This window comes from Paenibacillus sp. LPE1-1-1.1 (genome assembly GCF_040676435.1).
In the GTDB taxonomy this organism is placed as follows: domain Bacteria; phylum Bacillota; class Bacilli; order Paenibacillales; family Paenibacillaceae; genus Pristimantibacillus.
On sequence record NZ_JBEGHY010000001.1, the window covers coordinates 1,324,515 to 1,555,200 of the forward strand.

The following is a 230,686-nucleotide window of genomic DNA, read 5'->3' on the forward strand; positions in this document are numbered from 1 at the left end:
ATTGCATTTGCTCCATGCCGATCCGAAATACATACGTATCCAGAATATCCGCGCTGGAATAGACTTGAGGACTATATAAATTGAATACTTGGTCGAAGCCCGCATTCAAAATATTTCCAAGACTTAGGACGCTGAGCAGCACAATTATAGGTCGCATGCCTGGAAGCGTGATATGCCACATTTGCTTCATATGCCCCGCACCGTCTAGCGCGGCAGCTTCATACAACGATTTATCGATGCTAAGTATAGCGGCCAAATATACGATCGTATCGAAGCCGAGCTCCTTCCAGATATGCGAAGCGACGATGACAAAGCGGAACCAAGGGCCGCTTCCGAGGAAGTAAATCGGTTCGAATCCTAGAAGTTGCAATAGATTGTTGATGATTCCTCCCGATGGTGACAAAATATCGATCAGAATGCCGGATAAAATAATCCATGAAATAAAATAAGGCATGTAGACGACTGTTTGAACGGTTCTTTTAAACATTGCGCTTTTCACTTCGTTAAGCAATATGGCCAGACCTAGAGGGAACACGATTCCGACGACCATTTTCATTAATGAGATTAATAGCGTATTGCCAATCACCTGCAGCGTATCCGGCATGCCGAATACGTACTTAAAGTTGTCAAAGCCGATCCACTCCGAGCCGAACCAGCCGCTTGAAGGAATAAAATCTTGAAAAGCGATGACGACGCCAACGATCGGCCCATAGCTGTAAATAAGCACCAGGATGACCGCCGGCAGCAGCATCATATGATAAGCTCCAGTAGAAAACCGACGTTTGCGGGTCCCTTTGATCTCCATCGACATGCACGCTCCATCCGTATAGAAGGAGAGACGACTGAGGTCTCTCCTTCTCTTCTTTTTTCAATTCATTAGTGATTACTTAGCAGCGTCCCAATCATTGACTTCCTTCGTAACATCTTCAAGTCCTAGCTTGTTCAGCTGGTTGACGAATTTATCGAAGTTGTCGATAGAGTCAGAGCCCATAATTACTTTCGTGTAATATTCGATAACGGCTTGCTCGATCGTCTTCAAGCGATTTTTCATAGCGTCCGTAGAAGCGCCGTAAAACTCGTCCATTTTGAACAGGTTATCGTTCACATACTCGTTCATGTACCTGAACGAACCTGTTTCACCGAATACCTTTTCGAATTGCGCATTGGTATTGTCGCCGTCTTTGTATTTTTGGATGTTATCAAAATATCCTTTTTCTTCGGCATTCAGCTTAGACGTATCGCCTGTCTTGAATGCCTCCGTCACTTTTAGATGGGCTTGCAAGTTTTTCTGTGCCTTCCAAGCCTTTGCTACCGCATAATGATGGCCAGGAGCAGGCGCCGGTCCCAAAAACTTATCGTATTCCTCTTGCGTTGTATCTCCGTAGTTCAGCTCCGTCCAGAAATTGATCAGCTTCATAATCGCTTCAGGATGCTCATAGCCTTTGCGCATGACAAAGTAGCTTTCCACGTTCAGCTTGATTTGAGGATTAGCGGGTTTATCATCCTTGGATACAATCGGATAAGCCATCCAGTTCGAGTCCGGGAAATTGTCCTTCGTTTGCTGCATCGGGTACATGCCGTTCCACATCGCGCCGAAGTTAAAGCCAACAAGTCCAGATGCAGCCAACTCCGCTGCTTTGCCCGAATCCTTGGCGCCGAAGTCCTTCTCAATCAAGCCTTCTTTGTATAATTTGTTTAAATACGCAAGGGCGTCCTTTACTTCCGGCTGCGCACTGCCGTAGACGAGCTTACCATCCGCGCCGCGAACCCAGGCTTTCGGGTAAGCATCGAATGCATTGAATAGGCCGAGCGCTTCGGCGACGCCGAGAGATAGGAAGTCCTTGTTCAGCATGAGGCCGACCGTATCCTTCTTGCCGTTGCCGTCAGGATCCTGCTCTACAATAGCTTTCATTGCAGTGTACAGCTCGTCCGTCGTCTTCGGAACCGGAAGACTCAGCTTATCGAGCCAATCCTGCCTAGCCCATAGGAAGGACGCGCCGTCGATCGCAGAGTTCGTTCCCGGAATCGCGATTAGCTTGCCTCCGAAGGTTGCCGATTCGAGCGCTGTATTGCCTTCTTCCGTAATAATTTGCTTCGTCAACGGTGTCGAGAATTTCTCATATACGTCCGTTAAGTCCGTATATAGATTCGTTTTGGACAAGGATGCGAGCTGTTCTTGACTGACGCCGATCAGATCGGGAATATCCCCCGAAGCAATGGCTACGCTCATCTTCTGCTTCGCAGCGTCTCCGCCTTTCGTATACCATAGAGGCTTGATGATAATGCCAAGCTCTTCCTTATAGGCTTTTACCCATTCGCTGTTTTCCCATTTCTCTTCGGTAAATTCATCGGCGATGGGATCTCCGATTCCAACGCCAACTGTCAATTCAATAGGCGGATCGAACTTGGCCGTCGGATCAACCGTAGCTTCGGTCGCTGCATTCGCGCCATTATTGCCACCGTCGGTTGACTGCCCGTTGCTAGGTGCATTGTTGCCGCCGTTAGAAATGCACCCCGCCAGAAGCGAGATGCTCAGAAGCGTTGCTGCCGCAAGTGTCATTACTTTCTTTTTGTTATTTGTCATGCTTGCTCCCCCTGTCATTCTTAATTACTTACATAATAAGCTTATCGTCCGAGGGATAAGAAAGCGATTTCACAATTCCGAGAATCCTTGCACTCTGCCGACTTCATGAAAAAAAAGACCATGCAGCTCTCCATATCATTCATTTGGAGAACATTGCACGGTCTGTTTCTTTCCATACATTAACTTCCTTCGTTATTTCATCAAGTCCGATTTGACCAAGATTGGCGACGAAAGCATCGAATTGGTCAATAGACTCTGTCCCCATAATCACTTTCGTGTAATATTCGGAAATCATTTGATCAATCGTCAGCAATCGAGACCTCATCGCTTCCGTAGAAGCGCCATAAAACTCGTCCATTTTGAATAAATCACGTTGTACATAATCGTTCATAACGGCGTAGGATCCCGTTCTGCCAAATACCTTTTCGTATTGGGCAAAGGAATCGTCGCCGGCGCTGTATTTGAGAATATTGTCATAGTAGCCCTTTTCCTCGGCATTCAGCTTGGATAACACTCCCTTCTCGAGAGCGTCTTTAATATCCAAATAAGCTTGCAGGTTTTTATTCGATTTCCATACTTTGGCTACTGTATAATGATGGCCGGGGGCCGGGGGCAGACCTAGAAATCGATTGTACCTATCTTGCCCCGCATCGCCGTAGTTCAGCTCCGTCCAAAAGTTTATCAGCTTGATCAAAGCTTCCGGATGCTCGTAGCCTCTTCGAACGACGTAATATTGTTCCACATTCAGCTTGATTTGCGGCTGAGCGGGCTGTTCATCCTTGGACACGATAGGGTAAGCTCTCCAGTCGGAATCCTTGAATCTATCCTTCGTTCCTTGCAGCGGGTACATGCCGTTCCACATCGCGCCGAATACGACGCCCCCCTCTCCATTCGCTGCAAGTTCTGCTGCCGTAGGTATGTCCATCGCCGCAAAATCGGTCTCAATGATTCCTTCCTTATACAAGCGGCTCAAAAAGGCAAGCGCATCTTTCACTTCAGGCTGAACGCTTCCATAGGCTAGATTTCCGCTTTCGTCTTTGACCCAAATTTTCGGATAAGCGTCAAAAGCATTAAACAAACCGACAGCTTCCGCCAAGCCTTGATTCAAAAAATCTTTGCTCAGTACGAGACCGATCGTATCTGCCTTGCCGTTACCATCCGGGTCTCGGTCCTCAAAAGCTCTCATGACCTCTTCCAGCGCGCTCGCCGTTTCCGGTACTTTCAACCCAAGCTTGTCCAGCCAATCTTGGCGAATCCACATGAATGATGCTCCGTCAATAGCGGAGTTAAGCCCTGGAATCGCTATAAGCTTTCCGTCAAACGTAGCGGACGCCAGCGAACGCTTGTCGTCCTCATTCAAAATCGATTTGGTCAGCGGTGTCGCATAGGTTTCATATACGCTTGTCAGGTCGGTATACAAGTTCGTTTTCGAGATCGAGGATAATTGTTCACTGTTAACGGCCAACAAATCGGGAATCTTACCGGAAGCGATCGCAACGCTCACCTTTTGCGTGATCGCTTCCTTTCCCTTCGCATACCAAGCAGCCTTCATATCAATACCCAATTCGTCCAGATAAGCGCGTAACCAAACGCTATTCTCCCACTTCTCTTCGGTAAAGTCCGACATGACGTCTCCGATCCCTACTCCGGTCGTCATCACCACACTTCCACGACCATCAGGCGGAACGCTTGCCTCGTCTCGCGTCACGCCAGAATCGCTTGTCTGGCCAGCGCAGGAGGCCAGTATACTTGCCGCAAGAAGTGTGGTGGCAAACTTCATGCTCCGTTTTGCCATTTTCAGCCCCCTCAAAGCCATTTCCCTCCTTATGCTGTCCGAAATTCCTGCGGTGTCTGCCCCGTTTCCTTCTTGAAGAAGCGACTGAAATAACCGGCAGACGTGAAGCCAAGTGCTTTGGCGATATCCTGCACAAGTCTTTGCGGCTCAGAAAGCATTTCTTTGGCTCTTTGAACCTTCAAGGCGGCGATATATTCGGATATCGTAATGCCCTTCGATTGCTTGAACATTCTAGATAAATAATCCGGATTCAGGTATACCTGCTCCGCTAGGTTCGTTACGGAAAGGTCACCATCCAAATGGGTTTCGATATATAAGATGATTTTCCCCAGCGCATCTCCCCGCATTTTGGAAGACTGAGCCGCATGATAATGATCGAAAAGATTAACGATGTGCTCAAGCGTCGCTATGCTTTCCTTACGCGAATGAAAGGTGGCAGGCTGGAGGAGCTTAGCAATATGAGGAGCAGCGGCTGAGTCACGGTCCAATCCGAACTTGTTAACTGCCGTCAGAAGCCGCAGTGCGACCGCACAATACATTTCCATATACCTCATCTCGTTGATTGCCTCCCACTTTGCGTAGGATTTGAGTTCCGATAGGATCGACTGCACTTCTTCCTTTCGCCCGGATTCGATGTATGTCTCCAGAGCATTCGCTCGTTTGTGGAACACCTCGATGAATCCTCGTACATCTTCCTCATCCTGCTTGGCCATAAACGGCAGATTTTTGTCCGTTATAATAATTTGTTTCGCATCATAATAACGGGACAAGAAGGCTTTGAGGATCGTGAACTGTTTTGATGTGTCGCCCCATTCTATGAACTTATCCGTAAGCGCAAACGAGAATGTGTGTCCCGTAGATTTCTCTGCCGTTTGCTGGATCGTTTCAATCGAGCCTTGCAGAAAGGTTATAAGCCGATCCTGCGTTTGAAAGGCGTTCTCGCGAGCCTGGATGAACAGCACATAATACTCCCGATTATAAATAACATCCGCATATACTACATAGGAGGACAGAAAACGTACACATATAGAGTAAAGAGCCGTGAACAATAGCTCCTTTTCGGGCAGCCTTATAGCAGCCGCGGCCAAATCCATCCTCGAAACCGCCATAATGAGCGGCCGATCGATAGCAAGTTTGATCCCGAGTTCCTCCAACGTTTGCGATGTGAGCTCGTCCTTGGGCTGCAATCCCTCCAGCAGGTCGGATAAGAACAGTGCGCGATGATAACCCGCTTGCTGCCGCTGGATCTCGCGTGCTTGCTTGATCAGCATCTCCATCTTCTGCTGCTCCTCGAGCTCCGCTATCGTCTTGCGAACCGCCTCAACTATCGCTTCGTCTCCCTCGGACTTCAGTATATAGTTTTCGGCGCCGTTCTTGATCGCATGATGTACATAATCAAATTCGTCGAAGCCCGTTAGAAAGATAAGCCTGCACTCCGGCCAGTTTTGCTTGACCCGGTCACCAAGCTCCAAGCCCGACATCTTGGGCATCTTTATATCAGACAGCAAGATGTCGATGCGCTTCTCTGACATAGCCCTGAGCGCTTCAAGCCCGCTGGATGCCTTGTACAACTCAAGCCGGTGGCCTTCATTTTCCTGAAATAGTTCGTGCAATCCGTCAAGCAGAAGCTTTTCGTCATCCACGATTAACATCCGATACATCTGCCATCGCACCTTTCCGCTCGATTATCAATTCTATTTTTATGCCTCCAAGCTCGCTTCTGCTGGCCCGCAATCCGCTTCCAGCACCGTAGCTGTATTGCAGTCTCTTATGCACGTTCAAAATCCCTGTAATCTCCTGAGCTTCCTGGTCTCCTAATAGAAGAGCATACAGCTTCGCCAAACCATTCTCACTGTCTTCACCATTATCCTCCACTACGACGACGGCTCTCTCTATTTCATCCAGAAAACTTACTCTGAGCATGCCTCCTTCGGTCACGTTTTCTAAACCGTGCACGAATGCATTTTCCACTAATGGTTGAATAATAAGACGGGGGACCGATAATGGCTTGAGACTGTCCGGCACTTCACCAAACTCGACGGACACTCTGTCCGAGAATCTTGCAAGCTGGAGCATTACGTAATTGCGAGCATGCGAGGCTTCATTCTCAAGCGGCACCGTATCTCTCTTACTGCGTGTGATGAATTGAAAATACTTGGCGAGTTGATTCGTGAACTGTATCGCTTCCTCGTCTTTCTGCATCTTAATAAGACGGATAATACTGAATAAACAATTATAGAGGAAATGCGGGTTGATCTGAGACTGGAGTTGCTTTAGCTCCGCATTTTGCCGATGAATCTGCTGATTGTACACCTCATCGATGGATACCTTCATATTGATAAGCATTTCATTGAATTGCTCATATAAATATCCGAATTCGTCATCCTTGTCATGGCGAATATTAAGCTCGAAATTGCCTTCCTCGACTCGCTTAAAGGCACGAACAAGCTTCACCATCGGTTTATTAATTACTCTGTTGACATAGTACAGATAAAGCGCAACCATCATAACAGTCGCCCCGAAGAATATCCAAAACCATTGAATATACTCTGATATCGTCCGAAACATCGTAGGCTTGTACAAATAATGATCGACATATAAATGGCTCTCCGTCAAAGCCGAGTGAACGAAGATATAGTCTTTACCCAAATCTGCGGGGGGCAGCTCGTTTGATGATTCTGACTCAACCTGTACGAGCTTTCTATAATGCTCCTTAATTGGTTGCTCTAGTTTATCATCCGCAACTGCAATTATATTATCGGCATTGCTGCCTAGTCCAAGAACGAGTGCACCTGTAAATTCTTTTTCTAATGCCGCTTCAACCCCCCGCTTCAGTTCGCTAGTTCGCAGTTCGATTTCAACGATAATTTCAGGAGTATCTTTATATTCACTCTCAAGGGGGTATGCGACGATAAGCAGACTATCGTTATATGAAATAATGTTATAGGGATCATTAAGCATCGCAGGAGTAATCACATTCTCCTTCATCAAGCCATATCCATCGACAGCCGAAATTTCTATTCCGATGTTTGACAGATATAGTCGTGTGTCTACGATTAAGTCGCTGCTATTCCGGATGGACACAAGCTTTGCCCGTAAAAAATGAATCAATTCGATTTTGCGATAGGGTTCAAGAATGTCGTACGCATTGACCAATTGGATCAGATACGTATCGTTCAGCATGTCATATTGGAGTGAATTAAAGCGGCCCAGTGTCCCGTTAAGCTCGCTTATATAGTTCTCGGACTGGGTTTCGGCAGAGTCCACGATATCTTTCCTGAGCAGGCCTGACGCCCAACTATATAATATCCCGGCAAGAATATAGATCGGAATCGTTGCTGCAATGAAGGCAATAAACAAACGTTTATAAATAGATGATTGCCATAAGCTATGTGTAAGCTTCATTTCCATCCCCTTTCATAGACACGTTGTTAATATTTTATTATACCCGTCTGCTGAATGGCATAACAATGGGACTAATCCGACTCTTCTTTCACTTTACCGATGCATTGGAAGGTACAATAAAGCAAGTATATCAAGAGTGCTTGCGCAAATAAGGATTCTATGAAACAAATTAGATTTCAAAGAAACAATATTCACAAACGCTGGATTCAACAAAACTAAAGGTCAGGTTCGTTCGAGATCGTCAGTTCCACCGTTTCAGCCGGCTGCTCACTTGGCTCAATTGTACTTTCCGCCGGTGCGGCCGTGCCCGCGTTTGTATTCGTATTTTGCGCAGCGCCACAGCCTGCAAAACTAACATCATTGCTAGAACCATAGATAAAACCATATAACCTTTAATCATCCTTAACATAAAACTCCCTCCATGGATATAATCAGTTATAACTAAATATATCTAAATTTAATTATATAGTTAAACACTTTTGTAAATGCCATTAACAAAAAGGACGATATTCCGGATCGTCAAATGACGTCGGATATCGTCCTTTTTATAGGAAACTATCGCTTACAGGTTGTCGGTAACGTTCAGCTGTTTAATGAACTTCCTCCACAAACCGATTCGTGAGCGAACCAAGCTTCTCGATTTCGATCGTAACCGTATCGCCTGGCTTCAGCCACACCCGCTTCTCCTCCGGGTAACCGAGTACGACTCCCTCGGGTGTTCCGGTAAGAATGATGTCGCCGGGGTATAAGGTCATATGCTGTGACACGTAGCTAACGATTTCATCACAGCGGAATACCATATCCGATGTATTCGACTGCTGGCGTACTTCACCATTGAGCGTGGTGCTGATTGACAGATTGTTAGGATCATCAATCTCGTCCCCAGTGACCAGATAAGGGCCGAGCGGACTGAACTTGTCCAGGGATTTGCCGAGCAGCCACTGCGGCGTGCGCATCTGCAGGTCCCGCGCAGACAAGTCGTTGACGCAGCAATAACCGAACACATGCTCAAGCGCCCGCTCTCTCTCTACGTACTTTGTTTCCTTGCCTATGACGATAACCAACTCGGCCTCGTAATCGACTTGGCCCGTTACCTTTGCCGGGAGAGGTATAGCTTCACCATGGGCAGCTAGGGTGTTATCAAATTTGTTGAACAGAATGGGATACTCCGGAATCGGTGCATTCGTTTCTAGCGCATGCTTGCGGTAGTTCAGCCCGACACAAATGATTTTTCGCGGAGCAGCAACGCACGGACCGAATGAAATATCTTCTTCACGATACAGGGCAGCGGAGAACTTTTCTGGCGAAGCGGCAGCTTCCTCAACGTACCGTCTCAACGCGAGCAGTGCATTCGCTCCTCCCTCGATGACTTCCATGACCTGCGTCGGTACACGGGGCTCATCCTTAATTTTCAGAGCCTCTAGGACATCCAGCACGCCTGTATCCAATTTGATTCCTAAACGATCGCCATCTTCTCTTTGAATCACCAAAAGCTTCATATATAACTTCCTTTCGTATATGGATTATCCAAACGGCCGGCGGGCTAGGCGTTCTTGCCGAAAACGACGCCTCCGTCGACATAAAGCGGTGAGCCCATCATGAAGCTCGACTCTTCCGATGCAAGGAACAGCGCCGCCTTTGCCACATCTTCGGGTCGGCCCAATTCATTGCTGAGCTGCCGTGTTTTTAAAGACGCGATTGCAGCCTCAGGATCTTCATACGAGGTGCGGAGATAGTTTTCTACGAACGGCGTCAGAATGGTTCCAGGTAGAAGTGCGTTTACGCGGATATTGTACGGCGCATAATCGACCTGCATCGATTTGGTAAGCGCCAATACCGCTCCCTTTGTAGCCGAGTAGGAAGCACGTTTCGCAAGTCCAATTTCCGCAATGCAGGAAGACATGTTAATAATCGATCCGCTCGTGCGTTCCATCATGTGGGGAAGCACATATTTGCTAGGCAGATATACCCCGCGAATATTGACCCGAATGACACGGTCCCAGTCTTCCGGCTCCACCTCGTGGAGCGCCCCCACGCCGCTGATGCCGGCATTATTGAATAGTACGTCGATACGGCTGTATGCCGCCAAAGTCTCGTTCACCATGGAGCGCACGGAATCCGGATCTGTAACGTCCGCATGTACAAACCAGGCCCGCCCCCCTTTCGACTTGATTTCTTCGACCGTTTCCCGGCCTTTGTCCGCATCCAGATCGTTGACGACGACAAACGCGCCTTCCCGCGCGAACAGAAGTGCCGAGCTCCTGCCGATGCCCGATCCGGAACCGGTTATGAGCGCCACTTTATTCGCTAATCTCATGTTTAAACGTCCTTTCTCCGATTGGATTCTATACTCCCAGCTGCCGTGAAGACGAATCGGCCATTCCTAAAGGCTGGGGCCGATACGATTAATACTGAATTCTTGATGACCCAACGTTTCCGATTTCGTCCATTTCCCATCCGCTACTTCCACAATCTCGCGCCATATCCGTTCGCCCGCAGTCTCCAAGCTTATCGTGCCGTCCAGCATCGCGCTGACGTCGACGTCCATGTTGTCCTCCATACGTTCGAACATCCGCTTGTTGCCCGTTATTTTGATGACCGGCACGACAGCCGCTCCCGTAGGCGTTCCCCTGCCTGTCGTGAAGCAAACGATGTGGACGCCTCCCGCCGCCATGCCCGAAACGCATTCGATATCGTTGCCCGGCGAGTCCATGAAGTAAAGTCCTCCCTCCGGTATTTGTTCCGCGTATTCGATAACTCCTTTGATTGGGGCTTTTCCGCATTTGCTGATGCAGCCGAGCGATTTCTCTTCGATGGTGGATAGTCCGCCTTGGATATTGCCGGGACTCGGATTGCCGCCTCGCATGTCAGTGCCCATCCTCTCCACCTCTCGTTCGAAACGGCTGACAATGTGGTAAAGCATCTCTGCTGTATCCGGTGTTGCACAGCGCTGTGCAAGCACATGCTCGGCACCGATGATCTCCGTCGTCTCGCCGATGACGACCGTTCCACCCGTTGCGATTAGCGAGTCAGCAGCTGCGCCAAGCGCCGGATTCGACGCCAAGCCGGAAGTCGCGTCAGAGCCGCCGCATTTCACGGCTACTTTCAGTTTGGAGAGCGGGATTGGCACTTTTGGTTGGCATTCAAGCTCCCCCATCATTCGTTTTGCTATTTCAGTTCCTTGCTGAATCGCTTTAACCGAGCCGCCGACCGATTGAATGTCAATCACTTCTACGGGCTTGCCGGTCTTTCGGATCTCGTCCGCAAGCGCATAAGGATCAACTACTTCGCAGCCCAGACTTATGACGATAACCCCGCCTACGTTCGGGTTTTTGCCCGTCCCTGCAAGCACCTCGAAAGTACGTTCTTTATCTGCACCGATTTGGCTGCATCCATGCTGATGCGGAATCGCCACGGTACCAGGAACAAGCTGCATGATCCGGCTGCAAACCTGATTGGAACAAATGACCGTTGGAATGATGAGCAAATGATTGCGGATCCCGATATCCCCGTTCGGCCTTCCATACCCCATAAATGTATTCATGCCCCCGCCTTTCCGGCCTTATCGCCTCTGCCCCGTATTCCTTCAATATTATGGACATGAACATGCTGCCCGACCATGATTGCGGAGCTGGAACGACCAATGATTTCCCCGTATTTCCGCACATCCTGTCCTGCGTCAATCGCATCAATCGCCAGCTTATGGCCAAACGGGATCGCATCAATCGCCGTTATTTCATGAATGCCTTGATCATCTCTGTAGCGGACCGTTTCTCCTGACGTGATATCACGCAGCAGCGTAGCAACATGATCCCGCTTATCCATGATCAATGCGTCGACGCCTTTTGCTATTTCTTGCATCATGCAGCATCCCCTTTGCTTTTATGATCGTTGACGATAAATCGCCTTATAAACAAGGTTTACAACAGTTAGGTTCATAATAATCGAGCTTCGAGGATATGAAAATAGCGAAAATACGCTTATGTGTACCTTATTTTGACTATTACTCTCCTAGCATTTACACTAAAACCAAACACGATATGTTTTCTCAGCTTGTCAATCAGGGAGGGTCCGCCATTTGAAACCTATTCGTAAGCAATTCGATGCTTCCGCTCCTTTCCCGCTCGAATTCAACTACCTTGCATTAAAGGATTCGCATAACGAGCTACCCAATCACTTGCACGATTGGCATGAAATCGTCTATGTCCATGCGGGAAAAGGTGTTTTTTTTATTGACGGGTCTTTCTATGCCATGGAGCGCGGCGATTTATTCCTTCTGCCCGGCAACACCGTCCATCGCGCATTGCCGGAGGAAGAAGCTCCTTTGACGGTGAGCGCCATTTATTTTCATGGTCGTATCGCGCAGTGGAACTCGTTCGGCGATACCTTTTCTTACGTCCAATGCTTCGAGCAGGCAAACAAATGGAAGTGTCATAAACTGAGTGTGGACACTGCCGACCGTGACTTTATTGAGACCATTCTGGTTAATATCAACAGAGAGCTGTCAGTCGATAGACCGGGGCACCGACATGCCGTTGTGCTCCACCTGCTCCAGTTGCTGCTTCTGCTTAATCGGCAAATCCCCGTTCCAACGGCAGAAGGGAAAAATACGGGAGCTCCGGAGTGGATGCGGACGACACTGCGTACAATCGACGAGCACCCATTCGACGACATCGGCTTGTCCACTCTGTCCGCCAAAGCGGCAGTGAATCCTTCCCATTTTACACGTGTCTTCAAATTACTTACGGGAATGACATTAACCGAATATGTCACGGCCAAACGAATTAGCCGCGCCAAGGAGCTTCTCCTATCTTCGGATGCGCCAGTATACGCAATCGCGAATGAGTGCGGCTTCGAGAGTCTGCCGCATTTTCATCGCACATTCAAAAAACTAACAGGCATGACGCCTGCCGGCTATAAACGAAGAAGCCAGGCGCCTGACATTCCTCACTTGTAATAAAAAGTTTTTTCTGCGCGAGCCCACGTATGTTAGTTTTATGCAAGTTTCACTTAGTTTCGTGTATGTCGTATTGGCTGCGCATCTCCTATAATCGGTGTAGAAATTCAAATCACCATTTTCCAGGAGGTTACCGATTATATGAGCAGCTCACCCATTTTACTGAATGACGAACAAATGAGACGATTTATTACGGAAGGTTTTCTAATTTTAAACACTGATTTCCCAGAAGCCTTTCACCGTGAATTGACCGATGAGCTCAATCGCGTATACAAGGAAGAGGGAAACCCGGGCAACAATTTACTGCCGCGCTTCCGCGAAATTCAACAAGTATTCGATCATCCCGTTATTACGGGCGCATTGACTAGCGTTCTTGGCCCGGACTATATGCTGCATGCTCACCGTCATGGTCATTACAATGCCCTGCCCTCTGCCGGCGGTTGGCATAAGGACAGCTACTGGGGCTATTCGAAAATGCGCAATCATCATCCATGGTGGGCGATGGTCATGTATTTTCCGCAGGATACCCCGCTTGAGCTAGGACCGACGGGCTTGATGCCTGGCACGCAAAATTATCAAACACGCACCTTTGCTGCAGACGAAACGCCAGGAGAAGCTTACGCTAGCGGGAAAGCCGGCACGTTCGCGCTCATCCATTACGATATTTGGCATCGCTCCACGCCTAATGTGCTCGGGAATGCCCGCTACATGCTGAAATTCGAGTTTATGCGTACTGCAGCTCCCACCGCGCCTTCTTGGAATAATGAAACTGCGGAATGGACGGAGCCAGCCAGTCTCAAGCTTCCGATCGGTCGTCACGAGACGATGTGGGAGGAAACGTGGAACTGGCTCTCCGGCAGCATCGGCAGCCTGGCCTATACGGCAGCTTCGGATGAAGAGCAAATCAGTCAGCTTGCCAAGGCATTAGAAGATACGTACGAGCCTAACGCGCTGAATGCGGTCTATGAACTAGCGAGGTATGGCGAGAAAGGGATCGAAGTGCTGTTGAAAGGACTCCATCATGAGCGTGTGGACGTATCACGCTTGTCCGCTTACGGCCTGGCTGCTGCGGGTGCCTCAGCAATTGATGGATTAAATGATGCGCTATTAAGCGAACGCGAGGAAACCGTCAAACATGCGGCGTTTGCGATCGGGGAGCTGCGTCACTTGGCTGAAAATTCGCTTCCGGCGCTTGGCCGTCTCTTATCTCACCCCTCCGCTTCGGTGCGAAGCACGGTGGCTGAAGCGTTTGGCATGATTGGCGGTTCTAACCAAGCAAGCGTCGATGGGTTGATTCGATGCTTGCAGGATGAGGATACTCAGGTTCGTTTTACAGCAGGCCTTTCATTATCACTCTTACGCTCCGCTGCCGCATCGGCCGTTCCCGCTCTAGCAGCTGCGCTTGATGATGAGAATCGCTACGTTAGGGCGCATGCGCTCGAAGCCCTCCGTTACATTGGCACGGAAGAAGCCAAGGACATTTTGATCAAGTCGTTGTTTAATGCCCGCTGGTGTTCGACCACCACGCCGGCTAACGCTTTCTATCCTTAAGCTAAAAGGTTATAGGCTATCCCACTTTTGGGATAGCCTATATTTTGTTAACGGCTGCTTCTTTTATAAGTTTAGGAGAGCCGCTTTTTCCGTGTATAATGTCGTTCATAGGCGGCGAGGTTATTCGTTCAAATACGCTTGCTCACCTCTTTCGCTGACTTTTGGCCGCTCATGAATGATTCGAATTCCTCACTGGCGATCGAGACGACCTTGAAATCGCTGTTTAGCTTTTTTCCAGCCCCGTCCAGAAGCTTTTGAATAGCCTGGGGGCTTTCTTCCACTGACTTAGCATCCGTCTTTCCTTTCGGCACCGGAAGCAAACCCTTCGTTATTTTTTGACCGACTTCCTTGAGATTTTTCTCTGTGATGCCTTTGTTTATTGGGAAGCCTAGCAATTCAGGGAACTTTGCATGTCCACGGACAACAAAAACTTAACGAACTCCCAAGCTTCCCGCTGTGCTTTGGACTTGCTGTTTATTCCGTGTATGAAAGGGTATATAAACTGGCCGCCAAGAAGATATCCACTGACTCAACTCAACCCCAAAGAGCTCCTGTCCGAAATCACCAATTACAACCTCCTTCTCACGGTCAACACATATATCTAGGTATAAATTTTCATTTTCTCAATCTTTAGCTTCAATTTATCGACGTAATGATCTATGAACTTTGCATAAATCACCTTACTAGGAATAACATCAGGTCTACTCATTCAGCATTGTATCCAATAACCATCTGGAACTGTTCCCAACTGGCCCAAGGAGCGCATGGGTCGTTGAAACGAGCACAATAGATTGAATTCTAGTCGTTTTCGCAAAATCACGGAACTAAACTAAACTAAACCAAACAAAACCAAACTAAACAAAAGCCACGTCACAAAGACGTGGCCATTGATTCTACGATAGCATTTCTAAAGACATATTAATTATGACATGTCATCTCTTCGCCTTATAAAACTCATGATAAAGCTTCATCAACGCCCTCTTCTCAATCCTTGAAACATAACTCCGCGAGATCCCCAGTTCCTTCGCTATCTCCCGCTGCGTCCGCTCATCCCCTCCATGCTCCAGCCCAAAGCGTCCAATAACAACTTCCTTCTCGCGGTCATCGAGTATGTCTAGATTCTTATAAATCTTCGATTTCTCAATCTTCAGCTGCACCTTATCCACGATATCATCTGCCTCTGTGCCGAGGATATCGATCAACGTAATTTCATTGCCTTCTTTGTCCGTGCCGATCGGGTCATGCAAAGACACGTCTTTCCGGGTCTTCTTCAAAGACCGCAGATGCATAAGTATTTCATTCTCGATACAACGAGCCGCAAACGTCGCGAGCTTCGTCCCTTTCCCGGTTTGGAAGCTCTCGATTGCCTTGATCAGACCGATTGTCCCGATCGAGATCAGATCCTCGAGATCCTCCCCAGTATTGTCGAATTTTTTCACTATGTGAGCGACTAAGCGGAGATTGTGCTCAATGAGCAGGTTTCGGGAACGTTGATTGCCCTCGGCCATCAGCTGCAGATGCTTGGTTTCTTCCTCCTCTTGGAGAGGCTGGGGAAACGCGTTGTTTTTGACATAAGAGACGAGCAATGAAAGCTGTTTAATGAATAGCGCTATCGCTGAGAATAATCCAGGCATTGAACCGTACACCCCCAAGTTGTATTTGCTTAGACAATAAGCTTAATTGAAGCCTATTCTAAGCAAACTGAAGTCTGTTCTATAGTGTATGTGGGTTACAGCCTATACGTGCATGTACGCTTGAATCAAGACAGAATTCACAGGGTTTTTAAACCATGACCTCCATCCCGTTCAAGCTTTCACCGCATTGGTTACGTTTATGTTACATAACATAACATTAAACTATTGATATGAGACGAAATGATCATGAATTGACGATGAAATTGACCCATCAGAAATTTTAATGTTAAGTTTATTGACATGAACGAAAAAGCAATTTATAGTAGCAATATAAGAATTCAACAGCTCAACGGCACAATGACGTGTCAGTTCCGGCGTTGCAGTCTATCCATACAATATCGTAGACGGGTAGGCTTTGTATTTTACATCGATTATTAATAAAGTCAGTCACGACGGTGTGGCTGCAATGGCAATGAGGCCGATTAACAGAATTCGCATAGGTGCGGTTCTGTCAGTCGGCCTCTTTTTGCCTAATGATACCGAGAATTGGAGGGAATACCGGGAAAAAGAGAGAGGTTGTTAAAAGAATTGATGACAGCACCAGCATCGAATGAACGTGAATGATCCCGGCCAAAGCTATCATTTAGCCGGAAAGAAAACCAAGGTTTATTAATTATAGGGGGAATGTAAAATGGAAGCACAAAGTTTTCGTAAGTCGGGCCACTTTCCAAGTTTGTTGTCATCTTTTCTCTATTTTGATGTAAGCTTTATGATTTGGGTATTTTGCGGGGCTTTAGCACTCTTCATTACCAAAGATTTTGGTTTGTCGGATACTCAGAAGGCTACCATGGTAGCAATCCCGATTTTGGGAGGTTCCATTTTCCGGATACCGATGGGGATATTGGCGGACCGAATTGGTGCTAAAAAAGCAGGCCTTATCGGGATGGGGCTTACCACTATTCCTCTTCTCTGGGGTTGGCTCGGCGGAACAAGCCTGATTCAAGTTCAGTCGATCGGGTTCTTGCTCGGTATCGCAGGTGCAAGCTTTGCTGTATCGCTTTCATTGGCCAGCCGCTGGTATCCTCCACAGTATCAAGGTCTGGCGATGGGAATTGCCGGAGCAGGCAACAGCGGTACTGCGCTAGCTACCTTTTTCGGACCTCAGATTGCGACAGCGTACGGCTGGCACACTGTTTTTGGATTGGCGCTTATCCCTTTGATCGCTATCATGATTATTTATGCAATATTAGCCAAGGATGCTCCGAATGCTCCTGCGCCTAAAACTTTAAAGGATTACCTCAGTGTATTTAAATATGCGGATACATGGTGGTTCTCCCTATTCTACTCGGTAACTTTCGGCGGTTTTGTCGGGTTTGCCAGCTACTTCAGCATTTTCTTCTATGATGTGTATGGCGATGGCGTAAACCCTGGCGGCTTAACCAAAATACAAGTAGGATACTTGGTTACTCTTACAGTTATAGCGGGAAGCTTCTTCAGACCCGTTGGCGGTTGGATTGCGGATAAAGTTGGCGGAATGCGATTCTTGACCATTCTGTTTAGCGTAGTTACAATATGCGCGTTTGCGATTGCAACAATGCCTAATTCATTCCTTGTTATGCTTCTTTATACAAGTGTTATGATGGCTTGCCTCGGCATGGGGAACGGATCGGTGTTTCAGATTGTTCCGCAGCGTTTCTCCAAGGAAATCGGAGTTGTTACCGGGATCGTCGGAGCTGCCGGCGGTTTAGGAGGATTTTTGCTTCCTAAATATATTCTTGGTCCATTAAAAGAATCGACAGGCACTCACGTTACCGGTTTCCTTGTTATCGGATCGATCGTATTAGTGATGACGCTTGTTTTCTACGCAGTTTCGCGTTCTTGGAAAAAGTCTTGGGCGACAACGGAATCAGGGGTTAATTTCTAAACATTCCAGAACTGCGTATCGCACAAAGAACGGAATCAATACAATCAGTGTCATAATAGGAATAGAAAAAGGACAGTCCGAATTCATTCGGCTGTCCTTCTTTCGTTTAATATCAAGCTTACTTCTTCTCCACCTGAAGCAGCTTCACCGTCTTGGTGGCATAGGTGTCCTTCAGCTTTTCCTCTGTAATGACATTTAACTTAAGCAAGCTGGCGATTTTGGACGAATCGGGCTTCGATAGCAGCCGCCATAGCTCGGGGTCCGGCAGCGCTTCAAAAAGCTTGTTATCGTCGTATTCTTTGCGCTCCTGCACGACAATCTTTACTTTGTGGCTTCCGACTTCCAACTCATTCGCTTCCTGCTCGGTCAAATACGTCAAAATTTCATTGCGCAGCTCTGACAGCTCCTGCTCTATTTCTTTTTGCTTTTGTTTTTGCTGATAATATCTGCGAACAGCCTTGTCCATTAAATCACGCTCCTCTTCTACTCTATGCTTATGAGAAGCCGAAGCATTTTAGGACTTGGAAGCGGCTGGTAATCAGCTTAATAAATATCTTTTCTCATAAAAACGGTAAACGAAACGAGCAGCGAGCCCAGCATCCACGCTGCAAGCACGGAAAGCGAGAAGCCGAGCGTCATGCCCTCGATCGGGGGAGCCGCGCCGCTGACATAATCCATTAGGCCGAGATTGACCATAAACAAATATTTGGCGGAATCCCATGAGGACACCATGTTGCTTAGTATAGCTCCCGAAATCAAGCAGGCCAGCATCGTCCCCATGCCTGCCGCGCTGCTCCGCATCAGAATCGAGAGCATGAAGGACAAGGTGCCGACGACCACGGAAATAAACCATGCCAGCCCGAACTGCTGAATAATGTACTGCCACTGCGATACGAGGCGCACGCCCGATATATCAAGCTCTCCGCCTTGCGTAGAGAAGCCCGTCAATACCGGGGCCGACCAGCCTTGGTTTCCGAACATCATGGCGGAGACGATGTAGGAGAGGAAACCGAACAGGAAGATGACCACGGATACCGATAAAATAAGGGCGATGTATTTGCTCAGCAATATTTTGAACCGGCTCACCGGACGGGTCAGCAGGAGCTTTATCGTCCCCATGCTCCGCTCGGAGGAAACGATGTCCACCGCGATGATCATGACGAGCAGGGGAAGAAACAGCTCCGCGGAGTTTTGTACAAATCCCCTGATAAAGGTGGGAGCGCCTGGCTCCGACGGATTAACATCGTTTTCCAAATAATACTCCGATTGCTTGATTTGAATCTGCATTTGCTCGCGCCATTGTCCCGCGCTGCTCAGCCTGTTTTGCATATCGACGATTTGCTGCTGCAGCTCGGTACGCCAATCCACCGTACCCAGGCGTTCTTTGATCGCCTCCGATTCCTTCGCCTGCGCGTAGGTAAACATCGAGAGAAGAACGATAATAATAATGGAGATGACCATAAACCGGCGTTTGCCGATCAGCTTCGTCATTTCATTTTGAACGAGATTAATCAATCGATTCGCCCCCTGTCAGCTCAAGGAATAAGTCTTCAAGCGCCGGCAGCTTGCGGTTCATCTCCAGCACGGTTACGCCCGCTTCCACTAGCCTGCGGTTCCACTCACCAACGGCATGTTCCGTGTAAGGCGTCGTCACCGTTTCTTCCGTCTCGTTTAAAACGACCGTTAGGTCGCTTAGGATATTTTTGCCTAACGCTTGCGGCTTCAAACGCCACACCAGCCGCTCTTCGCTGGACAGCAGCTCATTGACCGAATCCACGCGGATGATCTCGCCCTTCGAAATAATCGCTACCCGGTCGCACATCAATTGGATTTCATGCAGCAAATGGCTGGATACGAGTACGGTTAATCCTTCTTCCTCTGCCAAAAACCGAATAAAAGCGCGCATTTCCCGAATTCCGGACGGGTCAAGCCCATTCGTCGGCTCATCCAGAATCAACACATCCGGCTTGCCGAGCAAAGCCTGCGCAATGCCAAGACGCTGCCGCATCCCAAGCGAATAGGTGCTCACTTTATCCTGCACCCTGTCCTGCATGCCGACCAGCCGAACGACCTCATCAATTCGCTCCTGCGTGATGCCGCTAATCATGACCGCAAAATGACGCAAATTTTCCATTCCGCTCAAAAAAGGATACAGCTCCGGATTTTCAACGATACAGCCCAAATGCCGCATCGCCTTCGTAAAATGCTTCGCAATATCCAGCCCGCATATATGAATCGTCCCGGAGGTAGGCTTTATCAACCCGACCAGCATCCGAATCGTCGTCGTTTTCCCTGCCCCGTTCGGACCTAAGAAACCAAATACCTCGCCGCGCTTCAGCTCGAAGCTTAAATCCTTAATAATGGTCCGCTTGCCGATCACCTTGCGAAGACCTTGAACCGATAGCGTAATCTCGCTCATGTTTGTCATTGTCCTCCTTCTCCGGCAATCAATGCGGCTACCCGCTCAGCCATCAGACGATACCCTTTTTCATTCGGATGAAAATGATCCGTAAACAAATAATCATTTATTTTCAGCTGGAACAGATCATAGGTCGGTACGAACACGGTATTAGCGTCCTGGGCCAGCAGCTCCGCCGCTTTGAAGTTCCAGCCTCTCACGAAGTCCGACAACAGCTCCCCATTTTCGAATTCGCTAAAAGGATTGTATAAACCGAGTAAATATACGGTCGCCTCCGTGTTCACTGCCCGAATATTGGCGATGATCGTCTTGAGGCTGGCGAGATAAGAATCCTCCAGCCCTTCAATGCTCGCTTCGGAAACATCCGAGAGGGTCTGTCCGCCTAGGAAGAGATCATTTCCCCCGATCGTCATCAGAATGACATCGGCTTGTCCAAGCTGACGAATGATTTCCTTTCCCTTCATTTGCTCCGCCAACTGAGGGGAAGTCAGCCCCTTAATGCCCAAATTGATTAAAGAGATCTCCTTGCCCGCTTCCTTAAGCCGATCGCTGACATAACCGACATAACCTTTGCCTTCAATATCGCCCGTTCCTCTCGTCAAGGAATCGCCTAGAGCCACAATTTTCAATGCACTCGTCGGTATGGCAGGCTCCTCCGCTTCGGAAGGCAAGGACGCCGTGCCCGATGCTCCGATTAAGTAATCCTTTAACGTCCAGCCTAAACCGAATAACCAAAGTAGACAGGCAAGTGCCGCGAAGGCAGTGATGAAGCGTACCTTTTTGCTGTGCATCGTAAATCATTCCTCGCTCTCTTGTTGCTTTTAACGGCTAAACCACTGATAGACCTGCTGCTGCATGTCCGCCCTATGCTGTTCAAACTGTTTTTTTCGGTGTCCGTTGGCGCCCGATGGATGCGGCATGTCGAATAAGCACCGTTCCTTGCTGAGCCATCCTTTTTCCGCGAATGCTTGTACAACTTCCGAGACTGCCTTGCCAAGCGGGATGACCAGCGCATCATTGACCGCCAGCAATTCCGGAAGTAGGATACGCTCCGCATAGCCCGAAAGCACGGGTGATTTCAAAATAGGAGGGCTGTGTCCCGTATAGTTTTTGCCATGCTGGAACACCGGGTACCTGACCGCAGAGGTCGTATGCAGCAAATCTCTGCGTTCCTCAAATAGGAGTCTGCTGCCTTCAATTCCGAGGACTGCAGGCAATCCGATTTGATCCAGCATTTCTATCAGGTTTTTACGCATCGAGCCCGCGAAGCTCGCCAACTTCTTCGCTCGTTGATCAATTTGATCGGCTGGCACTCCGCTCAACAGATCCTCGCGCGCGCAGCGAATCGCCAGTTCCATTTGGGTGAAGCCCGGCGTAATGCCTATAATCATCAATTTGGCCTGCGTATTCACATATTCGTAAGGAACGTAATATATCGACATATGCTGCTGCTCATAAAGAAGCAATTCATGGACGAACAGCTGCTCTTTGGATAAGCGGCCCGGCGGAAGCGACAGGATAAATGCTTTATATTTCTCAATCTGTGTCATGTGCTCCCGCTCCTTTGTTTGTGCAGCTGCTATAAATCAAGCTCAACCATATTGTGCGCGCGTGCAGGGAAATCCGTAATGATGCCATCGATTTCGAATTTGAGCACCTCTTTCAAATTACGTTCGCTGTTGACCGTCCACACCCATACCTCGCGGCCATCTTTATGCGCGCGCTCGACGAATGCCTCCGTCAGCATGACCTGCTCAATCGTATAAAAATCTACGTCCAGCAGCGAAAGATCCCCTACCGCAAAATAAAGGATTTGCCCGATTCTAATGTCGGGATTCAGCTGCCTGATCTGGTGCAGCGTCTGCCGGTCAAACGACTGAATATAACATTCCTGCACCATATCGAATTGTTCAATCAAAGCAACGACTTCATTGGCGAGTTCATCGCCCGGCCCGTACGGTTTAAGATCAACAATCAGCTTTGCTTTCCCCTGCACCTCGGCAAGAACCTCGGCCAGCATCGGAATTCGTTCGCTTTCACCGAACCCGCCGTCCCGTATGCCAATATTCAGCTGGGCAACCTCATCATAGGTCAGCTCATTTACGCGCTTTGGCACACCGGCCATCCGCTGCAAATTATAATCATGGTGAAGCACGACGACGCCGTCCTTCGTCAGCTGAACATCGATTTCAACCGCATCGATGCCCTGCTCCACCGAGCTTCGGACAGCCGCAAGCGAATTTTCCGGCGCTTCAAGAGAATCGCCGCGGTGAGCGGATAACAGCACGCTCCATTTGACATAAACCAAATTGTCATTCGCCGCATAGCTGACAGTAAGCGCCAGCGCCAAATATACGGCTGCTGCAGATACATATAATATCCGCGTGCGCGTTCTTCCCTCCACATAGGCGTAAAGACGCTTTTCTAGAGGACCGAACCAGCGGCTTTTGGACAATCGAAGCGTGTCATAAGGCTTTACGCCGGGACTCCGGTTGAAATGATAATAAAGCCTTGTCAGGTATATGATATTAACCGGCACGAGCAGCAGCGTGAACATGTAGGTAAGCACGGTCGATAACGTTAAGGAATATTGATCCGTGATTACTTTCAATAGATTATCGTCAAGCCAGGATGGCAAATAAGCGACGGTGGAAATCGTTATAAAACCTAGCGAAAACACAAATGCATTAAGCAAAAAAAGATTGATGAAGATCGATAGTCGCTTGCCCTTCGTCAGCACGAGGCTGCTTTTGATGGCCGCACGGATCGATTTGTCTTCGATCATAATGTAATGCAAAACAAAAATCCATCGCAATACGAGGTACAATCCCGCAAGCAGCAAAAGCCCGTATAAGGCAAGCATCGCAGCGGAAGAGCTCCATATGCGGCTGTTAAAAAAAATCGGAACGTTAAACTGCGCGAACAAGGATGAAGACAGCGGCGAATCGATAAACGGCACGAGAAACAACAGGAAGAACATCAGCTGGATGAATCCGAAGCCGAATAGCTTGGGTGTTTGGCGCAGCGTTGTCAGCACGGCATCTGAGATCAACACATTTTTCCCGAAATAATGCTGCTGAGCAATCGTGATAACCACGCCAAATTCGATAAACAGCACCAGCATCGCTACTAAACAAATCGCGATTAAACCGCCTACTCCCGCATAGCTGAGACCGATTTTGTAGAACTCGCCGTTCAAGACGGAGCCCGAACCGACTATGCGGATAATACGGTTGAAAATAAACGAGATAATCGGGATAATGACAAAGCTCGTCATCAGCATAAACAAATATTCGAAGATAAGATGTTTTTTGTATGTATCACGAAAGTCACGAATACTTCTACCCAATCGTTGAAGCATAAACATTCATCCTATTCTTTTTGTGATGAACAAATATGAAGCAGAAGCGTTACCAAAAGTCTCCACTACCCTATTATACGTATGACCCTACCCCCAAGTCGAATCGAAGCGCCGCAGAGCAAAAACATCCGCTCTCATCTAGAAAATTTATGTATCTTGAAAAAAAAACCACGCCGCAAAGCGGCGTGGTTTCCAATCCATTCTTATCCATTCTTATTCATTCGACATACTCATGAGCTTATGAATAATAACCGCTGCCTGAGCTCTTGTCGCTTGCGCTTTCGGCGCGAACACTCTGCCTCCCATGCCTTGAATAATTCCCGCTGCTTGCATCGCCTCTGCCGCTTCAACGGCATAGCCGTCGATAGCCGCTTGATCCGCAAATGCGCCGGACGATGCATGGCCGCTAAGTCCAAGCTTGAGATGCTGCGCGGCACGATAAGCCATGACCGCCATATCCTGCCTTGTAATCTCGTCGTTCACGCCGAAGCTGCCGTCGGCCTTGCCTTGTACGATACCCAGCTTATGGGCAGCGGCGACGGAGCTGTAATACCAGCTTCCCTCCTGCAAATCGCTAAGCTCGCTTTTGGCGCCCTCATCCGCAACATCGAAAGCGAACATGAGCATTTTCAGAAATTCTGCTCTCGTGACCTTCAGATCAGGCTTAAAGGTTTGATTGCCTACCCCATTCACGATGCCCCGTGCCGCAAGGGATTCGATGCTGTCCTTCGCCCAGCTCACGCGAGCGATGTCGGTAAAGCTTGTATTCACATGTGAAACTGCATACTTGCTGAAATGGTTTGGCTTAAACACGACTTTCCCCGTAGACGGCTGGTAGACTCCGTTTTTCACGAGATGAAGCTTGTTCTGCTCGTCTACATAATAAATGATAATCGCGTTTGGGTTTTCTCCGGCAGCCGGCGCATAATCGATCTCAACCTTTACGCTGCCGTCAAAAGCGCTAACCTTCTTGCCGTCTATAGTCAGGTTAAAGTCGAATACTGGATGCGTTCCAACCTTCTCTTTCACTTCAGCGGACAGTGCGGCTGCGTCTACTTTCTGAACAGACAGCTCTATCTTAGAGGATTCATTGGTTACGCTTGACGCAATCAGCGCCTTATCGATTGAAACGGTTGCTAGACCCAGCCGTACTTCAACGGTTTGAACCGCTTTGTCCATGGTTGTTTTTAGCGCCTGCGCGGGCAGCGCAGCTTGTACAGACGAAGCTGCTTTATCCGGCGTTAGTTCCAGCACAAGCGATTTACCTGCGGCGGTTTCCGCTGCTTTCGCAACATCGGCGGCTTTAAAGTCAGCTGCCGCATTGCCGGATGCATCGACCGCGACGGTTTGCTTAACGCTGCCGCTTCCAACCGTGACAGCAGGCTGCGGTGTTGTGCTTCCGCCTGGAGCTCCTGTTACCGCTGCTTTGATTGTAATGAAGGCTGATCCGACCACAGCGGAACCATCCTTGGCCGCTGCTTCCACTTTTACTTTGCCGACGGATGCCGCTGTCAAAAGCCCGCTTGCATTAATCGATGCCAGCGCCGTAGCGGAGCCATCCTCGTTATAGACCGACCAGCTTACCGATTGATCCGTTGTTGCAGCCGGCGTAAAAGCGGGATTTAGCTGGATTTGCTGTCCAACCGCGATTTCAGCCGTTGCAGGCGACACGCTTAAACCTGCTGCTTTCAATTCATTGGTGCGAATATTCGGCTGTGCCGGCGTTTCCATCCCCGTACCCAAGAAGAAGCTTGTATGCGGCGGCTGGTTATAACCCGTATTCTGCCAAGCGATACCGAGTCTATAGACCGGATCATGCATAAGCGTAGGAATGCGATGCTCCGTTGCATCGGTAGTCGTATAGATGCGAAGCGCGCTGCTGTCTTCGGTGCGCACGATCACCTCTTCACGCCAGTCCCCCAGCATATCTGCCTGCAATGCCGGATTCCCTTTTGTATCGTTATTCGAATACGTTCCCGTAAACGTCTCTAGATTGACGAGCTGATTCGTCCCGTAATCCCATTTATCGATTTTCGGAATGCCTACCCGGAGCGTATCTCCCTGCCATTGATGGTCGAGTAGCTCGCGGCTGAGATCTCCGTCCCACCAAACCGCAAAGTTGGAGCTTGGAATTTGATTGGCTATTTTCTCGCCTTGCGCGGTGAACAAACCTCCCGTTGGGCTATTCCAAGCACCGTCGATGGCCCAAGCTTCGGCTCCTTCATACCGCGGATCAATATCTGCCGACAAGCCCCTGCCGGTATCAATGCCGGTCTGCAGCTGCCCCCACAATACTCTGCCCGTCCGCGCATCCTTCACGTCTGCCGAATATTTAACCGACGTATCCTCCTGCACGGCAAACAATTCCAAGCCTAAGCGCGTAGGATCCAAGTCGCCGAGATGCATGGCATCGCCATGACCAAGCCGCGAGTTCCATAATCCTGTTCCGTTATCGTCAATCGCTGTCGCCCCCGTGATGATTTCATCCCTGCCGTCCGCGTCGACATCCGCTACGCTGAGCTGATGATTTCCTTGGCCCGCATAGCTTTCGTTCCCTGCGGTTTTGGAATCAAAGGTCCACAGCTTCGTCAGCTTGCCGTCTCTCCAGTTATAGGCAACCAGCACCATCCGCGTATAATAACCGCGCTGCATAATGATGCTCGGTCTCTCGCCGTCTAAATAAGCGATTGCTGCCAGAAAGCGGTCAACGCGGTTTCCGTACGCATCGCCCCAGTCCGCCACGTTTCCGCGTTCCGGCTCAAAGGTTTCCGTGGCAAGTTCTTTGCCGGTTGCCCCTTCAAAGACCGTATGGTATTCAGGCCCTGTCAAAATATACCCGCTTGCATTCCGGTAATCGGCTTCCGCATCACCGATAACCTGTCCTTCGCCGTCGATCGTGCCGTCCGCAGTCCGGAAGGTGACTTCCGCTTTGCCGTCGCCGTCGAGGTCATAGACCAACACATCCAAATAATGGGCTCCCGCCCGGATGTTTTTGCCCAGATCGATTCTCCAAAGCTGCGTTCCGTCCAGCTCGTAGGCGTCGACGTAGGTATTACCCGTGTAGCCGCTTTGGGAATTATCCTTGGCATTGCTTGGATCCCATTTCAATACGATTTCATATTGCCCGTCGCCGTCCAGGTCCGCGATCGAAGCGTCGTTCGCGCGGTAGGTGTAGGCTTCGCCGCTAGGCGTTACGCCGTCTGCCGGTTTTTGAATGGGAACATCCAGCGCATTCGTATCCCATACCTCGGCAGATTCCGATTGGCGCTGCTCGGTGCCGTCGATAACGGCCCGGACGAAGTAGACCGAATCGGCCTTGCCGCCGGCATCCTCAAAGTTCGTGCTGTTTGTAATTGGGCTAGCGTTGACTTTCGCGCCATCGCGGTAAAGATTAAAAGCAATGGCAGTCGGATCCGTACCGAGCATCCGCCAACCCACATACACATGGTCATCCTGCTTGACGGCTACCAAGCCGCGGTCCAAATTTTCCATTTGCCGCGCTGCGAGCTTAGTTGGCTCAGCGCTCACCGTTACGCCGGCTGATTCGGTTACTTCCTCGCCCTCATATGCAAATGCGCCTTTGATAACAAAGCTGTAAGACGTACCGTTCGTCAGACCGTTAATCGTCGAGATATACTTTCCTTTTGCCACCGTATCTACCAAAACCAGCGAATCATCATCGTTTTTCTTATAAATCCGTGCTTCTCGGTAAGCGGGATCCGAAGTCTCCTCCCAGCCGATCAGCACCTTGGAATCTCTTCCCTCCGCAACCGGATAATTAACATTCGGTGCCTTATCCAGCTTGTTCACCGTAACCGTATAGGTCTTGGATATATCGGTGTATTCCGTAGAGGTGACGGACACGCCAAAGCTGGTCGAGCTGCCGGTTAAGGCAACCGGCTTCGTGCCTCCGCTCTCTACGCCTGCTTCCCCAACCTTCAGCGAAACTTCGCCTGGATTGCTCGCTGCGGGATGAACCGCCAGCTCCGAAACGGAGTAAGGAACCTCCAGCGAATAGTTGTCCACCTTCGGGTCAAAAGGCGGAACGAGTGCCGCAGCATAGTCTCCTGCTTGAATATCCAGGCTGCTTAAAGCCAGATCAAGCGCCGTGACCCTGACATTGGCTAAATTAAAAGCCCCGCCGCCCGCATTCACGAAAAAACCGAAGCTGCTGATTCGCTCACGCGGGCTATAGAACGCATCCGGCCATACGACGGTCGTGTCCGTCGTCAAATCGGTTATGGAAACCGTGTATTTTTTTTTCGGCGTATTAAACACCATTTTGAAACGGTACCAATGGGTGGAATCGTAATTAATCTGATTCTCTGCAGCCGCATTATGACGTTTGATAACGCCTGCATCCAGCTGGTAACGAAGGGCTGCCGCATTGGTGGCATTCACCTTCCCATCCATGACCCAAAGCGTTCCGCCCTTGTTAGCAGGAAGATTCACATCGAATTCGATGATCGTCCCGCCATTTTGGGCAGCGAATCGTTGTCCGAAATAAGAGGACCCCGTCCCGTTATGTGTAATTTCCGCATATGTCGAGCCCGTCACTGTATTTTTTGAAAGTTTGACAGTGGGAGCAGTTCCTTCTTTTGTCCAGTTATTTCCTGCGCCGATCATGAATTCCCCGTTCTCATAGCTGCTAAAATCGTCGGCTACAAGAGTCGTGTCTGCCGCATGTACGGAAGCTAGATGAAGCGGCATAAGAAGTGACATGACCAGCATACAGCTTAGAAGCTTTGATAGAAGCAGCTTCCCGTTCCTAATTCCTGACTTTTGCATTTCGTTATTTACCTCCCTGAAAATCTGATTGTGAGTTCACGCTTCAAATTCGGTTGGTTCCTGACGAGCTGGCTATAGCCTCCCTCCTCTACGCATGTAAGCGATACCATTCCAATTATAGGGAATAGAATGAAACAAACCATTTAAAAACCAGACTAAAACGGTTAAAAACCAGTGAATTTTCTCCTATAGCGTATATTCGAACCTGAGCATAAAAAAAGCCCCGACGACAAATCGTCAGGGCTGCTACTTATAAACTGCAATTAATTGAGGCTGTTGCTTTTCATGGTATCATTTTTCTTTTGAAGCAGCTTAGCCGTATAAAGGGTGTTATTTTCTATGAGATACGCAGGCGCACCCGTGCCCGCGTATAACGTGGCGATGCCAATCGCGGCGATGTTCGTTCTGATCGTATTTCCCCTGATGACGGCTTTGAGAACATCATGCTTGTCATTTCGTTTCCAATAATCATTGATTCGGATAATCTCAGTCTTGTCTGAGGTCAGTTTCTCGGCCGTGATCTGGTTATTTTCCACCAGCACGTTTTGAGCCGACTGCACGCTAATGGCTTGCGCATTGCCCAGCAGCTTGAAAGTCGAATTTTTGACCGTCAAATCGAGCTTCGGATGGTCCCCCAGCAACAGCGTTTGCAGCGTCTCCGGAGATTGGAAGGAGCAGCCGTCAAACACGTATTTGCCCGCTAAGCTAAGATTGATCGAGCCAAATTTCCCGCTTCCCACCGCGCCCTCGAATACGCATTTGTTGTACGTGCCCGGAGGCAGCGACAGCCCGTAGTTCGTATTAAAGCCGATGACCTTCAGGTTATCGAAAATCGATCCTTCGGCGGCTCCGCCGGAAATCGCCCGCAGCTTGCTTTCGCCCTTAATCGTTACGTTCTTCAGATGGATCGGCTTGCCCCAGAGAGCTAAGCCCGAATCGGTTCCATTGGTGTTATTAATCGTAACGTTAGAGACACTCACGCCAAACGCCGTCTTGGAGCTGATCGAAAACATGGAATCCGTAAACTCCATTCCGTCGAATGTAATGTTAGGACCGCTAATCGTCGTATAAGCGTCATTCATCTTGTTGCCGATAAATGATGCATCATGCGCGGCTATGATTCGCGTGCCGTCAAAATGGTTGTTTTTTACCGTCGCTCCCTTGAACGGATCGGAAATGGCAAGGCCGATCACGCCTTTGGATGCGAAATGGTTGCCCTCAACGATTGCATCGCGTCCGTCATAAAGAATGACATCATAGGAGGCGTTGTTATAAAACTTGTTATTCCTAATGGTGACGTTGCTGTTGCGGTCCCCATTTTCGCCAAATCCGCCCTCCAGATCAATGCCTGCTTGAGGCATCGTTCCTTTCATATGGTGAAGGGTGTTATTCTCGATGAGCACCTTATCTGCTCCCCCGACAGTAATTCCCTGTCTTCGGTTATAGGCAAATTCGGAATTTTTGACAACGGCATTGGTGGTTACCGCCCGGTTCCAAAACTCCACATAAGCGCCTTTCTTAGCCGCTTGGTCGAATACAAGATGAAACTGTGTCGCGCCTTCCGGGATTTGAATGAGATCCCTAACCTTAACATTCGCAAGTTTTTTTATAAACGCGCCGTTCGCTTTATAGAAAAAAATATCGAAAGCTTTGGGCAGCTTAATGGCATTGGTTAGTTCGAATATTTTCTCTGTCTTAAAGATGGCGTTGGTGAAAGTAAGCGGCAGCTTCGTACGGATCTTCTTCGCATTCGAAACATTCTTCCCCTTATCGTCAATCGCACCCGAAATAAAATGATTCTCATACAAGTCCATGGCCATCGTACCGTGCGCGCCAAGCAAGAGACCGTCACCCGTGAAATTAACCGCTTTGATGCCGTCAATCGTTACATTCTTTGCGCCCTGCGAGATGATTCCGTATCCGCCTTCATGTGTTCCTGCGCTGTACTTGTGGTCTTTTTTAGAATAGTTATGTGTTTCCTTATCCCCCATGTAGGTGCCGCCCTTGAGCGTAACATCATGAATGCCATAACCTAAATACATGAGATGGTAGCTTTCTTTATCGTTTGTTTCCTTCTGCAGCACGGCATCCATCGGCAGGTCAAAGACCATGCTGCTGACCATATTAATGCGGCTGGCTTTATCGATCAAATAGGTGCCGGACGGCAGCGACGTCGTTGTTTTCCCGTTCTTGGCCGCCCATCGCAGCGCTTCGTTAATCCCTTTCGTCGTTTCCGCGGGATGCGTGCCGTCATTATGGATACCAAAGCGCGAAAGCTCTATCAAGTAATAATTTTGCGCATTACCGTTTGCGTTTCCCTCGCTTGCGGACGCAGACTGGCCTGGCTGCAGCGTCAGCTGCATACCGAGCAGCAGGGTTATAATTAACTTTAATATATTCAATGTAAGCCTCCTCGATTTTGTCGAAACACATCAGATCATTTTGGATGGACAGACCACCTTCCCGCCTATTAAATATACCACTCTCCCGATTCTTAATAAAGAACACTAACGGTAAAAATGTTTATTTAGGCAAAAATGGTTCGAATTTCCTAAGCACATAGTTATAGATGCTAAACGCAATAAAAAAGAACGAAAGAGACCATCGCTCTTTCGTTCCCGTTTCTTTCGATTACGCTGCAGGCAGCCGCAGCAGCTTATCCGCCACGACAGCCGCCATCTCCCTCGTGACGGCCGCCTTTGGATTGAAGCTTCCGTTAGAGCCCTGCATCAAACCGTTTGCATATACCGCGCTGACGTATGCTGTGGCGCTGACTTGGATGCTATTCGCATCGCGGAAAGGCAGCGGGTCTGAATTTCCTTTCAGCTCAAACGCTTTGGCAATCATAATCGCCGTCTCCTGCCTCGAGACCGCCTGATTCGGTTTAAACGTATCTGCCGTGATGCCTTGAATGATGCCAAGCTCCTTCGCGCGCATAATCGAGCCGTAATACCATGCGCCGGAACGGACATCCTTGAACGACTCGGCGGCATCCTTCATAGGAGCCTCCTCCAGCAGGTTGATGAGCAGGGTTGCAAACCCGGCTCTCGTCATCGGCTTCTTCGGATCGAAGCGAAGCTCCGTGCCGCTTACCCCTACCATGATTTTGGCCTCGAATACACGGTATACCGCATCATAGGCCCATGGCGAGATTAGCCCGTTATCCACGAACTGCTCCTTCAAGCCGGTTAAATCCGTATCCGCCGAAATGTCGAATAAAGCCGGCTCCAGTCCCGCAAACCGGTTATAAGCGACTAAAGCCAACAATGCCTGCTCCGTCGCCATTTCGTTTGAAGGCTGACCTACGGCATGGGAAAAGCCTCCATCTGCCTGACGAAAGCGCAGCAGGCTGGTCAGGAGACTCCCGTTCTTTTTCAAAAAGCTGGACTCGAGCGGGTTGATGCCCGCGGCCGACAAAGCGATAATGACCTGCGCGACGCTCTCGCTGTTCTCTTCGCCGAAGGCTTGAAACCCTCCGTCAACCTGCTGCTGGGAAGACAGCCATGATACGGCTTTGGCGACCGCGCTCTTTACGTTTGCTTGCTCTTGGTATGGAGCGAGCGCGCTTATGGCCATCGCCGTAATATCCAAATTATCCTCGCCTTGCTCCGATAGCGGGAACGCTCCGCCGGCGTTTTGCTGGTTAAGCAGCCAATCCACCAGCTTCGCGCGCGTCCATAATGCATTCACAGGCACGTCATAGCTCCCGCAGTCCAGAGCAATCAAAGCAAAAATCGGGCCATTGGTGCCTTGATTCGTCATCTTTGCATGATTATAAATGCTCTCAATAAGATTATAGCCTGCAAACGAAGCGGCATCCTCTCCGGCAGCCCGGACAGCAATCGCAATGCGCTCCGCATCGGTTACTTTGCGGAATTCTCCTTCGCTCTCCTTCAATTCATCTGTCAGCAGCTTCAAATAGCTTGCGGGCAGCGGCTTTCCCGAACGTGCCAAGCCTACTGCCTCCCAATCGCTGATCACGCCGCTGTTTAAAATCTGCTCTGCTGCTTGTTCGATTTCCGTGCTTACATTGTAATGATCAGCTGCCTTCGCTTGCTCCGGCAGCAGTAAGGCTGAACCGATATAGGATAGAAATACGATACCGCCCATGAAGAGCAGCAAGCATCGATACGACAAGCTTCTAGACAGCATTTGTTAGAAACACGCTCCTTTTATGAAAATAGCTGCCCCACGGCTAACGCTTAGCCATGAGGCAGCTTGGTGATTATTTCAATTCATGCAACCTGATAATGGTTACCGCCGCCATCTCTCTCGTTACAAGAGCTTGCGGGTTGAATAATCCGTTATCACCGGTCATCAAGCCTTTTTGGTAAGCCACGTTGACAAAAGGAACAGCCCATGCCGATACGGCATCGCGGTCCTTAATCGCAGCTTGAGGCGCATTCGCGTCGGCCAAGCCCTTAAGCCTAACGAGGACTGCAGCCATTTCTTGTCTAGTAATGGACTCGCTTGGAGCAAAGGAAGTGCCCGAAATGCCAGACATCAAGCCTTTTTCTTTTGCAGCCGCTACATAACCGTAATACCATGCCTGTTTATTTACATCCTTAAAGCCTGAATCAGCCTGCAGCGGTTCTTCTCCTGCATATTTAACGACTAATGCAGCAAACTCGGCGCGAGTCAGCTGACGCTTTGGCTCAAATTTCGGATGCTCTGCGCCCGTGCCGTGCATAAAGCCAAGCTCCGTCGCTTTCGTTACGGCAGCCAGTGCCCAGCTTGCAATCGCAGCTTCATCGGTATATTTCGGGGTAACAGCCGGATCTGGATTCTCACCAGGCAGCTGTTCGCCCGGCTCGCCCGGCTCAAGCGGTACGCCAAGATCCTTACCTAGATCTTTCGTATACTGCCAGCGTAATACATCGCCGTTTTTCAGCGTGTACGCTCCCGCGCTTGATTTTGGGAAAACGCCGTTTACGGAATACATCCAGCCGCTTTCCGTTCCATGGTCGAATTCGGCAAGACCGCCAATCGCCTGGACATAAACGCTCGAGCCTGTACCCGTATAATTCAGCGACACGCCCTTTTGTTCCAGTGCGCGTTTGAGAGCCGTGAACGCCGTATCCCCTTCGGACAATGTTACGGCATAAGGAGCAACGGCATCCCCCTCGTTTAATGAACGTTTTTCAACGGAAAGCGTGATCGTTTGAACTGCCGGAAGACCGCCGCCGCCTCCGCCAATCGTTAATGCCGATGCGGTATAAGCAAGAAACTCGGTGAAATGTTTCGTTTTAATAATCAAATCGCCGTTTAGGCTGTATGCGTAAACCTCGTCTGCCCGCACTGACGAATCGGAATATTTTTTTATTGGCGTAAATACACCCGATTGATCAATGAATCCTGCTTCCTTGTCGCCTTGGCCTTTTATGGTCAGGGTGACATGCTGGTTGAACTCGATTTTATCCGGACCGCCTGCTTGTATGCGAACGGCAATGGTATCCACCTTCTTGCTGCCGGAAGATAGCGCGGTGTTCAACTTGGCGTCCAATCCGCTTTCCGTCGTGCTAAGATTTTGCGGCAGCTGAAGCACTTTGTTCCATGCCGATGTGACGACCGTATTGACCGGAATCTCCAGCCATGCGTTACCTCGTTCTGCTGTTACCTTAGGCAAAGCAGCCGTCGCGAAGGTAAGGCTGACGTTATTCGTTAGCGGAGCCGCGCCTGCTTCTGTGATTAGAACGGATTTTTCATTCCCGTTAATCGCAATCGTTTGATCCGTTGAACCGCTTAGTACGCGAGGGACTACGACAGCTATTGCATCGCTGTCTGTATTGCCGACAAGCGCAGCGCCCAATGCTTTTAAGGTAATCGTTCCGCCTTTAGCTGTTCCTGTAAATGAAACCGTTGCTTTATTTCCATCTAGGCTGATCGCGTTTACCTGAAGCTCCGTGTTACCTGTTTGAATGGACCAATTGTTACTGCTCACCGCATCTTCCGTAAACTCATCTCCAATCAGCGCGACCTCGACTGACGGGTTTTCAGCTCCGTTTGCGATTTGCGCTGCCGTTGAAATCAACGGCCATCTGCTGTAGTAGAAGCGTACAACATCGGCTGATTTCAGTTCGTAGGCGTCTGCTCCTACGCTTGGCGCGATGCCGTTTACTTCATACATCCAGCCGTCCCAGCCGCCAAGGCTGCCCGCCGCTTGGCCATGAATAGAAGAGACATAGGATCCGAAGCTGCTGTCTACGACTTTGTAGCTGATTTTCGGATTCGCTAGATCAAGGGCTTGCTTCAGCAAATCCAATGCCGTTGCCGGTTTTTCCGTATTTTTAATCGTTACCTGTTGTTTGGCGTAAATCGGTCCGGAAATTCCGTCTACTTGCAGTTCTGCTGCTACCGGAACCGGCGGTTTGGCTTCAGCAAAACGATACCATACGCTTTGCAGCGATTGGATATCGGTGAGCGCAATCAGCGCTTGTTCGGTAGCCATGCCATTGCCTGCGGTGTCGCTTTCATTCCATTTGAAAGTGCCGTCCTGCAGCTGGTACAGCGCAAAAGAATCGAGAACGCTTTTGCCATTGGCCGTCCAAGGATCAGACAATACATCCTCGTTTATGGCAGCCAAACCCGAGACAACGGCGGACATGCTGTTTGAATTTTCCCCGTACATGACTTGCTCGTTGTTTAACTGCTTTGTTTTCAAAAATGCTTTTATTCTCTCAATCGACTGCTGCGCGGCGCTGTCATTCTGATAGTTTCCAAGCGCCAGCAGACCCATTCCCGTCATGTCAGACTCCGAAGTGCTCCCAAAAAATGCGAAACCGCCGTCGCTAAGCTGCTTGCCTAGCAGATAATCTAATGCTTTTTGTTTAGCGGCTGCGTTCCACCCGCCTACATCGCTGCCCAGCTTTGCGCCCGTATCGAGCGCAAGCATCGCCCACATATGTTTATTGGTTGAACCAAATGCACCCGTTGCAGGATTTTGCTGCGCGGCAAGCTCCGCGTATAGGTTACGGTTGGTCTCCCAAGCATGAGCCGGATCCTCGCCCATGGCGAGCAATGCAAAAATATACCGGATATACTCGGTTCCGGAAACCGTAGATTTCGGATCTATCGTCTTCCAGCTAGGCAGCTTCCAAGTGCCGTCCTGCAGATTTTCTCCGGCTCCCCACAGCGCGACAATCGCCCACCAGGATTCCAAGGTTTCATTTTTATTTTTATAATAATTGACCGTTTTCCCAATCATTTCATTTAAAGCAGCGTTTCCGGTATGGTCTGCGGCTTTACTGACTTGAGGCGCAAATAAACTAAAGATTAAAACAAAACTTAAAATGGCAGGCAAGCTTTTTCTTAGGAATGTTTTCAAGGCAAGCAATGTTTTCTCTCCTTTTGGTTCTTTTTTGGCAACAAAAAAACATCTTCCGCATGGAAAGATGTTGGGGCTGTTACGTGCGTAAGAAAGCATAGGAAATTACCTATCGCTGAAGCACGAATAAACATCTCCCTCCCATCCTCGTGAGAATTTTAGAGCACTTTTATGGCAGGTCTCCTGGCTTCGCTTCATCGCTCGACGATCTCCTTCCCGTCCTAACCGGACAGTGGATAAAATGATTGTCAGCTCTGCGATACAGTGGCGGGACCGCGTCGGACTTTGACCGAACTTCCCTATTAAGCTGCTTGCGAAGATTTGCTTCACGGCAGCACCATATTAGCTATTCTATGAAATTGTAAGTACTAGACTTGTGAATTGTATCAAAAAAAAACCGATTAGACAAAGGTTCCGTTTGTTTTTTTCCAAGCGCGCCGCTGCAGCCCTCAATCCCATGGATGAAGGGCCCCTAGAAGCGCTAACGCATATTGAGAAATCCCGTATTTTCGATAATCGCATTTACTTGAAGATCCAGCTTTAGCTTTGGGTAATACTCCGTACGCCAACTTTTCAACTGCACCCGCGGAATTTTATGCCGGAAATATTGCCCTGTACCCAAAATATCCGCGCCGCCCGCTTGGAGCTTGGCGAACATTTGATTGAACTTCTCCGTAAGCATAGCGTCAAGCTCCTGCTTGATCAATTCACTTGTCGGGTTCCCCTTTGTTTCCAAGATAACGACCTTCAATTTTAATTCACTTTTTAAAATAGGCTTACCGCCGCTCATCACGCTTTTTGTATCCATAGAGTTGCTTATGATAAGCACGCTCGCATGATCCAGCACCTCAATCTTCCCTTGCGTGCTCTCGCCTTTAAAAGCATTGAAGAGCAGCGTTTCATCCGAATTGATCTGCCCCACCATTTTTCCGTTTTTTATGACGGCCGAGCCAATATGCTGAACGGCGGTCGTTTTCCCCGACCGAATGATCGGAATGGCTACGTCTCGCGTATAAGAGTGAATGCTGCGATATACTTCCCAAACCCGGGTTAATGCAATTTGCGGATCCCAGCCAGCGTTTTTCTCGAAAAAATCATAAAGCGTCGTGCCTTCGGGCTCCATCATTTTTTTTACCGTTTTAAAAAAATAATCCATATCTTCATCGCATATCGTAACCAGCGTCTTAGGCGACACGTCACGGCCTCTCATAAAATCGGCAATGGTATCTTCGAGTCCCTCCTGCGCATATTTCTTGTCCATCAAAACAACCTTCACGTGTAGTAAATCCACGCGATTCTCCAAATTAGCACTGATCTTATCGACCGCATGATTGATCGTGTTCCCGCTTCCGGTCACGATTTTTATTTGCGTCGTATGTTGACCCGGCTCAGGAATTTGAAGATAGATCAAATATTCGCCGTTCTGCTTGGAAACGCCCATCACAACCGGCAATACACGGTGATTGATATCAATAGTATCCCAGCAGCCGCTAAGGGTTAAGACCATGCCTATGATAATAAATGTCTTAAGCACTTTCATCTTTGATCATCCTTCTGGAACGAACTCCAATAAACCATATTGAGCAGGGAATGATTAAAAAAACAAAAAACCGCAGCAGCGTATTCCACATCGCTAACTTCTCGATCGACTCCCAATTCTTAATGAGCAAGCAAGCCGAATAGATAAGGGCTGCTGTCATGATGATAAGATAGTTGGGCTTCACCTTTGGCAGGCTCCGATGCAGGATCCGGCTGATTTCCCACAGTACGATCGAAATAAACAGCATCGTGAAGGTGATGAGGCTCAGCAGCAAAAACATCGTAATCCGGTCAAACATCAACCAATTAATATGGATCGTGCTTACCAGCATAATGAATGGAAATTTAAAGGTTGAGGAGGTAGCCTGCCCGAAAGTAAGCAGCGGAATATAGACAGAAATAAAGAAAAATGGAACCAGTGCCGCTAAGGCTAACATCACTTTTTTGCGGCTGTAGGAGAAATAAGGTTGAACAAATCCTAGAAACAGGAAGCTCACGGCAAATGCAGAGAAGCTGTGCAAATAGGATGGCTTCGTTATAAATGAAAATTTCTGGTCAATCAACGGAAATAAGTAGCGGTAATCCACATTTTGAAAGGAAGTGACAATCGCGAAAAAAATGAATGGAAGAAATAGAATAGCGAGCAGAAAGCCCGTACGGAAAATAGCATCGACTCCATTCGTCGCAAGATAAGCCGATATCACAACAAGGAGCCCCATGATCGCCCAGATCGGTGTATTGGCAAGGAAAACAAGGGTTACGATTTCGGAAAAGGCTCGAATGGTGATGACATTGACGACAAGCAAATAAAATACAAGGGGCAGCAGAAAAAAGCCGGCTGCCCACTTTCCTATGCCCAGATAAATGCTTATAATATCCTGCTTAGGGAAAAAGCTGAGACCTTTCATGTATGTCCAAACCATTAGCATATTTAGCGCAAGTCCCAATATAATCGCAACCCAATGACCCTCTGTCGTGCTTGAGATGATGTCGCCCGAATAAAAGAAGAACACAAATCCCAGTTTGGTCAGGCTATACATTAATACGACATGCAGAGTTCTATCCATTTCCCGTCTCACCCTTTTTCATACTGAAATTCAAATAGGAAATGCCGAACGTATTAATGCTTGCAAGGTAACCGCTGAGTAACACCAACCCTGCGAGCAGTCCGAGAATTCCAAATATAGCGGACATCATGACGATTAAATATTTGAATAACCGAATGGAAAGCGAATTTTGGAATCCGACAATCGTCGAATTCGAAATCGTTGTGGCCGCAAGCACGATAATTAATAAATTGCTTACCAATCTTGCTGCTACGACGGCCTGCCCTAATATTATGCCTCCTACCATCGTTATGGTCGGACCGATGCTTTTGGGCAGCCTGGTGCTGGCTTCGATAATTAATTCCAAGACGACCAGCATCAAGAGGATTTCCACGATTGCCGGATAAGGCACGCCTTCACGGCTTTGCGCAATCGTTAAAGCAAGCTCGATTCGGAGAACCTCCGGATTTACGGCGACCAGAGCAACGTATAAGCCGGGTGCCAACAGCGTTATCAACAAGCCGATTACACGCAGAAGTCGTATGATAACCATTAACGGGAGCGGAAAGTTATGATCATTTTCGATCGAAAACATGTCCCAAATCAGGTTAGGAAGCACAAGCGCAAACGGCAGGCGGTCGAGGAACAGCACCACTCTCCCCTTCTTCAATGCACTCGCTACCTCTTGCGGCAATTCCGTCGTATTGAATTTGGGCACAGCCGACCAAGAGGATAAGCCCAGCGATTTCGATAAATTTTGCAGGTTATCGATTTCCTTGTCGCTGCTGCGCTCGAGCTGCTCCATGATTTTGCTTACTAACCCGGGATCGGCATGGCTGTCATCATAAATCAGAGAAAGCTTTTTCTGCTGCTCGATCCCTGCCACGAAAGATTTAACCTTGATATGCTGCGAGATGATTTGCTTTCTTACGATTCCGATATTCGTATCAATATCCTCGATAAATGAGCTCATCGGACCTTGCAGCACATTCTCGTTCGTAGGCGATTCAACGGCTCTGTTTAAGGCAATCGGGAACGGATCAACGATGACGCACCCTGCAGCGCTTTCAAAATAAACGATTAATTTGCCTCCCAAAAATAAAGAGATCGCTTCATTTAGGTCGATTTCCCTTATTTCGCCGATCGCAGCCATGACGGATTCAACAGATCCAGATTCCCGGCTGGCGTTTTCGGAATTTTTATGTATGGCAATTTTCGTCCTCGTTAAATCGATTAACGTGATGAAACCCATCAATACGACGCTCGCCCCGCCAATTTTGTCCGGCTGAATGAAGAAATCATCATTTGCGCCCAACCTGTCTTCTAATTCTTTCATCAAAGAATCCATAGTCCCGCTTCTCCTTGTTAACAAACAATTCCTCTTACGATTTTCTCCTACTCAAGTCTTTATATACTTAAAAGGAGTGCCCTGTGATCAGGACACTCCTTCTTTTTTATAGCAGCTTCAATAACGGCTCATATACCCCGTACAACAGTAGATAAAAAGCTGCGCCCAGCGCAGAGCCGATGTAGGCTCCGTTTAACCGGATGCGCTGCAGATCGGTTTCGACCTTGCTCTCGATAAAGTACACCAGCTTCTGCTCGGTAAAACTGTCCAATGTCTTCCGCACGATGATCCCGATAATCGTATGCTCCGTCTCAATCATCTTGCCCGCGAAGCTCTGCGCGTATTGCTCCAGCCAGCCCTTGGTTTCTTCGTTCCCTTTAAACCATTCCCAATACGATGCAACGAACTGATTGATCAGATTTTTGATATCGGATTGGTTGACCGTATGTTTCTCTTTTACCGCAAGCTGCATCCCGGGATCGGTAATCAGAAGATGCTTCAAATTGCCCATTACGGCTTCGATCGTCGGCAGCAATGAGACTTTCTCGATCAGCTCATCCCTCCACTCGTTAACTGCGGCAGACACATCCTCGCGGTTTTGCATATTGTCGGCAAGCTGATGGACCATGCTCTCCAGCAATACGCGAAGCTCATGCCGAGGATTTCGCAGATCATTAATCAACAGCTGCAAATCCTCATAAAGCACATTTGTCGCATCGTCGAGATTAAGCGCATTGGTCGACTCCGCGATTTCCACTGCCATTTTTTTGAGCCATTTGGAGAAAATACTGCCTTGGTTGACGAACTTCTCCTTTTCTTTCCCGAGCAGCTCGCGTATAACGAGCTTCGTTTTTTCATCTGCCGCACGTTCTGCAGCAAACTCTACGATCTGGCTGAGCCAGCTTTGGAAATTCCCGTTGTCCATGACCCATTTCAGCGCCTTGCCCGCATAAGGCGACAGGTTGACTTTCCCTATGCTTTTGCGTGCTTTCTCATCTAATTGAACGGAGAGTCCTTTAATGTCCAACTTAGCGAGCAGTCCCGCTGCCAGTCTCCAGCCTTGCTCGGCGAGCACGCCGCTTGGGCGCCGGTCAATCCAGGAAATTCCGATCTCTACCAGCGAGATTTGCTTTATCTTGTCCTTAAGCAAATCCTTGCTGAGCAATTGCTGCTCAACCATATTTGCGACACCTTCAATCAGCTTATCGCGGTTTTTGGGGATAATCGCCGTATGAGGGATCCATTTCCAGCCAAACGGATGACGGAACAGCACCGTTACCGCGAACAAATCGGCTAATGCGCCCACAAGCCCGGCTTCGGTCGTGTAGAGCAGCATCCGCGTCCACCACCGGTCAGGGAACACATACAAGCAGCAGGCGGCCATAACGAACAAGATCGCCAACAATATCAAGCTGCGGTTCGCTTTTTTCCTCATTGCCATTTATGCTTGCCCTCCTATCCAAAAGGTCGCTAGATGCAGCACGACGCCAATAAGCGCGCCGACTCCGATTCCGTTTATCCGGATGTACTGCAGATCCCGTCCCGCTTTCTCTTTCACGAGCTCGATAAGCTCCTCTTCGGAGAAGCTGTTCAGCTTGTCGGTAACGATTTTGCCGATGTACGAATGCTTCTGCTCCATCCATTTCAGCAGCGTGGTTTTCACGTAATGATCAAGCCGCGCGAGCAGCTCGTCATTTCCCTCCAGGTAAGCAACGCCTTCGCGCACCTTCTCTTTGATCCAAGGATAACGGGCAAGCTGCCCCTCCGCATTCTCCGCCGCGGCTTGGCGAAGCGACTCAAGGCCGCGCTGGATGTAGACGTCTAGCTTGAGATCCGCCTTCACTGCTGCCAGCAGCGTTTCTTTGCCTGCTTCGATCCGGTCGCGCAGCTGTTCGTCCGTGCGCAGTCTCGCAACAAAATTGGCGATGAATGCTTTAAGCTGCTTGCGCTGCGGATGATCCCCGGAATGGAATTTTTCCAGAAAGGATACCAGCCACTCCTGCAATCTTCCGCTTAGATTGGCTGCTTCCAGCCCCGCTGTAACATCAATCAATTTACGTCTGAATTTATCCCCTTCATAGGAGCGGATGGCCGAATTTATGATTTGATCGATAACGGAACCGAATGCGGCCGACTTTACGATTTTAATCAGCTCCGGGATCATGAATTCGATAATGCGGTCATCATAACCGTTCTTGATCGTCCAGTCGCCCGCATCCGCAGCAATATTCGCCACCGGAATCGCATCCGCATGCTCGAGCAGGAAGGTTTGTACGGTTCTGGACAGCTCCTGCAAATCGATGGTCGTAATGACGTCATTTGCCACCTGCTGCAAAATATCGTTAATGCCTTCTTCGCCGCCATGCTGCTTCAAATAAGTGACAAGCACATCGGCGATGTTGTATTCATCCAGCCGTTCCTTGATATTCGGGATGGTCAGCAGATCGTTCTGGACCATCTTAACGAGCTCGCCGATCAAGCGCTCCCGATTGCGGGAAATAATATTCGTTCCCATCCAGGCAGGCCATCTAATCCGCAATGGGTTGCCGAACAACGCGCTCACCGCAAAGGAATCGGCCAGCCCGCCAATCGTTGCGGCACTGAACAATGAAAAAAGCAGGCCTCCTGCAAACGTATCATGAAAGGGAAAAGCGACAAGTATTCCAATAGCCGAAAAGAGCAGCGCTAAATCCGCTTTCTTCTTAATGCTAAAATTGTTCATAGCTATGCTCCATTCTTGGTGATCTTTACCTTAGTAATTATCCCATAACTATGGGGTATGAAACAATGCAGCGCGCCTGTCTCACCATGATCAAACCCGATCCACTCTGAATTTATTCGCGACAATCGTAAAGCTTCCCGGAAGATGGGTATTCGGATCGTTTCTCGGCTCTTCGGCAAGCTGCTCCAATACAAGTCCAGAGGCAGCAACAGCCGTTACCATTTCTCCGAGGGTCCAATACCGCAGCAGGCAGTCTGGAAAGCTCGGAGTAATGCGCGGCGCACTGATGCAGCATGTCCAGGTTTGTCCGCTCGCGGCTTCTTACCAGCTGTTTCTCATTCAATCTCTCGTCGGTAATGCTCTTGATTGTATCAATCGCTAACTGAAATCGATTCTGTATGATGGCTTTCAGCTCCAATTGGCTCAGGAAGGTTTCCTTGAGCTCATTCTCACGGTCACGTACGATCTCTTCATGCAATACCTCTTAACAATGCGCTCCAGCATATTACCTTCAATATGCTTAATCAGCATGGATATACTGTGGCTCGTTTCGTCAGGCCGCCAATTCAATTGCTCATCATCAAGCTGATCCACGGCTTTTAGTATTCGTCTTCTGATTTCTTCAAACTTATGAATCAGCCACTCTCGATTAAATTGATAGTGCATGATACCATTCCCCCTCATAAAATCTCAAACTCTGAAAGCTATTGAAAAAATGAAAGTGTCTCAATCCTAGTAAAATAAATCCAGATTAATAGCAAATTTCGACTTAGATGATGACGTTGATTCAGGCATTTTCTAGATTCCCATTAGTAAAAAAAGGGGTAAGCTCGCTAGTGAGATAGCTCGCTAGGATCAGAAATGGATATTAACATGAAAAATGGCGGTACAGGGTTTTATTCCTGTAGCGCCATTTTTCTATTTTGATCTATTGTTTCATGTTTAAGCAGATTATGGGCAAGTGAAAGCCACCCGAACTCTAGGCTTACCTTTGGCAAGCCGCGAAGCAGGAAACGCTGGAATCCCCCGTTATTTTTTATTTGACCAAAAACACTTTCGGGTTCAATCAACCCGATAATGAATTGATTTTCGGTACAGGGCAGTCCCTGAGGTCATTTTAGACCTTTGGGACAGTCCCTTTTCATTCGCTTAGTGCTAATCCCGACCTATGAGCATCTGCTTAGCCGTGAGCCGGTCCGGTACAATGCAGTAACCAATCCGCTACAGTGCAGTTTCTACAGCAGAATGGCGGAATACGACTCTTTATTTTAGCTACAATGTATTTACTGCAGCAGAATGGACGCCACTCATTCCTATCCGTTCGGAAATACGCCCTCCCGTTGCAGAAACTACAATGTACGCCTCGATCCAACGTTTTTTTGGAGCATACACTGCAGAAACTACACTGTAGTACTCTACCCTAACTTTTATTACTCTTAGCCCAGCAATACCGGTCGTCCAAACTTTTCTAAGAACATTTAAATTGTGAATCCTATTTCACCTAATAGCAATCGTCCGCATTGCAGCAGCAATCGAAAATAGCAATCATCCGCGTTTCCGCAGCAATCCCATCATGCTTTAGCTTAAATCGCCACCTTTCGCATTCGTCTTGGCGGTACCTCCATTCAATCACCAAAGAACGGTTTGTCTTCATAAGAAAGGGGGTGTCTCACGGGTCTTCAGACCTTTTGAAACACCCCTTTCTCTCATTTATCCTATGCCGACAAAAAATCATTTAATTTTGAACGGTAAGCACATACTCGCTTCCGGAAGATGCCGTCCAAGCCGTCAGCCCATCCTTAGTGACTGCGCCCTGTACTTCTGCTCCATCACTCGTAATGACAAGCGCATAATCGGTCAATACGGAGCAGAGGTTTTCTGCGCTCGAACGAATGCGCGCTTCTTGCAGCTTCCCGCCGGACCAACGGATATCCACTTCGAAGCCGCCTCTAGCTCGAAGGCCGGATATTTCGCCTTCTGCCCATGCAGCAGGCAAAGCCGGCAGCAGATGAATTCCCCCTGCGTGACATTGAAGCAGCATCTCCGATATGCCCGCTGCACCGCCGAAGTTGCCGTCAATTTGGAAAGGCGGATGGTTATCGAACAGATTCGGGAGCGTCGAATGGCCCAGCAGCGCTTGTATGTTCTCGTACGCCTTTTCGCCGTCCTCAAGCCTTGCCCAGAAATTAATAATCCACGCTCGGCTCCAGCCCGTATGGCCGCCGCCGCTCGCCAATCTGCGTTCAAGCGTTACCCTGGCTGCCGCTGCCCATTCCGGTGTCTCTCTTACAGTGAACCGCTTACCGGGATGAAGCGCGAAGAGATGCGAGATATGGCGATGTCCAGGCTCCGCTTCCTCGTAATCCTCCATCCACTCTTGGATTTGACCGTGCCTGCCAATCGCGGGCTCCGGCAGGCGAGCCCTAAATTGCTCCCATTGCTGCTGCTCCGATGGCGCAATGCCGAGCACCTTTGCCGCCTCTGCGCAGGCCGTGAACAGCTCGTATAGAATCTGGCTGTCCATCGAGGCGCCAATGCAGAGCGTACCCGATTCACCCTTTGGCAATATATACGTATTCTCAGGTGACACGGAAGGATTTAACACCAGCAGGCCATCCTCTGTTTCCGTCAAAAACTCCACGAAAAACTGCGCCGATTCTTTCAAGGTCGGATAGATTCTCTCCAGAAAAGACCGGTCCAGCCCATACTCGTAATGCTCCCACAAATGAAGGCAAAGCCATGCCGCGCCTAGCGTCCAATAAGATGCCGGCAAATAAATATCCTGCGGCGCAGTGTCTCCCCAAATATCGGTATTGTGGTGAGCGACAAAACCTCCGCAATCATACATTGCTTTTGCGGTTACTCTCCCCGGCTCGCGCATCCGTTCGATCAGCTCGAACAACGGCTCATGGCATTCCGCCAAGTTGCCCGCTTCTGCCGGCCAATAATTCATTTGCGCATTAATATTAATGGTATATTTGCTATCCCAAGGCGGAAGCATTTTATCGTTCCATATGCCTTGAAGATTTGCGGCCAGCGAGCCCGGCCGGCTGCTCGATATGAGCAGATAACGGCCGAACTGATAATATAACGCCATCAGTCCCGCATCTTCCTTCCCCTCCTGAACAAGCTTTAACCGCTCATCCGTTGGAACAATAAGGCTTGGGAAGCTGTCGTCGCCTTTAATACGAAGCTGTACCCGCTCGGATAGCGCAGTGAAATCTTCGACATGACGCGTTCTTAAGGTTTCATAATTAGACATTGCCACATTTTTTCCCGTGCGAATAACGTAGGCTTCAGGGTCGACATGCCGGAACGATGTGGCTGCAGTTAATAGAAGCGTCACACGATCTGCGCCCTCTACTACGAGATGCTCGCCGATAATAGAGACAGAGCCGCCTTCGGCAACCGCGCGCAAAGCCATACGGAAGTCCGAGCCTCCCGAACCTCCGCATTCCCCGCGCATGAGAATCATGCTCTCGTCAACTTTTACCAATTCATCATAGTATCGATTACTTCCGCGCAGCAGCCTTGCCGTAAAGCTAATTTGGCCTGGCTTATCGGCTGTCAACCGTGTAACGAGCACCTCATCCGGAAAACTGGCGAACGTTTCACGGAAGTAAGTCGTCTCCCCTTTGCTATAAGTAACCGCCGCGATTCCGCTGCTTAGATCCAGATCGCGGCTGTACGCCTTAACCTCATGCTCCGCATCGTATCGAAATGACAGCTGCAAATCGCCAAGCGGCATATAATGGCGCTGGGTCTCGGGCACACCTGAGAGCGCCATCGCCGACAAATCATGAGCTTCCCGCAGCTGTCCCTCTCTCAGAAGCTTGCGAATACGCTCCAAATGACTAAGAGCATCCGGATTATTCCGGTCACGCGGTCCGCCGTACCAGACGCTGTCTTCATTCAGCGCAATTCGTTCGCGCTCCGTATCTCCGAACACCATGCCGCCCAGCTTGCCGTTACCTACGGGCAAAGCCTCCTCCCAAATGGAGGCAGGCTGTTTGTACCACAACCGATTTTCTGCATTCACAGTCATTCTCTAATCTCCTTTTCATCTATCAAACTTTTATTTGCTTCAGAAATCTATTACTATGGTAATATCCCTATTAAAACCACCGGATGGCGGTGCACGAGATGATTAGAAAAAGCGAACAACACGCGTTATCCGATTTGCTCCAATCGCTGCAGCTGCAGTTAATTATTGCGCATAAGACACAGGTATCCATGAGCTGGGGTGAAACCAATTCCACGCCCGAATACAATAAGCTGTATTACATTTGCGAAGGCGAGGGCTGGATTCGAATCGGCAATGACGATTATTATCCGAAGCCAGGTCAATTATTTTTGACGCCGGCCCACTCCCGGGTATCATTTTCTGCTTTAAATGAACGTCCTTACTTAAAATATTGGTGCCATTTCAGCATCCTTGCGGGTCCCTTCGACCTATTCCAATGGATTGGCGTACCTTTGTGCCTTAATATTGAGGATTCCGCTCACATGACCGCCTTGTTTGAGGAGCTGATCGGCTGGCATGAGCAGCACACGATTGTAGCCCGGCTTCGCGAGAAGGCGCTGCTTCTGGAAATCGCAAGCCGTTTCCTGGAATCCGTTCCCATTCAGGTGCTCCAGCACCGATCTGAGGAAATGAACCGCTTAAACATTATCCAGCAATATGTAGACAGCCGTCTTCATACGGGCATTAGCATCGACCAAATGGCGGAGTCCCTCCATCTGCATCCGAACTATTTTAGCGCCTATTTCAAAAAGCATTTCGGCATACCGCCGCTTAAATACGTCAGCCGCAAACGCACCGACCGCGCCAAGCAGCTTTTAACGTCCACTTCCCTCAGCATCAAAGAAATAGCAGATCAAACCGGATTTAAAGAAACGAATCATTTTACGAAGTTTTTTCGCAAGGAGACCAGTCTCACGCCTTCAGAATATCGCTCAGCTTATTCATAACAAGCCAAGTTCTACTATGATTATAAGAGCGCAGCTATTTGCTGACGATGGAAGAAACTAAGATATAGGGGTATAAATCTAAGATCCTTCGAAAATAAAAATAGGACAAAGCAGCCGTCTCAGCTGCCATGTCCTATTTTTCGTCGCGTTCTATTGATTAAAGGAGGAGATCAAGCTCCAATCCTCATCTGTAAGCTGATTGATCTGCCATAAGGCAACGCCCCGCAGCCCCATCTCTTTCGCTAAACGCAGCTTTGCTTGAATGCTTTGCGCGTTTTCGTACCAAAGCAAATGCGAGCCTCTTGCATCCGTAAAGGTCACCCGGTTCAAAAAGTACGGCAGCTGCATGACCGATGTCGTATCCGGATTCGCAATCCGGGTTTCTACCGCGGCAATGGAAGGAGAGCGGAAAAATTCCACGGTACCGTCCGCCTTCGTCGTCCATTGGTTAGCCTGCTTCGATATGCCGAGCAGAAGCTTATCAGCAGGAATATGCGACAGCGCATCCCGTACGGAATCTCCTACCAGCGTAAGCGGCGCAGACGGCAGCCCGCTTTCCGCATGGGTGAATTCATAAGCCATCAGCACGACCTCGTCAGCCAGCTCCCCGATTTGTTTGTAATCATAACCGGCATAGTAATAGGATGGCGGGACAGCAACGGTTAACTTGGTCTCGCTGCTTAATTCAGCCTTAATCTCACGGATCAAGCTAGTGAACGAATCTTTGGAGGAAGCAGGAACGAGACCCTCGAAATCGACGGCAACACGGTCAAATCCGTACACCGGATTTGCTAGAATCTCGCCGAGAGATGAAACAAAAGCTTTGCGGGCTTCCGCATCGACAACGAATTCGCCAAGCTTTTGAAGCGTCGTATTCCCGAAAACCATCAGTGTTTTTTCCGAACCGCTGGCCTCGGCCGCAGCAAGCGTCTGCTCCCAGCCGCTCGGCGGCGCAAAGGTGACGTTTGCCATGCCGTTTCCTTGGTAGTTCAGCTTTGCCCAATCGAAGATCAGCTCGTCCGTATCGGCAAAGCGCTCTTGTTTCTTGTATGGCCCTGCTTCCGCATAGAAAGCGGAAATTTCAAGCTGATGGCCCTCGCTGCGGAAGCCGATCAAGCGATCGACCATAACCGCGGCTTCGCGGCGCGTCAGCGCTTTTTTGGGAAGGAACAGCCCTTTATTGTCCCCTTTCATGATAGAATCCGAGTAAGCTCTCATGACATAAGGAGCCAACTTGGGATCGATCTGATCCCGATCTCCGTAAGCCGCTTGCTTGCCAGCCTCTACCCAGCCCGATTCCAGCCACTGCTGCTTCTCCTCGGCGGATTTGTCCTGCAGCAGCGCAAAGGCGGTCAATGCCGCTACTTCCTCCCGCTTTATGCTTTGGGTCGGATTAAACTTGCCATTCTGAACGAATAAATCCAACCATCCGGCGTCATAGGCTTGCTTAATCGTGCCGTAGGACCAGCGCTCCTTCGCTACGTCAGAAAGAGCGGACGTTTTCTCTTTCTCCACTGCCGGCTTAACGGATTCTACTAATAGCTTAACAAATGCCTCTCTCGTCAGTGCCGCATTGGGGCGATATGTACCGTCCTCGTATCCCGTTACGACACCCATTGCAACTAACCGATAGATCGATTCCGCTGCCCAATCCTTCTCCGGCACATCCCGATATAATTTCAACTGCGCATCATAAGCAAACGCCTGCAAAGAAGTCCCTATCATAAAAAACAGCAATATTCCAATAAGCGTAACCGTTTTTCCCCGAAGCCTCACGCTATCCCTCTCCCTATTAGAGCAAATCTATCACTCTATTAATTTGATCGATAGTATGATAGCCTATTTCCCAACGAAAGTCCAATGCATCCATCTTATGGGATTAACGAGAATAGGCTGTAACGATACTCATTCCATGCTACCGCCGAATCGATGTATTCCACCTTTAGCCGAATACTGCGCTTCCCTCTCGTGTAAGACGCTGGAATAATAAAGTCTTCGTCCCGCCAGTTATGAGTCCCATTGCCTCCTGCTTTGTACCATATCCCTACAAAATCATTATCGACATACACCGAAGCGGATTGGTTTTCTACGGTTTGATCAAAGCGTCTTCGCAGCAAGGCTCCCTCGTTCCCAGGCTGGAGATCGAGCGTGAATGAGCTGTAACCGGTATGCGCACGGCCGTTATCCGTGACCAGATCATTGTTTTGCGCTCCTTCATACTGATAAAGGCTTGAGCCTTGCCAATAAGTCTCCGTAATCTCATAGGCATGGCTTTGCTCGCTTTCTTCGTTCCCCACATCAAGCGTATCCGACAAGACCAATTGACTGCGCGGATTATGATAATAAAAGGCAAGCAGCCACACCTGTTCCGTAACGTCATTGAAGGCGCCATGCTCCAGCATGACTCGTATTCCATCGCGGAAAGGAATGGCGTCATGCGTAAGAAACCGGTACATCGTAGCAGAGTCTCTATTATTTTCGATTCGAAATGCAGTGTAGCCGGCCAAGGGCTGCGTAAACAATCCTTTATTGAAATACCAGCCTCCGTTATAAAAGTCCTCTGTCCCCGTGCCGTGTATAGCCGGACTTTGACTGCCATCGACATACACCTTCTCATCGCCTTCCAAATGCCAGCGATCAACCGGACCTTGATTCAATTCGGAGTTCAGTGACTGAACGACGCCAATAAACTTACCTGCTCCCTCTTCCTCGAGCACGGGCAGATCTTTACCGTCATAAGCTTCCGCTTGCTGCTCGGAAAATCGGGTTTTGAAATATCCCATCTGCCGGAAAGACCCTGAAAACGGCCGATGCCGGAGTTCGAACGAAACATCTTTGACCGACTCCGTCCCTGTATTAACGAGCTCCAACCGCGCTTCCTTCTCAAACGGCATCGGGAAATACGCGTACATCGTGCCCGTATCGTCCATACCAACCGGAAGTGCTTTTGTGCCGAATGCCCCGAATGGTCCCAGCGCAAAAAAAGATCCCAGCGGCGCATCAACGGCGGGAGTCTCTTCTCCGTCCCAATATAGGCGTAATCTGATCTCGTTCAGCACAGCCCCATTGCCCGTAGCCGGCGTTACGCCCGGAATATTCAGCTTTAGGGAGGAAATGGCGCGCTGACCTTCGATTCGCAGCAGGACCTGTTCTTTCCCCCCATCGATGTCGATAGATCCCGTCTCGGCTGTCGTCCCGTCCTCGCTGAAAGGATTCTTTCCGGCAGCGCTCCATATTCCGTTCACCTCAGCGCTGTCTTCCTTCCCGTCCCAGGTCATGACAGCGGTGTCTGGAGTGTAGGTATGGTAACCGATATTATAAAAGAAGCTGTCGCCTATTCCGTTAGTCGTTACTTTGACGGATTCGGAGAACGGCAGCGGCAAATAACAGACAAAGCCGCCGCTGGATGCCGTATCGTCGACAACTAGCGGAGAGAGAAAAGGCTCGTTCGTCCCCGATAGCAAATCGCGAAGCGGCATGTCCACACGAGGGTCAACTTCTCCGTCAAAATAAATTTTGATGGTGGCATCTACGGGATTAAATCCGGTAAACCACATTCGGTATATCGTACCCGGCCCCTTCAAATCGAGCATGACTTTATCGCCATGCTTATCCAGATAAAGAAAATTGCTTTCTCCGAAACCATCGAAGTTACCTTCGCTCCGATCGTAGCTGGACGCGCCTCCGGCAAGAGTGTACGGCTGCAAATAGGGAAGGCGTTCAAAGCTGCTCATCGCAGCTAATCCGTATGGCTCGCCTGCATGGCCTTGCCGAGACAGGATTCCGATTGTGATCATTACCGTAAGAGCCGCAATAATCCCGATTACAACGAATATCGCCAATCGTCTTCTTATTTGATTCACCATGAATCCTCCACTCCTTTAATCTTGGGCATTCGCTAAAAAAAACTGCTTCCAGCGTTATCCGCCGAAAGCAGGGCCTTGCTTCACTTTAAAGCTTGGGGTCATTCCGTTTACGGAGGGCCAGCCTTCCGTCCAAACGAGTTCATCGATCATTAACGGGCGCCGCGTCGCCCCGTGTCCGAACTTAGGATAATTCACGTCAATCGCATGGTAGACGATCCAGTCCGTACCGTCGTCATCGGTAATAACCGCATTGTGGCCCGGTCCGGCGAAGGGGTGATCCTGATCAGTCAGAAAATAACCCGCTAATATGGTGTCGCCTTCTGCGAATAAAATATCGTCCCCTGCACGATTCAAATACGGCCCTTTAAGCGATTCCGCTCGGGCAACTCCTACGCGATACGTGCTGTCGGCCCCTTCGCAGCAGGCACCCGCGGAGCCGAAGAAATAATAGTAGCCTTCTCTCTTGATAATATAGGGGGCTTCATAACCCGTACCGGAAATTTGAAATTTCTCTGAGGCTACCTCGAGCCCGTCATCGGATAGCTGCACGCCGAATATGCCCGATGTTATGCCACCGAAAAATAAATAGGGAGTACCCTCATCGAGAAAAAACGCCGCGTCGATGGAATAGGCGTCCATCTCCTCGCTTACGAACAGCTTTCCCTTATCTTCGAATGGCCCTGCGGGAGAATCGGAGACCGCGACGCCGATGCCTGGATTCTGATCACCCCAAACCGATAACGTGTAGTACATATAATATTTATCTTTATATCGGACAACGTCAGGCGCCCAAACGCCGCCGTTCTTCCAGGCGGGCTTTATCCGGAAGGCTTCGCTGATATATTCCCATTTCGCCATATCCTTAGAACGAATGACAGGCACGACTCGCCCGCCCTCTCCGTCTCCCCAATCATCCTCGGTGCCGTAAGCATATACGTAGCCGTCATCGGCACGCAGTACGGAGGGGTCAGCAAGGACGGGCTCAAATACCGGGTTTTTATACATGACTGACTCAGTGGAAGCGGGCTGTACCCATCCATAGATGAAAAAGACAAGCACAGCCGCAGCGCAGATTATAATAGCGGCAGAGCTATAACGAACGTACTTTTTAGTCATCATGATCACCTAAAAACCCCTTTTTGCCAATTTAACCTTTCATGCCGGTCATCGTTATGCCTTCTACGAAATATTTCTGGGCGAAAAAAAACAGAATGACAGTCGGGATGAGCGCGAGGACCGACCCGGCCATAATCAGCGTCCACTCGGCGTTGTACGCGTCTTGAAACGTTGCCAGCACTAATTGAAGCGTATATTTCTCGGGAGAATTCAAATAAATAAGCGGTCCCATGTAATCGTTATAGCCGCCAAGAAAACCGAAGATGGCTTGAGTGGCGAGAGCCGGCTTCGAGAGCGGCACCATAATGCGAATAAAAATGCCAAATGGATTCAGGCCGTCAATTTTGGCCGCATCCTCCAGCTCGCTCGGAATCGTCTTCATAAATTGCCTGAGGAAGAAGACCGTCCCTGCTGCTCCGAACATGCCGGGAATGATTAGCGGCTTCCAGCTGTCGATCCAGCCTAAATATTTGTACAAAATAAAGGAAGGCACCATCAGCACAACGCCTGGAATCATCATCGTTGCGAGCAGAGCTATAAACAGCGCATTTTTCCCGGGGAAGTCCATTCGTCCGAATGCGTAAGCCGCAATAGCGCTTGCGAACAACCCGACGATCGTAGGCGGCAAGGTGACCGCCAACGTATTGATAAAGCCCCCGGGAAGATCGGACTCCGTTAATACCAGCTTGTAATTGTCCCAAATGACTTTAGTCGGAATCCATTTAGGAGGCATTTCGAATACAACGCCAGGCTCCTTTAGCGAGGTGGACAGCATCCATAGAAAAGGAATCGCCATCATGTGCGCTCCTGCAACAAGGAAGAGATAGGCCGCCGTTTTCTTGAAAGGATCACGATTCTTTCGTTTTTGATGCACCGGGCTTAGCGTACCAGCCGACATGGTATCCCTCCTCATTCATAATGCACCCAGCGCCGGGACAGGTAGAAGTTAAACAAGGTAATGATCATGATCACAATGCCGAGTACCCATGCCATCGCAGATGCGAATCCCATGTTCATATAACGGAAGGCGTTCTCGAACAAATAGTAAACGGCGGTCATGGTTGAGAAATTAGGTCCGCCGCCGGTCATGATCCGGAACCTTACGAAGTCCTGCAGCGCTCCGATGATCGACGTCACGATAATAAAGAAAGTGGTAGGAGATATTCCCGGAACCGTAATGTAACGAAATTTCTGAAAGCCGCCGGCGCCGTCCATTTCAGCCGCTTCATATAAAGTGGATGGCACTCCCTGCAGCGCGGCCAGATACAGCACCATATTGAAGCCGAGGCCTCCCCACACGCCCTGAATGATCATTGCCGGCATTGCCCATGCTTCCTCATTTAGCCAAGCAGGTCCATGGATGCCGACTAAAGCCAACAACTGGTTCAGAATGCCAAAATCTGAATTAAACACCCATTTCCATAACAGAGTCAAAGCGACGACTGAGCTGATGGCGGGCAGAAAGAACGCCGTTCGAAAAAAGTTGATTCCAGCGATTTTCTGATTCAAAGCCATCGCAATGCCGAGCGATAGAGCCATTCCGATCGGAATGCCTAGAGCCGCGTAGAACGTATTAATGGTCGTTTTCCGCATAAGAGGGTCTTCGAACAGCTGACGGTAATTGTCCATCCCGTTGAAATCCGGCGCCGAGAAGCCGTCAAACTTGGTGAAGCTGATATAAACCGAATAACAAATCGGGATGAAACCAAAGATCATAAAACCGATGATCGGCGCGGCAACAAATAAATAAGCCCAAAGGTATTCCTTCTTAAACCGGCGCTTGCCGTTAGCGGCAGCTCTTTGCTGTTCATGGACTTCCATGTAGCTGTTCATCATGAAGTTTCCCCTCTTTCTTCAAAGAGGAGAGGATCTCCCTCTCCCCTCGTCTGCGTTACTGGAACAATTCCGGATTCCCTTCGCGAAGCGCCTTTTCGACGTCCGGCTTGATCTGGTCCATTAATTCTTTCGCCGACTTCTTGCCTTCCCACATCTGGCCTAAATTTTGGTTAACGATGTCCCACCACTTGTTATTCGGTACGTAAGTCCAAGGTCCCGGCAGTTCATTCTCGACCGCCTTAAGAAAAACTTCCGCATGTTCCGGCTTCTCGCCAAGTGTCAAAAACACCTCTGAATTAGCCATCGTTTTGTATACCGGCATCGTTAAGCCTTGCTCGCTGCGGATCCGATTAGCTTCCTCGCCAGCCAAATAGGCAGTAAATTTAAATGCCTGATCGGGATATTTTGTCTTGCCGTAAACCGCATAGCCGGTTGATGCGCTCCATCCGCTCCATTTTCCGTTAGCCGGAATCGGAGCGACGTCCCAATCAAATTTCAATTGACGGAATACGGGAACGGACCATCTTCCTCCAATCATCATCGCAAGCTTGCCGGTTTCAAACATTTGTCCGTCATTCATTGCTTGCAGCGCCCGCGCATCCGGACTAATGCCATGCACATTTCGCATGTCAGCGGCAAATTGAAGCGCTTCGACTGCTTGATCTCCGTTTAGAACAAACTCCTTGCGATCATCGCTCAATATTTGTCCGCCGTTGCCCCACACAAAGCCTTCCCACCATGCAGGACCCATGCCGTACTGATCCGGCTTGCCGTCACCGTTCGTATCCTTGGTAAGCTTTTTGCCGACCTCGACCAGCTGGTCGAAAGTCATCGGCGATTCGGAGCTCGGGTAAGCAACGCCGGCTTCATCGAACAATTGTTTATTGTAATAAAGCACAGTGCCCGCCACATCCATTGGAAGCGCATACAAATCGCCGGTGCCCATTTTCATACCGTCGTACCGATACCGAGAAACAGCGGATTCGTACATGTCGCTCAAATCGAAGCTTGTATCGGTTACTTGCTGTTGAATGTTTTTGATTACGCCAAGCTTAATCCAGCGGGCAATGTCGCCGTCTCCTGCATAGAACACATCCGGCGCATTCCCGCCTGCCAAGACAGTATTCATTTTGCCAGCATAATCTGCTGGAATATGGATATATTGCACCTTAATATCCGGATTTTCGCTCTCGAAATTTTTGATTAGCTCTTCGTAAAGCTTTTTCTCATTCGGCTCGCCCCATCCGGAAAACTTGATCGTAACCTTTTCCTTCGCATCCGCTGCGCCATTTTCCGTCGCAGGGGTGTTTCCGCTTGTTTCCGCGGATTGATTCGTATTCCCATTGCTGCTCGAGCAGCCGGCAAACAAACTGATAACAAGGATAAGAAAAACAATCAATAGGACCCCATTATATTTGAACTTAATCCCCATATATTTATCCTCCTTCATATTTTCTCGGTCTTGCAGGACTATCAGCTTTTTGGCCTAAACGAGTCCCCCAATCGCAAGGTTAAATGACCTCCAAATGATTCTTCCCCGGAAGCGGCTGATACGGCGCATGAGGCTCCGCTTGGTACCAGTAAGCAACGGATGCGATATCGTCCTGCTGCGGCAAATATCTGCCTTCCGACCGCCACCCAAGCGCTTGAACCGTTATCCGCAAATCCTCCTCAAAGCGGATAGGATCCATAACATGCCACCTATACATACCGAACCGCTGCTGACTCCGATACAAGCCATCTGGCTTCGTGACTTGAGGCAGACCGAGAAACGCCGTGGAGAATGGATGATATTCCCCTTTCGGCTGTTCAAAGTTCCAAGCTCCTCCAAAATAGTCTTCGGTACCCGTTCCGCAGATCGTCGGGAATTGCTTGTCGCCGTCTAAATAAAATTTGAGTTCTCCTTCTCCCCACCAACCCGAATTATTTACCTGCCAAGCCAAATAGGTGCCGACATAATGCCCTTTTCCGCTGACACCGTCCAGAATGGTGTGAACATCCTTATACTTCACCGGATTGCTGCGATTCCACTGCGCATGGAAATAGGCGGCATCCTCCGGCACCTCCGTTAAGGTATAATCGATCTGATAATAGAGCACGACATCTTCGGCAGCTCGATTCTCCACCGTTACCTTGGCATGCTTGCGGAAGGGCATCACCCAGTAGCTGTTCATGCCGCCCGCCGGATTGACTGCTACCGGTATGGAGTTCACGTTCGTCCGCTCGCACCACCCGTTGCAGAAAAAGTCGCCAAAGGGTACCTCCACGGATGGAGCTTCTTCCTGATCCCAATAGAAGCGTAAAATTAGATTGCGCCACTGTGTCGGAAACGTTGTCATCCACATGTGCTGGATAGCTCCCGGCCCTGCGATGTCTGCCAGTGTAAAGACGCTTTCCTTCGGCAAAATAACAGAGGGCGATATTTTCCAGCCAAGGCCGAGATCACGTGCGCATAGCGCGCCTGTCCCTTCTGTCGCCATCGCTGCCTTTCCTTTCTCGCCAGTGAAATTTTCCGCGCTGATCGATCTTGTTTTTGCATCTGACAAACGCGGCAAGCTGCCCATCCCCATGTCCAATCCGTTAAAAGATACCATGATGTCCTCCTCCATTTTGAAAGCGCTGTATTGCTTTCTCTTAATTTCCCAAATCCTATATTTCATTCGGCCTATTACCGATTTTATAGAAATAAAAATGGGAATGACAGATCCATGCTGATCTATTTTTTAACCCAAATTGCTCTAATTATTAAGCGCCTTACCTCGTTGCTTGTATTATAATTATGGGAGGAGGGATTCACATGGATATGAATGCACTTTCGCCATATGTCCGCGTTGCCTGGGACAGTATTATCGATCCTCCCTTCGTCATTTCGGAGAGGGTTATTTACGATTATGAGCTGCTGTACGTCAAGGAAGGCGATATAAAAGTGACCGTAGAGGACCAGGTTTATTATGGGATACCCGGCGATATCTTTCTTTTTAAACCGATGCAAGCCCACTCGATCCAGCTTATGAACAACAGGCGCTTGCACCAGCCTCATATCCATTTCGATTTGTACTATCAGCCGGACAGCCCTACCGTCAAGGTGTCGTACAAGCCGCTAAAGGCAATGAACGAGAAGGAACGCGAATCGTTCCGCGAGGATATTACTCCGCTTATGGATTCCCCGCTTCCGAATCATATTCGGCTGAATCGGCCGATCGTCATCGAGAAGCTGATCTTTGACATCATCTTCGAACTGGAGAGAAAATTCCCTTATCACGAAATTGCTTCCAAAGGGCTGTTCGTCCAATTGTGGATACAATTGCTTCGGGAAATCCATTGGCAAAACAACGCGCATTTGTTGTCAAAATGGGAGCAGCTCGACCGCGTCAAAAACTATATCAGCCATCATACGGATTACGAAATCACGCTGGACGAGCTTTCCGATCTAGCAAACCTGAGCAAATATTACTTGTGCCGATTGTTCAAGAAAGCCTATGGCATGACGCCGATCCAGTACCATGTGGCCATTCGTCTTGAAAAAGCCAAGCAGATGATCCAGTTTACGAATCTTCCTTTATCCCATATTGCGGAAAAGCTTGGCTTTCAGAGCATTTATGCGTTCAGCAGAGCCTTTCGTAAGGTAGAGAACGTAGCGCCGTCCTTTTACCGGAAAAAGAGCTGACAAAAAAGCCATGCGGCTGGAACGTTATCGCTCCAGTCGCATGACTTTCCATCTTGCAGTATTTAGATTGTTCAAACATCCAGTCAATCGCGTCTTACTCCCTAAAAAGCGAAATTCCATTTTAATTAAATTTCGTTTCCTTCCCTGTTCCCATTAAGGTATGAGTATTAGAACAGGGTTGAAACAGACTACCGCCTACTTGTGATCGGAAGCGATTCGATATTCCTTAATGTACTGCTCACTGTCCCAACCGGATAGAAATTTGAGAGCTGCATCTTGCCCGGATTGAAAGAGCGAGTCCCGATCTTCTGCGTTCAGATCGAACTGAGTGGCAGACACTCGGCCTGTCGGGATAAAAACAGTCCGTTTTTTGGCGTGTTTGTCCACATGCCGTTGATCATGGGCTTTAAGCATGGTCTGGAACATGGCACGAAACATGGAGAAGGGACCGCGAATGTCATGAAATGGGATTTCCGTATGATCTCCTAATAACCGGAATCCAAACGTTGGCCAACGCGGAATCCCCTCCACATCAAAGAGCCAGATTGGATAATTGCTTAGAAGTCCGCCGTCCAGAATATAAAACGGTTTTCTTCTCATCTTCGTATGCAATCGGTACGGTTGAAAGAAATAGGGAATCGTTGTGCTCATCCTAACCGCGGCGGCAATCGGGAACTGGGAAGGAGAAATATCATAACGTGACAGGTCATCCGGCAGGACCAACATCTTTCCGCTGCTAATATCGGAAGCAATAATTTTCAGCTTTCCCTCGGGCAAATCAGCGAAGGTAGACACCCCTTTTTGGTTCAGCAAATAGGTTAACTTGTCTTCTAATGGTGTATTTAGGTAGATTCCTGACCGGAACAGAAGCGGAACCGCTTTACCGACAAAGGGTAAATAATGAAGCCATGTTTTTCCGAGCAATCGGGAGTAATCGAGCGTATTCATGATTTCTATTAATTCACGGGCGCTATACCCGCAGGCTAGAAGTGCAGCCACGACAGAGCCGGCGGATGTTCCAGCTAAACGCTCCCATTTATAGCCATTCGCCTCCATTACTTGAATAGCGCCAATAAAAGCAATCCCCCTTACGCCCCCGCCTTCAAACACGGCATCCACTTTCATAGACGTCTCTCCTTTCCGTCCTTCAGGAGTTATACGAGAGTACGATGGGTTATATATATATATAACTTTTCAATGGAATCATTCGTAATGAAACGTGCCGCTCGCGTTTATTCTTGATCGTAGTCTGGGTCAACATTTTTTGCGTCACGCTGGTAATGACAGGGCGATTCATTAGGGTCGGGCAGTATCTTTTCATTATCCATCACCAAAGCTCCTTTTTACTTTAAGGTCGCTGAACAGATGGGAAAAGCTCCAGCTATTTTTGTCCTGACATGCACCGTTAAGGCGCTTAACGGGAAAACCCGGCGTTAATTAAGGGGAGAATCGCTTATAGACCGTAAACCGGCCTAATTAGCGGGAGAATTTCCAGTAACACCCATCTCACATATGGATGAAGCCATTTTTGCGGGGCTTTTTCCACTTAGATCCGTCTTCGAACCACCTATTGTTTCTTGTATTGAAGTTAAGACGGGCTTGAACGATCAGAACGTTCGATGATGCTCTATTTCCGCAAGGTCTCTTTCCAAAAAAATCAGCCCCATGCAGATTGCTCTGCCTGGGGCTCCTTCGAGTGTCCAGGGTTTACTTGCAAATGAACATCTAAACATCTCCAGGCTTCAGTGGGATTGTAACCGCCAGTTTCTTCCCTGTCGTTCTTTCAACGGCAGAAACGCTTCTCCTTACCCGGTCCTCTGTAACGGTAATCTCAAGAGGAGCAGCGGCTGAGCGGCCTATTGAAACCGCGAAAAGGAAAGCAGCCGTGCGGATATGGTTAAAATCGAATATACGTTTCTCACCGGAATGAATAACAACATCTACGCACCACAGCTCATTTATCAATGCTGCAGTCCATTGCAGCGGTGTCGGTTCAAGCTCATTCGAATCCTGAAACATCCCGTACAGCAATCGTAACGAGGCTCGGACATTGCCGGCTGTTAGTTCTATTTGATCCGGCTGAACCAGCTTGCATTCCATATCATCCAGATGTCCGCCAACCTCAAAGCGTATGCGCAGATCTTCCGCTTCGATAATGCCGCCCTTCTTATCCAGTACGGGATGCGTATCGCCCCCGTTTGTAAAAAACTGCAGTCCGCCGATCACATCTCCCTCGTGCTGCGCACTTGTTAAAAGCGCAGAGCTGTAATCATAACCGTTTTTTAGGACGCGCAAGTGAATATAGGCCGCTCTTCCCCCGTTATCGAGGTAGGCGATCAGGCTTCGGCACTGGTTCCACATGATCTCCCTGGTGAAGGAACCTAGGGCATACTGCGGCACCATATAAGAATGAGCTGTTTTTTCGAAGCCTTTCTTATCATCGCGATAAAAGATTTCCCGCACTGTGTGAGTTTGCGTTTCCCGAAAATACGGCAGGTATGCTTCCGGGCATCGAATGCCGCTGCCGAACCACTCCGGGGAATACGAGAGCTGTTCCCAAGGCAGGAAGAAAGCCGTACCTTCCGTTACCAGCTGTAGGAATGAGGCCGTTTCAGGCTTCAGCAAGGTGCTGTAACTTCGGCTATGGGGCCCGCACCATTGCTGCAGCCCGGGATGATAGTGCTCGGCAACCATTTTCCAGCAAAGGCCGAGCATCTCGTCACTGATCGCCTTGACCTGCTGGCTGACGGACTCCGTACGCAGCTTGGATAGCTCAAGGATCGTGATGAGCGCGTAAGCCGGGCTGTTATATTCCTGAAAGGTTTGCAGGCGGTTCGTAAAATCACGAAACCATTCCAGCCGCTGTAGACCATATTCATAGTAATCAGCCCGATGATAATGCTCGCCTGCAATGGCCGTGACGAAAGCTCCCATTATCGCGATATTCGTATAAGAAGGTGCTACATTCCGTTTGATAATGGCATCGGAAGCGCGATAAACCGAATGACGGATATCTTCCTTCAGCGGCTCCGGCAGGCGTTTGCCATGACGCTTTTCAGCTTGAAGCAGCAGCTTTCCGCAAAAATCCGCCCAATTCCAGTCCGGCGGAGACATTTGCGACAAAGGCTCCTCCCAAAACCAAGGCCAGATGCCGTATGTATCCTTCTCAGGATCTGTTTCTTGAAGTGAAATGACCGTTCGAAGGATATCAAAGGCTCTCGCTTCGTAAGCGGCGATACCGCTGTCCAGCAGTGCAACGGCATACACAAGGCTCGGATAAGTGGAATGGACATAATCCTTGTTTTTTAAGGTGGTATGGTAGCCTGGACTGCTAAATGGCACCCGAAGAAGCCGAGCCGTAGGGTTATAGTCGGGCTCCCACCGTTCGATACGCTTCAACAGCAAGTTTCGGTGCAAGGTTTCATTCATTATGAATTCCCTCCCTCTCCTCTACTTTCTTTAAAAATGCCCCGCCCCGCAGCAGCTGCGGGACAGGGCGGTTGTCTGTTACTCGATGTTGATTGTGCCTTTGAAGACAGCATTGAGAAGCTCAAAGTCCGGTGCGGGGCCGTCCGCTTGACCTTTCCATAATTGAATGCTAACGCGGCCATTGTTTGTTCCCGTTTCCTGCGTCATTAAACGGATGGTGTACAATTCTCCGTTTATTTTCAGCAGACCTTGAATATATGCTTTTCCGCCTGTTGTCACCACCCAGCTCGATTGAACGTCGATCTTTTGGCTTGTGGAATTTGCTTTCAAGGTCCAATATTTTAAAATTCCGTTTTTGAATTCCACATCCCAATACAGCTTCACTTTCCAGATCGCACCAGGCCCAAACCCGGATGGCAGTTCAACGTCCCCTTTCACTATAAGCCGCTGAGGAGCTGGACCCGTCACGACAATGTTAGATGACGAGCTGGCAGATATAAAGTACGGATTGCCCGAAAGCACTGCACTCACTTCATATAATCCGGCAGGCAGCGTCGTCATGGAGGAAGCGAGCCCCGCAGCGTCGGTTAGAGCCTCGGCAGCATTCGGCGGAAGTACAACCGGTGTTTTTGATCCGTCCGGCTCGATCGCATATACCGCGAATGTAACCCGGAGTCCGCTTAGATTCCCTTGGTAGCCGTCAAAAGGCTCCGATACTTGCGCCGCAAGACAGATTGGTTGACCTGCCGATTCGAGACGGTCGCCCTGATAAGCAATCGAAGCTGTTTCAGGCGATACTATGAGCGACGACGATGAAGCCGAGCCACGAAAATAACGGCTCTCGCTTTGGGCATACCCGGCATCCACCGTGTACGTTCCTGCACCCTGCTGAACAGAATACATCAGGTCAGCTGTTCCTTGCTCATCGGTTACAGCATCCCCCGCCGATTGGCCGTTCACCAGGAAGGAGACGGTTTCCCCTGAGATTGGGATACCATTCCGGTCAGTCAATGTCGCTTCCAGCTTGGCCTGATCACTATACACACCGTTTGCTTGCGAGGCGGCAAGCTTCGTGGAGGCGTAAATCGCAAAGTGTATCTCCTGCAAAGTTTGATTGGATGCATTATCCTCCGCTTCTACTGTCAGCACATATGCCCCTGGTTGCGTTATTGCGGTACCGCTTGCCCAATCAACGCCGTTAAGCTTGATAGAGATATGCTTCACACCGCTTTCCGGGTCATCTACAGACACTTCCGGCATCGCTTGATCCGTATATTCACCGCCATGTTCTACTCCCGTTACGGTAACAACAGGATCGGTATGATCAACGGCAACGGCTTCTATCAGCTTAGCATTGCCCCAAAGTCCGCGATCGAGGTTGTTCCGGTTTGTGCCGTTCCATTCGTATTGCCGCTTCCTGGTGATTCCGTCTTCACTTTCATTAAAGCCGAAATCAAATAAAAATTCCCGGCCGATCTCCGGTTGCATCCGCACCGAATCCCAAGGGAGCGCAGCTTCAAGAATATAGCCCCCGCCGTCTTCCGTTGCTTCCACAATCATCTGAATCGGGCTTTGACGCCCTGTGTTAAACCATAGCCAAAAGTTTGTCTGATCTTCAATCCCCGGGCCCGCGCTAATAATGATCTGCCGGTCGTCGTATAAGAGCGGGCCGGCCATCATAAGCTCACTAGGGCCAAAGAACATCTCTACGCCGTCGCCCTTCCATACATTGGTGTTCGGATTATTATTCATCATCGGCGTCGGTTCGTTGATTTGGGCCGTCACATACAAGTGCTGTTCATCCCACGCAAAGGCATAATCTGCGGTAATGCTGTCTCCCCCGCTGCCCCCGACTCGATTCTCGACCGTTAATGTCGCCTTTCCCTCGGAACCTGCAGGGAAGCCGTTTATTTCCCCGTCGAGCGGAATCGGCTCCGACGTATAAGGGATGTTGATGATTTGATTTTTCCCAGTACCGCTGCCTGGCGGCTCTTCACCGAAATCGTGGTTAAACGACTCTTTCTTACCGAGCATGACATCGTAAATGTCATGATGCGTCTGCATCACGCCGTCCAGAAAGATTTTGTAGGGCCGGTCCGCCACGTTAATTAGTCCGGTGTTGTAGCGTTCTCCGGTCAAGCCTTCAAACCAGCGTCCTGTAGCAGCCTGGTCAACATAGTCAAACCAATGCGTACCGACGATATATCCGAGAGCAGCCGCTTGTTCGACATAATTGCGATAACGCCAAGCGCGTTCCTGTTCATTCGCGGCGGCTCCCGCCACAATCGGATTGAGTCCTTGCTCCGCCGTGCCGTAGCTCCATTCGCTTAACATAATCGGCTTGCCGCCCGACTTCGTATAAATCTCATCCAGCATCGTCACATCAAGGTTAGGCGCATAATGGTTAATGCTGATGACGTCCATATATTTACCGGCTTCTTCTGCCAGGATCCCCCGAATTTTCGTATTCATCATCGGCAAGGTTAGCCACCGGTCGCCGAGCAGCAGGTGGTTCGTATCGTATTTGGCAAAGAGGCGCTTGACCGTGCTGTAATAGGTGTCTAAATATAAATGGAAGAAGTCCTCGATATCCTTGCCGGCCGCCGCCGTATCGATATACAAAGACGCTTCGTTTAAATCCGCAAAGCTTGTATAACCGGTCTCCCAATTCGCATTAAAGGCGGCAATATCGACGTATCTTTCCTGAAGCATCTGGACCAGTCGTTTCTTAATTCCCGTTTGGCTTGCCTTCAGTTTTGGAACCGCGGTGAAAAACTTTTCATAATGGTATTCGTTATCGACAAAGTACCCGATCAGCAAAGGATCGTCCTTTAAGGCAGGCAGCGATGCAGAAAAGGCAGCATCAATCTTGGCTTCCGCATCGTCGGCAAAGATGTCGAATATTTTGATTTCGCTTGGCTTGCTCATGCTGTTGAGGGGAAGCACGAGGGTATACGGCATACCATTCTGCGCTGACAAAGCTCCCGAGCCCCACGCGCCGGCGCTGTTAAAGCCCCATTTTCTGAGCCGTTCGACCGCCTCCGCAAAGAACGCCTCACTCGTCGGAAACGATCCGGTTTTTTTGTACTTATTTGCCATGTAGAAAGAAAATACGTCCTGTGAGCCTTGAAAGGCATTCTGATATTCGCTGTTATAGGGCGGCACCCATTCAAACTTCGTCTCCTGGCCCTTGAGCAAGGTGAAGGTCTCATTATTCGTAATCCCGTTCATGCCTAAGCTGAAATAAGCCGCACCGCTCGGCGATACGAGAATCGGCTTGCCGTTCGCCTGTTGGATGTTGAAGAACCCTGTGGCTTCCAGCTGGAGCGCTTCCTTACTGCCCTTTAAACCGCCCAGCTCATCGAAATCGGATGGCGCCTCAAGACTGCCGTAATAGTCCTGATCCTTCGCAACGTCTGCCCGTAATTCCGCATCACTAAGCACTTTTGTTGGAAAATCGGCTGTTTTGACCTGACCGTACCGGTCAATCAGAATATCCGCTTCTGCGTAGTACTTATAGGTCTTGACCGGACTTGTTATGAATCCTTCCTTGGAAGCATACGTGTCCAGCGTAGTAAATCCGGTAAGCGACAACGGCTCCGTATACGGACTATACTCGATATCGTCATTCAGTTTATAGAATACGGCAGCTCCCGGCGTTGCCGAACTCAAAGCGACGGTAAGCGGCTGATCGCCGATCAGACCGTTCGGCGGATCCGCCATCACCGAACTAACATTTTGGTTAATGACCAGCTTGGATAACTGCGGTGTCCAAGCTTTCGCGTCTCCGATGAACTCAATCTTCAAATATCGCGTATCGGACGGAACCTGCGCGTCCTCGTAAATGACAAGCTGCCAGTTGGACACCGGCGCGCCGGAGCTGAATATCGACGGATTCACTTCGGTAAAGGCCGAGCCGTCGGCAGAAGCATAGAAGCGATGCCCGACCAGCGGCATGCCTGAGCCTATAAAGGAATAGCTGTAAGCCGTAAAGGTGTTGATCGGCATTTCGGTTTTGTAAAGCATATACCCGGTCGCCGTCGTATTTCGGACCATACGGCTGGCATCGTTGCCGAAATAGGATTGATCCGCTGTCTCTATACGGATATTCGAGCGTTGGAGCACTCGCGTAAAGTTGTTCATCTCATCCACAAACCCGTCCACTTCGGCATTAGCTGTAAGCCCCGGGAATACAAGGGTAGCAAAGAGCGACCATAAGCAGATTAAGGCGATAATTTTGCGTAGCTTCATGATGTTGACCTCCCACATGTTTGGTGCGCTTTCAGCCCCTTCATAATGAATTGGAAAGGGACACAGTTGCTGCTTGCTTACTGCATCCCTATCCGACTCCAGCCTTACTTTTGAGACTGCTGCTGCTCCATGACCTCATAAATATCCTTCGCTAAGAATGCATTGTTGCTGTCTTTTGCATACCACTCCTTGAACCAGTCCTCTATCAGTTTCCCATTCCCTTTATCCCAAGTATCCTTCGCATCTTTCGTTGCCTGTTCAGCCGTATACCCTTTGCCGCCCAAAATTCCTTTGATGAACATATCGTCAATCGGCTTCACCATCGGTGCGGAGACTGCTTCAACATCCTCGGGAAGCTGCGGCATATGCTCAGGGTGAGTGATTTCGACATACGGTTTATTTGGATCGGTGTATAATTCCATCGCTTTCTTGTACATGTCGAAGCCTTCCTTCTGCACCGGGTCACTCAGATTGAACCCTGTCTCGAGCTTGCCGCACTGCGTATCGAGAATGGTGCTGCTCATCATCTGGAAGTCACCGTTCCATGCCACCTCTTCCTTGCGCTTATCCATGCTTACCGGTTCCGGGCAGCCATTCGCTCCAGCCTTCCAATGCTCGCCCTCGATACCGTTTCTAAGTGTATTAGCTGTCTCTGGTTTCACCAGGAAGTCGATATATTTCATGACCGCATCCGGGTTTTTCGCGCTCGCATTGACTACGGCTGTCGCTTGAACCGGATTTGAGAAAGCAGGATTGAACTGGCCGGCAGGACTCTTCGGATAAGGAATCGGCGTCACGACGGCGTCCGGCACGTTCTTCTTCAGTGAAGCCAGTTCATTCTGGCTGAAGCTTACCCAGTTGATCTGAAGCGGATAAATACCGACCCTGCCGCCCACAAAATCCTGCTTTGCTTTCGCGCCATTCTTATCGTTCAAGAAATCTTTATCGATGATGCCTTCATCAAACAACCGCTTCTTAAAGTCCGTCACAGCCGTGAAGTTATCCCAGTTGCGGGTCACGGTCCCGTCCTTCACCACCCAGCGGGTCGCTTGAAAGATTTGGTCGATCACTTGACCTGATTGGAAGCTGACCGCGATACCGTAGGTATCCTTCTCTCCGTTGCCGTCAGGGTCGTTCTCGGCAAATGCTTTGGCTACCTGATATAGTTCCTCCGTCGTTTGGGGAATTTGTAAATTCAGCTTTTTCAGCCAGTCCTCACGGATCAGCAGGGCATGGATCGGATAGACCTCGGCCAGCCGTGCGAACTCGTAAATTTTACCGTCCGCCTTCGTACCGACCTTCTTCAGCGCCGGATATTGCTGCAGCATTTGCTTGTACGTCGTGCTGTATTTTTCGATGATATCATCGAGCGGCATAAGCAGTTTTTGATCGATCAACGGATTCTTAATATGAGGCGCATACTCGAATATCAAATCGGGAGCGCTCGAGGAAGCAAATAATACATTCAGCTTCTGCTGAGATTCAAATCGCGGAACCGCAACAAACTTTAGATTCGCCGGACCATTATCGTTCAACCATTTGGTCCAGCGGTTGTCCTCTATAGTTCCTTCTGCAGCCGGAACGGACCCCCTGTCGTAGACGGTTACGGAAATATCTTTTTTTGCTTCGGGTGTCTGTACGTCCGTCACAACCTCAGGTTCAGTCGATGCTGGCGTTTGGGAGCAGCCGGCGAGCAGCAAGCCTAAGATCAAGAGCAGCGCCGCACTTCTTGCAAACCATGGGTTAACCGTATTTTTCATCGCCATTCCCCTTTTCAATAGGATTGAAATCGTACTGTACTCATTACAGCTTCAAATCTTCTTATAATCTCATTCGCATCCCTCCTGCCCTAAGAACACTGAATACTTCACCCCTTCACCGAGCCCAGCAGAGCGCCTTTCACAAAATATTTCTGAACGAACGGATAAACGATGACCATCGGCGCCATTAAGGTGATAATGCCGGCGGCTTTTATCCCTTCCGGAGTAATCTGAGCGGTGTCGTCGGCCTGAATCATTTGTGAGGCGACGACCTCCTGAAGTACGGATTGGCTCTGAATCATGTTTTGCACGAGAACTGTTAGGTTGTATAGATGTGTATCGTTGATATAGATCAGAACGGCCAAGAATGAGTTCCAAAACCCGACCGCGTTAAACAGAGTTAATGTTGCCAGCACGGGCAGCGACAGCGGAAGAATGATGGAACCGAGCAGCCTCCACTCGCCGCAGCCGTCAATTCGGGCCGCATCCTCAATTTCTTCGGGCATCCCGACGAAGAACGTCCGCAGAATCAGGAGATTATACGTATTCACTAATGCCGGCAGCCAGAGCGCCCAATAGGTGTTGATAATCCCCAGAGACTTCATAATCAGATAATTAGGAATCGTGCCTCCGCCGAACATCATCGTGAACAGAAAGGCCAGCATGAAAAAGCGTCTCCCGATAAAATATTTCCTGGCCAGCGGGTAAGCGGTTAGTATCGTGACGATCATCGCAAGCGCTGTTCCTACGACCGTAATAATAATGCTATTTTTGAGCGAATCTAGTATACGCGTTCCTTGGAACAGAGATTGGAATGATTCCATCGTGAAGCCTATAGGCCGAAGTGACACGTTACCGGACATGATCGCATGCGCATCGCTCATGGATAAGGCCAGAATGTGCACTAAAGGCAGCAAGCAGCTTAATCCCAACAAGAGCAGGACGAAATAGTTAATGCCGTAAAACAACTTTTCTCCCAAGGTCGATTTCATCGGTGCACCTCCTTACCACAAGCCTTGATTGAATTTGCGAGCGAAATAATTCGCCGATAATATGAGAACGAGTCCGACGAGATTTTCAAATATACCCATCGCTGCCGTCAGGCTGTATTGTCCTCGAAGTATTCCGATTTGATAGATATAGAGGCTGATGACGTTTGCGACATCGGAAACGACGGCATTTTGCAAGTTATAAATTTGGTCGAAGCCTACATCCATCACTTTACCGACGGACAATATTAACAATAGGATGATTGTCGTGCTGATACCGGGAATCGTTATGTGCCGCATTTGCTGCCATTTATTCGCACCGTCAATACTGCCTGCTTCGTACAAGTGAGGGTCGATACCCGCCAAGGCCGCTAAGTAGATGATAGCCGCGAAGCCCATTTCCTTCCATATGCCTGAGCCCAAATAAATGATCAGCCATGAAACCTTTTCATACATGAAAGGGTATGGTTCTCCGAGAAAGCCTTCCAGCCAGCGGTTGATCGTTCCTGACTCTAAAGCGAACAATGAAAGGACGATGCCGCCGACGATAACCCATGATAGGAAATGCGGTAGATATACAAGCGTCTGTACGACGCGTTTAAACCACATTTTGCGAACCTCGTTTAACATAATGGCTAAAATGATCGGCACCGGAAAACCGACAACAATGCCAAGAATACTGATCATGAACGAATTGCGGATAATTTGGAGAGACTGCGCTTGGTTGAACAGCTGCATGAAATTGTCCATCCCGACCCAGGGACTTCCAAATATGCCGTCACGAAGATTAAAGTCCTTGAAGGCAATAATAATGCCGCCCATAGGCGCGTACTTAAAAATGATATAAAACAAAAGTCCCGGCAAAAACATAATCATGAGCGGAATGTTTTGCTTTATTAGTTTGACAGTGCTTGCTTTAAGCCGTTTGTTCGATTGGGGCCCCGAATCCGTCAGGCTTGACCGAATAACCAACTCCATCACCTCATCTGCGTATCGTTAGATTTATCATAGCGGTATTTTGTAAGCGCTGCCTTGAATTACAGGCTCAAAACCTGTAATTTTTTGAACTGCCCAATCAAGCGTAAACAGCTTCGCCGTCCTCTGGCGGCGAAGCTTCGTTTCGCGGAGAATTCTAAGCAAATATAAGTGTGAAACTTATAAATTCTTAGAATTTTAAAAATGCCGCTTCAAGGGTCCCCCTCAAAACGGCATATAAAAAACTATCGCTTAAACTGCTTGCGGTAATCGCTCGGCGACATCTTATGGAGCAGGCGGAACACGTTCGTAAAATAATTCGGGTCATCGTAGCCGACTGAGGCCGCGATCTCAAGCACCTTCATATCCGTATTCATTAGCAGCATCACGGCCTTTTGCATGCGAATTTGAGTCAAATAAGCACTGTAGTTATCGCCGGTCACTTTCTTGAATAATTTACTATAATACGTCGAGCTGACTTTAAACATCTCGGCCATTTCCGTTAGTGAACAGGTTTCCATGTAATGCTTGTCAAGGTAATCGAGAGAACGGCTGATAATGCTCTCGTTGTTGCGCAGCCTCCATCCTTCGAATCCCGTTATGAATTTCCCCGCTTCACCCCGGGCCCATTCTGCTGCGGCATGCTCCGATTGCAAGCTCTGCAGCCGCTCGATTTGCTTTGCAAAGCCCGGTGTCTCACCGGACTGCTCCAGCTGTTGCTTAGCCACACTATTCATCGCGAAGGCTAGAGCCAGTGCCTCCATCTTGGCATCCTCGGGCGAAAGCGTACCGATTTTAGACACAAGCTCGCTTATTTGGTCATCCAGCTTATCAGGCTGTCCGAGAAGTATGCCTCCGGTAAGCTGCGTTTGAAGCTCCTTCACACGCTGCCTGCTGGCTACCCCGCTGGACAAAAAGGCTGATTCCGACCCTTTTCGTTTCGAGGCAGAAGCTTCTTTCAAAATAAACGATTCGTACAGCGAAGGCGGCTCGTTCAAGCTTGTAACAGGAGGGGTCCAGCTTACCGTCAGACCGATGCCAAGATAGGATTGCACTGCTTCCTCCATTAAACGGCCGAGTGTATTCGCCTCCCTGCCATCCTCTACAATGAAACAAAACCGGTCGAATTCGAGTGAAATGAACGGTCCGGTTAGTTGATGCTGCTGCATCAACTCCGTCAAGATATTGAACAAGGCGAACTGCAGCAGACCCAAATCGTTCGGCCCATAATGCTTATTCACAGAAAAATAATCCTTCACTGCGACAAACAGCAGCCTATTCCCGACCACCCATGACTTCAACCGATGCTCCTCCCCGCGGGTACCGGGAAGCCGGAGAAGCAGCGCCCGCAGCAGCGCTTCCTCTTTCATCCGAAGATCCGCCTCCCGCTCCTCCCTTTTGCGCAAAACGGACTCCAGCCGCTCTTGGGCTTTATGTAGGACCTCCATCAACGTTCGATCATTGCACGGCTTCAGCAGAAAATCGATGACACCGAAGCGGATAGCCATCTGTGCATATTTGAAATCATCATAACCGGTCAAAATGACAACGTCTGTTTGCGCATGCTTGTTATAGATATGCTCCGCCAGCTCAATTCCATCCATTCCCGGCATTCGAATGTCCGTCAGCACCAGGTTCGGCTGTAAAGCTTCCAGAAGCTCAAGTGCTTCATGTCCGTTCTCAGCCTCCCCAACCACCGTCCAGCCTAAGGAATGATCCTCAATCATCTTGCGGAGCCCTTTTCTGAATAACGTTTGATCCTCGACAAGCAGCAGTTTTCCGGTCATTGCAATTCATCACCTCTTAGGGGTAAATATAAATGCACCGTTGTTCCTTGATCGGCGCTGCTTATGATCTCCAACCGATAGGGCAGCCCGTATACCAAATTAATTCGACGCAGGACGCTTTGTACACCAAGCGAATCTCGTTCTCCTGTAAAGTCAGGAGCGCAAATTTTTTCCACCCGTTCCTTGCTCATGCCGCAGCCGTTATCCTCAATTTCGATTTTCAAAAAATCATCGATCCGGTAGGCCCGAATCTCCAGAACCTTAGATGAAGTCCTATCCTTGAAGGCATGAACGAACGCATTTTCCACCAGCGGTTGAAGCAGCAGACGTTGAATTTCACAGTCATATACATCCTCATCCGCATGAATGCGGGCATCGAAACTATTTTCCAGAAAGGCCGCTTGGATACGCAAATAGTTTTCAACCTGCTCCAGCTCCTCGCGAAGCGTTGTTCTTTTTTTAATTCGTTCCAAGGAATACTTGAGCAGCTCAGATAATGAAAACACCAGATTGGCCGAATCCAAGTCGTTCTGTATGTACAGCTTCCAATAGAGTCCGTTTAAGGTGTTATACAGAAAATGAGGGTTTAACTGCGCCTGCAGCGCCTTCAGCTCCGCTTCCCTTTCGCTGATCTGGCTCATATATACCTTTTGAATCATGTCTTGGACGCTGGATGCCATGGAGTTAAAGCTCTCTCCCAAAAAACCAAGCTCATCGTGTGTGCGGGACCGGATCCGAATATTAAATTCACCTTCCCTCATCGTACGCATCGCCCGCACCAGCTCCTTAAGAGGTGACAGCAATCGGCTGCTCAATAAAACAATGAGCAGGCTGCTTAAGCAAATACTGAGGAGCCCAAGCCATAAGCTGATATTTAAGATCAATTGGCTTTCTCGAAAAATATACGACAGCGAAACCCGGCTGATCAGCGTAAACAATATTTCTTTCGAATAGACAGAGGTATAAAAATAGGTAGTATCTCCCTGCTCTTTAATCTTACTGCTATTCCTGCCGCTTAATAACCGCTCGAGTCCCTCCGTATCTTCCTCGGGCCCATCGATATATAGGAGCTTGGCCTGCTGATCGTATAAATAGACGCGTCCATCGTCACCGCTTCCGATTTCACGGAACGAACGGGTCAAGAACTCTTCATTTATGACCATGACGAGCAGTCCGTAGTTCTCGCCTTGGTTACCCTTCATCCAGCGCGACGCGATAATGACGTCCCGGTACCCGCTTTGCTCTATATGACTGGGGATCGATCTTCGCATCCATACCAAGTCACCCTTAGAAGAAGCCAAGGTGCTGTACACATCATGAAAAGCGGCTTGGCTGAGCGGCTCGACCGTTTCTTTCAAAAGGCCGTAATAATAGTTCGTACCGGTTAAATCGTATAAATAAAGCGAGAGCAGCTGCGGAGCATCAAACTTGACCTGCCGAAGCTGCTCCGCGATTTGCTCCTGCTCAAAGTGGCGTTCCGCAATCGAAAGCTCCTCCCTGAAGGTGGACAGCTTCGTAATTATTTTCTCAATCGTCGGATTAAACACAATATAGTTCGAAATACGGTACATTTCCTGAATACGAAGCTCCAGCTGCATCATCGCCTGCTCGCTGGCCTTCACGTACTGTCCCGTCACCTCCTCCTCAAACAACCGAAGATGGGTTCGATAGGAGATTAGTCCGGTCAAGTTGACCGTAAAGAAAATAATGGCTGAAATCCCGAACAGCAGCTTGCTTTTAAAACTAATCTTCTTCCCCCAGCTGGTCCACACGAAGGCAGCCCTCTCTTTCTTATGACTTATCAGAGCAGGAATTGTCAGGAAGTATTTATGTATATTTCTATAAAATGGTTAAATATCCTCCACGAAGGGCACGTCTAGTAGATCGATCTGGAATTAACATTTATTTGTCCGGTCGCAAGTTGACTGCAAGGTATTGCAATTAGATCGGACGTACTATGGACTAATCTAACGCTACTTTAGGATCGCTCTACTAGTTTATGAAGCAACTTCATTAAATAGTGAAGCTGCATTCACTATTTTCGAGCCTCCCCGGAAGCCCCAGCAAAATAGTGAGTCTAACCTCACTAATTCCTCAGAAGTCCGATAAACCGCCTAATATAGGGAGATTCTCCTCACTGAATAATGAAGTTACCTCACAACCACCATCAGTCGGCGCCGTAACATTCATAGGTACAGGTCTCGAATGCGCCACAGCACTGAAATAGAGCTAGAAATTAGATCTATTTCTTCCAAAACTAAAAATTAGCTCTACCTTAAACGTGCTGCTCGACCTCAAGCAACTCTCACCCATCCGGTTAACTGCTAACTTGAGGAACGATTAATTGTAAAAAGCCCCGCTCCTAAGAGTGAGGCTGGATAAAATCGACTGTTCCCCTCGCCGCTAAAAAGGTACCCGCTACTCCCCGGTAAAACGGGGAGAGCGCTTCTCGCGGAACGCCTCCAGCGCCTCCAGCCGGTCTTTCTGGAGAATGGTCAGCGTTAATTCAGCAAGACTATCGAAGCATAGATATTGGACATTCCCTCTCTTCGCCGTCTCGATTGCAGGTAAATTGGAATCCCCATAAAATCCTTGTCCTGCCCCAATCCGTATCTTTTTCATCTCATCCCCCCTCGACTTTTTTCGGCAAATGGCTGCTTATACATGGTCTTCTCTGGCAATCGTTACTTAATAACCATTGTATGGAGCAGTTGAACACCCTATTCGACTTTCTCTTCCGCAAGGCGGCACGACAAAAACATAAAAAAACTCAAGCCTATTTCAGCTTTAGTCAGATTGTTTTTATTTATATGTGATCAACTATACGCAACCTTTTAAATTCATGAATTCTTTACTCAAATGTACATCAGAGATAATAATCATGCACTACTGTGAGGATATCATCACGGAAGAGGAGTGATCCCATGCGGATTGCCGAGTTCCCCTTTACCTGATAAAGAGCTGACAAAAAAGCCATGCGGCTGGAACGTTTTCGCTCCAGCCGCATGGCTTTCCATCTTGCAGGTTACTATTTAATTCCGCTCATCTTAATGCCTTCTACCAGATACTTTTGCGCGACGAAAAACAGAATGAAGGTCGGTATGGCGACGACGACGGCAGCTGCCAGCACGACGTTCCATGGCGTGAAATATCCTCCGCCCACCAAATGCGCGAGCCGCTGCTGGACAACCCATAGGCTCTCGTCCTGTGTAATGATTAACGGCCACATATAAGCATTCCAATTCGTCAGGAAGAAACCGATCGTAAGCGGCACAATGATCGGAACGGACAGCGGCAGCGCCAATCGGAAGAAGGTGCCCGACAAGCTGAGCCCCTCCATATAACCCGCTTCCTCCAGTTCTTTCGGAAAATCCATATAAAACTGACGGAACAGGAAAATACCGTATGCATTGAAAATAGACGGGATAATAAGGCCGGCATACGAGTTGGCCAGCCCTAAGTTTTTCGTAATCAGATAGAGCGGGATCATGATGACGGCGAACGGCACCATGAGCGTGCTTAACATCCAAGCGAACATGATCGCTTTCCCGGGAAAACGAAACCGCGCAAGCGCGTAGCCCGACATCGCATGAAAAATCATTGCAATGACGGTAACGGTGCCGGAAACGATTAAGGAATTGACGATCGAACGGGGCAGCCCCGAACCAATCCACGCTTCTGCGAAGTTGCTGAACTCAAACCCGGTCGGCAATAAGTTGAAATCGAATACGTTTGTTTCGGAACGCAAGGAGCTGATAACGAGCAAATAAATCGGGAAAATCATCACAAGACCTAATAAAACCGCGACAGACGGCAATAGGATTCGATTGTTAATTCTCAAGTTCTTCACCGCCTATTTCCTCAAAGAGAGGAGCTTTAACTGAATAATGGACAAGCAAAAGATAATCAGGAACAGAACAAAGGCGAGTGCGGAAGCATACCCCATGTTAAGAAGCTCAAAGCCCTGCTTAAAAATATAGAGAACGCTCACTTCCGTTGCGTTAGCCGGCCCGCCCTTGGTCATGACGACGATCTGGTCGAATGCCTGAAAGGAGCCGATCATGGTCACGATAAGGATGAAGGTGCTCGTTTCCGTAAGGAGCGGAAACGTGATCCAGCGAAATGCCTTCCAGCCCGTAGCGCCGTCGATTTGCGCCGCCTCATAATAATCTCGCGGTATTTCCTTCATAGCGGATAAGAAGATGATCATGTTATAGCCGACGTTGATCCACAATATAACCCCGACAATGCTAAGCATCGCCTGCGAGGTGGAGCCGAGAAACTGCTGCGGCCCTATGCCTAAGAAACCTAACAGATGATTAATGACGCCGTTTCGCGGATCGAGCATGTACATGCCGATAATGGCGGATATGATGGAGGTAATAGCGAACGGCATGAGAAACATCGTTCTTACCGGACCTACGATTCTCCCCTTCAACGCGTTCAGCAGAACGGCTGAGATCAGCGAGAGCATATAGAGAGACGGGACATATATCACGCTGAACAGCAGCGTCTTGAGCACGGAGTTCCACCATAAATCATCCTGCAGCAGCGCCTTATAGTTAGCAAAGCCGGAGAACACCTTCGGACTTAACGCATTCCAGTCGTGTAAGCTGACATAAAAGGCGTATACGATCGGAATAAATACAAAAGTAAGCAAACCTAATGTGTTAGGGAGCAAAAAAGCATACGCCGTGACCCACTCATTCCTCGTTCTGTCACTTATTCGTTTTGGAGTCACTGAACATCCTCCTTCAATTGGAGCGGTGCAGGCGGAGAACCGCAAACCCGGTCCTCCACCCCCCGCTTCCTTTTCGTTTGATTCATGGATTATTTATTCGCTGCTTGAATCGCTTCGTTGATTTTGCTGTCTACCTGCTGAGCTGCGCCCGCGCCGTCATATTTATCGAACATCACGTACTGCATGGCGTCACCGACAACATCCAGCACTTCAGACGGATAACGCGGCTCCGGAATGGCGGAATCGTAAATTTGCTCCGTGAATACTTTACGCATGCCTTTGCTGTATACTTCTTTCCCCTTCTCGACTACGGATTTACGAGGCGAGTATGCGAATTTAATTTCCGTGCACCATTCAAGCGCACGTTCCGGATCTTCAGCGAACGCCCACATAATGAATTTAGCCGCTTCATCTACATGCTTGCTTTTGCCGTTGACTGCGAACTTCCAGCCGCCCGCATCCGTTGCTGCCTTGCCGCCTTCCGGGATCGGCAGCGGCGCTACGTTAATCGGCACGTCGCCAAACACTTCCTCAGCGCGATTAATTGCCCAGGTACCGACGATTTGCATCGCAGCCGTTTTTTTGCCGAGGTGATCGATCTCCCATGGCCCCTGCTGCAGCTTTGTCGGCGAGATTCCCTCTTTGAAGAAGCGGCCCCAGAAGTCAAGCGCTTTTGCGGTTTCCGGCGTGTTGAAGGTAGACGCCGTCCCGTCCTCGTTCAAGACGTTGCCGCCTTGCTGCCATAGGAACGGATACCATATGAAGTTGAAATAAGGACCTTTATCCGGCGGTAAAATCAAACCTGCCACCTTGTCTGTCGTCAGCTTCTTCGATGCGGCGTACAGCTCATCCCATGTTTTCGGAACCTCGACGCCCGCGTCCTTCAGCATCTGTTCGTTATAATAAAGACCAAGAAGCTCAAGCTCGTACGGCAGAGCCAATATTTTGCCGTCTACAGTTACCGCATCCAGCGAGGCAGGCAGGAAATCCTCCTTTGCGCCTTCAGGGAAGTACGGTGACAAGTCAGCCATCAAACCGGATTTGGAAAATTTCATAAAATCGCCGGGACTGATCATGTAAATATCCGGGCCTTCGCCGGAAGCAAATCCGGTCGGAAGCTTCGTTGTCGTGTAATCCGTTTGGTTAAAAGTGGAATACTCAATGACGACGTTATCTTGAACCTTGTTGTACTCATCGACCAAGCCCTTGAAGAACTCCTCTTCTTTCTCTGAATGGAAGTCCCAAAATTTCAGCTTGACCTTTTCGCCCGCGTCCGCTGTTTTTCCTGTATTGGCTGTGTTATTGCTGGCAGGCTCCCCTCCATTGTTCGAATTTCCGCATGCAACCTGCAGCATAAGCAGCAGCGTCAATACGGCAAAACCAAGCCCTTTCCATCTTTTCCCCATTTGTTTGTAACCCCTTTCAATCAATATAGCCCAAGTGTAATCCACTTGGGCTAGGGCATATAACGGGAAATATTTACGGAGGGTGGACTATTTTCTTGCGTTCTCCAAATACTTTTTGATTCGCGTATCGGCTCGTTCTTGGATTTGCTGAGCGCTCTCGTCACCAAACAGCAATTGCTGCAACGAATCGGAAAATATCCGGTTTATTTCTTCCGGAAGCTGCGGCTCCTCCCGCTCCGTACCGAATATTTGATCGGTAAATACCGCTCTTAATCCTTGACGGTAATCATCCAGTCCCTCTTGCATGACTGATTTGCGCGGAGAATAAGCAAATTTGGTTTCATTGACCCACTTAAGAGGGATTGCGGGATCTCCGGCTAACGCCCACATAATAAATTTTGCGGCTTCCTCCGCATGTTCGCTTTGTTTGCTCGCGGCAAGCTTCCATCCACCCGCAATCGTCATCGGGTTTCCGCCTTTAGGAACAGGCAGCGGCACGACACCGATCGGCTCATCGGCAAATTCGGTCTCCAGCGTACGGATATTCCACGTACCGCTTACTTGCATCGCCGTCTCGCCGCTTGCGATAATGCCGATATCCGTTACCGGCCGGGAAGGTCTCATATTTAACAGCCCTTGATTAACCATATCCTTGAAGAACGAATACAGCTCCTTTGAAGCTTGTCCAGATAGAGCCGACCCCTTTCCGTCTTCCGTTAACAGGTCGCTGCCGGTCTGCCATAGAAACGGCAGCCAGGAAAAGTTTAAATATACCCCTTCAAAGGTTTCAACGGTCAATCCGCTCACCCGGCTTGTACTGAGCTCTTTGGCGGCTACCATCATTTCGTCCCAAGTCGCAGGAGGCTGAATGCCTTTTTTTCGAAACATTTCCTTATTGTAAAAAAGTCCGAGCAGCTCTGTCTCAATAGGGACAGCATAAATATCTCTGCCAACCGTCACCGATTCCAGCGCCGATGGATAAAAATCGTTTTTCATTTCCGGAGTGAAGGAATCCGTCAGCGGATACAAAATATTCGCCTTCACGAACCGCTCAATCGTCGCCGGAGACACAAAAAAAATGTCCGGCCCTTGCCCCGAAGCGAATGAGGAGAGCAAGCGCGTTCTAGAGAAATAATCATCGCTGGTTACGAATTCAACTTTGATCTTAATATTTTCATGCTCAGCTTCGTATTCTTTGGCCAGCCACTGCCAGAAATCATATTCGCGGGATTGGTGGAACGACCATAAACGAAGCTCGATTTTGTTCTTGTTCGGATCTACTGGCGACGATTCATTGAGCAGCTTGTCGATTGTCGTGCCATCTGACTCCACATAGCTGGCGCAGGCGGCCAGAAACAGAACAAGCATAGAACAAACAATGAGATGCGCGGCTTTCAAGCCATTCCCCATTCAACTAATCCTCCTTGCGGTAAAAAAACTGGCGATATTCCGCCGGCGTCACACCCACTACACGCTTAAACAGCCGGGAAAAATATTTGACGTCCTGATAGCCGACCAACTGGGCAATTTCATAGAGCCGCAGCTGCGCGTTCATCATCAGCGTCTTGGCTTTGTCGACGCGGATCCGGGTTAAATATTCAATGAACGTCTCCCCCGTTTCCTGCTTAAAAAAAGTACTGAGATAATTGCTGCTCATCTGCGCGTGAACGGCTACGTCATCCAGCGATATGTCCTTCGCATAATTTTTGCGGATGAACTCAACGACTTTCTCGATCGTCCGGTTCTGCTTTTGCTGGACGCTCCATTTCATTGAATCGATGACAAGGCTAATCAGCTCCGATAGAAAGCCGACGAATTCCTCCGCCGTAAAATCACGATGAAATAAATCCTGGGGCTGATTGATCTGTTTGAGGATCATTTCACTCAGCTTTTGTTCATAAACGATGCGGAAGACGGACGACAACAGCTGCAAGCAGAAGCGGCGGAACTGCCGAAAGGGAATGCTGCCTTCCTTTATCCGTTCCACAAAAACAGCCAAACCATCCAGCGCTTTCTCGCGCTCGCCTGACCTAACCGATCGAACGATCGCTTCGTCAATCTCGGCAGGATATCCAAGGTCCCGGCGGTTCAACAAGGCCACATCCTCGTATGCGCTGACGATTCCGTCGCCATATATCCATTTGTTTTGCAGCGCTTCCTTTGCCTGCCGAAAGCCGATCGGCAGCTCAGAGAAATCGTCCTGCCTTGCGCTGACGCCAATCGAAATCGAAATTTTCACCCATTTGCTCACTTCTTCCATCAAGCGCTTGGATTGCTCCAGCGTGCACAGGCCATCGGTGATCAAATAATAAAGCTGCGGTCCGTTCGCGAATAAGAAGGTTGAGCTTTCGGCACCAAGCTCCGGCAGCATCTCATGAACGACATTGCGGACCGCAAACAGAACAAGCTGCCTGTCTCCCCATTGATCGTCCATAATCAGATCGTCGTAACGGTCGATCTCAAGAGCCATGAGTTGATAGCTGGACACTTGTTTCGGTAATTGCTGACGCAGCTTTTCCATATACTCCTGCGCTTCCCCAGGTTCAGATGACAACCAGTCTTTCCACCATTTCGAGTAATTAACCGGACTTGGCAATATGGCGGCCACTGGTCCCTGCGCTTGCTTATGCGCCTTCACCCGCAGTAATACGCTTTTTATTTCTGCCGGTTTGACCGGCTTGAGCAAATAATCGAATGCGCCGAATTTCACAGCGGTTTGCGCGTATTCAAAATAACCGTAACCCGATAAAATAACGACATGAACCGGATACTCCTTCAAGGCGCTGAGCAAATCCAGCCCGTTCATAAGCGGCATTCGGATATCGGTAATGACCAAATCGGGACTTTCTTTTCTTACGAGCTCAAGTGCCTCAATACCATTGCATGCCGAGCCGGCTACAGTCCAATCGGGTTCCAGCTGCGGGATGAGCGACTGCAAACCTCTCCGTACCCTCGGCTCGTCATCGACGATAATTACTTTATACATGGGTTTCCTCCTGTGACTGTCATTTTTATCCGCTGCTCCCGTTCTCGATTGGATCACGAGGAAGAATAATCGTGACAACGGTGCCTTTACCCCATTCCGACCGCATGGTCACGCCGTACATGGAGCCATACTCCAGCTTCAGGCGGTCATCCAAATTATAAATGCCAATGCCGTGCGTCCGGCGAAGCAAAATGTTTTGGAGCTCGTCCTCCTTTATGCCGCTCCCGTTATCCACCAGCTGAGCGCGGATGCCGCCTGTCTCAAGATCAGGCATGACCGTGACGGATATCAAACCGCCCGCTTCGATATTTTCCATCCCGTGCAAAATTGAATTTTCCAAATACGGCTGCAAAAACAAACGCGGGACCTTTAACCGAAGCAGCGTCGGATCGACGTGGAAGGTGATATCGAACCGGTCCTCAAATCTCATTTTTTGCAAATACGCGTAATTTTCCGCCCATTTCATTTCTTCTTCGAGCGCGATGCTTGGCTCACCCGGACGGATCGCATAACGCATAATGTCGCTGAGCGCCGCGATCATCGAGCTAATATCATGCTGCTGCCGTTCAATCGCCATCCAATTGATCGTATCAAGCGAGTTATATACGAAATGCGGATTAATTTGTGCTTGAAGCGCACGCACCTCCGCCTCCTTTTCTTTCTCGGAAACGACCCGAACCTCATGGATCAACTCATTAATCCTTCTTCTCATACTGTTAAAAGCCGCATTCAGGAGACCGATTTCATCCTCGGATGCAACGGGCAGCAGAAAGTCGACATTTTCCTTATGGATCTGTTTCATGGCAACCGCCATCTGTCTAATCGGTTTCGTAATGAACCTGGACACCCATAAGGCAAGCAATATAAACGATGCGCCAAAGGCGAAGATGGTTACGATTAAAAATTGCCGAAGCTCCTTGGATTGCTCGGCTAAATCGGTATTAGGAATAAGCGATACATAATACCAGCCATTGTACGCGGATTTCATGTAGCTCATCTGATATAGCTGTCCGTTCATTTTGACCGTTGAGAACGGCTTCTGCCCCGTAAGCAGCTCTTCATAAAAAGGGATCTCTTTCAGCGAATCTCGATAAGCCTCGGAATTTCGATGCCAGATGACATGCCCTTCGCCGTCGGCTATGAGCAGAGTACCGCCAGGGCTGACCCGCACCTGATCTGCCAAACGGTCCAATGCCGTAATCTTTACGTTGATATAGATGGAACCGAGCGTCTGCATGACATCGGCAACGTTCTTCACCTGCATCCCGATCGAGAAATAATGGGAAGGCTCGAAGGTATACCGGTTGACAGGCAGCTCATAAGTCGGTATCCACACCGCTCTTCCGCCGGCATCCTTCACCGCTTGCTGCCAATGGGGATGATTTCGAAATTGCTCCTCATAATATTGCGATCCTTTAAAATCGGCAAAAAACATCTTTTCGCCGCTAAATAAGTAAATGGAGTCCAGGTCATCCTTCCCCCGAAGGAAATTTCGCAAATAACGGTTAATGGAATCGGCAGACAACTGAGCCTCTCCTCCGTCTGCTTGCCGGTTTATTTGGCTTAGCTGTAAAATGACGTTCTCGTTTTCGTATATCGATTTCAATTGCGCTTCATATTCATTCAACAGCCGATCGACGTTCTGGTTGACCAAATGCAGCAGCTGATTCGTTTCCTTTTCCGTACGGTCAGCAACGAATTGATTTGAGCTCTGATAAAATATATAACCAAACAAGGTAAGCGGAATGAAAATAGACAGAACGAGAAGCATCGTTATTTTCTTTTGAAGGTTCATGTGTCGAATCAGCTTCTGCTTCAGCATCGTGTGTGATCTCTCCGCTTCTATATATTCGAGTCGCTAGCCTGCCGCTTGCTCGATTGCCTGACGACCAGCTTTGGCATCATTTTCACTGCTCTATCGGAGATATCATTACCGTGCAGCCTATTCATCAAAATGCGTGCAGCCTGCTTACCGATCTCCTCCTGCATAAGGGAAACGGAGGTAAGCTTTGGGTGAACCCGCGATGAGATATCGAGATTATCCATTCCTACAACAGCCATATCGCGCGGGATCGACAACCCTGCCTCCTCGCATGCATGCATCACGCCGATTGCCATCAAGTCGTTTGCCGCAACGATGGCCTGCGGACGATTGTTCAGCAAGAGAAGCTGCTTTGCAGCCTCGTAACCGCCGGCTTCCGTATAATCGGACTCCTTGACCAGTTCATCCGCGTACGGCAATCCGCCCTCAAGCAAAGCTTCGCGATAACCGCCATACCTTTGAAGGCCCGTTTGCTCACGCAGGCTGCCTCCAATAAATGCAATCCTCTCCATTCCTTGCTGGATCAGATGCTCGGTCCCCTGTTTCGTACCCGCGAACGTATCCACGTACACATAATCAAATCGGTCTTCTCCTGCGGGCGATACGTATTGATTGGTTAGAACCACTGGAGCTGAAAGGTCGTTTATCGCTTGTATATTTTCCTCGCAAAAATGAAACGAAACCATGATCATGCCGTCTGCTGCCCTTTCCTTTACGTTCTGAATCGCCTTCAGTTCCTCCGACAATCGATGCTTGGTATAAAACAGAATCAGCAAGTAGCCGTATTCCTCAGCCACCTGGTTGATCCCGTTAATCATATCGAAGTAAAAGGGATTGCATATGTCGGGTACGGCAAAAATGATTTTATTCGTTTTTCGGGTTTTCAGCATTTTGGCAGCTTGGTCGGGCGCATAATTTAATGCTTTGGCTGCCTCCATAATTTTCAGTTTGGTTCTTTTCCCGCAATAGCCATTGCCAGAAAGCGCTCTCGAAACCGTTGAAGGAGATACGCCAACCTGCTCTGCGATTTGATAAATCGTGTTTTTACTCATCTATTCCTCCAGCTTCATAGCAGCCGTGCCGCTGCCGTTCTGCAATCGATTTCACATTTTACATTAGCATGTTTTTTTTCCGTCATCAATAAAAATAATCCCCTTCCGCTTATCCAGGATCTGCGGAAGGGGAAACATCCTTGCTTATTGCAATACGGCTGCATTGGATACAGGCTTTAGGTCTTTCAACGAGTTCGCGATAAATACTTTTAATGTATACCCGGCATTGTTCCCCGGCATTTTAAAGCCTCCGATAAAGGTTTCCTTTGCGCCCGAGGCAAGCGATTTCGTTACGCCGGCTACATTCTCGATTTCGCCTTTTTTATTATACAGGACCGCAACGAGCGTAACGTCTTTCGCTGCTCCCGTGTTGTTTCTCACGTCCGCGCTGGCGGTAACGAAGCCTTTTTTCGGAAGTTTCGAGATGACTTTTCCTTCGGCATCCGTGAAGGAAACGCCGCTTACGCTGTATGCCGCGCCCGTAACCTTCACCTCTCTTGTGACAGGAACGGCTGTATTGCCTTCCGAGTCCGTTACTTTGTAGGTCAAGGTATAAGTCCCGACAATCGTCCGGTCTACGCTGCCCTCTACGACAATTTTATGCGACAAATCGCCGTCCGCGCTATCGAAAGCCGAAGCTCCTTCGTCGGTAAAGGCGCCGCCTAGCCGCACTTCAATCGCCGCTTCGCCGCGCAGTGTGATAACAGGAGGCGTGGTATCAACAGGCAGCAGCGAATAATCGTCTGCTTGAATCCATGTGTCGCCGTTCGTGTGCATTCCCGTAAATATTTTCACCTGCGTGTTGCTTCCGGAATTGAAACGGACCGATAGTTTCGAATAATTGTCAAACCTTTCAAATTTCGTTTCCTTCAAAATACCGCCTGCGGAATCCCTAACGCCGAAATAGCCGGCATTATTGTTTTGCGAGGTCTTAACGAAGCCGGTAAGCCTATATTCCGTATTCGCTTCGACGTCCACTACTTGCGTGATCGCATTCCAGCCAGCCGTATTTCTCAGCCAAACGTTGTTGCTGCCCGCTCTCGACAACGTCGCATGGTCGATGCCGCCCTTTCCTGCTTCAAGCGTCCACGGGGCAGAGATCGTTTCCGAGTCCTGCTTCTCGAAGGAAGGGTCTGCAATAAGATTATGCGCCGGCGTGCCGATGTCCAGCTTGGCATGCATCAGGAACACATTATAAGGCCCCCATTCCGACATCAGCATATACAAATCTTGGCCGTCATTTGTCCAGGGATGAATGAACCCGCCGTACAATCCCGGATATTCCTCTCCTGTTGCGATTTCGGTCTCGGCGGACCAGCCTTCCGTCAAGCTTGTGGAGCTCCGCATGACGATTGCATAGCGGTTCTCATTCAAATAAGTCATGATCCACTTATCGTAATAAGAATTATACGCAACGGATAATTCGCTGACCGGAGCGTCCACGACCGCGACTGCCGCCGCTTCGTTATTTTTAGACCAGCCCGAGCCGTTCCAATATTCGTATTGCTCCTTCAGGAGCATGTCGCCTTCAGCCGCTCTTGCCAAGTAAGCGCTGTCGAACCGGCCGGCAGACGTTCCGAACATATAGACGTAGCCGCCGTCTTTCACGTAGGCTGCTTGGGCAAATTTGCTCGTACCGCTCCATTTCGTGCCGGATTTCGTCCAGTTCTGACCCTCGTCGTCCGAATATGCGATTTCGGAGAAGTTCGTGTTCCAGCGGCCGTTAGCGCCCCAATTCTTAATCTGCATATAATGGATATAATGCCTTGTGCCAACCGTTATTCCCGCAGTCGGAATCGCGGTGAAATCGCCGCTTCCGGATGTATCGTGGACAGAGCCGATGATTTCTTTGGAATAGCCGGCTTTATTCTCATCCATAATCATCGAAGAGAAGGACAAGCCGTCCGAGAGTACCGCATCCTCCGACACCGCAAGTAAATTGCTTCTCCAACCCGCGCCGCTGCCGCCGCCTCCGAAGCCGCCCCAACCATCGTCATAGGAATCGCCGAATGCGACCATTACTTTTTTGCTGCCATTGTCCGTAGTCGCATCCCACATGATACCCAAATCAGTAGCCGTCAAGGCGTAATTTGTATGAGTCTGATTTGGATTCGGTACGGTTTCTCCCTCGCGGGTAGCACCTGTCACTCTTGATATCTTTGTCGCTTTGCTTGCCGTCAGTTCAAAGGCAGCCGTATCCTCCGGCGCCGGTAGCCCGTCGGCGAAAGAGGGCAATGCTATCGTAAGCATAAGCGTCGTTGCAAGTATGCTGGAACCGATCGCCTTCAAATTGATTCGTTTCATTTCATGTTTCCTCCTTGTCTGTCTGAATGACCAATACCCCGTAGCACTTCATTTCCACTGCCTCTTATAATGCAATCCAAGTACCGCAAGCCTCTACCCTGACCCCGCTCATGTCGCCAGACAGAACATCAACCTGAAACGTGAATTCACCCGTGTCCGGGTTCTTCGTTTGCCTGTAGATGCCCCAGCCTTTCCCCGTGCTCCAAAATGTCGAGTAAACGTCTTGTTTCAGTACCGGATTGAACCTCATTACGCCTTTGGCCATATCAAACTCGAAACCGCTTAAGGCGACGAGCAAGCCCCAGCTGGCCATCGACCGCGCGTAATGATGGCCGCATTCCACTTCATTCCATGGATTGCGCCGGAATCCGTCATGCCTGTCGCGCACCGCTTTAACGACAGTAAGGCCCTCGTCGACATAACCTTCGTAAATCAAGGTCGTCGCAACATGATATTCAACACCCGTCCATACCTCATCGGAGTAGACAAACGGAAGCTTCGGTCTTCCTCCATTCGGCCAAGAGCACATCAGCAGCCCCCCTTCGTCATGGAGCACGTAAGCACGCTGACAATTGGCATGATTCTCGAAGCTGCTTTTGAAATTGTGGCGGTAGACGGCCTGAATGCCGCTTTTTACCTGCTCCTCATCCGCCAAATAGCCGAGACCGTACAGATGGGCCAGCTGCTGTCCGAACAACTGATCCGACAAGCAGCCCGGGCCGTGCTGATACTTGTGCGCATTGACGTCATCGAGACGCTGAACGAAGTACTCTCCGTTCCACGTCAGTTGACAGAGACGCGCGGCGCTTTGTTGATAAAGCTGCTCGTACCGCTCCGCTGCTTCGCCGTCTTCTATCCCTGCCGCCATAGCCGACGCTGCCTTAAGAGCTCCGAGCAGCATAAAGCCGGTTAACGGATTCGGACCGTAAAACTCTATATCGTAAGTATTGTGCTGCTTGCCTTCCAGTACCGCATCCCCGTCGAGATCCCAATGCGCAAATGAAAAATCAAGCGCCCGCTTCACATGCGGCCACAGCTCGGCGAGAAAAGCAGAATCGCCTGACAGCTTCCATTCGCGGCACACCCGCATAACCGAGCCAAGCTGACCGTCTGCTGCGGCTGGCGCCTTTCTTCCTTCCCAGTGCCACTCGCAATCGAACATCCTCATCGCCCGGAACGCCATCATCCCATTCTCGTCGAGCTCTTCCAGAAACTCGATCCGGCGCATGCTTTGCTCGAGCGTCGGATAAAGAAACGCTAAAGTCTGCGCATAATTCCACACATGCGTGCATGTGCCTTCACATGACCCTAGATCATCGAAGGTTCCTTCATAACCAAAGAACCTTCCGTCTTCCAGCCAAAAACAGGTCGTGCTGCGCAGCACCGGCAAGTTGCCTGACAGAGCTTCGAGCACATAGCCTGGCAGAGTGCTTCCGTGAAGGGCGTCACGGAAAGCCAAAGTGCCGCCATAGAGCCGATCAAAATGGCGAACGGTATATAGACCGGCTTCCCAGGAGTCGGCGAACCGGGCCGCGTACCGGTTGCGAACCGTCTCCTTGCCGGGACGTTTATCACGAACATGCTCGTACCAGCCGTTCATCCGATTCGGAAAGCTCCATGACAGGATGAAGCGGAATTCCCTCGTCTCTCCGGGCTCCAGCGATTCGATTACGCCAAGCGATCCCGTGTCCGTTCGATGCTCCGCAGAGGAGGTGTCATATCCTAGGTCATTCAATCGACCGTCTTCCGTGAAATCATCCCAAAACTCCTGCAAAAAGTCATACCAGGCCCCCCGCAGCCATACCCGTTTAAAGGTTGCATTTCGGTTAGTCGTCATCAGTGACAGATTGCCGTATTGCAAATCACCGGCTTGCCACTTCTTCGAATACAGATACAAACCTGACGCATCCTCCGTCTCCCTGAATTCGTTCACGTTTTCACCACATGTCATATCCGGGTGCAGGTTTCCAAAGCGATCGTAGGAAAGCCCTCCTACCGGATTAATGAGCGAACCTGCAATGACCGCTTCGACAGGCTTGTCGCCCGTATTCGTTACCCGGTAGGTTAGAATGGCAGCCGGGATGCCCGAATCGTCCGGCTCAAGCGGAATCATTGGCGTAAACGCCTCCAGCTCCACACGGACTGGCAGCTTGGCATCCTCGAATGCGATCTGGGCAACCGGATACGTTCCTGTCAGTTCTGACCGATCCAGCCGGGGCAGTCCGCCCGCCGTCAGCGGATGATAGCCGTGAGACAGCGAATGCGGCGGCTGCAGCTTCGACTCCAGCACTCTGGCAACCGGCTCTCCCCCTTCAGGCTTCACTCGAATCGCAAAAAAGGTGTTCGGCAGCGAGCTGCCTTTCGCCGGGTTATTGAAAATTTCAAAATCCCGCAGCTCTCCCCGGCTGCCGAGCGATATATTGCCTGTTCCGATCCCGCCAAGCAGAAAAGCTGCTTCCTTCGCTTCACCGGGATAAGTGCGCTGCGTGTTATCGACATACAGCTGCTCTTTCGTATACATCTTAGAAAACTCCTTTCCCATTAAAGCTTGATCTGCACTTTCAACAGCTCGGGATCCTTTGGCTTTGCAAGAAATTCGGCTGTTTCCTCTAATGAAATAACTTTAGACACAAGAGGCTCCAGCTGGATTCTCCCCTCCTTCACCCATTCGAACGCGGGCAGGAACGTATAATTGATAGCCATCGAGCCTAAAATCGTCCAATCCTTATGATAAAGATCGAAGGGATTGATGCGGATCTGGGCATCCTTCGGCGTCACGCCGAACTGCAAATAAGTCGCCGTCTTGCCCAAATAGGAGAAGGCATCCTCGATAACGGCAGGAATGCCGGTCGCGTCAACGACGACGTCGAACTTCACACCGGCAAGAGGGGATTTATCCCGCACGTTGACCGTTTCCGTAGCGCCAAGCGACCTTGCGAGCGCAAGCTTGGTCTCCGATACGTCAACGACCGTAAGCCGCGATGCGCCGGACCGGGATAAAGTCTGCACAAGCTGCTGACCCATCGCCCCTGCGCCAAGCAGCAGTACGGAATTGCCGGCTTTTAGCCGAAGCCTGTTCATCGCATGCACCACGCAGGCGATCGGCTCGATGAACGCAGCTGTCTCGAAGGACATCGAGTCCGGTATGCGGATAACGTTCCGCGCCGGCACGGCCACGAACTCCGCCATGCTTCCGTTCACGGTATTGCCGAGCGCTCCCCAGTTCTCGCATTGGTTGCCCCTGTTCGTGATGCAGTAGACGCAGCGTCCGCAGAACAGGGAAGGATCGGCGGTTACCCGCTCGCCGATCCGAAATCCCTCCACTCCCTCGCCGCATTCATGGATTGTTCCCGAAAACTCATGACCGGGAATAATCGGATAAGGGGACAGAAACTCCCCTTCGAAGATATGAAAGTCGGTCCCGCAAATACCGACCCTCTCCACGCGAATGACAACCTCGTCCCGTCCAGGCGACGGGTAAGGCACCTCCTGCACGGAAGCATGATGCGGTCTGTCAATTACAAGCGCTTTCATGAGTCTGCTCCTCTCGCTGTCAATTTTTGGTCAGGCTGAAGTCGTCGACCTGTATCCAGGTATCGCCGCCGTTCGCCCACATCCCCGCATAGATTTCCACGCTGTGCGCATTGCCGGAATTAAACTGCACGGTATGCTTCGTATAACCCGGCAAGCTGGCGAACGGCGTCTCATTCAGGATCGTGCCTCCGTTTAAAAGTCTCGCGCCAAAATAGCCGTCGTTATTGTTCGCGGATGTGCGGATCCACGCGGACAGCGTATAATTCGTATTTCTTTCGACGAACACTTCCTGCTTCACCGCGTTCCAGCCGGTTCCGTATCTCGCGAACGCATTATTGAGTCCCGTATGGGCGAATCCTGCATTCCGGTCAATGCCTCCGTTGCCATTCAAATACCAAGGCGAGCTAACCGCAGACGCTGGCTGCGATTCGAATCCGGCGTGCCCGACAAGGTTCGTTTCTCTGACCAGGCTCACATCGTCTACCTGAACCCAAGTATCCCCGTTTGCCCACATGCCCGTGTACAGCTCGACAAAATTATTCGCCCCGGAGTTGAATGGCACCGTTAGCTCGGTATAATTCGCGTAGGAATCAAACGGAACCTCGCCGAGAACAATGCCGTCATTAGGCACACGCGCTCCAAAATACCCGTCGTTGTTATTGCCCGACGTTCTAACCCATCCCTTTAAGGTGTAGTTCGTGAACGGTTGAACGACGACACGCTGCTTTATCGCATTCCAGCCGCTGCCGTTTCGGACGTAGCCATTATCCTCTCCCGTGCGGGCTTGACCTAGATTTCGATCAATTCCACCTTCGCCAACCACATGCCACGGCGCCATGACCGGTGTCTGCGTCTGCGTTTCGAAGCCGGGCTCGGTCACGATATTGTCGCCGAACATGTCGGCGGAAAGCGTCGCTTTCATCAGATGCGTATTATAATCCGGGTACCAAGTCGACATGATGAAATAAAGCGTGGCGCTGTTGTTAGACAAGGGGTGCATAAAGGCGTTATATTGCCCCAATCCCGTGAAGTTGCCAGGAACCAATATTTTTTCTCCGCTCCAAGGCCCGACAGGAGTCGGCGCATCCCTCATGACGATGGCTTGGCGATGCTCGTTCAGGTAGGTCATCATATAACGTTTGAAATGGGAGTTGTAAGCGACGGACAGCTCTCCGGCCACGCCGTTAGCGATTGCATACGCGGACGATTGGCTTGTTGACCAGCCGTTGCCGTCCCAGTAACGGTAAGCGTTAATATCGAGCAGGCTGTTCTCGGGTACGCGGGCCAGATATACATCCCCGAAACGTCCGTTCGGCGTGGTGTACATGTAGACGAAGCCGTTGTCCTTAACCATAGCTGCCATTTGGAATTTGTTATCCCATGTGGTTGTATTGTTGTACCATCTGGCCGTCGCATGCTTTGTCCACGTCGCGCCGTTGTTGTCTGAGTAAGCGATGCCGGAATAATTGGTATACCAGAGCCCTGCATCCCCCCAATGGTTGACGGACATATAGTGGATATAATGACGGTTGCCCACGGTGATTCCCGCGGTTGGAATAACGGTCTGTTCATCGAAATTGATTTTTTTGGAAGGCAAAATCTCTTTGGCATGCCCCGGCGTATCCTGAATCATCGTGTCGAAGGACAAGCCGTCGGCCAGATTCGTATCCGATGATATGGCTAGCGTATTGCTGCGCCAGTCGTTAGGACCAAAGCCGTTCGTATCGCCGAAGAGGACGAAATATTGTCCGCCTCCTTTATCCCATACGATACCCAGATCCGTCCCGGTAATTTGGTAATTCACATCCGTCTGATTCGGATTAGGCATCGTCTCTCCTGCCGGTTTAACCCCTGTTACGCGCGCAACCATCTCTAAGCTGGTCGGTGTGACCGCCTCGGCCGTTGCGATGAGCAGGGAGCAGAACACCAATTGGAATACCAATAATGACAAAAGCAATTTTCTTCTCATTCTTCTTGCACCATCCTTCTCCACATGTTTATGGTTCATGTCGGACTGACCGGATGCTTTCCTTGCAAGACGTTAAGCCTTTGCATAATCATTAATGAATTTCAAGCAGGACGACGCTTCTAGCCGGAATATCCAGCTCGAAGGAGCCGTCTCCCAGAGGCGTAAGTACGGTGGTTTCCCCGCCGGCCCCGCCCGTATGCAGAACATACTGGAACGAAGAGCCGGCAAGTCCGTAACGAATCGGCTCGGCAGATGCTTTCACCCGGCGGCTTTCGCCGCTTACGTTAGCGAAGAACAAACCTACGCTCTCCTCTTTGTAGCGCCAGGCGGAATGGACGACCGCATCGACCTCCAGCTCGCCGGAATCGTTGTATTCTTTTGTTTCCTTACCGTGATTGTAGTGGAACCAATCCGCGCTAATGCGGCCGCGCTCAAAGTGAAGCGGAGGCAGCATCATGCCGTAGGCCAAATATTTGTTGCCAGCTCCCGTGCGCAGATCAGCGAACTGAGCCAAGTAATCGGCTCGAACGGCGGAGAAGGCATATCCTCTCGGCTCGAATGGATAGTAGTGCTCTTCCGGCGTATTTTCACGCCCGTCCAGCGCTTCCATCGGGCTGTATTCATAGTTCAGCTCATACAAGCCGCCCCATAAATACGTACGCGCAACCGTAAAATAGTAAAGCGAACCGATTTCCTCGACCAGCTTGCCCCAGCCGTCCAGACGCACCGCACCGTATTCGTGATACACGTAAGCGAACATCGGGATAAGCTCGGCTTCGCCGGTTTTGAGCAAATCGCGCAGCGGATAGCCTTCGAGCGGCGCTGCCGGCTGTCCGCCCGCGCGGGCCTGGTAATAATCGAGCACGTCCAGAAGCGTCTCGTTCATCATCTCCGTGCCCATCGGCACATAACGGCCGGCTGCCTCGATCATCGCCGCTTTCGTCCGGATATAATTTTGCCGGTACGCTTCGTTGATCGCCCTGCCGGCGCCAACCGGATGCCCATGAGAATCGTCTAAACATATCTTCATAATGTTATTGGCCGATATGTCGTAGTAGATAGAATCCACATCATCATTCCGCTGAAGCGCCTCATCACGGTCTACATGAAATTGCTGCGTATAATCGGCTGCCGGACAAATAAACGGGAACCGGTAGGCATCGATTGATTTCAGTTTCTCTTTCTCCGGAAATTTTTGCGCTGCTTCCTTCCCGCGTTCTCCGTCGGCTCCTTCCATATGGAACAGGTAATCGAACTCGAATGGAGCGTATTTATCGCCATAGCCCTTCATCGCCTCAATATTTTCCCGGTTGAAGCGTGTCGGGAACCAATCGTCAAACCCGCCAGGAACGCCCTTATAGAACGTTTGCGGCGCGTTCGACCAGTCCGGCCCTAGAATGTGGAACATTGGCGTACGGATATGCTCATGGTATTTGCGCAGCCACTCGGTTCGATCGGAGCCGGCGTTAATGCCGAAGGTGGCAGCACCCATCGTCTCATGCAGCCACTTGCAGCTGTCCTCATCCTTACGATCGATTAGCTTTCCTTTCGAGCACCAGCTTTGCCGCTCAGCCCATGCCTTGTAAAGATCGGCGGCCTCGTACCAGTCGCGTCCTTCGAGCGGCTTCACAACGATCGGATAATCTGTGCGAATGCCTTTGCCGGCTCCCATATCCTCGCAGCCGTGAATAAAGGACGCTTCGAGCAACCCGCCGTCGTTCTTGTAGAAATTCAGCCATTTGGCATAACCTTCTCCGTCCAGCGCCGCAAAGTAGAGACCGCCCTCATTTAAGCCGTAATAGGTAAAGAACTGCATCGAAGCGCCGGAGAAGCTTTCCGGATAAGGCATGAACCGCAAGCCCGCGCCGTCCTTCTCGAAATGCTTCAAAGGATTGCGTACTTTGAACCCCGTCGCGAAGCTGTGCGCTGCGTAATCATTTTCACCTCCCTCCGTGATGGCGCCAATACCGCCGATAATCGGGTATTCCAGGCTGACGATCCGATCGTTTGTTTCGTTCATCGCCTCGCAGCGGAATTCGATCTCATCGCATCCTTCGGAAATGCTGATTACCGCTTTTACCGTCAGGCCTTCCGATACGCGCCACGTTAGGCTCGCCTCTTGCTTCCCGGCTGTCTGCCGCTCCTCGCACGAAAATTGCTCAAAAGCACTCCGTATTCCGCCGTCGGTTTCAAGACGGAACGGCTCTCCAGCTCCATCGGCTGCAACATATTCCTTATTGCTGCGTTGGTCAAACAAACTTTGGATCGATCCGTCCGTCCCACTAATGCCGATGCGAATACAGCCATTCGCCAGTTCTATCATGAAGAGACGCCTCCCTTTACTTTAAGCCTGAAATTTTGATGCCTTTAATAATGTACTTTTGGAAAATGAGGAACAAGATGATCGTCGGAATCGCCGCAAGCGTAGAGCCGGCCATCAACAGACCCATCTCCGTCGAACGCTCGGAGCGGAATGTGTTCAGGAACTGCATGATTTGGAACAATTCAGGATTCGTAATCGTCATCGTCGGCCATATGAAGGAGTTCCAATAGCCGAGATAGGAGCCGATCCCGACGATAACGAATACCGGGTAGGACATTGGAAAGAAGATGCTTGTGAAAATTCTCCACCTGTTAGCGCCATCGATAAGCGCAGCTTCCTCGAGCGCCAGCGGAATGTTTAAATAAAACTGGCGGATAAAGAACATATGTCCGGCCGAGGCTGCGCCAGGCAATATAAGAACGGCCATCGTGTCCAGCATTTTCATCTCGGTCACTACGATAAAGGAAGTGAGGAGAATGGCCATGCCGGGGATGAACATCGTACAGATGACGAACACCCATAATGTGCGCTTAAAGCGGAATTCGAGCCTGGCGAACACATAAGCCGCCATGGAATTAATCAATAAGCTTAACGCGGCAAAGAGAACCGCGCCGGTGAATGTAACACCCATCGATTTAAGAAACATCGGATCTGACAATATGGTGCCGTAATTCGAAAACAGCCACTTTTCCGGAAAAAACCGGAACGGCGTCGACAGCACCTCGGTCTTGCCCTTGAAGCCGGCGATCACCATCCATACGAGCGGAAACAATGCCACAACCGCTATCAGGATGCCGATTACGTACATGATCGTTTTTACGGTTTGCTCCTGTAATTTCATCGCTTTCTCTCCTCCATTCGCATGCTCGCTTAACCGTCAACCGCTTTTTCCGAATTAAGCACTTTAAAAATAATGGCCGAGATGCTTCCGAGCACAACGAACAAAAGAAGTGCCGAAGCGATCGAATGGCCGACAAGGACGTCGTTCCGGAAATGGTTGAAGATATACAAATTCGGCGTCGTCGTTTCGTCAAGCGGTCCCCCGCCCGTCATAACCAGCGAGAGCTCGAACTGCTGAATGGCGCCCGTAAAGCCGGTAATCAGCAAGAACAATACGATGTTTTTGAGCAAAGGAATCGTAATATGGATCATCTTTGTCCATGAACCGGCTCCTTCAAGATCTGCGGCCTCATAATAGCTTTCAGGAATATCAAGCAATCCGGCGAGCATAATCAGCGTCGTAATCCCGAAGCCAAGCCATATCGCAGGCAGCGCGATGCTTCCAAGCGCCGTCTTCACATCGGCAAGCCAAGCCTGGTTTTCCACGCCGAACTGATTAACGAAAACGTTGGCAAGACCGGCGTTGTAATCGAAAATAAACACGAAAATAATCGAAGCGACAATACCCGATATAATCGTCGGAATATAAATCAATGTTTTTACGAATCCGGAAAGCTTCGTACCCATCGATCGAATGACATGCGCGAACAAAAAAGCGAGAATCATTTGAGCAGGAACAACAAACAAAGCAAATTTCAAGCCGGTTACGATGGCTTTCATAAACAGCGGATCGTTAAGCACATTGATGAAATTTCGCCAGCCGACAAACTGGGATTCCTGATAAAAGCTCCAGTCGTAGAAACTGACATAGAGGGCGTAAACAAACGGGATGACGACAAAAATAGTCAGCAGCACCACGATAGGTATAAGCATGGTATAAGCAGTCATATTGTCGAGCCGTGTTTTATTCTTCTTCATTCGCATTCACCACCGTCGTATAAAAGTACGGGGATCATCCATCCGGAGCATCTGCCCCCGGACGGTTCTCCCCGGTTGTTTGTTATTGCGGATTCGTACCCGCTAATTTTGATTTTGCAATATAATCGTTAATCGTTTTTTCCGCTTTTTCTAATGCTTTCGTTACATCCTCGCCCTTCATAGCGGACTCGATTGCCGTTGAAAAGGCGATACTGATATCCCAAGGGTAAACTGGCTCTGCTTTTGCATAGGGAATGACTTTCTCGGCAATCAGCTTGCGCCATTCGTCTGCGGATGCCGCAGGGTCTTGATTCATTGCTTCATCTACCGATTTACGCGGCGAGAATTTGGAAAATTGGCTTGTTTTGAAGAAGTCAATCATAATGGCCGGGTCGCCGGCAAGCAGATACTGAATGTATTGCGCAGCCGCTTCCGGATTTTTCGACTTGCCGTCAACTACCAGCGTCCAGCCCCCCAGAGTCGCAGTCGGCTTTGTTTGGTCACCGTCGATGGAAGGCATCGGTGCTACGCCGATTTTGTCCAGCATGTTTTTATAGTCGTTGCGGAACAATCCCATCGCCCAAGATCCGCTAACCGTCATGGCCAGTTTACCTTGACCAAACGGTGCTGCGTCTGCATATGCGGAAAGCTGCTGCTTCGGTATAATACCTTCTTGGTACAGCGTTTTGTAGAAGCTAAGCAGTTCTTTGTAACCTTCGTCCATCAGGTCTGCTTTGGACCAGTCAGCCGTAATTGGAAGATGTCCCGCAGCGTTGTATTGCAAGCCCCAGCTCGACCAGCCAAGATCAGGAGCGGTTTGCGCAATGGAAGCGCCAAAAATGCCTTTTTGAGTCAGTTTCTTGCCGTATTCGATGAACTCTGCCCAAGTAACCGGCGGCTTCGCAGGGTCAAGACCAGCCGCTTCGAATAAGTCCTTGCGGTAGTAGAGTACTGCAGAAGGCTCTACCAGCTTCGGATAAGCATAATATTTACCGTCGACTGTAACGAACTCTTTCACATTATCGTACAGATCGTCGAACACAGCCGGGTCCATCAAGTCGTTAAGCGGCTTGATTTCGCCGTTCTTGGCAGCTGGAGCAATACCCGAATAGCTCTTCGTCATGATATCCGGCGCTTTTCCTGCTGCTTGCGCCGCTTTCAGCTTCTGCGCCCACGCATCGCCTGGAACGATTGTCAGCTTAATCTGAATATTCTCATGCGTTTTGTTGAACTCATCGGTCCATTTCTTGAACCAGGCATCCGTCGTGTCTTCAAACTTATTCGCCCAAAATTCAACCGTTACTTTCTCTGCGGGTTTTTCGTCCGTTTTCCCGTTGTTTGCCGTTTCATTTGTGCTGCCTTGATTGCCTTGATTGCCCGTATTGCCCCCATTGCCTTCGTTTGTACCGGAATTGCCGCAGCCTGACAATACGAATGTCAGCATGAGAAACGCCGCTAATATGCCCGTCAAAACCTTTCCACGATAAGCCTGCATGTGTGAATCCTCCCTTTTTTTAAAAAAAGATTGTTTTATTTAAACGCCGAAGCGTTCAAACCGGAATCAAAAGTGACCACATTAACTTTTTGAAGCGCTTTCATTTGTTCAGCGCCGCTTTAAACCAAAATACGTTATAAGGCTCCCACAGCGATAAAGCGAAATAAATCGTCTTGCCGTCGTCTGCCATATATTGAGGATTCATATAAGGACCGTAAAGGCCCGGATATTCTGTTGATGATACCAACTCGATTGGATCGCTCCATGGCCCCCAAGGCGTCTGGCCTTCTCGAATGACCACGCCCTGACCTTCCTTCAGATAGGTCATGATCCAGTTTTCGAGATATGGATTCCAAATGACGGACAGCTCGCCTGCCGTATCGTCCACTACAAGCTCGGAATCGGCGGGATCTTTGCTCCAGATCGGCTCGCCTTCTTTATCCACTCCTGCGAAATAATCGTATTCGCTCATTTTTTCAATGGATGCTTCATTTACCTTCATCAATTTCACGCCACCGAACCGGCCTGACGGAATACACCAGAAGTAGATATCCGATCCGCCCTCGCCGTTTGGAACCTTGTAAGGGCTTACTTGAATGAAATCGCTGTCCCCCGGCCATTTCAACCCATCCATTAACGTCCAATTTTGCCCGTCGTCTGTTGACTTTGCTACGCTTCCATAATTAGCGTCCCATTGTCCGGGATCACCCCAATGGTTGACTGACATGTAGTATAAATACAAGCTGCCATTCGCATATACACCGTGTGTTGGAATCTTCGTCATTTCGTCAAAATCGATTTTCTTGGAGGGCAGCAGCTCTTTCGCGAGCCCGATCTCATCCGTAATCATCCCGTCGAACGTGATGCCGTCCGACGGGTCTTTATCGGTTGAGTAAGCCATCGTATTGGATCGCCAGTAACTGCCTCCGGCGCCGGTCGAACCGTCCGAACGTTCGCCGAAAGTATCTCCGAAGACGAAATAGTTTTTGTCATCCGCTTGAATCATCGATCCGAGATCCGTACCGAATACCGCGTATTGGTCAGTCCCGTTTATCGAGTCTTTTCCCGTTAATTGCGCGACCTTCTGAAGCTCGGTTACGCTTTTCAGCAGGAACTTTTGATCGCTGCCGTCCAGCATTCCCTTCGCGCTTTGATCTTCGCCGGCACGGCAAGCGGATAAAAGCAAACTTAAGACTAATAAACAACCCGTCATCGTTTTACGCAGCTTCATCATCTCCTTTAAGAGGCGCATCCGAAGCGCGATTATGGGTTAGGGTGCTTGAAAATTTCTTTTAGGCTTTGGTCATTAAAAGGCTTGGTGTCCGGCAGCGGAAGACGTCCCGTTACCTTCGGCAGCGGCTTGAATGATTGATGCGGCTCCGACTGGTACCAATAAGCTGTTGACGATATATCGTCGCTGCGATGGTTGTTATGGCCGTGCTCAATCGTCACTTTAATGCTTTGGTCGAACATGATCGGATCAAGGATATGGTAGCGGTAAGTGGAAATTTTGCCGCTCCAGTTCGGTCCTCCGCCAAGGATGATGCCGTGATACGGCGTGCATACTTCCTGCTGCGGACACCATGCCGTATTGAAGTAGTCTTCCATCCCCGTACCGTGAAGCGTTGGCGGCCACGGCTCTCCGTCGATGAAGATCATGTCATCGCCTTCGCCGTACCAGTTCCACTCTCTCGTTTCCCGCAGGTTATGAATATTGAAATTTACGCCAACGTAATGTCCCTTGCCCTTCGCTTCAAGAATGACGTAGTTGCCGTCGCCCGTCGTATTTTTGCCGCCGAATTCGAAGTAAGCGTTATCTACGCTCGTGTCGTCAATTCCATCCGTCGGGCATTCACGGTTCCACTGGGCATGAAAGCGCAGCTCGTTTTCCGGCAGCTTATCGTAAGCTTCGTAATCGATGTAGAAATAAAATTTGATCGGCTGCTCCGCTTCGCTCTCGATTTCAATTCTGGCATCGATTGCATACGGCATACGGAAAAAGCTGTTGAGCGCTTTGCCGTCTTCCGGGCTCATCATAAGGCAAGCCGATTCATAATTTTTTGTCATCCCGTGTCCAAGACCGAAGAAATCGCCGATCGGCGCCTCCACGCTTGGCTCGGTCTCTCCGTCCCAGTACATGCGAAGCACGATCTTTCTCGGAAGCAGTGCTTCTTCCTGTGGGCCGTCCGTCGCCATGGTCATCCAAATATGGGTAATAGCCCCCGCTCCTTGGATTCGGCAAATATCCGTTTTGTCACCAGGTTTAATCGTATAGTAGTCTTTGTTGCCGCCCGTACGGTCGTAACTGGACTCTCTTTTCCGTTTTCCCGGCCTCATTTGGCTTAGCGATTGAATCGATTGTTGAATTTCCATTGTTGTACCACCTTTTCTGCGATGAATTGTGAGATCGATTGCACATTTTGCAATAAAACTTCGAATACTTAGATGGAGCTGCGTTTCATGGCCTTCAGTCTCTTCATAACGTCGTTGCCGCCCCGGCCGAAATAATCATGCAGCCTGAGGTAGTACTGATAAAGCTCCTCGTATACGGCAGCGTGCTCAGGAATCGGCTTGAATGTTTCTTTTCTTACCCGAGCCATTTTTTCCGCTGCATCGACGATATTCGCATAGCCCCCAGCCTCGGCTCCCGCTGCTACCGCCGCGAACATGGCTGCGCCAAGCGCTGCCGTTTGCGTCGAATCCGCGATTTTAATTTCCCGTCCCGTTACGTCCGCATAAATTTGCATGAGCAGCCGGTTTCGCTGCGGCAGTCCTCCGCAGGCGTATAACTCGTTAACCTCGACGCCGTTCTGATGGAATGCTTCAATAATCCGTCTCGTTCCGAATGCGGTTGATTCGAGCAGCGCCCTATAGATTTCTTCCGGCTTCGTCTGCAGTGTCAGACCGACGAGCAAGCCTGACAAATCCGCATCAACAAGCACCGAACGGTTACCGTTCCACCAATCCAAAGCAAGCAGCCCGGTTTCTCCCGGATTGGATTCAGCCGCCTTTCGCTCCAACCATTGATGAACGCCTTCGCCATCCTCCTGCGCGCATTTCCGCACATATTCAGGCACCGCTTCGTCAACGTACCAGGCAAAAATATCACCCACCGCGGATTGACCGGCTTCATAGCCGTAATACCCGGCCACAATGCCATCCTCTACGACGCCGCACATGCCCTCTACATTAACTTCCTTGTCGCTAAGCAGCAGGTGGCATATGGATGTCCCCATCGCCATAACCAGCTTGCCCGGCGTCACGACGCCAACCGCAGGTACTGCCGCGTGCGCATCGACATTGCCTACCGCAACCGCGATTCCTGGACTAAGGCCCATGGCCTCTGCCATAGCTGCATTCAATTCTCCCGCTTTCGAACCCAGCGCGGCGATGCTGCCGCGAAGCTTGGTTTCGGTAAACGGTTCGAGCCTTGGATCAAGCGCTGCGAAAAATTCGTTCGACGGATAGCCCTTTTCCTTATGCCACACGGCCTTATAGCCCGCGGTGCAGCTGTTTCTTACGAGGCTGCCCGTCATCTGCATGACGACCCAGTCCGCCGCTTCCATAAACAGGTTCGATTGATCGTAAATCTCCGGCGCTTCATTTAAGATTTGCCATACTTTAGCGATCATCCATTCCGAGGATAGCTTGCCGCCGTAACGGTGGAGAAAAGTCTCTCCGCGTTCCTCGGCTATCGCATTCAACCGGTTAGCTTCTTCCTGAGCCGCGTGATGCTTCCATAGCTTCACCCAGCTGTGCGGGTTTCCGCTCCACTCGGGCTTCAGGCACAGCGGCGAGCCTTGTTCGTCCAGCGGCATCATCGTGCAGGCCGTAAAGTCAATTCCGATTCCGATGACGTCTTCGGGATTAACGCCCGGCTCGCGCAGCACCTCCGGTACGGACCGTCTCAGCACCTCCATATAATCATCCGGATGCTGGAGCGCCCAATCGGGACCGAGCAGAGTCCCATCCGGCAGTCTCTCGTCCATTACGCCGTGAGGATAGGGAGTGACATGAGTAGCGATCTCTGCTCCATTCGCAATATCAACGAGCAAAGCCCTTCCTGATTCGGTGCCGTAATCGACTCCAATTGCATATTTGGCACACATCGGTTATTGCTCCTTTCCGTTATCGATAAAGCGGTCCAAAGTTTTGGCATGCCCGGTAATCGGCGCCTACAGGCTCCATTTCGCCAAATGCCGCCCATGCGCTCGGTCTGAACACTCTTTCCTCCGGCACATTATGCATGGAGACCGGAATGCGAAGCATCGATGCCAGCGTAATCAAGTCGCCGCCAATGTGGCCATAGCTTATGGCGCCGTGATTCGAGCCCCATTTGTTCATCACTGTATAGACATCCTTGAATAGTCCCTCGCCCGTCAAGTTTGGAGCAAACCAGGTAGTCGGCCATGTCTGATTGCTGCGTTCGTCAAGCTTATCGTGCACGTCATCCGGAAGTTCGACCGTATAGCCTTCGGCCAGCTGAAGCACGGGACCGAGTCCGGCGATCAGGTTAATGCGAGCCATCGTTACCGGCATGCCAGCACGTGTCGTGAAGTCCGTCGAGAAGCCGCCGCCGCGGAAGAAGTCTACCGCAGGGCACCATTCGGTCGCTTCCAAGCAGCTCTTCGCCTCGTCCTCGGTAATTTCCCAGAATGGCTTCATAACCGGCTCGCCGTTATGGGTTTGACGGCCAGTTCCGTCCAGCGCAGCAGGTCCGGAATTGATCAGATGAATGATGCCGTTCGCCGCTCTGCCGGTCAATTCATGGCCGGTCACGCGCTTTACCGCCTCCGGGCTCCAATACGTGCGAACATCTGCGAAAATTTGTGCGGCATTCGTGAGCAAATGGCCAAACAGCATCGTCACTCCGTTAAGCGTATCGTTCTCGGTCGCCAGCATAAACGGCTCGCGGATGCCGTTCCAATCGAAGGAGGACGTCAGCATCGCCTCCATGAAATCGCCGTTAGGAAAGTAGTCCGTCCATGCCCGCTGTCCTTGGAAGCCGGCTGCGATCGCGTTATGCCCAAGCGCTTCTTCACCGTATCCGAGCCCATCGAGCTTCGGATTCCCGATCATCAGATCGCGTGCGATCAGCGTCATTTTGACAACCGTTTGCCAGTCCTGCTCCTTCTGCTCCGCAGTCCGTTTCAGGTGCTCGGGATTTACTTCCTTGCCTTCCCTGCAGTTTTCTCTCGTCCATGCCAAGGCGCGCTCATATTCCTCGTGGTCGTAAATACCCAGCCCCATCCGTCTTACGAACTCCGTCATATCGACATACTCGTTGCGGATGCCTAAATACTTCTGGAAGAATGACTCATCCACGATACAGCCGGCGATGCCCATTGACACGGAACCCATCGACAAGTACGATTTTCCCCGCATCGTCGCAACGGCAAGCCCTGCCCGCGCGAACTGCAGCAGCTTCTCCTGAACATCCGGCGTAATGGTCGTATCGCCGATATCCTGTACATCGCGTCCGTAAATGCTGAATGCGGGAAGCCCTTTTTGGTTGTGCGCGGAAAGTGCCGCAGCCAAATAGACTGCTCCCGGTCTTTCGGTTCCGTTAAAGCCCCAAATCGCTTTCGGCCTCGTCGGATCGGTATCCATCGTTTCTGTCGGGTAGCACCAAGACGGTGTAACGGAAATCGTCAGCCCCACGTCCGCGTTAGAGAACTTTTGCTCTGCGCGGGCCGCTTCGGCCACTCCTCCGATACAAGTATCCGCAATGACGCATTCAACCGGCAGACCGCAGCTGTGCGTCAGATTTTCCGATAAGAAGGCTGCCGCCGCTCTCGCCATGTCCATCGTAACTTCTTCCAGCGATTCGCGGATTCCGCCCCGCCTTCCGTCAATGACGGGACGGATGCCGATTTTCGGCAAATTACCCTGCAATCGGTTTACGGCTTGTAAGTTTGACATCGAAGTCACCTCTCCTAGTTCATCTCATTTGATAAATGATAACGGTTATGGAATGCATTTGATTTGATGGCTGAATAGTTCCAAATGAGGGAAGACGCCGTCGTCCTGTTTGTTCATCCGACTGAGCAGAAGCTCTCCGGCCCTCTTCCCCATGTCGTACGGCTGCTGATCAATATAATAAAGCCTTGGTTTCTTGAGCAGCCTTCCTGCTTCAACCTCGCCAAAGGAGGCAATGGCCACATCGCTTGGAATGCGGAGGCCGCTGCGTATAAGCTCAAGCAGGACGCCGAAGGTCATCCGGTTGTTAAGCGATACGATCGCCGTCGGCTTGTGATCGGCCTGCCAAAACCGCCGTACCGCCCGGATCCCTCCTTCGACCGAGAAATCGCCATTGTACACATGCAGCGGGCGTTCAATGCCCCGTTCCCGCATGGCCCGCAGCACGCCTTCATGGCGTTCGCGTCCGGTACTTACCGAGGATGGACCGTTCACCACGCCCAGCGCAGTGTGCCCATCCTCCAGCAGCCGCTTGGTTAACCTAAAAGCGCCTTCCGCATTATTCTCGGCAATCAGATCCAGCTTCTTCAAATCCTCCCGCCCCTCCAGACTCCGGTCGATCAATACGACCGGAAGCCCGGAGCGAGACATACTCTCGATTTTGTTTCCGTTGCCTCCTGCGGTGGCAATGACGATTGCATCTACCCGCTTCTCGTTAAGATGCTGCAGCAGCCTGCTTTCTTTTTCCGTATTTTCATTGGAGCTGCAGAACATTAGCTGAAAGCCGCGCTGCCCGACCGTATCCTCGATGCCCTTCGATATTTCCATAAAATACGGGTTCGTAATGTCGGGAACGATGATGCCGATCATATACGTTTTATCCTGCTTCAAGCTTCTTGCAATGGCGCTGGGCTCATAGTGCAGCTTCGCGATTGCTTCGGTGACGCGGCGCTTCGCCTCGTCGCTTACTTTGAGACTGCTATTCAAAACACGGGATACGGTTGCCGTGGAGACCTCCGCTTCGGCAGCGACTTGTTTTATTGTTGCTTTAAACAAAGCCCTTTCACCTCAAAGCCATATTGAAAAATCAGACAGCATGCAAGCGTCAAATCACTTCCCGCCCATCATTATCCGGTAAGGAAGGAAAAGGAGCATGCGGCTCAAGCTGGTACCAGAATGCCGTTGAAGCGATATCGCTTTGCTGCGGCAAATACCTTCCTCCGGACCGCCAGCCAAGATCCTGGATCGTTACTTTTAAATCGCTCTGGAACCGAATCGGATCCATGATATGCCACCGGTACATCCCGAACCGCTGCTGGCTGCGATATAATCCGTCCGGCTTGATCGCTTGATGCATCCCGAGATACGCGGTCGAATAAGTGGAGTACTTCCCGATCGGCTGCTCCCAGTTCCAAGCTCCGCCAAAATAATCCTCGGTGCCCGTTCCGCATATCGTCGGAAATTGCTTATCCCCGTCCATGTAAAACTTAATTTCGCCTTCGCCCCACCAGCCTGTATTATTCACCTGCCAGGCCAGATACGTTCCGATGTAATGTCCTCTACCGTTTACGCCGTCCAGTATCGTATGGACTTCGCCGTATGGTACGGGATTGGATCTTCTCCACTGGGCATGGAAATAAGCCATGTCATCCGGTACATCCGTCAAGGTGTAATCGACCTGATAATAAAGCACGACCTTATTTGACTCTTTGTTCTCAACGGTCATTTTGGCATGCTTCCGGAACGGCATCAGCCAGTAGCTGTTCATTCCGCCCGCCGGGTTCACGGCGATGGGCTGCGAATTCACGTCGCAGCGTTCCTGCCATCCGTTGCAGAAGAAGTCGCCAAGCGGCACTTCGACGGAAGGCTGCTCCTCTTCGTCCCAATAGATGCGAAGGATCATATTCCTCCAATGCGTCGGAAAGCATGTCAACCATATATGCTGAATCGCTCCCGGACCGTCAATTTCAGCCATGGTGAAGGTCGCTCCAGCCTCAATTTCCACCGAAGGAGATACCTTCCAGCCGATTCCTAGATCCCGAGCGCAATTGGCACCGGTTCCTTCCGCTGCCATTCCGCCCTTGCCCTTTTCCCCGTTAAAATTTTCAGCGCTTATCGACCGGGTCTGTGCATCAGAAACTCTAGCCAAACTGCCGATTCCCATTTCTAGACCGTTAAATTTATTCATGGTTTTTATGCTCCTTTCCAGATAAGTACAGCTTTTCAAATAAAGACGGACAACCCTCGGTTGATGTAATAACCGAGCCATAATATAATAGAAGATGCTTTCTATTATTCGGTCATTCAAATCGTGTTATCGTTTACATTGCTTATGTTATCATAGTTTTTTCGGAACTTCTTTAGTTCAACTTGTTATTATTTGTCCAATCTTGCTATTTTGGAGTGATGAAATGGAAGCGTTTTCCGATTCTAAGAAAACATTGATGATGCAGCTCTCGCCTAATGTTCGCAGAGCATGGAATCATCGTGAATCAGGCATGCGTTTAAAAACGCGCATTATATTCGATTATGAGCTGCTTTACTTGGAGAAGGGGGAGCTTACGTTAAGGATCAGCGATACCGTTCATAACCTCCTACCTGGGGACATCGTTTTATTTAAGCCCGGCAAGGAGCATGAGTTTTTGGAATCCGTCGGCGAATGCTGGATGCCGCATATTCACTTTGACGCGCTTTACGCAGATAATCTGGAGGAAGTGCCCATCAGCTACAAAAGCTTAGCGGATTGCAGCGAGCAAGAAAAAAGCTGGATTCGCGAAGACGTTCTGGAATCCGTCCTGCAAATACCGGATGTCATTCGGGTCGATAATCACGGGGAAATATTAAAAACGCTGCAGCAGCTCATCCATGCTTATGAACGGCGGGATCTGGATTTTTTCATTTTGCAGAAATCACTCGTTTTAAAGCTGATTTATCTAATCATGAAAGGCTTGGAAAATAGCGATCTTTCTCGTCGCCGGGTCCATCATAAATCGCTTGACGCGGCAGCCACGCTCATCATGGAACGATTCGACCAAACGATCCTTCTGGAGGAGCTTTCCAAGACAGCCACGCTCAGCGTCTTCCATTTCTCAAGGCTGTTTAAACAAAAATACGGCCTTACGCCGCATCAATTCCAGATGCGCTATCGCATCGAAAAAGCAAAACATCTTATGATCTATACGCCGCTTTCGATCACAACCATCGCGGAGAAAGTCGGCTACGGCAGCGTCTACGCATTTAGCAAAGCCTTTAAGCAAATCGAAGCGGTATCTCCACGAAAATTCATCCAAGGCTTTACCGGTTCGAACGAAATCTAACAAGCGTAAACGGCTTTCGCCGTCCTCTGGCGGCACAAGCTCGTTTCGCGGTGAAATATAGGCTAAGTATAAGTTTCAAACTTATACTTTCCTATATTTTAAAAAAGAAGAAGTCCCCGCCTAACAGCATGATGCCGTTAAGCGGGGACTTCTCTTAATCCATGTGTCTCAGCAGCTCAGCGGCTTCCAGCAGCATGACGCCGCTAAGCTGAACGCTTAACTGGACAGGGAGCGATGGACGGCTCTCCCAAGATGGACCGCATAGACCGCTTTCCATATCCAGCCCTTGCTTCGTCAAGATCGCAGCGTTCGCCTTAATAACCTCCCTAACCTCATTCATTTCCGGAGCGACCCGCAGCAGCTGAGCCAAGTAGCGGACTAGGATGCCTTTAAACAGACCTGTATCGTCAATGCCTTCATCGGGCAAGACTAGCGTTTCCGGGCTGCATAACCTCTCGATGCAGGCATGCGCGGTCCGTTTCGCGTCATCCAGAAAAGCCGAATCATTGGTGCAGCGATATAGCTCGACGCCTGCGCCGATAAAAACCCCTTGGCAGTACGTAAAAGCCCAATCATAATCGATCTGCATATCGCCATTCCGGTTGATTCCGTCCCAGACAAAGCCGGTAGCAGGATCAACCAAATGGTCCTTATTCCATCTATAGATGTTCAAAGCCCAGTCCAGATCGGACTTGTCTCCGAAGCATTGATGCAAACGGGCGGCAAGTATGGCGGCAGGCGCATTGGCTGGCGTATTTTTATAATCCAATTGCCCTTTGTTCCACGCCATGCCGCCGCCTAGCTGTTCGCTCCATGCGGTCTGAATGTCGGCCCACAATTCTAGTACGCTCTGCTTGTACTTTTCATCCCAGGTGGTTTGATACGCCCTGAGCAAAGCTAAAGCGAGCCATTCCATATCATCATAATAATGGTGGAGAAAAGTACCGCCGTTGCTTTGAAGGATGCCATCGTAAATCGCCTCGATGCGTTCCTTGTACCGTGCGTCGCTTGTCCGGTTCCATCCGTCCACAAAAACATCGATCACATGTGCCTGCCACCAGTAATAATAGTTCTCTCCCGGCGGGTTTGCCTCCCGCGGATACCATTGGTTCATGATCGAGGCGCTCTCGTTCCAATAATTCCGGACCAAAGCGTTCTGTACGAAATTGACCTCTTTGCCATGGCTCATTCGCGTTGCTCCGCCATTTTCTCCAGCAGCATGACCCCGCTGAGCTGTACGCTTAGCGATACGGTTTCCCCCGGCTTGGCCGTCCAATCATGATTGAACAACGCTTGGCCGTCCGCTTTGCCGTTCAGCCACAGCTGCTCGGCATTCAAGAGCAGCAGCTGTCCCGCGCGGGCCCCGCCCTCTTCCTTTGCAAGCTCGGCTGCGTACCGGATTAGGATTCCTTTGAACAAACCGCCATCGCCCGTCTCCTCATCCGGCAGCACCCCCGTCACGGGATCGGCCAGCTCCGCTGCAGCGGCGTCAAATGAGCGAATCGCATCCTCCAAATAGGATTGCTCGCCGCTTGCTCTGAATAATTCAACCGCGGCGCCGATAAAAACGCCCTGACAGTAGGTGAATTTCCAATCTTTATCGATGGCCCCGTCGCCCGTTCGGTTCATGCCGTCCCAGACGAAGCCGCTGGCCGGATCGACTAGGTTTTCCTTTTGCCATTTGTAAATTTTTTTCGCCCATTCCAGATCGCTGCCGTCTTTAAAGACCAGGTACAAGCGCACAGCCAAGATAGCAGCTGGCGCGTTAGCGGGAGTATTCTTGTAATCGAGCTGGCTTTTCTGCCACGCGATCCCGCCTCCCATATGCTCATTCCAGCCGGTCTTAATATCTTCCCATAACACCAAGGCTGCTTGCTTATAAGTCTCTTCTCCCGTTGCCGCATAAGCGCGCAGCCAAGCGAGCGCCATCCACTCCATGTCATCATAGAGCTCATTTGGCAGCGAACCGCCGTTTCTCTCCAAGATCCCCTCATAGAAAATACGCAGCCTTTCCGCATACCGCGGCTCACCTGTTCTTAGCCATCCGTCAACCAGCACGTCAACCGCATGCGCCATCCACCAGTAATGAAATATCGTATTGCAGCTGCCGTTCGGACAAGGCGTCTCTATGTTGTACATCTTAATTTCATCATTCCAGAAAAAATGCTCAAGCGCCGCTTGCGCCTCGTCAGCCCGCTTCTCCCATACACCGATTGCCGTTTTGTTCATCTGCCGTCTCCCCCTAGGTCATGATATGAAATGTAACGTCTGCGCTATCCGCTATCCTTTAATTCCGCTGAAAGCAATGCCCTGTACAAAGTAACGCTGCAGCAGCAGGAACAAGATCAAGATCGGTAAAATGGCAACCAAAGCCCCTGCCATCATCGGGCCAAAATCCGTCTGGAAATTGTACGAGAATGCCTGCAGCCCCATTTGGACCGTAGCTTTCGTTGGATCGTTAAGCACGATCATCGGCCAGAGAAAGCTGTTCCAGCCCGCTTGGAACGTAAAGATTCCCAATGTTGCGAGCGCCGGCTTCGTTAACGGAAGATAGATTTTCCAAAAGATATTAAATTCTCCGCAGCCCTCAATCCGCGCCATCTCCAGCATATCGGTAGGAAGCGTCAAGAAAAATTGCCGCATGAAGAAGACCGCGAACGTGCCGGAAGCGCCGGGCAAAATAATGCCCCAAAAGGAGTTCATGAGACCATGCCCTCCCGAACCGAGCAGATCGTTCCCGCCAAAAAACGGGAGATGCTGCAGTACGTAAACGCTCGGGATCATCGTTACGATGCCGGGTATCATCATCGCCGCCAATAAAACACGAAACAATGGCTGGCTAAGCTTGAATTTGAGCTTTGCGAACGCGTATCCCGCCAATGAGCCTAAAAAGAGATTAAATAATACCCCTGCGGCTGCCAGCACGAAAGAGTTCCAGAAATACAAGCCAAAAGGAACAGTGGTAAACGCTTTTTTGTAATGCTCGAACGTAATGTCCGTTGGCAGCCATTTGATCGGCATCGCGAAAATTTGATCATCCGGTTTTATCGAGGTCAAAACGCTCCAGTAAAAGGGCAAAAACATGACGATTGCGATCAAGGCGCAAACGACATAATAGATCGTTTTCTTCAAACCCTTGCGCAGAGGAGTGTCTCCGATCGTTTCCATTAGCTGCTCGCCTCCTATATCACAGACTCTTCCGCTTTTGTTATTCTCATATTAATGATGGAGAAAATAAGGATCGCCACAGCCAGAACGAAGGCCTGCGCCGATGCATAGCCCATTTGCAATTGATTGAAGCCTTGCTGGTAAATTAAATAGACGGGTGTTTTCGTGACATTGGCAGGTCCCCCCTGCGTAAGCACAAATGCCTGATCAAATAGCTGAAGCGCGCCGATTATGGATAACGTACTGACCAGAAAGGTCGTCGGCCTAAGCTGCGGCCATGTAATAAACCGGAAGCAATCGAGCTTAGTCGCGCCGTCCAGCCGTGCCGATTCATATAAATAATCCGGAACGCCTTGTAAACCGGCCAAATAAATGATCATATTAGACCCAACGGATTGCCACAGCGTAACAAGAATGATCGAAAGCATCGCCGTTTCCGTCTGTGCTACCCATGCCGGCCCGGTTATGCCAATGTAGGATAACATTCCGTTTACCAATCCGTACTCGGGGTGGAGCAACCAAATCCAAACGGTAGCCGCGGCTACCGACGATGTCAAGGTCGGCAAATAATTCAAGGTACGGAACAGCTTAATGCCGCGCCAAGCCCGGTTCATGAGAATCCCTAAGGCTAATGAAATGATAATGTTAAAAGGTACGAAAATCACGGCGTACAAAAATACGTTTTTGAACGTTACCCACAATAAATCATCGTCCAGCAGCCGGCGGTAATTATCGAAGCCGACCCAGTCCTTGCGGCTCAGCACATCATAATTGGTGAAGCTTAAATAAAGCGCCATAAATACCGGGATGACCGTAAACACAAGAAACAAAAGCATGGTCGGCGTAATAAACAAATACGCGGTCCTCGCCTGATGACGCTCCAGCTTTCTAACGGAAGCCATAGGAACTCCCCCTCAATTGGAGAAAGGGAGGTTTTCCTCCCTTTCTGTTTTTCACGAATATTGCTTATTTTACTTCGCGGTTATCCTCGAGCAGCTTATCCCCTTGCTCCTGCGCCTTCTTCAGCGTATCATCTATGCTTTGCTTGTTCTGCTGAAACAGCTGGAGATTAGGTATCAAAGCATCACCCTCCATGACGGAGTAGCCCGGATGATTCGGCCGCACCTTCGCAAATTCAAGCGTTTCCATAAATGGCTGCCAGAACGGATCATCTTTGAAAAACGGATCTTCGAGCGCCGGCTTGTAGCCCGGAATGTTCAAGCTTGTTTTCGCCCAAAGCAGCGCATTGTCTTTGTTCGCTAGCCACCATTTAATAAATTCCCATGATTCCTCTTTATGCTTCGCGCCCTCCGGAATAACTAAGCCAAAGCCGCCCATGACGCTTGCTTTATCGCCATTTGGTCCCGCTGGCGGCGGTACGATTCCGAAATCCAGGTCCTTGCCGTATTTTTTATAAGTGCTGAGCATCCACGGACCCGTATACTGCATGGCAAGTTTGCCGGTCACGAATGCGTCCTGCCCTTCGCCCAGTCCTTGCTCGAAGCCGACTTTGTAAACTTTGTCTTGGTTCAACAAGCGGTCCCAGTATTGCAGCACCTGTTTCCCCTGCTCGTTATTGAAATTCGTTTTGCCGTCTTCCGTAAGCATTTGAGCGCCCGCTTGCTGCAAATACATATTGAACAATCCAACATCGCCGAGCGAGAAGCCGGCTACTTCAAGCTTGTTTCCGTTCCACTTCGTCAGCTTGGCTGCGGCATCCGCAAGCTCATCCCATGTTTTCGGCGGCTCGATGCCTGCTTCGGCAAGAAGCTTTTTATTATAGAAAAGCGCGCGCGCATCTACTGTCAGCGGCAGGCCGTAGAGCTTATCGTTCAAGGAGAGCTCTTTAAGCGACTCCTCGAAATAATCATCGCGGGAAATGCCGTCGCGCTCTAAATATTCATCAATGGGATGCAGCACGTTTTTGGGCGCATACAGCGATGTTCTCCAGCGGTCCCAAAAAAGGATATCCGGTGAACCGCCCGAGGTAGCCGCCGTCAAAAACTTGGTGATCATATCCTGCTGCAGCACATACTTCACATGTATTTTGCTTTGCGACTTATTGAAGGCATCGACCATGGTCTCGAACTGCGCTTGGCCTTCGCCGCCCCAATCGCCCCAGAAGGTTAATTCTACTGCTTTCGCGTTTTTTGCATTTCCGTCTCCCGCATTCGTAGAACCGTTCGTATTATTCTGGTTTGCGTTGTTGCCCGAGCATCCTGCGATAAGCCCGATGACGAGCAGCATTGCCGTCCCTTTCATAAACCATTTTTTCAATTTCATTGCCATGCCTCCCTTTTCGTATTTATCTTGGCTAGGGTAAAGAAGCTTCCCTTCCATAACCGTAACCGCTTTCATAAAATGAGTATATTGGTATATGGTGTGTATGTCAATATGAATTTATTTCGACATTTTACAAGCTAATATATCATTATTATTGATATACCATTTCAAAAAAAAAAGCACCCCTGAAGGTCAGGGGCGTTACCGGCGTACCTTATCGGTTGAATCACCGATGATTAAATCCGCTTCTAGCATGACTTTATTAGGGACCGCCTGCCCCTGCATGATTTGCAGAACATGGCCGACGGCCAAACGTCCCATTTCCTCTTCATTTTGCCTGATGTGGGTGAAGGCATATCCGCCGCCGAGTCCCGTAGGCGGACTATCGAAGCAAATAATAGAGATATCCTGCGGGATCCGGAGTCCGATTCTTTCCACGGCTGCTTTGGCAAGCAAAGCAATGTTATATTCAATCGCGAACAAGGCCGTGATCTCTGGACGGCTCTTCAAATGCGCCATTAACTTGTCGATATCCTGCTCGATATTGTTCCCGCTGAATGAATTCGGCAGCGTGGAGGTAAGATCATTTACCCACAGCCCCCGATCCACCGCAATCCCATGCTCGGCATGCGCTTGAATAAAGCCTTCAATCCGTTCCTCGACAGCCGTCGTATCCGTTGGCGGAGGCGACAGAAATGAAATATGGCGATGACCGAGTTCAAATAAGTGGGCTGTCGCTTTTCTTGCCGCCGCGGCATTATCCGTGCTGATTGAGGCTGCGGATACTCCCTTTAAATGACGGTCAATCAATACTAAAGGAAACCGGCCGATAACCAGCTTCAAAATTTCCTCATTGAAGTATTCGCCTTGGGCCGGGAATACGATTAACCCGTCTACGCCCAAATGAAGGAGCTTCTGAATCGACAGCTCTTCATTAGCGGGAACGCCAAAGGATCGGCGAAGGACGAGAAAACAATCATGTTCCCTGGACGCTTCTTCCATGCCATAGATCAAGCCCGTTCCGTAGCTGTTGCCAAAATCGGTAATGACGAGCCCTATCGTTGTCATTTCCGTGGAAAAAGCAGCAACAGGCGCCCCAGAAGAGGCTGCCACTGTCCCAAAATCGGTGTCAGGATCGGCTACAAATGACCCTCTGCCCGGCTTTCTTACAATTAAGCGTTCGTTCGTAAGCAGCTCAAGCGCTTTTTTGCTCGTAATACGGCTGACGCTGTAAGCTTCTGCCAGTTCCTTCTCCGAAGGGATTCGTTCTCCGACCCCATAGACCTTCGTTAAGATTTGGTTTTTTACCGATTCAAATATTTTTTCGTACATCGGTTTAGATGATGTTTCATTCAAAGCGAGCCCCTCCCTTCCATTCCAGCCTATCTGCACAACCTAATAATATATCATGATATATCATTCAAAGTTGTTTTGCAATGGATTTTCAACCGCATCAAACCAATAGGCCAATCCGACATGCTGATTGGCCTAACAAATTGAATCCGTGCTTATTCCGTTGTTTTTTTCGTATCCTGCCGATATTCGATTGGCAGCTTGCCGTACATTTTTTTGAACATATCGCTAAAATGCCGGGCATTGTTGTAGCCAACCTTGTCCGCGATCTCATAGACCATCAAATCGGTCAGGCAGAGCATGTCTGCCGCATGGCGCATGCGAACCTCCGTCACGTACTGTTTAAAGTTTTGTTTCGTATGCTTCTTGAAGAAGCTGCTGAAATAATAAGGGTTCATGAAAGCCATGCTTGCCATCGACTCCAGCGTGATCTCCTCGCTGTAATGCTCATCGATGTATTGCTTGATTTTAGCCAGCACGATTTTGTCCTTATTGCCGGAATCGCTGTCCATTTCACTGTAGGTTTTCTCAAACAAACCGATAATTTCGGTGCTCATCCAATCAAAGGTCTCGAAGGAAGCGAGCAGCTGCTGCAGCTCCCGTTTGTCCAAGGCGCGTTCTGACAATCGCACGCCTGATTTGGACAGCTCCTGGATAATAAACGACATCGAGGAAAAGCAGGTGGATACGGCAAGAGAACGATTGCCATACGTTTCGTTTTTTATCGTATCCAGCCATCCGGCCAGCGCAGCCTGTACCTCGGGCCATGCCTTTGCCGTCATCCCGCGGATGATCTCCCATTGCATTTCATACAGTTCCTTATCGAAGGGATGCTGCTGCCCCTGCGGAACAAAGCCCAACACGCGGTTCAAGCCCACAAAATATTTCATTTCCATCGCTTGCTCCGCTTCGCGGTAAGCAACTGCCAGCCTCATCAGCCCGCTCGCCGGCCGGCTGAGGGATGCCGAAACCTTCAGCTTCAGAAAGGTTTCTATTTTCTTTTGCATGTCTTCGGCCAGCATAAACGGCTCTTCCGGCTCGCCGTGGCTGAGAACGCAAACATGCCGATCCCGCTTCATAAAAACATAACCGATACCGGTATCGGTTATGACCTCCTGCAGCATGTTGCCAATAGCGAATTCGATCAGCTTCTTTTCCTTTTCCGTCCAGCGGGCCGTCTCTTCTTTCAAACGCTCAACCTCGACGATCATAACCGAATAGCGGGGTCCTTGAAGCTGGGTATCCGTTTCTTGAAAAGATTTCGTATTAGGCGACAAGTTGCCGTCCGTTAATTGAATGAGGGCATCCTGCATTTCCTCATGCCGGCTTTTCCGCTCCAGCAGCTGCAGCTTTCCTTTTCGCTTCTGCTCCTCGTTATGCTCCGTTATTAATGAAATGGCTTTGCCCAGCACGCTCTCCAGCTGCTGCTTCACGACCGGCTTCACCAAATAGTCGACCGCCCCAAACGCAACCGCGTCTCTTGCATAGGAAAACTCCTGATACGCGCTAATAAAAATCACTTTTACCGGCAATCCTCTTTGCTTGATCTCTTTTATGATTTCGATGCCAGACCGATGCGGCATGCTAATATCGCTAATAACCAGATCGGGATTCAAGTCTTCGATAAGCTGCATGAGCTCGTTGCCGTCGTAGGCATGACCGACGATTTCCATGCCGAACGACTCCCAATCCATCAGCTTCCGCAATCCTTTTATGATAATCGGTTCATCATCTGCCAGAATGAGTCGTATCATGCGTCAGTTCCTCCTTCACCGGAAATAGCATCAGCACCGAGGTGCCGACATGCTTGCGGCTGCTTACCGATACGCCGTAGCCTTCTCCGCAAACCGATTTTATTCGTTCATGCACATTTTTCACGCCGACATTTTTAGAAGGAGCCGCTGCATCCCCAAGCATCGCGTTAAGGCGATCTAGCTCCGCCTTATCCATGCCTACGCCGTCATCGTAAACGGTAACGGCAAGCTTATTCTCCCAAAGCTCGATCGATATTTTCACAATGCCCTTTCCTTTGAGCCGGAGCCCGTGCTGAATCGCATTCTCGACGATCGGCTGCAGGGAAAGCTTTAGGATCGGCCATTCCATATTTACCTCTTCCGAAATATCGCATCTGAGCTCGAATCTGTTTTCAAATCTTACCTGGATGATATAAAAATAATCGTTGAGATGCTCCAGCTCCCGCTGGATGGTCACCCAATCCTCGCCGTAATCGATCACGTATTTCAACTGATTCGAGAGCGACAGAATCATATCCGCTACTTCGTCCGCATCGCTGTGAACGGCATTCATCCGAATGACCTCCAGCGTATTATATAAATAATGAGGCCTAATTTGGCTCTTCAGCGCATTCAGCTCGGTTTGCTTATGCTTAATCTCGGCTACATAAGCCTCATTGATGAAGGCCTGCAGCCGATCAACCATCCGGTTGAAGCCATGGGCTAATCTTCCCATCTCATCGTTGCTTTTCACTTCAACCTGGATCTCCAGATTCCCCGATTCCACCTTGGCCATCTGTCTGATTAACCCCCGAATCGGGGCTGCCAATCGGCGGGAAAACCAGGTGCCCATAAAGATAAGCACGAGCGAGCAAATGCCGATCGCGATATAAACCGCTGAACTGGTCGTACCTAGCTGCTTGTATATCTCCTCGTTCTCTAATTTAACCAGCAGCTGGCCTTTAATAAACGGAATCTCCTCGCTTAAAATAAGCTTTCTGTTGTCGTTTTCCGAGGAGATAGGGATTTGGATGGCAGCCAGCTCCTTATTGCTGAAGTATGGCCGCTCTTTATCGTCTAGCACATACAGCTCGTCCTTTTCTCCCAAATTGAGCTCGCGCAAAAACTGGTCCGCGATTTTGGCGTCGACATCAAAAAATAAAGTGCCTACGATTTTGGGCTCCCGCGTGAGGGTACCGGATGTATCGATCAGGTTCCTGCCGATCGTAATGACGTTGTCCTGGGAATTAAAAATATAATAATCCTCATGCGTCGGATAAATCATCAGTCCGGTAGGGTCATCCTTCATCGTGCTTAGCCATTCCTCTATGGGCAGCTTTTCCGGAATGATCACTTTATTTTCTTTCGTCTGATAATAAAGCTTGCTGTCCTTCGTCCGGACAAAATATGCGCTCGTGATGTACCGGTCGCTGTACATGATCATTTTGAGAAAAGCATCGATTGGAACGGAATTGATTTGCTGCAGCTCATTTACGTTGCGGGTCTGATTGTCCGAGAAGCTGTCCTGCAGGCCGTCATATCGCCCCGTGTACATCAGCATGGAGATTTCGTTATAGTTATTGAACGCCGAATTCAAGTTATAGCTGATATAAAGAACCATCTGGCGCAAATTATCGTTAGTGTACCGCTCGACATGTCCCGTAAAAGTCTGTACGGAGAAATAACTGAGCGCAAACAAAGGAATAAGTCCGACTAATATAAATGCCGCCGAAAATTTCACGAATACGCTGTTCCATCTTTGCCCCCACGATTTCATCGATATGCTCCTCCTATGCAAACGCCGCCCCATGATATGTGTTCTAATCATAACATGAAACAGCCGTCCCCTTAATCCTGCCCGGCAAGCAACAGGCACAGCCGGAAATTCCTCAAGAGGAGTTTCCGGCTGTGCGGCAGATGCGGATGTTTATTTTCGAGCTTACCCTTTGATTGCGCCGGACGAGACGCCTTTGACGAAATACTTCTGCAAGGAAAGGAATGCGATGAGTACCGGGACAAGCGACATCGTCGTACCCGCGAAGATCATGTCCCAACGGGATGAGAATTCGCCGACGTAATAGAACAGCTCGACGATCATCGTTTTGGCGTGGCCGGATGGCAGCACCATCATCGGCATCAGGAAATCGTTCCAAATCCCGAGACCCTGCAAAACTACCATGCTAGCCGTTACCGGCCCTAGCAATGGGAATACGATTTTCCAAAATATCCCTGTTCTTGTGCAGCCGTCTATCTCCGCCGATTCCTCGATTTCCCGAGGGATACCCTTGAGAAAGCTTGTATAAAGCAGGATGCCGAAGCCGACGGACCCGGAAATATACACAAGGATAGGCCCCGTTAGAGTTCCGAATAGGCCGATCATCTTCAACTGCTTGAACAACGGAATCATGTATACCTGGAAAGGAATCATCATGCCGAAAAGGAAGTACGTGAACACGCCATTCGTCCACTTCGAATTCGTTCTCTCGATCGCATAGGCAGCCATCGGAATGACGAGCACCATGGCAATAATGGAGACAAAGGTTAATATCGCGCTGTTAAGCATCGCTGCCGGATACTGGGTCTCCGTCAAAAGATACTTAAAGCTATCTAGATAAAGCCCTTTCGGGAAAGCGATCGCGTCGCGCATGATTTCGCCGTTGCTCTTGAAGGCGGACATGATATTAAAGTAAATCGGAAAAGCAAACACGGCAGCGATAACAAACGTAACGGCGAAAACGACGACTTCGTTGGCCTTAATCTTTTTTTTCATCCTACATTTGCACCTCTCTTTTCCGAAGAACCTTCATTTGAATCAAGGAGATCGCAAGCGTCAGCAGGAACAGCACCATCGAAAGCGCCGTACCAAAGCCCTGCCTCAATTCGCCGAAGCCGACTTTATAAATGATATACGTCAACGTTTCGGTTGCGAATCCCGGACCGCCGTCGGTCATGACCGCGATTTGATCGAAGATTTTGAGTGAGCCGATCATGGAGAGCATCAAGCATACCGTCATCGCCCCTGCGAGCAAAGGGAAAGTAATGCTTCGGAATTGCTGCCAGCGGTTAGCGCCGTCAATGCTCGCCGCTTCATGCAATTCCTGCGGGATGCCTTGGAGCCCTGCCAAATAAATGACCATATAGTAACCGGCTGCCTTCCACACGGTTGAGAGAATAATCGCGATTAAAGCGAAATCGGGATTTCCCAACCAGTCTGCCTTCAGGAAACCGAGGCCTGTCATATCCAACAATTGATTTAAAACGCCAAAGTTGTAATTCATAATGATCATCCAAATAAAGCCCATAATAATACCGCTCATTAATACCGGAAAATAGAAGATGCTGCGGAAAAAGTTTCGGAACCAACGCACCTGATCTACTAAAATGGCAAGCAGCAAGGCTAGCGCATTTTCCAAAATCACGAGTGAGAACGCGAAGATCAGCGTATTTTTCAAAGCATTGTGAACCCTTGGGCTGCTTAGGATTTCCTTGAAATTATCAAGTCCGATGTACCGGATATTGCTGCTTAGCCCATCCCATGAGGTAAAGCTTAAATATACGCTGCTCAGCGTCGGGACGATGACGAAAGCCGTATATAGTAGAAATGCGGGCAATATAAACCAAATGGCATAATTTGTCCATTTCTTTTTCTTTAGCTGGGCAATCATGGCTCTCCTACCTCCTAAGTTCTTGATAAAAAGAGAACCTCCGCGTAAGCAGAGGCTGCTCTTTTTGACCTTCTTTCCTTACGGCGCAAGTCTTATTGCTGATTGGCTTTTACATTGCTGTCGTATTCTGCGTCAGCTTTTTTCATGTATTCCGTTACGTCGCCGTTTTTCAATACGAGCTCCTGAAGAAGCTTGTAATACCAGTTGCGGAATTGCGGAGGAATCGCATTATCGCCGTACCAGTTCGCCAGGCCTAACGATTTGTTCACCGCGGAATCGCCAACCAGTCTCATGACTTCTTGCATTTGCTCGCCTGTTTCATAAGTCACTTCAGCCGATGTCGTCGGAATGCCGTTTACGGTAGCTAGGTATGGTCCGTATTGCTCCGGCTCAAAGAAGAATTTGATGAACGCTTTGATCGCTTCCGCTTTATCCGGGTCTTTGGCTCCCTGAGCCGATAGCGACCAGCCAGCAAGGTTAGGCAGTTGGTTAATATTCACTTTGCCGCTGCGGTCAGGGATGGCGTAGAAGCCAAACTCGAAGCTTGGATCGGCTTCCGCGATTTGTCCGAACATCCAAGGACCGGAGAACAACTGAGCCGCTTTGCCGCTCACTAGAATGGAAGCTGTTTGGTTGTCAGCCGTGCTGAGCCAGCCTTTATCCACGTATTTGCTGAATAGCTCTTTATAGTCGGTTACCGCTTGAACCATGCCGGCATCCGTAAAGCTTGCCGTTTGTGCCGTGCGCTTCGAGTTCCAGTCCGGATCCTTGGAATAAACCTCGTTGATGAAGAAGAAGTTTGTCCAGAAGCCCATGTGGAAAATATCTTTGCCGCCGACTACGATTGGCGAAATGCCGGTAGCCGCAAGCTTTTCTTGGATCGCTAAAAACTCATCGTACGTTTTTGGAAGCTCGGTTACGCCTGCATCCGCATAGGCTTTCTTGCTGTAAATAATCCCCTGCGGCGCTGTGCCCGTAAGAGGAGCATTGTATATTTTGCCATCATATTCCGGCAGGATCGAGAACAAGCTGCGGAGATCTTCCGGAAGCTCTACGATTTTTCCTGCGTCAACGAATACTTTGGTGTCGCGCATTTCTACGAGATCAGGGAATTGGCCTACCGCATCTTTGGTTTTAAGCCAATCTAGATAAGAAGCCGAAGTCGTTTCGCTATAGTTAACAATTTTGATATGAGAATTTTTTGCCGTAAAGGCATCAATCGTCGTTTCAATTGCTTTTTTCGTTGCCGGGTCACCTGTTGCGTAAGCCAGCGTGAAGCTTACTTCTTTCTGCGGCGCGTCTGTCGGATTCTCCGATGTGCCTGCATTATTGCTTGGCGAAGCCGTATTATTGCCGCCGCATGCGGTCAAGATCACGGTCAATGCCAACATTAGAGTTACCAATTTCAAAAATGATTTTTTAGCCATATTCATTTGACCTCCCTTTAATTTCCGCTGTTTAAGAGGAATTGTCATGTAAGATGTGCGCATCATCTTGTGCAATCCCGTTTCCTTGATCTAAGATTATCATCAAATTCCGACAGCTTAAATGAAGTTTTTTAAGGACGGTATGCCGTTAATTTAAGATCATTGCTGCGCCGAAGAGCAAGCTAAGCCAAACGGCTGGTTATTTAGTCTTATTATTCAACTTCCGTTACATAGCTCAAATAATCAAAATCCGCATGCTTCTTTGTTCCGTTGATGTCCTGTGCGCATAAGCCGATCATCGTGCCGGTAAAACCCAGCTTCCCTCCGAACTCGTCGGACAAAACGCCTGTATCCTGCACTTCTCCAACCTGCTGCCAGGTCTTACCGTCTTCAGCGCCGTAGAAGCGCAGCGACCTCTCGTGAACAACCGCCTTTAAATAATAAGCATCCCAACCATCGACAGAGAGCTCATGCTCTCTATTTTCGCTGTATTTTCCTTGAATGCTTGTGATCAAACCAAGTTTCCGTCCGTTTTCTCCGTCCTGCGTAACGCGTAAATAAAAATAGTCCAGCTCGTCATAATAAAAGACAAGCCCCGCCATTTGCATGAAATGCTCAGGCTCGTATTCCATACGCGTTTCTACCGTACAGTTGAAATGCTGCAATCTCCGCGCAACCATGCTCTGCTGATGCCAGGAATGCAGCGATTCCCTGCCGCGGAGCCTTAAGTATCCAGGCCTCTCCGTCAGGCTGAGCCACGTGTCTTCGGCCGGAGCGCGCAGCGTTTGATAGTGATAGCCTAGACTAGGCAGATCGAAGTCATCCTTCGCATGCTGAATGGGAAACGGATGCGGCGCAAGCTGCGGAGCAGGTACCGTGAGTGCAGGCAATTTCCCCTCATGCTCCAGGCGGAGCCAGCCATCCTCTGTCCAGCAGCAGCGCTGAATCGACGTTTCCCTGCCGAGCGGGTTAAGCTTTGTGCCTGCAAAGGGGCGGCTGCAAATATGCGTCATATACCATTCGCCGGTTTGTGTTTCTACTACCATGCCGTGGCCTGCATTTTGCAGCGGATAATCAGGAGCACCTTGGGTTGTCAATATCGGATAGGACGGGTCTGTTTCGTAAGGACCTTCCAATTGACGCGAGCGGGCTAACGTAGCGGCATGGTTAATCCCTGTGCCTCCCTCTGCAACCAACAAATAATAATAACCGTTCCGTTTAAACACTTGGGGTCCCTCGGTCACGCCTAGATCCGTGCCCTCGTATATTTTCTTCACAGGTCCGACAAGCCGCTGCTCTATGGGATCGTACTGCTGAAGCAGAATACCGCCAAACCGGGAATGGCCGTCCCGGAAATCCCACTGCATATTCAGCAGCCACTTGGTCCCGTCCGTATCATGGAATAAATAAGGATCAAAACCGCTGCCGTTCAAATAAACCGGCTCGGACCATGGTCCGCTCATGCTCTCTGACGTTACCAAATAATTATGCAAATCCTTATAGACGCCCTTGCGGCCCTTTACATCCGTAAACAATAAATAAAAAAGACCGATATCATAAGAAAGCGCCGGTGCCCAAATGCCGCCTGAGCTTGGATTGCCTCTCAGGTCTAATTGCGAAGTGCGGGTCAGCGCATGAGGCAGCAGCTCCCAGTTCGCCAAATCCTTGGAATGGTAAAGCTGAACACCCGGAAACCATTCAAAGGTAGACGTTGCAATATAATAGTCTTCCTCCACGCGCAGGAAGGATGCATCCGGGTTAAAGCCGGGCAAGATCGGATTGTGTATGACCACTTACTTTGCCTCCTTATTTGTTTGTCCTGTACCCTTATCATTCATGATGCTGCATAGGCTTGCGCAGTAAACGTACAGATAACCAGCGTAGCATGGCCATAAAAAAGGCGTATGTATGTTTTTTTAGCTTGAAGCGCATTATTTTAATCATTTTGGAAATGGGACAACGACGATTACCCGCAAAATAAAAAAGGGCCTCTCCGCAAGAGGTCCCTTTCTTCCATGCTGGTAAGGCCTGATTATTTTACACTTGTACCTTAAACTATGGTTTTACCGCTTTGATCACGGCCGAAACAATGTATTGCTCAGCTTTTGATCCCGGGACCCAGTCTTTGATAAAACTCTTCGATTCATCCTTCGGTTCCACGACCACATCTGTAAATCCGCTTTGAATTAACATTGCCTTCACTTCGTCAACCGATGAAGCCCCGGAAATGCACCCGGAATACAACGCGTCCATATCATTCTTAATTTCCGCAGGAAGCTCCGCCGTCGTGACGATATCCGAAATCGCAAGGCGGCCGCCGGAACGCAGTACTCGGAAAGATTCATCGAACACCTGCTGCTTATCCGGGGATAGATTAATGACGCAGTTCGAAATAATAACATCCACCGCCTGATCCGATACAGGCAAATGTTCAATTTCCCCTAATCGGAACTCCGTGTTCGAAAAATCGCTGCTTTTGGCAGCATTCGCTCGGGCTCGGCTCACCATTTCTGGCGTCATGTCTACGCCGATCACTCTACCGGTCTCTCCTACCTGACGCGAAGCGAGGAAGCAGTCGAAGCCGCCGCCGCTGCCAAGGTCGAGTACGGCTTCCCCTGGTTGAAGTTCCGCAATCGCTTGTGGATTGCCGCAGCCAAGGCCAAGATTTGCTCCGCCTGGGACATCGCTTAATTCCTCGTTTGAATAACCGAGTTTGGCAGAAACATCACCATAATTAGCAGGCGAAACGCTGCAGCTGGAACTTGGCGCACAACAGGATTCGATTTCCGCCGGCTGCAAAGCAATTTCTTTGTAACGGGTACGGACGTTTTGACGAATTTGATCTTTACTGATTTGATTCATGAACATTCACTCCTCATCGAAATCATTTATCATTCACATCAGCAAGCTGACGGTGTTGCCCTGCACGGCATTCATTTCTTTAAATATGGAAACAATGATCTTCTATTATTATTTGCAATTTGCAAGTATTATGCAAAAGAAATCACCCGATTGGGGTGGTACAACATTGGCTAGATTTGCTCATGGCATCATTCAACAACTTGATGGAACGAATGACCGTTTCTTTTTCAAAATCATTCATGTGAGAGAAGACTTCATCCAAATAAGCGTTCATTTGCTGGTCAATCGTCGCCGCCACATACTTGCCTTCCGTCGTTAATGAAAGAACGTACACTCTGCGGTCGTCCAGATCAGGCGCTTTTTTCACCAAACCCATTTTTATTAAGGATTGGACTTGCCGACTGAACGTAGTAATATCGGTGCCCAACGCCTCAGCGACCTGCTGGATGGATGGTTTATGCTGATGGTCGATTTCGTAAAGAATATGGCTTTGGACCAAGGAAATATCGCACCCTCCAGCGGAACAGCAATTTTTGTTAAGAAATCCAAAGCGGCGTGTCATAATTTGAACTAGCTCGCGAATATTTTCCACATTCATTCACCTCATACGAGAATCATAATATATATACTTGCATACTGCAAATAATTTTCTTTTCTCTTTTTATATAAGTTTATACTCATATAACACTTTACTTATATAATCAGCTATGTATAATATACTTTGGAAGACGTGATCCTATGTAAAGTCAACAAGCGGAATCTTTTTCACAATACATAGCTTTGAAGGAGTGATTGCATGGTTCAATCAATAGACGCTCTGGCTGAGACATTGAAGCTTTTGTCTGACAAGACTCGCCTTACGATACTTGCCCTGCTAAAGGAGCAAGAAATGTGCGTGTGCGATATCGTATCGATTCTTGAAACAACGCAGCCTAATGTAAGCCAACATTTGAGGAAGCTGAAAGTCGGCGGTCTGGTTAATGAGACGAGACGAGCACAATGGATTTATTATTCTCTAAGCGTTGACGATAAACCTTATCTGCATGGCATCTTAGATGTACTGCCTTCAATGAAGGAACAGTTAAAAAAATCGAGTCCCGACTGCTGCATTTAATTTAGGAGGAATTATGTTAGTTATCGCATCCCTTATCTTTTTTATTACACTGTTATTCGTCATTTGGCAGCCAAAAGGCTTGAATATCGGCTATTCTGCCGTTGGCGGCGCTTTACTTGCCCTGGTGTTTGGCGTTGTTGATTTTAACGACGTGTGGGACGTAACCGGTATTGTCTGGAACGCGACTTTAGCATTTGTCGCTGTTATCCTTATTTCTCTTATCTTGGACGAGATTGGTTTTTTCGAATGGTCGGCACTGCATATGGCCCGTTTTGCCAAAGGCAATGGTTTCCTTATGTTTTCCTATGTCGTAATGCTTGGCGCAGCCGTCGCCGCCTTTTTTGCCAATGACGGCGCTGCGCTCATACTCACGCCAATAGTCCTTGCCATGGTTAGAGCTTTAAAATTCGACGACCGCATGATTCTGCCTTTTATTATGGCAAGCGGATTTATTTCGGATACGGCTTCCTTGCCGCTCGTGGTCAGTAATTTGGTCAATATTGTTTCCTCTGACTTCTTTGGCATTGGATTTGCCGAATACGCGAGCCGGATGATGTTTCCAAACCTCTTCGCAGTCGGTGCGAGCTTGCTGGTTTTATTCCTATTTTTCAGGAAAAGCATCCCCAAGAGCTATGATCTTAACCAGCTGAAAAAGCCTCGTGAAGCAATAAAAGATATGCGTATGTTTAAGCTGTCATGGGTTGTGCTATCCGTTTTATTGATTGCATACCTCGTAAGCGAGTTTATCCATATTCCCGTATCGATTGTTGCAGGCGCAGCAGCCATCGTATTTATTATTGCTGCACGGAAAAGCCCGGCTATTCATACAGGAGCCGTCATCAAGGGCGCACCTTGGTCGGTTGTCGTATTTTCAATCGGGATGTATGTCGTCGTTTACGGATTACGGAATGTCGGCCTCACGGATCAGCTTGGCAAAGTGTTTCAATGGACAGCGGATCAAGGCTTATTTATGGCTGCGGTCGGCACTGGCTTCATTGCTGCTATCCTCTCTTCGATAATGAACAACATGCCTACCGTAATGATTGATGCTTTGGCTATTCAAAACACAAATACAAATGGCGTGTTACGGGAGGCTCTTATCTATGCGAATGTCATCGGTTCTGATCTAGGGCCCAAAATCACGCCTATTGGATCGTTAGCCACCCTGCTATGGCTGCATGTACTGTCCAAAAAAGGCGTGAAGATAACATGGGGCTATTACTTTAAGATCGGAATCGTACTAACGCTTCCCGTTCTGTTTATTACATTAGCAGGCCTTTACTTATGGCTCAGCATCATCCACTAAATGATTTCAAAGGAGATAGGAAAAATGGAAAAGAAACTGGTTTATTTTTTATGTACGGGTAACTCTTGCCGGAGCCAAATGGCGGACGGCTTTCTCCGTGCCCTTGGCAGCGAACAATACGAAGTGAAAAGCGCAGGCCTCGAAGCTCACGGTTTGAATCCCAGAGCCGTTCAAGTGATGCATGAAGCAGGTGTTGATATTAGCCAAAATTCTTCTAATGTGATCGATCCGGAAATCTTGAACCGCGCTCATTTTGTAATCACGCTTTGCGGTCACGCTGACGAACACTGCCCTGTTATTTCCAATCCGAATGTGGTGAAATGGCATTGGGGCTTCGAAGATCCGGCGAAAGCAACCGGCACCGAAGATGAAATCATGGATCAGTTCCGTAACGTTCGCAACGCCATTAAGGCTCGAATCGAGAAGTTTGTGAAAGAAGGACAATAACAAGTTACGCATATTAATTCTGAGGAGAGTTCTACTATGAATAAAGCTTATCATGAACTAATCCCTGGCCGTATATATATGGGCGGTGCCCAAGACGTTCAAACCATGGTGGATAATGAAGGGGTTGAAGTCGTCGTCGATTTGCGCGAAGAATCAGAACAGTGCGCTGCGGTTGGCGAAGATTTGAAATGGATCAAGGTACCGCTCGGAGATGAGGCTAACGTTCCGCAAGAAGAATTACTTCACTCCGCCATCAAGGCAGTAGCAGCGTCCTACAAAGAAGGTAAAAAGGTTGCGTTTCATTGCGGAGGCGGCAAGGGCCGTACGGGAATGGTTGCTTACGGGACTCTACTCGAGCTAGGCTTAGCCCAATCCATTGAAGATGCTGAGCGTCAGGCCCAAAGTATCCGCTCGATTTTGAATATTAAACCTGCCCAAAGAAAATCTTTAGAAGCTATTTATTCATAATAATAAGGAACGTTTGCATGTCAGATTGCCGGTGAACGTTCCTTTTTTAATAAAGTTTTCCACCTAAACGAATGGTCATTTATTCATCTAATCGGAATCAAAAAGAAAGAGGGAGCCGGATAATAATCCGCTCCCCTTTTTATCGCATGATAAATCTACTGTTGGCTGCCGTTCGGTGCTTGATTCTCGGATTGATTGCCACCCTTACCAGGGTTGCCCGAGTTACCGCCATTCGGTGCTTGATTCTCTGATTGCCCGCCGCCTAGATTTCCATTGCCGCCTTCGCCGCCGCCAATTCCGCCTGACTTACCTTGGTTGCCGCCTTGGCCGCCGCCGATTCCGCCAGATTTACCTTGGTTCTCGCCTTTACCGCCGCCGATTCCGCCAGATTTGCCTTGGTTCTCGCCTTGGCCACCGCCAATGCCGCCAGCTCCGCCTCCTGCGCCACCGCCAGCTCCGCCTCCTGCGCCACCACCAGCTCCGCCGCCTGCGCCACCGCCAGTTCCGCCACCTGCGCCACCGCCAGCTCCGCCTCCTGCGCCACCGCCAGCTCCGCCGCCTGCGCCTTCACCAGCACCACCGCCAGTTCCGCCTCCTGCGCCACCGCCAGTTCCACCGCCTGCGCCACCACCAGCTCCGCCTCCTGCGCCACCGCCAGCTCCGCCTCCTGCGCCTTCACCAGCACCACCGCCAGTTCCGCCTCCTGCGCCACCGCCAGTTCCACCGCCTGCGCCACCGCCAGCTCCGCCTCCTGCGCCACCGCCAGCTCCGCCTCCTGCGCCACCGCCAGCTCCGCCTCCTGCGCCACCGCCAGCTCCGCCTCCTGCGCCGCCGTTTCCGATCGCTTTCGCTTTTCCTTTCCATTTCGCTTTACTTTTTGCCTTCATCGATGTTTTCATTTCTGTATACGAATAGGTAATCGATTTAAGTGTTTTTATATCCACGGCGCCTGTTGCCTTAAGCCCATGCTTTTTCTGAAAATATTTAACGCCGCGCACGGTCGAGGCTCCATAGTAACCATCAATCGGTCCCGAATAGCTTCCTATCGATTTCAACATGCCTTGAATGACATACACATCCGGTCCCTTGGCATGCTTTCCAATCGCATGGCCTGTGTAAGGCATGCTGACCATCAACGCAATCGACAATAATGCCGCAACTATGTACCTTGCTGCAAGCCTTCCGATCTTATTGCCGGTTTCACTTGATGCTAATCCCTTTTTGTTTTGTTGCATGCAAAATACACCATCCTTTTCTTTTCTTTTCTTTTCTTTTCTTTTATCAAACACCACTTTAATATCCCCAATTTTTTGTTTTCATTCCTTTTACATCCACATGATTATAAACCCTATTTTTTCCAACTATCGACTTAAAGTTTGCTGAATTTGCAGGTAAACAGGTGCATCTTTTCTTCAAAAAGCCGATAATAGATGGGTATCTAAGTGAAAGGGGATTACACATGACGTCCTTCAAAGGAATTAAAATATTGCTCGTGGATGACGAGCCGAATATCGTACAGTTTTTGGAGCTGGGTCTTATCAATGAAGGCTTTGACATTCGCGTCGCCTATGACGGAGAGTCCGCGCTGCAGGAAGCGAGCGTTTTTCAGCCCCATGTCGTTATTTTGGATGTTATGATGCCAGGCATGAACGGTTTTGAGGTATGCGCGGCGCTTCGGGCAACCGGAGATAACATCGCGGTTATTATGCTTACGGCCAAGGATGAAGTCGAGGATCGCGTGAAAGGATTAACGCTCGGGGCAGATGATTATTTGGTTAAGCCCTTTAGCTTCAGCGAACTGCTCGCGCGCATCGGGGCGAGGCTCCGCAATCAATTTCCCAATCTCCTGGGCGAGGTCGTTTATGGACCGTTCCGCCTGGATGACCGTCGCAAAGAGCTCATCTATATGGAACAGATTCTTGAGCTGTCGCCAACGGAATACGAGCTGCTTCGGTTTATTATTTTGAATAACGGGGTCGTGCTTAGCAAATCCCTCATCTTAGACAAGGTCTGGGGGTATCAATTTGGAGGAGAAGAGAACATCGTTGAGGTGTACATCCGTTCCTTGCGGGATAAATTGAACGACAAGGAGCATCGGCTTATCCGTACGCTGCGAGGCGCCGGTTATCGGATGGATCTGCCATGAGCCGCCGAACTCCGCATGCCGTCGCGAGGTTTTTTGCCCCTCGCTCGCTCAAATACCAGCTCTTATCCCGATCTTTGCTTATTTTAGCCGCACTGCTTTTGTTGATCGGCGTTCTTCAGTACATTATTATGAAGGACTTCATCATTAAAAATAAAGCCGATTCGTTAAATACCCAAATCATGGCCATGCCGATGGATTGGTTCACGAAAGGCGAAATGGATACCGGCCATCCTGAGCCAGATAATAAGGATAGCGATGAAGTCATAGCGGATCGCCCCCAAAGAGAGCGGCGGGACTCGCCACTGTTTTACCAGCCTGGCTTGTCGATCGTCTTCATTGATTCAGACGGTTCGGTCACCGATGTCTCCAAGGATACCGGGGCGAGCGCCCCGCTCCTGTCAGCGGAGGAATACGCCCAAATTTCGAACCAGCTCCAAGAACGCCAGCAGATTAATTACAAAATTTTAGACAATGCCGAAGGAATCGAGCAGCTTGTCGTCTTCCGGAATGCCGGACCTCCAAACAAAGCTGCGGGGATTATACAAGTAAGCACGGAAACCGATTCGCTAAAACAGCTGCTTATGACCCAGCTTGCTATCTTCACAGGGCTTTCCGTTCTAGCGCTTGCGGCTGGGCTCGCACTTTATTTACCGCTGCTTCGACGTACGTTAAATCCGTTATCCCGCGTCGTGCTTGCCGCGCAGCAAACCGATGCCGGCAGCCTGACCAAACGCTTACCGGCAAGCCAAGGGCAGGAAGAAATCGATCGCTTGTCAGATGCATTTAACGGAATGCTTGAGCGGTTGGATGCCTCCTTCGAAACCGAGAGGAAAACCACCGAAAAAATGCGCCGGTTCGTTGCCGATGCTTCGCATGAGCTGAGAACGCCACTGACTTCGATCCATGGGTTTCTTGAAGTGCTGCTGCGCGGGGCTGCCGCCAATCCTGATCAGCTCCATCGCGCGCTGAACAGCATGCAGCTGGAATCCAAACGCATCAACAGGCTCGTGGAGGATTTGCTCGCGCTTGCGAAACTTGATCAAGCCCCGCAACTCCAGTTGTCAACGGCCAGGCTCGATGAGATGCTATTAGAAATGGAACCGCAATTGCAGCTGCTTGCCGGAAACCGCAAATTAGAATTTGAAATTGCCTCCGCCATAAGCGGCCAATTTCATTCCGATCAGATCAAGCAGGTGCTTTTAAACTTATTTCTTAACGCGGTTCAACATACCGATGCAGAAGCCGGCGCAATTAAATTAAAGCTTGAACGCCGGGAAAATCAGGCGATCATCAGCATCACGGACAATGGAACCGGTATTGCAGCCGCCCATTTGCCCCATTTGTTTGAGCGCTTCTATCGCAGCGAATCGTCACGAACGCGGAAAAACGGTGGAGCCGGCTTAGGCCTTGCCATAACCAAATCGATCGTGGATGCCCATGGCGGAACCATTGAGGTAATCAGCAAGCCCGGCGAGGGTACGGCTTTCCGGATTTCACTTCCGCTTCACCCGCAATAATATTCACTTCTTCTAAGCACAAGGGCAGCCCTGCAAATGCTGGGCTGCCCTTGTTGTCATTTTCGTCCCCAAAAACAAAGAAATTTCTTAATACGCCCTCTTATAAGTGTTAAGAGCTGCATGATGCTGCCCCTAGGCGTGATTTTAGTGCTCCAGCACGAACTCATCCCGCTTCTTGCCATCCACATCATAAGCCTGATAAGTCAGCGTTTTTCCATTGATCACGATGCCCGCGAACATTTGCTTCTCGTTCTGAAAATGCACCTTATGGTAAAATTTATCTTCTTTCTTCTCATTAAACTTTTGCCCTGCCGTATTCGTCACCACATAAACCGTACCTTCGCGGTTTTGCACGGCCGCTTCGCCGTCTCTGACGATTTTCCCGTTACGCAGCGGATAGGATCTCGAATACTCATGGTTATGCCCTTGCAGCACCAAATCCACCTCGAACTCATCGAAAAGCTCCGTCCAGTCTTTCACCTTCTTATAGGTATTACCGCCGTATGGGCCTTGATGCATTGCGACGATTTTCCAAGTCTTATCCGTATTCTCAAGATCGCTGCGCAGCCACTCCGTTTGCTCCTTAATGTTCGATTCCGAATTAAGAAAAACAAAGTGTACGGGACCGTAATCATAGGAGTAGTTTGTTCCCGGAATCGAGCCCTCCGCGCCATTGTTCGGCAGGTTGAAATGAGAAACGAACGGCTCCGCATTGCCGTCAACCTCATCATGATTGCCCGTAACCGGCATAAACGGAACCTTCGTTACCCACTTGCTTGCTTTTTCAAATAAATAAGACCATGCTTGTTCATCTGACGGCTCCTCCGTCAAATCGCCGTTATGAACGATGAACGCAGCTTCGGGAAAGGCCGCAAAGGCTTTATCCAGCGTATTTCCCCAAAGCGAGAAATCCTGCTCCGTGACGCCCTGCGAATCCGTTACGTTAATGAAAGTTACGTTTTCCAAGTCAGCTTCCTCTGTCTGAAATACAGCGGCATCGCTCCAGCTCTTCTCTTCCCCGCTCCCTACTCTATAGGAATAGGTCGTTCCCGGTTCAAGCCCGGTAGCTTCTGCTTTATGAACGGCTTGTTCCAAACTCGCGTCTTCGGCAATAACCGGTGCCGTCATGCCTTTAAAGGTCAAGACCTGTTCACTTTCCCAATCATTCGCTGCATCGCCTTTCACGACTTGCACGATCGCGTCAGCCTCCGAATTCGAGCTATACCAAGTAAAAGCACGGCTTGTCATCGGATCCCCCTTAAACGTGGTCACAACCGCTGTCGGTTTTTTTGCATGATCCGTCCGAAGCCACTCCATTCCTACTGCGCCTACGATTAACAGTACGCAGCAAGCCAGCACGATTAGCACGTCTTTACGCATTTTCAAACTATCCACTCCTATATCTCTCTTATTCTTCATTATATCTTAACAATAAACCTGCATTTCGCGCATTCAGCAATCTTTCAGCCGACATTAAGTTAAGAATAAGTAAAGGCCAGTAGAATTGCATTTGTAAGCAATCAGGGGCGCTGAACATGTAAAGAGGTGTGAAATGAACAAAGATTTAAACTATCGCAACGAATTGAAATTTTTCATTAATTATCATCAATACTTTATTATCCGCCAGAGGCTGAAGGATTTGATGGACCCCGACAAGCATGTCGGTCCGACCGGCGAATACCATATCCGAAGCTTGTACTTTGACGATATCAACAACAAAGCCCTGCATGAGAAGCTGGGTGGCGTCCGGGACCGGGAGAAGTACCGCATCCGGATCTATAACGGCCAAGACCATGTCATTCATTTCGAGAAAAAAATCAAGTTCAAAGACTATATCGCCAAGGTGAAGGAGCCGCTTACTAGAGAGATGTACGACAGGCTCATGGCCGGTGACCATGATGTGCTGAAAGAGCCGGACAAGCCGCTTTTGAACGAAATCCATAATGAAATGAAGCATCACTTACTGAGGCCGAAGGTTATCGTTGATTACGTCCGCGAGCCTTATGTCTGCTACAACGGCAATGTACGGATCACCTTTGACAAGGAGCTGCGAACCGGCCTGCATGCCGTCGATATTTTTGATAAAAGCCTGGAGCCTATCCGTGCCCTCGACAATGATCTTATCATTCTAGAGGTAAAATACGATGCTTATATTCCTGCTTATATCAAAATAGCTTTGCAGCTCGAAGGCCTTAACCGGCAATCCGCTTCAAAATATGTGATCTGCCGAAAACATCTGAAATTCAACACTTGGGAGGATTATTAAAATGGAAACCGCAACAACTGCTGCCGCAACAACGGATACAGCCACAAGCTTTGCCGACGTTATTAAAAAATCAGTGATCGAAAACTTTTCTTCCGACATCAGCCTGTCCAAAATATTGATTACGCTTGGTGTCGCTTTCCTGCTTGGCTTCTTCATATTCCTGCTGTACAAAAGAATTTTCAGCGGCGTGCTTTACTCGAAGAGCTTTAATGTGTCGCTAATCGGCATGACCATGATTACGTCCGTCGTCATTATTGCGATTAATTCCAACCTCGTGCTCTCGCTCGGGATGGTCGGCGCGCTGTCCATCGTTCGTTTCAGAACGCCGATCAAGGATCCAACCGATCTTATCTTCTTGTTCTGGGCTGCGGTAGCAGGTATTGTAACAGGCGCAGGCTTCTTTACGCTAGCGGTCATCGGTTCTGTCGTTGTTGGTCTCATTCTGTTCTTCTTCGTCAAAGGCGGATCCGTCGAATCGCCATACCTGCTCGTCGTAAACTGTGACAGCGATGCTACGGAACAGCTCGTGCATGAGCAAATCGGTTCACTTGTGAAACGTTACAACGTCAAACAAAAATCAGTGACGCAGGGCAATATCGAAATGACGCTTGAGGTTCGTCTTCGCGACGAAACCGGCCGCTTTATTAACCAATTAACGGAGCTTTCAGGCGTACGTAACGCCGTACTCATCAGTTACAGCGGTGATTATGTTTCATAATATTTTGGAGGTGCTCCAATGAAAGCAAAGGCTCAATTCTTCTTATTGGGCTTTTGCTCTATTCTCCTGGTTATCGGTTTGACCGGATGTTCCTTTGGCGGGACATCCTTCAACCTCTCGGGCGCGAGCACGAACGCGAGCGAAAATGAGCAATCAGCAGATGAGCAAAAGCTTGATGAGACTGTTTTTCCGAAGGATAAAGTAGTAGATGTCAAAATCACGATCGATGAAACGGAATTTCAAAGCATGCTGGACAATGCCAGCGCCGAGGAATATAAAGAAGCGACTGTCGAATACAACGGTCAAAAGCTTGAAAACGTCGGCATACGCACCAAAGGAAATCTCAGCTTGAACAGCGTAGTCAGGATGACCGATTCCGACCGGTACAGCTTTAAAATTTCCTTTGACGAGTACGTCAACCAGACTCTTCAGGGAATAAGCAAAATCAACTTAAACAACAACTATAGCGATGCCTCTTATATGCGTGAATTTTTGTCGTATGAGCTGGCTGAGCAAATGGGGCTGCCGACGCCTAAATATTCCTATGTGAATGTTTACGTCAACGGCGAGCTTTGGGGCTTTTATTTGGCGGTGGAGCAAATTGGTGACGCCTACCTTGAACGCAACTTCGGCAATGCCTACGGCGCGCTTTACAAAGCAAACGGCGGAAGCGGCAGCGAGCTGAACTGGCTCGAGACCATCGATGCCTATACCGGGCTTGATTTGAAGTCGGAGAAATCCAACGGGGATATTTTGCTGGATATGCTCGATCAGCTTAACAACGGCACAAATTACGAAAGCGTATTGGACGTAGACGAGGCCTTAAAATTCATCGCACTGAATGCGGTAGCCGGAAACTTTGACAGCTATTTGTCCGAGAAAAAGCATAACTATTACCTTTATGAGGATGACGGGTTATTCAATATTTTGCCTTGGGATTATAATATGTCCTTCGGCGGCTTCGGCGGCTCCGCCGTCCTGATTGATGAGCCTACTACTGGAACGGTAGCGGATCGCCCGCTCGTAGATAAGCTGCTGAAGGTTGAAGCTTACAAGGAAAAATATCATGAAATCATACAAAGCATGCTGAATGGCTATTTAGCAGAGGAGACCTTCCAAGCAAGAATCGCTGAGATTAAAGCGATGATATCCAGCTATGTCGAGGCCGACCCTTCCTCCTTTTACACGTATGAGCAATACGAGCAGGGCATCACCCAGGTCATCTCCTTTAATAAGACGCAAACTAGCTCTGTCGCTCAACAGCTTGCCGGCACGATTCCTTCTTCCGGAGACGGATCGGGCAGCGGAAACAGCGGCATGGGCGGCGGCTTTGGCGGCCAAGGTCAACGGCCAAATTTACAACAGAACGGAGCACAGCCCAATGCAGCCGGCGCCGATGCGGAAGCACCTGCCTTTGCGCCAGGCGCCGATGGACAAGCTCCACCCGGAGGCGAAGGCATGGCTCCGGGTGGCGGTATGATGCCTGACCAGCAAGGCGGCATGCAAGGCGGCTTTGGCGGCCAGCGGCCTGATGGGCTAGGAGGCATGGGCGGCGGCTTCGGCGGTCCAGGCACGCAGCAGACCCTGGCACAGGCTGAAGGCAGTCCAAAGGAAGCGGCAGCAACGGGCATCGCGCTGATCCTCCTGCTTCTCTCCTGTGCAATCATTGTCTTTTACAAACGTAAACGGCTATAGCTACTACTCAACCATTCAAAAAGATCGCAGCTTTTTGCCCCCGGGCAATCGGCTTGCGATCTTTTTGGTTAACTTACTATTGCTTATTACTTCACTACAACTGGTTTATCCTGCGATACGGCAATCTGATAAGGATACAAATTCGTACCATCGCCAATGGCATAATTGAGTATCCGTTTGTTAACCGGAACGATCACGGCGCGGTACAAGGTTGGGAATACCGGAACATCTTCTACCATGAGCTGCTGCCATTCCTTGTAAATGCCTTGACGAACCTTCACATCAAAGGCTTCTGCTGATACGCCTGCTTTAAGCAGACGATCCTGTTCTTCGCTCGCATACCGCGAGAAATTATAGATGGCGTCCCGTCCATACAAGCCTGCAGGGTCAACGTCTATGCCTACGCCCCATGCGCCTTGGTAAACATCCACCTTAGGATCATCCTCGCCGTTAGAGCCGACACGGTCATAGAAAGTATTGAATTCAAGCATTTCCAGCTGAACGTTTAATCCGATCGCCTGCCAGGACTGAACGTAGTATTGGGCAAGCGGCTGAGCAATATCCCCGCCGGTCATGGAAATAAAGTTAATGACTAATTCGCTTCCGTCCGGATTGGTACGGTATTTTCCGTCCAGCTTATATCCGGCGTCATCCAAAATCTTCTTCGCTAATTCCGGATCATAGGCAAGCCCCGGATTCGTGGCATCATGGTATTCCGGATGGGACGGCGGGATCAGTGTCGTCGCGTTCCAGCGCAACCCGTGATAGAATTTTTTGCCGACCTGATCATTATCGACTGCATGCGCCATCGCTTTCCGTAAATTCACATCGCCCATTTTAGCTTTTGCATCAGGAGCTACCTTTTTAGCCGTCGCATCCCATTTCCCTAGTTTAAAGCCGATATACGTATAGGCACGGTCAATTGCGCCCAGGTATTCAACGTTCGCCATCTCCGCGTTATCCGGGTATTGGTCAACCGGGAATGAATCTACAAGATCGACCCCTCCGCTTTCGAGCTGCTGAACGATGGTCGTTGGGTTAATAACCTTCAGAATAACCTCATCCAAGGCAGGCTCTCCCCGCCAGTAATCCGGATTTTTCTCATAGACGACCGACTCGCCGGGAACGATGCTTTTCACTTTAAAAGGCCCGAAGCCGATCGGCTTCTCGCGCACCTCCGGCGAAGAAGACATTTTCGCAACATCCATATTGCCGAAAATATGCTTTGCTAACGGATAAGACCACACGCCGCCGGTCAACAAGGACGGCGTTGATTCAATGTAGGTAATTTTTAGCTTTTTATCGCTAAGCACCTCAATGCCTGAGATGGTTTTCGCTTTACCTTCATGATATTCGTTCATCCCTACGATATTGGTAAAATTGGAGTCATAACGAGGCCCGTCATATTTCGGATTTCCGATGACTTCATGGGCAAACAGCCAGTCCTCGGCAGTTACCGGCTTGCCATCCTGCCAGTTGACATTATCACGGATCGTGAACGTAAACGTTTTGCCGTCTTCCGACACCTCATACGTTGCAGCGCCGTCATTCGTATACACGTAGTTTTTATCCCATGTCAGCAGCCCTTCATCAAACCAGGCCAGCACCTGAGAATCCGGGTCGCCGGAATAAAAGTTGAAGTTCAGCGTTCCTTCGAATGGCGTATCCGATACAAGACCGAAGGTGATGGAGCCGCCTTTTATCGCTTCGCCCTCATTTTTCTTCACATTGCTGAAATCATCAATGGAATAGAGGCCATCTTCTACGGCAGGCTTCTCGCTCTCGGTCGGAGCCGGCTTATCCCCTCCGTCGGTCGGTGACGGATTGCCCGCTTCGTTCCCATTGCCGGATGTACAAGCCGCAAGAAAGACGAGAAGCGCCAGCATGAACGGTAAGATTAATGACCTTGAAAAAACAGATTTCTTCTTCACCATCGTTTTCCTCCTTTATTATCCTTTTCTTTGTCTTGCATCCGTCGCACGCTTTAACGCTTGACCGACATTGTTTATACTCAACATCAATACCAAAATCAGTAACGATGCAGGTAACCAAATCCACCATCTAGACTCCAGCGTTTGCGGATCCCTAGCGTAGCTGACTAATGTGCCCAGGCTGGGCGTGCTCTCCGGAAAGCCGAATCCCAGAAAGGAAAGACCGGATTCCAAACCGATATTTGCCGCTAAATTTAAGGTCATCGTGACAATAATAATAGAGCTTAAATTCGGCAGCACTTGCGACAGCATAATTTTCAGGTGGGACGAACCTACTGTCTTCGATGCTTGAACATAATCCAGCTCCTTCTCCTGCAGCGCTTTGGAGCGGATCAGCCTTGCGATCCCCATCCATAGAAAGGCCGTCATAATAAGCGAGAAGGATACGATGCTATACTTGGGCACCGCCGTGACAAATGCGATCACGATCATTAAAGTCGGCAATATCATAAAGAAATCGACAAATCGCATAAAGACATTATCCACCGTCCCCCCGAAATAACCGGAGATGAGTCCTACTACAACGCCAATTATCCCTGTAAGGAAAGTAACGATAATACCGATAGACAAAGAATTGCGGGTTCCGATAATTAATTGTCCAAAAACATCGCGTCCGCCATAATCGGTGCCAAGCCAGTATTTCGAAGAAGGCGGCTGCTTCAGCTCGAATAAATCTATCGTTACGATTTGTTCCTGGTCCAGCACAAGGGATATGCCATACACGGATAGGATGACTAAACCCAGAAAAACCAACGATAGCAAGGCGACCTTGTCCCGTACGATTTCACGCCAGATAATGCTCCAGCTTGAAGGACTTTTGTCCAGCTGCGTATGCGCACCTATGGGGGCGGTTGTCTTCCTCATTTCATTCACCTCAAAATCTCGGAATCTTATTTAATTCGAATACGAGGATCAACGATGCTTAAAATCATGTCGGAAATTAACGCTCCGAGAATGGACGCCACTCCATATAAGAGAACCAAAGCCGTAACGACGCTGAAATCCCGCAGTGAAATCGAGCTCAAGAACAGCTCGCCCATTCCCGGATAACTGAAGATACTCTCAATGAACACCGTACCGCCGATAAGCCCCGTAATTTCATAGCCAAAGAACGCAGCAATCGGCAATAATGAATTCCGTAAAATATGGCGATGATACACGCGGGATTCAGAGGCGCCCTTTGCTCTTGCCGTTATGATGAAGTCCTTCTGCTTCGTGTCGATAATCTCGCTCCGCAGCAGTTGCACGGTTGTTACCGTTGTAATTAATGCCATGGATAATGCAGGCAGCAGCAAATGATAAAATTTGCTTATGACGTAATGCAGAGTACCGCTTTCCACTCCCGGAGCGATGCTTCCGCCTGTCGGAAACCAGCCAAAATGAAAGCCGAACACCCATAACATCAATAAAGCAAAAATAAACAACGGAGCCGCAAAGCCCAAGTACGTATAACCCGTTATCAATCGATCCGCCCACGTGTCATGATAGCGCCCGCTCGTAATGCCAAGCGGTATCGCGATGAGGTAGGTAAGGATTAATGTCGCTAAGGACAGCCAAACCGTATTCATCATCCGCTGTCCGATCAGGTCGGACACCGGCATTTTAAAGCGGAACGATTGACCGAAATCGCCTTGAACGGCCTTCGTGATCCAATCCCAATACTGCACATACCAAGGATTATTAAGCCCCAGCTTCTCGCGCTGGGCATCCAGCGCAGCCGGATCGATGCTCGGATCGAGCAGCCCGGTCAGCGCATCGCCCGGCATTGCCTTTGCCATCAGAAAAACAAGAATGCTTAATAATATAATTTGAGGCACCATTATGATCATTCTTCGGGCAACTGTCCTCCACATCGTCCTCAACCTCTCTCAGGCAAAGCCACGAAATGTGTCTCTGATATTGGTTTCAATGGATAAGCCAAGCCATCCTCGTCAAAGTATTTCGCATAGGCTTGTTCATATTCCGCCTTCACCGCTTCCCGGAAGCTATACTTTTCCTCGCGTTTTGCCGGATCAATATCAGGTATGGCCGATAAAAGACGTTTCGTATAAATATGCTGGGGGTTATCGAAAATATCCGCTGTCGTCCCCTGCTCCACGTAACGGCCTTTATACATAATTCCAATCTGATCACACATATGCCGAATGATGCCGAGATCATGACTGATCAATAAATAAGTAAGGTTTAATTCCTTTTGGATGTCCTGCATAAAGTTCAGGACCTGGGCTTGTACGGACACGTCAAGCGCTGACACCGGTTCATCGGCGATAATCAGCTTAGGCTTTAGCGCAATTGCTCTTGCAATGCCGATCCGCTGCCGTTGGCCTCCCGAAAATTCATGCGGGTATTTATAAATCGATTCCGGGCTTAAGCCAACCTTCTCCAACAGCTGCTGCACATGGCGCTTCTCTTCGCTTGCGGACAGCTTCTCGAAATTCCGCAACGGCTCAGAGATAATATCCAATACTCGTTTCTTCGGGTTTAATGAGGAATAGGGGTCTTGAAATATCATTTGAATGTCTCTGCGGAATGCGGGATGTCTCTGCAAACCGCCTGCAGCAAGCTTTTCGCCCTCAAATAGAATGCTGCCCGATGTAATCGTGTTTAAGCCGATGATCGCCCGTCCTGCCGTGGTCTTGCCGGATCCCGATTCGCCTACAAGTCCATAAGTCTGTCCTTGCTCCATGGAGAAATGAATACCGTCTACCGCCTTGACCGGCTGGCTCTTTCTGCTAAAGATGCCGCCGCGGTTTGGAAAATGCACCTTCAGATCGCTAACCTCAAGAAATGACATGATGAGAATCCTCCTCCTTTGGATCAAAGAAGCGGAAATGCTTGTAACAGCTGCATCTCACAAAGTGCCCTGGCGAGATCTCATGCATAACCGGCTCTGCTTCATGCGCGGATTCATCGATCCAGGGAATCCGCGACCTAAAGCGGCAGCCCTGACGGGGAAGATTTTGCAGAGACGGTACGATTCCTTGAATCACATGGAGCCTCGACTTCGCTTCATTTGCAGTCGGAATGGATTGCAGTAAGGATCTTGTATAGGGATGCCTTGCATTCGAAATAAGCGTATAAATATCGGCGATCTCAACGATTTGGCCGGCATACATCACCGCCACGCGGTCTGCCATTTCGGCTACGACGCCCAGGTCATGCGTAATCAAGACGATTCCTGCCTTGCTTTGCTCCTTCAGCTTCCTAAGCAATTCAAGAATTTGCAGCTGTATCGTTACATCGAGCGCCGTAGTCGGTTCATCTGCGATTAGCAGCTTGGGCTCATTGGCGATCGCAATTGCAATAACGACCCGTTGTCTCATTCCGCCTGATAATTCATGGGGGTATCGCCCATAGGTATGATCGGGACGAGGTATCCCTACTTTCGCTAACAACTCGATCGCCTTATTGGTCCTCTCCTTCTTCGAAAGCTTAGGCTTATGAAGGAGAATGGCCTCTTCAATTTGAGAGCCGATTAACATCAACGGATTTAATGCCGACAAGGGATCTTGAAAAATCATTCCTAAATCGTTTCCTCTTAGCTTATTGAGCCTCGAAGGAGAAAGATGGGCAATATCCTGACCGTTAAAATAAATATTCCCCTCTATTTTCGCTCTCGTATGCAGGCCCATAATCGAATAGGCCAGCGCACTCTTGCCTGATCCGGACTCTCCGACAATGGCAAGCACCTCATTTTCCCTCAGCGTTAGCGTTACATCATCCACTGCCGCATAATAATGGTCCGCGATACGAAAAGAGGTCGTTAAATGCTCGATTTTCAGCAGCTCTTCATTCAAAGGAATCCCCCTAACCGTCATACTAAAGTCTTAATTATCATAATATTCAGACAATTTTAGACATAAATAAACTATGACTTTTGAACGAAAAAATAAAGCAATACGACTAAAGTAATACTATTTTCCATATTTATTTTCTTAATTTTGGTTAACAATCCTTATTTTCTCCATATACTAATGTTAATTTTGTGTGATGTCAAGTGTTTATGCGGGGAAATCCACACTAATATTATTGTTAATATTTTATTCAATAATATTCCATTTTAAATTTTAATTGGATGTGAATTCGCAATCCTCTGTAGCAAATCAGCTGCAATTTTTTCCAAAACCCATTGTATAAAAATACTATTTGATGCATAATTATAATTGTTTTAAGCTTAAGCTTCCTTAAGGTGCTTATAGAAACGATTGAGGTGAAATGGAGTGGAATTGATCGCCGAATCCAATAGCTTTGCAGATTATTTGGCAGCAACAGAGGAAATCGATTATGAGCATCTGTCGATAAGAGAAAAAGCGGATGAACTCTTTAAGTCGTCTTCCAATGAAATCGAATTTGTAAAAACGTCATTTGAATTCGTCCGTGACCAAATCGCACACTCATGGGATATTCAGAGTATGCGAATTACCTGCAAAGCATCAGAAGTTCTTTATTTTAAAGAAGGCATTTGTTATGCAAAATCCAATCTGCTAAGCGCTATTTTAAGAAGCAAAGGGATTCCTAACGGCTTTTGCTACCAAAGATTAACCTTAGGAGACACACCTAGTACAGGTTACTGTATTCATGCATTAAATGCTTCATACCTTGCATCGTTAGGCCCGATGGATAAGAATGGATGCCCGTGGAAACAAAATTGGTGTAAATGCGGAGTTTTCAGCAAAAAAAGAACAGTTGGCTTTTCCTATTCGTGAAGCATATGATGAAATTGACTATCCAACGGTATACGTCAATCCCCTTTTCCAAACGATAACTGCTTTGAAACAAAATACGGATTGTTTAACGTTGTGTCTTCACTCTCTGCCAACTGAAATAGAGGCATCAGGGTGACTCCAGCCGCACCTGATCACCGGCATGGATCACTCCCGTTTTCTCGACGGATGCATACACCCCGAAGTTTAAATTCATCTCTTCGTTAATTTTTCTCAATAAGGAGCCATCGCGTTCCAGGGTATCCGGGTCCAGCGTAACCATCGAGCAGCGGTCACAGTACTTATCCACATACAGTTGGGCGCTGCCAATGGAAAGCCGTTTCCCAATCCAATCCTTTTCACTATAACCGCTTCCCTCTGCTTTCACGACAATATTGGCGCGAAAGCGGCGCTCATCCAGCTGCTTGCCCCATATCTCTTCAAGCAAACGCAAGCTCGTATCGGTGATGATAAGGATGCTTCCTTCATCCACGGCTTTAAGATCCGGGTTTTGTGTTTGATAGCTTCGCATCAGCATCTTTTTCTTGGAATTCCTCTGCATTTCGGTTAGCAAATCATCGTCCCAGCCAAAATCCCTGCCCTCCGGAGAGGTGATTTTTAGCCGCGGAATACCTGATCCCGTAAAATCGCCGATGTATTTCGCTTTGTAAGAAAGCATGTCCGGAATATCCCTTGCGGTAAAGAAGCTATCCCAGCCTTCCTTTGTTTCGTCAAAAAAAGCATGGCAGCGGTCGCCTTCTAATCCGTATGTATCTATTTTGCATGCATCCAGGCTCTCCCCGGCAAATGATTTCACCGGATACCGGTTTATTGCGCTAATTACGCCGATCCGCAGCAATATGAATACCTCCTCATGATCTAACCTCAATAGGGCAGTTTGGTGCCTTCGATAAACGCTTTTAGGTTCTCCAGCGACATGGCATAACCTTCCTTAGTCGGCTTAGCCTGTTCCTCTGACTCATAACCCGTTTCGGTGATGGTCGCTTGCGTACCGTCATTCTCGGCTTTTACGATAAACGTCGTTACCATGACCGGATCCGATGCGCCAAGATCCCAACGCAAAGCAAAAATCCGATGGGTATCGACGGTCTCGATGACAGCCCGCATGGTCACAACCTCTGAACCTTCATGATACTTATTCGGTGAATGATGAAAGTAAACCGTCTCACCCGCCTTCAGCTCTGTGATCTCCCAAGGCGAGCCCGGGGAATACCAACGGGAGAGCTGCTCCCCTTCCGTTACTGCCTGCCACACCCGCTCCGGCAGAGCGGGTATCCAAATGTGCTGCATACTACCGTTACCATCTCCATAGACAGCTCCTTTTTTCCATTTATTAGCTGCTATTATTATAATATAAATGCGAATATCAAGCGATACAAGCCGAACCCCGCTTGCCGGACTGTTTATTCTGCTTATTCGCTTAGAATGACTGTGGTTCGTTTTTGTTTTACCGCATCCGGCGCCGACAAGCAAAGAGCCCTTGTCCCAACCAATATTGCATTGGCCGTGATCAAGAGCTCTTATGATTTAAATATACGATATCTGCTTCAGCAGGTTATGAATGATGGTTGCCGCTTGGGCTCTCGAAAGGGACTGCTTAGGCAGAATCTGCTTACTTGCATCGCCTTTAACAATGCCGGCCTTAATCAAGTAGGCTATGGATGGCCGCGCCCAAGCAGAAGCCGCTTCGCCGTCGCCATAGTGCTTTAATATTTCAGCTTCCTCGGCGGGAGTCAAAGCAATGAACGAATCCCCTAAAATATGCTTAATCGCATTCGCAAGCATGACCATGCCCTGCTCCCTCGTCAAACTTGCGCTTCCGTGAAAGTTCCCGTCATCATAGCCGCTAATCAATCCCTTCTCCGCGGCAATGAAGACAGCGTCATGCTCCCACATGCCGTCCTTCACATCCAAGAACGGGCTTTCTCCTGCTGCGGCAGGCTTCATGAATCCAAGCGACCGGACAAGAACCGCGGCAAATTCGGAGCGAGTGACATCGCGTTTAGGCGAGAACAATTGCTCTCCCGTCCCCGTAAGAATAAGGCGCGAAGAAAGGCTGTCGATGGCTTCCTTTGCCCAGTGGCTGTCCGTATCCAAAAACGTTTGCCCGTTAGCAACCAGCGTAAACATCGAGTTATTGTTCCAATCGATTACTCTCGCATAATCGGTTTGGCCGACGCGTTCGATTACCGTCGGCAAAGGGGAGATGGAACCGTCTGCATACACGGCTGCCGCCGTTGCCGGCTTGGCCGGATCCATTTGATCGGGCAGCGCCAAATAGATAACGGTTTTCCCCTCGCTGGACATCTCCACGCTCAAATCGCCGTAGCTGAGCGATACCTCCGCAAGAATAGGGTCGGCCAGTAATACATAGCTGCCTTTGGCCGCGGTTGCTTTCGAAAGCTTCAAAACTTGCTCAGAGGCTTTGCCAAACCTTCCGCTGACTTTAATGTCCTCGCTAGAAACCGTGCTCCCGAAAGAGGCTAGGTTTTTCTTCCAGTCCTTGCTTGCTTCAAGAGGAAATATACCATATGCCGTATGAATGGTTAGCGTAGATCCGCTGCCGCTAAGCAAATCTATTTCCGCCGCGGTCAAGCCTTCTAAGCGTACCTCTTCCGCTGCTCGGGCATGTATAGCCAGGCTATGGTTTTTTCCAGTCCCAAGCAATCGCTTTAATTCATCCGCATCTAATACAATCGTTGTCAGGCTGCCTTCTGCCGTTTGTTCGGTTTTAGCCGCGGCAAAGGACACGGCTTGCCCATCCATCAGCGTCGTTATTAATCCGCTGCCGATAACGCCCGAATCAGTCGAAACTGTTCCATTGCCGGGGGTTCCTTCATCTGGGTCGCCGCTTCCTTCATCCGGATTGCCGCTTTCTCCGCCCCCTGAGCCATCGCCTTCATCCCCGCCGACGCTGCCGTCACCGCCTGCTTGCGAAACAAGTTCGACCAGCGTCCATTTTTGCGCTGCAAAATCGTTCCGCTCCCAGAGCTGCACAGCCGTACCTGCTTCGGTGCGTCCGCTGTCCACATCCAACCCCTTCCCGCTGTTCACGGCTACGATGCCGATCGTGCCATCCTCATTGTCCGGCAGGGTAAAGCGCTGGTTGCCGAAGCCGAAATTCCGCCAGATTTGCATAGGTGAACCGTTGTCTGAACCCGATGCGTCAAGCGCTTTCCCGCTTAAGGCTCCGCGTATCGTAAAGGTGCCGTCAACTGCCTCTTCCACATACCACTTCTGGCTTTCGGCGCCCGAATCCGTTTGAATCCTCACGTGTGCGCCGTTCGTCCCGTTGTCAGCCTCGAGCACCTTGCCGCTGTTCGGGTTTACGATTTTATAGACCTTCTCCTGCAATGGCTCCGCCGCTGCAGCAATCACGTTCTGATAGGATACTTTCCCGCCGAAAACGTTTAAGCCAAAATAGCCCCTGGCAAAGGTCACGTCGTTTACGTCTATAATCGGCTCGCTGCCGCCGTCAAAATAAATTTTGATATTCGATCCGCTCGCAACGATTCTAATGCGGTAGGTTTTTCCGGTCGAAATGAAGGCTGGCACCTTCGCTACCAGCTGATCGTCCTGAAACGCCCCGTTATCCTTATAAAACAGACGCAATGCCTTCATATTGGGGTCGATGTTGAAATAATAGCCGCTTGATCCGTCCGCATTGGCGCGGAACAGCATGGAGGCTGCGCCGCCGGCGGAATCAAGCTTCAAATCAGCTTCGTATGTGAAATTGCGCGCGCTGACCGCCGACATATAACTCGAATCCTTATCAAACCTGCCGGAAATCCCGTCCAATGTCGTTAACCACTCTCCTTTAGTTGCAGCATGCCAGCCTGTAAGATTGGTTTGCAGCTTGCCTACGGTTACAACCGTTTGGCTTACTACGCCTCCAGCCTGCGTCGATGCCGTTAGAACCGCTCTGCCTTCGCCCGCCGCCGTTACTTGAACGCTTCGTGAATCGGTACCGGAAACGCCGGCGACGGCAGCATTGCTCGTGCTCCATGTTAATGCTTTATCGGCTGCGGAATGCGGAAGCACCGAAGCATAGAGGCGATGCGCCTGGCCGACTGACAGCTCCAGCGTGCCGGCGTCCATTACAATTTTGCCGGCCGTTTCGCCAGCGCCAGCTTCCTCACTCCAAATGGATTTCAGCGGATATACATCCATTGAGACTACTTTTACGTTACCTCCTTTGGCGTAAAAGCTCATGCCGTCCCTTGCAGCACCCGGGAAAATCAAACTTGAAATAACAGCCGATCCGTCTTGGCCGAATACTTCAACCGAGGACTCGTCAACGAATATCCGCAATTGGATATGCCGGTTTGCATCGGGAGAAAGATTCGCTTCCTGTACGGGACGAAACAGCTCCGTAAAATCATTCTTACCTGCCGCCGTCCGATCAACGAACAGGGTATTAGAGCCGGTTTGATAGCCGATTACGGTCTTTTCTCCGCCAAGCTCCCGGACACCAAAGCCAAATTCCGCTGCCGCCTGTTCGACTGGCAGCTCCAGCTCTGCCACGATTTCATAGGCTGATCCCGTTACGCCTGCAAGCAAATTGCCGCTTTCCGGGGTGATCACTTCATTGCTCCAAGACATTGCATCCCCTCGCAGCGTTTCGAGCTCCCCGATGGGCTTCTGTACGAGATGGATGCCTCCATTTTCATTTTGTTTAAGCATCAGCTCGCGGGGAACGGACATTTGTCCTTTCCATGGCGAGGTCGGAAAAGCAAAAGGATAATCCCAGTTCGACATCCAGCCGAGCTCTACCCGGCGTCCATCAGGCATATTGGCGAAGGTCATGGCAGCATACATGTCTCTGCCGCTTTCATGGCGCAATACCGTCTCCGGAGGATTGTCGCTGGTAAAGCGTTGTCCGTCAAAGCTGCCGATAAAATATTCCGCATCCGACCCGTTCGTTTCGGCCCGTGCGCCCGTGCTGATCATCAGCACCCATTTCTTCACGCCGTCAACGACTAACGGGAAAAAGTCAGGGCATTCCCATACGCCGCCGTTGTGCACGTATGCTCCGTAGCCGAATGAATCGACGGCGGTCCAATCGAGCAAGTTCACGGAGGTGAAAAAGCGAATATGATCGCCGCCCGATACGACCATTACCCATTGATTATGCTCTTCGTCCCATACGACCTTTGGATCGCGGAAATCCCATCCCGCTCCAGCGCCGCCAATATTTTCGATAACCGGGTTGCCCTCATAGAAGGACCATGTGCGGCCTTTGTCGCTGCTGTAGGCCACCCCGATTTTCTGATTGCCGTTCCATTTATCCGGGTTAAATGACGTATAATAAGCGATTAATCCGCCTCCTGTCACACCGTTAAACAAACCGGATTTGTTTTCGGTATCCGCAACGGCCGAGCCGGACCATGCATGTCCCATCTCATTCCATTCGATTGCAATCGGAAGCAGCTTCCAATGAACGAGATCCGTGCTGACCGCATGCGCCCATTGCCCGCCGTCCTGATGGAAGAGATGATATTCCCCTTGGAAAAAGACGAGTCCGTTCGGATCGCTCGCCCACCTTCTTGGCTGCGTAAAATGATACTGCGGACGATATTGCTCGGTCTGATAATCCGCTTTGTCCATCAAATAAATATTTTGGAAATAAGCCGTTCCATCCGTCACCTCCAAACCGGTCAGGCCGCCAGGAAATTCATTATTTTGTACGGATATTGCTGGCTCAGCATAGGCCTCCAAATAAATCTTAATGTCAGCACCGTTCACGGCTGCTTCAAGATGGTAGCTTTTGCCGATTTGTACAGTCAGCGGCGAGCTCGCGATGACGCTTCTGTCGCCTGCCCGCAGCAAACGGATTTGGTTCGCTGCCGCATTGATCTCCGCCACGTAACCGGAATTCCCGTTTGCATTCGAACGAAAGAGAAGACCTGCGGCGCCGGCGGCACTAGCTACCGTTACGTCGCCTTCGAGCACCAGATCCGAAGCTGCGCTTGCAGACATGCGCGACGATGTCCCTGTCCCCGTGCTGACACCCTTCAGTCCCTCCAAGTGAGGCGTCCAAGCTCCGGTATCCGCGGACCATCCTCCCATATTCGTTCTAAAAACGCTGACCGTCATATTCTGAAATACGGCAGCTCCATTATAGAGCTGTAACCCCACCTGACCGGCCGGATAAGCATGGTCCGTAACCGTTATTTTCGGAGCATATCCGCTGCCAAAATAAACCTCCAGCTTCGACTGCTCGGCCTTAATCCGAACACGGTAAACTTCCCCGACCTCAAGCTCCGTAGTAAATACGCCGAGCTCCCGATCACCGTTCGTATCGATCAGGCGTATCCGTCCGGCGTTCGGGTCGACCTGCAGCGCATAGGCCTGCGAGCCGCTCGCGTTCGAGCGAAGCAGCATCGCTGCTACGGCGTAACGGTCACGAATGAGAATGTCCGCCTCATAGGTTAGATCATCCCCGTAGGTCGAAGCTATCGCGTAAGCGTTCTCATTTTCAGAAGCAGATGCTGCCAAGCCTTGTGACGACAACGTCCACTGTCCGCTGCTGGTGTTCCAGCCGGTGATATTCGTATTGATTTCACGGGTGCTGACCTCCGTAAAATGTACTTTTCCATTGTAAATATGCAGGCCGACGTTTCCGCTCGAATAAAAGGCACTTTGCACATCCTGCGCCATTTGTTCATCTACGTATACGCGAAGGCTCGAGCCATCCCCGCTGACTTTGACATGGTAAGGCTTACCCGGCTCCAGTGCCAGCGCATAGGGCTGGCCTACGTCTTGATTTGTCGCCCAATCGAACAATCTAACTTTGTCCATATTAGGGTCCAAGCTAACGACATAACCTTTGCTGCCGTCCGCATTCGATCTGAACACAAGCGAACCCACGCCATAAGGCGTATTTTCATCCACCGTGATGGTTGCTTCGTATTCGAAATACGAGCCGACCCCGGTCGATGACATGAAAAATGCATTGGCATCAGGTCCGCTGCTCCCGCTAACCGCCGCATTCCCTTCGGTAACCCAGCTTCCGGAAATAGGCGTGTAACCCTGCATCTTTTTCATCACCGGTGCAGGATCCGCGGCATGTACATGCTCGGCGGATTGCATCGGAAGAAGCAATGACCATATCAGCGAAACTGTTAATAGCAACGCACCTATTCTATTAATACGCATCTATGAACCTCCTACTGTTTATGAAACAATTTAATTGCCATTTATTTACACCTGCCGAATTGTTGCTGCCGCGCTCTTGTGGACTGCTTATGCTGACTGCTCATGTAGGCTGCTCATTCTGACTTCTCATACGGATGCAATTGCAGATTGCTTTTGTGTATAGATCTTGTGTGTTGTTTGCTCTTGCGTGTTGCTCTTGTGCTTTTTCTTGTGAGTTCTCTTGTGAGTTCTCTTGTGTATTGCTCTTTGTACGTTCTCTTTTGTGTTGCTCTTTGTACGTTCTCTTTTGTGTTGCTTTTATTCGCTTTCTAGTGTGTGCTGCTCTTGGTGCTGCTCTTGTGCGTTCTCTTGTGCGTTCACTTGTGTGTTGCTCTTGTGTGTTGCTCTTGTGTGTTGCTCTTGTGTGTTGCTTTTGTGTGTTGCTCTTGTCTGTTGCTATTGTGTGTTGCGCATTCGGACTACTAATGCGGACTGCATTTGCAGATTGCTCAGGAGAGTTGATCAGGTTGGCCGCTCTTGTGGGGCGATCTTGTGGGTTGCTCACGAGGACTGCTCTTACCGAGCTCCAGCGGACTCATTTGAAAATTTCATATGCGGAATGTCTTGCGTGTTGCTCTTGCAGATTGCTCTTGCATCGGATTCTCCCAGCCACCCTTTGATAAATAAAATTAACTGTAATATCTCCTGCTAATTCTGCCTATTAGGTTTGAAAACGGCATTTACATGGAAAAAATCCCGTTAATTTCGAGCAAACAGCTACTTTTCAGGAGATCAATTGGAATTAACGGGAGAAAATCCCGCTAATTGAACCAACGTCGCTAGCACGGATCAATTAACTGGAGTAATTCCCGTTAATTAATAGGAGTAAGTCCTTTTATTTCAACTGAATATAAAAAAGCATGCTTCGGACCGATCCGTTATAGCCGCAGCTCCTGCGGACTGCTTAGGCGGATTGCTGACACGGTCTGCTGATACGGTCTGCTGATACGGTCTGCTGATGCGGACTGCATTAGCAGACTCATTTGCAGATTGCCATGCGAACTGCTCTTGCAGATTGCTCTTGCATCGGATTCTCCCAGCCATCCCTTTGATAAATAAAATTAACTGTAAAATCTCCAGCTAATTCTGCCGATTAAGTTTGAAAACGGCATTTACATGGAAAAAATCCCGTTAATTTCGAGCAAACAGTTACATTTCAGGAGATCGATTGGAATTAACGGGAGAAAATCCCGTTAATTGAAACAACGTCGCCAGCTCTGATGAATTAACTGGAGTAATTCCTGTTAATTCATCCGAATAAAGAAAACAGCACGCCTCCAGCCGAAAGGTAAGCGCTTTCTAAATAGAGTGAAAAATCATAGCATTCCCGCTCGCTAACGCTCGATGAAGAGCAATAAGCGCGACATCGCTCTTATTGCCGTTCATCTGAGTTTTCCTTATTCAAGCGCAAATGCACCCGCGATAGTCGTAATCGCTCCAAGCGTTGGCATCGACGGGATAGCTCCCTTGCCGGTCGCGGCGAGCGCGCCCATTGCGTTAGCGAACGCGAGCATCGATTCCAGCTGCGGCTGAGTCCAACCATTTTGAGCAGCAGCCTCACGTTCGGCCAGCAGGGAATAAAGAATGCCTGCGAAGAAGGCATCACCCGCCCCTGTCGTATCCAGCACGTCTACCTTATAGCCCGCATGCGAAGCGGTTGCCTCGCCTGCCCGGCAATAGCTTCCGTCTGCGCCCAGCGTAACCAGCAGCATAAATAGGGATGGGAATTGCTCTGCCAGCTGCTTGGTTCCCGTCTCGAGATCACGGGTTCCCGTTAAGAACAGAAGCTCCTCCTCCGACAGCTTTACCACATTCGCATACTGAAGCCCTTCCAATATGCGATCCTTCGCCGCGACTTCATTATCCCATAGCGACAAGCGCAAATTCGGATCATAGGAGATGAGCAGCCCTTTGCTTCTAGCATAAGCGGCCGTGCTCAGGGTAGCTGTCCGAGAGGGCTCGTGCGTCATTGAGATCGAGCCGTAATGAAAGATTTTGGCCGAATCGATCAGTTTGCGGTTGATATCATCCTCATGCAGCATATGGTCAGCGCCCGGCTGACGGAAGAAGGAGAAGGAACGGTCGCCGTCTGCGTCCAGATGGACGAACGCAAGCGTCGTTTTGGCCTCCGACGTGAGCAGCAGCCCCTCCGTGCCGATGCCGCATTGCTCCAGCACATCCTTCAAATAACAGCCGAACGCATCCTCGCCTACCGCTCCGATAAACGAAGTCGCGAGGCCCAGCTTGGCTAAAGCAGCCAGCACGTTCGCAGGCGCACCGCCCGGATTTTGTTCGAATAGCGGCTGCCCCTGCTCGGATACGCCATGCGGCGTGAAGTCGATCAGAAGCTCGCCAAGCGCAACAACATCCAACCCTTGATCAGTCCTAGCATTATCCTTTGTTACCAAACCGAGCTCAACTCCCATGCATCCAACGTGTCGAGCTTCGCCGTTCCGCCGCGGGCGAAAAAGGAAATTCCTGTGTCCTTCGGATTTGGATAAACCCGATTGGTTATAGCGATTCGCCCCTCGCCGGCAAACAATTCGATCGAGGAACGATCGAGAAACAGCCGTATCCGAAGCCGTCCGTCCGCTTGCACCGGCAGCGGCGCTTCACTGACTCCGCCGTCACCCTCGCCGCCTAGATTGCGGTCCATATAAATCTTCTGCTCCGTAATGGAATATCGAATTTCCGTATAGCCAGAACCATCCTCCGAGCAGCGGACACGGACGCCTACCTCTGACGCATCAGTGACGGCCAGATCATAAACAATATCCAATTCGAGCGAATCACCTCGAACGCCGTCTATCGTTACAAACTCATTGTCCGTCAGAGCGACATCGGCAGCAGCAGTATGCAATCCGCGCAGCGCAGCGAGCTCCGGTACCGGATGGCTGCGCAGCGTGCCGTCTTCCGCAAGCGTAAGCTCGCGAGGCAATGTCATGCCGCCAAGCCAGCCATGGGCTTGCTCCGGCATCGTTGCTCCCCAAATGTTCATCCAAGCGATCATAATTCTTCTGCCTTTATCGTCAAGCAGCGTTTGCGGAGCATAGAAATCGAAGCCGTAATCGATTTGCGCCGCATGCTTTTGCTCAAAACGGCAGCTGTCATAATCAAAATTTCCGGCAAGATACAAGTTTTTGACCGGCGCGATGTTCATTGGGGAGATAAGCAGCACATGCTGATGATCCGTTCCGAGCGGAAATAGATCCGGGCATTCCCACATATCGCCCATCGTGCCGTCGCTCTCGGCCGCAGCTCCTTGATAGTCCCAACTGAGCAGATCGGACGAAGTGTAAATAATGCCTTTACCGATCCCGTCTTTGCCATAACCGACGATCATGTACCACTTCTCTCCGTGCTTCCATACCTTCGGGTCGCGGAAACCGAAGCGCTCGGCATCCGGCGAATCGCCGATTACCGGATTAGCGGTATGCTTATGGAAAGTCACGCCGTCCGTACTGGCCGCAAGACACTGCACCTCTTCCGGCGTTTTACCGTCAACATGGCCCGTATAAATGAGCGTCAATACGCCGTTGTTGTCTACCGCGCTTCCAGACCAGCAGCCCTGTCCGGCATTCCCGCCCATGTCGTATTCCCCGGACGGCGCAAGCGCAACCGGCAAATGCTCCCAGTGGACCAGATCCTTGCTTCTGGCATGCCCCCAGTGCATCGGTCCTTGCTTCGCTTGATAAGGATCATGCTGATAGAACAAATGATAATGGCCGTCAAAATAAATCATCCCATTCGGGTCATTCATCCAGCCCGCCGGCGGCATCATATGATAATGGAGCCGATATGTTTCATCCAGCTTTTTCGAATTCTCTCTCCAGGCTTTTTCGGCTTGCGCAATAAAAGCCTGATGTCCATCCTGCTTGCTTACCGTATTTTTCATCCCACTCACCTATCCTTGCTTGCTATTTTTATTTATGCCAAATCGATTGCAACCGGTACACGTCAACGCTCCGGAATACGGCAGCGCCGCCGCTTGCGAATAATTCGAGGCCATGGCTGCCGGGCGCCGGGTATACCAAAACCGTAAAAACCTTCTCCCCGTTGTCGATAAACAGCTCAATCACCGATTCATCGACAAAAGCATGGAAAGTGATTCGATTATTCGCTGCCTTGTAAGGGGCGGTAAACCGTTTGCCAAAATCAAACGGCTCGCCTTCGCGGTTGATAAAATCATTCCGCCCGGCATGCATCCGGTCCACAAAAACGGCCTGCTCCTCCGTGTCATACCCGAAAGCCGCTGATTCGGCGCCTGACTGCGAGCAGAGCACGCGGAGCCCGAAGGACTGGGCTTCCTTCCACTCGATATCCGCGACCAGCTCGAAAGAAGTGCCTTGAAAGTCAAGCTTCACCATTTGATCATCCGCTTCGACGAACGCAAACCGCAGCGCGTCGGTTCGTAACCGCTTAAGCTCGTCAATCGGCTTCTGGCAAAGCCCAATCACATCTTCGGCATCTGTTCGAAGCTCAAGCGTGCGCGGCACCGACATTCCTCCCTTCCACGGCTCCGTCGGTCCGGCAAACGGATATTTCCAGTTTGACGTCCAGCCCAGCCAAACACTGCGCCCGTCCTCCACCGGAAGATCGGAATAAGTTACCGCCGCATAAAAATCTTGGCCATAATCGGTCCAGCGGATATGCCCTCCTGACGCGTCATCGCTTGTGAAGCGCTGCCCATCGAACTGCCCAATAAAATATTGCGCGGTCGAGCCGTCGGTTTCTTTGTTATCGCCAATGCTGACATGCAGCACCCATTTCAAGCGGCCGGCATCCCCGTCTACGGGAAGGCAAAACAGGTCGGGGCATTCCCACACCGCCGCTTGGGAGCCCTGCCCTTCGCCGAACTCGCTCTCGAAGCGCCACGCCGTCAGATTGCTTGACGAATAAAAATGGACTCTTTTGTCAACGGAAACGACCATCACCCATTTGCCGCTCGGCTCATGCCAGAGCACCTTCGGGTCGCGGAAATCGCGGACGCCTGGATTTGCAATAACCGGATTGCCGGCATATTTGGTCCAGCTCATTCCGGAATCAGAGCTGTAAGCAAGGCTTTGGGACTGCAAGCCGTCCTTGTAATGGGTGAACAGGGCAACCAGCCCGGCTTCTCCTCCGAATAATCCGCTCGTATCTTGTTTGTCTACGACACAGCAGCCAGACCATATATCGCCAAGCTCATCGGAAACAAGCGCAAGCGGCAAATGCTCCCAGTGGATAAGGTCACGGCTGACCGCATGCCCCCATCTTCCAGTAAACTGGTAAAACTGATGATAGATGCCTTCAAAAAATACCATGCCATTCGGATCGCTCATCGGTCCGTTTGGCGGTGTGAGATGGAATTGCGGCCGAAACCGCTCCTTGTATAGATCCGTCACGCTTTTCCCTCCAAATATACTGTCTTAATCCGCTCGAACGGATACGGCAAGCTTCGTCAGCGACGTTTTTCCGCCTCGCGAATACCAGCCCCATTCTTGCCCCGGCATTTTATAAATTCTCGTCGTTAATGCGGAATCCCCGATATAAAAGACGGCTACATCATTCTCGATTACAATCGTAAACGGATAATCGACGTTTGGCTCGAACGCAACCGGCACCTGCACATCAGGCTCTAACGAGGATAACGTCTCCCCTCCGGCCGCGTCATAGCGAATGCGATCCTTGCCCGGCTCCAGTTGGATGCCGTAAGCCTTCTCCGGCTCCTCGCCAACACCTGTTACGAGTCCGCTGTAAGTTACCTTTTCATCAAAACGCACGCTGCCCGTAATTTTTGCCGTCTGCGGCATTTGACCGAAAATAATGCCGCTGACGCCCGCAGCGCCGTCCAGCCCATACTCATTATCCTTATTCGTTACCGGCCCAAGCTGCCTTGCTTCATCTAATGGAGAAGGCTTAGACAATAAGCGATCGACCTCATCCGGCACCTTAACCCCGAGTGCGCCGCCCTCGCCGATAATCATTTCATGCGCAACCATATTGCCTGCCCAGCCCCATTTCATATAGTCCTTCTCCAGCTGGCGCGTCGGCACCCAGCCGAACAGGAATCGGCGCTCGCCCAAGTTGCCTGTTTTGGCTGCATAAAAAGCTCTGCCGTCAAATACATCCTTCTCGGGTTTGACCCATGGTCCGTTCAACGAATCGCTTATCCGGTAATGGGTCGATTTCTTGTCGCTGAACTCCGAGAACACGAGTACCCATTTCCCGTTCATCCGGAAAACATCCGGACATTCCAGCATGAAGAAAGAGGATGCAGCCTCGACCGATAACGGCTCGCGAACCTCCCATTTGCTCAGGTCCTTGGAAGCAAACAAAGCAATGACGCCGCCCGTGCCTTCCTTCCTTGCGCTGAGCAGCAGCCAATATTCGCCTTGCTCCTCGTTATACAATACGAAGGGATCTCTAAAATCATCCTTCTCATAGCCCTCCGGCGCATAAAAGGTATCCTCCGGAACCTTCGTCCAGCTTTTCAAATCATTGCTGACCGCATGCATTACCGCTTCCTTCGGCTTTCCCTGATCGGGAAACTTCCAATTATGGCCGGTATAAAATGCATGGTACGTATCGCCCGCTTTTATCACGCTGCCCGTGCCAATCGCCAAGTCCTGGTCTGCTTCTTGGCCAAACGGGATCGACTCCCCTGCGTAGTCATAGTCAGTCAAATTAGCGGTCGAAGCCTGATGCCAAGGATGGAAGCCGGGAGCGCCGTCGCGCCAATCCTGCAAATAAAACAAATGGATTCGGCCATTATCGCTAAATGGCATGACATCGCCTACCCAGCCCTCGGCCGGTTTCCAGAACAGCCGATCCTCAGCCTGCTTCACCTCTTCCGAGGGCGCAGCCGTTACGGCAGGATCGGCTGCGGCTGTCGCGCTTGGCGCCAATGTTTCACCAGGATTAGCCGTATTCCCGTTGCTGCATGCACCCGCCAGCACTGCGGCTGCTAGACCGATTGCGGCCAGCCGCACCGTTCTTGAAAGCTTATTATGAATACGATTCTCCTCCTTGCTAAGAGCCTATAACTATACCCGCCGCCATGCATGCATGACGGCGGATAGTTGCAGGGCTATTTATTGGGTCAGCGTGATTTTGATGCCTTCCTCCAGCATGGCTTTGGCCATAGCGGCAAATGTGCCTACCGGCGTGCCGTCCTTGATGCCTGTCAATGCAGCCGTGTTAGCATCCCAATACTTCTCGACGCCGATTGGCGCAAATAGGATTTTTGTGCCAAGCTCGTTCATTTGATCGACTTTTTCTTGGCCAAATTGCTTCACGTTGTTTTCAGTTGCTACCTTAAGCTCGTTCTCGGACATCATTTTGATAAATACGGCAGCGCCCTGCGGGTTCTTGGAAACCGTCGGAATGGACCAGCCGGACATGCCGCCAGGACCAACATCCTTTGTGCCTTTAGGTCCGGTTGGAACCGGTACGAAATCAAGCTCGTAATCGCTTTTGAATACCGTAAAACCGCCGAAGCCGTATTCAGCCGTCATAGCCAGTTTGCCGTTTTTGAACTCTGCGTTAAAATAGTCGCCTTCTTTGTCTTTATCGATGAATTTGTCTTTCAGGAGAGCATCCTGCGTGAATTGCATCGCTTCCTTCATGTTATCGGAATCATAATTCGTAGTGATCGATCCGTCATCATTATAAGAAAGATTGGTTACGCCGTTCGATGCCACCATAAGCGGGTAGCCGGCATCCCACCAGCCGAAGCCGTATTGGTCGCTTTTGCCGTCGCCGTCTGTATCCTGCGTAAGCTCAAGCGCAGTAGATCGGAAAGTATCCCAAGTCCAGTTGCCCTCTTGGTATAGCTCGCCCGGCGTTTTTACGCCATTGTCGTCAAACAGCGTTTTGTTGTAGTAAATGACGATAGGAGCAGCGCCGACGCCAGCCGCATAAGGCTTGCCGCCGAAAGAGAATGCTTTCGTTACGGAAGCGTTCCAGAATGGATCCGACAGATCCATGTATTGATCAAGCGGCTGAACGATCTTTTTCAAAGGATACACCGGGAAGTTTTGATCGTTCGCCTGCGCGACATCCACTTGGTCCCCTGCGTTAACCATCGAGATCAGCGTGGACTTTTGGTCGCCCCATGGCACCGCGATAACATTAACTTTGCCGCCGTAAGCTTGTTCAAACTGTGCAACCGTTTCCCATACAGCGTCAAAGGCAGCAGGGTTTGCCGCTTTGTTCTCGTCATATTGCTCTTTGGAAGTATGATATAGGATCGTAATATTGCCGTTTTCAAGCTTCGGCGCTTCTTCCTTCGCCTCTTCCGTTGCTTCCGGGCTGTTGCCGCCGCTGTTCGCCGCGCCTTCGTTTGCTTTGTTATTGCCGCTGTTATTGCCCGAGCAGCCAGCCAGTACGGTAACGAGCATTACGACGGCAGCGAGCATCATCGCGAATGTTTTCATATTTTTGACCATTTAAAAAAGCCTCCCCTAATTTAAGTTCATTTGTGTACCTGCATGACACCCTTATGAATCGTTCATTCCTCAAAAAATTGACTCAGAAACCCGGGCCTCGCCTCCCTTCATAATGAACTGTCCGATCGTTCATCCATTATTTAATCGCGACATGCTCGATACTGTCCGTGAAGTAGCGCTGCGTTACCAAATAAAGAATAAACAGCGGCAATATCGCGAGCAGCGCGCCTGCTTGAATCCGCGTCACCACGACAAGCGGGTCGCTGATCGTCTGCACATTGACCACGGCTTGAAGATCTACCCGCAGGGATGAGAGCGCGATCGCGAAGTTTTTCTTTAAGTTGCCAAGCAGCAGATTGGACATATAGAATTCGTTCCAATGCCATACGAAGGAAAATAAGAATACCGTGATTATGGCATTTTTTGCATTGGGAAGCATGACGGTAAAAAAGGTTTTGAATGGCCCGCAGCCATCCATGTAGGCCGCATCCTCAAGCTCATTCGGCATGCCTTTGAAAAACTGCCTGAAAATAAAGATGTACAGGCCTGAGCGAAGACCCATTCCAAGCAATGAAGGCAGGAAGAATGCCCAGTAACTGCCCACGAGACTGATGGAATCCGGTCCGCCTGTCACCATCGACGTCAGCTTCATCAAGCCAAAAGCATCAAAGTATTTCATGTCGGCATACAGCGGTAAAATAATGGTTTGCACCGGCACGACGAGCGTCAATATAACGAGCGTGAACAGGGTTCCCGAGAAAGGAAACTTGAATCTCGCAAAGCCGTACGCGACGAAGGCGCAGGACAGCACGTCCAGCAGTCCGCAGCCGATCCCGATAATCAAGCTGTTTTGGAGCGCATCCCAGAAGTCCATGACCCGCAGCGCATCGGTAAAGTTGCTCAGCGTAAACGTCTTCGGCACCCAGATCACGCTGGGATCCATCGCCTCCTCCGGACGGCGGAGCGCCATGCTGAGCATATACAAGAGCGGATAAAGCAGCTGATACGCCAGCGCCGCAAGAAGTGAGAAACGTAGGATGGAAGATAAGGTTTTCCTTGCCCGTTTCAGCTGTTTTTTCTGAATGATTGCATTCAAGTCGAGTTCCCCGCTTTCCGTTTAATCCTGCATGTAGACGATGCGTTTCTTGAGGAGCAAGTAGACAGCGCCTAGGAATACGGCGATTAATACGCAATACAGCCAAGCCAGCGCACTGCTGTAACCGAATCTAACCTGCGAGAAAGCCGTATTGTATATCATTAGAATGACGCTGTTTCCGTAATCCGTGAACGTATCGATAATGGTATACACGATGTTCAGCAGCATCATCGGCGTAAGCATCGGCAGCGTTATTTTCCAAAACTGCTCCCAAGGCCTTGCGCCTTCAATGGAGGAAGCCTCGTACAAAAAGCCGGGTATGGCATGGAGACCGGCAAGGAAGAGCAGCACCTGTACGCCCGACCGCCAGGTGAGGTCAAAGATTCGGGCGATGACGTTATTGAAAATTTCAATCAGCTGCGCCCCGAGTCCGAGCTCCTGCAGAATACCGTTAATGCCGGCTCCCGTGAACAAATAAACGCTTTCCGCTCCGCCGCGCATGCCCTGGGAGAATACATCCTCCTTCAAAATTTGCATCAGCACGCCTGAGGCGATAATGACCGGAAGGAAAGATACCGCCCGCATGAACCCCCTGCCCCGAAACTTATGTTTGAGGAGCACGGCTACGAATAGGCTGTAAACCAAAATCAACGGAACGCCGTATAGCATGTTGATAAAGGAATTGACGGCTTCTCTAATGAAGGCCGGGTCTTTAAATAAGGCGTACTCGAAATTGTCCCAGCCGATGAATACGCCGCGCAGTCCCTCGGGCGTCATCTCCATGTTTTGAAACGAGAAGACGAGCGACGTGAACAGCGGTTTGGCGAAAAACAAGATAAATCCTAAAATCCAAGGCAGTACGAATAAAAAACCGTACAGCTCCTTTTTCTTCGTATAAGGCAAAGCCCGTAGTTGTCTAAACATGCGTTCACCCCCTAACGGATGAGGTAGCCTAGCGCCGGAATGCTCTCAGCGCCAACGGCAGCCATCTCATTGTTGTAATTGACGACGGCTGTCTTGCCGTTCTCGAACGTTGTGCGGTATACGCCTTCTTGCAGCTTCTCATGGTCTGTAATCGCAAGACCAGCCAGTCCGCCAAGCGCTTCGTTCAAACGATCGTATTGCTCCTTCATATCCTCGTAAAGCAAATTAAAATCAGCGCTGTAAAGCGAATCATATTCGGTATGGCTTAGCAGCGAGGAATCCCTTGCAATAAACTTATAGGCCGGAAAAGTTCCGGTTTCTATTAATTTCAGCAAATACTTCTGCGGCATGCTCGAGAGATTAACAGGTTCGCTGTAAGCAGGCAGAATTCCGCTCACCGCGATGCTGTAGAACGGTACTTCCTCATCTTCTGTGTCAAAGCCGCTTGCGAATAAAGGGACATCCGACAAGCTTTGCGCATATGGGAACGTGTAGGCATTCGGCTGATCGAACATGAGGCCGCCGAGATTGCTTTGCCCCTTCTGGAGGCCGCTTTCCCAGGTTGTGCCCGTCACGTTCTTCGGCTGGCTGCCGCGCCGGAAATCCGAGTAAATAAACGATCCGACCGATTGAAAGGATACATGCTTCAGGCCTGCCTTTGCCGCGGCTGCGGTAAAGCGGTCAATGGCCTCATTAACCGAAGTTGGCTTCAGCAAGTACCAACGCTTTAAATCCTTGTTTTTCATCTGGTCGCTCATGCGGTAATCGTATTTCAGTGCCGGCGCCCGGCTGATTCCCTTTGCGGTATCCGAGAACCTGCTGAAGCCGTTTCCGCCTTCATACAATTTGACGGGATCGGCAGCCGGATAAAAAGCTACGCCCTTCGACTCCAGCTCCTTCGCCAGCTTCTTGAAGGCCTTGTTTCCGCCAAGCCTTCCATCCGCGTTAAGCGAGACGGGAACCTCGCCTTTTGCTCCCCCTGCCGTCCAGCCTTCAAGCCGCAGCGCCAAGTTTGCAATCCCGTCATCGAGTAGGCGATTTGCGGCCTGGCCGGCATCCTTAAAGGAGGTTAGCACTTCTACTGTGTTGTAGGGAATGCCGAGAAAGGTCGCTTTTTTCTTCACGCCGCCGACAAAGTCAACAAGCAAAGGAAGTGATTTACCGTCTGCTGCAGTCTTGGATTCCGCTGGCTTTACGCCTTGCTCATCCTGCAAATAATGGCGGTACCTGCTTGCCATTCCTGCGTAATCGGCATCTGCGCCATGCAGGAAAAAGTATTTCACCTCGTAATCCATGCCGCCTGTCATCGACTGCGAAGCGCGCGTGACCTGTTTCTCGTTTAAGGTTCCTTCAAGGAGCAGATTCGTTTCGAACTCAATCAGGTTCAAATAGCTGAAAATGTTGTTATACGTATTGTTCTTGCCGCTTACTTCGGCGGTAATGCCCGCTTGGTAAGCCCCCTGATGAATAACGGCGATAAAAGCCGACGCGTCCTTCTTCATCCCGAACACGGGCAGGCGAATCGCTTCCTTCTGATCGGCTTTGCTCGGATAATCGAGCGCCTGATCCCCGCCGTACACTCTTTCGTTGTAGCTTTTGTAGCTGCTTTTGCTGTTGTTGAAGTTGATCAGCGCGCCGCTGCCGTCTGGCACGAACATATAGCCTTCGTCCGTGCTGCCCGCCGCCCCGAAGAACGGCAGCAGGCTGATGTTAACCAGCTTGAATTTATCCTGCTGCTTAATGCCGCCAGTCATTATCGCTGCCGTTAAGCCATCGCCCGAAAGCGTGTAACGGACCGGTACGGTAAAGCCTGCTTTCGGAAATTCATAAATGACCTCAATGCCGCCTTGCACCTTGCTCCAACTCGGCTGTTTTTCCTTGACGCTACCCGTAAAGCTGTTTAGCTGAAACGGCTTGTTCAGGTCATCCACGTAATCAAGCAGCAGCTGAGCGGATAAATCCATCTTTTTGGCGCCCTTGGCGAGCTTATCCGAGTCCCGGTCAACCGGGTTGCTCTGCCAAAGCGCACCTGACTCCTTATCCGTCACCCTAATTTCAGCCGTGTTCGGATTATAATCAAGCGTGAGTCTGCCGCTGTCCGCAACACGCTGGAAGTCACCGGTTTGTGCTGCTTTTACTGCCGTGCCCGCTGCGGAATGAACCTTAATTCCGCTCGTTGAAGCGATAATAAGCAGCATTGCCGTCATGAAGGCTGTCCATATTCGTAATCTCAAGCTGCCCTCCCCTTTCCGATCAATGTTCTGCCTCATAAGCGGAACAGCATTTCGTTATAAATCGTATAAATGAACACATACACCTGCTGGAACAGCGTATAAAACAATACCGCCAGAAAGATCACAATGCCCATCGCGGCAAATGTCAGCGCCACGGATTGCAGCGTCTTGACCGCGCCATAGTCATGAATGGTCAGCAAGCCGATATACATGAGCACCGCGCTCCATATCATCGCAATCGTTGTCATATAGCCAAGAAACATGCCTTCTTCCTGAACGAGCACCCTGCTTAGCAGCGTCGAGAAGATGACCGCCGCAACATAAGGAATACTTGCATAGGCGCTGACGATCGCAATTTGCTTGGCTTTTCCCTCGCCGTCCATCCAAGTGGCAACCGCCCAATTTCCGGCCACCCATAAGGCATAAAGCACGATCGTTTTTGCCGCGATCAACCAAACGTTCAGCGCGCTGAGATCTGCATAGTTGAACGTATAACCTGTGCTTTGCCTCTTGAAGATCGTAGCGATGAAGAAAACAAGAACAATAAAAGCCGAAACAAGCAGCGAGCCCTTGCCTTCCTCCTTGATCGCATAAAAGCTGTCAAACGGATGAAGCAATGAGCTGAAAGGATTTAGTCTCTTCGGTGTTTGAGTTGCCGCCGATGCGCTCACCTTGTAACCTCCTTCCGTCTCTTGTTCCTTGCTGCCGCAATGGCTTTATAGCCGTAATAACCTGCTATTGCGAGGATGAAGACCGTCATGATAACCGGTAAATTGCTGCGTACGGTTTGCATCCGGATTAGGCCAAAGGTGTCCGAGTAGCCCGATCGATCCGTTCCTTGACGGTAATAGGCAAGCGCCTCGTCGTAGCTGCCTTCCTTCTCCAGCGCCTTGGCTATGCCCACGTAAGCAATGCTGTTATTGGCATTTCTCTTCGCAACCGATTTCCAAATCACGGCTGCTTCCTCGTATAAGCCTTGGTTGTACAGCACCGTGGCTTGGCGCACTAGGCCTCCGTATTCGGAGAGCGCAAACCTTGTGATATTGCGCTTCGCTGTATCCAGCACCAGCACCTCGCCGTTCCAATAAGACACGGCGGAAGGCTGAAGGAAGGTCCCCTTTTGATTGCCCAGCGATCCGAATACCGCAATCGGATTGCCCTCCGAATCGTATTCGAAGATACGTCCTCTCGTCCGGTCCAGTCCTGCGATGAAGCCTTCCGCATCGATGCTTAAATCAACGAAAGAGGTATCCTGCTTCACGCCCTGCTTGAAGGAAAACTCCTTATCGCCAAAATCGGCTCCGCCCTCCTGTCCCATCAGCACATTGTTGCCGAGCGGATTCAGTTTTTTGATTTCTTCCCGCGAGTTTTTGGAAATGATCGTTGTGGTGTAGACAAAGTTGTCGGCACCCACGTCAAGGTTCGAATATTCGATTGGAAGCAGCTTCATCATTGCCGAACGCTGTTCCTTCGACAGCAGGTTTTTCCAGAAGGTCTCCAGCACGACGGCCGGCGTGACCTCTACCCGGTTGCTGCCGAAATAACCCGTAAATTGACCTTTGCTGTTAAACTGCATCAGACCGTAAAACTGTCCTTCCGACAGCACATAGATGCGTCCCGCGTTATCCACCGCCACTTTCGTCGGCTTGAATTGGAAGCCTTCGGGAATAAGCGGATCGGTTGGCTTCTCGATGACCAGCTCAACTTTGTTATCCGCGCCGGCCCGAATAATACGGCCGTTATCCTTGTCCGCAATATACAACGTGCCTTCATCGGTAACGAACAGTCCCGTTGGGGCTGCCAGCGTCATTTCTTTGCCGTTATCATTCAGCTTGTCGATGATCGCGTCCATCTCAAAACGTTCATTCAGCTTTACGATTCGTTTGTTGCCAGTGTCCGCGATATAGACGGCACTGCTCTTATCCACGAACAGATCCTGGGGATCGCTGAAGGCTCCCGCTCCAAGCTGATTTCCCGTGTAGGTGCGTTCCGGCAAATAGCTCGCCGGGGCCGCTTTCGATTGATCCCATTCGTTGTACACATAAGACTGGTAAGGCGCTTCCGCCGCGACCGTCAGCGGTGCTGCGGCCAAAAGGGGGAGAAGCAGCACGGCAGCCAGCATCCATTTCATTTTCATGACTCCACCTCTAACCTCCATCATTTGATCCCCGCAAAGGTCATTGTTTCTACAACCTTCCGCTGCAGCAAAACAAATACGATAATCGGCGGGATCATGAGAATGACGGCAGCCGCGGATCCTGCCCCCATCCTTGCTATAGGGTCGCCGGCCACGATCTGCTCGAGCGCCATCCGGAACACCTTGAGCGATTCCCCAAAAATAAGCTCCTTCGGCGCGTAGTTCCACAGATTAATAAATTGAAAGATCACGACCGTCATAATGGCAGGCGTCGAGTTAGGCCAAATAATCGAGAAAAAGGTTTTATACTCGCTTGCGCCGTCAATCCGCGCCGCCTCCAAGATAGCGTCAGGCAGCTGTTCGATAAACTGTTTCATTAAGAAAAGCCCAAGCGAAGCGCCGATCCAAGGCAGAATCAATGCCGCGTACGTGTTCACGATATTCATTTCGGACATGAGAACGAACTGCGGGATGAACGTCACCTGTGGCACGAACATAAGCGCCATCACGATGATCGAGAACAATAGATTTTTGCCTGGAAACTTATGCTTCGCAAGCGGATATGCCGCCATCGCCGCGAACAGCACATGCAGTACAGTGCCCACGATGGAAATAAGCGCCGTGTTGAAAATGTACCGGGACAGCGGAACCCACATATTGGAGGCCAGCTGGAACAAATCCGTAAAGTTATTGAGTGTAGGCCTCATGACAATCAAGCGAGGCGGAAATTGAAGCAGCTCGTCAATCGGCTTCAGTGATGTAATGATCGCGAAGATAAACGGAAACGCTGAGAATAGACCGAGAAGCGCCACGAATCCGAATATCGCGATGTTGCCGGCAAGCGAGCGTCTTGCTTTTATGCCGGATTTTTTGGTAGTTATCGTGAACATGGATGTCCTCCTGCGATCAAATTCCGACCTTCTGCAATATTTTCGTCACGAGCCGGTTCGTGAACACCATCATGAAGAACAAGACGACCGCCATCGCGGATGCATAACCCATCTCGTAACGGATGCTGCCGTAATCCATGATGTGGGTAACCATCGTTTCCCCGGCATATTCCGTGCTCGGGAAGCCGGCCAGCTGAATGGAAACGTCTGCTACGCTGAAAGAAATGACAATTTGCATGACGGCTCCAAAAATCAGTTGCGGAATCATGGATGGCAATGTGATATACCACAGCTCTTGGAACCTGTTTTTGATCCCGTCCATAACGCCCGCTTCATATAAGCTGCGATCCACGGTTTGCAGCCCTGCGACAAAGGCCAGAAAGCTGATGCCAAGGCTCATCCAAAGCTGCACGACGATCAGAATAAGCAAAATGTACTCTTTATCCAGCAGCCATGCGACCGGATCGCTTATGATTCCGAGTCCCATGAGCATGCCGTTCAAATAACCGTAAGCGTCCGGGCTGAAAATAAGCCGCCACATCGGGAATACGGAGATGCCGATGATGGTCGGGATGTAGAACACCGTTGTTGCAATGGAGCGCAAAGTCTTGGACAGGTCATTAATCATCCAAGCGACCAAAAAGCTGAGCATGTAGCTCACGGGTCCGGTGACAAAAGCAAAGAACAGCGTATTTTTGACCGCGACAATAAAGATATCATCATCCAGGAAAAGCCGGATATAGTTGTACCAGCCAATAAAGCGCGGCGGCTCGATCATGTTGTAATAAGTAAAACCAAGCACAATCGACAGCACGACGGGAAGGATGGTAAAGAGCAAAAAGAAAATCATGTACGGCGTCATCAGCAAGTAGCTTTCCTTATGTCTGCCGATCGTTTGGGTTATCGATTTTTTCATTGCTCCACCCCGAATTCATACCTTTTTCGTTTAATTTCTTCGTTAATGTCTTTGTTCCAATAGAAGAGGCTTTCTCTGGCGTTGCCCATTTGGAATACAACCTCACGGAACGCGTTATCGATGTTTCGTGACGTATAGTAGCCGCCCGGCAGCTCAGGAATTTCATGAACCTGTTTCCATTGCTCGGTCAGCATCGCTTGCTCGGCCCGGCTCCAATTCGTTGATTCGAACGAGATGAGATTCGCCGGCACCCTTCTTCCAAGCACGCCCATTTCATTTTCCAGCTCGCTGACGAACTGGCTTTGGATTTCCGGTCGATTGAACCATTGCAGGAAAGCCCAAGCATCGTCTTTGTTTTTGGCATCCTTCAAAATAATCGATGCCGTTCCGGTTGCGCCTGTCGAGCGGTCAATCGTTCCATCCTTGCGCTGCTTGCCTGGGATCGGAACCATGTCCCATGTGCCCGTAATTTCAGGCGCTGCCGCGGCTAAACGGGTGTACAGCTTATAGGTTGAGACAACAATCGGCATCTCTCCGGTACGGAAACGGTTGAAATCATCCTTATAAAGCGGATAATCATAGAGGTTGTAGAAATCCGTCCATTGCTTGAAGGCGTTATAGGCCTTAGGCTCGTCGAAGCGAGTACCATCTTCCTTCGCGTTGTAGATGCCGCTGCCGTTTTGCATGAGAAGCGTCGGGAACAGGTTGAGCGCTCCGATTCCCTTTGTCAGCAGTTGAAAGGCATCAAGGTTCTCGTAAGGCAAGCCAATCTGCATGTTATTGTTCTGCAATACCGGCGCAATCTTCAGCAGCTCCTCCCATGTTTGCGGGGGCTCGATGCCAAGCTCCTGTAAAACATCCTTCCGGTAAAACAGCATGAAAAACTCCTGATCATCCGGAATGGCGAAGGTGCTTCCTTTGTACTGATAAGGAATGAATGCCGTGTCCATATATTCCTGCTTCATGGCTGCGAACTCATCGTACTGGTCGAGCGGCGTTAACGCGCCGCGAACAGCTAGATTCATCGTATCGCCGCGACTCGTAAAGAGATTGACGTCCGGCCCTTCACCCGCCATGACCGCGGTCACGAGCGAAGTGCCCACCAGATTCAAATTGACGCTAATTCCGCTTTCGGGAATAAACGACTCATCGATTAAGCGCTTGAGCACATAGGCTTGGTCACGGCCGAGTCCGGTCCATACCTGTATGGAGCGATCCGCCTGCTCGTTGCCTTCCATGGAATCGTAATTTTGAAAAAATGATCCCGCAAACGCTCTGATTTCATGAACGCCCTGTGCGAACAAACCAGCCTCTGCTATTGGCTGTTCATGATTTAAGGAAGCCAGATACAAATAATCAAGCTCTAGCGGCTGCTTCATTGCGCTGAGCATCCAATCTGCCAACGCAGTGATGTTTGTTTTGTAATTTTCCAACCGCTTCGGTATTTGGTCCGGCCGATCGATAAATCCGTTAAGCTGAAGCGCCAGCAATTTCAACGTTCTGGATCCAGCGTTAGCCTGGCCCGACATTTCATTCAGCTTGCCGGCTTCCTCCGTCATTTGAGCGGAAAGCTTTTGGAACTGCCCGATAAGCCCCGGCACGCTTTTCTCAATTTCGTAATCGCGATAGACATCAGGGTTAACGCCTGTAACCATCACGATCTTGCGGTAAATTTGATTGAGGTCATAGACCATTTGCTGAACGCTTTGCACGGCTGGCGCAACATCGCCAAGCGTAACCTCCAGCTTCAGCTCGTGCTCGCCCTTCGTGAGGTAGAATTGATACGGCTCCCCCGATTCTTCTCCCAGCTCCAAAATGTCCCATTTTAGAGCATAAGGAAAACGAACTGCGTTCATTTCCTGAAAAGGCACTTGGCCATCGAGCGCAAGCTTCCTAGAAACGAAGGAACCCTTCACTTCATTCTGATGGTAACGGGCGCCTATTTTATACCACCCGTCCGCCGGTACCTCGAACTTATAGCTGATCCACTGGCCCGGAACATCCCAGTTGCTGCCGCCGATGGTATTGATTCGAAGCAGGGTCGGGCTGTAAGGCGTCGTAAGCGGCGATGTCCGATCCGTCGTCGGGAATAAACCGGAATCCGATTTGGCATAGGCGTGCTCCGCTTGAATCGTGATGAACGCCTCCTCGCTGCCTTTGGAAGCCTCTGCAGCCTGCGATGCTTTATAGGTTTCATAAGTTTTCGCCGTCACTGCTTTGTCCAGGCTGATGTAATCGACGGCTGCGCTTTCCCTTACATTCTCAAGCCTTATGACATGTTTGCCCTTTGTAAGCGGGAGCTGCAGCGGGCCGTCCTCCATCTCGCCTGCTGCCGCCACTTTCGTATCGAGCCAAACCTCTCCTTCCAGCTGCTTCGGACGCAGCTCGTTCCCGCCGCTCCGCTTGAGCTTGCCCGGCTCGTCGTAGTACAGGCGATTAAGCTCGAAGGGCGCGTAAGGATCGGATATCGCTTTTCCGTCCACGTAAAGCAAAAATTCGATCGGCTGCCCGTTTCCTTTCAGCGGATAATAGCCGATAGACAGCTCATAGTCGGCTTGCTCGGTAACATCGACGGACCATTCAAGCGCCTCGCCTTCCTTCCACTCCGCAATTTGCTTCCGCCCTTTCCATTCGGGAAGAAGATTTGCGTTCGTTGCACCCGCATTCATGCCATCGGCGCTTAAAAGGATGCCGCCAACCCGCCGCTCCGCATCTGCAAGCTTGTATGATACCGCATCAGCGGTTTCTTCCTCGGAATAAGAGAACACTGCCGCCGCGCCTGTCGTTACAATGAGAAGCAAGAACATCACGGTGTAAAAGATCCAATTTTTATTCACGGCCAACCCCCGAATTCGTTTTTTCTGCTCTCCCGCCCTAGCTTAAGCTAGTTGAAAGCACTCTGAATTGCTGCTGCATGAACAATATATCAAAAAGAAATCCGCACTTATTTCACTATGCTCGGGTTCGGACTTTCAAAGTTTTTGGTACTCTTCCTAGGGAAGAGGCGAAGGTCGAGGCGGAAAACGGGCATAAAAAAAGACGACCCCATGGATTGGAGTCGTCTTTGTTGAGATGGACCTTACGATAGATCATCTTTCATTTTTGTTCACGATTTTGTATTCCACATAATTGTCTTCCTTGCGAATGAACTTCACAAGCAGCGAAATTCGGTTATCCTTATTTAAGTTATTCCAGTAGAAATTCGCGGTTTCTTCCATAGAATCAAAGATCGGCACTTCCAAAGGCTCACCGGCGAATGGCCGCAGAATGCCGTCCTCCTCGCCTTGATAGGTGTGAATGCAATGACCTACCCCCTTGATGCAGCCATCATAGTGATAGAAATTTCTTATGCATACCGAGGGATCATTGTTTCTCGTCTTCAAAATGGATAAACCGTACATGCCCGAGCCCGTATCCGTTATACCAGTAATGCGTGGCGTAAAATGAGGGGCATCGGGCTCGAACGCTCTGCTTTTCAATGCCTCTTCGAACGAATCGCCTTGCCGCAATCCAGCGTATAGGGTTTCCGTCTGATCCCCGTTCGAAATGATGTGAAATCCATTGGTATCCTTTATCGGATAATAGATAATCAAGGAAGGATCCTCCATCTTCGATGGATCAAACGCTGTGTTTCTGACAAAGGATTGGTCCCGCTCAAAAATCCGGTTGCGGCTGTTCAAGCTTCTTCCCATAATCCAATAGACTTGTACGTAATGATTACCGGATGGATTCATGCCGATTATTAACGTTCTTCCCGGGTACGGCTGGTTAAACAGCTGCTCTTCAAACCTTTTCATTGTACTCACCTCAGCATCGGATTTTGTTCTTCTGACAAACAAAAAAAGCACTTGATCACAGATCAAATACTTTGCCCAGGCGTACGGCTTATACATATGTGCTCCCTCGTGGTACTCCACGCTGCGCCAGTCACACATACCAAATATTTACTATATTATATACAGCATTTTAGCTTGCAGACAAGTGTTCATTCAGCGTTTTCGAGTTTTCTTCTACAATAAAACCAAATGTACTTCCAATTTCTTCGGATTCACAGCCAATTAAGCGATACCAAGTCTCGTGTTCCGATTCCTCCTTTTTTTCCATTCCAATACTTTGAGAGCGTGATGTCCGTTTGCCGTTTCCTTGTCCGCCGAAAACATCCATAGAATTATCATATCGCATCTGCGGGATTCCCCGAAATTGTACGCCTCTATTCAACTTGTTTTTATCCTTACATTGCAGAAACTATACTGTAGTACTCAGCACGAACTTATATTGATCTTAGCCTCACAAGACTAGAGCATCCTTTAGCCGTCAGCCATTCCGGTATACTGCAGTTACTACAGCAGAATGGCTGATTACGCTTCTTTGTTTTAGCTACAATGCATTTGCTACAACAGAATGGGTGCCAATCGTTACTAACCATTCAAAAATAGTCGCTCCATTGCAGAAACTGCATTGTACGCTCCGGTTCAACTATTTTCATAACCATACAATGCAGAAACTACATCGTAGAACTCTGCCCGATCTTTTATTTACAGATCTCAACGCCAGAACAAATATTATTCGAATCTTGCTGGCCAAATACACGGAATACATGACCATGACGGTGACTGGCGATTTCTCTGCTGTATACAACTTTTTAGGTATATGATCCTCCCACACCGTTCATTTGGCTGTTTACAGCAACCTTTGGTCCTCAGAGACCGTTGATATGGATAATGCTTGTTTAAAATGGGGGTAATGACATGCTGCGCAAATCCATTTTCATCGCCATTTCTGCTGTATTGCTGTTAACGGCATGCGGACAGCCTGAGAAAAAGACGGTTACCGTGCCGGAACGAGCTCGCCTTGCCGAGAAGATTGATTCGCAAATGGTAAAGGCAACGAATACGTTTGGGCTTGAGCTGGCGGAAAAAATGATCAATGAAACACAAGGAGAAAACGTCATTGTCTCCCCTGTCAGCATCGTACAGGCGCTGTCGATGACGCTGAACGGGGCAGCGGGCCAGACACGCGAACAGATCGCGAAGACATTGCATCTGGAAGGATTGTCGGTGGAGATGCTGAATGAGGAACAGCAGAAGCTGAGAGAGCTTCTGCTGCAACCGGGACCCGGCATCAAGCTGTCCATGGCCAACTCTCTCTGGCTGCAAAAGGGCTGGCCGTTCCAAAAGGATTATCTCGACCGTGTAATAGCTGCCTACGACGCCCAATTAAACGAACGTAAGCTAGACGACCCAGCCGTGCTGAAGGAAATGAACAAATGGGTTAATAAGCAGACAAACGGTCTCATTCCAACGATTCTGGATGAACCTATATCCGAGATGACGAAATTCATGCTGTTAAACGCCCTATATTTTGACGGGACTTGGAAGAGACCGTTTGAGCCAGACGCTACGATAGAAGATGAATTTACGAAATCGGACGGTGAAATACGACGCATCCCCTTTATGAATCAGGGAGGCAGCTACGAATATGACGAAACGGATGCTTACCAAGCCATCCGCTTGCCATACGGCGATGGTCAAATGGGGATGCTCATCGTCCTCCCAAGCCAGCATATGGACCAAAAGGAACTCACCGCGAAACTGCTCGCGGATACCGAATTCTGGACTAAACCTTTTACCCCGGCGAATGGCCGACTAGCGCTGCCGAAATTCCGAGTAGAGGGTAAGCGTGAGCTCATCGACACCTTAAGTGCAATGGGGATGCGTCTGCCATTCGATCCAAGCCAAGCGGACTTCAGCGAATTAGCTGACAACAACGGCGATCAGCGGCTTTATATCAGCCGTATTTTGCATAAGACCGTTGTCGATGTATCCGAGCAAGGCACGGAAGCAGCCGCTGTAACCTTGATTGGCATGGATGCGGGCAGCGCCCCGCCGAGCAGCAGCTTCGAAATGAAGGTCAACCGGCCGTTTCTTTTCGCCATCCAAGACCTGCAAAGCGGTGTGCTGCTGTTTGTCGGGCTGGTGGAAACACCCTAAATGCGTGAGCTTTAAGCAGACACTTTATTGGCCGGTTAACGAAAAAAAAGGGTGCTGATGATAGAATCAGCCCCTTTTTTTGAACCATATTTATTTTAATGAGGCAGCTGCCCTTCTAATGCCCTAGCCGATGGGTTGCTTCATCTAAATTCTGTAAAACGCCGACCACAACGAGAAAGATTGCCATCATGATGAGTGAATAACCTAGTCCGCGATAATAAAAACGGCGTTCAGATATTTTCGAGCGGACGATGAACAGCAAACCGAGGCCTAAGACAACGAAGATGACGATTCCCGCTTGTAAATGGTCTGCCAAAAAGTTGTCCGGCATTACTCGTAACCACCCTCTGATTCAGGCAATTTTTTATATTCCTCTTTGGTCTTTACGATCTGCTCCACGAAATTCCGCAGTTCCAACAGCTGCTCCATATCACTGGTCTGAGCGCAATATCGATCTGTCCACGTTAATGTTTTTGTTTCGCCGTTTATATTGACTTCCCATATATCTTCGCCATAAGGAACGCGTTCACAGGTTTGATTGGCTGCCCCCAGCTCTTTCTCGCCCATGATGTTTATATCTCTCATTTTGCCATAAATGCTTCGCATTTCTTCTTTGGTCAACGTGATTTGCGCCGTTGCCGTCCCGTTCATGATCAAATCTTTGGTTACCGTGTCTTGAAAAGTATTGATTTCATTTTTATTAACCGTTCCATAGCCGAAGCGCACCATAAAATCGAAGGTGCCGGGCATTTCCTTAGGCATTTTGTTCTGCTGCCTGGCGGATTCCTGCTCGATTGAGGTAACAGCGTTCATTTCCGGTTCCTTGCCGCATCCGACTATGATAATAAGAATTACGAATAATAATGAGCCTATTCGTTTCATTCTATGGCCTCCCAAATATTTCTTCGTCAAAATAAAGACGCAATTGGGAGGAAGAAGTTGCATTATAGAAGGTTCTTCAGCCCAGCAATGAGACGGATCGGGTCCGCGCGGCGCCGTTGCGGCCATTGTGCTTAGCATCATACAGAGCTTTATCGCATAACTTGTAAAGCGTCTCCAGCCTTGTTTGCTCGGTTGGAATAAGCGTAACGACGCCAAGACTAATAGACAGCGAACTGGCCATATCAGGAATGAGAATCTGCGTGGTCGACTGCCTAAAAGCTTCTACCATTCGATCAGCTTCGCTTTCGTCTGCTCCAGGCAGCAATATGGCAAACTCGTCGCCGCCATAGCGGCTGAAGGAATCGGTTCCTCTTAGCATTGAGCGGATACGCTTGGCCAGCTGCTGCAGGGCGCGGTCTCCGATATGATGTCCGTAGGTGTCATTGATTTTTTTGAAATGATCGATGTCAAACAGCACCAAGGAAAGAGGCTCTCTTTTTTTCGCATACTCGGCTATCATTTGCTTGGACAGCGACACGAATGTTCTCCTGTTAAAAATACCTGTCAAATCATCGTAGTTCGCCAGCCGTATCAATTCTTGATCGGCCTGCTCCTTCAACAGCAGCACAAAACCGATATTGCCGATAAACATGATCAAAAAGAGCGCTAAGAAGGTGAACGTCTGATAAATGCCAGGCGTAAACATGCCGATGGTTTGATCGGAGACCAAGGCGACTATCGCTCTTCCAATAAGAGAAACGATCGTAAAGATATACAATAAACCGATAAGCTTCATAATATAGGATGCTGCTTTGGATAGTATCATAAAATAGGCCGGCACAACCATAAAAAGCGCTGTTCCTATCGATGCCTCGGCGATTCTAATATTTTCGTGATTATTAAAAACAATAACAAGAAGGTAACCGACGATTGCACCAAGGGTCAAGACAATGTAAAGCACTTTCGCAGAACGGTTGAATGCCTGCATCAGTCTCAGCATCGCGACCGTTTCTAGCGCAAATCCGATAAACAGCAGGGAATTGGCTATCGACATCGTATACACATCCGGAATGCCATTGCGTACTACGATCAGCATCCAAGCAAAGCCTTGCGTAAGTTTCGCCAGTAAAAACTTGCTCAAGATTTGATCTTTGGTATGCGTGCGCCAGTAAGCGCTAATAAGCAGGAGTGAAAATAGATGGCCTAATACGATTAAAATCATTACCGTCTTCATGTCTAGAAGCACCGTCATGCAGAGCACCAACTTATGCATAAAAATAACTAATTGCTTTGATTATACAAGATCATCATTTATTTTTCATTTATTTTATTGCATTAACTAATCGGAATGCTAGTTCCGTTACTGCATCTCAACGACGGCAGTACCGCTGGAGGCATCCCATGACACCTTTGCTCCGTACGCTTCAGCGATAAAGCGAAGAGGAATATAGGTTTTCCCGTTATAATAGGTTACCGCTTCAGTAAGCTTCTTTTTTATGCCATTCAGCTCTGCCTCATACCGATAAACCTCCAGCTTGATGATCAAATCGCCCCTTGCAACGGTAATATTTCCATTCTCATAATCAACCTTTGCGCCAAGCGCTTCAAACAAATCCCTCATTGGCACTAATGTGGTCCCATTTAGGATGACAGGGCCTGCCGCAAGCTTCATTGCTTTGCCATTCAGAATAACGGTAAAGCGCCGCTGAACCTTGGCCGGCTTGATTGCTGCTTTAAACGGCAGCAAAGCATGATCATCATATCGCGTTTCTCCGGTCCCCCACTGATACACCACGCCTTGCTTAGCGAGCGCGATACCGGAGTTCGTTGATCTTGCTTTCACCCGGGTAATTCCTTTCAAGCCTTCGAGCTGCATCATCGGAGCCGGCTTATCCATGTGGCCCGACCACACCGTTCCATCTTGATGGACTGCAAGATACGGAATACTGTTATTGAAAACCGCGCTTATATCAACGAAACCTTTCTGCTTACTCAGTTTTGTTTGGTAGGTTCCCCAGAGGTATCCATTTTTATCTATTCCGATCGCCACATACCGGCCCTCTGAGACGGCAGCCACTTTCATGATGTTATTCATCATCAGATCCTCTTCACCCATATGAACATTGTCCCAAACCCCGATATGATAGATATGACCCTTTTTAGTTGCTAACATGACGCCTGTCTCAATGTCCATATCGGCAATATCAGATACCACCTTTGCTGGAATCGATGTAAATAGCGGCGCTGTGAACCTGGTGGCGTCCGAGGGATCGTTGCTTAAATGGTAACAGGCCTCCGGTTTTACGTCCTCGCGAAGCAGCCAAGCCATACATCCGTCTTCTCCCCAGTACCAGACCTCCCCCCGCTCATCCAGCGCCAAATGTCCTATAGAGCCGGATTCAATTTTCTTTATTCCTTTTAGCTCTACAATCTGGATAGGCTCATTAATCTTTGCGGTGATTCCCTTTGCTTTAAAATATGGATTCCCCGCACCGCTATCCCAGGTCCAAACGGTTCCATCTTTTTTCAAGCCGATATTTCGGGTCGTAATTTGAACCGCGTTCGGCAAAACCGCGCCTTTCGCTGCCGGTTCATTTCCTTTCCATGTCCATATTGCGCCATTATTTTGGAGCGCTGTGCTCGTACCGGTGCTATGGTCAATAGCAATGATTCCCGTTAAATCCGATGACATCTGAACATTGCGTTTATCTGCGCTGTAAGCCGCATCGTTCGTGAACAATCCTCCAATGAAGAAAATCAGAATAGCAATGGTAATTGGCTTCATTCGTACCTCCGTATGGGTTTTTTGCGCTTCCCATTTTTAGACGCAAATTTTACCAATTAGTTACACTTTTGTGAATTTCATTCACAAAGAAAGAAGATGGCTTTACGCGTTAGGAGAGTCAGTCCGCAAACGTTTGTCCCCTCTCGGCCAGAGCGGTTCGCAGCTGTTCAAGAGCTTTGGGCCCCATCCCATGCAGCTTCATGACCTCAGTTTCCTTCAGCACAGTAAGCTGTTCGAGCCGGATATACCCTGCCTGTGTCAATGCGCGCCATGCCGGCTTAGCCAGCTTTGCCGGAAGATCGCTTTCTTGCGGATGGTTAGAATTGCTCATTTCATCACTCCTTTTCTAAGTTGGCATGCGATGCTTTTATCTTTCATTCTCATACATCAAAAACATGGCTTTCATTTTTTGTTTGATCTGCGTAACTGCCTCGGCCGGCCCAATAACTTTCACATTCTCCCCGAACGCCCAAATCAGCTCCACATAAAAATTCAGATCCTCCGCGGCGATTGGAACAGCTGCCGTCCCCGTGCCGTCCTCATTACGTTTTATATAAGGCGCAAACCGTGCATGGGTATCCAACTGCCATATTCCTCTTTCCGTTAATTTCAGCAGGAGCACGGTTTGCTCTAGCTGACTCTTTTCAGGCTTATCGAGCAGCGTCTGCCGTTCGATATCCTCCCGGCTTTCCATCGTAGGATTCATGACCGCCGAAAGCATCCGATCAGCCCTGAACTGTCTCATTTCCTTCCGCAAAAAACAGTACGCCGGACAATACCAGTAGCCGGAGCTTGCGTAAAGCCCGACGGGTTGAATATTTCGCTCCTGTATGCCTTTGCTCGAGCGATATCCGATCGTCACAATGCCGCTTTCCATTATCGCATGAAGAAGCGTCTGGAGAATGCCAGGCGACATCTGGCGGTACGGGCTGTAAATAGCAACCTTATTTTTCAACCGTTCGATTCGGCCTTTCACATCGGCGGGCAGGTAGTGAAAAAACTTATGAAGCGCAGAGCTGGCTCCCTCTCCAAACGGCAAAGAGCTGAAATACTCCAAGGATTGGCACGCAAAAAAAATCGCGACCGCCTCGCCTTCCGTAAAGCTTATCGGCGGGAGCATTCTCTCCTGCAGCAGCCTATAGCCGCCGCCTCTGCCTTGAACCGAATAAACGGGAACGCCGAGCTCGCTGAGCTCTTGCAAATCCCTAGTGATCGTACGGCTGGATATGCCGAATTCATCGGCAAGCTCCTGCACGGTAAAAGCTTTTCTCGCATTGATTATCATCATTAATTGGATCAAGCGCTGTGATTTTTGCAAGAGCATCACCTCTCTCTGTAGCTTTATTTTAGCTTATCTTTTAAATAAGACAAATTCTGTCTTATTTGAATGATAAGCTAAAACTGTAATCCAATGAGGAATAATTAGTTTTGGGGGAGAAAACATGAACAATCATGCCTATGCGCAAGAAAAACCGGGTTTTGTATTTATCCATGGGGCAGGCTTGAACAGCGAAATCTGGAGCAAAGTGCTGGAGGGTCTCGGGCATCCTTATTTATTGATTGATTTTCCGAATCGCGGCATACAGAAGGGAGTGGACAAGGAGCTGGCTTTGGCGGATTACGTTATGCATATAAAAAAACAAATCGATGAATGGGATATACGGAGGGTTATCATCGTGGCCCATTCCTTAGGCGGCGTACTTTCGCTTAAGCTGGCAGCCGGGCTGCACGGCCGTTTGGCTGGCTTTGTCGCCGTTGGTGCGGTCATCCCCAAAAAAGGCGGCTCCTTCTTATCTGTTCTCCCTCTGCCCAAGCGAATCCTGATGTCTCTGATTCTGCGCAAAATGGGAACGAGACCACCCGAGGCTGCCATTCGAGCCGGACTATGCAATGGCCTCACAGAGGAGCAGGCAGCCATGATCATAAAAAAATTCACCCCCGAATCCGTTCGCGTTTATACGGATCGGGCTGTTGCGCCTGCTCCAGCCGTGCCGAAGCTGTATGTGAAGCTGAGCAAGGATAAAGAACTAAGTCCCTCTATGCAAGATAAAATGATTTCGCATTTTGCTCCGCATGCGGTGGAAAGCCTGGAAACCGGACATTTGCCGATGCTTAGCGATCCGGACGGGGTGCGCCGTTTGCTGCAAAACTTCATCGCACGCGTTGAAAGCACATAGTGACCTGCTATTCATGCACATGCAAAAAAACTTCTTACCCGGCCAGTTTCAGGCTTTGGCATGATGACGTTCCCGGTATTCTTTAGGGCTGAGGCCATAATACTTTTTGAAGGAAGTGCTGAAATAGCTGGAGCTTGAAATACCGACGAGCATGGCAATATCCGTCAGCTTCAGCTCGCTTTGCGCGAGCAGTTCACCTGCTTTTTTCATGCGCAAGCTTGTCAAATACTCACTGAACGTCACGCCGACATGCAGCTTGAACAGCCCGGACAAATACGTTTCATTGAGGTGGAACATCCCTGCGAGCGATGCCAATGTAAGCTCATAGGCAAAATTGTCGTCTACGTATTTCTGAATGGTCTTCACGATAGACTGGCCGCTGGAGCTTCGGGTCTTCATCGCTTCATCCATAACGAGCCGAGCCAGCTCCTCAAGCTGCTCCAATATTTGCTCCCGCGAATGGAAATCGCCGATTGTCATCTGGCAATCCCATAGCCGCTTTTGAAGCACAGCTTCGCCTGCCTCATATTTTTTCGCAATCGAATGAAAGAGAAGCAAAATGCGCGATGCGATAAAAGTAAAAGAGAACATCGGGAAATCGATCCCGCGCGGAACAATACGCTCGATCAGTGCCGAATAGCCTTTAAAATCACCGTTCTCGATGGATACGACCAGCTGTCTTTCCAGTTCCGGCGAGAATGCCGCAATCAAATCCTGGACCTGCAGATTGCCCGCCCAGTTCGTGCCATGAATGGTACTTTGGCTCCATGAGAGCATGCTTGAAGAATATCCGTTTTTAAATTGACGGATGCCGTTAACCGTTTCCCCTACACCGATAACAGAGTCGAGCCTCAAATACTTTTGGATATTCGTTCTGATTTGGCGAACCAGCCGATCCGTAATATCCGATCCTTCCATGCCGCGCGAGGGAGCAGCCACCAGAAAATGCATCATGGAAGGATGGCTCGCATCGTAGAAAGGATAAATGTCCGAATGCATGCCCGCGGTTTCCCGGCACAGCATTTGGAAAGCCATATAAAGCAAATCGATGTGGCTGCGTTCCTCGCCCAGCCTGCCGGGCGGCACCCGCATCTCAACCGCAACAAACCGTACATGCAGCCGCTCATCGATAAATGCCGACAGCTGCAGCTGCTCCAGCCGTTCTTTTATAACCAGCAGGCTGTAGTACTCCTCTTTAACCATCCGAAGCAGCATTTGCTCCTGCAAAGCAAGCAGCTGTTCTTTTCTCTCGCGCTGCTCGGTTTGCTGAAGCTGCACGTCGGTTTGCTCAGCGGCAATTTCATTAGAGAGCTTCTCAAGCAGAGCAACCAGCTCTCTGCGGCCTACTGGCTTAAGCAAATAGTCCTTTACGCCGGCCTGTATCGCTGCTTGCATATAGGTGTAATCTGAATAACCGGATAAAACGACGATTTTGAGAGACGGATATAACAGCTTGCAAGCATTAATGAGTCCGATACCATCCATCTGCGGCATCCTTATATCAGTGAGGAGCACATCAGGAAGACTTCTTTCCTGTAAGAGGCTCAGTGCCTCCTCCCCGTTCGACGCTTCAGCTGCGATATGGAATCCTGATGCCTGCCAATCGATTTTTGCTTTTATGCTGTTCCTTACGCCTGCTTCATCATCAACGATCATTATGCTGTACACGTCTCTCACCCCTTTACGGCAGGTATGCTGATTCGAATCTCCGTTCCTTCTCCGCGTTTTGAATCAATGCTGACCCTAAGCTGTTCCCCATAATACAATCTACAGCGCGATAAGACATTCCTTAGTCCGATGCTGTCCCCGCCGCTGTTCAAAATGTCTACGGAATCAGTGCCGCTGACCTCCTTCAATAGGTGGTCGACTAATTCAGCATCCATTCCTATCCCGTTGTCTGCCACTACCATGTGGAGCCTATCTTCAGCGGTCTTGACCCGAAGGGAAATTTTTGCAACGCCGCTTTCCTCCAAGCTGTATTTAACGGCATTCTCCACAATCGGCTGTAAAATAAATTTTGCGATAAGCAGCGTATTGGAAGCCATATCTTCTTCGATCTCTACCTGGAGCCTTTCCTCGTAACGCAGCTGGAGGATAAACAGATAATCTCGGATATAGTTCATCTCTTCTTTTACTTTCACCAAATCACTGTTTAAATTTAAGGAGTAGCGCATCATTTGGCCGAGAGCTTCCGTCGCATCCATCAATACATCATTTTTTTTCATTGCGGCAAGCCCGCTAATAATTTCTAAAGTGTTATTAAAAAAATGCGGATTGATTTGCAGGAGCAGCGCTTTGTATTCCGCGTTTTTGCGCCGGAGATTCGTCTCGAACTCCGTCTCGATCAAGAATCGAAGCCGGGTCGTCATATTCTCGAAAACCCTCGTTACATAACCAACCTCGCTGTGCCCTGTCCGGACAGCGGGCATCATACTGAAGGCCTGCGCGAATTCACCGCGCTCGACATGCTTCATGGCTCTAGCCATCGACGTAAGCGGCCGCGTAATTCCCGATGACAGCCAGTAGGCGGCAAGAATAATGAGCAGCAGCAGAATCAGGCTAATAAAGAGCATGGTACGGCGAATTTGTTCGATCTTCACGAACAGCTCTTTCTCGGGAACCTCTCCGATGACATACCAATCCTGCTCCTCGAAATAACGGTAAAATAACAAATAAGTTTCTGCATCTCTTTTAATCGGAAACACGCCGCTCGTATCATAGCCCTTTGCTGCTCTAATCTCCGCAAGCCCCGACGATAATACCATCAGGCTATCCTCCGGCAGCTGCTGATCCAGTACGCTGCTGCCATCGGAGGTGAGTAAAAAAGCGCGGCCCGTTTTCCCAAACCTAATTTTCTCGATCGCATCCCGCAGTACCGAGGTCGGATAATTGATTTTTACAAACCCTGATTTCGTAAAGGATTGAAGCTGCACCAATGGAAGCATATAGCTGTTCACCAATCTGGCTTTCATAATGGTATCCGCTTGATCAGGATCGGAATGCGCTTCCGTCCAGCGCTTGTCCTCCTCCAGAAACCGCGCATACCATTCCTGTTCCAAATACGTTCGATCCTGCGTCCATACGCCCCCTCCGAAATCGGAGAAAACGCCTATCGATATGCCGCTGGAATTGTTTATCGAATAAGAAGATACATATTCCATGAGCCCCTGTTTCGCGAGAAGACGCTCCTCTACGCTGCTGTCCGGACTCATTTGAGCCGTAATCCAATCCTGCGTGACGCGGTTGCTCATGACTTGATTGCCGATTTCCTCAACCTGTGTCATCGAGGTGTTGACATGCGAACCGAACTGTTCGATCGTCTGCGACGTCGAGGTTTCAATCGACTGCTTGATAAGCTTGGTCGACTCTTCACTAAGAACAAATACTAGCGTTATAAACGGAACAATAAGAAGCAAGGAGAAAGCCGCCATCAGCCGGCTTCTAAGCGAGAAAAACATGGGCAGCCCCCTCTATTTACCGGCATCGTTATTTGGATAGCGCTTTGGAATCGGCATACGCCTTATCAATCGTGTCGATCGCATCTTGGATCGCTTCATCCAGGTCACGTTTCTCGAGCGTTATCTGCTCGAATAGGTTTTTGACAGCCTCCGAAACCTGCGGAAACACCGGCGTAATGGGGCGCGGCCTGCCGTACTTTTGGTTTTGGATGACAAAAATATTTTTCGGATATTCGTTCAGCTCCGTAAACTCTTTGGCAACGGAATACCTTGCCGGTATATCCCGCGTAATGCTGGTGTACAGCTTTAAGCCCTCATAGCTTGTCAACCAATTCACAAACATCCACGCTTCCTCTGGATATTTGCTTTTCGTTGAAATCCCGAGTCCCCAGCTGCCATTGGCCACGGCTTGTCTCGTTCCCTTCGGAAGCGGGGCTACATCATAGTCTACGCCTAGTTTAAAGTCCGGAAAATTTTCCGCTAAATGTGCGAGCGACCATGTTCCGTCAATGGTAATGCCAAGCTTACGGTTGGGAAAAGCATCAACGGGGTATTCAAAGGAAGCCACCTTGGATGTGGTGAACAGCTCCGTATAAAACCGCAGTGCCTGCTTGGTTTCCGGAGAATCCAGATAACCTTTCGCCGTACTCCCTTCCGCATTCATTACCTCACCGCCAAATTGCCATATGATCGGATATTTGAAATAAGCGGTTGCTCCCGCATTTTGAAAGCCCTGAGCAGGGTCAATGCCATAAATACCGCGGCCTGGATCATTGATTTTTTTGGCGGCGCTGAGCACCTGCTCCCAGGTCCATGCCTCGTCCGGGTTACGCGAGGGCAGCGGGATGCCGGCAGCCTCGAACATTTTTTTATTATAAAACATCGCGATCGATGATTCTGTCATGGGTGCCAAATAAATATTTTGCCGATAGATGTAGCCGTCAATCGTCGTTTGCGGGATATCCTCGATATGCCCGTCGCGCTGAAAATGATTGGTCAACGGCAGCAAAGCGCCAGCCTCGGCATAAGAAGCGAGGTTTGGAGCGTCAATAGCCATAATGTCCGGCGGGTTGCCGGCCGCTACCGAGGTTCGAAGCTTCGTATCATAATCGCTGTAAGGGAACGGCATCATTTGTATGCGAATCGATGGATGCTTCTCCATGAACCCTGCAATCAATTGGTCATAAGCGGCATTTTCCGCCTTATTTCCCGAATTTCTCCAAAAAGTAAGCGTTACCGTTTTTGCAATGGCATGGTCAGGTAATCCGTCAGGAGTTGAAGGGGCTTCTTCGCCTCTCATACAGCCAGTCATTAGCAGCATTCCCAGCGTAATCATGCAATAAATGGTATGGTATTTCCTCCGCACGGATAAACTCCCCTTTTCTTTTTTAAATCGACCGCCATTATTCATCCATTCAGAATAACAGATTTATCGGCATGAATACTTATAATTTTTTCTGTATTTCATTTTAAATATTCTCTGGTCTCTTGTTACAAAAACAAAAAAAAGCCCCAGCCCTTTTCTTTAAGGCTGAGGTTAAAGGATTATGCTCTTATTGTTCTTGCTCCGCACTCTGCTTCTCCTTGATTAAAAGCACCGATATATATTGCAGCACGGCCATGCTGAAAAGGACAATCGGCATCCAGACCGATTCCAAATCCTTTGCGAGAAAGATAAGCAGGCTGATCGAAAGCACCCTGCCCGCATTAAGAAAAAGCTCGCGCATGACAACCGATTCTACCCGCAGCTGGCCTTTAAGCGGCAGCGTGCCGATTAACCGGTAATAATAAGACGTCAGCGTATTAACAGCAAGGGGATTACATATCGAGAACAAAATCATAAATAAAGCAACCGACCAGAACTCTACCCGGATAAGAAGCAGCGCCGAGCCTATGGCGACGCCCGTTGTAGAAAGCAGCACGTATTTGCGAACCTGCTCCTTCTGTGCTTTCCTTGAGATGACATAGCCGGTAGCGACGGTAAGGGAGGAGAAGAACACGCCTAAATATCCGACCCAATCCTCGCGGCCAACCGTTTGGTACAGCATGATATTAGGCAAAAACAGCATGATGCCCTGGAAAAGCCCGAGCACAAAAAAGCTGTATAACGCCTTCAACCACCGCCGGTTCTTGTTCATGACAAGTCCCATGAATTTCAAATAATACGCCTTGTGATGTGACGGAATCATCGGTATGCGGAAGCTGACAATCGCGGCAATTAGAAACATAATAAATGCCAGCATGAAAATGAATATGTAGCCCGTCAGACCCTCGCTGCGCTGAATGATAAACCCGGCAAGAGCCGGCCCGGCAAGCCCCGACGCGTTAAACACGATCATGTTGATTGCAAGGAAACGGATCCGGTTCGCCTCGGTCGAGACATCGTATTGAATAACTAAGTAGCCGGTCCAATACAGCCCTGCGGCAATCCCGTTAAAAATAGCAAACAGTATGTAATATTGCGCGACATGCTCCTGGGCAATAACGACCATTAAATAAAAGACGGCAATCATTACGATGCCAAGCCGATAGGTCACCATTCGGTCTCGGCGTTTGGCGATCCACCCTCCCAGCGCGAAAGCAGGAGGCGTCAGCAGAAACACGATAATGTTATAAATCCCGTTGACCGTTAAATCCTGCGTTAACCGCCATAAATACAAATTAAGAAACAAGCCTGACATGGATGCCCCGAACTGAAAGCAGCAATGGATGACCAATGCCGTTACGGCATCCTTGCCGAGTCTGCTTTCAGGTGATAGCGGCGCACCTTTAAAAAGGTTCAATCTAGTCCACAATCTTGTCCCATCCCGCATTTGCTGCATCCCCCGATGAATCATTTGGATAACGCTTTCTTTTCACTCATTTTATCACATCGGTCCTTTATTCCTCCCAAGCAGGAAAGCGTTCTCTTGCTCAAAATAGTCACTAGCCTTGCATATGGGAAGCTCTAGGAAACCTATTCTTTGTTTTAGTTCATTGTTCTCGCGATTAAGGTAACAGCCTTGACTTGAAAATACTGGACGGGACGATTTCCAACGATTAAACTCACATATATTTACAGACAGGATAATGCCCGTAAAAACAAAAGAAGCATAATCACAGAGCCGGGCTCCAGATTAATGCTTCTTCCTTGACAACTTTCTGCCTTATATTTTTTTTGGAAACGGATATGGCGTACGTGGTCAAGGAGGCAAGAAGGAGGATAATGCACATAAACCCCGAAACCAGCTGTTGGAATAAAGAGTTTGATTTCGATCCGCAGCGGCTGTATCATCCTCATGCCCTCCTTCTTTGTGTCAGGTTACCGGGTAAGCACTGCTCATCCAGGTGAGGTAACTTCCCGAATAAGGCAGTTTAATCTATAATAGTGCTTCTAATCTGTTGCAGAACAATTCTTCTGTCTCCAATCCCGACCAATACGTCAGAGCTTCGTTGAAAAATGTTCTCCATTCGCTTTCCGTTAGGCCAAGCTCACTGTTATAACGAAAAGCAGGAATGATTTCACGATACATTGTAAAACGGGAGGGTCTGTATCCACTCTCTTTGCCGGACCATTCCGCCGCCGTTTTTAAGCTAGGCAAGCTCAATGTCTTCTGCCGGATCAATAACTGCGCCTTATAGTTGGTTAGAAAATCAACTAGAATACGCGCAGCCTCCAAATGCTGTGACTGTTTGTTCACCGATAGTCCAATTGAGATCAGATGAGTCGTTGGAACTTTAAGATGTGGCAGATGCGCTACGTCATAATGAATTTCCGAATTGCGAATGTGGTTTAGACTCAGGTAAGTCGTAATAATCATCGAAACCTTCCCCTGTGCGAAGAGGTCCTCGGCACGGAAATTCGCATCCTGCTTTGATAGGAGCGTTGTCATTCGGTTAGAAATAATATCCTTATAATTACGGATGCCCTCCATCATCGCTGTACCGCAAAGTTTAACGCTGCCATTGGAGTTCTTCTCGAAGACCGCCCCGTTCTGAAGCAAAAATACGGCACAACGGTTTCGTTGAGACGCTGAAAAATGGAACCCGATTCGTTCATTTTCTATATCCAGCTTATTAGCAGCTTCGAATAAATCATCCCAGCTCCAGCTGCTATCGGGCTCTAATAAACCTCTTTCAGTAAAATGGTCACGATTGTAGCATAGAATTGCCGGACTAAAAATAAAAGGCTGAGCCAGCAGCTCCCCGTTTACCATAAAAGCTTTAGTTAGAAAGGGATAGATTTCCGGCTTCTCCTCCAGCGGTGCTAGATAATCCTGGCTTCCCGTCTCAACAAAATCTTGAAATTCGGAATCGTTCAGCGTCATTACATCAATCATGCCATAATCCATGTAGGGCTTCATTGCGTCTGGGCTATTACCCGGAAGCGTTACATCCTGTACTTGAATATAGGGATATTCCTTATGAAAGGCAGCCAGCAGATCACTTAGCTCCGTTTCATTTAATGTGGAGCCATGATGGCCCAGCTTTAAGGTAATTATCTTCTGATCCGTCAGATTCACAACGATGTTGCCTATCCTAGGCTTCTTCTCGATTAATTGCTCATTTACTAGTATATCCAGCACGGTACGCACGGTTTTATTACTTAAGCCATACTGATCGGAAAGCGCCTTCTCAGAAGGCAGATATTCTCCCTTCGCTCTCTTACCCGTTATAATCTCGTTTCTTAGCTGCTGCAGCATATCATCCTGCCGCAAACGAAACGTCTTACGGCTGTGTTTAGTTTTCATCATTTTCTCCCTGAATGAATATTCTAGCTGCCGCAGGCAGCGGTTGTTATGCCATCGAATGGAGATTGGATAAATTGACTTCTCCACGCAGCTGTTTTCCTTGTACAAACAACTCTACTTCACCTATGAGATAATTTGCAACCCTGAAAAGACCATTGTTTATAGCTCCTGCAATATGGGGGATCAAGGTCACATTGGGCAATGTCCGGAATGGATGGTTCACATCCGGCGGCTCGGGCTGAGTCACATCAAGACAAGCCCACAATCGCCCTTTCCGTAATTCAGTCACAAGCGCCTCTTCATCAATTAGCGATCCCCTTGCGGTATTAATCAGAATCGCATTATCTTTCATGAGTTTTAGAGTCCGTTCATTCATTAGGTTATTGGTTTCCGTTATTGACGGCGCGTGGATGGAGACAACATCCGACTCCATAAGCAGCTGATCCAATTCAACTTTCACAGCCCCCATCTTACTAATCTTTTCTTCCGTTAGAAAAGGATCATAAACCATAACCTTTACATCAAATTGCTTCAGCAAACGAATGAAATGAGCCCCGGACAACCCTGCACCAATGACCCCAATAGTCACCTCATAGAGTTCACGAACGAGATCACGCTGCTTTTCCCACTCGCCCTCCCGTGTGTTACGGGCAAGCTGCCATATATTTTTAAGCGATACAATGGTTAAACCAAGCGTCGTCTCCGCCACTCCCTGCGCTAAAGCATCATTCGCACTGCATACGCGTATTCCCCGTGAGAGGACATCAGGGCTAAGTATCGGTTTGACCGTACCGGCCGCATGAGCGATCAATTTTAAATCCGGGCAGCCAGCAAGAATAGTTGCATCTAATGAAGGGCAACCCCAAGAAGTAATCACAATATCCGCATCTTTAACGAGCTCAGCAGCCTCTTCTACGGATGGACTCCCTGCTCTAGGGTTAATACGCAAGTTGCCGATCTGTTTGAGCTTTTCCAACTGGCTTGGCTTGAATATTCGCTCTGTATAATCTGAACCTTGCAGCATCACAATGTCCGGTTTCTTCATGTTTATCCCTCCTCGAATTAATACTCCGACTCATTTTCCCGATCATTTCTCAACCAGCGATCCAAAAATAAATAGGCCAGCATGCGTATCTCCTCTGGGAAATCATGCCCGCCTGCTCCGATCCATGACTGGAAACGGCTTTCTTTGCCTAACCAGCGATAAAGCTTCTTAAGCTCCAGCATGCCTTCCCCAATGGATTTCCAATGAGGGAAAATATGATCTTCCTGTCCTGCATAGCTAAAGAAAGGCACAGGTGCGCTTAAAGCCACAATTTCATGAAAATCAAATGGAATCTGATCCTGCGCTAAATCCGCCGAGATTTTGGGAATATGGGTATAGGGGTAACTCCGGAATGTCCAATGCTCCGGGTGCGGATCCCCGGTAAAAGGGCTAAAACCCCAGCTGGACACGACGGCCTTGATCCGGCTATCTATCCCTACCAGAAAATAAGCATTGTATGCCCCGAATGAATGACCGATTGCTCCTATAGCAAGCGGATTCACGTAATCCAGGGAGCATAGCACGTCAACGCCTTGAATATGGTCTGTTATATTTTTGGATACGGTAGACCATGCTGGATGCTGTTCATAAAATGGTTCACTATTGAATGCCGCCTTGCCTGGATAGACCCGCTCGACAGCTGTCAGCGCATCCGGCACAAGCACCACATATCCGCGCTGGACCAGCTCGTTTGCATACATGCGATTCTTCCTCCCTGTGGACAGCGCAATGTCATCCTTTCCTTGCTCTATGGTAGGATGCATGGCAATAACAGCGGGATATCGCTATTTAACCGGAGTATTGGAATCGCTTACATTCGGAACGAGCACGTAAGCGATAATCCGATCCCCGTAGACCGTGTCGTATTCGACTTGAAGCCGGGTATAACCAGGCTCCTTGCTCTCAGAGATCAATTGCAATCGCACCGGTACGTTAGCAGGCACCTCGCCAATGTAATTCAGCCAGACTTTCCGAATTTCCGTGATCTTCTCTCTCCACTGTTCATCATTCTTCATTCCTTTTAAGAGCGGCGGAATACCCGTTCTGTTCATTTGTGATAATTTATACGCTATGATTGCTTCCCCCTAATTTACTCCTAAGAGTACGGTCAGTCCATACTGACTCACATCTGGTTTATACACGCGATTATATCCCCTCAGCACCGGAACGTCAATACATTAGATATAAGTCAGACAGTGAACATCCAGCATCATAAGATATTGCACATCCTCCGGTACATCCTCGGTGAAACCCCTTGCCACTTCTTGAATACAAGACTGAATTGATGCAGGTCTTTATACCCCACGGCTTGCCAATATGCTCTATCTTCAAATCTGTCTCTCGCAAATATTTTGTGGCTTCATGGTGGCGGATGCGCTGTAAAAACTGGTGCGGTGTTGTCCCGATACCGGGATGCATGTGTCCTATTCGCAAAATTTCTTCGCCCGACGTGCCGCAGGAAAACGCGGTGCGTGTTTACTCGGCTACAAAGACACATTGGAATTTGATTGGTACACAAGCGAATTGAAGGTGTTCATGCATCATGAAGCCCGAGTGGAAACCCATCAGCTTGACGCTAACGCCTACGATGGGCATGGCGGGGGGGACACGAAGCTGCTCCTTAATTTCACCAGGGTCCTGCACGGGCTTGAGGAATCCGCAACGCCGCTTGAAGACGGATTACTTAGCGCATTATTATGTTTGAAAGCTAATGAATCGGCGAATACGAATACGTTCCGTACCATTGATTGGAACAAGTAATTCGGCTTTTTTTGCTAACTCACTCCTAACCCAGCCATCCTCTATTTCTAAACCTTTGCAGAATTCATTAAACCCATACATTTTGCTCCGGACTTAAGACCACCCAATACATTACCTGCATGAAAAGCCGCCACTCCGCCAATCCTATAAAGCGTTGTCTTCCTAATACTTGAATACGGAGAGGAGTTCACCGAAATGAAAGAAGGACTAATCCCTACCGTTCTCGGTACGGCCGTTACGGCGACTGGAGCTTCGCTGCTTGGACGAAACCGTCAGCTAGGCGTAGCATTAATAGGTTTTGGCGCTGCTCACATTGTTCTCGGCGCGATCGATCTTATCGAACATCGAAAGCAGAACTGGATGTAAACAGGATCAAATACTACGGTGAAAAATCCCATTTGCGGATTGGCAGGATTTTCACCGGCCTTCTCCTCTTTTGTTCGAATAGCAACCGATTCATTAATCACAAACTACAGCTATCGTAATGTAAAGGAGGGACTCCACAATGGCAAAGCAACAAGGTCATGCAACAAAAAACACGACGACAAAAACATCCGATAAAAAAGGCAACGCTTCAGGCAACAACCACTAACGTCACGGTTTCAGCATGTGTCCATTCCTTTAAAATATGCAAAAAAGAGACTGGCACAAGAAAAGGCTTATGGCCTTTTCTTGTGCCAGTCTCTTGTTTCATGTGTGAAATAAAAGGTTATTCATCACTTTAAGCGAATAATAAGCATATAGAACTTTACCTTATTACTAGAAAAAGTGGTGAAACAGCTATGACAACACAATCTTATACGGTCATCGATTTTGAAACGAGCGGTCTTGATCCAAAGAAAGACCGTGTCATAGAAATGGCGGCTATCCGCTGCGTGAACGGCGAAATTGCAAGCGAATTCAGCACCCTGGTCCGATATGACGGCAAGCTTTCGGCCAAAATTACCGAGCTGACCGGCATTACCGATGAAATGACGGCAACCGGCATGGATGAGGATACCGCATTTCGAATCTTGAACCGAATGCTCGGGGACAACGTGCTGATCGCCCACAATGCCGCCTTCGATCTCGGTTTCCTGCATCATTCCCTGTTTCGCATCGCGGGCAGGTCTTTTTCGAACAGCTTCATCGATACGTTGACCATCAGCCGCGCACGCCATGTTTATCCGCATACCCTCAAGGATATGTCGGATCGATACGGCATCCCGCTCATCGGCGGCCATAGGGCCTTAAACGACGTCATCGCCTGCTGGGAAATATTCCGTAAGATGGACGAAGAGCAGCCTGTGGGAGACTACCTGAACACGCTGGGCTACCTCAAAAAGTTTGGCCCTCCGGCATGGAGTCCGCCCGGCGCCGTCCTCGAACCGATTGAACTGAAGTACGCGCCGCGTTAGACGCGCTCCTTCCCTTTATCCGATTCGCCTGCATTCTTGTTCGCAGCCTCCCGGTCCTGCTTCATCTCCTCAACCGTTTTTACCTTCACGCGCGCTGCGCCTTCGTAATTACGCGTTGGAAGCAGCGGGCCTTCCGTTAGACGCTTCTTTGCTGCCGCGACTGCATCCGTATATTGTGGCAGCCACTGCTCCTGCGCCACAAGCATTTCATCGACCATTTGCCAAATTTCCTTCGGATTGCAGACAGCACCGACAAGCGGATCCATCATGAAAGCTTGTCGCAGAAGCTTGTCGTCGCCGTGAATGGCCGCTTCAACCGCAAGGCGCTGAACGGATATGCTAACATTGCATACTGCCGCAGCGCCAAGCGGGAGCTCGCCTACCGTCGGCATGGAGATCCCGTTGCGATCCACGTAGCCTGGCGCCTCAATGATAGCATCGTTAGGAAGGTTAGCGATGACTCCTTGGTTCTCGACGTTAAAATGACCGCGGTACACTCGTCCCGTTTCCAAGCCTTCGATGATATAGGAGCCATGCTCATGACTGCGAAGCTCGCTTTTGAATTCATTTGCCGGATCCTTCATCCAGTTAGGAAAATCCGTCTCGAACCAATTCCGTCCTTCCGTGCATACGCGCAAATATCCGCCAGTCTCGCCGTTAATCCACGAGCTCATATCGATCCATTCGTTAATCTCTTCCGGGCGCTTGCGGTACCAAGGCACATATTCGCTCAAATGGCCGTTTGATTCGGTGCTGTAATAGCCGAAGCGGCGAAGCATATCGATCCGTACCTTCTCCGTACGGCTAAAGTCCGGATGCTTCTCGAATGCTTCCAACAGCTTGCCTGTTAAATCCTCGCCATTGTGTTTGATTTGGATATACCAGGTTTGGTGGTTGATACCCGCGCAAATAATATCGACTTCTTCCTGCTTAAGGCCAAAAGCCTCGGCAATTTGCCAATGCCCGCCCTGTACCCCGTGGCATAAACCGATGGTACGCACGCCGCCGTATTTATTGCAGGCCCACGTCATCATCGCCATCGGGTTTGCGTAGTTGAGCAGCAGCACGTCCGCCGCAGCTACCTCGCGAATATCGCGGCAGATGTTCATCATCTCGGCAATGCCCCGCTGGCCGTACATGATGCCGCCGGCGCTCAGCGTATCGCCTACGCACTGGTCAACGCCGTATTTGAGGGGAATATCCACGTCTGTCGCAAAAGCCTCAAGACCCCCGACGCGGATTGTACAAATTACGTACTTCGCATCCTTCAATGCCTCGCGGCGGTCCGTCGTCGATTGAATCGCGATCGAAAGACCGTTCTCGTGGATATCGCGCTGGCAAAGCGCCGTAACCATTTCAAGGTTATGCGCATTGATATCGGTAAACGCGACCTCGATGTTTTGGAATTCAGGTACGGCAAGCAGATCCCGCAGCAAGCCGCGCGTGAATCCAATCGAGCCCGCGCCTATAAATGTAATTTTAAAAGCAGACATGCCAATCAGCCTCCAATTATCGTCTAATAGATTCGTTTAATCTCCTCTATATTTTAGCAACGATATTTCGGAAGCGTTATCAAAATAGTGACCAAGTGTCTTTGCAAGTGTCAGAAATCATCACTTTTGCAGCAAAGCAGGCTGACAGCTAATAACTATTTTACGAGTAGTTATGGGTATCCATCGAATTCCGGTAAGCAATCGGCGTCAGGCTCGTATATTTTTTGAACATCGCATGGAAGTACTGCCTGCTCCCTACACCTACGTAATCACAGATATCCGCAATCGCGATATCCGTCTCCATCAGCAGCATTTTCGCTTTTTCCATCCGCAGCTCCGTCAAATAACTTGTGAGCGTTTTGCCCAGCTGCGTCCGAAAAACACGGTGCAAATACCCGGGATGCAGGCTGACAGCCGCCGCAATATCCTTCACTTGAATATCGCGGTCATAGTTGTGGTGCATATATTCAATGGCTTGCTTTACATAGAGATCCGCAGGGTTAACCCCCTTCGTTCCTGACTCCTTATGCAGTCTTGCAATGGCAAGCAGAAGTTGAGCGAACAAAAGCTCCGCTTTCATATTGATGCGTTTGCCCATGCTGTCCAGCTCCAGCACCAAGCTCTTCAGTACTTGGTACACCTCGCTTGCATCGCGCAAAAACAAATAAGAGGACGGCGCTGTGAACAAATAAGCCACATCCTCGTCCTCCAAAGCAAGCTGACGCATAGAGGGAAACGCCGCATGGCGCATCCGGAAGTCAAATTCAACGTTAAGCATACGGCATGGACCGCGCTCGTCGACGATGAGCCGGTGCGGAACATTCGCGTCTAATATAACGAAGTCACCTTTTTTGAGCATCATATCGCAAGCTTCCGCCGCTTCAGCCGCTTCAAGCTCGATGACGCACGCCCCGGAGATGACATACATAATTTCGATAGCGTCATGCGTGTGAAAAGTCATCGAGTAATCAGACCACTGCTTAAAATAATAAGCAGACACATGCGGATGCAAATCGCCATCCAGCCACTCGCGTTTAAACAATGTTCTGCCCACGAGACGTTTCCTCCTTGCCCAGCAACAAGTTTTTTATACGGCCGCAAGCTTGGCAACAGCCCGCAGCGCCGTTTCGATCTCCCGTTCCACTGCTTTCGCTACGGTATCCGTATGCGGATCATATTCGCCGGCCAAATCGGAATCCGCGTATCCGTCCAATGCCAGGATCGCACCCGCACGCGCACCGCGAAGCGTTGCAATGACATACAACGCAGCAATTTCCATCTCAACGGCAATGGCTCCAGCTTGCTTGTATTGACGATGGGGAATGTCCACAACGCCGGAGAAGAACACGTCGAGCGTAACGGTAATGCCTTTCTTTACAATCCCTTCGCTCTCCAGCGCTGACGCATAGAGCGCTTCTGTCACCTCGCTGTCGGCGACCGCAGGGAAACCGGCCGGCACCAGCTGATGCGTTAGGCCCTCAGCCCGCACGGCAGCCGTGCTTACGACCAGACTGCCTGCAGGATGCTCCGCCGAATACGATCCTGCCGTACCGACGCGTATAAGAGTTTTTACGCCGCCGCGAATCAGCTCCTCGAAGCAGACCGCTGCTCCCGGCGAGCCTACGCCATGGCTTACGACAGCAAGCCGTACGCCTTTGTAATCCCCTACGAAAGTGCGGTATTCCCGCGCAAACGCAAGTTCCTTTACATTTTCCAGCTTCTGCGAAATAAGCTCCGCACGCCGCGGATCTCCGCATACGACAGCGTATTCCGGCAAATCCTCGGGATTGACTTGTAGTATAGGTAGCATCTGCTTAATCAAACTCCTTTTTCATCCATTCATCCTCAGGCATTTCGTTCTCATCGCTGCTAAAGCGCTGTTCCTGGAACGGATCTGCATAGTTGTGGAAGCCGTTGCGCTCCCAGAAGCCCTCGCGGTCCTCTTTCATAAATTCAATTCCCGTGATCCATTTTGCGCTTTTCCAGAAATACAAATGAGGAACAAGCAAGCGCATCGGCCAGCCATGCTTATCGGTCAGAGGCTCGCCGTCAAAGCGGTGGGCGAGCAAAACGTTATCGTGAAGCAAATCCTCTAGCGGTAAATTCGTATCATAATCCTCGTCTGCATGGATCATGACGTATTTCGCATCCGCCTTCACGCCAAGCAGGGGCAGCAAATCCTTAAACGTAATGCCTTCCCATTCCGTATCCAGCTTCGACCATCTGGTTACGCAGTGAATATCGCATAAGACCTTCGTTTGCGGAAGCGCAAGCAGCTCCTCGAAGCTGAAAGTGCGCTCCTCTTCTACCTCGCCAAATACACGAAGCGACCAGCTGTTCAAATCATAGTCAGGCACGTCCCCTTCATGCAGGATAGGAAACCGTTCCGTGACCGTTTGGCCTGGGGGCACGCGGTGGGCAATCTCCGGCGCAACCTCTGCTTGTCTGATGGCCTTCACATTTTTGAGACGATCGGCTTTTTTATGCATCGTTTTACCTCCGTTCAATTTGCAATGTATTTGTATGACGAATAAGCAGTCCCCCTCTACCGGGAGCTTTCATTCGATTTGCGCGCTTCCTGCATGTAACCTTTGTCCTTAAAGAATAACATAGCAACGATCGTGACGATATACGGCAGCATCATCGTAAAATGCGTCGGCATGGCAAAGCCCTGCAGCCTGATGCTAAGCGCATCCATAAAGCCAAACAGCAGGCTCGATGCGGCTACGCCGATTGGATTCGATTGGCCCAGCATCGTTGCAACGAGCGCGATGAAACCCCGTCCGGATGTCATGCCTTCCGTAAACATCGTAACGTTCCCGAGCGACAGCTGGGCCCCAGCAAGCCCGCACAATACGCCGCACATCAGCACCGCCCCGTATTGGATCCGCGTGACTTTGATGCCCAGGCTCTTGGCGGCAGTCGGATTCTCGCCTGCGGCTAGCAATCGAAAGCCCGTTACCGTCTTGAATAAGAACAGCTGCAGGACAATTACAAGCAATACCGATAAATATACGAGGGGTGAGTGGCCGGACAATACGTCGCCGAGCCATGGAATATCCTTCAGAACCGGAATATCCCATTTGGGCAGGCCCACCATATCCTTATTGTAGTAAGCGCCTTTCACATCAAAGATGGCGCGCAAGGAGAAAGTCGTCAGTCCTAAAGCCAAAAAGTTAAGAGCTATCCCGACAACTATGACATTTGCCTTCAGTTGTATGCTCATATACCCAAACAATACCGAAAATAAAAGCGAGCATAACACCGCAAACAGTACCGCCGCAAATACGTTCCCCGTAAAGTGGTTGCCCACGATCGCCGAAAAAGCTCCAATCAGCACTAGGCCTTCGAGACCCACGTTAAACAAACCGACACGCGCGCATATTGCGCCGCCGAGTGCCGCTAGCAGGATTGGCGTTACCATGCGAAGCGTCGAGGCAAACAAGGAGGCATCTAATAAAAAATCCATATTATGACCTCGCCTTCTTGCGTTTTATAAACGAATAAGTGAATTTGGCAGATACGAATAAGATGAGCACCGCTTGAATGATGCTGGATACCTCGAGAGGCACCTCCGTGTTACGCTCCATTCCCATGCCGCCTGTCTGCAGCGCGGCAAGCAATATCGCGGCAAGGGCAGTGCCGAGCGGATGGGATCCAGCAAGCAGCGTGGCCATTATCCCGGACCAGGCATATCCAGGCGTGGTTAACGCCCCGTCCAAATAACGGTACTGCGTGCCCAACACCTCAACGGAGCCCGCCAGGCCGGCAAAGCCACCGCTGACAAACATGCTGATCAACATCATTTTCCCGCGCTGAACGCCGCCATAGCTCGCAAACAGCGGATTGCCGCCCAGCATGCGTATTTCATAACCTTTGACTGTATAACGCATAAATAAGAACAGCAAGATCGCTCCGAGTGCAGCAATAATGAAGCCGGCATGCAAACTCATTCCTTTAAAAAGCTTTGGCAGCCATACGCTCTGATCGAGCATTACGGTCTGGGCCATCGCGGCCGAACCAGTGCGATCCTTCAATGGATAAGATACGATGTAGCCTGCAAATAAAGTCGCGATATAATTAAGCAATAACGTAGTTATCAACAGATTCATTCGGAATCTGGCATCCAGCCAGCCTGCGAATGCCGACCATATTCCCCCGGAAATAATCCCGGCCGCAATTGCAGCGATAAGCCTGAGCCAGCCGGGTCCCGGCAAGTAGATGGCCGTTACCGCTGCGCTTAGCGCGCCCAGCACCATCTGTCCTTCCGAGCCCATATTAAAAAATCCGGCCCGGAAGGCAAGCGCAACGCCAAGCCCAATCAATATGATCGGCGTTGCGCGGCTTAGCGTATTGGTAAAAAAATAAAAACTGCCGAATGCGCCCTTCCACATTTCAGCGTATGTTTCCGTAACGGAGCCTCCGACAATGACGATGGCAATGGCGCCGGCTGCCAAGCCGACAAGAACCGCCAAAAGTGGCTGCAGCAGCGAGCGTCCGATTTGTACCAGCTTATCCAACTGCTTTTCCTCCTGCCATTAACAAACTAATTTGCTCCTCGGTAGCCGAATCCGCATCAAGCTCACCTACGATTTGCCCCTCATACATCACCAAAATCCGATCAGAAAGCTTTAATATTTCGGTTAATTCGGAGGAAATGAGCAGGATTGCTCCTCTCTCATCGCGCTTTTTGAGAAGCTCTCCATGGATGATTTCCATTGCGCCGACATCGACGCCGCGCGTAGGCTCGGCCGCAATCAAAAATGGCGTTTTCTGGGCAAGCTCCCTTGCAACGATAAGCTTTTGAAGGTTGCCTCCGGACAAAAACTGCGCTTTGGTAGCTAACGAGCCTGTTTTTATGCCGAAGCGCGAAACCCATTCACTCACCATCTGACGAATACCGGTACCGTCTAAAATGCCGTATTTCTGATGCTTGCCTGTATGGCCCATTAAGCCGTTTTCCGTTACGGTTGCATCCTTTGCAACGCCCCATTGGTAACGGTCCTCCGGAATATGAGCAAGCCCCCGTTCACGGATAGCGCCAACCGGCGCACCGGTCATGTCCTGCCCGAGCAGCTTTATTGCGCCGCCATCCGGTCTCATGAGGCCGGCTATCGTTTGAATGAGCTCCGATTGGCCGTTGCCTGAAATACCCGCGATGCCGACAATCTCGCCTTCATCTACATGCAGGCTCACATTGCTCAGCAGCGGCTTTGTTTTCAAACCATTCATTGAAACGTTCATAACCTCCAGCACCTTCTTGCCCCTGCTGGCCTCATTGCGCGATATATGTATCAAATCCCGGCCAACCATCAGCCGTGACAGCTCTTCCGCGTTTGTATTTTTAGCGTCGACCGTTCCGGTAACCTTGCCGTCCCGCAGAACGGTAACCCGGTCGGCAACCTCCATGATTTCCTGCAGCTTGTGGCTGATCAGAATAAAGCTTTTCCCCTGGGCGGCTAATCCTTTTATCGCAATGAGCAGCTCCTTTACTTCAAGTGGGGTCAAAACGCCGGTCGGCTCGTCCAAAATAATGACTTCCGCGCCTTGGTAAAGCACCTTCAAGATCTCTACGCGCTGCTGCATGCCAAGCGAGCAATCCGCAACCTTCTTCCACGGATCTACCGGCATGCCGTAAAGCCTGCCTATCCGATCCGTTTCAGCGGCAGCCGCCTTTCGGTCAAATCCTACTCCCTTGGAGGGCTCGCGGCCAATGACTATGTTTTCGGCAATCGTAAATGTCGGAAACAGCATGAAATGCTGGTGGACCATGCCTATTTTATGCTTGATCGCATCAGCTGGACTGGCAAACGAAACCGGTTTTCCATCCAATAGGATTTCACCGCTTGTCGGACTTTCCATTCCGTACAATATGCGCATCAGAGTTGTTTTTCCAGCACCGTTTTCACCGACCAAAGCATGAATTTCTCCTCTTTGCAGCGAAAACTGAACATTGCTATTTGCGGTTACGCTCCCATATGATTTCGTTATGCTGTCCATTTGCAGCAACATACTAATGCTCCTCCCCGTTCCATGCCGTACCGTATAAACAAAAAAAACCACTTCCTCCTTAAAGGAGGAAGCTTCTAAGCAACAAGCAAACCGGCTGCATGGGTAGCAGCCGGCTTGTTATTCTATTGAGCTAACGGGTTAACTACTACGATTTTACCAGATTTAATATCTTCGGCAATCACTTTTACTTTATCTACGTTTTCTTGGCCGATGAACGGGCTCAGCGCAGATTTGCTATCTCTTGTTACGAATGTAAGGCCTACGCCGTCTTCTTTCAAGCCGTAGTCCGCAACGCCGTATGCGAAGCTTCCTTCTACGAAGCTTTTTACCGTTTCGTAAGCTACAGCGTCCGTACCCTTCAATTGCGAGAGAACGATATGCTCTGGATCTTCTTCGGTACGGTCTGTATCTTGGCCAGAAGTAAAGAAGCCTTTTTCTTTCGCTGCTTCGAATACGCCGTTGTCGCCAACTGCCGCCATGCCTGCGATATAGTCAGCGCCTTTGGACTGTTGAAGCAAAGCAAGCTCTTTACCTTTAACAGGATCCGCGAAGCTGCCTACGTAGTTAACTAGGAATTGCGCATCTGGATTCGTGCTTTTCAAGCCTTGCTCAAAGCCCGAAGTATATTTGCTAAGCAGCGGCGCGTCAACTGCAACAACAGCGCCTACGATATTCGTTTTAGTGGAAAGACCGGCAAGCGCGCCCATCAGATAAGCAGCTTCATGCTCGCGGAAGTTAACGCTGCGCACGTTGGGAAGATCTACGACGGTATCAATGACTGCGAATGGCTTGTCCGGGTTTTCAGCGGCAACCTTCTTCAGTGCATCCTCTGCTTGGAATGTTGCGGTAATGATCAGATCATAATCTTCGGCAACGGTTGCGCGAAGGTTCTGTTCGAAACCGGCAGGGTCAGTAGATTCGATTGTTTTTACTTCAGCGCCGAATTCTTCGCCCGCTTTTTTGAAGCCTTCATCCATCAATACGAAAAACTTGTTTACGCCGATTTTTTCAGGCAGCACAAGCGCGATTTTTTTCTTCTCCGCTTTGTCGCCAGCTGTGTTATTCGTCACTGCGCCGTTATTCGCCGCGTCTCCTGCATCATTTTTGTTTGATCCGCAAGCCGCAACAATCGCAACCATTAGAAACAACGAAACCGCCAATGCTAAAGCCTTTTTCATCGTAATCTCCCCTAAACAATTGAATGTATTAATTCCTTTTAATCCTAGTTGTTTTATCGGAATTTGTCAACCTATTTCATTTCGACAAATTTCTATTTTATTCTACACCAATCTACCTTGTAATAATAATGAAATATGTAAATAGTCACGAATTTGTAACATCCGATTCCATATTCCTGCTCATATGTTCAAAAAGCTGAAGCCCCTGCTCCATGTCCTGTTCCGACATGCCATCAAAGAGCTTATGCATCAATTTTGAGCGGACGGTTTCGATCAGGTTGACGATTTTCAAGCCTTCCTCCGTGAGGTCAAGCATGACCACGCGGCGATCCTTCTCGCCCCGCTCCCGCTTCACATAACCCAGCTCAATCAATCGGTCCGCGATCCCCGTTACTCCCCCGCTCGTAATCATTAGCTGCTCCGCTAACGCAGATGCCTTCATCGCGCCTGACTGCGACAAGATGATGAGCATTCTGCCGTGGGTCAACCCAAGTCCATGTACATTATAGCTATTCCATTCCGCATTGATCTGCCTGCGGACTTGACGAAAGGATTCGTCCAGTTTTCTCATTAATTCCAGCTTTCCTGCACTTGAAGCTTCCAAACGATCACCAACCTATCCTCTATTTCAAAAAAAGCAACCAGTTGATCATATTATAACGTTCATTTATGAGATTAACTAATTATCTTTTCAGAAAAACAGGATTTTTCCCGGCTGAAGCCAAAAAAAACCAACCGGCGGAAAAGCCGGCTGGCCTTATGGCTGGCCTAGATTGTATTTCGGCAGCTGGTTAAGACGATCATCCTTGCAACAAACGCAGCGGAGGCTTATCAAGCAAGCCTTTGCGCGCTGTCTTCCACAACTCCTTCATGAGCTGCTGCAGAGGCCAAGCCGCTGTCGAAACGGCGGATACCGCTACCCCGAACCGATAAGTCAGGGAAGATCCTGCAATGACCCGATGGCCCTCAGGCGAAGCAAAGCTGTCCAGCGTCTCCTGCAATTGCTCTAGATGCGTGCCGTTCACGCGGTCAGAGAACAGATAAAAGGTTGCCGAGTGGGTCATATCATCCCAGCATCCGGGAGCCGACAGGGCTTGCTGCGCCGGCTCGATCCGCTGTCGCTGCGTGAAAATGAGCTCTTCCTCTGTTCCGTAATAAACGGAAAGCGAATTGTGATAGGAGCGGTAATCGAACCGCTCGCCCCGCAGGGAGCGTCCGGGACAAAGTACATCCGCCTGCAGCCAAGCCGCTCCCTCCTTCAGCTTAACCTTCGTCTCGTTCCGAAACGCCGCATCCTTGTAAAGCATAATAGGCTCGGGCATATGCTCAACGACGGCATTCTCCTCAAGGGCGAACGCCTGACGCATCGAAGAGACGGCGTCAGGCTCGCTCGGATGCACCTTCGTGTAGGATTGATTGGTAATCATGACATGGGAATCCTGTCCCGCAGACCAAGCCAGCTCATAGCTGTCGCCGCTGAGCAGACCGGGCGACACATCCATGACGATAACGCCAAGCTGGCCGTCCAGCGGAAATGCTTTCGCGATTTTTATAGGCGCGGTATGAAACTTACTTTCGACATAGGTTTGTCCTTGCCGGCTTGCGAAGGCTGCACGCAGCACAGACGTCCGGATGCGCGGCTCGTTCTCTGCGCCGCCTTGCTTCCCCGAATGATTGGCAGGTTCCATTTAAGAAGCAGTATGCGGGTGCCCAGAAGATAAGTCGGTCAGCTGGATCACATGGGAATGCTCCGTCCCCCGCGCATGGGCGACTTCATGCGTCAGCCAGCTCACGATCTCGTCAACGCCGTCGCCGCCGAACAAGTTCGAGAACACGAACGGACGATCACCGCGCATTTTCACCGTATCGGCTTCCATGACCTCAAGACTTGCGCCTACATAAGGCGCCAAATCGATTTTGTTAATGACAAGCAAATCGGAGCGCATAATGCCGGGGCCGCCTTTGCGAGGAATTTTTTCTCCTTGGGCCACGTCGATAATATAGATAAAACGATCAACCAGCTCGGGGCTAAACGCCGCAGCCAGATTGTCTCCGCCGCTCTCGATAAAGATAAGATCCAAATGCTCAAAACGTCGCTCCAGCTCTTCAATCGCTTCAAAATTCATCGAAGCATCCTCACGGATGGCTGTATGCGGACAGCCTCCGGTTTCCACCCCAATAATCCGTTCCTCAGGCAGAACGCCCGTATTGAACAGGAATCTGGCATCTTCCTTTGTATAAATATCATTTGTAATCACGGCTACGCTGTATTTCGTATGAAGCTCGCGCGTCAGCCTCTCCACAAGCGCCGTCTTACCGGACCCAACCGGCCCGCCGATGCCGATGCGAATCGGTCTTGAGCTGTCGATTGCCGGGCTCTCCCATTCTTGATGCGTATGTCCTTGTCCTTGGCACATATTTTATTCCTCCATTTTCGTATAGATTTGTCGTTATGACATAAATAATCGTGAATATAAGCGTTCATGCCTCATCATCGCCATCTCCGCCATTGGCATATTGGAATACGCCTCTTCCGGCTCGAGCTCCCTTGTTACCGTCATTGCCTGCTCGGTTAATGGAGTCAGCCTCGCAATCAAAAACTGACCCTCGGTCTGCCCCATCGACATGAGACGCAGCGCGCTGTTGACGCAGGTTACGATGCAGCTGTAGAAATAACCTTGTATCGCCCGCTCCTCCGACACGCCGAGCTGCCAGCAAGCATAGCCATGCGAAAGCGGATGGGAGGCAAAGCACTTGCCCGCCCGCATTGCCTCGGAAAGCGGAGCCCAGTCCAGCTGCGGATGGATCGCCGCAGCAAGCTGGAGCAGCCGCCGGCCCATTTTTTCCACGCCGCTGCGTGTCTCCGATGCGGCCCGCTGCAAATGCACGAGCCTCTCGACCGACCACAGACGTTCCCACTCCGCTTGCGGCGCATCGCGGTACACCGCTTTGATGACCATGGCATCTGAGCATGCCCAGCTTTGCAGCAGCATTGCAGCTGCATAGGCATAAAGCTGATTGGACCGATTCATCCTGCCGTCCTGCACCATGGACTCCAAACCGAACGAATGCGAGAAACCGCCGATCGGCAGGGCCGAATCCAGCAGCTGCTGCATGGCCAGCCATTTAACGCTCTCATTCAATATTGCTTGCCTCCTTCCAGCCTCTGAGGCACTTTTTATCCCTTAGAACAAGAAATAACGCTGCGCCATCGGAAGCACCTCTGCCGGCTCGCACGTAACATGCTCGCCATCTACCAGAACGTGGTAGGTCTCCGCATCCACTTCCAGCTTCGGTGTCGCATCATTATGGATCATGTCCTTCTTCGTTACCGTTCGGCAGCCTTTCACCGGTTCGATCCGCTTCTGAAGGCCAAGCTCCTCTGCTATGCCCCGGTCATAAGCGGCCTGCGATACAAAAGTGATTGAGCTGCTGAATACCAGCTTGCCGAAGGATGCAAACATCGGCCTCCCGAATACCGGCTGCGGCGTCGGAATCGAGGCGTTGGGATCGCCCATTTGCGCGAATGCGATGCTTCCGCCTTTTAGCACAAGATCCGGTTTAACCCCAAAGAACATCGGATTCCAAATGACGAGGTCAGCGAATTTCCCCGCTTCCAGCGATCCGACCAAATGCGAGACGCCATGCGTAATCGCTGGATTGATCGTATACTTCGCAATATAGCGCTTGATACGGAAGTTATCGTTCTGCTCGTTATCCGGCAGCAGGGGACCACGCTGTTTTTTCATTTTGTCAGCCGTTTGCCAGGTGCGAATGATAACCTCTCCAACCCGGCCCATCGCCTGCGAATCGGAGCTGATCATGCTGAATACGCCCATATCATGCAAAATATCCTCGGCGGCGATCGTCTCCGGCCTGATCCGCGAATCCGCGAACGCTACATCCTCCGGAATGCTGCTGTCGAGATGATGGCAAACCATCAGCATGTCCAGATGCTCTTCTATCGTATTAATCGTAAAAGGGCGAGTCGGATTCGTAGAAGACGGCAATACGTTGAGCTCGCCTGCCGCGATAATGATATCAGGCGCATGACCGCCTCCCGCGCCTTCCGTATGATACGTGTGGATCGTCCGGCCGCCGATAGCCGCCAGAGTATCCTCGACAAAGCCCGCTTCATTTAAAGTATCGCTGTGGATAGCGACCTGCACGTCATACTGGTCCGCGGCCAGCAGGCAGGCATCGATCGCCGCCGGCGTCGTGCCCCAATCCTCATGCAGCTTCAGCCCGATTGCGCCTGCTTCGATTTGCTCGATGAGCGGAGCAGTAAACGAGGCGTTGCCCTTTCCCGTATAACCGATATTCATCGGAAAATGCTCCGCTGCCTCCAGCATCCGGCGCATATGCCACGCGCCCGGCGTAACCGTCGTCGCGTTGGTGCCTGTCGCAGGGCCCGTTCCTCCGCCGATCATCGTCGTGACGCCTGAGGATAACGCCGTCTCAATCTGCTGCGGACATATAAAATGGATATGCGAATCGATGGCTCCGGCCGTTACGATTTTCCCTTCTGCCGCGATCACCTCGGTACTCGCTCCGACGATCATATTCGGATGGACGCCGTCCATAATATCCGGATTGCCCGCTTTTCCGATTCCGACGATAAAGCCGTCTTTGATGCCGATGTCCGCTTTCACGATTCCGGAATGATCGATGATGACCGCATTCGTTATCAGCGTATCGAGCACGCCCTCATCACGCAGCGCGCCGCTCGATTGTCCCATGCCGTCTCGTATAACCTTGCCGCCTCCGAACTTGCATTCATCTCCGTATACTGTATAATCATGCTCGATTTCAGCCCAAAGCTCCGTATCCGCAAGCCTTACCGCATCGCCGGTTGTCGGTCCGAACATGGCCGCATAGCTGCGGCGATCCATCTTCGTCATGCTCCGCCGCCCTCCCACGCTTTTAGCCGTTCCCTCACGGCCTCAGGCATAGTTCCCGCTTCTGCTTTTCCTTGGCTGAGGCCATTCAATCCATAGGAAAGCTTCGCTCCTCCAAGCTCTACGACCGTAACCGGTTTTTCCTCTCCCGGCTCAAAACGGACCGCCGTTCCCGCGGCAATATGAAGCCGCATGCCAAACGCTGCCTCACGGTCGAACTTTAAAGCGCGGTTTACTTCGAAAAAATGAAAATGAGAGCCTACTTGAACAGGCCGGTCTCCTGTATTCACAACGATAAGCTGCTTCGTTTGGCGTCCGGCATTTAACGCAATTTCGCCTAAAGCCGTCCGGTATTCCCCAGGAATCATATGGCAAAGCTCCCCTCTCCGTATGTATCTATCGCTTAATGCGTAATCGGATCATGTATCGTAACGAGCTTCGTCCCGTCAGGAAAAGTAGCTTCCACCTGAACCTCATGTATCATTTGCGGAATGCCGGGCATGACCTGCTCCGCCTTCAAGATTTGCGTTCCAAATTCCATTAGCTGCGCAACCGTCATCCCATCTCGCGCGCCTTCCATAATTTCAGAGGTAATAAGCGCTACGCTCTCAGGATAATTAAGCTTCACGCCGCGATTCATTCGCCGCCTTGCCAAATCAGCTGCGATCGTAATAAGCAGCTTCTCTTTTTCACGTTCCGTCAACTGCATGTTTTCACCTCTTCATCCGTAATAATTCCATTATAGACAGCAAATTATGGATAGTAAATCTCATTGCGTTAGATTTTGTGACATTAAAACAAAAGATCTAGAAAAAGCGGACTTCGCTCTCTCTAGATCTCACATGATTATTACACTATTATTCCCCTAGGTATAATTGATATTGTTCGGCGTCATTCCGTATCGACCGAAGCCAGAAACATTCTTATCATTATCCCGTCTAGATACCCAGCTTGCTTTGAATATGCCCGATCAAACTCGTCAAACCGTCCGTCTGAAAGCCGTAATCAAACAGCAGCCCGGTTTCAATAAAGCGCTGCTCCGGCGTATGTGCACCCATAACAACGGATACCAGCCGTCGTCCGTCTTTCCTCGCTGTCCCCGTAAAGCAATAGCCTGCTTGCACCGTATATCCCGTCTTCAAGCCATCATTGCCAGGAAAGGCATAAGGCATGCCGTTTAGCATGAGATTCGTCGTACGCAGCTTCTGCGACGTGCTGGCAAGCCTTACGCTGCTGCGGCTCGATACCTCCAGCACCTCAGGATATTTCTTCAATAAATAAGCGGCAAGCGATGCCGTATCCTTGGCCGTCATCACCGTATCCGCATTTGCAGACGCTTCTGCATACGGAAGCAAATCTTCGGAGCTTAACCCGGTCGCATTCGCAAATACGGTTTGGCTGGACAAGCCCAGCTTCAAGGCGCGGCTGTTCATTAAGGCTGCAAATTCCGTCTCGCTACCGCTGACATGCTCCGCCAGCGCCACTGCGGCATCGTTTGCGGAATGGACGGCCATCGCTTCAAACAGCTCTCTGACGGTATAGGCATCCCCCGCATCAAAACCGATTTGAGCGCCTGGCACCAAGGATGCATAGGAGCTTGCTGTGACGAGGTCTCCCCAGCCCAGCTTTCCTTCACTGGCCATGTCCAGAACGATCAGCTCCGTCATCAGCTTTGACATGCTCGCGGGCGGCAGCGCTTCATCGGCATTTTTCTCATACAGCACCTCGCCTGTTTGAAGGTCCAACAGAACGGCCGAGCCGGATTCAAGCTGAAGCCCGGAAACAGACGGTTTCCCCTTTAATGACATCAGATACAGGATGCAGGCTGCTGCGCAAACCGCAATGATCAATATAATGACCGCCGAATTAAATCTTCTTTTATATGTTCTCTCCATCAGCATGGTGTTGTCTCCCTTTCGCTATCGCTTCTATACAACCAAGTATAGGGACCGGAGCTTAAGGAGACCGTAATCAAACCATAAGAAAAGCTTAATATTTAATGATTAATGGGCAGCGTTACCTTAAAAGAGGTTTGCTCCAAATCGCTGGACACCGTAATGGAACCGCCGTGCTTTTGTATGATGCCTTTTGCTATCGCAAGCCCTAGCCCCGACCCTCCAGCCCACTGCGTGCGTGATTTATCCACCCGATAGAAACGATCGAATATATAAGGGAGATCCGCTGAGGGGATAGGGTCTCCGAAATTGATAATTTCGACTACCGCAGCGCCCTCCTCAACCTGTGTGGTTACGATCACCTGCTTCCCTTCCCTGCCGTAATTCATGGCATTCGCGATCAAATTTTCAAATACGCGCACAAGCTTCGCTGCGTCGCCTTTCACCGTCACTATCGTTTTGTCGGTCACGAGCTTGCTCAGCATGCCCGCTTCCTGAAGAGGCAGCCGAAACTGCACCAGCAGCTGCCCCAGCATTTCAATTAAGTTGAAACTTGTCACTTTCAGCCCTGCCGTATCGTGTCGCATTCTCGTATATTCAAACAAATCGTTGATGAGAACATTCAGCCGCTGCGATTTATCGTAAGCGATTTGAACGTAATGCCTTAGCTCCACCTCATCGCGGTACCGGTCCTGCTCAATCAAGCCCAAATACCCGAGAACCGAAGTCAGCGGCGTTCTCAGATCATGGGAAACGTTTGTAATCAGTTCATTTTTTGTTTGCTCCGCCTTCCGTTCGTCATCAAGCGCATGATGCAAGCGTCCGACCAGATTATTTATATTGGCAGCCATGGGGCTAAAAAGATGCCGTTTGCGCACTTCAATTTTGTAATCCATTTCATAGATGCCTTCCGCTATGCTGCGGACAGTCAAGTTTATCTGGCCCAAATAATGAAACAACCGCCACTGCAAAATAAAAAAATACAAAAAGAACAGCACGATGCCTGTTCCTCCTAATATGAAAGCCTCTCCGAACAAATCGGCAAAACTTCTGGCTATATTTTCGAGGGGCTCTAATCGGCGAACGAGGTACATTCCTGAAAAAAGAAAGAAAAATACCGTAACGAAAGCTAATCCAGCACTAATGATCAAATGAAGCAGGGTGCGGAAAACTAATTTCAAAGCCATGTTATCCTTCAATTTTATAGCCAACCCCCCATACGGTAACGATCATTTTGTCGCCAAGCTCCTTTTCCAGCTTATCCCGAAGTTTGCTGATATGAACCATCACCGTATTATTGGAATCAAAATATTTTTCTTTCCATACCTGCTGAAAAATATCCTCCGCGCTGAATACCCGGCCCGGCTGGCTAGCGAGCAAGTGTAAAATCCCGAATTCCGTAGAAGTTAGGTGAAGCGGTTTGCCATCGACCTCGGCGGCATGGCTCAGCTTATCGATGCGCAGCGGCCCCAGCCGCAGCTCCTTATCCGAACGCGTATCGCCGTTTCCATCCGCCTGGCTGCCATACTGATATGAACGCCTAATCAAAGATCGGACGCGCGCTATGAGCTCAAGCGGATTAAACGGTTTGATCATGTAATCATCCGCTCCGGTCATCAGCCCCATGATCTTATCCATATCTTCGGCCTTTGCGCTCAGCATAAGGATAGGCACGGATTGATCGCGCCTTAAGCGGCGAGTCGTCTCCAGTCCGTCCATATTAGGCATCATAATATCCAAAATAACCAGATCAAACGGCTTTTTTCCGTAAGCCAGCAATGCCTGCTCGCCGTCATATGCCTTTTCCGTGGCGAACCCTTCGTTTTTCAAATAAATTTCTATAAGTTCAGCGATTTCCCGCTCATCGTCTACGATTAATACCCGTCTTTCCATAAAGAAGCACACTCCCCCTGGCCCTTGATTGTTTTTCACATTGTGTCCTTTGAGCATACTATACATGAATATCCTCGGGCATGTCCTGACGTTTGGCGCAATATCACAATGTTTAAGCAATTTTTAATGGTTTCTTAATAATTGCCATAATTCCGCAACTGTCTGACGTTATAGCCAACGCTTGTCCGTTGTGATAAAATCGAGAGTATTATATTTTATTATGCACATAGGGGGCACTTACATGGCGGCCAAAAGAATGCGTTCAGACATGATCAAAAAAGGTTTCGACCGCGCACCGCATCGCAGCTTGCTGCGTGCCGCAGGCGTAAAAGAGGAAGATTTCGACAAACCGTTTATCGCGGTTTGCAACTCGTATATTGATATTATTCCTGGTCATGTTCATTTGCAGGAGTTCGGTAAGCTTGTAAAGGAAGCTATTCGCGAAGCTGGCGGCGTTCCTTTCGAATTTAACACCATCGGCGTAGATGACGGTATCGCGATGGGACACATCGGCATGCGTTATTCCCTTGCCAGCCGTGAGATTATTGCCGATTCGATCGAAACGGTAGTTAATGCCCACTGGTTTGACGGCATGGTCTGCATACCAAACTGCGACAAAATTACGCCGGGTATGATTATGGGCGCGCTTCGCGTCAACATCCCGACGATGCTTGTCAGCGGCGGACCCATGAAAGCGGGTAAAACTTCCGATGGCCGTTCAATCTCCCTTTCCAGCGTATTTGAAGGCGTTGGCGCTCACCAAGCCGGTAAAATTAATGACGATCAGCTAATGGAGCTTGAACAATTCGGCTGTCCGACTTGCGGCTCATGTTCCGGCATGTTCACAGCTAACTCGATGAACTGTTTGGCAGAAGGCATGGGACTTGCTATGCCAGGCAACGGTACGATTCTTGCCGTTTCTCCGGAACGCAAAGAATTCGTTAAAGACGCGGCTCGCCAGCTTATGAAGATCATTGAGCTTGGCATTAAACCGCGTGATATCGTTACAAAAGATACAATCGACAATGCATTCGCGCTTGATATGGCAATGGGCGGCTCCACAAATACGGTTCTTCATACGCTTGCTATCGCGCATGAAGCAGGTATCGAGTACCCGATTGAACGTATCAACGAAGTGGCTGAGCGCGTTCCGCATCTTGCGAAAATCGCTCCGGCTTCCGATTATCACATCGAAGACGTTCACAATGCAGGCGGCGTAAGTGCGGTTCTAAACGAGCTGTTTAAGAAGGAAGGCGCTTTGAATGGCGACTGCATTACCGTTACAGGCAAAACTCTTCGCGAAAATGTATTGGGCTGCGAAATTCAAGATACGGATATTATCCGCACCATTGATAACCCGCATACCGAACGCGGCGGTCTAGCGGTATTGTTCGGTAATCTGGCTCCAAACGGCGCAATTATCAAAACAGGCGCGGTGGACAAGTCGGTTGGCGGCTACCACAAAGGTCCTGCGATCTGCTTCGATTCCCAGGATGATGCGCTTCACGGCATCGCTAACGGAAAAATTAAAGAAGGCCATGTCGTTGTTATCCGTTATGAAGGACCGCGCGGCGGCCCAGGCATGCCGGAAATGTTGGCTCCAACCTCCCAAATCGTTGGGATGGGACTTGGCGCCAAGGTAGCCCTTATCACTGACGGACGTTTCTCTGGCGCATCTCGCGGCATCAGTATCGGCCATGCTTCACCGGAAGCAGCCGAAGGCGGACCAATCGCATTTGTCCAAGACGGCGATATCATCGAGATCGACATGAACAACCGTACGATGGATCTTCTGATCAGCGACGAAGAATTCGCAAAACGCCGCTCCGAATGGAAAGGCTTCGAACTCAAAATCAAACGCGGCTACTTGGCCCGTTATGCTCATCTTGTTACTTCCGCCAGCACAGGCGGCGTAATGAAAATGTAGTTTTATAATTAAAAAGGAATGCAGGCTGGAAACAGCCTGCATTCCTTTTTTTTCGTTATTTGCAATGCTTCCTTGTTAGCCGCTAACCAGCTTCCCTGCAAGCACGATCTCTCCGCGAGGCTGAAGACCTTTGGTATCCGGCTCATGCGTAATGGCAATTTGATCATATTGATCCGGAGCGAAGGTGTAATAAAGCGCCCCCGTACCGTCATTCGTAAGAAATGTGTCTGCATTTACGGGTTTGCCTTCCTTCAACAGCCATACCTGGAATGCTTCATCATTCGTAAGCTTCGGCAAATTTTCCGCTTGCACGATTAAATGCATGCCTTTGGCATCAATGACGATTGTCGCAAGTCCTTGGGCAACGATATCCGGAATGGCCGGCGTCAAAGCAACCACGCTGTTGACCTGAATGCCGGTAGGCGGCTGTTCGACAGCCTCCAGCTGCTGCTGCAGTTCCTGAACCTGAACCGCGAGCTTATTAGACTCGCCGTTTAATTGATTAACCTGCTGATATAAAGCAGCTGATACGATCAACAGTGCCGCTGCAGCTGCGGCTAACGTCGGCGTCGTCCAGCTTTTCGCTTTATTTTTATCTTTCTTTTGCGCCGAAACGATTTCAACAACCGGTTTTACCGGGACCGTTTGAACCTGCGTCAATGCTTCAGCACCCGTCTTCGATTCCTCTGCACTTGCCCGATCTGCCTCAGCAACCGCCGCAAGTATTCGCGCCTTCATTCCTGAAGGGGGTTGTACCGGCTGGACGGTTAACGGCATGATGCCTAATCGGAAAGCTCCTTCAGCTTCAGCCGGCAATCTTTGCAGCCTAACAAATGTGCTTCAAATGCAAGCTTGTCCTCTTCATCCAATCCGTCAAGCAAATACATTTCTACATCTTCACAACTGATACTATGCTGATTATTCACGGCCTCGCCCCCTCCTTCATTCCTGATTCAAATTTCTTTCGCAGCTGGGACAGCGCCAGCCTGACCCTGCTCTTTACCGTCCCAAGCGGTATATTGTGGTTTTGGCTGACTTCCTGCTGCGTATAGCCCATAAAATAAATAAGTTCAACGACCTGCTTCTGGTCCTCGTTCAGCTCTCCGAGCGCTTCTTTCATTTGCTCGCCTAGCAGTTTATGTTCAACCTCTTGCTCTATTGTTTGAGGCGCTGCCTCTCTTTCAAGCGCGCCTTCTTCACGGGCTTCCAAGGGTTTTCGTCCTTGCTTTCTGAGCCAATCCACGGATAAATTGCGCGCTATCGTAAACATCCAGCTGCTGATCTTCCCTGCCGATTCGTCCGTCCGCAGAATTCCATACCCGTATGAACAATTCCTGTACGACCTCTTCGGCCGCCATCGCGTCCTTCACGATCCGAAATACAAAGGAATACACCTGACGCTCACTATTCCAGATAGATAATGAACGATGCTGAATTTCTAAATAATCTTAAGCATACAAGCGCATACTAAAAAACAGCTGTCAAGGAATCCTGAGCAGCTGTTTTATTGCGGGAACTTATCCCTCATCCACGTTATATTGCTGTTGTTTTCGTACCCAGTTGCGCAGCTTCGTCGGCCGCCGCGCTTAATGTTCGTTCTACCGCATCAGTTATATCCTGCATCATGTTCAGCTGCGTCGTTGCATAACGCCTAATGGTTGCAACGGGCATTAGCAGCATGCGCGGCGAAATCATGTCTCTTTTCTTTCTATCTTTTCCCGTCTTCTGCGTGTTGGTCAGCACCTTGATCAACATACGCAGGTAGATGCGGGTCGACTTTGCGAATAAACCCTCAGGCAGCTGGAAAATTTCAAAACCCAAGCGATCTGCTCCGCGGTGGATCATGGTAACCCCGTACACGGCTTTGATGTCGTTAGCCTCGGAGTCGGCAGCAAGCTGATTAGCAAGCAGCGGAAGCGCCTGCTCAACCTCTCGAAGCATGCGAATGCCAGTCGCAACCGGAGACTTAGAGGTCGCAGCAATGGATGACAATTTTTTGTTGTCAAAATGCAGCTCTGCGACTCGGTCGCCCTTGACCACGCGGCCGCCTTCGGCAAATTCGACGTCTTCGCCCGTATACCGGATTACCCGGTAGTGGAATGCGGCATCCTCAGCATTGCCAACCGTTTTTAAACGGAAGACGACATGGAACAGCTTCTCCCATAAGAGCCACAGCGAAATTATCGCTTTTTTCCAAATGGAAACATGGATCGACCTCGCAGCTTCCGTCAGCTTCATCATTTCCTCGATGCCTACAAACCGGTAGCCCTGCTTGGCGCCTTCCTCCAAATAAGCCTCCAAAGCAATCAGCATATTTCTCGGCGCATCCTTATCCGCACCGAACGTCATGCCGCAATCATGCAGCAGCAATACTTCGCCCGGTTTAAGCTTCTCAAGCATCCGCTTCTTCAGCCGCTCCGAACCAAGCCGAATACGCCAATCTCCGAACATTGCCGACCATAAAATAATTTGCAAATGCCCCAGCTTCGCGTAATCAAATACGTTTACGATTCCCCATGGCGGACGATAATAAGCCGAACGCGACCCTGTTGCGTTCTCTATAATATCAAGGGTTCGCTCAATTTGGCGCTTAACCGTTCGGGGCCGCATAAGCCAATTTGATTTATGGACATAATTATGAACGCCGATATTGTGTCCTTCATCCTTCATGCGCCGCAGCAGCTTTTCTTGCCCCTCGGCATGCGAGCCCACGACAAAAAACGTCGCCTTCGCATTGTAGCGGGCAAGCAAATCAAGCAGCTCGGGTGTATAAATCTCATCTGGCCCGTCATCAAACGTCAATGATATCTCTTTTTCTACACGGCCCTTCTTAAAAACACGAAAGCCAAATGTGCGGCTAATTAGTCCTGGAAGAAACGCATAGAAGGAAGCAACGTATAATCCCCATAACAGCAAATTTTCCATTTTGTTTTCCCCACCGTTATATGATTTAGTCGACGAATGAATAGCGGTACAAAACAACAACAGTAGCTTTAATTGTAGCATAACGCGATAAAAAATAGGCGCTTTTTTAAAAACTATAGTACAATCTTTATGGAAATATGATTATAGAAAAAGAAGGAGTACCCGTATGCTGCCCTTTTACAAAAAGTACTGGCGAACCGCCTTTGACATCGCCCTCATTGCTCTCACTGTCTATTTAATTATGTATTCATTCAGTTATTTGTACCGAATCGCAACGCCCATATTTTTTTCTTTTGTCATCTTCTTATGTATTGAACCGCTCGCAAAACGCCTGAACAGGCTGGGCATGAAAAAATCGATCGCTTCAGGTATCTCGGTCCTCCTCTTTACGTTGATTATCCTTGCCGCTTTCTCCGGGGCAGCCTACCTGGTTACGAAACAAGGCACGGAATTAGTCGAGAATTTTCCAAAATACCAAAAAATACTCGCTGCCCAAATCGCTAATATTACCGAGGAGATCCAAAAGAGGTTCAGCTCGGCTCCGGCTGACTTGGATCTTGTCCAGCGCTCCAAGGATTTAATTGAAGGCGCTTCTGCTACGCTTGCCAATTTCGGTAAAACCGTGATGCTCAATATGATCAGCTATGTCTCTTCCTTCTCGACCTTTATCTTCAACTTCGTGATCGGGATTATATTAGCTTATTTCTTAAGCATAGAAATTACGACATGGAAGCAAACAGCTGAGAATAAAACACCAAATACGTTTAAGGCCGCATTTTTTTTCCTTCGGGATAACGTGCTCAAGGGTATCGCTCTCTACTTAAAAGCGCAGGCAAAAATGATCGGCATTACATTTATCGTGATCTTGATCGCTCTCCTGCTGCTCGGCGTGGACAATGCGTTCGTCATCGCGGTCGTATCCGCGATATTCGATATCTTGCCGCTGCTCGGAGTAGGAACTATTTTTATCCCTTGGATTATTTACTTAATTATCGTAGGCAAAATATCGCTGGCGATTTGGCTTTCGGCTCTTTTTCTAGTCGTCGTGCTTACTCGTCAAATACTCGAGCCTAAAATTACCGGCGATTCCCTTGGCGTATCCGCCTTTACCATGACCGCATTCATGATTGTATCGCTGTCCTTGTTTGGTGTAGCCGGCGTTATCCTTGCCCCGATTCTGATGATTTTAATAAAATCATTGTACGATCAAGGTTATTTCCACCGCTGGATTCGTACGCCGGCCGGAGAATACGATGCGGCGCCAAGCGCGCCCCATAAGGAAACGATAATAAAACCCGAAGATCAAACAAAAAAAGACTAGTTTGCTTTGATATCGTTGAAGTCAAGCCTTGCCAGAGCGATTGCGATGCCGCTGGCGGCTTGGCTTCATTTTTTATTTCCATGCAGCATCAACTAACCCTATCGGAGGAATGGCTTATGAACGGAATGGCAAAAACGCCTGCTCCGCCTTACTATGCGGTTATTTTCGCCTCGCAGCGAACAGAAGGCGATAACGGTTACGGAAACATGGCGGACAAAATGACGGAGATTGCTTCGCAGCAAAACGGTTTTTTGGGAATAGAGTCCGCGCGCGACGCCGGATTAGGCATTACCGTGTCCTATTGGGATTCGTTAGATGCCATTCAAGCTTGGAAGGAGAACGCCGCTCATCAGGTAGCGCAGCAGCGAGGAAAAAGCGAATGGTACCAAAGCTTCGTTCTGAGGGTTTGTAAGGTGGAGAGGGATTATTTTTTCGAGATGTAGGTGTGGAGGTGTATGTGGAGATGTAGATTTGCCCGATCGTCGTTAGACGGTGGGCGTTTATAACTAAGGTTCGCTAGAGATCACGAATGATCCTGTGTCTCCAATAGTTTCTAGGTCATCATTAGTTCTTAAACATTAGTTCCTGGACCACCAACTTTACTTAAACAATCATCAGTTCCTGGACCACTACTAGTTCGTAGTCCACTAATGGTACGTAGACCACTAATTATTCACAGACCCCAATAGTTCCTAGGGAATTAACTGTTTATAAAAAATTAGCAGTTCCATGTCAATTCACATTTCCATTCCTAAGCTACTAATGCTTCCTAGACCATCAATAGTTCGTGGACACTTATAGTTCCTATACACTAAGATTTCTATACGATTTCCTAGACCACCAACAGTACCTTGGCAACTCACGTTGCTAACAATTATCAGACCACCAACAGTACCTAGGCAACTCACGTTGCTAACAATTATCAGTTCCTATACCACTTATATTTCCGTTCTAAGGCACGCTAACAGTTCCAATAGGCATTACTTCGATATACACAACACCTTCGATATACTCAACACTGAAGGATACAATGTACTTTGTACAATGTATCCTTCACATGAGTGTCCCCGCTCAATCTACAATGCAATAGAATACACTAGAAGCTAAGCGTGAGAATCCAATTGATTGATTTCTGTTGCACAAACTGCAACGTATGAAATCATAAACGCAATTTGAGCTCATTCTACTGCACAAACTACACTGTAGCATCCGTTTCACTAGCAATGACAGCTCGGTGGCAGCAGCATCAGTTTCTATAGCACCGACAATACTTGTAGCATCAGCATCAGTTTCTATAGCACCAACAGCACTTGTAGCATCAGCATCAGTTTCACCAGCACCGACAGCATTGTAGCAGTACCATCAGTTTCTCTATCACCGACAACACTGTGGCAGCAGCATCAGTTTCTATTGCACCAACAGCACTTGTAGCATCAGCATCAGTTTCACCAGTACCGACAGCACTGTGGAAGCAGCATCCGTTTCACTAGAACCAACTGCACTGCAGCATCATTCCATTATCACAAACTACAATGCTGCACCAGTATCTCTATCACCAACGACACAGTAAGGCCGTTAGTGTTTAGCTTGAAGTTCTTCTGGCATTAAGATGTCTGCGACTAACATATAGATTCACTTATACAATGGATACAGCTTTTTCGGAGCTGCCTGTGCGAAAAAAAGGAGCTGACTACTAACGGTCAGCTCCTTCAGCCAAGCCTGCGGCGATATCCATAACGCCGCGAAAGATTTTGGTCGCCTGGTTCGGGCTTCCAGGCGGCTGGTTTTCCACGAGCACGGCGATCGCGTAGCGAGGCTTCTTGATCGGGCCGTAGCCCGCAAACCACTGGTGGTTGCGGTCGATTCCGGCCCGCTTCGTTTCGGCGGTGCCCGATTTGCCGGCAACCGCCCACCGCCCTTGGCGGATCGTCCGACCCGTTCCGTGGTCGACGACCGCTGCCATGCCGCGCAGCAGCGCATGCGCCGTGGCCGGTTTAATCCGGCCGCGAATGGCTTGCGCACGCTGTGCGGGAAGCTTCACCATCCGCTGGCCGTTGGCATAGCGGATTTCACTCACCAGGCGCGGCTCCATTACGCGCCCCTCATTCAGCAGCGTTACAATTAGATTTGCCGCCTGAAGCGGCGTCATCCGTACATCACGCTGCCCAAACCCGCTTTGCGCGAGCGTACCGCCATCTACGGCTGCGAGCATCGCTGCTTCTTCGCCAGCCTCCAGCAGCACGCCAAGCCTGTCAGCACCAGCATCTCCTCCCGCCTCTACGACGCTCTCCCGCTGATCTGACACCGCAATCTCACCTGACCCCAGCTTTTGCTTATCTGCTCCTAGCCGCTCACCTGACCCCAGCTTTTGCTGATCGACTCCTAGACGCTCGTCTCCGCCAAGCCCCGCAGGCGCACTGGACGCCTGAACCGAGACGGGCGCAAACAGTTGACCGCACTCCTCTTCCTCAAGCAGGCGCAGCGGCTCTGCGAACGGGCCAAAAGCCTTTTCCCGATGCCAGCCCACCTGCAGGCCTATCCCTAGCGAATCTGCCGTACGTTTCAGCTCTTTTGCAGTAAGCCGCTCCGCGATGGTGGCAAAAACAATATTACAGGATTGCGCCAGGCCCTCTTTTAGCGTCAAGTTCCCGTGTCCTCCTTCTTTCCAGCATGATAAGCCGTATTTCCCGTATTCGCCGCTGCAATCAAACGATTCGTTCGGATCGACTACCCCAGCCTCCAGTGCGGCAGCTTCTGTTACAAGCTTAAATACCGAGCCCGGAGCTACGGCCTTCAATGCGTGATTGGACCATTCCGTACCATCGGAGCTATGGAATTGTCCTGGCTTCAGCTGAGGCCTCGACACCATCGCGACAATGTCCGCATTGCGGGCATCCAGCACGACAACCGCCCCTTCCTTCATACCATGGGCATCCACGTAGTCCTCAATCTCATTTTGCAGCTGCAAATCGATCGTTGTCATCGCCTGGAGCGGATAATATCGGTTATTAGGCTGCGTTATTCGGAAATCAAGGCCATGCATCGGGGCATTGCGTCCATCCATAAAATAAGACACGGAAGTAACCCCGACCCCATGCATCAGCTTGTCTAACGACTTCTCGAGACCGGAGCCGCCAACCTGGTCGGCCAGCTTTCTTTTGCCGCGGGCCAAATCCTCCGCCTGTTCAGCCTGCAGCCACTCCGGATGCTGGCTTGTGAAGCCGATGAGATGCTTTGCCTCAAAGCCCGCCAAATAGCGATTCCGATAAGGAAGCACGCGTATGCCGTTTAGAGCCAGCTTCTTTATCCGCATCGTTTGAGCTTCTGTAAGCCGCATCGGGAGCATTTGATCATCAGACTTCCAAAATACGGGCTCACGCACTGCATCCCACTTTTGCTGAAGCTGCTCCACGGATACCCCTAAAATGCCGCTAAGCACGGATATATCCTTCTCTTGTCCCCTGACATCCCGTCGAACGGGGAATAATGCGACTGCTGAATACGTTTCTCCCGTAATCGCTATTCCATTCCGATCGTAGAAATCTCCTCGTCCGGTATCAAGCACCAGATTACGCTGACGCTGCTGAACCGAAAGCCTTTGCCAGCCGCCTCGGCTGGTTTCGGTGCTAAGCACGGCTGCCGAAGCGCTGCCGGGCATCAATTGCAGCCACGCTAATCGGCCGATATAGATGAACATAACAAGACTAATCAACCAAGCAGCCGCTGTTAAGCGTCTCAATCTTTGCTTCACCATGATGCTAAACTCCTTTATAACGCTTTCGCCCCATCACCTGGCGTGAAATAAATCCGATATCCCCATTATTTCCTTGCATCGCATCCCTTCAAACGTCACCCTAGATATGAATAACAAAAAGAGCCTTTCAGCAATTTTTGCTGAAAAGCCCTTCTTCTCTAGCTATGATATTCTATGGATAAAACCGATCCTTAATCAATCTTAAATTTGGAAAGGGAATCCTTCAGCTCACGCGATACGGTATCCAGCTTCTCCGAAAGACGAACCATGCCGTCACTGATGCTAAGCTGCTCGGAGCTTAGCGATGCAACTTCCTCGGATGTTGCGGAAGATTCCTCTGCTACAGCGCTAACGTTGGTCATCGCATCCGCCAATACGGCCTGCGATTCGTCCAGATGGCCGATCGCGTCCGTAACGAGGTCGAGCCTTTGCGCAAGCTGGCCCATTTGACCCGATACGGTCAAGAAAATTTGATTTGCTTCCTTAACGGAACCGATTTGTTCTTGGAACAACGGATAAGCGTCTGACAAAACATGAACCGTTTCGTCGATCTCGCCTCTAATCTTCTCGGTAATTTGTCCAACCACGTCGATGGACTGGCGGCTCTGGTCAGCAAGCTTGCGAATCTCGTCCGCAACGACCATAAAGCCTTTACCTGCGGCTCCAGCGCGAGCGGCTTCGATCGTAGCATTAAGCGATAGAATATTCGTTTGTTTGGTCAGATTGTTCAGCACGTCCAAAATTTTAACGATGGAGCCTGTGCTTTCCTTGAGCGCGTCAACCTTCTCTACCATGGAGCGCGTCATTTCTTCGGTCATGCCGGTTTTTTGAATAAGCACTCCCATGTAAGTCGTTCCTTGCTCACTCGCTTTCTCTACCTCTTGCGCAGAGCGTACCATTTGCTCGTTAGCATCAATTACTTTTCTCATTTGAGCATCAATGTTGCTAGTTAAATCGGTGCCTTTTTCCGCTTCTACGGCCAAGCTTGTCGCTCCTCCGGCGATCTCTTCCGTTGCAACGGCGATTTCCTTGGCGGATAGGGCCGTTTTTCTTGAAGCATCACTGAGCTCGGTTGCCGTATTGAGAACTTCCTCAGCAGAACGCGTCGTTTGAACAGCCAATGCTGTAATCTGCGTCATCATGAGGTTAAAGCTTTCACTCAGCTCGCCGATCTCGTCTTGGCGTTTTTTCATAACAGAGCGAACGGTAAGGTTGCCTCTTGCACCTTCATTCATCAAATTCCGAAGCTTAACCAGCGGCTGAGCAATGGTCATGATCACGAGCATTCCGATCGCAACCGCAATGACCGCTGCAAGCAGCACGGTAAGCCAAGTCATATTTTGAATGGCTTTGGCATCCTTCACCAGCTCTTTCACCGGGACGGTTCCTACCAGCTTCCAGTCCATCGCCGTAAATGTTTTGTAGGCAGCAAGAACTTCGTCTTCATTTTTCGTTTTCATTTTAACCGAGTCCTGCAGCGCCTTTTCACCTTCAGTAGGAAGAGTAATATTAGCTGCTTTGCCGATCATCCCTGGATCTGCATTCGTGATGTAATTGCTGTTCGCGTCAACAATCGCGATTTGGCTGCCATCGCCTAGATTAACGTCTTTGTATCGCTCTGCAATGGAATCTACCGACACTTCTATCAGCAAAACATAGGATGACTCGCTTGATGTCGTATCCTTAATGAGACGGCTAATTCCGACCGTCGTCACACTGTTCGAATTCGCTAGACCTTCCGGTTGAGGCGGAATCCAATTGGTTTTACCCGCTCTATCTACGGTTTCCATAAACCAGGCTGTTTTCATTAATCTTTCGGCTGTGCTGCTCGTAGCGGAACCGGCAGAGACTACCTCCAGTTTCGGATTTACCGGCAATAGCATCAAGGAAACAATCGTATTGTTGCCCATCACATAGGATTGCATTTTTTCGCTTAAATTACGCGATGCTTCGAACTTTCCGTAATCGTCCGCGCTGTCCAGCATCTTCCTTACGATTTCATGAAAGTCCTTATCGATTAAGATTTGCAATGATAAATCCTCGTAAGTCTTGTAAATAACATCCAAGTTATTCGCAACTTGCTTAATCGTTTCAAAACTGGCTTCCGAAACCTTATTTTCAATAATGGATTTCGATTTCGAGTACGCCAAAAGACCTACGGTCAATACGCACGCGATAATGCCGCAAAAAATGATTGTAAATAACTTCGTGCCTACCGATTTTAACGGATTAGACAGCTTCGTTGCTTTTACGGATACCGTTGCCGCCTTCGCCGCCTTAGAAAACGCCTTCATTCCTGATTGCGCTTTCATACTTAGCTCTGATTTCGAGCTGTTAGCGCCATTCTCTCCTGACCCCTGCTTCTGTTTCTTCGAATTCTTTGCTTTTTGTTCTTCTTGGTTTTCCATTGGGAAAGACACCGCCTTCAAAATTGTAAGTCTGAATTAGTTCGTATGCTTCTAGCGAATCTTGCCGGAATATGTATTACCATCTATTATTTTATATCGACACATTCTTGTCAATTCATTATAAGAAATCAAAAAAAAAGAGCCTTATTTTTTTGGGAAAATAAGACTCCGGTCATACTTTTTTATTTTCACTTGTTCCCGATTTTTTTTCTCATCATATCCATTGGTTTAACCGGCTTTAGCGTGCGAATTCGGATATGCTGCAAAGGATGCCTTGCCGCTTCGATTTCTAAGCCATCAATGTCCGTCATTTCGGTTATCGTTTGCTTGAAGAACATGCCTTCCGGACCAACGAACTCGATTTCTTGGCCCTTTTTAAAATGATTGCGCTGCTGAACCGTGGCAAAACCTGTTTTTGCATCGTAATCAACGACTATTCCTGCAAAATCATAAGGAGCCGCTTTTTCCTCCGGCTCATAAATATGATCCTCTGCCCCAGGCGTATCCAGAAAAAACCCTGTATTCAGCGGGCGGTTCGCGGCTTTATTGATCTCCTCGACCCATTCCTGCTTCAGTTCGAAATGCTCCGGATCCGCAAAATAAGCATCGATCGCTTGACGGTATACGTTAACGACCGTAGCGACATAGTGAATGCTCTTCATTCTTCCTTCGATTTTGAAGCTGTCCACGCCAACCTCAATGAGCTCAGGCAAATATTCGATCATGCACAAGTCTTTGGAGCCCATCGTAAATTTGTCATCCTCTTCGGCATACATCGGCATGTCGTCAACGAATAAATCATATTTCCAGCGGCATGATTGGCAGCAGCCGCCGCGGTTTGAATCACGGTCGGTGAAATGGTTAGACAGCACGCAGCGCCCCGAGAACGAAGAGCACATCGCGCCATGTATGAAAGCTTCAATCTCGATATCGACATGCTTCTTTATTTCTGCAATGTCTTTAAAGCTCGTTTCGCGGGCCAGCACGACCCGAGGCAGACCCTCGTCCTTCCAAAATTGCACAGCCTGCCAATTTAGCGTGGATTGCTGCGTGCTCAAATGCACCTCCAGCTTTGGAGCTACTCGCTGCGCGGTTTCGATAATAATCGGATCAGCTGCGATGATTGCTGCTATTCCGGCGTTCTCCAAAGCGCGTAAATAATCCTCGAGGCCGTCTACATCCTCGTTATGCGCATAAATATTAGTCGCGACGAATACCTTTGCCCCATAACGAGCAGCAAACTCAACGCCTTCCTTCATTTCCTCAAAGCTAAAGTTATCGGCGTTCGAACGTAAGCCGTATTTTTGACCGCCTATATAAACGGCGTCTGCACCGTAATGGACAGCGAACTTAAGCTTCTCCAAATTTCCTGCCGGAGCGAGAAGCTCTGGTTTATCGAGCCGGTGACGTTTGCCTTGATAGCGCGGAGTCGTTTTCTCTAATGTCGTCAATGATGTGCACCTCCTAAAGTTTTGCGAAGCAAAACTCACTTCGTAAGCATTTTCCCAAAGTTTTGCGAACCAAACCCGCTTCGCACTAATAAAAAATCAATATACCTGCTCTTTATAAAAGAATCCGTAGCTCAGCTCGCGATTCGGATCCTGTACCTGCTGAATTGCTTCCAGCCAGTCCTCATTGAAGGAATAGTCCGATGGGTCTGCCAAATAAGAATCGATGGCCTGCCGATAAGAACGAACAACGATTTCATTATACTCGATTGATTTCATTATTCCTTCAATCTTCAGGCTTCCGATGCCTGCTTCCAACAGCTCATGAAGATTCTCAACCATGCAGATGTCGTCAGAGCTCATAATATGCGTTCCGTTAGCATCCTCGTAAATCGGATAGCGCTCATCCTGCCGCTCCGCCTCCATAACGTACAAACCGCGGTCTTTATTCTTTTGCAGCAAACGGTCAGGCTCCGATTGATGCTCTAAATAGCTCTCCACCAGCGAACGCTTGGAATGATAAATATTGGTCATGCCATGCACCTGCACTTGAACCTCAAGGTCGGTGCCGTTGATCGCATCGATGACCTGCTCCATGTTCAGCTCGCGTGCGAGCACAAACCGCGTTGCACCTCTTCTGCCCCAATAATTCGCTGTTTCAAAGTTGGTGGATGTCATCTCCGCATTCCAGTGCAGCGCCATCCCGGGAGCATGTACTCTTGCAGCCATGAGGACGGCAGGATCACCAAACACAAAGGCATCTACGCCCGCTTCGGCCAGCGCTGAAACGTACTCGCTCAATGATTCCGCCGCTTCGTTATCCATTAGGTTATTAAGAGCCGCATAGATTTTCACGCCTTTTGGTTTGGCGATCTTCACAGCCATTTCAATCATTTCTTTACTAAATTCTCCTGCTAAACGCGTACCGTAGCGTGCTTCGCCGATGACAAAAGCATCCGCACCTGCTGCAATGAGCCTCTCAAGCTCTTCTATCGATGCGGCGGTAGCTAACAGTTCGGGCTTGTACGCCATGCTTGCTCCTCCTAAAAAGCTTCGAGCGAACGCGCTTATCAATCTAGCTGCGTCCTATCCAGCTGTTTGGTTACTCTTCTCGATGTTTCTTAAATGTTCTTTATAGGTTTTCGCGAATAAGTGGGATTGGCTGCCGTCCTTTTTGGTCACGTAAAAGAAAAACTCGGATTTTTCCGGATACAAAGCAGCTTCAATCGATTTCAAGCTCGGGCTTGCGATGGGTCCCGGCGGCAAACCTTCGACTTTATACGTATTATAAGGGCTGTCGACTAGCAGATCTTTCTCGTACAGCCGTTCCTTTGGTTTATCCAGCGAATACTGCACGGTTGCATCGATTTGCAGCTTCATGCCATCGGCAATCCGGTTGTAAATGACGCCTGCTACCATCGCTCTCTCTTCATCGACTACGACTTCCCTCTCAACGAGCGATGCAATGGTTATAAGGTCATGGAAAGAGATTTTTCTCTCCTCCAGCACATCCATCCAGCCCTCGGGCAGCTCGGCAAGCTTTCGGTCAAGCTCCGATACCATACGTTTGATGATGTCTTCTTCCGTGCTTTCCTTTTTCATTTCATAGGTTTCCGGGAAAAGATATCCTTCCAAACGCACATGCAGTTTATCGCTATCTGGAATGGAGCGAACGGCCTCCGCATCGCCCCATGTTTTTTGCGACGCAATTAGTCCTATAAATTTTTCTCTGTCGATCAGCTTCTCCGCGGCAAGCTTATCTGCTATTTGCAGGACAGTGAAGCCCTCAGGAATGGTAAAGCGAATCGTTTCGGCTGCAACCGTGTCGCCGGCGTTCAATTTCGCTATTATCGCATCATTTTCCATACCCGGGCTAAGCTCGTATATACCCGCTTGGAATTGGCCGCCTTGATCCTTCAGCTTCAAGTAATACTTAAAAACAAATGAGTTTTTGATGATGCCGTGCTGTTCCAGTAAGTCAGCAACCTCATTCGCTGAAGTTCCTTTAGGTATGTCAAGCTTTTGCACTTCTCCTGCGGCGGTTGGCCGCAAGCTGTTCCATACGTAAAAGGCTGCGCTGCCGGCAACGATAATCATAATGCCCAGCAGGCTCAATATCACCCATAATGTTATGCGGCTGCGTTTCGGACCGGATGATGTATACTGGTCCTGTGATGGCATGTCCAATTTTAGACCCCCTCTATCTGCTTCCTTATATGTCTCTTTGCCGATATGCGCAGGCGAAATGGCTGAGACCATAGCTTAGCGGCTCAGCTGATCCTGCATCAAAATCGGTAAATCAACGGCTGTTTCCATAAGCTTTGGAGTAATTGCCCCATAACATGGAACAAAAGAGCGGTTATTAACCGCTCTTTCGTTAAGTACATATACGCTTGAAGCCGTTACGGGCGCTCGTCAGTCGCGAACAACAAATCATCGTAAGCTTCCGACGCTGCTTCCCACTCTTCATCGTCTTCGATGTTTTCCAGCTGCGGTTCCCCGCCAACTTGAATGACACGGAAGAGTTCAACGTCTTCCTCGCCGCGCATCGGATCCGATTGAAGAGCTGCATAAATACGATCACCAAGCTGAAATTCAGCTTTGATATCGTAAACCTCTACGCTGCCGTCATCCGCTTCAAGTTCGATTTCATTGCCGAAAGCGGTTCTTAGGCTGTTCAGCTTCTTAGGAGCCTCATGCTCTGTGCCAGACATTAGTTTTCTTCCTCCATCTCGCCAAGGAGCGTATTAAATGTCTCCTCAACCATGTTCCATTCTTCTTCATCTTCAATCGTATACAGCTTCAGATCGTCGCCTTCTTCTTCATAACGGAAAGCGTATACTTCATCTTCCTCGTCATTTTCGCCAGTAAGCGGAACGACCATCATATATTTCTGATCGGAACCATCAACCTCAAATTTCATGATGACTTCGAATTCTTCTTCATTGCCTTCTTCATCCGGGATATAAATAATTTCCGGCTCTTCGAATTCCAGATCTTCTTTTGTCATGTTTACCCTCACCTTTTCGCTTTAGAATCGAGATAATTTTGCAAAATAAGCGTTGCCGCCATTTTGTCTATTACGAGCTTTCGCTTCTTCCGGCTGACGTCCGCTTCGATGAGCGTTCGTTCGGCAGCTACCGTTGTCAGCCTTTCATCCCAAAGGTGAACAGGTATGTTTAGTTTCTGCTTAATCTGTTCCGCGAATTCCATGCAAATTTCTCCTCGCGGACCGATGGTACCGTTCATATTTTTCGGCAGGCCGACTACGATTTCACTAACCTCATGCTCTTTAACCAAATCGGCTATGCGGTCAAATTCGCTTCCGTCACGTCTGCGTTCAATAACCCCGGTCCCTTGTGCGGTCCAACGAAAAGCATCGCTGACCGCAACGCCAATGTTGCGGTCGCCATAATCCAATCCCATCAATCTCATGTCTTGTCCGGCTCCTGCCTCAATAGTTATTGTTTCTTATGGTTTAGGTAAAACCGGACAAGCTCTTCAATTAATTCGTCTCGTTCTTTCTTGCGAATTAAACTTCTGGCGTTGTTATGCCGCGGAATATACGCGGGATCTCCGGACAGCAAATACCCAACGATCTGGTTAATCGGATTATACTCTTTCTCGAGAAGCGCTTCGTGTACCGATAGCAGAATGTCTTGAGAAGATTCAACCCCCTCCGCCTTCACGTTAAATTTCATTGTTTTGTCCATGGAACTCATCGCCAGCACCTCGCTTTCCAAACCGCTTTTCAATGAGATATACATTTATATCATATCACATTTGTTTGATTAAGAACTAGTTCTTCCGCAAGTTTCAAAGCTTCATCCAGCTTGGATGTATCTTTTCCGCCTGCTTGCGCCATATCCGGGCGTCCGCCGCCGCTTCCGCCGCAGTGCACAGCTGCCTCTTTTACGATCTTCCCGGCATGGAAACCCTTTTTAATCAGGTCAGCCGAAACTGCCGCTGCCAAGTTGACCTTATCGTCTGCGATGGCTCCCAGCACGATCACGCTCGATTCCAGCTTCAGCTTGAGCTCGTCGACAATACCGCGCAGCGCATCCATGGAAGGCGCATTGACTTTCGCGCACAGCACCGTGATTCCGTCAACGGTTTTAGCATTTTGCTCCAGAGAACCCGCCTCTATGCGGCTTAGCTTCGCTTGCAGCGATTCATTGTCGCGGGAGAGCTCCTTCACTTGTCCAAATAAGGCTTCGATCCGCTTTGGCACGTCGTTTGTGTTCGATTTCAGCAGGCTGGCCGATTGCTTAAGCAGCTCGAGCTGGCTCTCCAGGAAATTATAAGCATACTTGCCTGTTACCGCTTCAATTCTCCGTACGCCCGAGCCGATTCCGCTCTCGCTTAATAGCTTGAACAGACCGATTTGCGAAGTGTTTCTAACGTGACAGCCTCCGCAAAGCTCCAAGCTGTAGCTGCCCACCTGAACTACGCGAACCTCATCGCCGTATTTTTCGCCAAACAACGCCATAGCACCCATTGCTTTCGCTTCGTTCAACGACTTGATGTCGATAGATACAGCCGTACCGAGCCAAATTTGCTCATTTACGCGGCGTTCGATATCAACGAGCTCCTCAGCTGTAATGCTGCCAAAATGCGAAAAATCGAAGCGAAGACGCTCAGCCTCTACTAAAGATCCTGCTTGGTTGACATGATCGCCAAGCACCTCTTTAAGCGCTTTGTGAAGCAAATGCGTTGCTGTGTGATTCTTAATCACATCATCGCGTACAGCTCTTGCAACAGATGCCACTACAGTATCCCCGGTACGAGCGGTTCCTGCCGCCACAACGGCATGATGCACGCTTTGCCCGTGCGGCGCTTTCGTTACGTCTTCGATCTGAAGCGTGAAGCCGTCGCCTGTAATCGTTCCTTTATCGCCGATTTGTCCGCCGCTTTCCGCGTAGAAAGGGGTACGGTCCAGTATCACAACGACTTTACTGCCTTCATCCGCTTGCTCAACCAGCAAATCGTTTTGAACGATTGCAATAATCTTGGATTCTGTTACCAGTTCATTATAGCCAACAAACTCGCTTTTAACCGTAAATTCGCCAAGCGGGCCGCCTTGAACCTTCATGCTACCCGTATCCTGGCGCGCTGCGCGGGCACGTTCGCGCTGCGCTTCCATCGCCGCATCGAACCCGGCGCGGTCGACCGTCATGCCATTCTCGGACGCGAAGTCTTCGGTCAAATCAAAAGGGAAGCCGTAAGTGTCGTACAAGCGGAATGCGTCATCGCCGTTAATCTCTTTATTGCCGGCTTTCGTCGCCGACGCTACAAGTTCAGACAGCATAGATAGTCCATCGGATAAGGTTTCGTGGAAACGTTCTTCCTCCGTACGGATGACTCGCTCGATAAACTCGCGTTTTTCCACGACCTCCGGGTAGTAAACGCCCATTACCTCGCCAACGACCGCAGTGAGCTCATGCAGGAACGGACGGTCGATGCCGATGGTCTTTCCGTAACGAACAGCACGGCGGAGCAAACGGCGGATAATGTAGCCTCGGCCTTCATTTGAAGGCATAACGCCGTCGCCGACTGCGAAAGCAACCGTACGGATATGATCGGCAATGACTTTAAGAGCAACGTCATGCTCTTCGTTTGTTTTATAGGTTACCTTTGCGATTGCACAGGTGCGGTCAATAATAGGCCGGAACAAATCCGTATCGAAGTTCGAATCCACGTCCTGCAGGATGGAAGCAAAACGCTCGAGTCCTGCGCCCGTATCAATATTTTTGATCGGAAGCGGCGTGTAGCTGCCGTCTTTGTTATGGTTGAATTGCGAAAATACAACGTTCCAAACCTCAAGGAAACGTTCATTTTCCCCGCCCGGCCAGCATTCCGGGTCCGAAAAGTCGCCATATTTGTCGCCGCGGTCATAGAAAATTTCCGTACAAGGTCCGCAAGGGCCCTCGCCGATATCCCAGAAGTTCTCTTCCAGCTTATAGATGCGCTCTTCAGGCAGGCCGATTTTCTTATTCCAGAAAGCGAATGCCTCTTCGTCCTCGGGATAGACCGTAACGGATAAGCGATTCGGATCAAAGCCGATCCATTGCGGCTCGGTCAGAAACTCCCATGCCCAAGTGATGGCTTCTTCTTTGAAGTAGTCGCCAATCGAGAAGTTGCCCAGCATCTCAAAAAACGTGTGATGGCGGCGCGTTTTGCCCACATTCTCGATATCGTTGGTGCGGATGCATTTTTGCGAATTCGTAATCCGCGGATTTTCGGGAACGATGCGCCCGTCGAAATAAGCTTTAAGCGGCGCCATACCTGCATTAATCCATAAAAGCGACGGATCGTTATGCGGTACGAGCGATGCGCTCGGTTCAATTTTGTGGCCTTTGCTTTCAAAAAACGCCAGCCATTTTGCACGGATTTCACTAGCCTTCATTAGTAGGAGCCCCCTTATCATAATAAAACACAAAAAACGCCCCTGTCATAGACAGGGACGAATAAATTCGCGGTACCACCCTGGTTATTGCTCGCTGCAAACAGCCTGCGCAATCGCCTTCATTAGACGTTAACGGGTCCAACCGGTGAAGTTCATTCACACTCCGAATAGAGCTTTCGGCCACTCTTCGTCATAAAAGCTCTCTCAACCGACGCAAAATGCTGATTAACAGCCATGTGCGAAGAAGCTTTCTCTCTGGCTAACGGGCATTGGCTTACTTCAATTCGTCAACGCTTTATCACCTTATATTTGACACTTGATTATTTTAAAATTATAGCTACACCCTCTCTGCCTGTCAAATAATCTTTCTCCTCACGTAATAGGCAAACATGTGCTGGATGATCACCTTGCAGGCCGCAAAAATAGGCACTGCCAGTATCATGCCGACAATCCCTGCAATCTCGCCTCCAACCAATAAGGCAAAAATGATCGATAAGGGATGCATATGGAGCGTCCGGCCCACGACCTGCGGAGAAACGACGTTTCCCTCGAGGATTTGGCAAAGGGTGTTGACCACGGCCACAAGAATGACCATTTTCAACGAAACGGTTGATGCCATCAGTATCGCCGGCGCCGCTCCAAAGAAAGGCCCGAGATAAGGAATCACATTGGTAATGGCAACGATCCCCGCCAGAAGAAGCGCATACGGCATGCCGATAAGCAAATATCCGAAGTAAGCGAGAACGCCTACGATGATACATACCAAAAACTGACCGCGTATATAGCTGCCAAGCGCCGTATCGATATCCTTGAGCAATCGTACCGTATTTTTGCGATGGGATTTTGGAACGTACGTAATAACCGTCCGCTCAAATACATCAAAATCCTTCAATATGTAGAAGGCAAGGAAAGGAATAATGAATGCGATGAACACGGCATTCACCATCGATCCGATATTGTTCACAAAATCAAACAAGCTCTCGGACAGCTTTTTCTCCATATGCACAAGTGATTTATTTAATCCGCTGCGGATGCTTTCCGGCAAAAACGAAGTATTGTTTATATCCGTCACAATATTTTGGGCCCGTATGGACAGCTCCGGCACATGATGGTTCAATTCCTGCACCTGTTCAATGAACATTGGAATCAGGTTCACAAGCAGGACGGCAATCGCTGCGCAAAATACCGCGTATATGAGAAGCACGGCAATCGTCCGCGGAACCTTCCGCTCATGCAGCATGGTGACGATCGGATTTAACACATAGGAAATGATCATCGCGATAATAAATGGAGCGAGCACAGCCTTAACGAATACATATATACTTACGATCAACGGCTTTATCAACAGCAAGAGATAAATGGCGAGCAAGCCTAATATAAAATAAACAAGCCATACGAACAGACGGTTCTTCGTAAACCGATCCACCGTCCCCACCCCCGAACCTTCTTTTTCCGGCTTATCTTAGACGAGACAAGCGGAACTAGTTCAGTATATGTACAAGCGGTAAAAATCATCCGTGAACAGCAAAAAAAAGACGGTCAGCGACCGTCCTTTGGCTTTCAACTTTATAGCAAAGCACGTCAATTAACGTGAACTTGCGTTATTTCCTCTTCGAAGAACAAGTCGTCAAGCGAGCTTAACGTGCCATCTTCTTCAACCTGATAAACGGACATTTTCTCACCGTTAACCGTCAATTCAATGAAGCAGCCCCAGCAGTAAAACTGGTGTGAACCGATCTTTCCGATATCTTTCGAATTGCAATTCGGACATCTCATCATATTTAATTTCTCCCTATCCTCTGAAATTGGAAGCTGCGACAGGCTCCAATTCCGCTTCACAGACAGCAGGAACAATAATCGCGTCTTCCCCGAGCAATACGCTTTCCGGATCGCTTGGCGCTCTCAGCCATTTGCGCCCTTCCATCAAATCCGAAACAAAACCGTCCGTAAGCTCGTAGCCTACTATTTGTGTACCCTCATTTGGGTAAAAATAAACATCCGACACACGGCCAAGCTGAATGCCTTGCACCGTTACGACGGGCAAATCCTTTAATTTAATCAATCCTGTCTCTAAGGAACGCAGCAATTGCTTCGACTTCTTCCGAATGACCGCTGCTTCATTTGCTATAATAACGGTGTCCTCGCCGCAAGACAGAACGTGGGACCACTCCACTATTTTCACAGTTGAAGCAAACCATTTGGCACAATCGAGTATCAGGCCTTTTAGCTGCCAATGCTCATCGAACCAGGCATCCTTAACGGTTCCGACTAGCTTTCCGGAATGGATGACGATTACGGGAAGTCCAATAAGCCGTTGAAGTTTAATCACGCTTAATCGGAGCCCTCCTAGTAGTTATTACGAATACGCCTCACGATTGTTCCAACTTTTTGTGCGGCATCTTCTAATTCCTCTAAAGTATTCCCCAATCCGAAGCTAAATCTTACAGCGGATAGAATTTGCTCTTCAGGCAGCTGCATCGCCCTCAGCACATGAGATCTCTCAAGGGCGCCCGAGGTGCAGGCCGAGCCGCTAGCAGCCGCTATACCCTCCATGTCTAAATTCATCAGCATCGTTTCCGTATCGACGCCGATAAAGCTGACATTTACGATATGTGGCAAATGCTTCTGCTCGCTGCCGTTAATAACGACGGGTACCCTGACATGTTCATGAAGCAATTCTATCCATCTCTTACGAAGCTCGTCCATATAAGGTTGCTTCTTTTTGCGTTCGTTCACACAAATGTCAACAGCGGCGGCAAACCCAACGATTCCTGCTATATTCTCAGTACCGGCACGGCGCTTTCTTTCCTGGGACCCGCCGTGCTGGAGAGGTTCAAGAGAAGTGCCCGCAGCAATATAAAGCGCGCCGACACCCTGCGGACCGTTGATCTTGTGCGAAGAGAAGCTCATTAAATCTACCGGCATTTCGCTGAGCCGGTATTCGAACCAACCTAAGGTTTGAACGGCATCCACATGAAAAATCACGCCGTTTTCCTTAGCGATCCGACCGATTTCTTCTATAGGCTGAATCGTGCCTACTTCGTTATTCCCATGCATGATGCTAATGAGACCCGTTTCGGGCCTGATTGCTGCCCGTACCTGTTCTGGCGACGTAAAGCCATCCTTGTCAACAGACAGCACCGTCAACGTGAAGCCTTCTTCTTTGGCCAGCCATTCACAAGTATGCAAAACGGCATGATGCTCGCCCGCCGAAGTAATGATATGCGTTTTCCCGCGTTTTCGCTGCGCTCTGGCAGCACCGATCAATGCCGCGTTATCGCTTTCGGTTCCGCCTGAAGTAAACAACAGTTCTGCCGGCTTGCAGCCGACCGCAGCGGAAATCAAGTCGCGGGATTGATTTAACCTCTGCTTGGCAGCTCTTCCGAAAGCATGCATGCTCGACGAATTGCCGCCTGGTCCCTGCATCACCTCGAGCATCGCTTTGGCGACGTCTTGATGCATGGGCGTAGTGGCGGCATGGTCAAAATAATGTATTTTCATAGGTCAGCTTCCTTTAGATGTAGAACATATAGCTATCTGGTTTGCCCTCATCTTCAAAATTGATAAGATCAGCAAGCGTCGTCGAATCGAGAACCTCCGCAATGCTGTCGCGAATTCTAAGCCATAGCTGACGTTTAGCCGGGTCGTCTTCTTCCGTAAAGTCAACTGGCGAGATAGGTCCTTCTAGAATGCGAATGATATCGCCGGATGTGATGGTTTCCGGATCCTTCGATAAAATATAACCGCCGTAAGCTCCTCGGATGCTTTTTACGAGTCCCGCATTTCGAAGCGGTGCGACTAATTGCTCCAAATAGTGTTCGGAAAGCTGATTCCGCTCCGCAATGCTTTTGAGAGAAGTCGGGCCTTCGCCAAATTTAGCCGCAAGCTCCATCATAATGGTTAAGCCGTAACGGCCCTTCGTCGATATTTTCAAAGTGGCACCTCTTTTATTTGTTTTTATAGTGGTTCATTCATCATTCGGACTGCTATGCTGTTAATTCTCTGTATTCCCATTTCACTTATATGTTAACATATCACGCAAGCGCCGTGTGCAAAAAGCTTGACTACTTCATGAAAAATATTGCTTCCTATGATACAATGATAGTTGTTTGATTCGAGCAAGGTGGTGTTTACAATGGAAAAACCGAAAGCTTCGACAAGAGTTGTCGTCGGCATGTCAGGCGGCGTCGATTCCTCCGTTACGGCGCTGCTGCTCAAGCAGCAAGGCTATGACGTTGTCGGCATTTTTATGAAAAACTGGGATGATACCGATGAATTCGGTCATTGCACGGCGGAAGAGGACTCGGAAGACGTTCGCCGCGTATGTGAGCAAATCGGCATCCCCTACTATACCGTTAATTTTGAACGGCAATATTTTGACAAGGTATTCACTTATTTCTTGGATGAATACAAACGCGGACGCACGCCTAACCCTGATGTAATGTGCAACCGCGAAATTAAATTCGGCGACTTCTTGCAGCGGGCGATGGAGCTTGGCGCCGACTACCTGGCGACTGGGCACTATGC

General features: G+C 49.5%; 182 protein-coding genes, 3 pseudogenes and 2 riboswitches (2 of these 187 only partly in view). Of the genes and pseudogenes, 25 read left to right on the forward strand and 160 right to left on the reverse strand.

Features of this window, described 5'->3' with window-relative positions:
- The 9 genes from MRBLPE1_RS05810 to MRBLPE1_RS05850 all read right to left on the reverse strand — a co-directional run.
- Positions 1–811: the 5' portion of an ABC transporter permease gene (locus MRBLPE1_RS05810; RefSeq protein WP_414698831.1), read on the reverse strand. Its footprint begins 107 nt before the window's first position; only the first 811 of its 918 coding nucleotides appear in the window; its start codon is at positions 809–811; its stop codon lies beyond the left edge, outside the window.
- A gap of 72 nt (positions 812–883) precedes the next feature.
- Positions 884–2,584: an extracellular solute-binding protein gene (locus tag MRBLPE1_RS05815; RefSeq protein ID WP_364142698.1), complete on the reverse strand. Its 1,701-nt coding sequence runs from the start codon at positions 2,582–2,584 to the stop codon at positions 884–886.
- Positions 2,585–2,723: 139 nt separating this feature from the next.
- Complete coding sequence (locus MRBLPE1_RS05820) at positions 2,724–4,379, reverse strand: extracellular solute-binding protein (protein WP_364142701.1); 1,656 nt, start codon at positions 4,377–4,379, stop codon at positions 2,724–2,726.
- Positions 4,380–4,408: 29 nt separating this feature from the next.
- The gene (locus tag MRBLPE1_RS05825; RefSeq protein ID WP_364142703.1) at positions 4,409–6,040 is read right to left on the reverse strand and encodes a response regulator; all 1,632 of its coding nucleotides are present in this window, start codon (positions 6,038–6,040) and stop codon (positions 4,409–4,411) included.
- On the reverse strand, positions 6,015–7,784 hold the full coding sequence (locus MRBLPE1_RS05830; RefSeq protein ID WP_364142706.1) for a sensor histidine kinase: 1,770 nt from the start codon (positions 7,782–7,784) through the stop codon (positions 6,015–6,017). The genes MRBLPE1_RS05825 and MRBLPE1_RS05830 overlap by 26 nt, the downstream gene beginning before the upstream one ends.
- Before the next feature lie 590 nt (positions 7,785–8,374).
- Complete coding sequence (locus MRBLPE1_RS05835) at positions 8,375–9,283, reverse strand: fumarylacetoacetate hydrolase family protein (protein WP_364142708.1); 909 nt, start codon at positions 9,281–9,283, stop codon at positions 8,375–8,377.
- Positions 9,284–9,327: 44 nt separating this feature from the next.
- Positions 9,328–10,101, reverse strand: coding sequence for an SDR family NAD(P)-dependent oxidoreductase (locus MRBLPE1_RS05840; RefSeq protein WP_364142710.1), 774 nt, complete (start codon positions 10,099–10,101; stop codon positions 9,328–9,330).
- Positions 10,102–10,167: 66 nt separating this feature from the next.
- Positions 10,168–11,328, reverse strand: coding sequence for a UxaA family hydrolase (locus tag MRBLPE1_RS05845; protein ID WP_364142712.1), 1,161 nt, complete (start codon positions 11,326–11,328; stop codon positions 10,168–10,170).
- On the reverse strand, positions 11,325–11,648 hold the full coding sequence (locus MRBLPE1_RS05850; protein WP_169089278.1) for a UxaA family hydrolase: 324 nt from the start codon (positions 11,646–11,648) through the stop codon (positions 11,325–11,327). Before MRBLPE1_RS05850 ends, MRBLPE1_RS05845 begins: the two co-directional genes overlap by 4 nt.
- A 214-nt stretch (positions 11,649–11,862) precedes the next feature.
- Between MRBLPE1_RS05850 and MRBLPE1_RS05855 the strand changes: the two genes are divergently transcribed.
- Positions 11,863–12,741 carry an AraC family transcriptional regulator gene (locus MRBLPE1_RS05855; protein WP_309000289.1) on the forward strand — a complete coding sequence of 293 codons (879 nt, stop codon included), beginning with the start codon at positions 11,863–11,865 and terminating at the stop codon, positions 12,739–12,741.
- Positions 12,742–12,882: 141 nt separating this feature from the next.
- A complete protein-coding gene (locus MRBLPE1_RS05860; RefSeq protein WP_364142714.1) occupies positions 12,883–14,292 on the forward strand; it encodes a HEAT repeat domain-containing protein in 1,410 nt (469 codons plus the stop codon).
- Positions 14,293–14,420: 128 nt separating this feature from the next.
- Here the strand turns inward: MRBLPE1_RS05860 and MRBLPE1_RS05865 are convergent, their stop codons facing one another.
- Positions 14,421–14,603, reverse strand: a complete 183-nt coding sequence (locus tag MRBLPE1_RS05865; protein ID WP_169089273.1) for a hypothetical protein — start codon at positions 14,601–14,603, stop codon at positions 14,421–14,423.
- Between the two features lie 621 nt (positions 14,604–15,224).
- The gene (gene sigK / locus MRBLPE1_RS05870; protein ID WP_053374990.1) at positions 15,225–15,926 is read right to left on the reverse strand and encodes an RNA polymerase sporulation sigma factor SigK; all 702 of its coding nucleotides are present in this window, start codon (positions 15,924–15,926) and stop codon (positions 15,225–15,227) included.
- Between the two features lie 691 nt (positions 15,927–16,617).
- On the opposite strand from sigK, the gene MRBLPE1_RS05875 reads away from it, so the two are divergent.
- The gene (locus tag MRBLPE1_RS05875; RefSeq protein ID WP_364142719.1) at positions 16,618–17,850 is read left to right on the forward strand and encodes a nitrate/nitrite transporter; all 1,233 of its coding nucleotides are present in this window, start codon (positions 16,618–16,620) and stop codon (positions 17,848–17,850) included.
- Between the two features lie 118 nt (positions 17,851–17,968).
- Here the strand turns inward: MRBLPE1_RS05875 and MRBLPE1_RS05880 are convergent, their stop codons facing one another.
- The 20 genes and pseudogenes from MRBLPE1_RS05880 to MRBLPE1_RS05975 form a co-directional block, all read right to left on the reverse strand.
- Positions 17,969–18,316, reverse strand: a complete 348-nt coding sequence (locus MRBLPE1_RS05880) for a hypothetical protein (RefSeq protein ID WP_364142722.1) — start codon at positions 18,314–18,316, stop codon at positions 17,969–17,971.
- 77 nt (positions 18,317–18,393) lie between these two features.
- Positions 18,394–19,365 (reverse strand): ABC transporter permease, encoded by a 972-nt coding sequence (locus tag MRBLPE1_RS05885; protein ID WP_364142724.1) that lies wholly within the window; start codon positions 19,363–19,365, stop codon positions 18,394–18,396.
- A complete protein-coding gene (locus tag MRBLPE1_RS05890) occupies positions 19,358–20,269 on the reverse strand; it encodes an ABC transporter ATP-binding protein (protein ID WP_414698832.1) in 912 nt (303 codons plus the stop codon). Before MRBLPE1_RS05890 ends, MRBLPE1_RS05885 begins: the two co-directional genes overlap by 8 nt.
- 5 nt (positions 20,270–20,274) lie before the next feature.
- Positions 20,275–21,060: an SGNH/GDSL hydrolase family protein gene (locus MRBLPE1_RS05895; RefSeq protein WP_364142728.1), complete on the reverse strand. Its 786-nt coding sequence runs from the start codon at positions 21,058–21,060 to the stop codon at positions 20,275–20,277.
- Positions 21,061–21,090: 30 nt separating this feature from the next.
- Entirely contained in the window at positions 21,091–21,819 is a 729-nt protein-coding gene (locus MRBLPE1_RS05900) for a uracil-DNA glycosylase family protein (RefSeq protein WP_364142731.1), read from the reverse strand.
- 29 nt (positions 21,820–21,848) lie between these two features.
- Complete coding sequence (locus MRBLPE1_RS05905; RefSeq protein WP_364142733.1) at positions 21,849–23,630, reverse strand: glycerophosphodiester phosphodiesterase; 1,782 nt, start codon at positions 23,628–23,630, stop codon at positions 21,849–21,851.
- A 213-nt stretch (positions 23,631–23,843) separates the two neighbouring features.
- Positions 23,844–28,418: an S-layer homology domain-containing protein gene (locus tag MRBLPE1_RS05910; protein ID WP_364142736.1), complete on the reverse strand. Its 4,575-nt coding sequence runs from the start codon at positions 28,416–28,418 to the stop codon at positions 23,844–23,846.
- A 263-nt stretch (positions 28,419–28,681) separates the two neighbouring features.
- Positions 28,682–30,820 carry a right-handed parallel beta-helix repeat-containing protein gene (locus tag MRBLPE1_RS05915; RefSeq protein ID WP_364142738.1) on the reverse strand — a complete coding sequence of 713 codons (2,139 nt, stop codon included), beginning with the start codon at positions 30,818–30,820 and terminating at the stop codon, positions 28,682–28,684.
- A 229-nt stretch (positions 30,821–31,049) separates the two neighbouring features.
- Positions 31,050–32,570 carry an S-layer homology domain-containing protein gene (locus MRBLPE1_RS05920; protein ID WP_364142741.1) on the reverse strand — a complete coding sequence of 507 codons (1,521 nt, stop codon included), beginning with the start codon at positions 32,568–32,570 and terminating at the stop codon, positions 31,050–31,052.
- Between the two features lie 73 nt (positions 32,571–32,643).
- Positions 32,644–35,751, reverse strand: a complete 3,108-nt coding sequence (locus tag MRBLPE1_RS05925; RefSeq protein WP_364142744.1) for a DUF4430 domain-containing protein — start codon at positions 35,749–35,751, stop codon at positions 32,644–32,646.
- Positions 35,752–35,898: 147 nt separating this feature from the next.
- Positions 35,899–36,099: riboswitch (cobalamin riboswitch) on the reverse strand.
- Positions 36,100–36,223: 124 nt separating this feature from the next.
- Positions 36,224–37,282 carry a Ger(x)C family spore germination protein gene (locus MRBLPE1_RS05930; RefSeq protein WP_364142747.1) on the reverse strand — a complete coding sequence of 353 codons (1,059 nt, stop codon included), beginning with the start codon at positions 37,280–37,282 and terminating at the stop codon, positions 36,224–36,226.
- Positions 37,269–38,348: a GerAB/ArcD/ProY family transporter gene (locus MRBLPE1_RS05935; protein WP_364142749.1), complete on the reverse strand. Its 1,080-nt coding sequence runs from the start codon at positions 38,346–38,348 to the stop codon at positions 37,269–37,271. Before MRBLPE1_RS05935 ends, MRBLPE1_RS05930 begins: the two co-directional genes overlap by 14 nt.
- Positions 38,341–39,675, reverse strand: a complete 1,335-nt coding sequence (locus MRBLPE1_RS05940; RefSeq protein WP_364142752.1) for a spore germination protein — start codon at positions 39,673–39,675, stop codon at positions 38,341–38,343. Before MRBLPE1_RS05940 ends, MRBLPE1_RS05935 begins: the two co-directional genes overlap by 8 nt.
- Before the next feature lie 106 nt (positions 39,676–39,781).
- Positions 39,782–41,116: a DUF445 domain-containing protein gene (locus MRBLPE1_RS05945; RefSeq protein ID WP_364142754.1), complete on the reverse strand. Its 1,335-nt coding sequence runs from the start codon at positions 41,114–41,116 to the stop codon at positions 39,782–39,784.
- Entirely contained in the window at positions 41,117–42,397 is a 1,281-nt protein-coding gene (locus MRBLPE1_RS05950) for a DUF445 domain-containing protein (protein ID WP_364142756.1), read from the reverse strand.
- A gap of 90 nt (positions 42,398–42,487) precedes the next feature.
- Positions 42,488–42,619: a hypothetical protein gene (locus tag MRBLPE1_RS05955; RefSeq protein ID WP_364144605.1), complete on the reverse strand. Its 132-nt coding sequence runs from the start codon at positions 42,617–42,619 to the stop codon at positions 42,488–42,490.
- Positions 42,620–42,722: 103 nt separating this feature from the next.
- Positions 42,723–42,875 (reverse strand): annotated as a pseudogene (locus tag MRBLPE1_RS05960) (hypothetical protein); the annotation flags it as partial.
- A complete protein-coding gene (locus MRBLPE1_RS05965; protein ID WP_364142759.1) occupies positions 42,821–43,063 on the reverse strand; it encodes a DUF1572 family protein in 243 nt (80 codons plus the stop codon). The gene MRBLPE1_RS05965 and the pseudogene MRBLPE1_RS05960, both read right to left, overlap by 55 nt.
- A gap of 230 nt (positions 43,064–43,293) precedes the next feature.
- Positions 43,294–43,461, reverse strand: a pseudogene (locus MRBLPE1_RS05970) (transposase); the annotation flags it as partial.
- Positions 43,462–44,132: 671 nt separating this feature from the next.
- The gene (locus MRBLPE1_RS05975) at positions 44,133–46,442 is read right to left on the reverse strand and encodes a glycoside hydrolase family 95 protein (RefSeq protein ID WP_364142761.1); all 2,310 of its coding nucleotides are present in this window, start codon (positions 46,440–46,442) and stop codon (positions 44,133–44,135) included.
- A 98-nt stretch (positions 46,443–46,540) separates the two neighbouring features.
- Here MRBLPE1_RS05975 and MRBLPE1_RS05980 point away from each other — a divergent pair, with 98 nt between their 5' ends.
- Positions 46,541–47,368 (forward strand): helix-turn-helix domain-containing protein, encoded by an 828-nt coding sequence (locus MRBLPE1_RS05980; protein WP_364142764.1) that lies wholly within the window; start codon positions 46,541–46,543, stop codon positions 47,366–47,368.
- Positions 47,369–47,518: 150 nt separating this feature from the next.
- Here MRBLPE1_RS05980 and MRBLPE1_RS05985 read toward each other — a convergent pair whose 3' ends face one another.
- The 7 genes from MRBLPE1_RS05985 to MRBLPE1_RS06015 form a co-directional block, all read right to left on the reverse strand.
- Complete coding sequence (locus tag MRBLPE1_RS05985; RefSeq protein WP_364142767.1) at positions 47,519–49,144, reverse strand: glycosyl hydrolase family 18 protein; 1,626 nt, start codon at positions 49,142–49,144, stop codon at positions 47,519–47,521.
- A 95-nt stretch (positions 49,145–49,239) separates the two neighbouring features.
- Complete coding sequence (locus tag MRBLPE1_RS05990) at positions 49,240–51,234, reverse strand: glycoside hydrolase family 172 protein (protein ID WP_364142770.1); 1,995 nt, start codon at positions 51,232–51,234, stop codon at positions 49,240–49,242.
- Positions 51,235–51,288: 54 nt separating this feature from the next.
- A complete protein-coding gene (locus MRBLPE1_RS05995; protein ID WP_364142772.1) occupies positions 51,289–52,353 on the reverse strand; it encodes a family 43 glycosylhydrolase in 1,065 nt (354 codons plus the stop codon).
- A gap of 28 nt (positions 52,354–52,381) precedes the next feature.
- Entirely contained in the window at positions 52,382–53,248 is an 867-nt protein-coding gene (locus tag MRBLPE1_RS06000) for a carbohydrate ABC transporter permease (protein ID WP_364142774.1), read from the reverse strand.
- 11 nt (positions 53,249–53,259) lie between these two features.
- Positions 53,260–54,186, reverse strand: a complete 927-nt coding sequence (locus MRBLPE1_RS06005) for a carbohydrate ABC transporter permease (RefSeq protein WP_364142777.1) — start codon at positions 54,184–54,186, stop codon at positions 53,260–53,262.
- Positions 54,187–54,241: 55 nt separating this feature from the next.
- Complete coding sequence (locus MRBLPE1_RS06010; RefSeq protein WP_364142780.1) at positions 54,242–55,618, reverse strand: ABC transporter substrate-binding protein; 1,377 nt, start codon at positions 55,616–55,618, stop codon at positions 54,242–54,244.
- Positions 55,619–55,697: 79 nt separating this feature from the next.
- Positions 55,698–56,780, reverse strand: coding sequence for a glycoside hydrolase family 172 protein (locus MRBLPE1_RS06015; RefSeq protein ID WP_364142782.1), 1,083 nt, complete (start codon positions 56,778–56,780; stop codon positions 55,698–55,700).
- Positions 56,781–56,983: 203 nt separating this feature from the next.
- On the opposite strand from MRBLPE1_RS06015, the gene MRBLPE1_RS06020 reads away from it, so the two are divergent.
- Entirely contained in the window at positions 56,984–57,853 is an 870-nt protein-coding gene (locus MRBLPE1_RS06020) for an AraC family transcriptional regulator (RefSeq protein ID WP_364142784.1), read from the forward strand.
- A 195-nt stretch (positions 57,854–58,048) separates the two neighbouring features.
- On the opposite strand, the gene MRBLPE1_RS06025 is transcribed toward MRBLPE1_RS06020, so the two are convergent.
- The 30 genes from MRBLPE1_RS06025 to MRBLPE1_RS06170 all read right to left on the reverse strand — a co-directional run bounded on the left by MRBLPE1_RS06025 (position 58,049) and on the right by MRBLPE1_RS06170 (position 104,541).
- Positions 58,049–58,978 (reverse strand): patatin-like phospholipase family protein, encoded by a 930-nt coding sequence (locus MRBLPE1_RS06025; RefSeq protein ID WP_364142787.1) that lies wholly within the window; start codon positions 58,976–58,978, stop codon positions 58,049–58,051.
- Between the two features lie 600 nt (positions 58,979–59,578).
- Entirely contained in the window at positions 59,579–61,282 is a 1,704-nt protein-coding gene (locus MRBLPE1_RS06030) for a hypothetical protein (RefSeq protein WP_364142790.1), read from the reverse strand.
- A 78-nt stretch (positions 61,283–61,360) separates the two neighbouring features.
- On the reverse strand, positions 61,361–65,533 hold the full coding sequence (locus MRBLPE1_RS06035; RefSeq protein ID WP_364142793.1) for a sugar-binding protein: 4,173 nt from the start codon (positions 65,531–65,533) through the stop codon (positions 61,361–61,363).
- A 104-nt stretch (positions 65,534–65,637) separates the two neighbouring features.
- Positions 65,638–67,293, reverse strand: a complete 1,656-nt coding sequence (locus tag MRBLPE1_RS06040; protein ID WP_364142796.1) for an extracellular solute-binding protein — start codon at positions 67,291–67,293, stop codon at positions 65,638–65,640.
- A gap of 107 nt (positions 67,294–67,400) precedes the next feature.
- The gene (locus tag MRBLPE1_RS06045; RefSeq protein WP_364142799.1) at positions 67,401–68,285 is read right to left on the reverse strand and encodes a carbohydrate ABC transporter permease; all 885 of its coding nucleotides are present in this window, start codon (positions 68,283–68,285) and stop codon (positions 67,401–67,403) included.
- Positions 68,286–68,297: 12 nt separating this feature from the next.
- Positions 68,298–69,158 carry an ABC transporter permease gene (locus MRBLPE1_RS06050; protein WP_364144534.1) on the reverse strand — a complete coding sequence of 287 codons (861 nt, stop codon included), beginning with the start codon at positions 69,156–69,158 and terminating at the stop codon, positions 68,298–68,300.
- A 344-nt stretch (positions 69,159–69,502) separates the two neighbouring features.
- Entirely contained in the window at positions 69,503–71,044 is a 1,542-nt protein-coding gene (locus tag MRBLPE1_RS06055; RefSeq protein WP_364142801.1) for a response regulator transcription factor, read from the reverse strand.
- A complete protein-coding gene (locus MRBLPE1_RS06060) occupies positions 71,041–72,816 on the reverse strand; it encodes a sensor histidine kinase (RefSeq protein WP_364142802.1) in 1,776 nt (591 codons plus the stop codon). The genes MRBLPE1_RS06055 and MRBLPE1_RS06060 overlap by 4 nt, the downstream gene beginning before the upstream one ends.
- Positions 72,817–73,462: 646 nt before the next feature.
- The gene (locus tag MRBLPE1_RS06065) at positions 73,463–73,666 is read right to left on the reverse strand and encodes an acyclic terpene utilization AtuA family protein (RefSeq protein WP_364142805.1); all 204 of its coding nucleotides are present in this window, start codon (positions 73,664–73,666) and stop codon (positions 73,463–73,465) included.
- A gap of 406 nt (positions 73,667–74,072) precedes the next feature.
- The gene (locus MRBLPE1_RS06070) at positions 74,073–74,885 is read right to left on the reverse strand and encodes a carbohydrate ABC transporter permease (RefSeq protein ID WP_169082476.1); all 813 of its coding nucleotides are present in this window, start codon (positions 74,883–74,885) and stop codon (positions 74,073–74,075) included.
- Positions 74,886–74,897: 12 nt separating this feature from the next.
- Positions 74,898–75,785, reverse strand: coding sequence for a carbohydrate ABC transporter permease (locus tag MRBLPE1_RS06075; protein ID WP_364142808.1), 888 nt, complete (start codon positions 75,783–75,785; stop codon positions 74,898–74,900).
- 89 nt (positions 75,786–75,874) lie between these two features.
- Complete coding sequence (locus MRBLPE1_RS06080; RefSeq protein WP_364142811.1) at positions 75,875–77,191, reverse strand: ABC transporter substrate-binding protein; 1,317 nt, start codon at positions 77,189–77,191, stop codon at positions 75,875–75,877.
- A gap of 87 nt (positions 77,192–77,278) precedes the next feature.
- On the reverse strand, positions 77,279–78,601 hold the full coding sequence (locus tag MRBLPE1_RS06085) for an ABC transporter substrate-binding protein (protein ID WP_364142813.1): 1,323 nt from the start codon (positions 78,599–78,601) through the stop codon (positions 77,279–77,281).
- Between the two features lie 4 nt (positions 78,602–78,605).
- Complete coding sequence (locus MRBLPE1_RS06090; protein ID WP_364142816.1) at positions 78,606–80,177, reverse strand: response regulator; 1,572 nt, start codon at positions 80,175–80,177, stop codon at positions 78,606–78,608.
- 25 nt (positions 80,178–80,202) lie between these two features.
- Complete coding sequence (locus tag MRBLPE1_RS06095) at positions 80,203–81,999, reverse strand: cache domain-containing sensor histidine kinase (RefSeq protein ID WP_364142818.1); 1,797 nt, start codon at positions 81,997–81,999, stop codon at positions 80,203–80,205.
- A 20-nt stretch (positions 82,000–82,019) separates the two neighbouring features.
- Positions 82,020–83,051, reverse strand: coding sequence for a LacI family DNA-binding transcriptional regulator (locus MRBLPE1_RS06100; protein WP_364142821.1), 1,032 nt, complete (start codon positions 83,049–83,051; stop codon positions 82,020–82,022).
- A 144-nt stretch (positions 83,052–83,195) separates the two neighbouring features.
- Positions 83,196–85,355, reverse strand: a complete 2,160-nt coding sequence (locus MRBLPE1_RS06105) for a DUF4185 domain-containing protein (RefSeq protein WP_364142824.1) — start codon at positions 85,353–85,355, stop codon at positions 83,196–83,198.
- A gap of 64 nt (positions 85,356–85,419) precedes the next feature.
- Positions 85,420–87,876 (reverse strand): GH116 family glycosyl-hydrolase, encoded by a 2,457-nt coding sequence (locus MRBLPE1_RS06110; RefSeq protein ID WP_364142827.1) that lies wholly within the window; start codon positions 87,874–87,876, stop codon positions 85,420–85,422.
- A 20-nt stretch (positions 87,877–87,896) separates the two neighbouring features.
- Positions 87,897–88,889 (reverse strand): zinc-dependent alcohol dehydrogenase family protein, encoded by a 993-nt coding sequence (locus tag MRBLPE1_RS06115; RefSeq protein WP_364142829.1) that lies wholly within the window; start codon positions 88,887–88,889, stop codon positions 87,897–87,899.
- Between the two features lie 19 nt (positions 88,890–88,908).
- A complete protein-coding gene (locus MRBLPE1_RS06120) occupies positions 88,909–90,858 on the reverse strand; it encodes a DUF4185 domain-containing protein (protein ID WP_364142832.1) in 1,950 nt (649 codons plus the stop codon).
- Positions 90,859–90,949: 91 nt separating this feature from the next.
- On the reverse strand, positions 90,950–93,181 hold the full coding sequence (locus MRBLPE1_RS06125) for a DUF6259 domain-containing protein (protein ID WP_364142834.1): 2,232 nt from the start codon (positions 93,179–93,181) through the stop codon (positions 90,950–90,952).
- A gap of 16 nt (positions 93,182–93,197) precedes the next feature.
- Positions 93,198–94,022, reverse strand: coding sequence for a carbohydrate ABC transporter permease (locus tag MRBLPE1_RS06130; protein WP_364142837.1), 825 nt, complete (start codon positions 94,020–94,022; stop codon positions 93,198–93,200).
- 29 nt (positions 94,023–94,051) lie between these two features.
- Entirely contained in the window at positions 94,052–94,939 is an 888-nt protein-coding gene (locus MRBLPE1_RS06135) for a carbohydrate ABC transporter permease (RefSeq protein ID WP_364142840.1), read from the reverse strand.
- 82 nt (positions 94,940–95,021) lie between these two features.
- Positions 95,022–96,434: an ABC transporter substrate-binding protein gene (locus MRBLPE1_RS06140; protein ID WP_364142842.1), complete on the reverse strand. Its 1,413-nt coding sequence runs from the start codon at positions 96,432–96,434 to the stop codon at positions 95,022–95,024.
- A 100-nt stretch (positions 96,435–96,534) separates the two neighbouring features.
- On the reverse strand, positions 96,535–97,665 hold the full coding sequence (locus MRBLPE1_RS06145; protein ID WP_364142845.1) for a DUF4185 domain-containing protein: 1,131 nt from the start codon (positions 97,663–97,665) through the stop codon (positions 96,535–96,537).
- 32 nt (positions 97,666–97,697) lie between these two features.
- Positions 97,698–98,807 carry a glycoside hydrolase family 172 protein gene (locus tag MRBLPE1_RS06150; protein ID WP_364142847.1) on the reverse strand — a complete coding sequence of 370 codons (1,110 nt, stop codon included), beginning with the start codon at positions 98,805–98,807 and terminating at the stop codon, positions 97,698–97,700.
- Between the two features lie 68 nt (positions 98,808–98,875).
- Entirely contained in the window at positions 98,876–100,543 is a 1,668-nt protein-coding gene (locus tag MRBLPE1_RS06155; protein WP_364142850.1) for a ribulokinase, read from the reverse strand.
- A 19-nt stretch (positions 100,544–100,562) separates the two neighbouring features.
- Positions 100,563–102,356, reverse strand: a complete 1,794-nt coding sequence (locus MRBLPE1_RS06160; protein WP_364142854.1) for an L-fucose isomerase — start codon at positions 102,354–102,356, stop codon at positions 100,563–100,565.
- Between the two features lie 45 nt (positions 102,357–102,401).
- A complete protein-coding gene (locus MRBLPE1_RS06165; RefSeq protein WP_364142857.1) occupies positions 102,402–103,409 on the reverse strand; it encodes a LacI family DNA-binding transcriptional regulator in 1,008 nt (335 codons plus the stop codon).
- Between the two features lie 49 nt (positions 103,410–103,458).
- Entirely contained in the window at positions 103,459–104,541 is a 1,083-nt protein-coding gene (locus tag MRBLPE1_RS06170; RefSeq protein ID WP_364142861.1) for a glycoside hydrolase family 172 protein, read from the reverse strand.
- Positions 104,542–104,764: 223 nt separating this feature from the next.
- Here MRBLPE1_RS06170 and MRBLPE1_RS06175 point away from each other — a divergent pair, with 223 nt between their 5' ends.
- Positions 104,765–105,670: an AraC family transcriptional regulator gene (locus MRBLPE1_RS06175; RefSeq protein WP_364142864.1), complete on the forward strand. Its 906-nt coding sequence runs from the start codon at positions 104,765–104,767 to the stop codon at positions 105,668–105,670.
- 154 nt (positions 105,671–105,824) lie between these two features.
- Here the strand turns inward: MRBLPE1_RS06175 and MRBLPE1_RS06180 are convergent, their stop codons facing one another.
- The 14 genes from MRBLPE1_RS06180 to MRBLPE1_RS06245 all read right to left on the reverse strand — a co-directional run bounded on the left by MRBLPE1_RS06180 (position 105,825) and on the right by MRBLPE1_RS06245 (position 122,753).
- Complete coding sequence (locus tag MRBLPE1_RS06180) at positions 105,825–106,859, reverse strand: glycoside hydrolase family 76 protein (RefSeq protein WP_364142867.1); 1,035 nt, start codon at positions 106,857–106,859, stop codon at positions 105,825–105,827.
- Positions 106,856–107,899, reverse strand: coding sequence for a glycoside hydrolase family 76 protein (locus MRBLPE1_RS06185; protein ID WP_364142869.1), 1,044 nt, complete (start codon positions 107,897–107,899; stop codon positions 106,856–106,858). Before MRBLPE1_RS06185 ends, MRBLPE1_RS06180 begins: the two co-directional genes overlap by 4 nt.
- 51 nt (positions 107,900–107,950) lie before the next feature.
- Positions 107,951–108,829, reverse strand: a complete 879-nt coding sequence (locus MRBLPE1_RS06190) for a carbohydrate ABC transporter permease (RefSeq protein WP_414698856.1) — start codon at positions 108,827–108,829, stop codon at positions 107,951–107,953.
- Between the two features lie 23 nt (positions 108,830–108,852).
- The gene (locus tag MRBLPE1_RS06195; protein ID WP_364142875.1) at positions 108,853–109,740 is read right to left on the reverse strand and encodes a carbohydrate ABC transporter permease; all 888 of its coding nucleotides are present in this window, start codon (positions 109,738–109,740) and stop codon (positions 108,853–108,855) included.
- 64 nt (positions 109,741–109,804) lie between these two features.
- Positions 109,805–111,121: an ABC transporter substrate-binding protein gene (locus tag MRBLPE1_RS06200; RefSeq protein ID WP_364142878.1), complete on the reverse strand. Its 1,317-nt coding sequence runs from the start codon at positions 111,119–111,121 to the stop codon at positions 109,805–109,807.
- 201 nt (positions 111,122–111,322) lie between these two features.
- Positions 111,323–112,477 (reverse strand): GntR family transcriptional regulator, encoded by a 1,155-nt coding sequence (locus MRBLPE1_RS06205; RefSeq protein WP_364142881.1) that lies wholly within the window; start codon positions 112,475–112,477, stop codon positions 111,323–111,325.
- Positions 112,478–112,629: 152 nt separating this feature from the next.
- The gene (locus MRBLPE1_RS06210) at positions 112,630–114,228 is read right to left on the reverse strand and encodes a response regulator (protein ID WP_364142884.1); all 1,599 of its coding nucleotides are present in this window, start codon (positions 114,226–114,228) and stop codon (positions 112,630–112,632) included.
- Positions 114,203–115,984, reverse strand: a complete 1,782-nt coding sequence (locus tag MRBLPE1_RS06215) for a sensor histidine kinase (protein ID WP_364142887.1) — start codon at positions 115,982–115,984, stop codon at positions 114,203–114,205. The genes MRBLPE1_RS06210 and MRBLPE1_RS06215 overlap by 26 nt, the downstream gene beginning before the upstream one ends.
- A 162-nt stretch (positions 115,985–116,146) precedes the next feature.
- Entirely contained in the window at positions 116,147–116,977 is an 831-nt protein-coding gene (locus MRBLPE1_RS06220) for a carbohydrate ABC transporter permease (protein ID WP_364142890.1), read from the reverse strand.
- Position 116,978: 1 nt separating this feature from the next.
- Positions 116,979–117,872, reverse strand: coding sequence for a carbohydrate ABC transporter permease (locus MRBLPE1_RS06225; RefSeq protein WP_364142893.1), 894 nt, complete (start codon positions 117,870–117,872; stop codon positions 116,979–116,981).
- A gap of 92 nt (positions 117,873–117,964) precedes the next feature.
- Complete coding sequence (locus tag MRBLPE1_RS06230; protein WP_364142896.1) at positions 117,965–119,299, reverse strand: ABC transporter substrate-binding protein; 1,335 nt, start codon at positions 119,297–119,299, stop codon at positions 117,965–117,967.
- Positions 119,300–119,511: 212 nt separating this feature from the next.
- On the reverse strand, positions 119,512–121,092 hold the full coding sequence (locus MRBLPE1_RS06235; RefSeq protein WP_364142899.1) for a glycoside hydrolase family 43 protein: 1,581 nt from the start codon (positions 121,090–121,092) through the stop codon (positions 119,512–119,514).
- A 262-nt stretch (positions 121,093–121,354) separates the two neighbouring features.
- On the reverse strand, positions 121,355–122,161 hold the full coding sequence (locus tag MRBLPE1_RS06240; protein ID WP_364142902.1) for an arsenite methyltransferase: 807 nt from the start codon (positions 122,159–122,161) through the stop codon (positions 121,355–121,357).
- A gap of 142 nt (positions 122,162–122,303) precedes the next feature.
- The gene (locus tag MRBLPE1_RS06245) at positions 122,304–122,753 is read right to left on the reverse strand and encodes a MarR family winged helix-turn-helix transcriptional regulator (protein ID WP_364142905.1); all 450 of its coding nucleotides are present in this window, start codon (positions 122,751–122,753) and stop codon (positions 122,304–122,306) included.
- A 204-nt stretch (positions 122,754–122,957) separates the two neighbouring features.
- Between MRBLPE1_RS06245 and MRBLPE1_RS06250 the strand changes: the two genes are divergently transcribed.
- Genes MRBLPE1_RS06250 through MRBLPE1_RS06265 form a run of 4 tightly spaced genes read left to right on the forward strand, consistent with a single transcriptional unit; the run spans position 122,958 to position 125,496 of the window.
- Entirely contained in the window at positions 122,958–123,275 is a 318-nt protein-coding gene (locus MRBLPE1_RS06250) for an ArsR/SmtB family transcription factor (RefSeq protein ID WP_364142907.1), read from the forward strand.
- A gap of 13 nt (positions 123,276–123,288) precedes the next feature.
- Positions 123,289–124,581, forward strand: a complete 1,293-nt coding sequence (locus MRBLPE1_RS06255) for an arsenic transporter (RefSeq protein WP_364142909.1) — start codon at positions 123,289–123,291, stop codon at positions 124,579–124,581.
- Positions 124,582–124,605: 24 nt separating this feature from the next.
- Positions 124,606–125,028, forward strand: a complete 423-nt coding sequence (gene arsC / locus MRBLPE1_RS06260; protein WP_364142911.1) for an arsenate reductase (thioredoxin) — start codon at positions 124,606–124,608, stop codon at positions 125,026–125,028.
- A 36-nt stretch (positions 125,029–125,064) separates the two neighbouring features.
- Positions 125,065–125,496 carry a protein-tyrosine phosphatase family protein gene (locus tag MRBLPE1_RS06265; protein WP_364142914.1) on the forward strand — a complete coding sequence of 144 codons (432 nt, stop codon included), beginning with the start codon at positions 125,065–125,067 and terminating at the stop codon, positions 125,494–125,496.
- Positions 125,497–125,651: 155 nt separating this feature from the next.
- Here the strand turns inward: MRBLPE1_RS06265 and MRBLPE1_RS06270 are convergent, their stop codons facing one another.
- Positions 125,652–126,731: a peptidoglycan-binding domain-containing protein gene (locus MRBLPE1_RS06270; protein ID WP_364142916.1), complete on the reverse strand. Its 1,080-nt coding sequence runs from the start codon at positions 126,729–126,731 to the stop codon at positions 125,652–125,654.
- A 224-nt stretch (positions 126,732–126,955) separates the two neighbouring features.
- Here MRBLPE1_RS06270 and MRBLPE1_RS06275 point away from each other — a divergent pair, with 224 nt between their 5' ends.
- Positions 126,956–127,642, forward strand: a complete 687-nt coding sequence (locus tag MRBLPE1_RS06275) for a response regulator transcription factor (protein ID WP_364142918.1) — start codon at positions 126,956–126,958, stop codon at positions 127,640–127,642.
- Positions 127,639–129,159 carry a sensor histidine kinase gene (locus MRBLPE1_RS06280; RefSeq protein ID WP_364142920.1) on the forward strand — a complete coding sequence of 507 codons (1,521 nt, stop codon included), beginning with the start codon at positions 127,639–127,641 and terminating at the stop codon, positions 129,157–129,159. Before MRBLPE1_RS06275 ends, MRBLPE1_RS06280 begins: the two co-directional genes overlap by 4 nt.
- 144 nt (positions 129,160–129,303) lie before the next feature.
- On the opposite strand, the gene MRBLPE1_RS06285 is transcribed toward MRBLPE1_RS06280, so the two are convergent.
- Positions 129,304–130,539 (reverse strand): purple acid phosphatase family protein, encoded by a 1,236-nt coding sequence (locus MRBLPE1_RS06285; protein ID WP_364144536.1) that lies wholly within the window; start codon positions 130,537–130,539, stop codon positions 129,304–129,306.
- Positions 130,540–130,711: 172 nt separating this feature from the next.
- Here MRBLPE1_RS06285 and MRBLPE1_RS06290 point away from each other — a divergent pair, with 172 nt between their 5' ends.
- The 3 genes from MRBLPE1_RS06290 to MRBLPE1_RS06300 are packed head-to-tail and all read left to right on the forward strand — an operon-like array spanning position 130,712 to position 133,838.
- Positions 130,712–131,425 carry a polyphosphate polymerase domain-containing protein gene (locus MRBLPE1_RS06290; protein WP_364142923.1) on the forward strand — a complete coding sequence of 238 codons (714 nt, stop codon included), beginning with the start codon at positions 130,712–130,714 and terminating at the stop codon, positions 131,423–131,425.
- A gap of 1 nt (position 131,426) precedes the next feature.
- Complete coding sequence (locus MRBLPE1_RS06295) at positions 131,427–132,143, forward strand: DUF4956 domain-containing protein (RefSeq protein ID WP_364142925.1); 717 nt, start codon at positions 131,427–131,429, stop codon at positions 132,141–132,143.
- An 18-nt stretch (positions 132,144–132,161) separates the two neighbouring features.
- Positions 132,162–133,838 (forward strand): CotH kinase family protein, encoded by a 1,677-nt coding sequence (locus MRBLPE1_RS06300; RefSeq protein WP_364142927.1) that lies wholly within the window; start codon positions 132,162–132,164, stop codon positions 133,836–133,838.
- 86 nt (positions 133,839–133,924) lie between these two features.
- Here MRBLPE1_RS06300 and MRBLPE1_RS06305 read toward each other — a convergent pair whose 3' ends face one another.
- From MRBLPE1_RS06305 to MRBLPE1_RS06325, 5 genes are read right to left on the reverse strand one after another with little or no spacing between them, the layout of a single operon-like run.
- Positions 133,925–135,772: an oligopeptide ABC transporter substrate-binding protein gene (locus MRBLPE1_RS06305; protein WP_364142930.1), complete on the reverse strand. Its 1,848-nt coding sequence runs from the start codon at positions 135,770–135,772 to the stop codon at positions 133,925–133,927.
- Between the two features lie 15 nt (positions 135,773–135,787).
- Positions 135,788–136,693: an ABC transporter permease gene (locus MRBLPE1_RS06310; RefSeq protein ID WP_364142933.1), complete on the reverse strand. Its 906-nt coding sequence runs from the start codon at positions 136,691–136,693 to the stop codon at positions 135,788–135,790.
- Between the two features lie 26 nt (positions 136,694–136,719).
- Positions 136,720–137,682 (reverse strand): oligopeptide ABC transporter permease, encoded by a 963-nt coding sequence (opp4B, locus tag MRBLPE1_RS06315; protein ID WP_364142936.1) that lies wholly within the window; start codon positions 137,680–137,682, stop codon positions 136,720–136,722.
- 5 nt (positions 137,683–137,687) lie between these two features.
- Complete coding sequence (locus MRBLPE1_RS06320) at positions 137,688–138,623, reverse strand: ABC transporter ATP-binding protein (RefSeq protein WP_364142939.1); 936 nt, start codon at positions 138,621–138,623, stop codon at positions 137,688–137,690.
- A complete protein-coding gene (locus MRBLPE1_RS06325; RefSeq protein WP_364142942.1) occupies positions 138,610–139,626 on the reverse strand; it encodes an ABC transporter ATP-binding protein in 1,017 nt (338 codons plus the stop codon). The genes MRBLPE1_RS06320 and MRBLPE1_RS06325 overlap by 14 nt, the downstream gene beginning before the upstream one ends.
- Before the next feature lie 423 nt (positions 139,627–140,049).
- On the opposite strand from MRBLPE1_RS06325, the pseudogene MRBLPE1_RS06330 reads away from it, so the two are divergent.
- Positions 140,050–140,671, forward strand: a pseudogene (locus MRBLPE1_RS06330) (transglutaminase-like domain-containing protein).
- On the opposite strand, the gene MRBLPE1_RS06335 reads toward MRBLPE1_RS06330, so the two are convergent.
- From MRBLPE1_RS06335 to MRBLPE1_RS06420, 18 genes are all read right to left on the reverse strand, one after another.
- A complete protein-coding gene (locus tag MRBLPE1_RS06335; protein ID WP_364142945.1) occupies positions 140,663–141,391 on the reverse strand; it encodes an MOSC domain-containing protein in 729 nt (242 codons plus the stop codon). The pseudogene MRBLPE1_RS06330 and the gene MRBLPE1_RS06335 sit on opposite strands and share 9 nt — an antisense overlap.
- Before the next feature lie 26 nt (positions 141,392–141,417).
- Positions 141,418–141,843, reverse strand: a complete 426-nt coding sequence (locus MRBLPE1_RS06340) for an SRPBCC domain-containing protein (RefSeq protein ID WP_364142948.1) — start codon at positions 141,841–141,843, stop codon at positions 141,418–141,420.
- Positions 141,844–142,080: 237 nt separating this feature from the next.
- On the reverse strand, positions 142,081–147,711 hold the full coding sequence (locus MRBLPE1_RS06345; RefSeq protein ID WP_364142951.1) for a GH32 C-terminal domain-containing protein: 5,631 nt from the start codon (positions 147,709–147,711) through the stop codon (positions 142,081–142,083).
- Positions 147,712–149,147: 1,436 nt separating this feature from the next.
- Positions 149,148–150,158 carry a PfkB family carbohydrate kinase gene (locus MRBLPE1_RS06350; RefSeq protein WP_364142954.1) on the reverse strand — a complete coding sequence of 337 codons (1,011 nt, stop codon included), beginning with the start codon at positions 150,156–150,158 and terminating at the stop codon, positions 149,148–149,150.
- Positions 150,152–151,645 (reverse strand): glycoside hydrolase family 32 protein, encoded by a 1,494-nt coding sequence (locus MRBLPE1_RS06355; RefSeq protein WP_364142957.1) that lies wholly within the window; start codon positions 151,643–151,645, stop codon positions 150,152–150,154. The genes MRBLPE1_RS06350 and MRBLPE1_RS06355 overlap by 7 nt, the downstream gene beginning before the upstream one ends.
- A 28-nt stretch (positions 151,646–151,673) precedes the next feature.
- Positions 151,674–153,134, reverse strand: coding sequence for a glycoside hydrolase family 32 protein (locus MRBLPE1_RS06360; protein WP_364142960.1), 1,461 nt, complete (start codon positions 153,132–153,134; stop codon positions 151,674–151,676).
- Positions 153,135–153,158: 24 nt separating this feature from the next.
- Complete coding sequence (locus MRBLPE1_RS06365; RefSeq protein ID WP_364142963.1) at positions 153,159–154,721, reverse strand: glycoside hydrolase family 32 protein; 1,563 nt, start codon at positions 154,719–154,721, stop codon at positions 153,159–153,161.
- A 102-nt stretch (positions 154,722–154,823) separates the two neighbouring features.
- Positions 154,824–156,179, reverse strand: coding sequence for an ABC transporter substrate-binding protein (locus MRBLPE1_RS06370; protein WP_364142966.1), 1,356 nt, complete (start codon positions 156,177–156,179; stop codon positions 154,824–154,826).
- A gap of 136 nt (positions 156,180–156,315) precedes the next feature.
- Entirely contained in the window at positions 156,316–157,275 is a 960-nt protein-coding gene (locus MRBLPE1_RS06375) for a carbohydrate ABC transporter permease (protein WP_364142969.1), read from the reverse strand.
- Positions 157,276–157,296: 21 nt separating this feature from the next.
- Positions 157,297–158,199: a carbohydrate ABC transporter permease gene (locus MRBLPE1_RS06380; RefSeq protein WP_364142972.1), complete on the reverse strand. Its 903-nt coding sequence runs from the start codon at positions 158,197–158,199 to the stop codon at positions 157,297–157,299.
- Between the two features lie 11 nt (positions 158,200–158,210).
- Positions 158,211–160,433, reverse strand: coding sequence for a DUF5696 domain-containing protein (locus MRBLPE1_RS06385; protein WP_364142975.1), 2,223 nt, complete (start codon positions 160,431–160,433; stop codon positions 158,211–158,213).
- A gap of 32 nt (positions 160,434–160,465) precedes the next feature.
- Entirely contained in the window at positions 160,466–161,104 is a 639-nt protein-coding gene (locus MRBLPE1_RS06390; protein WP_364142978.1) for a Yip1 family protein, read from the reverse strand.
- Positions 161,101–162,570 (reverse strand): gluconolactonase, encoded by a 1,470-nt coding sequence (locus MRBLPE1_RS06395; protein WP_364142980.1) that lies wholly within the window; start codon positions 162,568–162,570, stop codon positions 161,101–161,103. Before MRBLPE1_RS06395 ends, MRBLPE1_RS06390 begins: the two co-directional genes overlap by 4 nt.
- Positions 162,571–162,590: 20 nt before the next feature.
- The gene (locus tag MRBLPE1_RS06400) at positions 162,591–163,460 is read right to left on the reverse strand and encodes a carbohydrate ABC transporter permease (RefSeq protein WP_364142982.1); all 870 of its coding nucleotides are present in this window, start codon (positions 163,458–163,460) and stop codon (positions 162,591–162,593) included.
- A 16-nt stretch (positions 163,461–163,476) separates the two neighbouring features.
- Positions 163,477–164,376 carry a carbohydrate ABC transporter permease gene (locus tag MRBLPE1_RS06405; protein WP_364142985.1) on the reverse strand — a complete coding sequence of 300 codons (900 nt, stop codon included), beginning with the start codon at positions 164,374–164,376 and terminating at the stop codon, positions 163,477–163,479.
- Positions 164,373–167,213, reverse strand: a complete 2,841-nt coding sequence (locus tag MRBLPE1_RS06410) for an extracellular solute-binding protein (RefSeq protein ID WP_364142988.1) — start codon at positions 167,211–167,213, stop codon at positions 164,373–164,375. Before MRBLPE1_RS06410 ends, MRBLPE1_RS06405 begins: the two co-directional genes overlap by 4 nt.
- A 252-nt stretch (positions 167,214–167,465) precedes the next feature.
- Positions 167,466–168,173, reverse strand: coding sequence for an IMP cyclohydrolase (locus tag MRBLPE1_RS06415; protein ID WP_364142990.1), 708 nt, complete (start codon positions 168,171–168,173; stop codon positions 167,466–167,468).
- Between the two features lie 66 nt (positions 168,174–168,239).
- A riboswitch (ZMP/ZTP riboswitch) is annotated at positions 168,240–168,317 on the reverse strand.
- A 25-nt stretch (positions 168,318–168,342) separates the two neighbouring features.
- On the reverse strand, positions 168,343–168,558 hold the full coding sequence (locus MRBLPE1_RS06420) for a hypothetical protein (RefSeq protein WP_364142993.1): 216 nt from the start codon (positions 168,556–168,558) through the stop codon (positions 168,343–168,345).
- Positions 168,559–169,124: 566 nt separating this feature from the next.
- Between MRBLPE1_RS06420 and MRBLPE1_RS06425 the strand changes: the two genes are divergently transcribed.
- A complete protein-coding gene (locus MRBLPE1_RS06425) occupies positions 169,125–170,366 on the forward strand; it encodes a serpin family protein (RefSeq protein WP_364142996.1) in 1,242 nt (413 codons plus the stop codon).
- Between the two features lie 115 nt (positions 170,367–170,481).
- On the opposite strand, the gene MRBLPE1_RS06430 is transcribed toward MRBLPE1_RS06425, so the two are convergent.
- From MRBLPE1_RS06430 to MRBLPE1_RS06455, 6 genes are all read right to left on the reverse strand, one after another.
- Positions 170,482–170,697, reverse strand: a complete 216-nt coding sequence (locus MRBLPE1_RS06430; RefSeq protein WP_364142999.1) for a hypothetical protein — start codon at positions 170,695–170,697, stop codon at positions 170,482–170,484.
- The gene (locus MRBLPE1_RS06435) at positions 170,697–171,248 is read right to left on the reverse strand and encodes a hypothetical protein (RefSeq protein ID WP_364143002.1); all 552 of its coding nucleotides are present in this window, start codon (positions 171,246–171,248) and stop codon (positions 170,697–170,699) included. Before MRBLPE1_RS06435 ends, MRBLPE1_RS06430 begins: the two co-directional genes overlap by 1 nt.
- Before the next feature lie 76 nt (positions 171,249–171,324).
- Positions 171,325–172,482 (reverse strand): GGDEF domain-containing protein, encoded by a 1,158-nt coding sequence (locus tag MRBLPE1_RS06440; protein ID WP_364143005.1) that lies wholly within the window; start codon positions 172,480–172,482, stop codon positions 171,325–171,327.
- A gap of 126 nt (positions 172,483–172,608) precedes the next feature.
- A complete protein-coding gene (locus MRBLPE1_RS06445; RefSeq protein ID WP_364143007.1) occupies positions 172,609–174,033 on the reverse strand; it encodes a stalk domain-containing protein in 1,425 nt (474 codons plus the stop codon).
- A gap of 118 nt (positions 174,034–174,151) precedes the next feature.
- Positions 174,152–174,364, reverse strand: coding sequence for a DNA-binding protein (locus MRBLPE1_RS06450; RefSeq protein ID WP_364143010.1), 213 nt, complete (start codon positions 174,362–174,364; stop codon positions 174,152–174,154).
- Positions 174,365–174,400: 36 nt separating this feature from the next.
- The gene (locus MRBLPE1_RS06455; protein ID WP_364143012.1) at positions 174,401–175,351 is read right to left on the reverse strand and encodes a helix-turn-helix transcriptional regulator; all 951 of its coding nucleotides are present in this window, start codon (positions 175,349–175,351) and stop codon (positions 174,401–174,403) included.
- Between the two features lie 124 nt (positions 175,352–175,475).
- On the opposite strand from MRBLPE1_RS06455, the gene MRBLPE1_RS06460 reads away from it, so the two are divergent.
- A complete protein-coding gene (locus MRBLPE1_RS06460; RefSeq protein WP_364143014.1) occupies positions 175,476–176,210 on the forward strand; it encodes an alpha/beta fold hydrolase in 735 nt (244 codons plus the stop codon).
- A gap of 48 nt (positions 176,211–176,258) precedes the next feature.
- On the opposite strand, the gene MRBLPE1_RS06465 is transcribed toward MRBLPE1_RS06460, so the two are convergent.
- The 9 genes from MRBLPE1_RS06465 to MRBLPE1_RS06505 form a co-directional block, all read right to left on the reverse strand.
- Positions 176,259–177,878 (reverse strand): response regulator transcription factor, encoded by a 1,620-nt coding sequence (locus tag MRBLPE1_RS06465; RefSeq protein WP_364143017.1) that lies wholly within the window; start codon positions 177,876–177,878, stop codon positions 176,259–176,261.
- Positions 177,879–177,883: 5 nt separating this feature from the next.
- Entirely contained in the window at positions 177,884–179,668 is a 1,785-nt protein-coding gene (locus MRBLPE1_RS06470; protein ID WP_364143020.1) for a cache domain-containing sensor histidine kinase, read from the reverse strand.
- Positions 179,669–179,696: 28 nt separating this feature from the next.
- Positions 179,697–181,034: an ABC transporter substrate-binding protein gene (locus MRBLPE1_RS06475; protein WP_364143023.1), complete on the reverse strand. Its 1,338-nt coding sequence runs from the start codon at positions 181,032–181,034 to the stop codon at positions 179,697–179,699.
- 187 nt (positions 181,035–181,221) lie between these two features.
- The gene (locus MRBLPE1_RS06480; protein WP_364143026.1) at positions 181,222–182,463 is read right to left on the reverse strand and encodes an MFS transporter; all 1,242 of its coding nucleotides are present in this window, start codon (positions 182,461–182,463) and stop codon (positions 181,222–181,224) included.
- A 260-nt stretch (positions 182,464–182,723) separates the two neighbouring features.
- Entirely contained in the window at positions 182,724–182,942 is a 219-nt protein-coding gene (locus tag MRBLPE1_RS06485; RefSeq protein WP_364143028.1) for a hypothetical protein, read from the reverse strand.
- 85 nt (positions 182,943–183,027) lie between these two features.
- Positions 183,028–184,398, reverse strand: coding sequence for an extracellular solute-binding protein (locus MRBLPE1_RS06490; RefSeq protein ID WP_364143031.1), 1,371 nt, complete (start codon positions 184,396–184,398; stop codon positions 183,028–183,030).
- Positions 184,399–184,444: 46 nt separating this feature from the next.
- Positions 184,445–185,443, reverse strand: a complete 999-nt coding sequence (locus MRBLPE1_RS06495) for a hydroxyacid dehydrogenase (RefSeq protein WP_364143034.1) — start codon at positions 185,441–185,443, stop codon at positions 184,445–184,447.
- 17 nt (positions 185,444–185,460) lie between these two features.
- Positions 185,461–186,144: a dienelactone hydrolase family protein gene (locus MRBLPE1_RS06500; RefSeq protein ID WP_364143037.1), complete on the reverse strand. Its 684-nt coding sequence runs from the start codon at positions 186,142–186,144 to the stop codon at positions 185,461–185,463.
- 84 nt (positions 186,145–186,228) lie between these two features.
- Entirely contained in the window at positions 186,229–186,495 is a 267-nt protein-coding gene (locus MRBLPE1_RS06505; protein WP_364143040.1) for a hypothetical protein, read from the reverse strand.
- Positions 186,496–186,979: 484 nt separating this feature from the next.
- On the opposite strand from MRBLPE1_RS06505, the gene MRBLPE1_RS06510 reads away from it, so the two are divergent.
- From MRBLPE1_RS06510 to MRBLPE1_RS06520, 3 genes are all read left to right on the forward strand, one after another.
- Positions 186,980–187,204, forward strand: a complete 225-nt coding sequence (locus MRBLPE1_RS06510; RefSeq protein WP_364143041.1) for a hypothetical protein — start codon at positions 186,980–186,982, stop codon at positions 187,202–187,204.
- A 195-nt stretch (positions 187,205–187,399) separates the two neighbouring features.
- Positions 187,400–187,570: an asparagine synthase gene (locus tag MRBLPE1_RS06515; RefSeq protein ID WP_364143044.1), complete on the forward strand. Its 171-nt coding sequence runs from the start codon at positions 187,400–187,402 to the stop codon at positions 187,568–187,570.
- 416 nt (positions 187,571–187,986) lie between these two features.
- Positions 187,987–188,601, forward strand: coding sequence for a 3'-5' exonuclease (locus MRBLPE1_RS06520; RefSeq protein WP_364143046.1), 615 nt, complete (start codon positions 187,987–187,989; stop codon positions 188,599–188,601).
- Here MRBLPE1_RS06520 and MRBLPE1_RS06525 read toward each other — a convergent pair.
- The 18 genes from MRBLPE1_RS06525 to MRBLPE1_RS06610 form a co-directional block, all read right to left on the reverse strand.
- Complete coding sequence (locus MRBLPE1_RS06525) at positions 188,598–190,094, reverse strand: alpha-glucosidase/alpha-galactosidase (RefSeq protein WP_364143049.1); 1,497 nt, start codon at positions 190,092–190,094, stop codon at positions 188,598–188,600. The two genes, MRBLPE1_RS06520 and MRBLPE1_RS06525, sit on opposite strands and share 4 nt — an antisense overlap.
- Positions 190,095–190,254: 160 nt before the next feature.
- Positions 190,255–191,148, reverse strand: coding sequence for an AraC family transcriptional regulator (locus MRBLPE1_RS06530; RefSeq protein WP_364143052.1), 894 nt, complete (start codon positions 191,146–191,148; stop codon positions 190,255–190,257).
- A gap of 33 nt (positions 191,149–191,181) precedes the next feature.
- Complete coding sequence (locus tag MRBLPE1_RS06535) at positions 191,182–191,904, reverse strand: nucleoside phosphorylase (RefSeq protein ID WP_364143053.1); 723 nt, start codon at positions 191,902–191,904, stop codon at positions 191,182–191,184.
- Between the two features lie 4 nt (positions 191,905–191,908).
- On the reverse strand, positions 191,909–192,583 hold the full coding sequence (locus MRBLPE1_RS06540) for a sulfite oxidase-like oxidoreductase (protein WP_364143055.1): 675 nt from the start codon (positions 192,581–192,583) through the stop codon (positions 191,909–191,911).
- Between the two features lie 56 nt (positions 192,584–192,639).
- A complete protein-coding gene (locus MRBLPE1_RS06545) occupies positions 192,640–193,563 on the reverse strand; it encodes an ABC transporter permease (RefSeq protein WP_364143058.1) in 924 nt (307 codons plus the stop codon).
- A gap of 1 nt (position 193,564) precedes the next feature.
- The gene (locus tag MRBLPE1_RS06550; RefSeq protein WP_364143061.1) at positions 193,565–194,614 is read right to left on the reverse strand and encodes an ABC transporter permease; all 1,050 of its coding nucleotides are present in this window, start codon (positions 194,612–194,614) and stop codon (positions 193,565–193,567) included.
- On the reverse strand, positions 194,607–196,106 hold the full coding sequence (locus tag MRBLPE1_RS06555) for an ABC transporter ATP-binding protein (RefSeq protein WP_364143064.1): 1,500 nt from the start codon (positions 196,104–196,106) through the stop codon (positions 194,607–194,609). Before MRBLPE1_RS06555 ends, MRBLPE1_RS06550 begins: the two co-directional genes overlap by 8 nt.
- Positions 196,107–196,228: 122 nt before the next feature.
- Positions 196,229–197,284: a BMP family lipoprotein gene (locus MRBLPE1_RS06560; protein WP_364143067.1), complete on the reverse strand. Its 1,056-nt coding sequence runs from the start codon at positions 197,282–197,284 to the stop codon at positions 196,229–196,231.
- A gap of 145 nt (positions 197,285–197,429) precedes the next feature.
- The gene (locus tag MRBLPE1_RS06565; RefSeq protein WP_364143069.1) at positions 197,430–197,855 is read right to left on the reverse strand and encodes a MarR family winged helix-turn-helix transcriptional regulator; all 426 of its coding nucleotides are present in this window, start codon (positions 197,853–197,855) and stop codon (positions 197,430–197,432) included.
- A gap of 229 nt (positions 197,856–198,084) precedes the next feature.
- Entirely contained in the window at positions 198,085–198,972 is an 888-nt protein-coding gene (locus MRBLPE1_RS06570) for an urease accessory protein UreD (protein ID WP_364143072.1), read from the reverse strand.
- Entirely contained in the window at positions 198,973–199,701 is a 729-nt protein-coding gene (ureG, locus tag MRBLPE1_RS06575; RefSeq protein WP_364143075.1) for an urease accessory protein UreG, read from the reverse strand.
- A 33-nt stretch (positions 199,702–199,734) separates the two neighbouring features.
- Positions 199,735–200,427 (reverse strand): urease accessory protein UreF, encoded by a 693-nt coding sequence (locus MRBLPE1_RS06580; RefSeq protein WP_364143077.1) that lies wholly within the window; start codon positions 200,425–200,427, stop codon positions 199,735–199,737.
- Between the two features lie 42 nt (positions 200,428–200,469).
- Positions 200,470–202,185: an urease subunit alpha gene (gene ureC, locus MRBLPE1_RS06585; RefSeq protein ID WP_364143080.1), complete on the reverse strand. Its 1,716-nt coding sequence runs from the start codon at positions 202,183–202,185 to the stop codon at positions 200,470–200,472.
- The gene (locus MRBLPE1_RS06590; protein ID WP_364143083.1) at positions 202,182–202,550 is read right to left on the reverse strand and encodes an urease subunit beta; all 369 of its coding nucleotides are present in this window, start codon (positions 202,548–202,550) and stop codon (positions 202,182–202,184) included. Before MRBLPE1_RS06590 ends, ureC begins: the two co-directional genes overlap by 4 nt.
- Positions 202,551–202,585: 35 nt before the next feature.
- The gene (locus tag MRBLPE1_RS06595; RefSeq protein ID WP_308995766.1) at positions 202,586–202,891 is read right to left on the reverse strand and encodes an urease subunit gamma; all 306 of its coding nucleotides are present in this window, start codon (positions 202,889–202,891) and stop codon (positions 202,586–202,588) included.
- Between the two features lie 229 nt (positions 202,892–203,120).
- Positions 203,121–204,083: a D-alanyl-D-alanine carboxypeptidase family protein gene (locus MRBLPE1_RS06600; RefSeq protein WP_364143086.1), complete on the reverse strand. Its 963-nt coding sequence runs from the start codon at positions 204,081–204,083 to the stop codon at positions 203,121–203,123.
- Positions 204,084–204,178: 95 nt separating this feature from the next.
- On the reverse strand, positions 204,179–205,264 hold the full coding sequence (locus MRBLPE1_RS06605; RefSeq protein ID WP_364143088.1) for a sensor histidine kinase: 1,086 nt from the start codon (positions 205,262–205,264) through the stop codon (positions 204,179–204,181).
- 1 nt (position 205,265) lies between these two features.
- Positions 205,266–205,970, reverse strand: coding sequence for a response regulator transcription factor (locus MRBLPE1_RS06610; protein ID WP_364143091.1), 705 nt, complete (start codon positions 205,968–205,970; stop codon positions 205,266–205,268).
- Between the two features lie 241 nt (positions 205,971–206,211).
- Between MRBLPE1_RS06610 and ilvD the strand changes: the two genes are divergently transcribed.
- Positions 206,212–207,897, forward strand: a complete 1,686-nt coding sequence (gene ilvD, locus MRBLPE1_RS06615; RefSeq protein ID WP_364143093.1) for a dihydroxy-acid dehydratase — start codon at positions 206,212–206,214, stop codon at positions 207,895–207,897.
- A gap of 75 nt (positions 207,898–207,972) precedes the next feature.
- Here ilvD and MRBLPE1_RS06620 read toward each other — a convergent pair whose 3' ends face one another.
- The 5 genes from MRBLPE1_RS06620 to MRBLPE1_RS06640 all read right to left on the reverse strand — a co-directional run bounded on the left by MRBLPE1_RS06620 (position 207,973) and on the right by MRBLPE1_RS06640 (position 210,822).
- Positions 207,973–208,713, reverse strand: coding sequence for an anti-sigma factor (locus MRBLPE1_RS06620; RefSeq protein ID WP_364143096.1), 741 nt, complete (start codon positions 208,711–208,713; stop codon positions 207,973–207,975).
- A complete protein-coding gene (locus MRBLPE1_RS06625; RefSeq protein WP_364143099.1) occupies positions 208,680–208,823 on the reverse strand; it encodes an anti-sigma factor family protein in 144 nt (47 codons plus the stop codon). Before MRBLPE1_RS06625 ends, MRBLPE1_RS06620 begins: the two co-directional genes overlap by 34 nt.
- Positions 208,820–209,167: a sigma-70 family RNA polymerase sigma factor gene (locus MRBLPE1_RS06630; protein WP_364143102.1), complete on the reverse strand. Its 348-nt coding sequence runs from the start codon at positions 209,165–209,167 to the stop codon at positions 208,820–208,822. The genes MRBLPE1_RS06625 and MRBLPE1_RS06630 overlap by 4 nt, the downstream gene beginning before the upstream one ends.
- Complete coding sequence (locus tag MRBLPE1_RS06635; protein WP_364143104.1) at positions 209,094–209,291, reverse strand: sigma factor; 198 nt, start codon at positions 209,289–209,291, stop codon at positions 209,094–209,096. The genes MRBLPE1_RS06630 and MRBLPE1_RS06635 overlap by 74 nt, the downstream gene beginning before the upstream one ends.
- A 139-nt stretch (positions 209,292–209,430) precedes the next feature.
- Complete coding sequence (locus tag MRBLPE1_RS06640) at positions 209,431–210,822, reverse strand: polysaccharide deacetylase family protein (RefSeq protein ID WP_364143107.1); 1,392 nt, start codon at positions 210,820–210,822, stop codon at positions 209,431–209,433.
- 166 nt (positions 210,823–210,988) lie between these two features.
- Between MRBLPE1_RS06640 and ytvI the strand changes: the two genes are divergently transcribed.
- Both ytvI and MRBLPE1_RS06650 read left to right on the forward strand, forming a co-directional pair.
- Complete coding sequence (ytvI, locus tag MRBLPE1_RS06645) at positions 210,989–212,143, forward strand: sporulation integral membrane protein YtvI (RefSeq protein ID WP_364143110.1); 1,155 nt, start codon at positions 210,989–210,991, stop codon at positions 212,141–212,143.
- 116 nt (positions 212,144–212,259) lie between these two features.
- The gene (locus MRBLPE1_RS06650) at positions 212,260–212,586 is read left to right on the forward strand and encodes an antibiotic biosynthesis monooxygenase family protein (protein WP_364143113.1); all 327 of its coding nucleotides are present in this window, start codon (positions 212,260–212,262) and stop codon (positions 212,584–212,586) included.
- 1,250 nt (positions 212,587–213,836) lie between these two features.
- Here MRBLPE1_RS06650 and MRBLPE1_RS06655 read toward each other — a convergent pair.
- The 15 genes from MRBLPE1_RS06655 to cymR form a co-directional block, all read right to left on the reverse strand.
- Positions 213,837–215,897 carry a peptidoglycan D,D-transpeptidase FtsI family protein gene (locus tag MRBLPE1_RS06655; protein WP_364143116.1) on the reverse strand — a complete coding sequence of 687 codons (2,061 nt, stop codon included), beginning with the start codon at positions 215,895–215,897 and terminating at the stop codon, positions 213,837–213,839.
- 191 nt (positions 215,898–216,088) lie between these two features.
- Complete coding sequence (locus tag MRBLPE1_RS06660; RefSeq protein ID WP_364143119.1) at positions 216,089–218,305, reverse strand: methyl-accepting chemotaxis protein; 2,217 nt, start codon at positions 218,303–218,305, stop codon at positions 216,089–216,091.
- Positions 218,306–218,493: 188 nt separating this feature from the next.
- Positions 218,494–219,756: a peptidase U32 family protein gene (locus MRBLPE1_RS06665; protein ID WP_364143122.1), complete on the reverse strand. Its 1,263-nt coding sequence runs from the start codon at positions 219,754–219,756 to the stop codon at positions 218,494–218,496.
- Positions 219,757–219,852: 96 nt separating this feature from the next.
- Complete coding sequence (locus MRBLPE1_RS06670) at positions 219,853–220,785, reverse strand: peptidase U32 family protein (protein ID WP_364143125.1); 933 nt, start codon at positions 220,783–220,785, stop codon at positions 219,853–219,855.
- A gap of 54 nt (positions 220,786–220,839) precedes the next feature.
- Complete coding sequence (gene mltG / locus MRBLPE1_RS06675; RefSeq protein ID WP_364144539.1) at positions 220,840–221,934, reverse strand: endolytic transglycosylase MltG; 1,095 nt, start codon at positions 221,932–221,934, stop codon at positions 220,840–220,842.
- A gap of 221 nt (positions 221,935–222,155) precedes the next feature.
- Positions 222,156–222,467, reverse strand: a complete 312-nt coding sequence (locus tag MRBLPE1_RS06680; RefSeq protein ID WP_308999923.1) for a DUF1292 domain-containing protein — start codon at positions 222,465–222,467, stop codon at positions 222,156–222,158.
- Complete coding sequence (locus MRBLPE1_RS06685) at positions 222,467–222,763, reverse strand: DUF1292 domain-containing protein (RefSeq protein ID WP_308999924.1); 297 nt, start codon at positions 222,761–222,763, stop codon at positions 222,467–222,469. Before MRBLPE1_RS06685 ends, MRBLPE1_RS06680 begins: the two co-directional genes overlap by 1 nt.
- Before the next feature lie 8 nt (positions 222,764–222,771).
- On the reverse strand, positions 222,772–223,188 hold the full coding sequence (gene ruvX, locus MRBLPE1_RS06690; protein WP_139990931.1) for a Holliday junction resolvase RuvX: 417 nt from the start codon (positions 223,186–223,188) through the stop codon (positions 222,772–222,774).
- A gap of 26 nt (positions 223,189–223,214) precedes the next feature.
- Positions 223,215–223,475, reverse strand: a complete 261-nt coding sequence (locus MRBLPE1_RS06695; RefSeq protein WP_054028150.1) for an IreB family regulatory phosphoprotein — start codon at positions 223,473–223,475, stop codon at positions 223,215–223,217.
- A 50-nt stretch (positions 223,476–223,525) separates the two neighbouring features.
- The gene (gene alaS / locus MRBLPE1_RS06700) at positions 223,526–226,159 is read right to left on the reverse strand and encodes an alanine--tRNA ligase (RefSeq protein ID WP_364143130.1); all 2,634 of its coding nucleotides are present in this window, start codon (positions 226,157–226,159) and stop codon (positions 223,526–223,528) included.
- A 355-nt stretch (positions 226,160–226,514) separates the two neighbouring features.
- Positions 226,515–227,585: an AI-2E family transporter gene (locus MRBLPE1_RS06705; RefSeq protein ID WP_364143132.1), complete on the reverse strand. Its 1,071-nt coding sequence runs from the start codon at positions 227,583–227,585 to the stop codon at positions 226,515–226,517.
- A 155-nt stretch (positions 227,586–227,740) separates the two neighbouring features.
- The gene (locus MRBLPE1_RS06710) at positions 227,741–227,938 is read right to left on the reverse strand and encodes a hypothetical protein (RefSeq protein WP_139990934.1); all 198 of its coding nucleotides are present in this window, start codon (positions 227,936–227,938) and stop codon (positions 227,741–227,743) included.
- A 13-nt stretch (positions 227,939–227,951) separates the two neighbouring features.
- Positions 227,952–228,488, reverse strand: a complete 537-nt coding sequence (locus MRBLPE1_RS06715) for a PRC-barrel domain-containing protein (protein WP_364143134.1) — start codon at positions 228,486–228,488, stop codon at positions 227,952–227,954.
- A 17-nt stretch (positions 228,489–228,505) separates the two neighbouring features.
- Positions 228,506–229,660, reverse strand: coding sequence for a cysteine desulfurase family protein (locus MRBLPE1_RS06720; protein WP_364143136.1), 1,155 nt, complete (start codon positions 229,658–229,660; stop codon positions 228,506–228,508).
- A 13-nt stretch (positions 229,661–229,673) separates the two neighbouring features.
- Positions 229,674–230,093, reverse strand: coding sequence for a cysteine metabolism transcriptional regulator CymR (gene cymR, locus MRBLPE1_RS06725; RefSeq protein WP_053374835.1), 420 nt, complete (start codon positions 230,091–230,093; stop codon positions 229,674–229,676).
- A 201-nt stretch (positions 230,094–230,294) separates the two neighbouring features.
- On the opposite strand from cymR, the gene mnmA reads away from it, so the two are divergent.
- Positions 230,295–230,686, forward strand: partial view of a tRNA 2-thiouridine(34) synthase MnmA gene (mnmA, locus tag MRBLPE1_RS06730; protein WP_364143139.1) — the beginning only. It continues 745 nt past the right edge of the window; only the first 392 of its 1,137 coding nucleotides appear in the window; its start codon is at positions 230,295–230,297; the stop codon falls past the right edge of the window.

What these genes read in the sequence shown, in the direction of transcription:
- MRBLPE1_RS06400 (WP_364142982.1), bottom strand. Translation starts at nt 163,460, where the DNA reads ATGTTCACGATAACTACCAAAAAATCCGGCATAAAAGCAAGACGCTCG.
- ilvD (WP_364143093.1), top strand. Translation starts at nt 206,212, where the DNA reads ATGGCGGCCAAAAGAATGCGTTCAGACATGATCAAAAAAGGTTTCGAC.
- opp4B (WP_364142936.1), bottom strand. Translation starts at nt 137,682, where the DNA reads ATGTGGAGGACAGTTGCCCGAAGAATGATCATAATGGTGCCTCAAATT.
- MRBLPE1_RS06565 (WP_364143069.1), bottom strand. Translation starts at nt 197,855, where the DNA reads ATGAGAAAACTGGACGAATCCTTTCGTCAAGTCCGCAGGCAGATCAAT.
- MRBLPE1_RS06405 (WP_364142985.1), bottom strand. Translation starts at nt 164,376, where the DNA reads ATGAAAAAATCGATAACCCAAACGATCGGCAGACATAAGGAAAGCTAC.
- MRBLPE1_RS06275 (WP_364142918.1), top strand. Translation starts at nt 126,956, where the DNA reads ATGACGTCCTTCAAAGGAATTAAAATATTGCTCGTGGATGACGAGCCG.
- MRBLPE1_RS06280 (WP_364142920.1), top strand. Translation starts at nt 127,639, where the DNA reads ATGAGCCGCCGAACTCCGCATGCCGTCGCGAGGTTTTTTGCCCCTCGC.
- MRBLPE1_RS06185 (WP_364142869.1), bottom strand. Translation starts at nt 107,899, where the DNA reads ATGAACAAAACGGCAATCGGTGTATGGGAGAAGCGGGCTGACGAGGCG.
- MRBLPE1_RS06460 (WP_364143014.1), top strand. Translation starts at nt 175,476, where the DNA reads ATGAACAATCATGCCTATGCGCAAGAAAAACCGGGTTTTGTATTTATC.
- MRBLPE1_RS06045 (WP_364142799.1), bottom strand. Translation starts at nt 68,285, where the DNA reads ATGAAATCGACCTTGGGAGAAAAGTTGTTTTACGGCATTAACTATTTC.
- MRBLPE1_RS06655 (WP_364143116.1), bottom strand. Translation starts at nt 215,897, where the DNA reads ATGGTGAAGCAAAGATTGAGACGCTTAACAGCGGCTGCTTGGTTGATT.
- MRBLPE1_RS05995 (WP_364142772.1), bottom strand. Translation starts at nt 52,353, where the DNA reads ATGATGACTAAAAAGTACGTTCGTTATAGCTCTGCCGCTATTATAATC.
- MRBLPE1_RS06125 (WP_364142834.1), bottom strand. Translation starts at nt 93,181, where the DNA reads ATGATAGAACTGGCGAATGGCTGTATTCGCATCGGCATTAGTGGGACG.
- MRBLPE1_RS06100 (WP_364142821.1), bottom strand. Translation starts at nt 83,051, where the DNA reads ATGAGTAAAAACACGATTTATCAAATCGCAGAGCAGGTTGGCGTATCT.
- MRBLPE1_RS06605 (WP_364143088.1), bottom strand. Translation starts at nt 205,264, where the DNA reads ATGGCTTTGAAATTAGTTTTCCGCACCCTGCTTCATTTGATCATTAGT.
- MRBLPE1_RS06080 (WP_364142811.1), bottom strand. Translation starts at nt 77,191, where the DNA reads ATGGGGAAAAGATGGAAAGGGCTTGGTTTTGCCGTATTGACGCTGCTG.
- MRBLPE1_RS06160 (WP_364142854.1), bottom strand. Translation starts at nt 102,356, where the DNA reads ATGTCAAACTTACAAGCCGTAAACCGATTGCAGGGTAATTTGCCGAAA.
- MRBLPE1_RS06105 (WP_364142824.1), bottom strand. Translation starts at nt 85,355, where the DNA reads ATGAAACGAATCAATTTGAAGGCGATCGGTTCCAGCATACTTGCAACG.
- MRBLPE1_RS06055 (WP_364142801.1), bottom strand. Translation starts at nt 71,044, where the DNA reads ATGACCGGAAAACTGCTGCTTGTCGAGGATCAAACGTTATTCAGAAAA.
- MRBLPE1_RS06300 (WP_364142927.1), top strand. Translation starts at nt 132,162, where the DNA reads ATGAAAGCAAAGGCTCAATTCTTCTTATTGGGCTTTTGCTCTATTCTC.
- MRBLPE1_RS06230 (WP_364142896.1), bottom strand. Translation starts at nt 119,299, where the DNA reads ATGGCTAAAAAATCATTTTTGAAATTGGTAACTCTAATGTTGGCATTG.
- MRBLPE1_RS06355 (WP_364142957.1), bottom strand. Translation starts at nt 151,645, where the DNA reads ATGAAAAATACGGTAAGCAAGCAGGATGGACATCAGGCTTTTATTGCG.
- MRBLPE1_RS05880 (WP_364142722.1), bottom strand. Translation starts at nt 18,316, where the DNA reads ATGGACAAGGCTGTTCGCAGATATTATCAGCAAAAACAAAAGCAAAAA.
- MRBLPE1_RS06020 (WP_364142784.1), top strand. Translation starts at nt 56,984, where the DNA reads ATGGATATGAATGCACTTTCGCCATATGTCCGCGTTGCCTGGGACAGT.
- ureC (WP_364143080.1), bottom strand. Translation starts at nt 202,185, where the DNA reads ATGACGAAGATGGATCGCCGCAGCTATGCGGCCATGTTCGGACCGACA.
- MRBLPE1_RS06210 (WP_364142884.1), bottom strand. Translation starts at nt 114,228, where the DNA reads ATGATACGACTCATTCTGGCAGATGATGAACCGATTATCATAAAAGGA.
- MRBLPE1_RS06600 (WP_364143086.1), bottom strand. Translation starts at nt 204,083, where the DNA reads ATGCTGATGGAGAGAACATATAAAAGAAGATTTAATTCGGCGGTCATT.
- sigK (WP_053374990.1), bottom strand. Translation starts at nt 15,926, where the DNA reads ATGCCTGGATTATTCTCAGCGATAGCGCTATTCATTAAACAGCTTTCA.
- MRBLPE1_RS06595 (WP_308995766.1), bottom strand. Translation starts at nt 202,891, where the DNA reads ATGCAGTTGACGGAACGTGAAAAAGAGAAGCTGCTTATTACGATCGCA.
- MRBLPE1_RS05935 (WP_364142749.1), bottom strand. Translation starts at nt 38,348, where the DNA reads ATGGATAGAACTCTGCATGTCGTATTAATGTATAGCCTGACCAAACTG.
- MRBLPE1_RS06685 (WP_308999924.1), bottom strand. Translation starts at nt 222,763, where the DNA reads ATGACAAAAGAAGATCTGGAATTCGAAGAGCCGGAAATTATTTATATC.
- MRBLPE1_RS06485 (WP_364143028.1), bottom strand. Translation starts at nt 182,942, where the DNA reads ATGATACAGCCGCTGCGGATCGAAATCAAACTCTTTATTCCAACAGCT.
- MRBLPE1_RS05980 (WP_364142764.1), top strand. Translation starts at nt 46,541, where the DNA reads ATGATTAGAAAAAGCGAACAACACGCGTTATCCGATTTGCTCCAATCG.
- MRBLPE1_RS06010 (WP_364142780.1), bottom strand. Translation starts at nt 55,618, where the DNA reads ATGGGGATTAAGTTCAAATATAATGGGGTCCTATTGATTGTTTTTCTT.
- MRBLPE1_RS06120 (WP_364142832.1), bottom strand. Translation starts at nt 90,858, where the DNA reads ATGAGAAGAAAATTGCTTTTGTCATTATTGGTATTCCAATTGGTGTTC.
- MRBLPE1_RS05850 (WP_169089278.1), bottom strand. Translation starts at nt 11,648, where the DNA reads ATGATGCAAGAAATAGCAAAAGGCGTCGACGCATTGATCATGGATAAG.
- MRBLPE1_RS06305 (WP_364142930.1), bottom strand. Translation starts at nt 135,772, where the DNA reads ATGGTGAAGAAGAAATCTGTTTTTTCAAGGTCATTAATCTTACCGTTC.
- MRBLPE1_RS06370 (WP_364142966.1), bottom strand. Translation starts at nt 156,179, where the DNA reads ATGGTCAAAAATATGAAAACATTCGCGATGATGCTCGCTGCCGTCGTA.
- MRBLPE1_RS05825 (WP_364142703.1), bottom strand. Translation starts at nt 6,040, where the DNA reads ATGTATCGGATGTTAATCGTGGATGACGAAAAGCTTCTGCTTGACGGA.
- MRBLPE1_RS06320 (WP_364142939.1), bottom strand. Translation starts at nt 138,623, where the DNA reads ATGTCATTTCTTGAGGTTAGCGATCTGAAGGTGCATTTTCCAAACCGC.
- MRBLPE1_RS05975 (WP_364142761.1), bottom strand. Translation starts at nt 46,442, where the DNA reads ATGACTGTGAATGCAGAAAATCGGTTGTGGTACAAACAGCCTGCCTCC.
- MRBLPE1_RS05815 (WP_364142698.1), bottom strand. Translation starts at nt 2,584, where the DNA reads ATGACAAATAACAAAAAGAAAGTAATGACACTTGCGGCAGCAACGCTT.
- MRBLPE1_RS06295 (WP_364142925.1), top strand. Translation starts at nt 131,427, where the DNA reads ATGGAAACCGCAACAACTGCTGCCGCAACAACGGATACAGCCACAAGC.
- MRBLPE1_RS06110 (WP_364142827.1), bottom strand. Translation starts at nt 87,876, where the DNA reads ATGTATACGAAAGAGCAGCTGTATGTCGATAACACGCAGCGCACTTAT.
- MRBLPE1_RS06380 (WP_364142972.1), bottom strand. Translation starts at nt 158,199, where the DNA reads ATGTTTAGACAACTACGGGCTTTGCCTTATACGAAGAAAAAGGAGCTG.
- MRBLPE1_RS06720 (WP_364143136.1), bottom strand. Translation starts at nt 229,660, where the DNA reads ATGAAAATACATTATTTTGACCATGCCGCCACTACGCCCATGCATCAA.
- MRBLPE1_RS05955 (WP_364144605.1), bottom strand. Translation starts at nt 42,619, where the DNA reads ATGGTAACGGCTGTTGCTGCCTCTGGACTTGTATTGGAGCAGCTTGCC.
- MRBLPE1_RS06505 (WP_364143040.1), bottom strand. Translation starts at nt 186,495, where the DNA reads ATGAACAGAACGGGTATTCCGCCGCTCTTAAAAGGAATGAAGAATGAT.
- MRBLPE1_RS06610 (WP_364143091.1), bottom strand. Translation starts at nt 205,970, where the DNA reads ATGGAAAGACGGGTATTAATCGTAGACGATGAGCGGGAAATCGCTGAA.
- MRBLPE1_RS06095 (WP_364142818.1), bottom strand. Translation starts at nt 81,999, where the DNA reads ATGCTGAAGCAGAAGCTGATTCGACACATGAACCTTCAAAAGAAAATA.
- MRBLPE1_RS06395 (WP_364142980.1), bottom strand. Translation starts at nt 162,570, where the DNA reads ATGAAAATGAAATGGATGCTGGCTGCCGTGCTGCTTCTCCCCCTTTTG.
- MRBLPE1_RS05900 (WP_364142731.1), bottom strand. Translation starts at nt 21,819, where the DNA reads ATGACACAGATTGAGAAATATAAAGCATTTATCCTGTCGCTTCCGCCG.
- arsC (WP_364142911.1), top strand. Translation starts at nt 124,606, where the DNA reads ATGGAAAAGAAACTGGTTTATTTTTTATGTACGGGTAACTCTTGCCGG.
- MRBLPE1_RS06570 (WP_364143072.1), bottom strand. Translation starts at nt 198,972, where the DNA reads ATGGAACCTGCCAATCATTCGGGGAAGCAAGGCGGCGCAGAGAACGAG.
- MRBLPE1_RS06085 (WP_364142813.1), bottom strand. Translation starts at nt 78,601, where the DNA reads ATGGGGAATGGCTTGAAAGCCGCGCATCTCATTGTTTGTTCTATGCTT.
- MRBLPE1_RS06520 (WP_364143046.1), top strand. Translation starts at nt 187,987, where the DNA reads ATGACAACACAATCTTATACGGTCATCGATTTTGAAACGAGCGGTCTT.
- MRBLPE1_RS06155 (WP_364142850.1), bottom strand. Translation starts at nt 100,543, where the DNA reads ATGTGTGCCAAATATGCAATTGGAGTCGATTACGGCACCGAATCAGGA.
- MRBLPE1_RS06510 (WP_364143041.1), top strand. Translation starts at nt 186,980, where the DNA reads ATGCATCATGAAGCCCGAGTGGAAACCCATCAGCTTGACGCTAACGCC.
- MRBLPE1_RS06225 (WP_364142893.1), bottom strand. Translation starts at nt 117,872, where the DNA reads ATGATTGCCCAGCTAAAGAAAAAGAAATGGACAAATTATGCCATTTGG.
- MRBLPE1_RS06560 (WP_364143067.1), bottom strand. Translation starts at nt 197,284, where the DNA reads ATGAAAAAGGCTTTAGCATTGGCGGTTTCGTTGTTTCTAATGGTTGCG.
- MRBLPE1_RS06000 (WP_364142774.1), bottom strand. Translation starts at nt 53,248, where the DNA reads ATGTCGGCTGGTACGCTAAGCCCGGTGCATCAAAAACGAAAGAATCGT.
- MRBLPE1_RS05835 (WP_364142708.1), bottom strand. Translation starts at nt 9,283, where the DNA reads ATGAAGCTTTTGGTGATTCAAAGAGAAGATGGCGATCGTTTAGGAATC.
- MRBLPE1_RS06090 (WP_364142816.1), bottom strand. Translation starts at nt 80,177, where the DNA reads ATGTATAAAGTAATTATCGTCGATGACGAGCCGAGGGTACGGAGAGGT.
- MRBLPE1_RS06450 (WP_364143010.1), bottom strand. Translation starts at nt 174,364, where the DNA reads ATGAGCAATTCTAACCATCCGCAAGAAAGCGATCTTCCGGCAAAGCTG.
- MRBLPE1_RS06290 (WP_364142923.1), top strand. Translation starts at nt 130,712, where the DNA reads ATGAACAAAGATTTAAACTATCGCAACGAATTGAAATTTTTCATTAAT.
- MRBLPE1_RS05845 (WP_364142712.1), bottom strand. Translation starts at nt 11,328, where the DNA reads ATGAATACATTTATGGGGTATGGAAGGCCGAACGGGGATATCGGGATC.
- MRBLPE1_RS06005 (WP_364142777.1), bottom strand. Translation starts at nt 54,186, where the DNA reads ATGATGAACAGCTACATGGAAGTCCATGAACAGCAAAGAGCTGCCGCT.
- MRBLPE1_RS06590 (WP_364143083.1), bottom strand. Translation starts at nt 202,550, where the DNA reads ATGATTCCTGGGGAATACCGGACGGCTTTAGGCGAAATTGCGTTAAAT.
- ytvI (WP_364143110.1), top strand. Translation starts at nt 210,989, where the DNA reads ATGCTGCCCTTTTACAAAAAGTACTGGCGAACCGCCTTTGACATCGCC.
- MRBLPE1_RS06660 (WP_364143119.1), bottom strand. Translation starts at nt 218,305, where the DNA reads ATGGAAAACCAAGAAGAACAAAAAGCAAAGAATTCGAAGAAACAGAAG.
- MRBLPE1_RS05820 (WP_364142701.1), bottom strand. Translation starts at nt 4,379, where the DNA reads ATGGCAAAACGGAGCATGAAGTTTGCCACCACACTTCTTGCGGCAAGT.
- MRBLPE1_RS06340 (WP_364142948.1), bottom strand. Translation starts at nt 141,843, where the DNA reads ATGCAGCACATTTGGATACCCGCTCTGCCGGAGCGGGTGTGGCAGGCA.
- MRBLPE1_RS06220 (WP_364142890.1), bottom strand. Translation starts at nt 116,977, where the DNA reads ATGAAAAAAAAGATTAAGGCCAACGAAGTCGTCGTTTTCGCCGTTACG.
- MRBLPE1_RS05965 (WP_364142759.1), bottom strand. Translation starts at nt 43,063, where the DNA reads ATGCACTATCAATTTAATCGAGAGTGGCTGATTCATAAGTTTGAAGAA.
- MRBLPE1_RS06030 (WP_364142790.1), bottom strand. Translation starts at nt 61,282, where the DNA reads ATGAATGAAACCTTGCACCGAAACTTGCTGTTGAAGCGTATCGAACGG.
- MRBLPE1_RS05950 (WP_364142756.1), bottom strand. Translation starts at nt 42,397, where the DNA reads ATGAACAATTTTAGCATTAAGAAGAAAGCGGATTTAGCGCTGCTCTTT.
- MRBLPE1_RS06310 (WP_364142933.1), bottom strand. Translation starts at nt 136,693, where the DNA reads ATGAGGAAGACAACCGCCCCCATAGGTGCGCATACGCAGCTGGACAAA.
- MRBLPE1_RS05890 (WP_414698832.1), bottom strand. Translation starts at nt 20,269, where the DNA reads ATGAGCGAGATTACGCTATCGGTTCAAGGTCTTCGCAAGGTGATCGGC.
- MRBLPE1_RS06420 (WP_364142993.1), bottom strand. Translation starts at nt 168,558, where the DNA reads ATGCGATATGATAATTCTATGGATGTTTTCGGCGGACAAGGAAACGGC.
- ureG (WP_364143075.1), bottom strand. Translation starts at nt 199,701, where the DNA reads ATGTGCCAAGGACAAGGACATACGCATCAAGAATGGGAGAGCCCGGCA.
- MRBLPE1_RS06695 (WP_054028150.1), bottom strand. Translation starts at nt 223,475, where the DNA reads ATGAGTTCCATGGACAAAACAATGAAATTTAACGTGAAGGCGGAGGGG.
- MRBLPE1_RS06555 (WP_364143064.1), bottom strand. Translation starts at nt 196,106, where the DNA reads ATGTTGCTGCAAATGGACAGCATAACGAAATCATATGGGAGCGTAACC.
- alaS (WP_364143130.1), bottom strand. Translation starts at nt 226,159, where the DNA reads ATGAAGGCTAGTGAAATCCGTGCAAAATGGCTGGCGTTTTTTGAAAGC.
- MRBLPE1_RS06200 (WP_364142878.1), bottom strand. Translation starts at nt 111,121, where the DNA reads ATGAAATTGAAAAAATGGTTTATGAAAGGGACGGCAATGCTGCTCGTC.
- MRBLPE1_RS06490 (WP_364143031.1), bottom strand. Translation starts at nt 184,398, where the DNA reads ATGAAAACTAAACACAGCCGTAAGACGTTTCGTTTGCGGCAGGATGAT.
- MRBLPE1_RS06540 (WP_364143055.1), bottom strand. Translation starts at nt 192,583, where the DNA reads ATGCATAAAAAAGCCGATCGTCTCAAAAATGTGAAGGCCATCAGACAA.
- MRBLPE1_RS06195 (WP_364142875.1), bottom strand. Translation starts at nt 109,740, where the DNA reads ATGGCTTCCGTTAGAAAGCTGGAGCGTCATCAGGCGAGGACCGCGTAT.
- MRBLPE1_RS06285 (WP_364144536.1), bottom strand. Translation starts at nt 130,539, where the DNA reads ATGCGTAAAGACGTGCTAATCGTGCTGGCTTGCTGCGTACTGTTAATC.
- MRBLPE1_RS06065 (WP_364142805.1), bottom strand. Translation starts at nt 73,666, where the DNA reads ATGAAAAAGATACGGATTGGGGCAGGACAAGGATTTTATGGGGATTCC.
- MRBLPE1_RS06015 (WP_364142782.1), bottom strand. Translation starts at nt 56,780, where the DNA reads ATGGTATCTTTTAACGGATTGGACATGGGGATGGGCAGCTTGCCGCGT.
- MRBLPE1_RS06535 (WP_364143053.1), bottom strand. Translation starts at nt 191,904, where the DNA reads ATGCTACCTATACTACAAGTCAATCCCGAGGATTTGCCGGAATACGCT.
- MRBLPE1_RS05830 (WP_364142706.1), bottom strand. Translation starts at nt 7,784, where the DNA reads ATGAAGCTTACACATAGCTTATGGCAATCATCTATTTATAAACGTTTG.
- MRBLPE1_RS06040 (WP_364142796.1), bottom strand. Translation starts at nt 67,293, where the DNA reads ATGAAAAATACGGTTAACCCATGGTTTGCAAGAAGTGCGGCGCTGCTC.
- MRBLPE1_RS05930 (WP_364142747.1), bottom strand. Translation starts at nt 37,282, where the DNA reads ATGAAAGTGCTTAAGACATTTATTATCATAGGCATGGTCTTAACCCTT.
- MRBLPE1_RS05920 (WP_364142741.1), bottom strand. Translation starts at nt 32,570, where the DNA reads ATGCTGTCTAGAAGCTTGTCGTATCGATGCTTGCTGCTCTTCATGGGC.
- MRBLPE1_RS06435 (WP_364143002.1), bottom strand. Translation starts at nt 171,248, where the DNA reads ATGAAACGAATAGGCTCATTATTATTCGTAATTCTTATTATCATAGTC.
- MRBLPE1_RS06215 (WP_364142887.1), bottom strand. Translation starts at nt 115,984, where the DNA reads ATGAAATCGTGGGGGCAAAGATGGAACAGCGTATTCGTGAAATTTTCG.
- mltG (WP_364144539.1), bottom strand. Translation starts at nt 221,934, where the DNA reads ATGCCATCACAGGACCAGTATACATCATCCGGTCCGAAACGCAGCCGC.
- MRBLPE1_RS06495 (WP_364143034.1), bottom strand. Translation starts at nt 185,443, where the DNA reads ATGAAGAAACCGGACATTGTGATGCTGCAAGGTTCAGATTATACAGAG.
- MRBLPE1_RS06250 (WP_364142907.1), top strand. Translation starts at nt 122,958, where the DNA reads ATGGTTCAATCAATAGACGCTCTGGCTGAGACATTGAAGCTTTTGTCT.
- MRBLPE1_RS06115 (WP_364142829.1), bottom strand. Translation starts at nt 88,889, where the DNA reads ATGAAAGCGCTTGTAATTGACAGACCGCATCATGCTTCCGTGCAGGAG.
- MRBLPE1_RS06150 (WP_364142847.1), bottom strand. Translation starts at nt 98,807, where the DNA reads ATGGAAATTCAACAATCGATTCAATCGCTAAGCCAAATGAGGCCGGGA.
- MRBLPE1_RS05895 (WP_364142728.1), bottom strand. Translation starts at nt 21,060, where the DNA reads ATGCACAGCAAAAAGGTACGCTTCATCACTGCCTTCGCGGCACTTGCC.
- MRBLPE1_RS06440 (WP_364143005.1), bottom strand. Translation starts at nt 172,482, where the DNA reads ATGAAGACGGTAATGATTTTAATCGTATTAGGCCATCTATTTTCACTC.
- MRBLPE1_RS06270 (WP_364142916.1), bottom strand. Translation starts at nt 126,731, where the DNA reads ATGCAACAAAACAAAAAGGGATTAGCATCAAGTGAAACCGGCAATAAG.
- MRBLPE1_RS06140 (WP_364142842.1), bottom strand. Translation starts at nt 96,434, where the DNA reads ATGCAGGCTTATCGTGGAAAGGTTTTGACGGGCATATTAGCGGCGTTT.
- MRBLPE1_RS05945 (WP_364142754.1), bottom strand. Translation starts at nt 41,116, where the DNA reads ATGGCAATGAGGAAAAAAGCGAACCGCAGCTTGATATTGTTGGCGATC.
- MRBLPE1_RS06265 (WP_364142914.1), top strand. Translation starts at nt 125,065, where the DNA reads ATGAATAAAGCTTATCATGAACTAATCCCTGGCCGTATATATATGGGC.
- ruvX (WP_139990931.1), bottom strand. Translation starts at nt 223,188, where the DNA reads ATGAGATTGATGGGATTGGATTATGGCGACCGCAACATTGGCGTTGCG.
- MRBLPE1_RS05905 (WP_364142733.1), bottom strand. Translation starts at nt 23,630, where the DNA reads ATGCTTCAACGATTGGGTAGAAGTATTCGTGACTTTCGTGATACATAC.
- MRBLPE1_RS05990 (WP_364142770.1), bottom strand. Translation starts at nt 51,234, where the DNA reads ATGGTGAATCAAATAAGAAGACGATTGGCGATATTCGTTGTAATCGGG.
- MRBLPE1_RS06650 (WP_364143113.1), top strand. Translation starts at nt 212,260, where the DNA reads ATGAACGGAATGGCAAAAACGCCTGCTCCGCCTTACTATGCGGTTATT.
- MRBLPE1_RS06035 (WP_364142793.1), bottom strand. Translation starts at nt 65,533, where the DNA reads ATGAAGCTACGCAAAATTATCGCCTTAATCTGCTTATGGTCGCTCTTT.
- MRBLPE1_RS06515 (WP_364143044.1), top strand. Translation starts at nt 187,400, where the DNA reads ATGAAAGAAGGACTAATCCCTACCGTTCTCGGTACGGCCGTTACGGCG.
- MRBLPE1_RS05875 (WP_364142719.1), top strand. Translation starts at nt 16,618, where the DNA reads ATGGAAGCACAAAGTTTTCGTAAGTCGGGCCACTTTCCAAGTTTGTTG.
- MRBLPE1_RS05910 (WP_364142736.1), bottom strand. Translation starts at nt 28,418, where the DNA reads ATGCAAAAGTCAGGAATTAGGAACGGGAAGCTGCTTCTATCAAAGCTT.
- MRBLPE1_RS05860 (WP_364142714.1), top strand. Translation starts at nt 12,883, where the DNA reads ATGAGCAGCTCACCCATTTTACTGAATGACGAACAAATGAGACGATTT.
- MRBLPE1_RS06255 (WP_364142909.1), top strand. Translation starts at nt 123,289, where the DNA reads ATGTTAGTTATCGCATCCCTTATCTTTTTTATTACACTGTTATTCGTC.
- MRBLPE1_RS06525 (WP_364143049.1), bottom strand. Translation starts at nt 190,094, where the DNA reads ATGTCTGCTTTTAAAATTACATTTATAGGCGCGGGCTCGATTGGATTC.
- MRBLPE1_RS06135 (WP_364142840.1), bottom strand. Translation starts at nt 94,939, where the DNA reads ATGAAGAAGAATAAAACACGGCTCGACAATATGACTGCTTATACCATG.
- MRBLPE1_RS06175 (WP_364142864.1), top strand. Translation starts at nt 104,765, where the DNA reads ATGGAAGCGTTTTCCGATTCTAAGAAAACATTGATGATGCAGCTCTCG.
- MRBLPE1_RS06240 (WP_364142902.1), bottom strand. Translation starts at nt 122,161, where the DNA reads ATGAATCAAATCAGTAAAGATCAAATTCGTCAAAACGTCCGTACCCGT.
- MRBLPE1_RS06025 (WP_364142787.1), bottom strand. Translation starts at nt 58,978, where the DNA reads ATGAAAGTGGATGCCGTGTTTGAAGGCGGGGGCGTAAGGGGGATTGCT.
- MRBLPE1_RS06470 (WP_364143020.1), bottom strand. Translation starts at nt 179,668, where the DNA reads ATGTTTTTCTCGCTTAGAAGCCGGCTGATGGCGGCTTTCTCCTTGCTT.
- MRBLPE1_RS06415 (WP_364142990.1), bottom strand. Translation starts at nt 168,173, where the DNA reads ATGAAAAGGTTTGAAGAGCAGCTGTTTAACCAGCCGTACCCGGGAAGA.
- MRBLPE1_RS06680 (WP_308999923.1), bottom strand. Translation starts at nt 222,467, where the DNA reads ATGTCTGGCACAGAGCATGAGGCTCCTAAGAAGCTGAACAGCCTAAGA.
- MRBLPE1_RS05840 (WP_364142710.1), bottom strand. Translation starts at nt 10,101, where the DNA reads ATGAGATTAGCGAATAAAGTGGCGCTCATAACCGGTTCCGGATCGGGC.
- MRBLPE1_RS06425 (WP_364142996.1), top strand. Translation starts at nt 169,125, where the DNA reads ATGCTGCGCAAATCCATTTTCATCGCCATTTCTGCTGTATTGCTGTTA.
- MRBLPE1_RS06430 (WP_364142999.1), bottom strand. Translation starts at nt 170,697, where the DNA reads ATGCCGGACAACTTTTTGGCAGACCATTTACAAGCGGGAATCGTCATC.
- MRBLPE1_RS06445 (WP_364143007.1), bottom strand. Translation starts at nt 174,033, where the DNA reads ATGAAGCCAATTACCATTGCTATTCTGATTTTCTTCATTGGAGGATTG.
- MRBLPE1_RS06670 (WP_364143125.1), bottom strand. Translation starts at nt 220,785, where the DNA reads ATGGCGTACAAGCCCGAACTGTTAGCTACCGCCGCATCGATAGAAGAG.
- MRBLPE1_RS06630 (WP_364143102.1), bottom strand. Translation starts at nt 209,167, where the DNA reads ATGTTTACGATAGCGCGCAATTTATCCGTGGATTGGCTCAGAAAGCAA.
- MRBLPE1_RS05940 (WP_364142752.1), bottom strand. Translation starts at nt 39,675, where the DNA reads ATGGATTCTTTGATGAAAGAATTAGAAGACAGGTTGGGCGCAAATGAT.
- MRBLPE1_RS06710 (WP_139990934.1), bottom strand. Translation starts at nt 227,938, where the DNA reads ATGATGAGATGTCCGAATTGCAATTCGAAAGATATCGGAAAGATCGGT.
- MRBLPE1_RS06640 (WP_364143107.1), bottom strand. Translation starts at nt 210,822, where the DNA reads ATGGAAAATTTGCTGTTATGGGGATTATACGTTGCTTCCTTCTATGCG.
- MRBLPE1_RS06500 (WP_364143037.1), bottom strand. Translation starts at nt 186,144, where the DNA reads ATGTATGCAAACGAGCTGGTCCAGCGCGGATATGTGGTGCTTGTGCCG.
- MRBLPE1_RS06050 (WP_364144534.1), bottom strand. Translation starts at nt 69,158, where the DNA reads ATGATTATGTTTTTGCCGGGACTTTTGTTTTATATCATTTTTAAGTAC.
- MRBLPE1_RS06180 (WP_364142867.1), bottom strand. Translation starts at nt 106,859, where the DNA reads ATGAGCCATGGCAAAGAGGTCAATTTCGTACAGAACGCTTTGGTCCGG.
- MRBLPE1_RS06545 (WP_364143058.1), bottom strand. Translation starts at nt 193,563, where the DNA reads ATGGATTTTTTATTAGATGCCTCCTTGTTTGCCTCGACGCTTCGCATG.
- MRBLPE1_RS06345 (WP_364142951.1), bottom strand. Translation starts at nt 147,711, where the DNA reads ATGCGTATTAATAGAATAGGTGCGTTGCTATTAACAGTTTCGCTGATA.
- MRBLPE1_RS06170 (WP_364142861.1), bottom strand. Translation starts at nt 104,541, where the DNA reads ATGAATAAATTTAACGGTCTAGAAATGGGAATCGGCAGTTTGGCTAGA.
- MRBLPE1_RS06130 (WP_364142837.1), bottom strand. Translation starts at nt 94,022, where the DNA reads ATGAAATTACAGGAGCAAACCGTAAAAACGATCATGTACGTAATCGGC.
- MRBLPE1_RS06145 (WP_364142845.1), bottom strand. Translation starts at nt 97,665, where the DNA reads ATGAAGCTGCGTAAAACGATGACGGGTTGTTTATTAGTCTTAAGTTTG.